The sequence below is a fragment of the Mycobacterium venezuelense genome (genome assembly GCF_054919535.1).
In genome coordinates, this window is sequence record NZ_JBONDW010000013.1 from 1 (window position 1) to 195,844 (window position 195,844).

Annotated in this window: 201 protein-coding genes, 1 tRNA gene, 5 pseudogenes and 1 riboswitch; of the genes and pseudogenes, 93 read left to right on the forward strand and 114 right to left on the reverse strand. The window is 66.2% G+C overall.

Going from position 1 to position 195,844, the window contains the following annotated elements:
- Positions 1-94: 94 nt before the first annotated feature.
- Complete coding sequence (sucD, locus tag ACRCUN_RS20775; protein WP_462143518.1) at positions 95-997, reverse strand: succinate--CoA ligase subunit alpha; 903 nt, start codon at positions 995-997, stop codon at positions 95-97.
- 14 nt (positions 998-1,011) lie between these two features.
- Entirely contained in the window at positions 1,012-2,175 is a 1,164-nt protein-coding gene (gene sucC, locus ACRCUN_RS20780) for an ADP-forming succinate--CoA ligase subunit beta (protein WP_462143519.1), read from the reverse strand.
- A gap of 281 nt (positions 2,176-2,456) precedes the next feature.
- On the opposite strand from sucC, the gene ACRCUN_RS20785 reads away from it, so the two are divergent.
- The 7 genes from ACRCUN_RS20785 (at position 2,457) to ACRCUN_RS20815 (ending at position 8,923) form a co-directional block, all read left to right on the forward strand.
- Positions 2,457-3,539 carry a M23 family metallopeptidase gene (locus ACRCUN_RS20785; RefSeq protein ID WP_462143520.1) on the forward strand — a complete coding sequence of 361 codons (1,083 nt, stop codon included), beginning with the start codon at positions 2,457-2,459 and terminating at the stop codon, positions 3,537-3,539.
- Complete coding sequence (locus ACRCUN_RS20790; RefSeq protein WP_462143521.1) at positions 3,540-4,277, forward strand: hypothetical protein; 738 nt, start codon at positions 3,540-3,542, stop codon at positions 4,275-4,277.
- 130 nt (positions 4,278-4,407) lie between these two features.
- Positions 4,408-5,367 (forward strand): ABC transporter substrate-binding protein, encoded by a 960-nt coding sequence (locus tag ACRCUN_RS20795; RefSeq protein ID WP_462143522.1) that lies wholly within the window; start codon positions 4,408-4,410, stop codon positions 5,365-5,367.
- Positions 5,364-6,218 (forward strand): ABC transporter permease, encoded by an 855-nt coding sequence (locus ACRCUN_RS20800; RefSeq protein ID WP_462143523.1) that lies wholly within the window; start codon positions 5,364-5,366, stop codon positions 6,216-6,218. The genes ACRCUN_RS20795 and ACRCUN_RS20800 overlap by 4 nt, the downstream gene beginning before the upstream one ends.
- Positions 6,215-6,952, forward strand: a complete 738-nt coding sequence (locus ACRCUN_RS20805; protein ID WP_462143524.1) for an ABC transporter ATP-binding protein — start codon at positions 6,215-6,217, stop codon at positions 6,950-6,952. Before ACRCUN_RS20800 ends, ACRCUN_RS20805 begins: the two co-directional genes overlap by 4 nt.
- Complete coding sequence (locus ACRCUN_RS20810; RefSeq protein WP_462143525.1) at positions 6,936-8,519, forward strand: FAD-dependent oxidoreductase; 1,584 nt, start codon at positions 6,936-6,938, stop codon at positions 8,517-8,519. The genes ACRCUN_RS20805 and ACRCUN_RS20810 overlap by 17 nt, the downstream gene beginning before the upstream one ends.
- Positions 8,516-8,923 carry a 4Fe-4S dicluster domain-containing protein gene (locus tag ACRCUN_RS20815; RefSeq protein WP_462143526.1) on the forward strand — a complete coding sequence of 136 codons (408 nt, stop codon included), beginning with the start codon at positions 8,516-8,518 and terminating at the stop codon, positions 8,921-8,923. The genes ACRCUN_RS20810 and ACRCUN_RS20815 overlap by 4 nt, the downstream gene beginning before the upstream one ends.
- Before the next feature lie 98 nt (positions 8,924-9,021).
- Here ACRCUN_RS20815 and ACRCUN_RS20820 read toward each other — a convergent pair whose 3' ends face one another.
- Positions 9,022-9,510, reverse strand: a complete 489-nt coding sequence (locus tag ACRCUN_RS20820) for an HAD family hydrolase (protein ID WP_462143527.1) — start codon at positions 9,508-9,510, stop codon at positions 9,022-9,024.
- Positions 9,511-9,660: 150 nt separating this feature from the next.
- Complete coding sequence (gene pcrA, locus ACRCUN_RS20825) at positions 9,661-11,970, reverse strand: DNA helicase PcrA (protein WP_462143528.1); 2,310 nt, start codon at positions 11,968-11,970, stop codon at positions 9,661-9,663.
- Positions 11,971-12,167: 197 nt separating this feature from the next.
- Here pcrA and ACRCUN_RS20830 point away from each other — a divergent pair, with 197 nt between their 5' ends.
- Positions 12,168-12,467: a chorismate mutase gene (locus ACRCUN_RS20830; RefSeq protein WP_462143700.1), complete on the forward strand. Its 300-nt coding sequence runs from the start codon at positions 12,168-12,170 to the stop codon at positions 12,465-12,467.
- Here the strand turns inward: ACRCUN_RS20830 and ACRCUN_RS20835 are convergent.
- Both ACRCUN_RS20835 and ACRCUN_RS20840 read right to left on the reverse strand, forming a co-directional pair.
- Positions 12,464-14,491, reverse strand: coding sequence for an acyltransferase family protein (locus tag ACRCUN_RS20835; RefSeq protein ID WP_462143529.1), 2,028 nt, complete (start codon positions 14,489-14,491; stop codon positions 12,464-12,466). The genes ACRCUN_RS20830 and ACRCUN_RS20835 overlap by 4 nt on opposite strands.
- 80 nt (positions 14,492-14,571) lie before the next feature.
- Complete coding sequence (locus ACRCUN_RS20840; RefSeq protein WP_462143530.1) at positions 14,572-16,020, reverse strand: NAD-dependent succinate-semialdehyde dehydrogenase; 1,449 nt, start codon at positions 16,018-16,020, stop codon at positions 14,572-14,574.
- Between the two features lie 50 nt (positions 16,021-16,070).
- Between ACRCUN_RS20840 and pgi the strand changes: the two genes are divergently transcribed.
- Complete coding sequence (gene pgi / locus ACRCUN_RS20845) at positions 16,071-17,720, forward strand: glucose-6-phosphate isomerase (RefSeq protein ID WP_462143531.1); 1,650 nt, start codon at positions 16,071-16,073, stop codon at positions 17,718-17,720.
- Positions 17,721-17,733: 13 nt separating this feature from the next.
- Here pgi and ACRCUN_RS20850 read toward each other — a convergent pair whose 3' ends face one another.
- The 4 genes and pseudogenes from ACRCUN_RS20850 to ACRCUN_RS20865 all read right to left on the reverse strand — a co-directional run.
- The gene (locus ACRCUN_RS20850; RefSeq protein WP_462143532.1) at positions 17,734-18,150 is read right to left on the reverse strand and encodes a hypothetical protein; all 417 of its coding nucleotides are present in this window, start codon (positions 18,148-18,150) and stop codon (positions 17,734-17,736) included.
- Between the two features lie 525 nt (positions 18,151-18,675).
- Positions 18,676-19,425, reverse strand: coding sequence for an SDR family oxidoreductase (locus tag ACRCUN_RS20855; protein WP_462143533.1), 750 nt, complete (start codon positions 19,423-19,425; stop codon positions 18,676-18,678).
- A 41-nt stretch (positions 19,426-19,466) separates the two neighbouring features.
- Positions 19,467-19,934 carry a zinc finger domain-containing protein gene (locus ACRCUN_RS20860; RefSeq protein ID WP_462143701.1) on the reverse strand — a complete coding sequence of 156 codons (468 nt, stop codon included), beginning with the start codon at positions 19,932-19,934 and terminating at the stop codon, positions 19,467-19,469.
- Between the two features lie 141 nt (positions 19,935-20,075).
- Positions 20,076-20,321 (reverse strand): annotated as a pseudogene (locus ACRCUN_RS20865) (DNA-formamidopyrimidine glycosylase family protein); the annotation flags it as partial.
- 42 nt (positions 20,322-20,363) lie between these two features.
- On the opposite strand from ACRCUN_RS20865, the gene ACRCUN_RS20870 reads away from it, so the two are divergent.
- Positions 20,364-22,106 carry an FUSC family protein gene (locus ACRCUN_RS20870; protein WP_462143534.1) on the forward strand — a complete coding sequence of 581 codons (1,743 nt, stop codon included), beginning with the start codon at positions 20,364-20,366 and terminating at the stop codon, positions 22,104-22,106.
- Here ACRCUN_RS20870 and ACRCUN_RS20875 read toward each other — a convergent pair.
- Both ACRCUN_RS20875 and cobF read right to left on the reverse strand, forming a co-directional pair.
- Positions 22,071-22,460, reverse strand: coding sequence for a phage holin family protein (locus ACRCUN_RS20875; RefSeq protein WP_085144206.1), 390 nt, complete (start codon positions 22,458-22,460; stop codon positions 22,071-22,073). The two genes, ACRCUN_RS20870 and ACRCUN_RS20875, sit on opposite strands and share 36 nt — an antisense overlap.
- Before the next feature lie 6 nt (positions 22,461-22,466).
- Positions 22,467-23,207, reverse strand: coding sequence for a precorrin-6A synthase (deacetylating) (gene cobF / locus ACRCUN_RS20880; RefSeq protein WP_462143535.1), 741 nt, complete (start codon positions 23,205-23,207; stop codon positions 22,467-22,469).
- Between the two features lie 118 nt (positions 23,208-23,325).
- On the opposite strand from cobF, the gene ACRCUN_RS20885 reads away from it, so the two are divergent.
- Positions 23,326-24,597, forward strand: a complete 1,272-nt coding sequence (locus ACRCUN_RS20885; RefSeq protein WP_462143536.1) for a diiron oxygenase — start codon at positions 23,326-23,328, stop codon at positions 24,595-24,597.
- On the opposite strand, the gene ACRCUN_RS20890 is transcribed toward ACRCUN_RS20885, so the two are convergent.
- A complete protein-coding gene (locus tag ACRCUN_RS20890) occupies positions 24,581-25,810 on the reverse strand; it encodes an MFS transporter (protein ID WP_462143537.1) in 1,230 nt (409 codons plus the stop codon). The two genes, ACRCUN_RS20885 and ACRCUN_RS20890, sit on opposite strands and share 17 nt — an antisense overlap.
- A 103-nt stretch (positions 25,811-25,913) precedes the next feature.
- Between ACRCUN_RS20890 and ACRCUN_RS20895 the strand changes: the two genes are divergently transcribed.
- The gene (locus ACRCUN_RS20895; protein WP_462143702.1) at positions 25,914-26,651 is read left to right on the forward strand and encodes an STAS domain-containing protein; all 738 of its coding nucleotides are present in this window, start codon (positions 25,914-25,916) and stop codon (positions 26,649-26,651) included.
- A 4-nt stretch (positions 26,652-26,655) separates the two neighbouring features.
- Here the strand turns inward: ACRCUN_RS20895 and ACRCUN_RS20900 are convergent, their stop codons facing one another.
- Positions 26,656-27,360, reverse strand: a complete 705-nt coding sequence (locus ACRCUN_RS20900) for a GAF and ANTAR domain-containing protein (RefSeq protein ID WP_462143538.1) — start codon at positions 27,358-27,360, stop codon at positions 26,656-26,658.
- Positions 27,361-27,482: 122 nt separating this feature from the next.
- Here ACRCUN_RS20900 and ACRCUN_RS20905 point away from each other — a divergent pair, with 122 nt between their 5' ends.
- The gene (locus ACRCUN_RS20905) at positions 27,483-28,358 is read left to right on the forward strand and encodes an LLM class flavin-dependent oxidoreductase (RefSeq protein ID WP_462143539.1); all 876 of its coding nucleotides are present in this window, start codon (positions 27,483-27,485) and stop codon (positions 28,356-28,358) included.
- A 4-nt stretch (positions 28,359-28,362) separates the two neighbouring features.
- Here the strand turns inward: ACRCUN_RS20905 and ACRCUN_RS20910 are convergent, their stop codons facing one another.
- Positions 28,363-29,493, reverse strand: coding sequence for an ROK family protein (locus ACRCUN_RS20910; RefSeq protein ID WP_462143540.1), 1,131 nt, complete (start codon positions 29,491-29,493; stop codon positions 28,363-28,365).
- 148 nt (positions 29,494-29,641) lie between these two features.
- Between ACRCUN_RS20910 and ACRCUN_RS20915 the strand changes: the two genes are divergently transcribed.
- Positions 29,642-30,862, forward strand: coding sequence for an MFS transporter (locus ACRCUN_RS20915; RefSeq protein ID WP_462143541.1), 1,221 nt, complete (start codon positions 29,642-29,644; stop codon positions 30,860-30,862).
- 107 nt (positions 30,863-30,969) lie between these two features.
- A complete protein-coding gene (locus tag ACRCUN_RS20920) occupies positions 30,970-31,377 on the forward strand; it encodes a DUF2628 domain-containing protein (protein ID WP_462143542.1) in 408 nt (135 codons plus the stop codon).
- A 129-nt stretch (positions 31,378-31,506) separates the two neighbouring features.
- Here the strand turns inward: ACRCUN_RS20920 and ACRCUN_RS20925 are convergent, their stop codons facing one another.
- From ACRCUN_RS20925 to ACRCUN_RS20950, 6 genes and pseudogenes are all read right to left on the reverse strand, one after another.
- On the reverse strand, positions 31,507-31,803 hold the full coding sequence (locus ACRCUN_RS20925; protein ID WP_462143543.1) for a hypothetical protein: 297 nt from the start codon (positions 31,801-31,803) through the stop codon (positions 31,507-31,509).
- Between the two features lie 111 nt (positions 31,804-31,914).
- Complete coding sequence (locus tag ACRCUN_RS20930) at positions 31,915-32,316, reverse strand: S1C family serine protease (protein WP_462143703.1); 402 nt, start codon at positions 32,314-32,316, stop codon at positions 31,915-31,917.
- Positions 32,246-32,836: pseudogene (locus ACRCUN_RS20935) on the reverse strand (trypsin-like peptidase domain-containing protein); the annotation flags it as partial. The pseudogene ACRCUN_RS20935 and the gene ACRCUN_RS20930, both read right to left, overlap by 71 nt.
- A gap of 12 nt (positions 32,837-32,848) precedes the next feature.
- Positions 32,849-33,793, reverse strand: a complete 945-nt coding sequence (locus tag ACRCUN_RS20940) for a VWA domain-containing protein (RefSeq protein ID WP_462143544.1) — start codon at positions 33,791-33,793, stop codon at positions 32,849-32,851.
- On the reverse strand, positions 33,790-34,710 hold the full coding sequence (locus ACRCUN_RS20945) for a DUF58 domain-containing protein (protein WP_462143545.1): 921 nt from the start codon (positions 34,708-34,710) through the stop codon (positions 33,790-33,792). The genes ACRCUN_RS20940 and ACRCUN_RS20945 overlap by 4 nt, the downstream gene beginning before the upstream one ends.
- Positions 34,707-35,723 carry an AAA family ATPase gene (locus ACRCUN_RS20950; RefSeq protein WP_462143546.1) on the reverse strand — a complete coding sequence of 339 codons (1,017 nt, stop codon included), beginning with the start codon at positions 35,721-35,723 and terminating at the stop codon, positions 34,707-34,709. The genes ACRCUN_RS20945 and ACRCUN_RS20950 overlap by 4 nt, the downstream gene beginning before the upstream one ends.
- 106 nt (positions 35,724-35,829) lie before the next feature.
- On the opposite strand from ACRCUN_RS20950, the gene ACRCUN_RS20955 reads away from it, so the two are divergent.
- From ACRCUN_RS20955 to rnhA, 7 genes are read left to right on the forward strand one after another with little or no spacing between them, the layout of a single operon-like run.
- Entirely contained in the window at positions 35,830-36,552 is a 723-nt protein-coding gene (locus ACRCUN_RS20955) for a response regulator transcription factor (protein WP_462143547.1), read from the forward strand.
- Positions 36,553-36,587: 35 nt separating this feature from the next.
- Positions 36,588-37,781: a sensor histidine kinase gene (locus ACRCUN_RS20960; protein WP_462143548.1), complete on the forward strand. Its 1,194-nt coding sequence runs from the start codon at positions 36,588-36,590 to the stop codon at positions 37,779-37,781.
- A 32-nt stretch (positions 37,782-37,813) separates the two neighbouring features.
- Positions 37,814-38,128, forward strand: a complete 315-nt coding sequence (locus ACRCUN_RS20965) for a DUF222 domain-containing protein (RefSeq protein ID WP_462143549.1) — start codon at positions 37,814-37,816, stop codon at positions 38,126-38,128.
- A gap of 49 nt (positions 38,129-38,177) precedes the next feature.
- Positions 38,178-39,572: an acyl-CoA dehydrogenase family protein gene (locus ACRCUN_RS20970; protein WP_462143550.1), complete on the forward strand. Its 1,395-nt coding sequence runs from the start codon at positions 38,178-38,180 to the stop codon at positions 39,570-39,572.
- Between the two features lie 26 nt (positions 39,573-39,598).
- Positions 39,599-40,237, forward strand: a complete 639-nt coding sequence (locus ACRCUN_RS20975; RefSeq protein ID WP_462143551.1) for a VOC family protein — start codon at positions 39,599-39,601, stop codon at positions 40,235-40,237.
- 48 nt (positions 40,238-40,285) lie between these two features.
- Positions 40,286-40,477, forward strand: a complete 192-nt coding sequence (locus ACRCUN_RS20980) for a helix-hairpin-helix domain-containing protein (protein WP_462143552.1) — start codon at positions 40,286-40,288, stop codon at positions 40,475-40,477.
- Positions 40,474-40,941 carry a ribonuclease HI gene (rnhA, locus tag ACRCUN_RS20985; RefSeq protein WP_462143553.1) on the forward strand — a complete coding sequence of 156 codons (468 nt, stop codon included), beginning with the start codon at positions 40,474-40,476 and terminating at the stop codon, positions 40,939-40,941. Before ACRCUN_RS20980 ends, rnhA begins: the two co-directional genes overlap by 4 nt.
- A 3-nt stretch (positions 40,942-40,944) precedes the next feature.
- Here the strand turns inward: rnhA and ACRCUN_RS20990 are convergent, their stop codons facing one another.
- Positions 40,945-41,814, reverse strand: coding sequence for a LysR family transcriptional regulator (locus ACRCUN_RS20990; RefSeq protein WP_462143554.1), 870 nt, complete (start codon positions 41,812-41,814; stop codon positions 40,945-40,947).
- Positions 41,815-42,006: 192 nt separating this feature from the next.
- Between ACRCUN_RS20990 and ACRCUN_RS20995 the strand changes: the two genes are divergently transcribed.
- Complete coding sequence (locus tag ACRCUN_RS20995; protein WP_462143555.1) at positions 42,007-43,137, forward strand: aldo/keto reductase; 1,131 nt, start codon at positions 42,007-42,009, stop codon at positions 43,135-43,137.
- Between the two features lie 7 nt (positions 43,138-43,144).
- Here the strand turns inward: ACRCUN_RS20995 and ACRCUN_RS21000 are convergent.
- Together ACRCUN_RS21000 and ACRCUN_RS21005 are read right to left on the reverse strand one after the other, a co-directional pair.
- Positions 43,145-43,468, reverse strand: a pseudogene (locus ACRCUN_RS21000) (nuclear transport factor 2 family protein); the annotation flags it as partial.
- A 33-nt stretch (positions 43,469-43,501) separates the two neighbouring features.
- The gene (locus tag ACRCUN_RS21005; protein ID WP_462143556.1) at positions 43,502-43,915 is read right to left on the reverse strand and encodes a nuclear transport factor 2 family protein; all 414 of its coding nucleotides are present in this window, start codon (positions 43,913-43,915) and stop codon (positions 43,502-43,504) included.
- A 126-nt stretch (positions 43,916-44,041) separates the two neighbouring features.
- On the opposite strand from ACRCUN_RS21005, the gene ACRCUN_RS21010 reads away from it, so the two are divergent.
- Positions 44,042-44,662 (forward strand): TetR/AcrR family transcriptional regulator, encoded by a 621-nt coding sequence (locus tag ACRCUN_RS21010; protein ID WP_462143557.1) that lies wholly within the window; start codon positions 44,042-44,044, stop codon positions 44,660-44,662.
- A gap of 7 nt (positions 44,663-44,669) precedes the next feature.
- Here ACRCUN_RS21010 and ACRCUN_RS21015 read toward each other — a convergent pair whose 3' ends face one another.
- On the reverse strand, positions 44,670-45,134 hold the full coding sequence (locus ACRCUN_RS21015) for a nuclear transport factor 2 family protein (RefSeq protein ID WP_462143558.1): 465 nt from the start codon (positions 45,132-45,134) through the stop codon (positions 44,670-44,672).
- Between the two features lie 91 nt (positions 45,135-45,225).
- Here ACRCUN_RS21015 and ACRCUN_RS21020 point away from each other — a divergent pair, with 91 nt between their 5' ends.
- On the forward strand, positions 45,226-45,795 hold the full coding sequence (locus ACRCUN_RS21020; RefSeq protein ID WP_462143559.1) for a TetR/AcrR family transcriptional regulator: 570 nt from the start codon (positions 45,226-45,228) through the stop codon (positions 45,793-45,795).
- Between the two features lie 7 nt (positions 45,796-45,802).
- Here the strand turns inward: ACRCUN_RS21020 and ACRCUN_RS21025 are convergent, their stop codons facing one another.
- The 6 genes from ACRCUN_RS21025 to ACRCUN_RS21050 all read right to left on the reverse strand — a co-directional run bounded on the left by ACRCUN_RS21025 (position 45,803) and on the right by ACRCUN_RS21050 (position 53,346).
- The gene (locus tag ACRCUN_RS21025; RefSeq protein ID WP_462143560.1) at positions 45,803-48,070 is read right to left on the reverse strand and encodes an ATP-dependent DNA ligase; all 2,268 of its coding nucleotides are present in this window, start codon (positions 48,068-48,070) and stop codon (positions 45,803-45,805) included.
- A 62-nt stretch (positions 48,071-48,132) separates the two neighbouring features.
- The gene (locus tag ACRCUN_RS21030) at positions 48,133-49,215 is read right to left on the reverse strand and encodes an ABC transporter ATP-binding protein (protein ID WP_462143561.1); all 1,083 of its coding nucleotides are present in this window, start codon (positions 49,213-49,215) and stop codon (positions 48,133-48,135) included.
- Between the two features lie 13 nt (positions 49,216-49,228).
- Positions 49,229-50,092 carry a carbohydrate ABC transporter permease gene (locus tag ACRCUN_RS21035; protein WP_462143562.1) on the reverse strand — a complete coding sequence of 288 codons (864 nt, stop codon included), beginning with the start codon at positions 50,090-50,092 and terminating at the stop codon, positions 49,229-49,231.
- The gene (locus tag ACRCUN_RS21040; protein WP_462143563.1) at positions 50,092-51,063 is read right to left on the reverse strand and encodes a carbohydrate ABC transporter permease; all 972 of its coding nucleotides are present in this window, start codon (positions 51,061-51,063) and stop codon (positions 50,092-50,094) included. The genes ACRCUN_RS21035 and ACRCUN_RS21040 overlap by 1 nt, the downstream gene beginning before the upstream one ends.
- Positions 51,060-52,406 carry an ABC transporter substrate-binding protein gene (locus ACRCUN_RS21045; protein ID WP_462143564.1) on the reverse strand — a complete coding sequence of 449 codons (1,347 nt, stop codon included), beginning with the start codon at positions 52,404-52,406 and terminating at the stop codon, positions 51,060-51,062. Before ACRCUN_RS21045 ends, ACRCUN_RS21040 begins: the two co-directional genes overlap by 4 nt.
- Before the next feature lie 13 nt (positions 52,407-52,419).
- Positions 52,420-53,346 (reverse strand): sugar-binding transcriptional regulator, encoded by a 927-nt coding sequence (locus ACRCUN_RS21050; RefSeq protein WP_462143704.1) that lies wholly within the window; start codon positions 53,344-53,346, stop codon positions 52,420-52,422.
- Between the two features lie 61 nt (positions 53,347-53,407).
- On the opposite strand from ACRCUN_RS21050, the gene ACRCUN_RS21055 reads away from it, so the two are divergent.
- Entirely contained in the window at positions 53,408-54,859 is a 1,452-nt protein-coding gene (locus ACRCUN_RS21055) for a mannitol dehydrogenase family protein (protein WP_462143565.1), read from the forward strand.
- Entirely contained in the window at positions 54,856-55,779 is a 924-nt protein-coding gene (locus ACRCUN_RS21060; RefSeq protein WP_462143566.1) for a carbohydrate kinase family protein, read from the forward strand. Before ACRCUN_RS21055 ends, ACRCUN_RS21060 begins: the two co-directional genes overlap by 4 nt.
- 139 nt (positions 55,780-55,918) lie before the next feature.
- Here ACRCUN_RS21060 and ACRCUN_RS21065 read toward each other — a convergent pair whose 3' ends face one another.
- Entirely contained in the window at positions 55,919-57,178 is a 1,260-nt protein-coding gene (locus tag ACRCUN_RS21065) for a hypothetical protein (protein ID WP_462143567.1), read from the reverse strand.
- Between the two features lie 272 nt (positions 57,179-57,450).
- Complete coding sequence (locus ACRCUN_RS21070) at positions 57,451-57,963, reverse strand: MarR family winged helix-turn-helix transcriptional regulator (RefSeq protein WP_462143568.1); 513 nt, start codon at positions 57,961-57,963, stop codon at positions 57,451-57,453.
- A gap of 304 nt (positions 57,964-58,267) precedes the next feature.
- Between ACRCUN_RS21070 and ku the strand changes: the two genes are divergently transcribed.
- Positions 58,268-59,191 carry a non-homologous end joining protein Ku gene (gene ku / locus ACRCUN_RS21075; protein ID WP_462143569.1) on the forward strand — a complete coding sequence of 308 codons (924 nt, stop codon included), beginning with the start codon at positions 58,268-58,270 and terminating at the stop codon, positions 59,189-59,191.
- Position 59,192: 1 nt separating this feature from the next.
- Here ku and ACRCUN_RS21080 read toward each other — a convergent pair whose 3' ends face one another.
- Together ACRCUN_RS21080 and ACRCUN_RS21085 are read right to left on the reverse strand one after the other, a co-directional pair.
- Complete coding sequence (locus tag ACRCUN_RS21080) at positions 59,193-59,672, reverse strand: glucose-6-phosphate dehydrogenase (protein ID WP_462143570.1); 480 nt, start codon at positions 59,670-59,672, stop codon at positions 59,193-59,195.
- Positions 59,673-59,720: 48 nt separating this feature from the next.
- Positions 59,721-61,223, reverse strand: coding sequence for an HNH endonuclease signature motif containing protein (locus ACRCUN_RS21085; RefSeq protein WP_462143571.1), 1,503 nt, complete (start codon positions 61,221-61,223; stop codon positions 59,721-59,723).
- Positions 61,224-61,313: 90 nt separating this feature from the next.
- Between ACRCUN_RS21085 and ACRCUN_RS21090 the strand changes: the two genes are divergently transcribed.
- From ACRCUN_RS21090 to ACRCUN_RS21120, 7 genes are all read left to right on the forward strand, one after another.
- Positions 61,314-62,105, forward strand: coding sequence for an SDR family oxidoreductase (locus tag ACRCUN_RS21090; protein WP_462143572.1), 792 nt, complete (start codon positions 61,314-61,316; stop codon positions 62,103-62,105).
- 8 nt (positions 62,106-62,113) lie between these two features.
- A complete protein-coding gene (locus tag ACRCUN_RS21095) occupies positions 62,114-63,190 on the forward strand; it encodes an NAD(P)H-dependent amine dehydrogenase family protein (protein ID WP_462143573.1) in 1,077 nt (358 codons plus the stop codon).
- Between the two features lie 24 nt (positions 63,191-63,214).
- Positions 63,215-63,481, forward strand: coding sequence for a hypothetical protein (locus ACRCUN_RS21100; RefSeq protein WP_462143574.1), 267 nt, complete (start codon positions 63,215-63,217; stop codon positions 63,479-63,481).
- A gap of 46 nt (positions 63,482-63,527) precedes the next feature.
- Entirely contained in the window at positions 63,528-63,755 is a 228-nt protein-coding gene (locus ACRCUN_RS21105) for a hypothetical protein (protein WP_462143575.1), read from the forward strand.
- Positions 63,749-64,060, forward strand: a complete 312-nt coding sequence (locus ACRCUN_RS21110; protein ID WP_462143576.1) for a hypothetical protein — start codon at positions 63,749-63,751, stop codon at positions 64,058-64,060. The genes ACRCUN_RS21105 and ACRCUN_RS21110 overlap by 7 nt, the downstream gene beginning before the upstream one ends.
- 66 nt (positions 64,061-64,126) lie before the next feature.
- Entirely contained in the window at positions 64,127-65,353 is a 1,227-nt protein-coding gene (locus ACRCUN_RS21115; protein ID WP_462143577.1) for an Nramp family divalent metal transporter, read from the forward strand.
- Complete coding sequence (locus tag ACRCUN_RS21120) at positions 65,354-66,409, forward strand: poly-gamma-glutamate hydrolase family protein (protein ID WP_462143578.1); 1,056 nt, start codon at positions 65,354-65,356, stop codon at positions 66,407-66,409.
- Here the strand turns inward: ACRCUN_RS21120 and ACRCUN_RS21125 are convergent.
- Positions 66,406-67,503 carry a glutamate--cysteine ligase 2 gene (locus ACRCUN_RS21125; protein ID WP_462143579.1) on the reverse strand — a complete coding sequence of 366 codons (1,098 nt, stop codon included), beginning with the start codon at positions 67,501-67,503 and terminating at the stop codon, positions 66,406-66,408. The two genes, ACRCUN_RS21120 and ACRCUN_RS21125, sit on opposite strands and share 4 nt — an antisense overlap.
- A 62-nt stretch (positions 67,504-67,565) precedes the next feature.
- Here ACRCUN_RS21125 and ACRCUN_RS21130 point away from each other — a divergent pair, with 62 nt between their 5' ends.
- From ACRCUN_RS21130 to ACRCUN_RS21155, 6 genes are all read left to right on the forward strand, one after another.
- Complete coding sequence (locus tag ACRCUN_RS21130; protein WP_462143580.1) at positions 67,566-68,381, forward strand: TIGR03621 family F420-dependent LLM class oxidoreductase; 816 nt, start codon at positions 67,566-67,568, stop codon at positions 68,379-68,381.
- 166 nt (positions 68,382-68,547) lie between these two features.
- Entirely contained in the window at positions 68,548-69,129 is a 582-nt protein-coding gene (locus tag ACRCUN_RS21135) for a sigma-70 family RNA polymerase sigma factor (RefSeq protein ID WP_462143581.1), read from the forward strand.
- Entirely contained in the window at positions 69,126-69,839 is a 714-nt protein-coding gene (locus ACRCUN_RS21140; protein WP_462143582.1) for an anti-sigma factor, read from the forward strand. The genes ACRCUN_RS21135 and ACRCUN_RS21140 overlap by 4 nt, the downstream gene beginning before the upstream one ends.
- 47 nt (positions 69,840-69,886) lie before the next feature.
- Positions 69,887-69,959: transfer RNA gene (locus ACRCUN_RS21145), tRNA-Arg, on the forward strand.
- Positions 69,960-70,223: 264 nt separating this feature from the next.
- Entirely contained in the window at positions 70,224-71,171 is a 948-nt protein-coding gene (locus ACRCUN_RS21150; protein WP_462143583.1) for an oxidoreductase, read from the forward strand.
- Entirely contained in the window at positions 71,158-71,685 is a 528-nt protein-coding gene (locus ACRCUN_RS21155) for a hypothetical protein (protein ID WP_462143584.1), read from the forward strand. The genes ACRCUN_RS21150 and ACRCUN_RS21155 overlap by 14 nt, the downstream gene beginning before the upstream one ends.
- Before the next feature lie 5 nt (positions 71,686-71,690).
- Here the strand turns inward: ACRCUN_RS21155 and ACRCUN_RS21160 are convergent, their stop codons facing one another.
- Entirely contained in the window at positions 71,691-72,509 is an 819-nt protein-coding gene (locus tag ACRCUN_RS21160) for a mycofactocin-coupled SDR family oxidoreductase (protein ID WP_462143585.1), read from the reverse strand.
- Between the two features lie 131 nt (positions 72,510-72,640).
- Here ACRCUN_RS21160 and ACRCUN_RS21165 point away from each other — a divergent pair, with 131 nt between their 5' ends.
- The 3 genes from ACRCUN_RS21165 (at position 72,641) to ACRCUN_RS21175 (ending at position 74,894) form a co-directional block, all read left to right on the forward strand.
- Positions 72,641-73,579 (forward strand): hypothetical protein, encoded by a 939-nt coding sequence (locus ACRCUN_RS21165; protein WP_462143586.1) that lies wholly within the window; start codon positions 72,641-72,643, stop codon positions 73,577-73,579.
- Positions 73,580-73,842: 263 nt separating this feature from the next.
- Entirely contained in the window at positions 73,843-74,082 is a 240-nt protein-coding gene (locus ACRCUN_RS21170; protein ID WP_462143587.1) for a hypothetical protein, read from the forward strand.
- Between the two features lie 362 nt (positions 74,083-74,444).
- On the forward strand, positions 74,445-74,894 hold the full coding sequence (locus ACRCUN_RS21175) for an Hsp20/alpha crystallin family protein (protein ID WP_462143588.1): 450 nt from the start codon (positions 74,445-74,447) through the stop codon (positions 74,892-74,894).
- Here ACRCUN_RS21175 and ACRCUN_RS21180 read toward each other — a convergent pair.
- Both ACRCUN_RS21180 and ACRCUN_RS21185 read right to left on the reverse strand, forming a co-directional pair.
- Complete coding sequence (locus ACRCUN_RS21180) at positions 74,891-75,496, reverse strand: GNAT family N-acetyltransferase (RefSeq protein WP_462143589.1); 606 nt, start codon at positions 75,494-75,496, stop codon at positions 74,891-74,893. The two genes, ACRCUN_RS21175 and ACRCUN_RS21180, sit on opposite strands and share 4 nt — an antisense overlap.
- Positions 75,496-75,912: a hypothetical protein gene (locus ACRCUN_RS21185; protein ID WP_462143590.1), complete on the reverse strand. Its 417-nt coding sequence runs from the start codon at positions 75,910-75,912 to the stop codon at positions 75,496-75,498. Before ACRCUN_RS21185 ends, ACRCUN_RS21180 begins: the two co-directional genes overlap by 1 nt.
- A gap of 19 nt (positions 75,913-75,931) precedes the next feature.
- On the opposite strand from ACRCUN_RS21185, the gene ACRCUN_RS21190 reads away from it, so the two are divergent.
- A complete protein-coding gene (locus tag ACRCUN_RS21190; protein ID WP_462143591.1) occupies positions 75,932-76,378 on the forward strand; it encodes a cupin domain-containing protein in 447 nt (148 codons plus the stop codon).
- On the opposite strand, the gene ACRCUN_RS21195 is transcribed toward ACRCUN_RS21190, so the two are convergent.
- The 17 genes from ACRCUN_RS21195 to ACRCUN_RS21275 form a co-directional block, all read right to left on the reverse strand.
- Entirely contained in the window at positions 76,368-77,093 is a 726-nt protein-coding gene (locus ACRCUN_RS21195; protein WP_462143705.1) for a 3-keto-5-aminohexanoate cleavage protein, read from the reverse strand. The genes ACRCUN_RS21190 and ACRCUN_RS21195 overlap by 11 nt on opposite strands.
- Before the next feature lie 39 nt (positions 77,094-77,132).
- Complete coding sequence (locus tag ACRCUN_RS21200) at positions 77,133-77,906, reverse strand: VOC family protein (protein WP_462143592.1); 774 nt, start codon at positions 77,904-77,906, stop codon at positions 77,133-77,135.
- 76 nt (positions 77,907-77,982) lie between these two features.
- A complete protein-coding gene (locus ACRCUN_RS21205) occupies positions 77,983-79,170 on the reverse strand; it encodes a dihydrolipoamide acetyltransferase family protein (RefSeq protein WP_462143593.1) in 1,188 nt (395 codons plus the stop codon).
- A 20-nt stretch (positions 79,171-79,190) separates the two neighbouring features.
- Positions 79,191-80,174: an alpha-ketoacid dehydrogenase subunit beta gene (locus tag ACRCUN_RS21210; RefSeq protein WP_462143706.1), complete on the reverse strand. Its 984-nt coding sequence runs from the start codon at positions 80,172-80,174 to the stop codon at positions 79,191-79,193.
- 36 nt (positions 80,175-80,210) lie between these two features.
- Complete coding sequence (pdhA, locus tag ACRCUN_RS21215) at positions 80,211-81,248, reverse strand: pyruvate dehydrogenase (acetyl-transferring) E1 component subunit alpha (protein WP_462143594.1); 1,038 nt, start codon at positions 81,246-81,248, stop codon at positions 80,211-80,213.
- Between the two features lie 10 nt (positions 81,249-81,258).
- Entirely contained in the window at positions 81,259-82,695 is a 1,437-nt protein-coding gene (gene lpdA, locus ACRCUN_RS21220) for a dihydrolipoyl dehydrogenase (RefSeq protein ID WP_462143595.1), read from the reverse strand.
- 58 nt (positions 82,696-82,753) lie between these two features.
- Complete coding sequence (locus tag ACRCUN_RS21225; RefSeq protein WP_462143596.1) at positions 82,754-83,977, reverse strand: PucR family transcriptional regulator; 1,224 nt, start codon at positions 83,975-83,977, stop codon at positions 82,754-82,756.
- A 32-nt stretch (positions 83,978-84,009) separates the two neighbouring features.
- The gene (locus ACRCUN_RS21230) at positions 84,010-85,041 is read right to left on the reverse strand and encodes an acyl-CoA dehydrogenase family protein (RefSeq protein WP_462143597.1); all 1,032 of its coding nucleotides are present in this window, start codon (positions 85,039-85,041) and stop codon (positions 84,010-84,012) included.
- Positions 85,038-86,216 (reverse strand): acyl-CoA dehydrogenase family protein, encoded by a 1,179-nt coding sequence (locus tag ACRCUN_RS21235; RefSeq protein ID WP_462143598.1) that lies wholly within the window; start codon positions 86,214-86,216, stop codon positions 85,038-85,040. The genes ACRCUN_RS21230 and ACRCUN_RS21235 overlap by 4 nt, the downstream gene beginning before the upstream one ends.
- On the reverse strand, positions 86,213-87,100 hold the full coding sequence (locus ACRCUN_RS21240; protein ID WP_462143599.1) for an acyl-CoA dehydrogenase family protein: 888 nt from the start codon (positions 87,098-87,100) through the stop codon (positions 86,213-86,215). Before ACRCUN_RS21240 ends, ACRCUN_RS21235 begins: the two co-directional genes overlap by 4 nt.
- Complete coding sequence (locus ACRCUN_RS21245) at positions 87,097-88,245, reverse strand: acyl-CoA dehydrogenase family protein (protein ID WP_462143600.1); 1,149 nt, start codon at positions 88,243-88,245, stop codon at positions 87,097-87,099. Before ACRCUN_RS21245 ends, ACRCUN_RS21240 begins: the two co-directional genes overlap by 4 nt.
- An 11-nt stretch (positions 88,246-88,256) precedes the next feature.
- Positions 88,257-89,408, reverse strand: coding sequence for a CaiB/BaiF CoA transferase family protein (locus tag ACRCUN_RS21250; protein WP_462143601.1), 1,152 nt, complete (start codon positions 89,406-89,408; stop codon positions 88,257-88,259).
- Complete coding sequence (locus tag ACRCUN_RS21255; RefSeq protein ID WP_462143602.1) at positions 89,405-90,325, reverse strand: SDR family NAD(P)-dependent oxidoreductase; 921 nt, start codon at positions 90,323-90,325, stop codon at positions 89,405-89,407. The genes ACRCUN_RS21250 and ACRCUN_RS21255 overlap by 4 nt, the downstream gene beginning before the upstream one ends.
- Positions 90,322-92,175, reverse strand: a complete 1,854-nt coding sequence (locus ACRCUN_RS21260; protein WP_462143603.1) for a flavin-containing monooxygenase — start codon at positions 92,173-92,175, stop codon at positions 90,322-90,324. The genes ACRCUN_RS21255 and ACRCUN_RS21260 overlap by 4 nt, the downstream gene beginning before the upstream one ends.
- A complete protein-coding gene (locus tag ACRCUN_RS21265; protein ID WP_462143604.1) occupies positions 92,172-93,368 on the reverse strand; it encodes an LLM class flavin-dependent oxidoreductase in 1,197 nt (398 codons plus the stop codon). The genes ACRCUN_RS21260 and ACRCUN_RS21265 overlap by 4 nt, the downstream gene beginning before the upstream one ends.
- Positions 93,369-93,434: 66 nt before the next feature.
- Complete coding sequence (locus tag ACRCUN_RS21270) at positions 93,435-94,778, reverse strand: aromatic ring-hydroxylating oxygenase subunit alpha (protein WP_462143605.1); 1,344 nt, start codon at positions 94,776-94,778, stop codon at positions 93,435-93,437.
- A gap of 13 nt (positions 94,779-94,791) precedes the next feature.
- Entirely contained in the window at positions 94,792-95,637 is an 846-nt protein-coding gene (locus ACRCUN_RS21275; RefSeq protein WP_462143606.1) for an SDR family NAD(P)-dependent oxidoreductase, read from the reverse strand.
- Between the two features lie 144 nt (positions 95,638-95,781).
- Here ACRCUN_RS21275 and ACRCUN_RS21280 point away from each other — a divergent pair, with 144 nt between their 5' ends.
- Genes ACRCUN_RS21280 through ACRCUN_RS21300 form a run of 5 tightly spaced genes read left to right on the forward strand, consistent with a single transcriptional unit; the run spans position 95,782 to position 101,863 of the window.
- On the forward strand, positions 95,782-97,380 hold the full coding sequence (locus ACRCUN_RS21280) for an SMP-30/gluconolactonase/LRE family protein (RefSeq protein ID WP_462143607.1): 1,599 nt from the start codon (positions 95,782-95,784) through the stop codon (positions 97,378-97,380).
- A gap of 9 nt (positions 97,381-97,389) precedes the next feature.
- The gene (locus tag ACRCUN_RS21285; RefSeq protein WP_462143608.1) at positions 97,390-98,127 is read left to right on the forward strand and encodes a GntR family transcriptional regulator; all 738 of its coding nucleotides are present in this window, start codon (positions 97,390-97,392) and stop codon (positions 98,125-98,127) included.
- Between the two features lies 1 nt (position 98,128).
- Positions 98,129-99,625, forward strand: a complete 1,497-nt coding sequence (locus tag ACRCUN_RS21290) for an AMP-binding protein (RefSeq protein ID WP_462143609.1) — start codon at positions 98,129-98,131, stop codon at positions 99,623-99,625.
- A gap of 1 nt (position 99,626) precedes the next feature.
- On the forward strand, positions 99,627-100,400 hold the full coding sequence (locus ACRCUN_RS21295; protein WP_462143610.1) for an SDR family NAD(P)-dependent oxidoreductase: 774 nt from the start codon (positions 99,627-99,629) through the stop codon (positions 100,398-100,400).
- Positions 100,397-101,863 (forward strand): acyl-CoA synthetase, encoded by a 1,467-nt coding sequence (locus tag ACRCUN_RS21300; RefSeq protein ID WP_462143611.1) that lies wholly within the window; start codon positions 100,397-100,399, stop codon positions 101,861-101,863. Before ACRCUN_RS21295 ends, ACRCUN_RS21300 begins: the two co-directional genes overlap by 4 nt.
- 13 nt (positions 101,864-101,876) lie before the next feature.
- Here ACRCUN_RS21300 and ACRCUN_RS21305 read toward each other — a convergent pair whose 3' ends face one another.
- A complete protein-coding gene (locus tag ACRCUN_RS21305; RefSeq protein ID WP_462143612.1) occupies positions 101,877-102,950 on the reverse strand; it encodes an NAD(P)H-dependent amine dehydrogenase family protein in 1,074 nt (357 codons plus the stop codon).
- Positions 102,951-103,084: 134 nt separating this feature from the next.
- On the opposite strand from ACRCUN_RS21305, the gene ACRCUN_RS21310 reads away from it, so the two are divergent.
- The 14 genes from ACRCUN_RS21310 to frdD all read left to right on the forward strand — a co-directional run bounded on the left by ACRCUN_RS21310 (position 103,085) and on the right by frdD (position 114,037).
- Positions 103,085-103,816: a hypothetical protein gene (locus ACRCUN_RS21310; protein ID WP_462143613.1), complete on the forward strand. Its 732-nt coding sequence runs from the start codon at positions 103,085-103,087 to the stop codon at positions 103,814-103,816.
- A 53-nt stretch (positions 103,817-103,869) separates the two neighbouring features.
- Positions 103,870-104,469 carry a TetR/AcrR family transcriptional regulator gene (locus tag ACRCUN_RS21315; protein ID WP_462143614.1) on the forward strand — a complete coding sequence of 200 codons (600 nt, stop codon included), beginning with the start codon at positions 103,870-103,872 and terminating at the stop codon, positions 104,467-104,469.
- 121 nt (positions 104,470-104,590) lie between these two features.
- Positions 104,591-106,120, forward strand: coding sequence for a nitric oxide reductase activation protein NorD (locus tag ACRCUN_RS21320; protein WP_462143615.1), 1,530 nt, complete (start codon positions 104,591-104,593; stop codon positions 106,118-106,120).
- Positions 106,117-106,917: a CbbQ/NirQ/NorQ/GpvN family protein gene (locus tag ACRCUN_RS21325; RefSeq protein WP_462143616.1), complete on the forward strand. Its 801-nt coding sequence runs from the start codon at positions 106,117-106,119 to the stop codon at positions 106,915-106,917. The genes ACRCUN_RS21320 and ACRCUN_RS21325 overlap by 4 nt, the downstream gene beginning before the upstream one ends.
- A gap of 12 nt (positions 106,918-106,929) precedes the next feature.
- On the forward strand, positions 106,930-107,061 hold the full coding sequence (locus ACRCUN_RS21330) for a hypothetical protein (RefSeq protein WP_462143617.1): 132 nt from the start codon (positions 106,930-106,932) through the stop codon (positions 107,059-107,061).
- Complete coding sequence (locus ACRCUN_RS21335) at positions 107,058-107,756, forward strand: hypothetical protein (protein ID WP_462143618.1); 699 nt, start codon at positions 107,058-107,060, stop codon at positions 107,754-107,756. The genes ACRCUN_RS21330 and ACRCUN_RS21335 overlap by 4 nt, the downstream gene beginning before the upstream one ends.
- Positions 107,757-107,765: 9 nt before the next feature.
- On the forward strand, positions 107,766-108,185 hold the full coding sequence (locus ACRCUN_RS21340) for a hypothetical protein (RefSeq protein WP_462143619.1): 420 nt from the start codon (positions 107,766-107,768) through the stop codon (positions 108,183-108,185).
- Positions 108,182-109,231: an NAD(P)H-dependent amine dehydrogenase family protein gene (locus ACRCUN_RS21345; protein WP_462143620.1), complete on the forward strand. Its 1,050-nt coding sequence runs from the start codon at positions 108,182-108,184 to the stop codon at positions 109,229-109,231. Before ACRCUN_RS21340 ends, ACRCUN_RS21345 begins: the two co-directional genes overlap by 4 nt.
- On the forward strand, positions 109,228-110,430 hold the full coding sequence (locus ACRCUN_RS21350) for a cytochrome P450 (protein WP_462143621.1): 1,203 nt from the start codon (positions 109,228-109,230) through the stop codon (positions 110,428-110,430). Before ACRCUN_RS21345 ends, ACRCUN_RS21350 begins: the two co-directional genes overlap by 4 nt.
- Positions 110,431-110,534: 104 nt before the next feature.
- Positions 110,535-110,777 carry a hypothetical protein gene (locus ACRCUN_RS21355; protein ID WP_462143622.1) on the forward strand — a complete coding sequence of 81 codons (243 nt, stop codon included), beginning with the start codon at positions 110,535-110,537 and terminating at the stop codon, positions 110,775-110,777.
- Positions 110,778-110,799: 22 nt separating this feature from the next.
- Positions 110,800-112,539: a fumarate reductase (quinol) flavoprotein subunit gene (gene frdA, locus ACRCUN_RS21360; RefSeq protein WP_462143623.1), complete on the forward strand. Its 1,740-nt coding sequence runs from the start codon at positions 110,800-110,802 to the stop codon at positions 112,537-112,539.
- Positions 112,540-112,542: 3 nt separating this feature from the next.
- Positions 112,543-113,301, forward strand: coding sequence for a succinate dehydrogenase/fumarate reductase iron-sulfur subunit (locus tag ACRCUN_RS21365; protein WP_462143624.1), 759 nt, complete (start codon positions 112,543-112,545; stop codon positions 113,299-113,301).
- An 8-nt stretch (positions 113,302-113,309) separates the two neighbouring features.
- Positions 113,310-113,684, forward strand: coding sequence for a succinate dehydrogenase/fumarate reductase transmembrane subunit (locus ACRCUN_RS21370; protein ID WP_462143707.1), 375 nt, complete (start codon positions 113,310-113,312; stop codon positions 113,682-113,684).
- Positions 113,681-114,037 carry a fumarate reductase subunit FrdD gene (gene frdD / locus ACRCUN_RS21375; RefSeq protein ID WP_462143625.1) on the forward strand — a complete coding sequence of 119 codons (357 nt, stop codon included), beginning with the start codon at positions 113,681-113,683 and terminating at the stop codon, positions 114,035-114,037. Before ACRCUN_RS21370 ends, frdD begins: the two co-directional genes overlap by 4 nt.
- A 9-nt stretch (positions 114,038-114,046) precedes the next feature.
- Here the strand turns inward: frdD and ACRCUN_RS21380 are convergent, their stop codons facing one another.
- From ACRCUN_RS21380 to ACRCUN_RS21405, 6 genes are all read right to left on the reverse strand, one after another.
- Positions 114,047-114,487 carry a type II toxin-antitoxin system Rv0910 family toxin gene (locus tag ACRCUN_RS21380; RefSeq protein WP_462143626.1) on the reverse strand — a complete coding sequence of 147 codons (441 nt, stop codon included), beginning with the start codon at positions 114,485-114,487 and terminating at the stop codon, positions 114,047-114,049.
- Between the two features lie 3 nt (positions 114,488-114,490).
- Positions 114,491-114,679 carry an antitoxin gene (locus tag ACRCUN_RS21385; protein ID WP_462143627.1) on the reverse strand — a complete coding sequence of 63 codons (189 nt, stop codon included), beginning with the start codon at positions 114,677-114,679 and terminating at the stop codon, positions 114,491-114,493.
- A gap of 59 nt (positions 114,680-114,738) precedes the next feature.
- The gene (locus tag ACRCUN_RS21390; protein WP_462143628.1) at positions 114,739-117,114 is read right to left on the reverse strand and encodes a cation-translocating P-type ATPase; all 2,376 of its coding nucleotides are present in this window, start codon (positions 117,112-117,114) and stop codon (positions 114,739-114,741) included.
- Between the two features lie 28 nt (positions 117,115-117,142).
- Positions 117,143-118,678 carry a serine hydrolase gene (locus tag ACRCUN_RS21395; protein WP_462143708.1) on the reverse strand — a complete coding sequence of 512 codons (1,536 nt, stop codon included), beginning with the start codon at positions 118,676-118,678 and terminating at the stop codon, positions 117,143-117,145.
- An 83-nt stretch (positions 118,679-118,761) separates the two neighbouring features.
- Positions 118,762-119,868: an MBL fold metallo-hydrolase gene (locus ACRCUN_RS21400; protein ID WP_462143629.1), complete on the reverse strand. Its 1,107-nt coding sequence runs from the start codon at positions 119,866-119,868 to the stop codon at positions 118,762-118,764.
- A gap of 1 nt (position 119,869) precedes the next feature.
- Positions 119,870-120,604 (reverse strand): enoyl-CoA hydratase, encoded by a 735-nt coding sequence (locus ACRCUN_RS21405; protein WP_462143630.1) that lies wholly within the window; start codon positions 120,602-120,604, stop codon positions 119,870-119,872.
- A gap of 26 nt (positions 120,605-120,630) precedes the next feature.
- Here ACRCUN_RS21405 and ACRCUN_RS21410 point away from each other — a divergent pair, with 26 nt between their 5' ends.
- A complete protein-coding gene (locus tag ACRCUN_RS21410; protein ID WP_462143631.1) occupies positions 120,631-122,103 on the forward strand; it encodes a carboxyl transferase domain-containing protein in 1,473 nt (490 codons plus the stop codon).
- 51 nt (positions 122,104-122,154) lie between these two features.
- Here ACRCUN_RS21410 and ACRCUN_RS21415 read toward each other — a convergent pair whose 3' ends face one another.
- Entirely contained in the window at positions 122,155-124,149 is a 1,995-nt protein-coding gene (locus ACRCUN_RS21415; RefSeq protein ID WP_462143709.1) for a YhgE/Pip family protein, read from the reverse strand.
- Between the two features lie 14 nt (positions 124,150-124,163).
- Positions 124,164-124,892 carry an ATP-binding cassette domain-containing protein gene (locus ACRCUN_RS21420; RefSeq protein WP_462143632.1) on the reverse strand — a complete coding sequence of 243 codons (729 nt, stop codon included), beginning with the start codon at positions 124,890-124,892 and terminating at the stop codon, positions 124,164-124,166.
- 55 nt (positions 124,893-124,947) lie between these two features.
- On the opposite strand from ACRCUN_RS21420, the gene ACRCUN_RS21425 reads away from it, so the two are divergent.
- Entirely contained in the window at positions 124,948-125,634 is a 687-nt protein-coding gene (locus tag ACRCUN_RS21425) for a hypothetical protein (RefSeq protein WP_462143633.1), read from the forward strand.
- Positions 125,635-125,638: 4 nt separating this feature from the next.
- Here ACRCUN_RS21425 and ACRCUN_RS21430 read toward each other — a convergent pair whose 3' ends face one another.
- Together ACRCUN_RS21430 and ACRCUN_RS21435 are read right to left on the reverse strand one after the other, a co-directional pair.
- Positions 125,639-126,199 (reverse strand): MEDS domain-containing protein, encoded by a 561-nt coding sequence (locus ACRCUN_RS21430; protein WP_462143710.1) that lies wholly within the window; start codon positions 126,197-126,199, stop codon positions 125,639-125,641.
- A pseudogene (locus ACRCUN_RS21435) lies at positions 126,173-126,760 on the reverse strand (TetR/AcrR family transcriptional regulator); the annotation flags it as partial. The pseudogene ACRCUN_RS21435 and the gene ACRCUN_RS21430, both read right to left, overlap by 27 nt.
- A gap of 203 nt (positions 126,761-126,963) precedes the next feature.
- Here ACRCUN_RS21435 and ACRCUN_RS21440 point away from each other — a divergent pair.
- The gene (locus ACRCUN_RS21440; RefSeq protein ID WP_462143634.1) at positions 126,964-127,404 is read left to right on the forward strand and encodes an STAS domain-containing protein; all 441 of its coding nucleotides are present in this window, start codon (positions 126,964-126,966) and stop codon (positions 127,402-127,404) included.
- A 115-nt stretch (positions 127,405-127,519) separates the two neighbouring features.
- On the opposite strand, the gene ACRCUN_RS21445 is transcribed toward ACRCUN_RS21440, so the two are convergent.
- The 5 genes from ACRCUN_RS21445 to ACRCUN_RS21465 all read right to left on the reverse strand — a co-directional run bounded on the left by ACRCUN_RS21445 (position 127,520) and on the right by ACRCUN_RS21465 (position 133,390).
- Positions 127,520-127,966 carry a hypothetical protein gene (locus ACRCUN_RS21445; RefSeq protein WP_462143635.1) on the reverse strand — a complete coding sequence of 149 codons (447 nt, stop codon included), beginning with the start codon at positions 127,964-127,966 and terminating at the stop codon, positions 127,520-127,522.
- Between the two features lie 26 nt (positions 127,967-127,992).
- Positions 127,993-128,397 (reverse strand): hypothetical protein, encoded by a 405-nt coding sequence (locus ACRCUN_RS21450; protein ID WP_462143636.1) that lies wholly within the window; start codon positions 128,395-128,397, stop codon positions 127,993-127,995.
- Between the two features lie 3 nt (positions 128,398-128,400).
- The gene (locus tag ACRCUN_RS21455; protein ID WP_462143637.1) at positions 128,401-130,326 is read right to left on the reverse strand and encodes a primary-amine oxidase; all 1,926 of its coding nucleotides are present in this window, start codon (positions 130,324-130,326) and stop codon (positions 128,401-128,403) included.
- Positions 130,326-131,783 (reverse strand): APC family permease, encoded by a 1,458-nt coding sequence (locus tag ACRCUN_RS21460; protein ID WP_462143638.1) that lies wholly within the window; start codon positions 131,781-131,783, stop codon positions 130,326-130,328. The genes ACRCUN_RS21455 and ACRCUN_RS21460 overlap by 1 nt, the downstream gene beginning before the upstream one ends.
- A 107-nt stretch (positions 131,784-131,890) precedes the next feature.
- Positions 131,891-133,390, reverse strand: coding sequence for an aldehyde dehydrogenase family protein (locus ACRCUN_RS21465; protein WP_462143639.1), 1,500 nt, complete (start codon positions 133,388-133,390; stop codon positions 131,891-131,893).
- 254 nt (positions 133,391-133,644) lie between these two features.
- Between ACRCUN_RS21465 and ACRCUN_RS21470 the strand changes: the two genes are divergently transcribed.
- Both ACRCUN_RS21470 and ACRCUN_RS21475 read left to right on the forward strand, forming a co-directional pair.
- The gene (locus ACRCUN_RS21470; RefSeq protein WP_462143640.1) at positions 133,645-135,108 is read left to right on the forward strand and encodes an APC family permease; all 1,464 of its coding nucleotides are present in this window, start codon (positions 133,645-133,647) and stop codon (positions 135,106-135,108) included.
- A complete protein-coding gene (locus ACRCUN_RS21475; protein WP_462143641.1) occupies positions 135,105-135,857 on the forward strand; it encodes an IclR family transcriptional regulator in 753 nt (250 codons plus the stop codon). The genes ACRCUN_RS21470 and ACRCUN_RS21475 overlap by 4 nt, the downstream gene beginning before the upstream one ends.
- 81 nt (positions 135,858-135,938) lie before the next feature.
- Here the strand turns inward: ACRCUN_RS21475 and ACRCUN_RS21480 are convergent, their stop codons facing one another.
- Together ACRCUN_RS21480 and ACRCUN_RS21485 are read right to left on the reverse strand one after the other, a co-directional pair.
- Complete coding sequence (locus tag ACRCUN_RS21480; RefSeq protein ID WP_462143642.1) at positions 135,939-137,552, reverse strand: AMP-binding protein; 1,614 nt, start codon at positions 137,550-137,552, stop codon at positions 135,939-135,941.
- On the reverse strand, positions 137,549-139,234 hold the full coding sequence (locus tag ACRCUN_RS21485; RefSeq protein ID WP_462143643.1) for an AMP-binding protein: 1,686 nt from the start codon (positions 139,232-139,234) through the stop codon (positions 137,549-137,551). Before ACRCUN_RS21485 ends, ACRCUN_RS21480 begins: the two co-directional genes overlap by 4 nt.
- A 19-nt stretch (positions 139,235-139,253) precedes the next feature.
- Here ACRCUN_RS21485 and ACRCUN_RS21490 point away from each other — a divergent pair, with 19 nt between their 5' ends.
- A complete protein-coding gene (locus ACRCUN_RS21490; protein ID WP_462143711.1) occupies positions 139,254-140,150 on the forward strand; it encodes a helix-turn-helix transcriptional regulator in 897 nt (298 codons plus the stop codon).
- Between the two features lie 19 nt (positions 140,151-140,169).
- Here ACRCUN_RS21490 and ACRCUN_RS21495 read toward each other — a convergent pair whose 3' ends face one another.
- The 4 genes from ACRCUN_RS21495 to ACRCUN_RS21510 form a co-directional block, all read right to left on the reverse strand.
- Positions 140,170-141,618, reverse strand: coding sequence for a purine-cytosine permease family protein (locus tag ACRCUN_RS21495; protein ID WP_462143644.1), 1,449 nt, complete (start codon positions 141,616-141,618; stop codon positions 140,170-140,172).
- Between the two features lie 12 nt (positions 141,619-141,630).
- Positions 141,631-142,476, reverse strand: a complete 846-nt coding sequence (locus tag ACRCUN_RS21500; protein ID WP_462143645.1) for a nitrilase-related carbon-nitrogen hydrolase — start codon at positions 142,474-142,476, stop codon at positions 141,631-141,633.
- A gap of 13 nt (positions 142,477-142,489) precedes the next feature.
- Positions 142,490-143,845 carry a histidinol dehydrogenase gene (hisD, locus tag ACRCUN_RS21505; RefSeq protein WP_462143646.1) on the reverse strand — a complete coding sequence of 452 codons (1,356 nt, stop codon included), beginning with the start codon at positions 143,843-143,845 and terminating at the stop codon, positions 142,490-142,492.
- Positions 143,846-143,929: 84 nt separating this feature from the next.
- Positions 143,930-144,886: a LysR family transcriptional regulator gene (locus ACRCUN_RS21510; RefSeq protein WP_462143647.1), complete on the reverse strand. Its 957-nt coding sequence runs from the start codon at positions 144,884-144,886 to the stop codon at positions 143,930-143,932.
- A gap of 18 nt (positions 144,887-144,904) precedes the next feature.
- Between ACRCUN_RS21510 and ACRCUN_RS21515 the strand changes: the two genes are divergently transcribed.
- Positions 144,905-146,017, forward strand: coding sequence for an alpha/beta fold hydrolase (locus ACRCUN_RS21515; RefSeq protein WP_462143648.1), 1,113 nt, complete (start codon positions 144,905-144,907; stop codon positions 146,015-146,017).
- A gap of 10 nt (positions 146,018-146,027) precedes the next feature.
- On the opposite strand, the gene rph is transcribed toward ACRCUN_RS21515, so the two are convergent.
- The 7 genes from rph to ACRCUN_RS21550 all read right to left on the reverse strand — a co-directional run bounded on the left by rph (position 146,028) and on the right by ACRCUN_RS21550 (position 156,546).
- Positions 146,028-148,475 carry a rifamycin-inactivating phosphotransferase gene (gene rph / locus ACRCUN_RS21520; RefSeq protein WP_462143649.1) on the reverse strand — a complete coding sequence of 816 codons (2,448 nt, stop codon included), beginning with the start codon at positions 148,473-148,475 and terminating at the stop codon, positions 146,028-146,030.
- Between the two features lie 214 nt (positions 148,476-148,689).
- Positions 148,690-150,513, reverse strand: coding sequence for an ABC transporter ATP-binding protein (locus ACRCUN_RS21525; RefSeq protein WP_462143650.1), 1,824 nt, complete (start codon positions 150,511-150,513; stop codon positions 148,690-148,692).
- The gene (locus tag ACRCUN_RS21530; protein WP_462143712.1) at positions 150,510-152,447 is read right to left on the reverse strand and encodes an ABC transporter ATP-binding protein; all 1,938 of its coding nucleotides are present in this window, start codon (positions 152,445-152,447) and stop codon (positions 150,510-150,512) included. The genes ACRCUN_RS21525 and ACRCUN_RS21530 overlap by 4 nt, the downstream gene beginning before the upstream one ends.
- A gap of 32 nt (positions 152,448-152,479) precedes the next feature.
- A complete protein-coding gene (locus ACRCUN_RS21535; RefSeq protein WP_462143651.1) occupies positions 152,480-154,369 on the reverse strand; it encodes an ABC transporter ATP-binding protein in 1,890 nt (629 codons plus the stop codon).
- Positions 154,370-154,425: 56 nt separating this feature from the next.
- The gene (locus ACRCUN_RS21540; protein ID WP_462143652.1) at positions 154,426-154,980 is read right to left on the reverse strand and encodes a chromate transporter; all 555 of its coding nucleotides are present in this window, start codon (positions 154,978-154,980) and stop codon (positions 154,426-154,428) included.
- On the reverse strand, positions 154,977-155,555 hold the full coding sequence (locus ACRCUN_RS21545; RefSeq protein WP_462143653.1) for a chromate transporter: 579 nt from the start codon (positions 155,553-155,555) through the stop codon (positions 154,977-154,979). Before ACRCUN_RS21545 ends, ACRCUN_RS21540 begins: the two co-directional genes overlap by 4 nt.
- A complete protein-coding gene (locus ACRCUN_RS21550; protein ID WP_462143654.1) occupies positions 155,548-156,546 on the reverse strand; it encodes a phospholipase D-like domain-containing protein in 999 nt (332 codons plus the stop codon). Before ACRCUN_RS21550 ends, ACRCUN_RS21545 begins: the two co-directional genes overlap by 8 nt.
- A gap of 71 nt (positions 156,547-156,617) precedes the next feature.
- On the opposite strand from ACRCUN_RS21550, the gene prrA reads away from it, so the two are divergent.
- Positions 156,618-157,337, forward strand: a complete 720-nt coding sequence (prrA, locus tag ACRCUN_RS21555; RefSeq protein ID WP_198538820.1) for a two-component system response regulator PrrA — start codon at positions 156,618-156,620, stop codon at positions 157,335-157,337.
- A gap of 8 nt (positions 157,338-157,345) precedes the next feature.
- Entirely contained in the window at positions 157,346-158,686 is a 1,341-nt protein-coding gene (locus tag ACRCUN_RS21560; protein WP_462143655.1) for a sensor histidine kinase, read from the forward strand.
- Positions 158,687-158,692: 6 nt separating this feature from the next.
- Here the strand turns inward: ACRCUN_RS21560 and arfC are convergent, their stop codons facing one another.
- The 4 genes from arfC to ACRCUN_RS21580 all read right to left on the reverse strand — a co-directional run bounded on the left by arfC (position 158,693) and on the right by ACRCUN_RS21580 (position 161,236).
- On the reverse strand, positions 158,693-159,559 hold the full coding sequence (gene arfC / locus ACRCUN_RS21565) for a channel accessory protein ArfC, sunset domain variant (protein ID WP_462143656.1): 867 nt from the start codon (positions 159,557-159,559) through the stop codon (positions 158,693-158,695).
- The gene (arfB, locus tag ACRCUN_RS21570) at positions 159,559-159,711 is read right to left on the reverse strand and encodes a channel accessory protein ArfB (protein ID WP_462143657.1); all 153 of its coding nucleotides are present in this window, start codon (positions 159,709-159,711) and stop codon (positions 159,559-159,561) included. The genes arfC and arfB overlap by 1 nt, the downstream gene beginning before the upstream one ends.
- 11 nt (positions 159,712-159,722) lie before the next feature.
- Positions 159,723-160,766: a channel-forming protein ArfA/OmpATb gene (gene arfA, locus ACRCUN_RS21575; protein WP_462143658.1), complete on the reverse strand. Its 1,044-nt coding sequence runs from the start codon at positions 160,764-160,766 to the stop codon at positions 159,723-159,725.
- 107 nt (positions 160,767-160,873) lie between these two features.
- Entirely contained in the window at positions 160,874-161,236 is a 363-nt protein-coding gene (locus tag ACRCUN_RS21580) for an FKBP-type peptidyl-prolyl cis-trans isomerase (protein ID WP_462143659.1), read from the reverse strand.
- A 31-nt stretch (positions 161,237-161,267) separates the two neighbouring features.
- Between ACRCUN_RS21580 and ACRCUN_RS21585 the strand changes: the two genes are divergently transcribed.
- Complete coding sequence (locus ACRCUN_RS21585; RefSeq protein WP_462143660.1) at positions 161,268-161,516, forward strand: DUF2630 family protein; 249 nt, start codon at positions 161,268-161,270, stop codon at positions 161,514-161,516.
- Between the two features lie 15 nt (positions 161,517-161,531).
- Entirely contained in the window at positions 161,532-163,097 is a 1,566-nt protein-coding gene (locus ACRCUN_RS21590; RefSeq protein WP_462143661.1) for a phytoene desaturase family protein, read from the forward strand.
- On the opposite strand, the gene ACRCUN_RS21595 is transcribed toward ACRCUN_RS21590, so the two are convergent.
- A complete protein-coding gene (locus tag ACRCUN_RS21595; RefSeq protein WP_462143662.1) occupies positions 163,094-163,510 on the reverse strand; it encodes a MarR family winged helix-turn-helix transcriptional regulator in 417 nt (138 codons plus the stop codon). The two genes, ACRCUN_RS21590 and ACRCUN_RS21595, sit on opposite strands and share 4 nt — an antisense overlap.
- The gene (locus ACRCUN_RS21600; protein WP_462143663.1) at positions 163,500-164,957 is read right to left on the reverse strand and encodes an MFS transporter; all 1,458 of its coding nucleotides are present in this window, start codon (positions 164,955-164,957) and stop codon (positions 163,500-163,502) included. Before ACRCUN_RS21600 ends, ACRCUN_RS21595 begins: the two co-directional genes overlap by 11 nt.
- A 49-nt stretch (positions 164,958-165,006) precedes the next feature.
- Between ACRCUN_RS21600 and ACRCUN_RS21605 the strand changes: the two genes are divergently transcribed.
- Positions 165,007-165,486 (forward strand): YbaK/EbsC family protein, encoded by a 480-nt coding sequence (locus ACRCUN_RS21605; RefSeq protein WP_462143664.1) that lies wholly within the window; start codon positions 165,007-165,009, stop codon positions 165,484-165,486.
- A gap of 10 nt (positions 165,487-165,496) precedes the next feature.
- Here the strand turns inward: ACRCUN_RS21605 and ACRCUN_RS21610 are convergent, their stop codons facing one another.
- From ACRCUN_RS21610 to pdxH, 4 genes are all read right to left on the reverse strand, one after another.
- A complete protein-coding gene (locus tag ACRCUN_RS21610; protein WP_462143665.1) occupies positions 165,497-166,801 on the reverse strand; it encodes a citrate synthase in 1,305 nt (434 codons plus the stop codon).
- Positions 166,802-166,893: 92 nt separating this feature from the next.
- Complete coding sequence (locus tag ACRCUN_RS21615) at positions 166,894-167,553, reverse strand: TetR family transcriptional regulator (protein WP_462143666.1); 660 nt, start codon at positions 167,551-167,553, stop codon at positions 166,894-166,896.
- Positions 167,554-167,623: 70 nt separating this feature from the next.
- The gene (locus tag ACRCUN_RS21620; RefSeq protein ID WP_462143667.1) at positions 167,624-168,928 is read right to left on the reverse strand and encodes an MFS transporter; all 1,305 of its coding nucleotides are present in this window, start codon (positions 168,926-168,928) and stop codon (positions 167,624-167,626) included.
- A gap of 3 nt (positions 168,929-168,931) precedes the next feature.
- The gene (gene pdxH, locus ACRCUN_RS21625; protein ID WP_462143668.1) at positions 168,932-169,633 is read right to left on the reverse strand and encodes a pyridoxamine 5'-phosphate oxidase; all 702 of its coding nucleotides are present in this window, start codon (positions 169,631-169,633) and stop codon (positions 168,932-168,934) included.
- A 42-nt stretch (positions 169,634-169,675) separates the two neighbouring features.
- Here pdxH and ACRCUN_RS21630 point away from each other — a divergent pair, with 42 nt between their 5' ends.
- Positions 169,676-170,794: a citrate synthase 2 gene (locus tag ACRCUN_RS21630; protein WP_462143669.1), complete on the forward strand. Its 1,119-nt coding sequence runs from the start codon at positions 169,676-169,678 to the stop codon at positions 170,792-170,794.
- Complete coding sequence (locus tag ACRCUN_RS21635) at positions 170,791-171,399, forward strand: maleylpyruvate isomerase N-terminal domain-containing protein (protein ID WP_462143670.1); 609 nt, start codon at positions 170,791-170,793, stop codon at positions 171,397-171,399. The genes ACRCUN_RS21630 and ACRCUN_RS21635 overlap by 4 nt, the downstream gene beginning before the upstream one ends.
- Positions 171,400-171,475: 76 nt before the next feature.
- On the opposite strand, the gene ACRCUN_RS21640 is transcribed toward ACRCUN_RS21635, so the two are convergent.
- Positions 171,476-171,862, reverse strand: a complete 387-nt coding sequence (locus ACRCUN_RS21640) for a VOC family protein (RefSeq protein ID WP_462143671.1) — start codon at positions 171,860-171,862, stop codon at positions 171,476-171,478.
- Complete coding sequence (locus tag ACRCUN_RS21645; RefSeq protein ID WP_462143672.1) at positions 171,859-172,173, reverse strand: ArsR/SmtB family transcription factor; 315 nt, start codon at positions 172,171-172,173, stop codon at positions 171,859-171,861. The genes ACRCUN_RS21640 and ACRCUN_RS21645 overlap by 4 nt, the downstream gene beginning before the upstream one ends.
- A gap of 148 nt (positions 172,174-172,321) precedes the next feature.
- Between ACRCUN_RS21645 and ACRCUN_RS21650 the strand changes: the two genes are divergently transcribed.
- Positions 172,322-172,774, forward strand: coding sequence for a VOC family protein (locus ACRCUN_RS21650; RefSeq protein WP_462143673.1), 453 nt, complete (start codon positions 172,322-172,324; stop codon positions 172,772-172,774).
- A 3-nt stretch (positions 172,775-172,777) separates the two neighbouring features.
- Here the strand turns inward: ACRCUN_RS21650 and ACRCUN_RS21655 are convergent, their stop codons facing one another.
- Entirely contained in the window at positions 172,778-172,957 is a 180-nt protein-coding gene (locus ACRCUN_RS21655) for a DUF2795 domain-containing protein (RefSeq protein ID WP_462143674.1), read from the reverse strand.
- 108 nt (positions 172,958-173,065) lie between these two features.
- On the opposite strand from ACRCUN_RS21655, the gene ACRCUN_RS21660 reads away from it, so the two are divergent.
- Positions 173,066-173,482, forward strand: a complete 417-nt coding sequence (locus tag ACRCUN_RS21660) for a nuclear transport factor 2 family protein (RefSeq protein ID WP_462143675.1) — start codon at positions 173,066-173,068, stop codon at positions 173,480-173,482.
- Here ACRCUN_RS21660 and ACRCUN_RS21665 read toward each other — a convergent pair.
- A complete protein-coding gene (locus ACRCUN_RS21665; protein WP_462143676.1) occupies positions 173,479-175,152 on the reverse strand; it encodes a 4Fe-4S binding protein in 1,674 nt (557 codons plus the stop codon). The two genes, ACRCUN_RS21660 and ACRCUN_RS21665, sit on opposite strands and share 4 nt — an antisense overlap.
- Positions 175,153-175,161: 9 nt before the next feature.
- Positions 175,162-176,178 carry an AurF N-oxygenase family protein gene (locus ACRCUN_RS21670; protein WP_462143677.1) on the reverse strand — a complete coding sequence of 339 codons (1,017 nt, stop codon included), beginning with the start codon at positions 176,176-176,178 and terminating at the stop codon, positions 175,162-175,164.
- Positions 176,179-176,299: 121 nt separating this feature from the next.
- Here ACRCUN_RS21670 and map point away from each other — a divergent pair, with 121 nt between their 5' ends.
- From map to ACRCUN_RS21690, 4 genes are all read left to right on the forward strand, one after another.
- Positions 176,300-177,064, forward strand: a complete 765-nt coding sequence (map, locus tag ACRCUN_RS21675) for a type I methionyl aminopeptidase (protein WP_462143678.1) — start codon at positions 176,300-176,302, stop codon at positions 177,062-177,064.
- Positions 177,065-177,158: 94 nt separating this feature from the next.
- Positions 177,159-178,271 carry a phosphoserine transaminase gene (serC, locus tag ACRCUN_RS21680; RefSeq protein ID WP_462143679.1) on the forward strand — a complete coding sequence of 371 codons (1,113 nt, stop codon included), beginning with the start codon at positions 177,159-177,161 and terminating at the stop codon, positions 178,269-178,271.
- A 75-nt stretch (positions 178,272-178,346) separates the two neighbouring features.
- Positions 178,347-179,141, forward strand: a complete 795-nt coding sequence (sepH, locus tag ACRCUN_RS21685; RefSeq protein ID WP_462143680.1) for a septation protein SepH — start codon at positions 178,347-178,349, stop codon at positions 179,139-179,141.
- 41 nt (positions 179,142-179,182) lie between these two features.
- Positions 179,183-179,989 (forward strand): TIGR03620 family F420-dependent LLM class oxidoreductase, encoded by an 807-nt coding sequence (locus ACRCUN_RS21690; RefSeq protein WP_462143681.1) that lies wholly within the window; start codon positions 179,183-179,185, stop codon positions 179,987-179,989.
- A gap of 1 nt (position 179,990) precedes the next feature.
- On the opposite strand, the gene ACRCUN_RS21695 is transcribed toward ACRCUN_RS21690, so the two are convergent.
- From ACRCUN_RS21695 to ACRCUN_RS21705, 3 genes are read right to left on the reverse strand one after another with little or no spacing between them, the layout of a single operon-like run.
- Positions 179,991-180,263, reverse strand: coding sequence for a DUF2537 domain-containing protein (locus ACRCUN_RS21695; protein WP_462143682.1), 273 nt, complete (start codon positions 180,261-180,263; stop codon positions 179,991-179,993).
- A gap of 20 nt (positions 180,264-180,283) precedes the next feature.
- The gene (locus ACRCUN_RS21700) at positions 180,284-181,105 is read right to left on the reverse strand and encodes a TrmH family RNA methyltransferase (RefSeq protein WP_462143683.1); all 822 of its coding nucleotides are present in this window, start codon (positions 181,103-181,105) and stop codon (positions 180,284-180,286) included.
- Positions 181,102-181,533, reverse strand: coding sequence for an Rv0880 family HTH-type transcriptional regulator (locus ACRCUN_RS21705; protein ID WP_462143684.1), 432 nt, complete (start codon positions 181,531-181,533; stop codon positions 181,102-181,104). The genes ACRCUN_RS21700 and ACRCUN_RS21705 overlap by 4 nt, the downstream gene beginning before the upstream one ends.
- A gap of 84 nt (positions 181,534-181,617) precedes the next feature.
- On the opposite strand from ACRCUN_RS21705, the gene ACRCUN_RS21710 reads away from it, so the two are divergent.
- Positions 181,618-181,887, forward strand: coding sequence for a DUF2530 domain-containing protein (locus tag ACRCUN_RS21710; RefSeq protein WP_462143685.1), 270 nt, complete (start codon positions 181,618-181,620; stop codon positions 181,885-181,887).
- Positions 181,888-181,896: 9 nt separating this feature from the next.
- The gene (locus ACRCUN_RS21715; RefSeq protein ID WP_462143686.1) at positions 181,897-182,349 is read left to right on the forward strand and encodes an SRPBCC family protein; all 453 of its coding nucleotides are present in this window, start codon (positions 181,897-181,899) and stop codon (positions 182,347-182,349) included.
- 7 nt (positions 182,350-182,356) lie between these two features.
- Here the strand turns inward: ACRCUN_RS21715 and ACRCUN_RS21720 are convergent, their stop codons facing one another.
- On the reverse strand, positions 182,357-183,160 hold the full coding sequence (locus tag ACRCUN_RS21720; RefSeq protein WP_462143687.1) for a DUF3027 domain-containing protein: 804 nt from the start codon (positions 183,158-183,160) through the stop codon (positions 182,357-182,359).
- Between the two features lie 141 nt (positions 183,161-183,301).
- On the opposite strand from ACRCUN_RS21720, the gene ACRCUN_RS21725 reads away from it, so the two are divergent.
- Positions 183,302-184,897 (forward strand): MFS transporter, encoded by a 1,596-nt coding sequence (locus tag ACRCUN_RS21725; protein ID WP_462143713.1) that lies wholly within the window; start codon positions 183,302-183,304, stop codon positions 184,895-184,897.
- Positions 184,894-185,382, forward strand: coding sequence for a DUF2771 domain-containing protein (locus ACRCUN_RS21730; RefSeq protein ID WP_462143688.1), 489 nt, complete (start codon positions 184,894-184,896; stop codon positions 185,380-185,382). Before ACRCUN_RS21725 ends, ACRCUN_RS21730 begins: the two co-directional genes overlap by 4 nt.
- Here ACRCUN_RS21730 and ACRCUN_RS21735 read toward each other — a convergent pair.
- Positions 185,379-186,392, reverse strand: coding sequence for a glutathione S-transferase family protein (locus ACRCUN_RS21735; RefSeq protein WP_462143689.1), 1,014 nt, complete (start codon positions 186,390-186,392; stop codon positions 185,379-185,381). The two genes, ACRCUN_RS21730 and ACRCUN_RS21735, sit on opposite strands and share 4 nt — an antisense overlap.
- 26 nt (positions 186,393-186,418) lie before the next feature.
- Positions 186,419-186,829, reverse strand: a complete 411-nt coding sequence (locus tag ACRCUN_RS21740) for a cold-shock protein (protein ID WP_067846256.1) — start codon at positions 186,827-186,829, stop codon at positions 186,419-186,421.
- Positions 186,830-187,016: 187 nt separating this feature from the next.
- Here ACRCUN_RS21740 and ACRCUN_RS21745 point away from each other — a divergent pair, with 187 nt between their 5' ends.
- The 4 genes from ACRCUN_RS21745 (at position 187,017) to ACRCUN_RS21760 (ending at position 190,643) form a co-directional block, all read left to right on the forward strand.
- Positions 187,017-187,418, forward strand: a complete 402-nt coding sequence (locus tag ACRCUN_RS21745) for a YccF domain-containing protein (protein ID WP_462143690.1) — start codon at positions 187,017-187,019, stop codon at positions 187,416-187,418.
- On the forward strand, positions 187,415-188,479 hold the full coding sequence (gene moaA / locus ACRCUN_RS21750) for a GTP 3',8-cyclase MoaA (RefSeq protein WP_462143691.1): 1,065 nt from the start codon (positions 187,415-187,417) through the stop codon (positions 188,477-188,479). Before ACRCUN_RS21745 ends, moaA begins: the two co-directional genes overlap by 4 nt.
- The gene (locus tag ACRCUN_RS21755; protein WP_462143692.1) at positions 188,480-188,746 is read left to right on the forward strand and encodes a MoaD/ThiS family protein; all 267 of its coding nucleotides are present in this window, start codon (positions 188,480-188,482) and stop codon (positions 188,744-188,746) included. It begins immediately after the preceding gene.
- Positions 188,747-188,962: 216 nt separating this feature from the next.
- Positions 188,963-189,174: riboswitch (cyclic di-AMP (ydaO/yuaA leader) on the forward strand.
- 8 nt (positions 189,175-189,182) lie between these two features.
- Positions 189,183-190,643 carry a transglycosylase family protein gene (locus ACRCUN_RS21760; RefSeq protein ID WP_462143693.1) on the forward strand — a complete coding sequence of 487 codons (1,461 nt, stop codon included), beginning with the start codon at positions 189,183-189,185 and terminating at the stop codon, positions 190,641-190,643.
- 6 nt (positions 190,644-190,649) lie between these two features.
- Here ACRCUN_RS21760 and ACRCUN_RS21765 read toward each other — a convergent pair whose 3' ends face one another.
- Genes ACRCUN_RS21765 through ACRCUN_RS21780 form a run of 4 tightly spaced genes read right to left on the reverse strand, consistent with a single transcriptional unit; the run spans position 190,650 to position 192,224 of the window.
- Positions 190,650-191,078, reverse strand: coding sequence for a molybdenum cofactor biosynthesis protein MoaE (locus tag ACRCUN_RS21765; protein WP_462143694.1), 429 nt, complete (start codon positions 191,076-191,078; stop codon positions 190,650-190,652).
- Positions 191,075-191,554 carry a MogA/MoaB family molybdenum cofactor biosynthesis protein gene (locus ACRCUN_RS21770; RefSeq protein ID WP_462143695.1) on the reverse strand — a complete coding sequence of 160 codons (480 nt, stop codon included), beginning with the start codon at positions 191,552-191,554 and terminating at the stop codon, positions 191,075-191,077. Before ACRCUN_RS21770 ends, ACRCUN_RS21765 begins: the two co-directional genes overlap by 4 nt.
- Entirely contained in the window at positions 191,551-192,024 is a 474-nt protein-coding gene (gene moaC, locus ACRCUN_RS21775; protein ID WP_462143696.1) for a cyclic pyranopterin monophosphate synthase MoaC, read from the reverse strand. The genes ACRCUN_RS21770 and moaC overlap by 4 nt, the downstream gene beginning before the upstream one ends.
- 2 nt (positions 192,025-192,026) lie before the next feature.
- Positions 192,027-192,224 (reverse strand): hypothetical protein, encoded by a 198-nt coding sequence (locus ACRCUN_RS21780; protein WP_462143714.1) that lies wholly within the window; start codon positions 192,222-192,224, stop codon positions 192,027-192,029.
- A gap of 58 nt (positions 192,225-192,282) precedes the next feature.
- On the opposite strand from ACRCUN_RS21780, the gene ACRCUN_RS21785 reads away from it, so the two are divergent.
- Positions 192,283-194,538 (forward strand): helicase-associated domain-containing protein, encoded by a 2,256-nt coding sequence (locus ACRCUN_RS21785; protein WP_462143697.1) that lies wholly within the window; start codon positions 192,283-192,285, stop codon positions 194,536-194,538.
- 15 nt (positions 194,539-194,553) lie between these two features.
- Here the strand turns inward: ACRCUN_RS21785 and ACRCUN_RS21790 are convergent, their stop codons facing one another.
- The 4 genes and pseudogenes from ACRCUN_RS21790 to ACRCUN_RS21805 all read right to left on the reverse strand — a co-directional run.
- Entirely contained in the window at positions 194,554-194,766 is a 213-nt protein-coding gene (locus ACRCUN_RS21790; RefSeq protein WP_462143698.1) for a hypothetical protein, read from the reverse strand.
- Positions 194,767-194,779: 13 nt separating this feature from the next.
- On the reverse strand, positions 194,780-195,142 hold the full coding sequence (locus ACRCUN_RS21795; protein ID WP_462143699.1) for a hypothetical protein: 363 nt from the start codon (positions 195,140-195,142) through the stop codon (positions 194,780-194,782).
- Positions 195,024-195,428: a hypothetical protein gene (locus tag ACRCUN_RS21800; protein WP_462143715.1), complete on the reverse strand. Its 405-nt coding sequence runs from the start codon at positions 195,426-195,428 to the stop codon at positions 195,024-195,026. The genes ACRCUN_RS21795 and ACRCUN_RS21800 overlap by 119 nt, the downstream gene beginning before the upstream one ends.
- A gap of 139 nt (positions 195,429-195,567) precedes the next feature.
- Positions 195,568-195,844, reverse strand: a pseudogene (locus ACRCUN_RS21805) (hypothetical protein); the annotation flags it as partial.

Consider the following 195,844-nt stretch of genomic DNA (forward strand, 5'->3'; position numbering starts at 1 on the left):
TCGCCGCAACCTCTCAAAGTCAAGAGTGTTGCGACGACCGCGTGAACCCGCCCCGTGCGTGCGGGGGCCTACGCGTCTGCTCGCGCAGAGAACGTTACAGCGACTCGAGCAACTCGCGGGCCAGCTTGGCGGTCTCGGACGGGGTCTTGCCGACCTTCACGCCCGCGGCCTCAAGAGCCTCCTTCTTGGCGGCCGCGGTGCCCGACGAGCCCGACACGATGGCGCCGGCGTGGCCCATGGTCTTGCCCTCCGGTGCGGTGAAGCCAGCGACGTAACCGACAACCGGCTTGGAGACGTTGGCCTTGATGTAGTCGGCCGCCCGCTCCTCGGCGTCGCCGCCGATCTCACCGATCATCACGATGACCTTGGTCTCGGGATCCTTCTCGAACGCCTCGATGGCGTCGATGTGGGTGGTGCCGATGACCGGGTCGCCGCCGATGCCGATGGCGGTCGAGAAGCCGAAATCGCGCAGCTCGTACATCATCTGGTAGGTCAGCGTGCCCGACTTCGACACCAGGCCGATCGGGCCCTTGCCCGTGATGTTGTTGGGCGTGATGCCGACCAGCGACTCGCCGGGCGTGATGATGCCCGGGCAGTTGGGGCCGATGATGCGGGTCTTCTGACCCTTCTCGACGTTATAGGCCCACGCATAGGCGCTGTCCTGCACCGGGATTCCCTCGGTGATGACCACCAGCAGCGGGATCTCGGCGTCGATGGCCTCGATGATGGCGTCCTTCGAGAAGGCAGGCGGCACAAAGGCGATCGACACGTCGGCGCCGGTCTCCTTCATGGCCTCGGCGACCGAACCGAAGACCGGGAGCTCGATGTCGTTGCCGTCCCTATCTTTGTGCGACACCTTGGTGCCGGCCTTGCGTGCGTTGACGCCGCCGACCACCTGGGTGCCGGCCTTGAGCATCAGCGCGGTGTGCTTGGTGCCCTCGCCGCCGGTGATGCCCTGGACGATGACCTTGGAATCCTTGTTCAGGAAGATAGACATTCTCGTTGGCTCCCTTACTTGTTCGCCAGCTCGGCGGCTTTGTCGGCACCGGAGTCCATGGTCTCGGCCTGGATCACCAGCGGATGGTTGGCCTCGGCCAGAATGCGGCGGCCTTCCTCGACGTTGTTGCCGTCCAGGCGCACGACCAGCGGCTTGTTGGCCTCGTCACCGAGAATCTGCAGCGCCTTGACGATGCCGTTGGCCACCGCGTCACATGCGGTGATGCCACCGAACACGTTCACGAACACGCTCTTGACCTGAGTGTCGTTGAGGATGACGTCCAGGCCTGCGGCCATCACCTCGGCCGAGGCACCGCCGCCGATATCGAGGAAGTTGGCCGGCTTCACGCCGTTGTGCTTCTCGCCCGCGTAGGCGACGACGTCCAGAGTCGACATGACCAGACCGGCACCGTTACCGATGATGCCGACCTCACCGTCGAGCTTGACGTAGTTGAGATCGTTCTCCTTGGCCTTGAGCTCGAGCGGATCAGTCGCGTCCTTGTCCTCGAACTCGGCGTGGCCGGGCTGACGGAAGTCGGCGTTGGCGTCGAGCGTGACCTTGCCGTCGAGCGCAAGGATCTGATCGTCGGGGGTGCGCACCAGCGGGTTGACCTCGACCAGGGTGGCGTCCTCCTTGACGAACACCTCCCACAACTTCTGGATGGTCACCGCGGCGGCGTCGAGCACCTCGGCGGGCAGGTGGCCTTGCTCGGCAATCGAGCGAGCGAACGCCAGATCGACACCCTTGACCGCGTCGACGGGCACCTTGGCCAGCCGCTCGGGCTTGGTCGCGGCGACCTCTTCGATCTCCATGCCGCCCTCGACCGAGCACATCGCGAGGTAGGTGCGGTTCGCCCGATCGAGCAGGAACGAGATGTAGTACTCCTCGGCGATGTCGCTCGCCTCGGCCACCAGCAACTTTTTGACGACGTGGCCCTTGATGTCGAGACCGAGGATGTTCCCGGCGTGCGTGAACGCGTCATCAGGGGTGGCCGCGTACTTCACGCCGCCGGCCTTGCCACGTCCACCGGTCTTGACTTGTGCCTTCACCATCACGGGGCGGCCGATTTCCTCGGCGATCGCCTTGGCGTCCTCGGCGGAGTCGGTCACCCGGCCGGGCGTCGTGGGGACGTTGTGCTTGGCGAACAGCTCTTTCGCCTGGTATTCGAAGAGATCCATTTGCTTCCTAATTAGGCGTGTCTGTCTGCTTTGGCCTCGAACGCGCTTCGAAGCTGCCCGGTCCGGTACCTCTCTGACGGGCCCGGACGCACTTTATCCACAGAAGAGTGAGGCTTAGGCACCGCCTACCACTCATGTGGCAGATCTCACCGGGCCTCACTGGTGATACAGATCACATTCCGGCGCGGAATAGTCGCATAAGTTGCCACCATCATTGGGATTTGGTTAACGTGCCTCTGGTCCAGATAACGTTCAGGTCACGTCGAGAAGGATCTTCCAGGTTGCCGCAGCATCGTTCTTCCGCGTCTCCCAAGGGAGTACCGACGAACGCACGGCACCGCGCAATCCTTTCGCCTGACGAGCTCGACGCTGCCGAAGTCACCGACATCATCCCGTTCAACGAGTTCGGCAAGCTCACCGATCTGGAGTTCCACTCTTCGAGCGCCTTCGATCGGGAATCGCGCGTCATCCATGCACCCGAGCTCGATGACTTGCACGACACCGACGATCTCGTTCCCGTCCGGCTGGCCGTTCCGTCGCGGTTCCGTCCCGACGCCGGCAAGGAGCGCAGCTCCGCGCACGCCTACCGGGACAGTCACACCGACGTCAGCGACGGCGTCGCCGCGACCGACATCATCGACATGGCCGGGCGCCGCGGCGCGCACCGCAAGGAGAGCACCGGCGCCGTCAAGAGCCGTCTGATGATCGCGGCCATGGCGGCTGGTGCCACCGCCGCTGGCGCGTACTCGTTCGGCAACGGCACCGAGGCCCAGGCCGCCGACGACACCGTGATGGCGAGCGGACAGACGCGCGTGAACGGCGCCGCAGTCACGGGTTCCGTCGACGGCATGCAGATCGTCTCCGTCGCCTCGAACACCGACTCGTCGGTGCACGCAGAGGAGATCACCAAGGCCGCCGCCTTCGCCCAAGAGCGCGCCGAACGCGAGGCCCGGCTGGCCCGCCCACTGTTCGCGATGCCGACCAAGGGCGTCTGGACGTCGGGCTTCGGTTACCGCTGGGGCGTTCTGCACGGCGGCATCGACATCGCCAACTCGATCGGCACCCCGATCTACGCGGCCTCTGACGGCGTCGTGATCGACGTCGGACCGACTGCCGGGTACGGCGCCTGGGTCAAGATCCGCCATTCGGACGGCACCGTCACGCTCTACGGCCACATCAACACGTGGCTCGTCAGCGTCGGCGAGCGCGTCATGGCAGGCGACCAGATCGCCACCATGGGCAACCGCGGTAATTCCACCGGGCCGCACCTGCACTTCGAAGTCATGCTCAACGGCTCGGACCGCATCGATCCGACGAGTTGGCTGGCCAAGCGTGGGCTCAGCGTCGGCGGCTATGTTGGCTGAGTGAGCCATCCAGGTCCTTCCGACGCCGAATCTCCCGACCAGGACGACCACACTCGCATCATCCGTCGGCAGCCCGAAGGATCCCCATCTGGTCCGGTTTCCAAACCTTTGCCAGAAACCGACGACCCGAAAACGAGCATCATCCGGCGCCATCCCACGGGCGCCATCCCGACTGCCGCTGACGCGGAGCCTCAGACCAGCTTGATCGGGCGCATGGGCGACGGCGAGGAGCAGACCGGCCTCATCGCCCCATCGGCCGTCAGCGACGCTCAGACGGGCCTTATCGGCCGCCCCGCCGACGACGCACGAACCGGTTACATCCCGCGCGCTCGGCCGATCGCGATTCCGCGGACGACGGCTAACACCAATCCCCGGACGGCCGTGGCGGCATCGGTCCTCAGCATCCTCAGCGGGTGGGCGACGGGTGTCATCGCCACCGACCTCATCGCCGGCTGGTGGCGCACCGACGCATTGTTCTGTGTCGCCATCGGATTTCTCGCCGCGATCTCAGCCGCAGCAACCATCGGCGGGCTCATCGCATTGTTGCTGCGCCGCAGGATGGGTCGGCTGCTGATCGTCGTCGGCGCGATCATCGGACTGCTCATATTCGGCAGCCTGTTCATCGCAGGAGCCAAGTTTCATCCCGTCGTCTACGCGATGCCGATCCTCCCGGCGGCCAGCATCGTCCTGACCGTGTTGCCGTCCACGGGCCGCTGGGCGGGGTCGCGCGGCACGTGACCTGACGTCACCGCATTCACAGCTTCCGGTCAGCTTGATCCAAACCGTCGACCGGAATTCGGGTGCGGGCGTCTACTGGGGCGGATTCGCGTGTGTTCACGCCTTGACACCCCTCCGGAGGCCCGCCCCCATGTTCAGCCGCATATTGCGCATCGTGTTCGTATTGGCAATGACCGCAACGGCTGTCGCGTGCTCCGGCAACGACAGCGGTTCCGGCGGGTACACCCTGCGGATCGGGGCCACATCGGTCACCGGAACCCCGGCCGGATCCCTGGGATGGGGCGATCGCGAAGGCATTCTCGCCGAACAGCTCAAGGCCGCGGGCGTCGACAAGATCGAGTACTCGTTCTTCCAGTCCGGCAGTGACGTGGTCTCGGCACTGTTCGCCGGCGCGATCGACGTGGCGGCGGTCGGGGACAACCCGGCACTGCGCGCTCGTAGCAAGGACGCGAAAGTCGTTCTGCTCTCCCTTGATTCCATCAACGGCGACGCCTGGATCGTCGGCGCGAAGGGCGGGCCGACCGATATCCAGGGGCTGGCCGACAAATCCATCACCGCGCCGCAGGGCACGATCCGCGACCGGGCCGCGCGCCAACTCATCGACACCGCGGGCTTGACGGGCAAGATCCAGGTACGCGACGTGCCGACGCCCGAATCCATCGCGGGACTGAGTTCCGGGCAGATCGACGCAACCGTGGTCACGGGTGCCAGCGCAATAGAGCTGCAATCCAAGGGCTTTCCCATCATCGACAGCCTGTCGCGGCACGGGTTCGGCAGCACCGGCACCAACATCGCCCTGACGTCGTTCACCGATCAGCACCCCGAGTTCGCCGGCGCTTGGCAACAGGCCGTCACCGCGGTCAACCGCGACATCAACGAGAACTTCGGCGACTACCTCGCCTGGGTTGCCGAAACCGACGGCACCGAGCTCGAATTCGTTCAGAAGTCGACTCGTGCCGAGGAATTCAACACCGAGCCGTTCCCCGAAGTCGGCGTGAATCAGTTGGAGGCGGCCTACAACTTCCTCAACGCCGACGGTTCGTTCGACAACGAGTACTCCGTGCGCGAGTGGGCGGGAGCGAAATCATGACCCTCGCCCCCGAAGTCAACGCGGCGCCGAAGCCCGAACTGATCGAGGTCGTCTCCGGACGACACAGCCGAAAAGGACTGTGGTCGCGCATTCCTCGGCCGGTCCGCCGGCTGCTCGGGCCCGTGTTGATCCTCGCGGCATGGACCATCGGATCGGCCACCGCACTGCTCAACCCGGACCTGTTCCCCCCGCCGATCGAGGTCGCGACCACCGCGTGGCGGCTGCTCGTCGACGGCCAACTCGCCACGCACGTCGGCGCATCGGCGACCCGGGTGATCACCGGAACCGTCCTGGGCATCCTCATCGGCGTGCTGCTCGCCGTCCTCGCCGGGCTCACCCGCACCGGCGAGGACCTGCTCGACTGGACCATGCAGATCCTCAAAGCCGTGCCGAACTTCGCGCTCACGCCGCTCCTCATCATCTGGATGGGCATCGGCGAGGGTCCGAAGATCGTGCTCATCACGACGGGCGTCGCGATCGCGATCTACATCAACACCTATTCCGGAATACGCGGCGTCGACCGTCAACTGGTCGAGATGGCTCAAACCCTCGAAGCTCCGCGGCGCACGCTGATCACGCAGGTGATCTTGCCGGGAGCGATGCCGAATTTCCTTGTCGGCCTGCGTCTCGGCCTGTCGAGCGCGTGGTTGAGCCTGATCTTCGCCGAGATGATCAACACCACCGAAGGCATCGGATTCCTGATGTCGCGCGCTCAGACGAACCTGCAGTTCGACGTCTCGCTGCTGGTGATCGTCATCTACGCCGTTGCGGGCCTGCTCTCGTACACTCTGGTTCGGGTCCTCGAACGGCTGCTGTTGTCCTGGCGCAACGGTTTTGACGGCGTCTCATGAGTTCACCCGTCGTGAAGGTCAGCGGGCTGCACCGGGCATTCGGGGCCCAGCAGGTCCTGCATGACCTCGACTTGCACATCGACGACGGCGAGTTCGTCGCGATGCTGGGCCGCTCGGGATCGGGCAAGAGCACGCTGCTTCGCGTGCTGGCGGGTCTCGACGATCAGGTGACCGGATCGGTGGTCGTGCCGCGCTCACGAGCCGTCGTGTTCCAGAACCCGCGGCTGCTGCCATGGCGGCGCGCCCTGGCCAATGTCATGTTCGCGCTGCCCGACGCAGGCCCCGACGCACCCAGTCGCGCGGACCGCGGCCGGGCCGCCCTTGACGAGGTCGGTCTGGCCGACAAGGTCAAGGCATGGCCACTGTCGCTGTCCGGCGGTGAAGCGCAACGGGTTTCGCTGGCCCGCGCACTGGTGCGCGAACCCGACCTGCTCCTGCTCGACGAACCGTTCGGCGCACTCGACGCGCTCACCCGGCTCAAGATGTACCGGCTGCTGCACGAGCTGTGGGCTCGCCGGCACATGGCGGTGCTGCACGTCACCCACGACGTCGACGAGGCGATCCTGCTCGCCGACCGCGTAGTGGTGCTCTCCGGTGGCCGGGTGTCGCTGGACCGGCAGGTCGCGTTGCCGTTCCCACGAAGCCGGGGAGATGCGGGTTTCGACGAGCTGCGTCGGGTCCTGCTGGCCGAGCTCGGGGTTCGCGAGGAGGTCGGCCATGACCGGAGCCGATGAGCACCGGACCGATGTTCTGGTCATCGGCGGTGGACCGGCCGCAACCTGGGCCGCGATCTCGGCGGCGGAATCCGGCAGCCGGGTCACCCTCGTCGACAAGGGTTATTGCGGTACGAGCGGGGCGACGGCCGCGGGCGGCAACAATCTGTGGCTCATCGCGCCCGGCCCGCGCCGCGAGGAATCGATCCGCGAACGCGAGTTGTCCGCCGGGCGCATTACTGACTCGGACTGGATGTTTCGCGTCCTGGCCACGTCGTGGGACCGCATCGAGCAGCTGGCCCAATGGGGATATCCGTTTCCGGTCGGCGCCGACGGCCGGCCGATGCGCAGCAGCCTGCAGGGACCCGAGTACATGCGTCGTATGCGTCGCAAGGCTCATCGCAGTGGCGTGCGCATCCTCGACCACCATCCGGCGCTCGAGTTGACCGCGGACGCCGACGGCGTCGTCAACGGCGCCACCGGTATCGCGCGGCAGGACGGTGGGCGGCCGTGGCGGATTCACGCGGGAGCCGTCGTGCTGGCAACCGGCGGTACGGCGTTCCTGTCCGGCACGTTCGGCACCAACGTCAACACCGGCGACGGCCTGCTGATGGCCGCCGAACACGGTGCCCAGCTGTCCGGCATGGAGTTCTGTTCGGCCTACGCCCTCGCACCCGAATGGGGCACCCACACCAAGGGCCGCATGCTGCAGTGGGCGAGTTTCTACGACGAGGACGGCCAACCGTTCCCAACGCAACTCGGGCTCGGCGGGCGACAGGATGCGCAGTGGGCGCTGGCGCGCGGCAAGCGGGTATTCGCGCGTCTGGACCGCGCACCCGAACACATCCGCCAGACCATGCGCGACGCGCAGCCCAACTACTTCCTGCCGCTCGACAAAGCCGGCATTGACCCGTTCGTGACCGCCTACCCGATCCGGATGGTCTACGAAGGGTCCGTACGCGGTACCGGTGGGCTGCGACTGACCGGACCCGATTGCGCGACAACGGTTCCCGGCCTGTATGCAGCCGGAGACGCCGCGACGCGCGAGCTCATCACCGGCTCGCTGTCCGGCGGCGGCAGCCGCAACGGGTCGTGGGCGATCGCGTCGGGCACGTTCGCCGGCCGCGGTGCCGCGGAGTTCAGCCGGGGGCGGGCGGGCGGACAGGTCGCCTCCGGTGGGCACAGTCGACCGGCACGTGCCGGCGCCCCGACCGTCGACGAGGTGGTGCGTGCGGTCCAGGCGCATATCCTGCCGCCGTTGCGCAGCTATCTGAAGTCGTCCGAGCGTCTCGCGACATCGGCCGCGGTGCTCGACAACGTGTGGCGTGACATCGCAGAGGGGTTCGCGCCCGTAGCGCCGCGGGACGCATACAGGCCGCGCCAGGCCGTCGCGCTCGTCGCGGCGGCCCGGTGGATCACCGCGGCATCGCTGGCCCGCGCCGAGAGCCGTGGCCTGCACCGCCGCGAGGACATCACCGGAAGCGACGAGCGGTTCGATCATCGCATCCTGGTCGGCGGCCTGGACTCGGTGTGGACTGCTGCTGATCCTGTTGCACCACAGTTGATCTCGTCGGAGGCCGTCGCGTGATCGAGATCGTCAGCGGCTCGGCGTGCATTGCATGCGACATCTGCGTGAAGGTGTGCCCCACAGACGTGTTCGACCGCGGATCCGACGGGATACCGGTGATCGCACGACAGTCCGACTGCCAGACGTGCTTCATGTGCGAGGCATACTGCCCCGCCGACGCGCTGTACGTCTCGCCGGTGTCGGCGCCGGTCGAGGATGGCAGCCCGCACACCTGCGAGTCAGCGGTCAGCGGCGCCGGGCTGTTCGGTGGCTACCGGGAAATGGTCGGCTGGGGCCGGGGACGCACGGCGGGTTCGCGCCGCGACCAGAACCCGGTGCTGACGTCGGTCCCGCCGCTGCCCGAAGCACGTCTACCGGTGCCCGCCGAGGTCGTGAATTCCGCTTGGAACCATCCGCGGGGTTAGGGACTCGCACCGGCGTGTCGCTCGGCCGAAGGCACAAACACTTCTGAAACCCGATATCACATGCGATATCGCGTTCGAAACCCCATCTGTGCCGCGACTCAGGGCCGCTTCGAAGTCCGGACAAGAATGCCCGCGAGTTCGCTCAGGGAATCCACCCGCAGATCGGCGAGTGCGGCATCGGGACGTTGCGCATGGATGAAGCCCCAGGGGCCACGTCGAATGTGAGCCGTTCGCATCCCGACCGCACGGGCAGGCAGGACATCGTTGTCGAGCCGGTCACCGACATAGAGGATGTCGGGCGCAGGCGTCCCAGCTTCATCGACCAAGCGCCTGAAGAAAGCCAGATCAGGTTTCGACACATCCCATGCGGCCGAGGACCCGATGAAGTCGGCCTCCAGTCCCGCGGCACGCAGTAGGTCCTCGACACCTTCGGGTTGGTTGCCGGCGATGCCGACCGAGAGCCCGCAGCGTCGAACCGCCGCGACGCATTCAAGTGCATCGGGATAGAGATCGCGCGGTTCGATCATCGGCCGCCGTTTGGGCGGGTCGACGCCGAGGACATCCCAGACCCGAGTGTGGGTGTTCACCGCGCGAAATCACTGCCGCCAGTACATCGGACACGGTCGACATCGGCACGCCCGCCTGCTCGGAAAACTCGGCCCACATCCGGCTCTCGTCGACGAGCGTCTCACCGACGTCGAACACGACGCAGCGGATACCGCCAACTGTCATTCAGCTCAGAGCTTTTGTACGGGTGCGTGATTGTGCATCAACTTCACCCGGCCCGCGCTGCCGAAGTCGATCAACGACATCGCGGATTCGCCGACGCCGGAGACCTCCTCCACGCGGCCAAGGCCGTACTTGTCGTGTGAAACCCGATCGCCCGGTTGCAGCGTGATCACCGGACGGTTGCGCGCGGCAGCGGGGCGGGCCGGCGACGGGCGCGGCGTGCCGTAGCGGCCGGCATTTCCCATGGGTGCACTCAGCGAAGACGAGGGCTGCTCGATCCGTCGCCAATTGATGAGCTCCTGCGGGATCTCCCGTAGAAAGCGGGATTCCGGGTTGAGCATCGGCTGCCCCCACGACGAGCGCACCTTGGCGCGGCTGAGGTAGAGCCGCTGACGCGCTCGGGTGATGCCGACGTAGGCCAGCCGGCGTTCCTCGGAGAGCTCGGTCGGATCGCCCAATGCCCGCATGTGCGGAAACATGCCGTCCTCCCAGCCGGTGACGAACACGGCCGGGAATTCCAGGCCCTTGGCGGTGTGCAGCGTCATCATCGTCACCACGCCGGCGCCCTGCTCGGGCAGCTCATCGGCGTCGGCCACCAACGAAACCCGTTCCAAGAACTGCGCGAGCACACCGGTGTCCGGGATGTCCTCATCGACGGGCTCATCCTCGGCCAGTGCCTGAGCGTTCGCCAGGTCGGTGCTGAATTCATGTGCGACGCTGACCAATTCGTTCAGGTTGTCGAGCCGGGCGAGATCCTGCGGATCGCTGGAGGCCTCCAGTTCGCGGCGATACCCGGTGCGTTCCAGCACGGCCTCGACCAGATCGCCGAGCTCGTCGTCGAGCTTGGCCCGCAGCCCGTCGAGCATCTGCACAAACGACGCGATCGCCTTCTCGGAGCGCGAGTTGAGCATCGGCACGCGACCCTCGGCCGCGGCCTGCAGTGCGTCGTTGAAGCTCGCGCCCGTGTTCTCGGCATAGACCGCAACGCACGCCTCGGCGCGGTCACCGATGCCGCGGCGCGGGGTGTTGAGGATGCGGCGCATGCTGACCGAATCGCCCGGATTGTCGAGCACCCGCAGGTAGGCCACGATGTCGCGGATCTCGCGGCGCTCGTAGAACCGCACCCCGCCGACGACTTTGTACGGAATGCCGGCGCGGATGAAGACCTCTTCCAGCGCACGCGACGAGTTGTTGGTGCGGTAGAACACCGCCATGTCGTTGTAGGAGAACCCTTCACGGTCGGCCAGGGCGTCGATCTCGTCGGCCACGAACCGCGCCTCGTCGTGCTCATTGTCGGCGACGTAGCCGACGATCAGCTCGCCTTCGCCGGCGTCGGTCCACAGCCGCTTCTCACGCCGGCCGGCGTTGCGGGCGATTACGGCGTTGGCCGCGTTGAGAATCGTCTGCGTCGAGCGGTAGTTCTGTTCGAGCAGGATCGTGGTCGCGTCGGGGAAGTCGCGTTCGAAGTCCTCGATGTTGCGGATCGTCGCCCCGCGGAACGCGTAGATGGACTGGTCGGCATCGCCCACCACGCACAGCTCGGCAGGCGGCACGCCGTCGGTCTCGTCGAGGTGATGGCCGACGAGCTCACGCACCAGCACGTACTGCGCGTGGTTGGTGTCCTGGTACTCGTCGACCAGGATGTGGCGGAAGCGCCTGCGGTAATACTGGGCGATCTGCGGGAACGCCTGCAGCACCGCGACCGTCTCACCGATCAGGTCATCGAAGTCCAGTGCGTTGGCCGCGCGCAGCCTGCGCTGGTACTCGCCGTAGACCTGAGCGATGATGCTAGCCATCTCCTCGGCCGCCTCCGACGCCTCTGCGGCCGCCTGCTCGGGACCGATCAGCTCGTTCTTGAGGTTGGAGATGCCATTGGCCAGCAGCCGCGGCGAATAACGCTTGGTGTCCAGTCCCAGGTCCTTGCCGATCATCATCAGCAAGCGCCGGGAATCGTCGGAGTCGTAGATCGAGAAGTTCGAGTTCAGCCCGGGCAGCAGCGAGGCCTGGTTGCGCAGGATGCGCACGCACGTGGAGTGGAACGTCGACACCCACATCGACCGCGCACGCGGGCCCACGAGCGAAACGACGCGCTCCCGCATCTCGGCGGCGGCCTTGTTCGTGAACGTGATCGCGAGTACCTGCCCCACGCCCACCTCACGCGCGGCCAGCAGATAAGCGATGCGCCGGGTCAGCACGGCCGTCTTGCCCGACCCGGCGCCCGCGACGATCAGCAGCGGCGACCCTTCGTGCAGCACCGCCTGGCGTTGTTGCGGGTTCAGGCCGTCGAGGAGTTCATCGGTTTCAGTCGCGAGCGTCATCTTGTGTTCAAACTTACCGCCGGGCGCCGACATTCTTTGCGCAGGCGCGGCAGCAAATGGCACACTCGATACGTGCTCACAGAGCAGAGGCGATTTTTCTACGGGTACCGGCCAGCGGTGCCCGTGGTCTAGCTGCCTCCCCTACCAGCCCCGCGGTCCGCATCCGGATCCGGGGCTTGTCTCTTGTGTGGGCCCGAATCCGGATCAGACCCCCACACAACGAGGAGTCCACCATGACTGAGACCATCGATACCGTGCCTGAGATCGATGACCTGCGTCGCGAGATCGACGAGCTGGACGCCACCATCCTGGCCGCGATCCAGCGGCGTACCGAGGTCTCCAAGGAGATCGGTAAAGCCCGCATGGCCTCCGGCGGCACCCGGCTTGTGCACAGCAGGGAGATGAAGGTCATCGAGCGCTACAGCGTGCTCGGTCCCGAAGGCAAGGACCTCGCCATGCTGCTGCTGCGGCTGGGCCGTGGGCGGCTGGGGCACTAGCGCGCTCCGCGGCGCTGCTTCGTCGGCTTGAGCGAATCCACCAGCCACGGCGTCAGCCACTTCACGGCCTCGGCAGTCGGATGCACACCGTCACTGCGCATCCGGATCCCGTCGACGCGCGTGGCGTACTCGCCATCCGGATTGAGCTTGGCGTTGAAGTCCAGCACCGAGACGTTGGGCCGCTTGCCCACGACGTCACGCAACAGCGAGTTCCACTCCTCGACCCGCGCGGGCCGGTCTTCCGGGTACAGGCTGCCGTCGGCCCGCTCGCCGCGCCGGGTGTAGGGCGCCGTGGTGACGACGACGCGGGCGCCGGTCGAGCCGAGGATGTCCAGGGCCCGTTGTAGTTCACCGCGGAGGTACTTGTCGTAGTCGTCGTCGCCGATGTGGGTCCACTCGCCTCCACGCATGCGGTCGACGATCTCCCACCGGCCGATCATCAGCAGCACGGTGTCGGGTCGGTCGTGTTTGATCCGCTGCGACCAGCGTTCGGGCCAGGTGTCGCATTCCGGTTTCTGGTTGAGGGTCTCGCCCGCTGACCGGTACGGCCCGCCACGCGCGATACCGCAGCCGATCGTCGTGTAGTCGCTGAAGCTGAATCCGGGTGTCTTCGGCAGGTAGCGCATCAACGTCCAGGCCACCGAGTCGCCGAACACGGCGACGGTCTGAGTGCCAGGATCGCGACGGACTGGCGGCGCTCCGATCGGAACGGGTACCTCGGCCCCCACGTCGGCCTGCGTCAGCGCGGTGGACATGACGTCGGGTCCCGCGGGCTCGCTCGGCCGGGTGGTGACGGGCATGACGGTCATGGTGACGACGGCCGCGGTGGCCACCGTGGCGGCCGCCAGCGGGAGCATCGGCACGTGCTGGGGACGCCAGCGCCGCACGGGTTGTTCGATCAGCCACCACGACAGCCATGACACCGCGATCGTCGCGGCACACCGCAGCGCCAGCAGCGACCAGCTCGTCAGCCCGGTCCGTTCACCGTTGAGGATCAAGAAGATCGGCCAGTGCCACAGGTAGACGCCGTACGAGATGGCGCCGAGCGCGACGAGTGGACGGCAGGCCAGTGCGCGCGCGACGTACCCGTCCTGATCGAGCGCGACGGGCGCGACGACCAGGACGGCACCGAGGGCGACCGCGATCAGCAGGCCATGCCGGAAGTCGCTGACATCGCCGGTCGCGAAGTGCGCGGCGGCCGCAAGCACGGCAATGCCCGGGATCGGCAGCAACCACGCGATCCAGCGCCGCCAGCGGGTGCGTATCAGCGTGCCCGAGACCGTGAGTGCCGACCAGTCGCGCACCAGCAGGGCGGCCGCCGCCGCACCGACGAGGAGCGCCTGCGCGCGGGTGTCGGTGCCGAAGTAGACGCGGTTGAGCGTGGCTTCGTTGACGAACAGGATCGACGCGACGGCCGACGCGGCCGCACCCACGGCGGCGAGCGCGAACACCGCAATGCGCACGGCGCGCGTGGAGCGACGACGCAGCAGCAACGCGACGGCCACCAACAGGATCGGCCAGACGATGTAGTACTGCTCCTCGACGCCGAGCGACCACGTGTGCTGCAGCGGTGACGGCGTCGCACCCTGCGAGAAGTAGTCGGCCTGTTGAGCGACGAAAATCCAGTTGGCGATCCAGAAAAATGCGGCGACGGCGTCGTCGCGCAGCGCTGCCACCGCGTCGGGCGGGAACAGGTCGCGCAATGCGACCACGGCCAGCGTCATCACCAGCATCGCGGGCAGCAACCGGCGCGCCCGGCGAATCCAGAACCCCTTGAGGTCGACGCGGTCGGTCCTGGAGTGCTCATCGAGCAGCAGCGACGTGATCAGGAACCCGCTGAGCACGAAGAAGACGTCGACGCCGATGAACCCGCCCGCCACACCGGGCACTCCCCCATGACTGGCCAGGACCAGCAGCACGGCGATCGCACGGATGCCGTCGAGCGCGGGGATATCGCGACGCGCGGGAACGGTACGACTCGGGCGAGCGGCAAGACTGGCAGCACGGACTGTCGGCGCAGTCACGTCATGCCCTCCCGTCTGGCGTCCGAGCACCAAAGTTTAAGGGCGGCTCGGCGCCGGATCGGGAAGGCGCGCCTGTGTTTCTACTTCGTCAACGCGATGTATTTGGTGTCGAGGTACTCCTCGATGCCCTCGGTACCGCCCTCACGGCCGAACCCGGACTCCTTGATGCCGCCGAACGGCGCGGCCGGATCGGAGATGACGCCGCGGTTGATACCGACCATGCCGGACTCGATGGCCTCGGCGACGCGCAGTGCGCGGTCGAGCGACCGCGTGTAAACGTATGCCGCCAGGCCGTATTCGGTGTTGTTGGCGGCCGCGACACCTTCGTCCTCGGTGTCGAAACCGGTGATCGGCGCGACCGGCCCGAACACCTCTTCTTTGAGGATGCGTGCATCGGCGGGCACGTCGGCCAGCACCGTCGCCGGGTAGAAGTTGCCGGGACCGCCGGGTGCGACGCCGCCGACCGCGACCGTCGCACCGCGCGACACCGCGTCGGACACAAGCTCGGTGACTGTCGCGACCTGCTTGGAGTTGATGAGCGGGCCCAGCGTCGACGACGGCTCGATGCCCTTGCCGAGGGTGAACTCGCTCATCCGCTTGACGAGCTTCTCGGTGAACTCTTCGCGCACCGAGTTGGCGACGTGGAACCGGTTGGCCGCGGTGCATGCCTCACCACCGTTGCGCATCTTGGCCAGGATCGCCCCGTCGACGGCCGCATCCACGTCGGCATCGTCGAACACGATGAACGGGGCATTGCCGCCGAGCTCCATCGACGTGCGCAGCAGCTTGTCCGCCGACTGCTTGACCAGTGCCTTGCCGACGCCCGTCGAGCCCGTGAAGGTGAGCTTGCGCAGCCTGCCGTCATCGATCAGAGCGCCGGTGACCTCACGCGGGTTGCTCGTCGGCAGCACCGACAACACGCCCTTGGGCAGGCCGGCCTCATCCATGAGCTTGGCCAGCAGGAGCATGGTCAGCGGGGTTTCCTGCGCGGGCTTGACGATCATGGTGCAACCCGCGGCAAAGGCCGGCCCCATCTTGCGAGTGCCCATGGCCAGCGGGAAGTTCCACGGCGTGATGGCGTAGCACGGGCCGACAGCCTGCTTGGTCACGATGATGCGACCCGTGCCCGCAGGCGCCGGGGTATAGCGGCCGCCGATGCGCACTGCCTCCTCGGCGAACCAGCGGAAGAATTCGCCGCCGTAGGCCACCTCGCCCTTGCTCTCGGGGAGCACCTTGCCCATTTCCAGGGTCATCAGCGCGGCGATGTCGTCGGCGCGTTCCTTGATCTTCTCGAACACCGACCGCAGGATCTCGCCACGCTCTCTCGGCGCGGTCGCGGCCCACTCCGCCTGCACCGCGCATGCGGCGTCCAATGCGGCGACTGCGTCCTCGGCGGTGGCGTCGGCAACGGCGGTGATCACCTGATCGTCACTGGGGTCGAGCACGTTGAACGTCGACGAGGCTTCGCGTTCCTCACCGCCGATCCACAATCCGGTGGGCACGGATGAAATCAGGTCTTCAATGTGCATACATCAATCATGTACACCTTCGAAACGAGCGCCGCACTAAGGTCGAGAGAATGAGTGCTGACATCACCTCAACTCCCGCGTGGCAGGCCCTGGCGAGCCACTTCGACGACATCAGCAACAAGCATCTGACGGAGTTGTTCGCCGAGGACCCCTCGCGCGGAAGCGAGTTGGCACTGACTGTCGGCGACCTCTACATCGACTACAGCAAGCACCGTGTCACGCGCCGGACGCTGGAGTTGCTGGTCGATCTGGCCCGCGCGGCCGGGTTGGAGGCGCGCCGCGACGCGATGTTCGCAGGCGAGCACATCAACACCTCCGAAGACCGGGCGGTGCTGCACACTGCGCTGCGCCTGCCGGCCGATGCCTCGCTGACCGTCGACGGCCAGGATGTGGTCGCCGACGTGCACGAGGTGCTCGACCGCATGGGCGACTTCACCGATCGCCTGCGCAGCGGCGAGTGGACGGGCGCGACGGGCGAGCGCATCACGACCGTGGTCAACATCGGCATCGGCGGTTCGGATCTCGGGCCGGTAATGGTGTACGACGCGCTGCGGCACTACGCCGACGCGGGCATCTCGGCGCGGTTCGTGTCCAACGTCGACCCCGCCGACCTGGTGGCCAAGCTCGACGGACTCGATCCGGCCACAACGCTTTTCATCGTGGCATCGAAGACGTTCTCGACGCTGGAGACACTGACCAACGCGACGGCGGCCCGACGCTGGCTCACCGACAAACTCGGCGACGCGGCGGTGTCGAAGCACTTCGTGGCCGTGTCGACCAACAAGAAGCTGGTCGACGAGTTCGGCATCAACACCGACAACATGTTCGGCTTCTGGGATTGGGTTGGCGGCCGCTACTCGGTGGATTCGGCGATCGGACTGTCGGTGATGGCCGTGATCGGTCGGGAGCGCTTCGCCGAATTCCTGGCCGGGTTCCATCTCGTCGACGAGCATTTCCGCACCGCGCCGTTGAGCGAGAACGCGCCGGCGCTGCTCGGACTGATCGGGCTGTGGTACTCGAATTTCTTTGGTGCGCAATCGCGCGCGGTGCTGCCGTACTCCAATGACCTGTCGCGGTTCGCGGCGTACCTGCAGCAGCTGACCATGGAGTCCAACGGCAAATCGGTACGGGCCGACAGAACGCCCGTCACCACCGACACCGGCGAAATCTATTGGGGCGAGCCGGGAACCAACGGGCAGCACGCCTTCTACCAGCTACTGCACCAGGGCACGCGGTTGATCCCCGCCGACTTCATCGGGTTCTCCCAGCCGGTCGACGACCTGCCGACCGCCGACGGCACCGGGAGCATGCACGACCTCCTGATGAGTAATTTCTTCGCCCAGACCCAGGTCTTGGCCTTCGGCAAAACCGCCGAAGCCATTGCCGCAGAGGGAACTCCGGCTGCGGTGGTGCCACACAAGGTGATGCCGGGCAACCGCCCGACGACGTCAATCCTCGCTACGAGGTTGACGCCGTCGGTGGTTGGCCAGCTCATCGCGCTCTATGAACACCAGGTGTTCACCGAAGGTGTCATCTGGGGCATCGACTCGTTCGACCAATGGGGTGTCGAGCTCGGCAAGACCCAGGCAAAGGCACTGCTGCCGGTGATCACCGCGCAGGCGTCACCGGTCAAGCAGTCCGATGGTTCCACCGATGCCTTGGTCCGTCGCTACCGAGTGGAGCGCGGTCGAAGCGCCTGAGCGCGTTCAGGACTTACGGGGCGGGGATGGTGGCGCATCCGACATTCGGGATGCAGCCGCTGGCTCCGCCAGGTCCGGCGGTGCCGCTCGGGCCGCCGGGGATCGCGCCGGTCGCGCCTTCAGGTCCGGCGGTGCCACCAGGCCCACCGGGGATCACGCCGGTCGCGCCCTCAGGCCCGGCCGCACCGCCCGGACCGCCAGGAATGGCGCCGCTGGCGCCACCCGGGCCGGCAGTGCCACCGGGTCCACCAGGAATCTGGCCAGTGGCCCCACCCGGTCCGGCAGTGCCGAGATCCGCACACGGCGTGCCGTCAGCGTTGACGCACGGCGGCGGCGGCGGAGCCGGCTCAGCCATCGCGATGGGTGCGAATGCCACCGCTCCCGCGGCAGCGCCTGCAAAGAACATTGGGGTGAGAAGTTTTGCCATCATGACTCCCGTCTACCCACGAGTCCCTGGAGTCAAAACCACCCCTCGATCTTGTTTTCCTGCGATACAGACCACATAGATAGCAGGTTTACGGATTTTCGAGGTCCGGATCGGTGCGCGTCCCACCTAGGATCATCGCTGGCGTGCAATCGCCGACGAGCAACACCGTCAGCGCCATGAGACCACCCGCGTAGGCCATGTCGACGTCGGTGCCGCCGGTCGCCCCGCCACCGCGGCCCGCGCGATGTGTCGCCCCGCCCGCCTATGCGCGACATTGTCGCGGACCGTCCGCTGCGTAGATGCCGCATCCAAGCGACGCCGCCCAACCCCCAGCCCGCGTATGAAGCGCCATGGCGGAAAAACGGCGGCCCCTGGACCGCCATCACGCTATAAACGCGGAACGTGCAACTCGATGGGCCCGGCATATCTGGCAACAACCTTCGAGTGGTTGTCCGACCGCTAGCGACAATGTCGCGCATAGCCGGGCACAGCGAATACCGTGCTAGGAGAACTCCACGCTTTGGGAAGTCAGGCGAAGCGCTTGGTGTATTTCGGCGGCAGCAGCCGCATCACCTGCGTCAGCGGAGCCCACGGCCAACGCGGCACGACCGCGCGCCCCTTCTCCTTCTCGATGGCCTCGACCATCGCCCGCACGCCGGTCTCGTTGTCGACCATCAGCATGGTCGAGTTGGCGCGAGCCGTCATCTCCGACTCGATGTAGCCGGGCTCGATGACCGTGACCCGGATCGGGCCCTTGTCGTATTCGGCGCGCAGGGACTCGCCCAATGAGGTCATGCCGGCTTTGCTCGCGCAGTAGGCGGCCTTGCCGCCGGGCACACCGGTGTTGCCCAGCACCGACGAGATGAGCACGAGGTGGCCGCTGCCGGATTTCTTGAACATCTCCAGCGCGGACTCGATCTGCACCAAACCGGCGATCAGGTTGGTCTCCAACGTCGCCTTGTTGGCCCACGGCTTGCCCTCACCGAGCGGCCAGCCCTTGCCGATGCCGGCGTTGACGATCACCCGGTCGATGCCGCCGAGTTCCTCCGCCATCTCGCCGAACACCCGCGGCACGGCCTCGTGGTCGTTCACGTCCAGCGCCGCGACGGCGATCTTGATGTACGGGTGCCGGTCGGCCAACTCGGCCTTGAGCTCGTCGAGCCGGTCGGTGCGGCGCGCGCACAACGCCAGGTCACGGCCCTTGGCAGCGAACTGACGGGCCATGCCGGCGCCCAGGCCCGAGCTCGCGCCGGTGATGAGGATCTTCTGACGGGTCACCGCAGCAGGATAACCGGGTTAGACAACTGTCAAGAACTCGCCTACTTGAGCAGACGTGACATCCGGCGGTCCGCGAGCACTTTGCCACCCGTCTGGCACGTCGGGCAGTACTGGAACGACTTGTCCGCGAACGACACCTCGCGCACGGTGTCACCGCATACGGGGCACGGCAGCCCCGTGCGGGCATGCACCCGCAGTCCTGACCGCTTTTCGCCTTTCAGCGTCGCGGCCTGCTGTCCCACCGAGCGGGCCACCGCGTCGGTGAGCACCGAGATCATCGCGTCATGCAACGAGGCGAGCTGCGCGTCGGTCAGTTTTCCCGCCGTCGCGAAGGGCGAAAGCTTGGCCACGTGCAGGATTTCGTCGCTGTAGGCGTTGCCGATTCCGGCGATCACCTTCTGATCGGTGATGACGGTCTTGAGGCGGCCCGACTGTCCGGCCAGAACGCTCGCCAGCGCGGTGGCATCCAATGACAGCGCATCGGGACCGAGCGATGCGATCTGCGGCACATCGAGAGGATCGGAGACCACCCACACCGCAAGCCGCTTCTGCGTGCCCGCCTCGGTCAGGTCGAACCCCACGCCGTCGCCCAGGTGCACGCGCAGCGCGATCGGCCCCTTCCCCGGCTTGAGCGGTGTCGTCGCGAGTTTGTCCGACCACCGCAGCCAGCCGGCGCGCGACAGATGCGTGATCAGCCACCGCGATCCGGCCTGCAGCCCCAAGTACTTGCCCCAGCGGGCAGCGTCGGTGACCGTCTCGCCGTGCAACGCCGTGATCGGCGGGTCGAAGGTCTTGAGGACAGAGAGAGCCGATACGTCGACGCGGGTCACCACCCGTCCGACGGCATGCCGGCGCAGATGGTCGGCCAACGCCTCGACCTCGGGCAGTTCGGGCATGCCTCCCAGTGTGTCAGCCCGCCGCCGAGCATGCTGGTAACCATGTCCGATCGGCAAGCGCCCAAGCCGGTTGCCAACCCGCTGCGCCACATCTTCGTGATCAACAAGGTGCCGCGCCGATGGCCGTTCGCGCTGCGGGCCGGAATCTGCATGGCCGTTCCCGTCCTGGTCGGCTGGGCGGCCGGCGATACCGCTGCTGGGCTGATCGCGACGATCGGCGGGTTCACGTCGCTGTACGGCAGCGGCCGCCCGTACCTCAACCGCAGCGTCTATCTCGGCGTGATCGCCGCGTGTTTCGCGGCTGCGGTGGCGCTCGGCGACTGGGCTGCCCAGACGGCTTGGCTCGCGGTCGTCACGGTGACGGTGATCTCGATGCTGGCCGTACTCGTATGCCACGCGCTGGCCATCGGCCCGCCGGGCGCCTACATGTTCGTGCTCGCATGCGCGGCGGGCACCGGAGTGCAGGCCGCGGCGCATCTGAGCCCCGGCCGGCTGGCGGCACTGGTCCTCGCGGGCGGCGCGTTCGCGTGGTGTGTCCACATGGTCGGTGCGCTCGTGCGGCCCCGCGGGCCGGAGAAGTCGGCCGTGGCAGCGGCGGCGACGGCCGTCGCGACCTACGTCGACAGCATCGGTTCCGACGCGGATGTGGAGGCCCAGGCCCGCCACCGGGCCGCGATGCTCCTGCACACCGCATGGGTCACGCTCGTGAACTTCCAGCCGGTGCAGCCCAAACCCGACCGCGCACTGTACCGGTTGCGGGTCGTGAATCGCCGACTGCACGTGCTGTTCGCCTCGGCGATGCGGGCCGCCCACACGGGCCAGGCCCCGCAGACAGACGCCGCCGCCCTGGCACGGCACCTCGCGACGGTTCCGGCCGACGCGATCACCGATGAGCATGGCGCCGAAGGCATTCCACTGGGTAGACCGAGTGCGTGGCAACTGCTGCGGCGCGCGGTCACACCAGGTTCGGTGTCACTACAACTGGCCATGCGGGCCGGCATCGCGGTGGCGATCTCCGGCGTGATCGCCTCCGCCCTGACGATGGACCACGCTTACTGGGCCATGGCCGCAGCTGTGCTCATGCTGCATCAGGGCTTCGACTGGCTGCGCACCGTGGTGCGCGGCGTCGAACGTGCCGTCGGCACCTGGATCGGACTCGGCGTCGCCGGTCTGATCCTGGCGCTGCACCCGCAAGGGGTGTGGCTGGCCCTGACGATCGGGGCGCTGCAGTTCGTCATCGAGATGTATGTCGTGCGCAATTACACGCTCGCCGTCGTGTTCATCACACCGGCCGCCCTGACCATCGCCTCGGGCGGCGCCCCCGTCGCCGGTCTCGGCGAGTTACTGCTGGCACGTGGCGGCGACACGCTGATCGGTTGCGCAGTGGCACTTCTCGTGTACTGGTCGACCCAACGCCTGCGCAGACAGCGCGGACTTCTCACCACGATCTCGGCGACGGTCGACACGATCGGCGCGGCACTGCCCCACCTCGCCGCGGGTGACGCCACGACGCCCACGGCCCGCGCCGACCGCCGCGATCTGCAGTTGCGTGCGATGGCATTGCTGCCCGCCTACGATGCCGCGATCGGCGGCTCGGCCGCGCAACGCGTTGCGGCCGAACGCATGTGGCCCGCGGTGGTGTCAGCCGAACAGCTCGCCTACCGCACGCTCGCGGCGTGCTGGGCGCTCGAACACGATGGCGACGTCACGGCCGCAAGCGATACCGCTGAAGCCCTGGCCGACGAGGTGTCAGCTCTGCGCCGCGCGGTGGACGAAGGACAGTAGCCAGCTGACGATCGACAGCACGATCGCGGCCCAGATCGCGGTCCACCAGAAGTCGTCGATCTGCAGACCCCAATGCGTGGTGTGTTCGGTGATCCACGACGTGATCCACAGCATCAGCGCGTTGATCACGATGTGGATCAGGCCGAGCGTGAGGATGTAGAGCGGGATCGAAAGGATCTGCACGATCGGCTTGATGATCGCGTTCACCAGACCGAAGATCACCGCGACGACGAAGATGATGCCCACCCGCGTCAGAGTCGAGTCGCCGCCGACGAAGCTCATCCCCGGAACGATGAGAGTGACCACCCAGAGCGCGAATCCGGTCAGTGCGGCGCGCAGCAGAAATGAGCCCATGGCCGATCAGTCTGCCGACCGAAGCAGGTAGGTGTCCATGATCCAGCCGTGGCGGGTTCTGGCTTCGGCGCGCAGCGTGGCGATTTCGTCGCCGACCTCTCCGACCGTGCCCGCGATCAACAGCTCGTCCGCGGTGCCGAGATAGGCGCCCCACCAGATACGGGTCTCGGGTGCGCAGGCGCGAAACGAGCAGTCGGCGTCGAGCATCACCACGGCACTGCCCGAAAGGCCCTGTTCCCGGAGTCGACGCCCCGTCGTGATCAGAACCGGCTCACCGACGTCATTGAGCGGGATGCGGTGGCGCGCGGTAAGAGCCTGGATCGCGGTGACGCCGGGAATCACGTCGTGCTCGAAGTCCACGTACTCGGCCACTTTTTCCAGGATCCGCAGAGTGCTGTCGTAGAGCGACGGGTCACCCCACGCCAAGAAGGCCCCGGTGCCGTCGGCGCCGAGTTCGGTTTCGATAGCGTGCGCCCAGATACGGGCCCGCTCGGCGTGCCAATCCGCGACGATCTGGCGGTACTCGCCTTCCTCGGCGCGCTTGGGGTCGGGCAGTTCGACGAACCGGTAGCCGGCCTCGCGAATGAACCGTTCGCAGATCAACCGGCGGAGCGCGACGAGCTCGTCCTTCGATTGGCCCTTGTCCATCGCGAAGAACACCTGCGTGTCGTTGAGCGCGGAAACGGCTTGTGCGGTTACGTAGTCCGGATCGCCGGGCCCGATTCCGATGACATGGATGCGACGCACATGCGAAGGTTAGCCGCCGCCGCGAAGTACCCAAAGTATCCGGTACCCGAGGTATTGACATCCTGCGTTGTGGGTACTTACGTTCGAAGGGCGAAACGTCAACGAAGGGACGTCAACGGTGACAGCTTCGGTCAGGGCAGCCAACGCCGCCACGCGGGACGAGTTCTCCGAACGCCTGCTGAAGGGTTCGGTCAAGAAGTCCTACGCACCGATCGTCGACATCGACTGGGATGCGCCGCTGGATCCGGACAAGTTCTACCTTCCGCCGCGGGTTGTGTCTCTGTACGGAACGCCGTTGTGGGACAGCATGTCCCGCGAGCAGCAGATCGAGTTGTCCCGTCAAGAGTTGACCAATACCCTGTCGGCGGGCATCTGGTTCGAGAACATCCTGAACCAGGCATTGCTGCGCAAGATGATGCACCAGGACCCGACGGCCCGCGCCACCCATTACGAGCTCACCGAACTCGGTGACGAGACGCGGCACATGGTGATGTTCGGCAAGGCCATCGACAAGATCGGCGCCAAGCCGGTGCGGCCTCGGCTCTATCAGCGCATGATCATCAATTCGCTGCCGTTCATGTTCCAAGGTTCGGTGTTGTGGGTCGCCGCCCTGATCGGCGAGGAGATCTTCGACTCACTGCAGCGCCAGATGATGGACGATCCTGACCTACAGCCGATGGTGCAGCGCCTCATGCGCATTCACGTCACCGAAGAAGCTCGCCATATCCAGTTCGCCCGCGACGGTCTGCGCAAGCGCACGCCGGCGATGCCGTGGATCACCCGGGTCTGGGTGAGCAATCTCAACGGCGTCGGCGGTCTGTTCTTCCGCTACCTGTTCACCAACAAGGTGCAGTATCAGCGGGTCGGCCTCGACGCGCGCGCCGCGCGTCACATCGCCCGAGCCAGTGCGCACCGCCAGAACGTCCAGATCGCCGGGTTCGCACCACTCGCGGCGTTCCTCGAAGAGGTCGGCCTGATGGGTCGCATCGGTCGGCGGATGTGGCGCCGCACCGGGTTCCTGCCGCAGGAATCCGGCCGCCGCGCCAAGATCAACTGGCGGCGACGGATCGCCTTGGAGCCCAGTGCCGAGCCGTCGATGAACGACGACGTCTACGACGGACCCGCCGTTCTGCACATCGCCGAGCGGGAGCACTCGGTGCGCGTGCTGCTCACCGGACACCTGGGCCCGATCGACGGCCGCTACCGCTGGCAGGGCTCGATCCTCGACGGCGACCTGCCGACCGGCGCGGGTCCGGTGCGGCTGACCATCGGGGCGCGCACCGTCGACGCGCGGATCACCGAACGCACCGCACAGGGCACGTTCTCGATCACCGGCGTGGGAGAACCGCCCTTCCCGCTCGACGACGTGGACGTCATCGTCGCCGGGTGATCACCGCGGTCGCGAGCAGTCCGACGGCGAATACGCCACCGGCAATCCCGGAGACCAGCAGTGGCAGCTGCCCCGGATCGCCCGGTACCGCACCCCACAGCAGCCCGGCCCATATCCCGGCTGCGAGCACGGCGAAACCGCTGAGGCCCTGGAAAACTCCCTGCGCACTGCCCTGCAAGTCCGAGCCGACCAGCGACGAGATCCAGGCCTTGCCCACACCGTCTGTGCTCGCGGTGAACACCCCGTACGCACCGATCAGCATCCAGGCGATCACGGCGTCGGTCGTCATGCCGAGGCCGGCGTAGCCGACTGCGAAGAACACGAGCCCGATTCCGAACACCGGTACCCGGCCGATCCGGTCGGCCAGCAGGCCGGCCGGATAACTCGCGACGGCGTAGACGGCGTTGTAGGTGACGTAAGCCAGGATGACCTCGACGACCGAGAAGCCGATCTCGTTGAGCCGCAACAACAACAGTGCGTCTGGGAAGTTCACCAAGCCGAATCCGACGAGAACGGCTGTCACTTTCCAGTACCGCCCGGGCAGATCACGCACGCGGGCGAACAGCGGCTGGCGTTGTCCGCGCGGTATCTCCTGCCGGCGTTCCGACACCAGGAACACCAGAGCAACGCTGAGCACCGCGGGGACGATCGCCACCCACAGCAGCGGTGCGATCTGGTGGTCGAGCAGCTCATAGCCGGCCAGCCCGAGCAACGGACCGAGCACCGCCCCGAAAGTGTCCATGGCGCGGTGAAATCCGAACACCCGGCCGCGGGCCGCGGCATCGATATCGGTCACCAGCAGCGCGTCGCGCGGTGCGCCGCGGATCCCTTTGCCCAGTCGGTCGACCACGCGACCGGCCAGCACACCCTGCCAAGCCCCCGCCGCTGCGATCATCGCTTTGCCGAGCGCCGCCATCCCGTAACCCGTCGCGATCAACGGCCGCTTCGCGAACCGGTCACCGAGCGGACCCGCCGCGAGTTTCGTCATCGCTGCCGCGCCCTCGGCAGCGCCCTCGACGGCACCCACCACCGCAGGCGGAGCTCCTAACACTGACGTCAAATAAATTGGCAGAAGCGGATAGAGGAGTTCGCTTGCGGTGTCTTGCAGGAACGACACCGCCGACAGCACCCGGACATTGCGGGTGAGCCAGGTGCGGCCGCCGGGCGATCCCGACGATGCGGTGGGCACCCCGAAATAATGCCTCGAACTCATCGAGCCGAGATGGTTGTCAATGCGCGATTTGCGGGTACCCGACCGATTGCCAGGCCCGCTAGGGATGCGATGGAGGATCGGAGTGGCTGGAGCGAAAAGTCCGATGGTGATGTCATCGCACACGTTGGGCAGTTCCAGCGTCCTCGTTTTCGACGGGATCCTCGATGACACGACCTATCTGCCGTTGCGCGACTGTGTCATCGAAAGCGCCTTGACAGAACCCCGCGCCGTCATCGTCGATGTCACCGACCTACAGGTTCCCGTGCACACGGCGTGGTCGGTGTTCACCAGTGCGCGCTGGCATGTCAGCCTCTGGCCGGACATACCGGTCAGTCTGGTGTGCCAGGACGGCCGCCGACGCCAGGAGATCGTCCGCGCGGGCCTCACGCGCCGCATTCCGGTCTATCCGACTGTCGAATCGGCGTGTTCGGTCTTCGAAGGCGAAGGCACCAAGCCACTGAGTCGGGCCGACGTCCGCCTGCCCGCAGTGCATTCCAGCCTCCACCGGGCTCGAGAGCTGGTCATCGAATGGCTGCTGACCTGGTGGCACCCTGACCTGATTCCGGTGGCCTCGATAGTCGTCGACGTTCTGGTCGAGAACGTCCTCGAACACACGCAGAGCTCGCCGCATCTCGTCGCGGAGAGCAGAGGAGACACCGTGGCGATCGCGGTCGAAGACCGCAGTAAAGCTCCCGCCCTCCGGCACGAGGACGCGTACCACGGTGCCATCGCGGTATCGGGCCTGGCGGTTGTGGCCGCGGTGACCCGCGCCTGGGGCAGCATCCCGACCACGACAGGGAAGACGGTGTGGGCACTGATCGGCCCAGAAAACCGCCTGTGAGAGGTCAGCCGATCGCGGGGTGTTCGGACTGGATGACTTCGTGGGCGACGTCGACGAGCGGCGTGTTGGAACTCTGCGACAGTCGTTTGAGCACCTCGAACGCTTGCACCGCGTCGATCTTGTAGCGCTCCATCATCATTCCCTTGGCCTGGCCGATGACGTCGCGCGAGGCGAGTGCGCTGCGGAACTGTTCGTCGCGGCGCAGCAGATTCCAGGCGAGCGCGGTGTGCGTCGCGACGATCAACCCCGCCTCGATCGCGTCGGCATCGAACGCGTACGGCTCTTCGGCGTAGTAGTTCAAGGCGCCCATGGTCTTGTTGTCGGCGTAGAGCTGAAACGCCATGACGGATCGGACCGGGGTTTCCTCACGCGTATCGCGGCAGTAGGCGGGCCAGCGCTGCTCTGTCTCGACGTCGTCGATCTTCGTGATGTGCTGCTCCCACGCCGCGGTGAGGCACGGCCCCTCGGCGCACCGTTGCTGGATCTTGTCGAGAAGGGTTGCGATCTGGCTCGTACCTGCGACGGTCTGTAATTTGCCGTCGCGCGAGGCGATCGTGATGCCGCCATGCTGGGCAGCCGGGATGTAGGTCACGCCGCTTTCGGTAAGTTCGGTGAGCGCTGTGTTGATGTCGGCCGGCGGATGTTGCTGAATATCCCGAATCAGGTCGGCGACCTGCAAAGCGATGACCTGATGACGGCTATCCGACATGGGCGTGGCTCCGATCCCTCACGGCGACCGCCGTCGCAAAGGTGTATGCAGTCTTCAAGCGTAACCCCGACGGCGCAAACCAATAAGCCACCCAGTTTTAGAACACGTTCTAGTGTGGGGTCATGCGGTTCACCTATGCAGAAGCGATGACCGATCCCACCTACTACATCCCGTTGGCCAAGGCCGCCGAGGCGGCCGGGTATCACGCGATGACCATTCCGGACAGCGTCGCCTATCCGTTCGAGTCCGACTCGAAATACCCCTACACGCCCGACGGCAACCGCGAGTTCCTGGACGGCAAGGCGTTCATCGAAGCCTTCGTTTTGGCGTCGGCACTGTGCGCGGCGACCACCACGCTGAAGTTCAACTTCTTCGTTCTCAAACTGCCGATCCGCCCGCCGGCCCTCGTCGCCAAGCAGGCCGGGTCCTTGAATGCGCTGTTCGACAACCGACTGGGGCTCGGGGTGGGCACAAGCCCATGGCCCGAGGATTACGAATTGATGGGCGTGCCGTTCGCGAAACGCGGCAAGCGGATGGACGAGTGCATCGACATCATCCGCGGACTCACCACCGGCGAGTACTTCGAGTACCACGGCGAGTTCTACGACGTCCCCAAGACCAAGATGACACCGGCACCGTCGAAGCCGGTGCCGATCCTGATCGGCGGGCACGCCGATGCCGCGCTGCGGCGGGCCGCCCGGTGCGACGGCTGGATGCACGGCGGCGGAAGTCCCGAGGAACTCGACCAGTTGTTGGCTCGGCTCAACAAGTTTCGCGAGGAAGAACCGGAGGCGGCCCGTACGGACGACTTCCAGATCCACGTCATCTCGGCCGACGCGTTCACGGTCGACGGCATCAAACGCCTGGAAGACAAGGGCGTCACGGATGTGATCGTCGGCTTCCGCATTCCCTACATCATGGGCGAGGACGCCGAGCCGCTCGACAAGAAGATCCGCAACCTCGAGTGGTTCGCCGAGAACGTGATCGCAAAGGTGTAGTCGGCTACCGGCGGTCGATCGCTTCCGCGCTCAGCACGTCATCGAGAATCATGGTGGCGCAGCCGATCACGCCGGACCGGTCGCCGTGGGTCGACGGCACCACCTGCAATGTGCGGGTGGCCAACGCAGTGGCATTGCCGTACAACGTCTCTCGCAGCCCGGCGACGAATATGTCGTAGCCGCCGGACATGTCGCCGGCAACCACAAGTACGGCGGGGTTGAGTAGGTTGACCGCGGCCGCGAGCACCTCACCGACGTGGCGGCCGCTGTCCCGGATCATCCGCCTGGCATCGGCGTCGCCGCCGTGGGCCAGCGCCACCACGTCACGCAGGTGGCTGACGGGCTTGCCGTCCTGGCGCAACGCGCTCACCAGCGCCCAGCCGCCCGCGATCGCCTCCAAACAGCCGGTATCTCCGCAGCGGCACGGCAATCCCGCTGCGGCCGGGGTCTTGTTGTGCCCCAACTCCCCCGCGGCGCTCATCGCACCGCGCTGCAAGGTGCCGCCCGCGATGATGCCGGCGCCGATGCCGGTGGATGCCTTGAGCACCAGCATGTCGTCGACGTCATCGCGTTTCTCCGCGACGGCGATGACGTTGACGTCGTTGTCGACCACGACCGGCGCGTCAGTGAGTTCATGGAAATACGTCTGTAGCTCGATCCCGTCCCATCCGGGCAGGATCGGCGAGTCTAGGCTCGCGCCTCGGGCCCGGTCGACGGTTCCGGGCAGGCTCGCTCCGATGCCGTACACACGCGAACCGCGGTGGCCCGCGAGCATCGCGTCGAGGCGCTTGACCACGTCGGGCATGAGGTCGTCGGGACCCAGCTCGGGCTGTTGGTCGATATCGGCGAGGTCGAGTACGTCGCCGGCCAGGTCGCACACCGCGAGCCGTGTCCGGCTGCGACCGATGGCCGCCGACAGCACCACACCGGCCCCGGAATTGAAGGACAGCAGCGTCGCGGGCCGTCCGCCCGTGGACGGGGCCTGCTCACTCTCGACGATCAGGCCATCCGCGGCGAGCGTGGCGACCCGAGCGGACACGGCAGTGCGAGAAAGGCCGGTGACCTGGCCGATCTCGGTGCGGGTGATGTCGCGGCGCTGCCTTATCAGGGCAAAGACGTCGCCGACGGTCGACATACCTGCAGCGTAACCTCCATCACTTACGCATTCAAAATGCAAAAGTAAGTTGATGGAACATCAGAAGTCCCGATAGCGTTGCAGACGCCGTTCTCGCCAACGCTGCCCGAGAGCTCAGCCCACCCAAGCCATCGGAAAGCCGCAACGCATGACGACTTCTCTCGAACGCCCAACCGGCCCCTCCTCCGTCGTCGCACCCGATCCCACGGTGCGGTGGCTCGCAGTCTTCGCCCTGGCCCTCGGCGGCTTCGGCATCGGCACCACCGAGTTCGTCGCGATGGGCCTGCTGCCCGACATCGCCTCGGGGTTCGGCATCACCGAGCCCACGGCCGGCCACGTCATATCGGCGTACGCGCTCGGCGTGGTGATCGGCGCACCGGTGATCGCCGCGTTGACCGCCCGGCTGCCCCGCAAGGCACTGCTGGTCGGCCTGATGGCGGTGTTCACCCTCGGCAATCTGGCGAGCATGGTCGCGCCGTCGTACCCGACACTCGTCGTCGCGCGTTTCGTCGCGGGCCTGCCACACGGCGCGTTCTTCGGCATCGCCGCACTCGCGGCCGCGCATCTGATGGGCCCGCAGAACCGGGCCAAGGCCGTCGCGCACGTGCTGTCGGGCTTGACCATCGCGACGGTGCTCGGTGTTCCGATCGCGTCGTGGCTGGGGCAAGCCCTTGGCTGGCGCAGCGCATTCGGGCTCGTCGTCATCATCGGGGTGCTCACGTTGACCGCGCTGTGGTTCTGGCTGCCCGACCAGTTGCGGGCGATGCACGTCTCGAGCGCCCTGACCGAACTCGGCGCACTGCGCCGACCGCAGGTGTGGCTCGCGGTGCTCGTCGGCATGATCGGCTTCGGCGGCATGTTCGCGGTGTACACCTACATCAGCACGACGATGACCGACGTCGCCGGGCTCTCGCGTTCCCTGGTTCCCGTGGCGCTCATGGTGTTCGGATTCGGCATGGTGGTCGGCAACCTCGTCGGTGGCCGGCTCGCCGATGTTTCGGTGATCCGCGCGCTGTACTTATCGATGGGCACCCTCGGCGTGCTGCTGGCGGTGTTCGTGCCGGCGTCGCACAATCCGTGGACGGCGCTACTCGTGCTGTTCGGCATCGGCGCGGCCGGTTCGGCCGTCGGTCCCGCGCTCCAGACGCGGCTCATGGACGTCGCCCACGACGCACAGACGCTGGCGGCTGCGCTCAATCACTCCGCGCTCAACATCGGCAATGCGACGGGTGCGTGGGTCGGCGGACTCGTGATCGCGGCGGGATTCGGCTACACCGCTCCCGCGGCGGCCGGTGCGATGCTCGCGATCGGCGGGCTGCTTGTGCTGACGGTTTCGGTGGCGCTGCAGCGCCTCGGTGCGACCGCCTGAGCCGGGCCGCGCAGGCTGAAACTGCTGCACCTGACCGCCGTCGGGCGGCCATAGGATCGACCCAGCATGCAGCCATCGACGCCCAGCGCACAGGAAGGTGCCACTCCATGGCCGAACACTCACCGGTCGACCACCTTTCGACATCGTGGCGCCTGCGGTTCGACTTCTTCGACACCTATGGCCTGCCAAACTCGACCCCGCTAGCCAAGGCCGCCTACCGTGCCCTGCCGTTCGGCACCAAGTTGCGGCTCACATCCAACATCCTCGCGTTCCTGTTCGGCCCGATCTACTTCTTCGTCAAAGGCATGTGGCGCAAGGGGCTGACGCTGCTCGCCTTGGCCGTCTCGGTAGCGGTGGTCATGGTCGCGCTCAACGTGCCCGAAACGATCGGCCGCGCGGTCGGGTTCGGCATCGCCGCACTCGCGATGTCGACCGCCAACTACGCGTACTACCTGCACATCGTCGAGAACAGTCAGTCCTGGAACCCCTTCGAGGGTTTCGGCAGGAAACGCTGACAACCTCATCCAGCCAAAAACAATCGGCCGCACATATGAACGTGCGGCCGATTGCAGGCGCGTTTTATCTCCGAACCGGAATTTCCGGTTCGAGCGCCTTAAACAAATTGATGGTGCGCCTTATTCCCGTCAGCAGGCCACGTCCACATAGGCGGTCTGCGAGATAACGGTCGTGTTGATGGAGCCGCCACCCCGCGAGTCGTTCGTGGAGTGAGTCTGCCCCGGACGCACACCGATCACCGTGCAGCTCGACAGCGGCGCGGCACCGGTCCGGTTGATGATGACGTGATAGCCGCTGGTCTCAAGGCTTTTCACAGTCTGTTCCACCGACTGCTCCGTCGGCGCGGCGGCAGCGGTGCCACCCATGATGAGCGCAGTCGAGGCCAATGCACCCGCACCGAGCGCCGCCAACGCATACTTCTTCATTTTCCCAACCCTTCATCTTTGGCGGCCCGTAAGTCCCGCTGCTTCCGGTTGCCGCCTATAAGCTCCAATTTCGGAACCCACCGGAAAATTCCAGATATTCTCAGGCAATTTTCAGTCGTTTTCGATGATCCGCCGAGCCACCTCGATCGCGCGGTCGATCGGCACCGCGAACCCGATCCCGATGTTGCCCGCCTCGGCGCCACCGACGGTCGCGAGTGCGGTGTTGACCCCGACCACCTGGCCCTGCAGATTGGCCAGCGGTCCACCCGAGTTGCCCGGGTTGATCGAGGCGTCGGTCTGCACCATCGGCAGTCCCGGCTGCCCGCCCAAACGTGCCGTGCGGTCGGTGGCGCTGACGATTCCCGCGGTCACCGAACTCGACAGACCGAGTGGTGCGCCGACGGCGATCACGGGCTGCCCGATGCGCAGCGCCCGAACTCGTCCCGAGTGCCGCCGCTGCCGGCGCGGAGCCCGCGACCTCCAGCACGGCGATGTCGGTGGCGGGGTCGGTATCCATTACCCGGGCCGCCGACTCCCTACCATCGGCATAGGCCACCGATACTCTCGAATAGCCCTGCACCACATGGTTGTTCGTCATCACCCGACCTTGGTCGTCGATCACGAAGCCCGACCCCCGGGAGTTTCCCGCCCGGATGTCCACCACGCTGGGCAGCAGCGCAGCCGCCGCGGCCTGCGCGTCGGGCACCGCACTGGAACCAGCGGCCGCGGGCGGCTGTTGCGGTATCACCGTCGATACATCGGCGCCGCCTGCCACCAAACCCGCGCCCGCCCCGGCCACGGCACCCGCCACGAGGCATGCCGTCACCAGCAGGGTCCGGCGGGGTGCCCGCGCCGGCGGTCCGGCCGGTATCGGCGGCGCATGCTCCGTCTCGGCGGCCGGCGGTAAGCGGATCCGAGTCGGCACCGCGGCCGGGACCGGCCGAGACGGCGGAGCCCGGTGCAGCGGCGTCACGAATTCCGGCCCGGCCCGACGTCCCGCACGGCCACCCAGATGCCCCTGCTGATCGGTCATTTCACTTCCTCCTCACACCAACCGGGAAAACCAGCGCAGCGAGAGCCCCGCCGCGACGAGTCCGAACACGAGCGCCAGGGCGGCGACGAACGGCGTCACCTCGCGCCACTCGGTACGCCAGCCGATCGACGAGCTGATGTCGCGGTAGACGTCGGCCAATTCGTCGCTACTGGCCGCGGCATACGCCGTGCCGCCCGTCGTATTCGCCAGCTCGGCAAGCGTTTCCGCGTCGACCGGCACCGGGGTCGAATAGCCGAAGCTCTCCATGACTCCGCCCTCGGTGCCGTATGCGATGGTCGAGACGGGGACCCCGGCCGCTACAGCGGCGCGCGCGGCAGCGGTGGGGCTGCGGCCACTGGTATTCGTACCGTCGGACAGCAAGACCACATGCGCGGGCAGATCGGTTCCGTCGTCTCCGGTGACGGTGCGTATCTGCGCGAGCGACGCGAAAACTCCTTCACCGATCGCGGTGCGCGACGAGGTGCCAATCGATCGCAGGCTGTCTTTGGCCCCCGCGTGGTCGGTGTCGGGCGGATGCACGACCATTGTCGAGCCTGCGAACGCGATCACCCCGACGTTGAAGGCGGGCGGCAGCTGATCGATGAAATCGCCTGCCGCCGCGATGGCCGCGGTCAATCGGTCCGGTTCGACATCGCGGGCCTGCATTGACTCCGAAGTGTCGATCGCGACGATGATGGTCGCCCGTTCGTACGGCACCCGGACCGCCATCTCGGGCCGGGCAGCGGTGAGCGCGAGCAACCCGAGAGTGATGAGCAGCAGGGCCGCTGGCACGTGCCGCCGCCACTGCGGGCGCTCGGGAATGACCTTGTCCAACAAGGGTAGTGCGGCGTAGCGGACCGCGTAGCGCTGCTTGCGCCGCAGCGTCACCAGGTAGCCGACGGCCAGTAGCGCCACCGGCACCAGCAGCATCAGCGCAGCGGGAAAGAGAAACGTCATCGCGCGCGTGTCCCCCGGCTACGGCGGCGCATCGTGCGCCTGCGGGCCGCGATGAACCGCGCGAGATCGCGCACCCAGTCGCGCCCAGTGCTGACCGCCAGATGCTCGGCACCGCTGGACCGGACGGCCGCCGACACCGATGCGCGGTAGGCCGTTGCGGCATCCTCGTAGCGGCGCCGCATGGCCCGGTTCGACGTCCAGATCTGGCGCTGCCGCCCCGACTCGGGATCGACGAGCAACACCGAACCCACGTCGGGCAGCGCCATCTCGCGCGGGTCGACGACCTCGATGGCGATGACGTCGTGGCGCGCGGCCAGCCGGCGCAGCGGCCGGTACCAATCGAACGGTGGATCGAAACCGCCTGCGGTGTCGAGGAAGTCGGATACGACGATCCGCAGCCCCTGTCGATCGCGCCGCCGGCCGAACTCGTCGATCGCGGCGGCCAGCGTGGTCCCGGGTCCGGTGCGCTGATCATCGTCGGCTAGTTCGCGGGTGAGGCGGTGCGCGGCCAGGCGGGAGGAATCCGGGCGGCGCCACCGCACACCGTCGGTGCCGAACGTGGCAACCCCCAGCCGGTTGCCCGGGGCGTCGGTCAGCAGCCCGATCGCCGCGACGATTTTGGCGGCGAGCTCGCGTTTCTCGTCGGCGATCGTGCCGAAGGCCATGCTCGCGGTGGTGTCTAGCAGTACCCAGGTGTCGAGTTGATTGTCGGCTCTGGGCCGCCAGACGTGCAGATCGGTACTGCGCGCGGTGATGTTCCAGTCGATACGGCGCACATCGTCACCGGGCTGGTACCGCACCACCTCTTCGCGTTCACTTCCGATGCCGAGCCGGCTGCCCTCGTGATCGCCGGGCACCAGGCCGTCGATCCGGCGCAGTACATCGAGATCGAGTGCGCGCCAGGGGTTCGCGCTCATGACGCCATCTCATCGAGTTCGGCGTGACGCGGGGCGATCTGCGGTACGGGCACCCGGTCGATGACCTCGGCGATCACCTGACGCGGATCCACCCCGTCGGCGACCGCGTCGAACGTGAGGACCAGGCGGTGCGCCAGCACATCGGGCGCGATCTCGGCGACGTCGCCGGGCAGCACGTAGTCCCGGCCACGCAGCAGCGCGAGCGCGCGACTCGCCGACAGCAAGCCGAGCGAACCACGGGGGCTCACACCGTATTCGAGCAATCCGGCGATACTGCCGACGCCGTAGCCGGCGGGCTCGCGCGTCGCCATCACCAGACGCACGATGTAGTGCGCGACCGCGTGATGGACGAACACGTCTTCGGTGGCGCGCTGCATCGCGACGACGTCGTCGGTGGTCACCAAGGTGCGCGGTTGCGGCGGCTTGGACCCCATCCGGGCCAGGATCGCCATCTCCTCCAGTTCGTTGGGATGCGTGAGGTCGACCTTGAGCAGGAAGCGGTCCCGCTGGGCTTCCGGCAGTTGGTACACCCCGTCGGTCTCGATCGGGTTCTGCGTGGCGAGCACGAGGAACGGCGTCGGCAGCGCGAAGCTTCGGCCGCCGATGCTGACCTGCCGTTCGGCCATCGCCTCCAGCAGCGCCGACTGCACCTTGGCCGGTGCGCGGTTGATCTCGTCGGCCAGGATCAGATTGCCGAAGATCGGCCCCAGTTCTATCTCGAACGTCTCGCTGGACGGCCGCCACACCCGGGTGCCGAGAATGTCGGCCGGCATGAGGTCGGGCGTGAACTGCAGCCGGTGAAACCTGCCGCCGACAACGGTGGCGACCGTGCGCACCGCGAGAGTCTTGGCGATGCCCGGCACGCCCTCCAGCAGGATGTGCCCGTTGGCCAGCAGGCCGACGAGAAGCCGCTCGAGCATTCGATCCTGGCCCACGACAACGTGTTTCATCTCGAACAACGCCCGCTCGACAACGGCGCTGACGTCCACGGGTGCGGTTTCAGCAGTGGTCATGGACGTCAGTTCACCAGGGGCACACGAAAACCAGCGCAAGGCGAAACGAAAGCCGACCGAAAGCGTTGTAGGCACCGACCCCGTTACATGGCTATCCTCGGCGAGCATGCGGGTGTTGATCGTCGAGGACGAAGAAGGCCTGGTCAGCGCGCTACGAGTGGGTCTGCAACGCGAGGGCTACGCGGTGGACGCGGCGCTGTCGCACGCCGAGGCCGAAGAGCGTCTGGGGATCAACGAATACGACGTCGCGCTCGTCGACGTGACTCTGCCCGACGGTAACGGTATGCGGCTCGCGGGCCGTGTGCGCAGCGGCGATCTGGACTGCCGGTCTGGGCGTGATCTGCGCATCGTGATGTTGACCGCGCATGGCACCCTGCCCGACCGGGTGCGTGGCCTCGACGCCGGCGCCGACGACTACATCGTCAAACCGTTCGCCTTGGCCGAACTCACCGCCCGGTTGCGCGCCGTGCTGCGGCGCGAGGTCCGTGGCGAGTCCGCGGAATTACGCGTGGGCGACATCATGCTCGACGTCGCCCGCCAGGCGGTGCACCGCGGGCCACGCGAGGTCGATCTCACGCTCAAGGAATTCGCCGTATTGCGCTTCCTCATGACCAGGCCCGGCCACGTCGTCTCCGCCGAACAGATTCTCGAACACGTGTGGGACGAGAACGCCGACCCGTTCACCCAGACCGTCCGGGTCACGGTCGGAACCCTGCGCCGCAAGCTCACCGTCGGCGACGAGGAGCAGGTGCTGCAGACGCTCGTCGGTCGCGGATACCGGTTGAAGGAACCTGCCGCACAACCTTTTTCACCTGCGAGCAGTACGTGAAACTGCCGGCATGGGCCCGGACCATTCGGGCTCGCATGGCGATCACCACATCTGCTTGGTTGTTCGCGTTGTCGGCGCTGATCCTGCTCGGCGTCTACTTCGCGCTGTCCCGCACGATCGACGCCGAGCCACTCGACGCGGTGACGGTCAAGCGGTTCGAACGCAAACCCGACGGCACCATGGTGTACCGGCCCGGGGAGAACTTCGAGGCCGCCGACCTGCGCAGCGTCCAGCAGGCCGTCAACCAGTCGACGCTCGACCTGCTGCGCAATTACTCGCTGATCGCGCTTGCGGCGATATTCGTCATCTGCCTGCTGGTGGGATGGATCGTCGCGGGCCGGCTGCTCCGGCCCATCGGCCAGATCACCGCGACCGCCAACCGTCTGCGCGCCACCGACCTGTCGCAGCGCATCGGCGCCACGGGTCCGCACGATGAGCTGCGCGCACTCGCCGACACGTTGGACGGCATGCTCGACCGCCTCGACTCGGCGTTTCGGGCCGAGCGCGCACTGGTCGAGGACGTGTCGCACGAACTGCGAAATCCCGTCGCGGTGGTGCAGGCCAATGTCGAGGCCGTGCTGGCCAATCCCGATGCCACCGAGGCCGAGCGCGAACATGCGCTGATCGTGATCTCGCGTGCGACCGCGCGGATGTCGCGACTGCTGGAGGATCTGCTGGCGACGGCGCGACGGCGATCGGGGAGCTTCGCCGACCGCAACGTGGATCTACACGGGTTCATCGGCGATGTCGTCGACGAGCACCGTCTGCTCGCCGTCGAGCGGCCGCTGGACGTCGTCGCCCGCAGCTCCCCCGGGCCGGTGGTGTACGCCGACCCCGAATCCCTGGGCCGCGCGGTGGCGAACCTGCTGTCCAATGCGGTCCGGCTGGCACCGACCGATTCGACTGTGACGGTCGCCGGAGGTAGCGCCAAGGGGTGGGCATGGATCGCCGTGCAGGACGACGGTCCCGGAATCGCCGACGACGAACAGCCCCACGTCTTCGATCGGTTCAAGCGCGCGTCCAACGGCGACAACGGGTCTCGTCGAGGTTCGGGACTCGGCTTGGCCATCGCGCGCCAGATCGTCGAAAGTCATGAGGGCCGCATAACTCTGTTCAGCCGGCTCGGCGAAGGCAGCACGTTCGTCATCTGGCTGCCGGACCGCGCAGTGGCCGACGGGCCGGAGCGGGCCGCGGCGCCGCCCGCCGACTGCCCATTGCCGCGTCGCTGAGGTTGTCGGGGGGTCGGCGTAGCGTTCCGAACATGAGTTCGATATTGGTATCCGAACGGGACGTCCTCGGTGATGCTCTCGAACATTTGGCAACAGCCTGCAAAGAGATCGACGCGTTGTCCGTGCACGCGTTGTCGCGCTCCGAGCTACAGGAGGTGCTGAGCCGCCTCCACGCCGGCGAGAAGCGGTTGGCGACCGTTCAGCAACGGCTGCTCGGACGGATGGTCGCGACCGCCACCGCTTCGCCGCCGCAGTTCGACCCCGCTGCGGTGCTTGCGAGGCGGCTGCGCATATCGCTGGGTGAGGCAAAGCGACGGATCTCCGAAGCCGGCCCGCCGGCCGCTTGAGTTTCAGGCGGGAGTTCAGGGCGGGTCACAGTGGGTACCCGACCGGTCGATGGCTTTCGATATCACTCCCACCGTTGCTCAGCACGACCTGGCGCGGCGCACACACGAGTTCGCCGAACAGGTCATCCGCCCCGTCGCGTCGGACTATGACAAACGGCAGGAGTTCCCGTGGCCAGTGCTGGAGGAAGCGGCCGCCCAGGGCTTCTATAGTCCGCTGTTCTACCGCGATCTGATCGGCGACCCGACCGGACTTTCCCTGCCGATGTTCATGGAGGAGCTGTTCTGGGGCTGCGCGGGTATCGGCTTGGCCATTGTCATGCCTGCGCTCGCGCTCTCGGCGATCGGCCAGGCCGCATCGCCGGAACAGATGCTGCAGTGGGCACCTGAGTGCTTCGGCACTCCGGGCAATCTCAAGCTCGCCGCGCTGGCGATCTCCGAGCCCGAGGGTGGCAGCGATGTGCGCAACCTGCGCACGCGGGCCGTGCGCGACGGTTCCGGGCCGGACGCGGACTGGATCATCAACGGCCACAAGATGTGGATCGGCAATGGTGGTATCGCCAATGTGCACGTGGTAAACGCGGTGGTCGACGAACAACTCGGCCATAAAGGCCAGGCGCTGTTCATCGTGGAAGGCGGTACACCGGGGCTGGAAATGGTGCGCAAACTCGACAAGCTGGGCTGCCGCGCGTCGCACACCGCCGAACTGAAGTTCAACGACGTTCGGGTTCCGGCCGACCACCTGCTCGGCGGCCATGAGAAGCTCGAGCGCAAGCTCGCCCGTGCTCGCGAAGCGATCGAAGGCGCGAGGCATTCCGGTTCGGCGACACTGGGGACCTTTGAGCAGACCCGGCCGATGGTGGCCGCACAAGCTCTCGGGATTGCCAGGGCAGCAATGGAATACGCCACCGAATACGCCAATCGCCGGGTCGCATTTGGCGGGCCGATCATCGACAACCAGGGCATCGCGTTCCCACTCGCCGACCTGGCGACGCAGCTCGACGCGGCCCGGCTGCTGACATGGCGGGCATCGTGGATGGCAGCGACGGGCGTGCCATTCGACCGTGGTGAGGGATCGATGTCGAAACTCGCGGCAAGCGAGGTGGCGGTCAGAACCACTGAGCGGGCGATCCAGACGATGGGCGGCTGGGGCTATGTCACCGACCATCCCGTCGAGAAGTGGTATCGGGATGCCAAGCTCTACACCATCTTCGAGGGAACCAGCGAAATCCAGCGCATCGTCATCGCGCACGCCCTCGGCGCCGCAGACGGAAAACCCCCGCTGCACGTCGATCTCGAGCCATCCGGTGGGCCACTGAACCGTTGGTTCGGCAGAGGCACGCCGCTGCGTACCCGCGCGGCCAATGCCGCACTGTCGGCCAAAGACAATGTGCCCGCACCGGTCATGCGGTTGGCGATGAAGGCTTTACGTCCACCGCGCAAGTGAGCGCGGACGGATAAGCTGCCACATCCATGACCGTCACCATCGCCGAGATCGCAGTAGCCGATCCACCGAACGCCTGGATTCACGCGGGCTTCACGGTCGATGCCGATCCGGTCTGCCGAGTCGGTGGCGTGCGTATCCGACTGGCTGGACACGAACGTGGCAGCGGCATCATCGGGTGGTCGTTGGGCGGCCTGCCAGGGTCCGGAGGCGTGGTTGACCTCGACGGCATCCCGACCACACACTGGGCTGCCGATCCAGCCCGGCCGGCCACGCACGCCAACGGCGTCACAGCGATCGACCACGTGGTGCTGATGTCCCCGGACCTCGACCGCACGGTCGCATCGCTGGCCGCCGTCGGCGTCGAGCCACGCCGAGAACGCGACGCCGAACTCGGCGGACGGCGGATACGCCAGGTCTTCTTCCGGCTCGGGGAGGTAATTCTCGAAGTCGTCGGCTCACCGGATACCGCGAGCGAGGGGCCGTCGACCCTCTGGGGCATCACGTACGTCGTCGCCGATATCGACGCGACAGCGTCGTTCTTCGGCGAGCGCACCGGGCCGGTCAAGGACGCGGTGCAGCCCGGGCGACGGATCACGACGCTCCGGCACCGCGATCTCGGCATGTCAGTCCGGACCGCGATGATCTCGGCGATTCCCGATCGTTGACGTGTGTCGGGGCGCCGGCTCTTCGACGCGGTTGCCTATTCTCGGCGCATGACCGATCCCGCGGACCGCGGACCGCAGTTCGACGGCATCCAAATCGGCCGTCCCGCGACCGGCGCGCTCATCGACGCCGGCTATCGCACCCTTGCTGATCTGCCGGCAGACCTCGACGAGCTTCTCGCCCTGCACGGCGTCGGCCCCAGGGCCGTTCGTCTGCTCGGTCAGGCACGGGACAAGTCATGAGCAACGACGTGGTGATCATCCACACCGACGGCGGGTGCCGGCCGAATCCCGGCCCCGGCGGCTGGGGCGCGGTGCTGCGCCACCGCGAGCATGTACGCGAGATGTACGGCGGGGACTCCGGGGTCACCAGCAACAACCGGATGGAGTTGACGGCGCCCATCATGGCACTCGAGGCACTCACCAGACCCGTCGTGGTGCACCTCCACACCGACAGCACATATGTCCGCAACGGCATCACCAAGTGGGTGTTGGGCTGGGAACGCAACGGCTGGCTGACCGCGGCGAAGCTGCCGGTGAAGAACGTCGACCTCTGGCAGCGGCTGCAGGCCGCGTGCGCGCGCCACCAGGTCGAGTGGTTCTGGGTGAAGGGACACTCGGGTATCGCCGACAACGAACTGGCCGACGAGCTCGCGACCCGAGGTATGCGGGAAGCGCTCGACGCGTCTCGAGATCTGATTCCCTGACCATCACAGCGATCTCGCTGTCGCCGCAACCGCTTCGACCGCCTTGCCCCCGCCTGGGCGCCAGACCATCGCGATTTCCGCCGGGGGCAGATCGTCGAGGATCGTCAGGCACGTCAGACCGGCGGGCAGTGACCGACTGATCGAGGTGGGTAGCACGTTGAACCCGCCGGTGTGGAGATCGCCGAAGTGACGTAGCCCGGGCAGCGGGTTTTCCCAGACTCTGAATTCGACGCCCGTGCTGCGTACCGCGTGCAACACCGCGTCGTAGTACGCCGCCGCGAACCGTCGGGGCAGGAACCGGAGAGTATCGCCGGCGAGCTCGTGCAACTTCACAGCCGTTCGGCCGGCGAGTGGGTGGTCCTCGGCAACCACGACGACGTACGGCTCGCGCCGCAGAACGCAGCGCGCCAGTTCACCGCCGACCGACAGGTGCCATCCGATCGCAACGTCGACTTCGCCGCTGACAAGCGCGGAACACAATGCGGTATCCCATAATTCGCTCACCTCGATAACAACTCCCGGGTGCTTGGCCGCGACCGCGTGCACCAACGCCGGGATGTCGGTGGAACCTGACATCGGCCCACAACCCACTCGCACCACACCCGCTGCCGCGCCTCCGGCCGCTCGGGTCTCGGCCACCGTCCGCTCGACCTCAGCCAGCACGGCACGAGCGTGCTTGACGAAGACATGCCCCTCGGCCGTCAGACGCGTAGGCCTGCGATGGAACAGCGCGACGCCGAGTTCGCGTTCGAGTTCCCGGATTTGACGGCTCAGGGGCGGCTGCGCCATGTGCAGTTGTTCGGCCGCACGCTGAAAGCCGCCGGCCTCGGCGATGGCGATCACGTAGCGCATGGTGCGCAGTTCGATCGACATACTTCAAAGGTACTGCCGCGTACTCAATCGGTCCGTGTGTTCGGGCGCGTTTGCGCCGATCCTGAAAGCATTTGGCAGCCAACACGACGGCAGGTACTGCAAATTGGTGGGCTCGGGGCGGCAGCGACCGTCGCGGGCGGCGGGGTGCTGGCAACAGTGTCAGACGGCGGATCGGATCAGCTGCCGGCACCAATGAGCGGCACGCAAATCCGAACGAACATCCCTGGATCCGACATCTCACTGCCCGCGGTGGGGCTGGGGACGTTCCAAACCTTCGACGCCTTGGCGGAAGACGCTCGCGCGCAGCGGGTCGAGGTCCTGCGCCGGTTCTGGGAAGCCGGCGGGCGGGTCGTCGATGTGTCACCGCTGTACGGCACGTCGGAGGAGAACATCGCACGCTACGGGGTACCCGCGGGGATCCAGAACGACATCTTTCTCACCAACAAGATCTGGTCGACGGGCGGACATCTCTGGGACGAATCGCATGCGCTCGAAAGCCTCAACACCTCGATGCAACGTCTGTCGCGCACCAAACCGATCGACGTGATGCAATGCCATTCCCTCGTCAACGTCGAGACGGTCGTGCCGATCCTGCATGCCTGGAAGGCAGAAGGCCGGATCGGCCGGATCGGTGTGACACATCACGACCCAGCCTATTTCGGGCAACTTGCCAACTGGGTGCGGACCGGCGACGTCGATTTCGTGCAGACCCGGTATTCGATCGCCGAGCGGAGTGCCGAGCAGCAGGTATTTCCCGTCGCGATGGACCGCGGCGTGACTGTCATGGTCAACATGCCGCTCGAGAAGGGGCGGCTGCATCAGTTGGTCGGAGATCGCCCACTTCCGGATTTCGTTGCCGACCTTGGCATTCGGAGTTGGTCGCAGTATTTCCTCAAGTGGGTGATCTCGCACCCCGCCGTCGCGGTGGCGCTCCCGGCGACGTCGGTGCCCGACCACGTCGTCGACAACATGGCGGCCGCGCGCGGCCCGATGCCGGACGCTGCCATGCGCGCCAGGATGCTCGAACATGTGCAGGGCATACCGGGTTTCGACGAGGTCACTCGGCAACCGTGGTATCCCGGGAAGCGCTACCCGGGCATCGTGAATCGCGACATGCGAGCGATTCAGGAACGCTCATCCTGGCGACCGGCCGGGTGGGTATGCCGCCAGACTACGCAGGAAACGCTCAGCGTTCGCGTAGCCTGCGGAGCTGTCCGCGGACGAACGGCCACCAGGCGCTGGGCCGCCTGGCCACGGTGCCAAGGATCACGAGCGGATCGAAGTACGCGACGCGTTCGCGGATCAGCCCGTCCTCCAACTTGATTCGGTCAACCAACGGCCATTCGATCGGGCCGCCGCCGATCGTGCCGTACAACCGGCCCCAGATGATGACGTGGTCTGATCCACTGGCCCAACCCTGGACGTCATAGCGCAGATCCGGCACCAAAGACATGGTCCGCGCCATGAAGTTTCGCGCCTGCCGCACTCCGTGCGTGTCACGCTCGATGGGGTGAATCAGGTGGACGTCGGGCTGGAACAGCGGTGTGAAGGCATCCGGATCCATCTGCGCCCATGCGTGCGTGAACCGCTCGACGAACTCGGCGGCGCCGGGCACAGGCGCGGCGTGCTCGGACTGATGAGAGGGAGAGGACATCGTCGGGGCTCCTTTGTATTCCGCGGATCGGGTTTAGCCGCTCAGCTGACGGCGCATGGCTAGCGTGTCCAGATACATGTGCTTCGTGCGCACGAGGCCGTCGCGGACGGTGATCACGTCGACGCCGTCGGCTTCGACGCGTCGGCTGCTCGGCGCGATCAGGTCACCCTGCAACGGGAAGGGCTTCACTAGCGTGGCGCTGAAGCGATATTCGTTGGCGATGAGTTCGCCCGCGACACGCACGTCGCGGGCCTCGAAGCGCAGGCCATCCCAAGCGTCCAGGAAATAGGCGAACTGAGTGCGGACGGCTTCGGCGCCCACGGCCGGTTCGAAGCCGGCGGCGTGCAACTGGAAAACCATGTCCTCGCCCTGCAGGCCAAGGATGGCCTCCAAGTCGTTGGCATTCCACGCGGCGTTGTATTTCTCGGCGATCGCTTCGACGTCCACGGTCTCGTCCTCAGGCCAACTATTGCAACGATTACAAGAAGTCCACGCTCGACGGTACCGCGGCGGCCAACTTGTTGCAACGATTACAAGAGAGCTCGTATCGGCTCTAGGATGTTCGGGATTGCCATGGCCGACTCCAACCCGATCGATCCTCGCAAGCAGCGGACCGTTGATGCACTGCTCTCAGCTGCCGAGGCGGTTTTCGCCGTCCTTCCGTTCGAAGAGGTGACGGTCGACGAGATCGCCGAGCGCGCCGGCGTCGCCGTCGGCTCGATCTACAACAACTTCGGTTCCAAGGCGGGCCTGTATGCGGCGGTCATCGAACGCGCCCTCGATGTCGACCGCGAGTACATGGACAAGGCGTACACGCCTGATCGCTCACCGATCGAGCAGCTCGAGGCGGCCGGGGAACAGTATTTCCGGTTCTACCTCGACCAGCCCGAGTTTTTCCGCATGCTCGCCTTCCCGCCGCCACCGGGCCCCTACGCGGCCGCTGCGGAAACCGCCGAACGCCTGGCGCGTCGGGTCGATGAACAGAACGCGCGCATGGTCGAGGCGATCGAGCGGGGGATCCATTCCGGCACAATCCGTCCGCTCGACGCCCGCAAAGCGGCGACCGTTCTGTGGGCGAGTTGGAACGGCGTGATCAGCCTCGCGTGGCGCGCCGACGGTTTACGCCAGGATGACGACACACTCGCCGAACTGCTTGCCCTGGCGGCGGACATCATCGGGCGCGGCTTGCGATAGCGATCGGTCACCACCACGGCTCGGGCGGCTCCGCGGGCCTGCGCTCGATCCAGGTCCATTCGAGTTCGCGGCGCGCGAACTTCCACCCGTCCTCGGTGAGCGCATATTCGTCGATGTACCGAATCGGAGCAAGAATGACTTCAAGGCTCTCGTCGCCCTTGCGCAGCAAATGCCTTGCCGTGCAATAGGTTATCCCCTTCGCGCGATCGCCGTCGACATCCACGATGTGGTTGTGCACCGCGTGGAAGGTTTGTTCGAACATCTGATTTCCGCTCGGGCCGAACTTCACCTGTTCTCGACCGCGTAGGGTCACCGGCTCGGCCGCCCCAGGGGCCGACGTGACGAACTCACCATCGGCCGTGAACAACGCGCCGAACCGCTCGAGGTCGGCAGTATCCGACGCCAATGCGTATTCGTCGACCAACGCGCGCAGCGCAATTCGTGCGGAGTCGATGGACTGTTGCTCGGTCATATTCGTGCGTCCCTATCGGCAGAAGTTCAGTTGACAATGTCATCTGACACGCTTCAGATGACATTGTCAACTCAACCGGTACGCTGGCCGGGTGAACCGAGTCGAATCGGCGGCGGCGACCCGCCGCGCGCTGCTGCAACAGGCCGGCGCCCTTCTTGACGACGGCGGTCCCGACGCGGTGACGTTGCGGGAGGTGGGTGCGCGCGCCGGGGTGAGCCGTGGTGCGCCATACCGACATTTCGCAGACAAGGAGAGCCTGCTGACAGCTGTCGCCGCCGAGGGGTGGGAGCGCCTGAGTGATCGTCTACGCACGCTGCGCGCGGACGCCCGTGCACTCCCCGCCGACACGTTGCGCGCGGCACTCGGCACCGTCATCGCGATCAGCCGCGAGCAGCCACACCTCTACCGACTGATGTTCACCGCACCCGAAAGCGATCCGTCCGCAGTGGTCCGGGCCGCGCAGACGATGTGCGAGGAATTCCTGGGCATCGTCGCCGCGGTCGTCGGCGAACAGAACGCCGCGCAGTACTCCGGCATCCTGTTGACCGGCGTGCACGGCGCTGCCGGCGTCGAAGCAAGCGGCCTCTTGCACACCGACAAATGGCAGACCACCGCTGAAGAATTGACCGACGCTCTGCTGGGCATGGTCACCGCAGACTGACGACCTCCTACTCCCAGCGCACCTCGTCCGGAGTCTTGTCGGGCCGCAGCCCGCGCCAGCTCGGTTGGCGCAGCCGATGATCCGAGGTGCGTTCGCTGTAGCGGACCTCCCCCACCAACTCCGGTCGCACGAACGTCACGCCGCGGGCGTCGAGCTTCGGCAGCGGGTGATCGAACGGCGACTCGTCGGTGTGCAGGGGCGCGAGCATCTTCTTGAGCTTGGTCAGCTCCTTCTCGGTGAAGCCCGTGCCGACACGGCCGGCGAACTGCAAGCCATCCGGGCCGGGCACACCCAGCATGAGTGCCCCGATGCCACTGGACCGGCCACCCTCACCCTGGCGCCAGCCGCCGATCACCACTTCTTGCGTGTTCCAGATCTTGTCCTTGATCCAGGACGCCGAACGCCGGCCCGGCTGGTAGGTCGAGTCGCGTTTCTTGGCGACGACGCCTTCGAACCCCTTCTTACGCACGTGCTCCATCGCTTCAGGCCCGTCGGCGCCGGGCAGCAGGTCCGGCACGATCAACCCGCCCCCGGCCGCGAGCGCCTCCAGGATCTTGCGGCGATCGGAGTACTTGGCGCGCAACAACGATCGGCCGTCGAGCCACAGGATGTCGAACGCCCAGAATTCGACGCGCGTGGAGCGGGCGCGGTTCTGCATCTCGCCGAAGCTCGGGACCCCGGACTCGTCGAGCGCGACGGCTTCGCCGTCGAGGATCACGTGGTGGTCGGCGAGGTCGGCGGCCAGCGCCTTCAGTTGCGGATACTCACCGGTGACGTCGCGACCGCGCCGGGAGCGCAGCTGCAGCTGGCCCCGGTTGGCGTCGACGAGCAGGCGATAGCCGTCCCACTTGCCCTCGAACGCCCATTGCGTCGCCTTGAGTTTGGCGACCGAGCCCTCCGTCGCCAGCATCGGCGCGAAATCCTGCGGGTCGGGTGTTGCCGATTTCTGGTCCTTCATCCGGTGCGCGAGCCAGTTCTTGCCTCCGGTCTGGATCAGTGCGTAGCGGCCGTTGATGCGGCTGCCGTGCAGGGTCATGATGATCTCGCCGTGGGTATCGTCGGGATTGTCGGTGACCCGGAACTTCTCGGCCTCGTATGTTCCGGTATCCCAGACGATCATGTTCCCGGCGCCGTACTCCCCCTTCGGGATGGTGCCGTGAAACGTCAGGTACTCCATCGGGTGGTCTTCGGTATGCACCGCAAGGTGATTCACCGAGGTGGACTCGGGCAGGTTCTTGGGCACCGCGAAGCTCACCAGCACGCCGTCGCGCTCCAGACGAAGGTCGTAGTGCAGTCGGCGGGCGTGATGCTCCTGGATCACGAACTTGTCGTTGTTGCCGGTCGTGGGAATCTCTTTGGGAACGGGCTCGGGTGTCTTCGCCGCGTCGCGCATGCTGCGGTATGTCGTCAGTTTGTCGGCCACGGGGGCGTCCTGGTCGAGCTCTGCCAGTAGGTCCCCGTCGTCGGAAACCCGTTGCAACACTTCGTCGAAACGCAGATGCCGCAGGTCGGGATCGGAGATCTCGTCCCAGGTTCGGGGTGCGGCGACGGTCGGGTTGTCCCGTCCGCGTAGCGAATACGGGGCGATCGTGGTCTTGGCCGCGTTGTTCTGGCTCCAGTCCAAGAACACTTTGCCGGCCCGCAGGCTCTTGGTCATGGTGGCGGTGACGAGCTTCGGCATGGCCTGCTCCAGCTGCTGTGCCACCCGCTTCGCGAGCACGGAGGCGCCACGCGAGCTGATCGGTTCGGCCAGTGGCACGTACAGGTGCAGGCCCTTGCTGCCGCTTGTGAGCGGATAGGTGCTCAACCCGATGTCGCCCATCAGTTCCCGCACGGATTGAGCGACCTCACACAGTTGGCGCATGCTCACGCCTTCGCCGGGATCGAGGTCGAACACGATGCGGGTGGCCGGTCCCTGCTCGCCGTCGGCGAAGCGCCATTGCGGCACATGCACTTCCAACGAGGCCTGCTGACCGATCCACGCCAGGCCTTCACGCGTGTTGATGATCGGATAGGTCGTGGTCCCGGACTTGTGCACGATCGTTCCGCGCTCGAGCCAGTCCGGTGCCGACGATGCGAGCTGCTTTTCGAAGAATGACGCCTCAGCCACGCCGTTGGGCCAGCGTTTGCGGGTCACCGGCCGCCCGGCGATATGCGGAACCATGACCTCGGCGATGGCCAGGTAGTAGTCAAACACCTCCGCCTTGGTGGTGCCCGTGGCGGGATAGAGCACCTTGTCTGGATTCGTCAGGCGAACCCGTTCGTAGCGCTCCATGACGTCAACGTATACCCACTATCGGCTGCGACAGCTTGGTCCAGCGTGCGCCCGCTGGGTTGCTAGCCGATGCGCTCTCCCGTCTCCGGATGGAACATGTGCACCACGCCTTCCGGTGTCTTGCGCAGTTCGATGCTGTCGGCCAGCTTGACGGGGCCGCGGGACAGGGCACGTGCGACGATCTGTACGTCCGGCCCGGCGTGGGTGTAGAGGTAGATCTCGCTGCCCAGGTCCTCGATGAGGTCGATGACGACGTCGATGCCGCCGCTGTCGGATACCTGGAGATGTTCGGGCCGCACGCCGACGGTGACGGTTTCCAGACCCGCCTCGTGCAGCAGGGTGAGCTGGTCACGTTCGAGGCGAAGCGTCGCGTCGTCGCCGATACGCACGCCGTCGGCGACGATCGGCCCCGTGACCAGGTTCATGGCAGGCGACCCGATGAACCCGGCCACGAATGCGTTGGCCGGTTTGTTGTACAGCTCGGTCGGCGACGCGAACTGTTGCAGCTTGCCGTTACGCAGCACCGCGACCCGGTCGCCCATCGTCATGGCCTCGACCTGGTCGTGGGTGACGTAGACCGTGGTGGTGCCCAGCCGGCGTTGCAGGGCCGCGATCTGGGTCCGCGTCTGCACGCGCAGTTTGGCGTCGAGGTTGGACAGCGGCTCGTCCATGCAGAACACCTGAGGCTCGCGCACGATCGCGCGGCCCATCGCGACGCGTTGACGTTGCCCGCCGGAAAGCTTGGCCGGCTTGCGGTCCAGGAACGGCTCCAGGTCGAGCAGTTTGGCGGCCTCCTCGACCTTGCGGCGCCGCTCGGCGGCGGGCACCCCGCGCAGCTTGAGCGCGAAACCCATGTTCTCGGCCACGGTCTTGGTCGGGTACAGGGCGTAATTCTGGAACACCATCGCGATGTCGCGGTCCTTGGACGGCACGCCGACCATGTCTTTGCCGCCGATCTCGATGCTGCCCTCGTCGATGTCCTCGAGTCCGGCCAGCATGCGCAGCGCGGTGCTCTTCCCGGATCCGGAGGGGCCGACGAGCACGACGAACTCACCGTCGGCGATGTCGAGGTTGAGCGAGTCGACCGCGAGTTTGTCCGAGCCCTCGTAGATGCACGAGGCGTTGCGGTAAGTGATTGCAGCCATGAGTGTTATCCCCTTACTTGATGGCACCGAACGACAGTCCACGAACCAGCTTGTTCTGGGCGATCCAGCCCGCCAGAACCACCGGAAGCGCGGCCATCGTCGCCGCCGCGCACAACTTGGCCCAGTACAGGCCCTCGCCCGCGATGAAGCCGACCAGGAACACCGGCATCGTCTGAGCTTGCACCGCAGTGAGATTCACTGCGAAGAAGAACTCGTTCCACGCGAAGATCACGCAGATCAGTGCGGTGGCCGCGATGCCGGGTGACACCAGCGGCAGGATCACCTCGCGCACCGAGCGCCACGTGCTGGCACCGTCGAGGCTTGCCGCCTCCAGCAGTTCGCCGGGAACTTCGAGGAAGAACGACCGCATCATCCACACCGCGATGGGCAGGTTCATCGCCGTGTACAGGATGATCAACGCCCAGATGTTGTCCAGCAGACCGATATTCGACACGATCACGTACATCGGGATGATCGCGGCGACGATCGGCAGCATCTTCGTGCTCATGAAAAAGAACAGCGCGTCCTTCGTCTTGCGCACGGGCCGCAGCGACAACGCGAACGCGGCAGGAACGCCCAGCACCAACACCAGGATCGTCGACACCGTGGTGGCGAAGAGCGAATTGAGCAGGCTCGTGCCGACCCCCTGGTCGAATACCGCCTTGAACTCGTCGAGCGTCGGTACGAAGAACAGCTTGGGCGTGGTGGTGTAGGCGTCGACCTCCTGCTTGAACGCGGTCAGCACCATCCAGAACACCGGGAAGAAAAACCCGAGTCCGACGATCCAGGCCACGACACCCCACGGATCGAACTTGCGGCGCTTGACTTTTGCCTTCTCGGGCGCCGTCTCCGGCGCCGTTGCCGTTGCGGTGCTCATCAGGCCGCCTCCTCCTTGCCGGTGAACGATTTGAAGATCAGTCGCAGTGCGAAGCTCGCGATGATCATCGTGAAGATCACGACGATGACGCCCATCGCGGCGGCCTGGCCGATGTCGAAGCCGAGGAACGCGCGCTGGTAGATGTAGAACGGCAGGTTCGCGCTCGCGGTGCCGGGCCCGCCCTGCGTCATCATGTAGATCTGGTCGAATGTGTTGACCAGATAGATCGCGCCGAGCACCGTGCCCAGCTCGATGAACCGCCGAAGGTGCGGAAGCGTCAGCTCGCGGAACAGCTGGAACGCTCCCGCACCGTCGACTCGGCCAGCCTCCAGGATGTCGCGAGGCATCGACTGGAGGCCGGCGAGGATCAGCAGCATCATGAACGGGGTCCACTGCCAGACCAGGGCCAGGATCACCGAGGGCAAGGGAAACCTGCTGACCCAGTCGACGTGTTCCACGCCGAACGGCGAAAGCACCCAGTTCACGATGCCGAACACCGGGTCGAGCATCGCGGTCTTCCACATCAGCGCGCCGGCGACCGGCGTCACCAGGAACGGCGTGATGAGCAGGGTGCGAACCACGCCGCGCCCCAGGAACACCCGGTCGAGCAGCAGCGCGAGAATCAGTCCAAGCACAACCGAGATCAGCACCGTGGCGACGATGATGATGACGGTGTTGATCGCGACCTGCCAGAACGTGCTGTCACCGATGACGTCGAAATAGTTCTGCAGCCCGATGAACTCGCGCGAGCCCGGTCGTACGAGGTTCCACGACAGCGTCGAGTAGTACAGCGTGAACAGGAACGGGATCTGGGTGACGACGATCATGAAGATGAGCGCAGGCAGCAGCGGTCCGCGGCGACGCCATCCTTCTGCGCGTGAAACCCCGGGATCCTGCTTCTGTTTGATGCGGGCGACGTGTTCGGCGGCCTCAGCAGCCTCGGTCTGGTCTCTCGCCTCCGTGGTTGTCATGGCTTCTCCTGATAGGTCCGGCCGACGACTTCTGCGTATTTCTGCGACTGCTCCAAGGCGTCGCCGACGGATTTCTGCCCGGCGATCGCGGCGCTGATCTGCTGGCTCACCCTGGTTCCGAGATCCTGGAATTCCGGAATGGCCAGGAACTGCACACCGGTGTAGGGCACCGGCTGCACCGTGGGCTTGGCCGGGTCGGCGCCTTCGATCGAGTCGAGGGTGACCTGACCGAATGCCTTTGACGCTTCCTGATATTCGGGGATCTGGTAGGTCGACAGCCGGCTACCGGGTGGCACCCGGGCCCAGCCCAACTCCTCACCGACCAACTTGATGTAGTTCTTGTCGGTCATCCACGAGATGAATTTCCATGCGGCGTCGGGCTTGTCACTGCTCTTCGGGATTCCCAGCGCCCAGGTGTAGAGCCAACCGGAGTTGGGTTTCTCGACCGTCGGGGCCATCGCATATCCGACCTTGCCGACCACGTTCGACGATTCCGGATCCTCCAGCACCGACACCGCCGAGGTGGCGTCGTACCACATCGCCGTGCGGCCCTGGGCGAACTGTGTCGCGCATTCACCGAAACCGCTTGTTGCCGCGCCGGGTTCACCGTGGGTGCGAACCAGGTTGACGTAGAAGTCGACGGCCTTCTGCACCTCGGGGCTGGTCAGCTGGGCGTTCCAGTCCATGTCGTACCAACGCCCGCCGAATGTGTTGATCACGGTGTCCAGCGGGGCCAGCACCTCACCCCAACCGGGCTTGCCGCGCAGGCAGATACCGACCATTTCGCCGGGTTTGTCGAGCTTGGCCGCCGCGTCGGCAACCTGCTGCCAGGTCGGGTTGCGCGGCATGTCGATGCCGGCCTGCTCGAACAGGTCCTTGCGGTACATCAGGAACGACGACTCGCCGTAGAACGGGACCGCGTACATGTTGCCCTCGTAGGAGAGCGATTCCTTCAATGACGGGATGAAATCGTCCTCGTCGTAACCGGGCGTCTTGCGGGCATAGTCCGAAAGGTTGACGAGCCAGCCGTTCTCGGCCCACTGCGGTGTTTCGTAATTGCTGATCATCACCACGTCGAACTCGCCGCCACCCATTGCGGTCGAGGCGGTGATCTTGGCTCGGGCCTGGTTCTCCGACAGCGTGACGAACCGCAGCTTGATGTCGGGGTTGTCTGCTTCGAAGCGATCCGCCAGCGACCGGGCGTCGGTCATCTGCGAGTTGGAGACCATGGCGATGGTCACCGTCTGGTCGGTCGCGCCGAGTGTGCCCGCACCCGCGCAACCGGCCGTCGTCAGCAATCCCGCGGCCGCGACGCAGGCCGCCAATCTTCTCAACGGTTTCACCTGTACTCACCTCTCATTGGGTCAACAGCCAACGGGCGCAGTCGATATCGCAGACGAGCAGGCGAGCCAGCTTGCCGCGCAAGGCCCCGAGAATCGCGTGGTGTTTGCTCGCACCGCCGGAGACCAGGATGGTCTTCTCGCAGGTCCGGATGTCCTCCAGCGGGACCGACATCGCACGCTGCTGCAGTTCGTCGTGCACGGGTTCGCCATAGGCGTTGAAGAAGCGGCCACCGATTTCGCCGACGGCACCCAGCGACACGAGTTCGTCGAGCATCCGGGTATCGAGGAAGCTGCCCTCGAACAGCGTCGTCGACGTCGATACCGCACCGACTCCGAACAACATGACGTCGGCGCGCCTGCCTGCGTCGAGGGTTCGCGAGATCACCGAATCCTCGCGCATCGACACGACGGTCGCCGGATCGGCGTACAGCGGCGCGGGCAGCCGGAAGGGGTCAGCGCGCAACGTGTCGGCACAGCGAGTCAAGATTTGTTCGGTACCCGTTTGGTACGCCGCGGTCGACATGGCGCCGTCTAGCTGCACGACCGCGCGGCAGCTCGCGACCCCGGGGACAAGCGCGCCCGCCACGCCAACTTGCTCAGGCCCCCAGGTGAACCCGAGCACCTCGTCGGCGCCGATCCGGCGCATCAGCAGCGCGGCCCCGGCCCGGCTCGCATTGCTGGCGACGACAGCTTCGGTCAGCCCGAACCGCCGTTCCAGTTCGCGTTCCTCCTCGGCATGCAAGTCGTCGGAGATGTCAGCCGGCACCACGACCTCGATGCGCACCAGACCGTTGGCCTTCGCTTTGGCCACGAGCCGGCCAGCCGTCGGCCGGGAGACTCCCAGCCGCGATGCGATCTGAGCCTGCGTAAGGCCATCGAGGTAGTACAGCGTCGCCGCACGTAGGGCGAGCCGTAGATCCTCGGGCGTCGGTCCGGTCACTGTCACCACTTCCACTATGAGCAGATGCTCAGGGTCGCGAGTAGATGCTCAACACGCTAACATGAGGAATGTGACGTACACAACACCCCCGATAAAGCTGGCCGCTTCGACGCTCCCGGAACTCCCCATTCCTGGTCCCAGCTACAACCGCGACGAAATCAAGGTCGGCATCGTCCATTTCGGTGTCGGCGGTTTTCACCGGGCCCATCAGGCGATGTACGTCGATCGGTTGCTGGAGAAGGGATTGGCCACCGACTGGGGAATCTGCGGCGTCGGCGTGCTGCCGTCCGATCGGAAGATGGCTGACGTGATGGCGGCGCAGGACGGCCTCTACACGCTCATGTTGGTGCATCCTGACGGCAAGCGTGAGGCGCGCGTCATCGGCTCGATCGTCGACTACCGCTTCGCGCCCGACGATCCGGATGGCGTCATCGAACTGCTGGCCAGCCCGTCGACCCGGATCGTCTCGCTGACCATCACCGAGGGCGGTTATGCCGCCAAATCGGCCGGCGCCGCCGTTTCAGATGATGTCAACGTTTTCGGCCTGGTGGCCGAGGCGTTGTCCCGGCGCCGCGACCGCGGCCATGAGGCGCCGACGATCGTCTCGTGCGACAACATCGAGGGCAACGGCGACGTCGCGCGCCACGCCTTCACCACATACGCCGACCAGCGCCATCCCGGCCTGGGCGATTGGATCGCGACCAACGTCCGGTTCCCCAACTCCATGGTCGACCGGATCACGCCGGTGACCACACCCGACGTGATCGCCACCGTGGAGGGTGAATTCGGTGTCGCCGACCAGTGGCCGGTGGTGGCCGAACCGTTCACATCGTGGGTTCTGGAGGACTCATTCTCCGGCGGACGTCCGCCCTATGAGGACGCCGGCGTCATGCTGGTCGACGATGTCACGCCCTACGAACTGATGAAGCTCCGGCTTCTCAACGCGAGCCATCAGGCCCTGTGCTACTTCGGCTACCTGGCCGGCTACCGCTTGGTCCACGACGCCGCGAGCGATCCGCTGTTCGCCGAATTCCTGCTGGCCTACATGGATTCCGAAGCGACACCCACGCTTCAACCGGTACCCGGGATCGATCTCGCCGATTACAAGCGCACGCTGATCGAACGGTTCGCCAACCCCGGTGTGCGCGACACGATCGCGCGCCTGTGCTTCGGCTCGTCCGACCGGATCCCGAAATGGCTGCTGCCGGTCATCCGAGAGAACCTCAAGACCGGTGCACCGGTCCGACTGTCGGCGGCCGTCGTGGCCAGTTGGGCCCGCTACGCCGAGGGTATCGACGAGCAGGGTGAGCCGATCGACGTGCAGGACCAGCTCGCCGACACGCTCGTACCGCTGGCCCGGTCCCAGCGCGAACACCCGACGGCGTTCATCGAGAACACCACGCTGTTCGGCGATCTAGCCTCGGCACCGCGCTTCGTCGAGGACTATCTGTGGGCCCTGGATTCGCTACACCGCCACGGCGCCCGGGCCACCCTGGAATCATTGAGGTCATGAGCCGGGCCCTGGTTATCGGTGAGGCACTGATCGACATCGTGGAGCGTGATGGCCGCATCAGCGGCGAGCATGTCGGCGGCAGCCCGCTCAACGTCGCCGTCGGACTGTCCAGATTGGGTCGCGATGTTGACTTCCTGACCCACATCGCGCAGGACGACCGCGGCAAACGCATTGTCGATTACCTCAAAGCCTCAGGGGTTCAGCTGGTTTCGGGAAGCCTGTCGGCCAAGCACACGCCGACGGCACGGGCCGTGCTCGATGCCACCGGGCAGGCGCGCTACACGTTCGACATCGACTGGCAGCTGGCGGGGACACCTGAGGTGGCGCCCCCGCTCGTCGCGCATACCGGCTCCATCGCGACCGTGCTCGAACCCGGTTGTCGCGCCACCGCCGCACTGCTGGACGCATACCACCTGTCGGCCACCATCACATTCGATCCCAATGTGCGCCCGGCGTTGATCACCGACGACGAAGCCGCGAGGGGCCGCATCGACTGCCTCGTCGAGCGGGCGGATGTGGTCAAAGCCAGCGATGAGGACCTGCGGTGGCTCGATCCGCGCCGCGATCCCGAGCAGATCGCCAAGACGTGGCTGAGCATGGGCCCCTCGATCGTCGCGGTGACCATGGGCGATCAGGGCGCGTTCGCGGCCTGTGCCGCGGGCATCGTGCGGATTCCGGCGCGACCGGTGCAGGTGGTTGACACGGTCGGCGCTGGTGACGCATTCATGACCGGGTTGATCGACGCGCTCTGGTCGCGTGGACTGCTCGGCTCGGATCGTCGACGGGACCTGGCTCGAATCAGCGCCGATGCACTGGAGGACGTGTTGTCGACGGCGGTGCTCGCGTCGGCACTGACGGTCGCGAGGGCGGGTGCCGATCTGCCCGACCGAGAGGAGCTGACCGCAGCCGCAGAAGACTGAAGCCGGTCGCCGCCTTCATCGGGTACGACGAAATGGCTTCTTCCAGAAAAAGATTGGCCGCCATTTCCTCGGATTCGGGGTCACTTCGACAGCAGCAGACCCCCGGGTTCCGGGGGTCTGCTGGACTCGCGTTCTGCGGTTACTCCTCCCCTGCCCCGGCGTCAGCAGTGGCCTTCTGATCCTTCTTCTCCTTCTTCGGTTTCACGCCGAGCGCCTTCTTGACGTCATCACCGATTTTCTTGACGGCCTTGCCGACGTCATCGCCCAACGACTTGGCCGCCGCTGCAGCCCGGTCCTGGCGGTTCGAGTTGAGCTTGCCGAGTTTGGCGAGCGGGCTGGTCTTGACGGCCTCCGCAGCCGGTGGCTCTGTCTCTTCGCCACCGGAAACGTCACCCTCCACGTCACCGGCCACGTCACCGGCAAAATCGCCCGTGCCGGTGTCTTCGGCGGCAGCATCGCCAGCATCTGCGGCAAGCCCATCGGCCGAACCGTCCTGAGCATCCTCGACCTCACTGGTGTCGAGGGTGACAGCTACGGCGTTCAGATCAGGTGCTGCACTGACCGAGGGCGGGCTGGTCAGCACGGGCGGCTGGATGGAGTCGGCGATCGCCCGGCCGAAGGCGAGCAGACCGGGTACGAGGCCGAACTCAGCGCCGATGAGTCCCGGGAAGCCCATTTCGGGATTGCCGTTGACGATGGTGTTGACCATGTCCGACGGGAAACTGATGATGGCGTTGGCAACCGCTTCGAAGTCGTTCGCCTGCAACCCGTCGTATATTGCCTGTCCGGTGAGGCCGATCTGGCCAACCGGCGCGAGCACCTGCGTCAGCAGCGGGAATCCGACATTGAGGATGCCCTGCGTGATCGCCGTTTCGATGACTGCCGCCGTGTTGACGAATGGGTTCTGCAGCACGGCTATGAGATCGGGAAGTTGGTTCAGCGCGCCGAACGCACCCCGCACGATCGGAGCTAGGAAGGCGGTCGCCAGATTGATCGAACCTTGGTAGATATCGCCTGCCAGGATTGCGCGGATGGAATCCTCGATCTGCTGCGGCATCAGACCCACTCCGTCGGCGAAGCCGCTGACGAATGTGCTCGCGAGGGATGCGAATACCTGGGCGGTGATCAGCTGATTGCCGACGATTTTGCCAAGGATCGGAGCAGGGTTCTCCAGCACCGTCTGGGCGATGCTGCCGACGTTGGTCGCCGTCGTGCTCAGGACCTCGGCCCACAACTCGATCGGGTTGACGAGGGCGTTGAGCTCAACCGACGCTGATGACGATGGTACGGCCGGGGCTTGGCTTGCCGGCAGGACCGGATGGATCGGTGCTACCGCGATGGCGCCGGCGCCGACAAGGGCGACCCCGGCCATCAGGCATGAGCGAGCCGCTACTTCCATGTTTATCCCCTTCATGGTGGATGGATGTGAGCCCGGGCAAAGCAAAAGCTACCTGAGAAAAACCTGAGTAATCCTGACGTTGAGATCTCTTGCGGAGAACTGGCCGGGACAGCCCAGCCCTTGCAACGTCAATGGATTCAAAAATCGCAGCTCACGCCATCCGCGAATGGCGCGAGGCACACATTTGACAGTGGCGGACAATTTCAGTGCAAAAATAAACACGCCGTCAATTGAAACGTGTTCACTCAGCCTAGGAACCTGTAAGCAGCAACTCAGATCCGGCCGATTTTGGCCGTCATGTGAGACTTCAATCCGACCGCGATCCGCCGGCTGCTCTCTCCCAGAGCAATCATCTGCTGGCGGGTCATCTGGCCGAGGTAGTACTTTCGGACGAGCCGTGCATAAGTCACCGCGGCGGGCTTGAGACGCTCTCGCCCTTTCCGGGTCACGGTGGCAATGACACCTCGGCGGTCGTGCCTGCTGGCGCGACGCACCACCAGTCCGTGCGTTTCGAGCCGGCGAATCTGTTCAGTCACCCGACTGGGCTGCAGCATCAGCACCTCGGCGACATCACCCATCCGGGCCGACCCGTCCTCGGACTTGGAAAGCAAGTCCAACAACTGGAGATCGAACAGCGTCAGGTTGTGGACTTCCATCAACTCGCGATTCAGCGTTTCGAAGAACAACGACGACGACTCCAGGAAATGCTGCCAGCACCGCACCTCGTCCTCACCGAGGTTCGGCAACGTGACGCCGGTTTCGACGGCGAACTCGACACTGTCCATATCACCCGCCTGCCAAGGGCCAATTGTCGGCCATATTTTGTTCAAAGCGAAAGCAACGCTGGGGTCAGTATTAGAACGGGTTCCACTGTCAATACCCGCGCTCGACCGCTATGCGCGGGATGCTACTTCAGAAGCAGCTCTGTTGAATGCAATGCCGAACATTTCGGTGACATTGCGAGGGAACGCCATCGTCATTCGACGTCGTTCTCAACGCCCCGTCGACACGGTCGGACTCGGGGGGCCCGCCAACGCGCCCGGCGGCAAAGCCGTCGGCCTGGGCTGACGCGTACGCCATACTGGCCATATGCGATCCATCTGGAAGGGTTCGATCGCCTTCGGCCTGGTGAACGTGCCGGTCAAGGTCTACAGCGCGACCGAAGACCACGACATCAAGTTCCATCAGGTCCACGCGAAGGACAATGGGCGCATCCGCTACAAACGCGTATGCGAAGTCTGCGGCGAGGTCGTCGAATACCGCGACATCAACAAGGCCTTCGAATCCGACGACGGTCAGATGGTGATCATCACCGACGAGGACATCGCCACCCTGCCCGAGGAACGCAGCCGCGAGATCGAGGTCGTCGAGTTCGTCCCCGCCGAGCAGCTCGACCCGATGCTGTACGACAAGAGCTACTTCCTTGAGCCCGACTCCAAGTCGTCCAAGTCCTACGTACTGCTGGCCAAAACGCTCGCCGAGACCGATCGCGTCGCGATCGTGCACTTCTCGCTGCGCAACAAGACCCGGCTCGCGGCACTGCGGGTAAAGGACTTCAGCAAGCGCGACGTCATGATGATCCACACGCTGCTGTGGCCGGACGAGATCCGCGACCCCGATTTCCCGGTGCTGGACAAGGAAGTTCAGATCAAGCCGGCCGAACTGAAGATGGCCGGTCAGGTGGTCGAGTCGATGACCGATGACTTCAAACCCGACCAGTTCCGCGACGACTACCAAGAACAGCTGCACGAGCTGGTGCAGGCCAAACTCGAAGGCGGCGAAGCATTCGCCGTCGAAGAGCAGCAGCCGGCCGAGCTCGACGAGACCGAGGACGTGTCAGACCTGCTGGCCAAGCTCGAAGCCAGCGTGAAGGCTCGGCGCGGTGGCGGTTCGGACGACAGTGAGGCCAAGGAGTCCAAGCCGGCGAAAAAGGCCGCGGCCAAGAAGGCGCCGGCGAAAAAGGCCGCGGCCAAGAAAGCTCCCGCGAAGAAGTCAGCGGCCAAGAAGTCCTGAGCTAACCACTTACGTTGACGCGGAGCGCCTCGTGCTCATCGAGTATCCGGCGCAGCGCCGCGTCCATGGGATGGGCGGCTGCCAGATCGTGACTGCATCGCCGGTCCACCGCGACCACTTCGCCCGGCTGTAGCCGGACGCCTTCGACTTGGTCGACGAACGGATCGAACAACCGATCCGGTGTCGCGAGGTAGTAATGCGGATGGCGGGCGTCGCCGAAGCACGCGGCATACATCAGCCCGCACTGCGTGATGACAAAAAGTTCCGAGGTCATACCGGTGTACCCGGGCTCGCCCTCGCTCCACGCCAGCGCGGCATGCCGAGCTTGCGCCAACCGGTCCTGTATGTCATCGGTGGACGTCATCAACCGATGGATCAACGCGGCCCCGGTGCCCGGGTACTCGTCGATCGTGGGTCTGAAGTACGTCTCGAAGAGGGCGCCGAAAAAGTCGACGTTGTGCTGACCGGCATGATCGTTCATCGTGGCTCCCCACGTTGATGCGGACTCTCCAATTGTGCGCCCGATCCGCTACGTCGGCGGCGGTTTGTTGCCTTCGGCAAGATAAGCCTTGTTGAGTGCACGCTCCGCCTTGATCTGGCGTGCTTCTCGTTGGGCGCGCGTGAGCGCACGCCGCGGCATCATCACACCGCGATCGCTGGCAACGGGTCTGCCTCGCGGCGGCGGCAATGCCGCAGTTGTGGTGTCCCACTGCGGGAAGAACAACCGGCTCGTCGGCTTCTTGGTGTACGTCCGGCCGCTCGGCGTGGTCCACACGACCGTTCCGTCCGGTAGCTGTCGGTCTACCCAGCCATGCCAGAAAGTCTTCAGAAGGTGATGAATTCTGCACAGGCACTTGGTGTTTGACGGGTGGGTCACCCCGGCCGGATACGGCACCGAATGATCGATGTCGCACTTCACCGCGGGGCGGTCACAACCGGGGAACATGCACGTCATGTCCCGCATGCGCACGAACGCGGCCAGCCCTGTCGAAGGCCGATAGCGTGGCTCTGGCTCACCGCAGGGTTGCGCAAGTTCCCGGACCTTGGCCCCGCACGCGATCAGTTGAGCCAACAACGGTGTAGGCACCACTCCGCCGCCGATGATCACCGCACTGGCCGGCTTTTTCGCCTTGCGGGCTGGCTCATCGCGCGGAATGGGATTCGACCCGTCGTCACCTGACAGGTACGGATCGGGCTCGGCGTCGAGCGCGGCAGGTTCCGCCAACACGTAGACCACGGTGTTGGCAGCGCGCGCATCAACCACATCGGCGCCCTGGCAGTCCGGTTGCCCGCACTGGCATTTGAGCCGGTCCCCGTTGACGCCCAGCACCCCCATCGCATCGGACCGCCGCTGCCCGAGCGTCCGTGGATCGTTCTCGCACACACCGCTGATGATGTGCGCGAGGCGGTTTTCGAATGCCGCTTTATCCGTGGCCAACAATCTGCCGTACAGGGACACGGTGCCGGTGGCGTCGTCCGGCTTACCGAAGCACACGTCGCGGTCCCGCACGGCGGCCCGGGTGCGGCGCAGGGCCTCCGGATCGTGGCGCTCGATCAATGCGTCGATGGACTGTTCGAGCTTCTCCACCGACAGCGGTCCCCATTCGGCGACTCGATCGACCAGCGCAGCGTCCATGATCTGCAGCGTCTCCGCATCTTCGATCAACCGAGTCCGCCATGTGATCGTCGAGATCAGCCGAGAACTCAACCGGCCCTGGGCATACAGTGCGGCCACCCGCGGGAACCGCTCCTGCAGGGCCACGGCGATCAGCATCTCCCGCGAAGCTGCACGGTGCCCGATGTTCATCGCCGCCGCCACCTCGCCGGCCGCGGAATCCCAGTAATCACACGCCCAGTGCAGAAGTTCGTCGTCCTGCTCAGCGACCCGTCGAGCGATCAGCTCGGCGATCATCTGCAGCCGGCGTGCGTCTGACGCAGCCGAGGCCCGGGTCTCGTACTCGATCCCGGCAGCCAGCGCCGCGTCGTCGAGTTCTTCGAACATACATTCGATGATGCCAGACGGGTACGACACGCCACCCTGAACTAGAACATGTTTCAGAAAGTCGCCCGAAGGCGCATCGTCCGCTGCTACCGTGACGCGCGGCAAGCGAATGGAGCACACGTGATTCTCGATAGATTCCGCCTCGACGACAGAGTTGCGATCGTCACCGGAGCCGGCCGCGGACTCGGCGCCGCGATCGCCGTGGCGTTCGCGGAAGCCGGTGCGGACGTGGTCATCGCGGCCCGAACCCAGTCGCAGCTCGAAGAGGTCGCCGAACAGGTCGCCGCCGCAGGCAGGCGCGCCCACATCGTCGTCGCCGACCTCGCACATCCCGAGTCCACCGCCGAGCTCGCGACCGCAGCGGCCGAAGCGTTCGGAAAACTAGACATCGTCGTCAACAACGTCGGCGGAACCATGCCCGCGCCACTGGTCAACACATCGGCCAAGGATCTGCGCGACGCCTTCACGTTCAATGTGTCGACCGCGCACGCACTGACCGCGGCCGCCGTCCCGCTGATGCTCGAACATTCGGGTGGCGGCAGCATCATCAACATCACCTCGACGATGGGCCGCCTCGCCGGGCGCGGGTTCGTCGCGTACGGCACCGCGAAAGCCGCACTGGCCCACTACACGCGCTTGGCCGCACTCGACCTGTGCCCGCGGATCCGCGTCAACGCGATCGCACCCGGCTCGATACTGACCTCCGCGCTCGACATCGTCGCGTCCAACGACGAGCTGCGTGAGCCGATGGAGAAAGCAACCCCGATGCGGCGCCTCGGCGATCCGGCCGACATCGCCGCAGCCGCGGTCTACCTGTCCTCCCCCGCCGGCAGTTACCTGACCGGCAAGACCCTCGAGGTCGACGGCGGCCTCACCATGCCCAACCTCGACCTGCCCATCCCCGACCTGTAAGGACATACATGGCGATCAAAGTCGCGGCAATCGGTACCGGCAACGTCGGCCGGCATGCACTCAAGCAACTCATCACCGACCCGGCCTACGAGCTCACCGGAGTATGGGTGTCATCGGCCGAGAAGGCCGGCAAGGACGCGGGAGACCTTGCCGGACTTGAGGTTTCGACCGACATCAAAGCCACGACCGACCTCGGCGAGGTGCTGGCCACCAAGCCGGAATGCGTGGTGTACACCGCGATGGCCGAGAACCGGTTGCCCGAGGCGCTCGAGGATTACCGGCGCATCCTGGCCGCGGGCATCAACGTGGTGGGCAGCGCGGCAGTATTCCTTCAGTACCCGTGGCAGGTTCTGCCCGACGAACTCGTCAAGCCCATCGAGGAAGCCGCAAAAGCCGGCGGTTCGAGCCTTTTCGTCAACGGCATCGACCCCGGGTTCGCCAACGACCTTCTGCCCCTTGCCCTTGCCGGAACCTGCCAGGAGATCGAGCAGATCCGGTGCATGGAGATCGTCGACTACGCGACTTACGACAGCGCGACGGTGATGTTCGACGTCATGGGCTTCGGCAAGTCTCTCGACGAAACGCCGATGCTGCTGCAGCCCGGCGTACTGAGCCTGGCGTGGGGTTCGGTCGTGCGGCAACTCGCCGCGGGTCTGGGCATCGAACTCGATGCGGTCACCGAAGAGCACACGCGCGTGCCTGCGCCCGAGGATTTCGACATCGCCGCCGGGCACATCCCGAAAGGCACTACCGCCGCAATGCGGTTCGAGGTGCGTGGCATGCGCGACGGCAAAGCAGCCGTGGTGCTCGAGCACGTGACGCGGCTGCGCGACGACCTCTGCCCGGAATGGCCGCAGCCCGCGCAGGAAGGTGGCTCATACCGGATCGAGCTGACCGGGGAGCCGTCCTATGCGCTGGATCTGTGCCTGAGCAGTCCGTATGGCGATCACAACCACGCTGGTCTGGTGGCCACCGCGTCGCGCGTCGTCAATGCGATTCCCGCGGTGGTGGCCGCGGCTCCGGGAATCCGCACCACGCTCGATCTACCACTGATCACTGGCAAGGGGCTGTACGCTGCCGGGTAAACACCCCCGGGAAGGGACGCTTTGATGAAGTTACGCCTCACCACGCTTGCCGGATGTTTGCTTGTAGGCGGCGCTTCCGCCGCGATCGGTTTGGCGCCATTGGCCGCGGCCGAACCGAGTGCACCGAAAGAGCCGCATCTGCTGCCTCAATGCCAGGTGAGCGGTGGCAGCTCCGTCGAAGGCGGACAAACGACCGAATGCGCGTCCGAGGGCAACGTCCAGATCGACGCCACGCCGCCCCAGCCCGGCTACGGCATGTTCCCTTGGGACGACGAGTTCTTCATCCTCTGACAGGGCCTTTCCGGACGTAGACTTGGTCTAGCGATCGGAGTAGGTCATGACAAGTAAATCCCGGCACCTGGCGGCCGCGTTGGCCGTGCCGTTTCTGGCGATATTCACCGCACCCGTGGCCGCGGCCGCACCTCAGTGCACGAACACCGGCCCGACCACCACTCAATGCCAAACCGGCGGCAGCACCCAGATCGTCACGTCGCCTCCGGCCATGAACTACGGACCCTGGTACGGCTGGGGATTCGGACTAGGAGGAATCGTCATCGGATGGTGAACGTCGCAAAGATCGTGAAGACCCTTGTCGGCGCATCCGCGACACTCGCCGCATTCGCACTAGTCGGAGCACCGTCGGCGGCAGCCGATCCGCAGTGCACCGATGTCGGTGGAGCGACGCGGTGCTCAAGCCCCGGCAATGTGCAGATCAACGCAACTCCCACCCAACGCGGCCCCTACCTTCCGTACGGATGCGATCCGGCGTACGCCGCACTCTGCTATGACGACCTACCCGGCATCGCGATCGACTTCGGTGGCGGTCGCGACCACCACGACGGCGGCGGCGGCCGACACCCCCGCCGCTAGCCCAAACACGAGGTTTCGGCTAACCTAACTTTCCTATTCGCCTTTCCGGATAGGAAGCTGGGTTAGTTGTTAGAAGACACCAAGACGCGCACCAGGCCAAGCTGGCTGCTGCTCGGGCCTGCCTTCGTAGCCGCCATCGCCTACGTCGATCCCGGCAACGTCGCGGCCAACATCAGTGCCGGCGCCCAATTCGGCTTCCTGCTGGTCTGGGTGATCGTCGTCGCCAATGCGATGGCCGGTCTCGTGCAATACCTGTCCGCCAAGCTCGGCCTCGTCACCGGCCGGTCACTGCCCGAGGCCGTCGCCGACCACACCCGTACCCCGAGCCGCATCGCGTACTGGATACAGGCCGAATTGGTCGCCATGGCAACCGATCTCGCCGAAGTCGTTGGCGGCGCGATCGCTCTGTACCTGTTGTTCGATCTGCCGCTGCTGGTTGGCGGGGTCATCACCGGCGTGGTGTCGCTGTTTCTGCTCGCCGTACAGAACCGGCGCGGGCAGCAGATGTTCGAGCGGGTGATCAGCGGCCTGTTGCTGGTGATCGCCATCGGCTTCCTGACGAGTCTGTTCGTCGAGACGCCGCCGGCAGGCGCGGTCGCCGAAGGCCTGATCCCCCGCTTCGAAGGCGCCGAGAGCATCCTGCTCGCGACCGCGATGCTCGGCGCGACGGTGATGCCGCACGCGGTCTACCTGCACTCCGGCCTCGCCCGCGACCGCCACGGTCATCCGGAAGCAGGGCCGCGGCGGCGCATGCTGCTGCGCGTCACCCGCTTCGACGTCGGCATCGCCATGCTGGTGGCAGGTGCGGTCAACCTGTCCATGCTCCTGGTCGCCGCGACAAACCTGCAGGGCCGCGACAACACCGACTCGATCGAGGGCGCGCACGCCGCCGTCCGCGACACCCTGGGCCCGACCGTCGCGCTGTTGTTCGCGATCGGGCTGTTGGCCTCGGGCCTGGCGTCGACGTCCGTGGGCGCATATGCAGGCGCGATGATCATGCAGGGTCTGCTCAAGCGGTATTACCCGCTGCTGCTGCGCCGGCTGGTCACCCTGATCCCGGCCTTGGTGATACTGGCGATCGGCGTCGATCCAAGCCGCGCCCTGGTGCTCTCCCAGGTGGTGCTCTCGTTCGGCATACCGTTCGCCCTCATCCCGCTCATCCGGCTGACCAGCAACAAAGCCCTGATGGGCGCGGACGCCAACCATCGCGTGACCACGGCACTTGGCTGGGTGGTGGCCGGACTGATTAGTGTGCTGAACGTGGTGCTCATTTATCTGACCGTCACAGGCTGAATGCTTCACCCGTATTTCGCCTACGGCTCGAATCTGTGCGTGGCGCAGATGGCCAGACGCTGCCCGGGTGCCGTCGATCCCCGACCGGCGCGCCTGGACGGCCACGACTGGCTCATCAACCAGCGCGGGGTCGCCACCATCGAGCCGTTCGACGGATCGCACGTGCACGGAGTGCTCTGGCAGGTGACCGATCACGATCTCGACGCCCTCGACAGCGCCGAAGGAGTGCCGGTCCGATATCGACGTGACCGGTTGACCGTGCACACCGTCAACGGCGCGGCGCCGGCGTGGGTCTACATCGATCACCGCGTCGACCCTGGACCCCCGCGTCCGGGTTACCTCGAACGGATACTCGCCGGGGCAGTTCATCACGAGCTGCCCCACCGCTGGATCGAATTCCTGCGACGGTGGGATCCGATGCACTGGCCTCAACGCGCCGCCACGTCGACTTCGCCTGCGCCGGAGTCCCTTTCGGATCTCCTCGCGGCGCCCGGCATCGTCGAATCCGCCACGCTGCGTTCGCGTTTCGGCTTCATGGCAATCCACGGCGGCGGCCTGGAACAGATGACCGACGTGATCGCCGAACGCGCCGCGGCCGCATCGGACGCCTCGGTGTATGTCGTCCGCCATCCCGACCACTACCCCCACCATCTGCCCTCAGCCCAGTACTTGCCGCACGAATCCGACCGGCTCACAGAGTTTCTCGACCATGTCGACGCGGTGATATCGCTGCATGGCTACGGCAGAATGGGCCGCGGCACGCATCTGCTCGCCGGTGGGCGCAACCGAGATCTGGCCGAACACGTCGCTCAGCACGTCGCCATACCCGGCTATCACGTCATCACCGATCTCGACTCGATCCCCCGCGAACTGCGCGGCCAGCACCCCGACAATCCGGTGAACCGCGCCAACGGTGTGCAGCTCGAGCTGCCCTCCCGCGTGCGCGGCCTGAGTCCGCGCAGCCCGCTGCCCGGCGATGACGGGCTGTCGCCGGTGACCTCGGCTCTGGTCGGCGGGCTTGCCGCGGCAGCGCGCAGTTGGTGCCCGGCCGGCTAACGAGCCGTCGTCGCGGTCGCCAATTCTGCTATGACGTCGGCGACGTCGCCGCGCGCACGCCACGCCCGTCGCTGCCGCATCGCCCCGTTTCCCTGCTCGACGATGCGTGCCAACTCGTCGCGCACCATGTCGTACTCCCCGAGTTCCTCCAACGCGGGTCGCAGCCGCTCGATCAATCCGCGCAGCAGAACCCGCGTCGGAGCGGTCGCATGGCTCTCCATCAGATCGATCGTCTCACCGTCGAGGCCGTCATGGGCTGACTTCCAATATGCCGCTCGCAGAACGTGATCCGTAACGGGCGGTGTCGGCTCACCGTTGTCCTGCGCTTCGAGCGCCGTCATCACACTGGCCCGGATCAGCGTCGCGAGCAACACGGTTTCGGCGACGGTGGCCGGCACGTCGGACACCCGCACTTCCACGGTCGGAAAGTTGGCCGACGGGCGCACGTCCCAATAGATCATGCCGTCGTCGAGTACCGCACCGGCCTGTCGCAGCATTCCGACGGTGGCGTCGAACTGTTCGACGGAATCGAAGTAGGGCGGCGGTCCCGCGCTCGGCCAGCGTGTCCACACCATGCTACGAAAGCTCGCATAGCCGCTGTCGGTGTTTCGGTAGATCGCCGAGTTCGCCGTCAGCGCCAGCAACAGATGTAACCACGGACGGATCCGGTTGCTCACGTGGATGGCCGCTTCGCGGCTGGGCACCGCCACATGGACATGACAGCCACAGATGCCCTGCTCGTGGGCGATCATGCCGAACCGGTCGCCGATTTTTCGGTAACGGCGGGTCGGGGTGATCGGGAACTTGTGGGGCACAGTCGGCGGCAGTGCAACCGCCAGCAGGCGCGCTCCGTTGGCCTCTGCTGCCTCGGTGGCGACCCGGCGCAGGCGAATCAGTTCGGCGCGAAGCGCACTGCTATCGCTCATGACATCAGTGCTGGTTTCGATTTGGCAGCTCGTCAGCTCGAGCTGAAGTTTCACACCTTGCTTGGAGGCATAGTCGGCGACGGCCCTGTTGCGGGCGACCGGTTCGCCATGTTCCGGATCGACGAGCAGAAACTCTTCTTCGACGCCCATGGTGGGATGACGGCTCACGGCTGAGAATTGCCCGAGTTTCGCCACACCAAACATTCCGCAGCCGTGCATAAGATCGGGTGATGCCCAACGATTTCCGCTTCGGAGTGAGTCTGCGCACGGCCGAGTCACAAGCACAGGTCACCGACGCCGTCCGCCGTGCCGAAGACCATGGCTTCGATGTGCTGAACGTGCCGGATCACCTCGGTGCCCCCGCGCCGTTCCCGACCCTGACGGCGGCAGCCGCCGCGACCAGCACGCTGCGGATCGGGACGTTCGTTCTCAACGCCTGCTTCTACAAGCCGGCGTTGTTGGCCCGCGACGTCGAGGCGCTGCGTGACCTGTCGGGTGGGCGGCTGGATCTCGGCCTCGGCGCCGGATACGTGCGCGAGGAGTTCGAGGCCGCTGAACTGCCGTTCCCCAGCGCACGCGAGCGTATCGCGTATCTGCGCCACGTGACCGAACACGTCAAAGAGCACCTGCCCGATGTGCCGATCCTCATCGCGGGTAACGGTGACCGGCTGCTGACGGTTGCCGCCGAGACGGCTGACATCATCGGGTTCACCGGCGGGGATCACGTCGAAGGGGATCCGCTCGCGGAACGAATTGCGTTCGTGCGCAACGCCGCCGGAGATCGTTTCCCAGGCCTCGAACTGAACATCGCCATCACCGCGATGCCCGCCGTCGGCGAGGATATGCCCAACCTTTCCATCCCGCGCCATTTCCTGCCCGGGCTGCCCGACGAGCAACTGCTGCGGCACCCCGGCGTACTGTTCGGGTCCACGACCGCGATCGCCGACCGGCTGCGCGAGCTCCGGGAGACGTATGGGATCAGCTATTTCATCGTGCAGGCCGCGCACTCCGAGGCGTTCGCGAAAGTGATCGGCGAGCTTCGTTAAGGACTTTCCATCCGGGACGAGGCCGGCTCCGAATACCTCGTGTGGAACAGGAGTGTCGGCATGACGAACTGGCTACCCGGGAATTAGTGGGCGGCCGATCCAGTGTTGTCGAATGCTCTTCTTGCGCTTCGCGTTTCGTACCATCGTCACGGAGATTTCGATAAGTGTGACGACGCTGGACCAGGTGGCTAGGCTACCGATCGTGACCACGGACCTCGACGCCCTGCTGCGCCAAGTGGCCCAGCGGGACGTCGACGCCTTCGCGGCGTTCTATGACCACACCCGGTCCAGGGTGTTTGGCCTCGTCACGCGGGTATTGCGTGATCCGGGCTACAGCGAGGAAACCACCCAGGACATCTACCTGCAGGTGTGGAACACCGCCGACAGCTACAACCCTGCCGCGGGTTCACCGCTGGCCTGGCTGATGACGCTTGCGCACCGGCGCGCGGTGGACCGGGTGCGCTCCGAGCAGGCGGCAAGCCAACGCGAGTCCCGGTACGGCGCGGCCAATGTCGAGACACCCGCCGACCATGTAGCCGATTCGGTGATCACCCTTGACGAACAGCGCCGGGTTTCCGACTGTCTCGACTCGCTCACCGATGCCCAGCGCGAATGCATCCACCTCGCGTACTACGACGGGTTGACCTACAGCCAGGTGTCGCAGCAGTTGGCGGCGAACCTTGCGACGATCAAATCCCGGATGCGCGACGCCATCCGGGGCCTGCGAAATTGTCTGGGGGTGGCATGACCAGCCCGAGCGATCCCGATCTCCTGACCTTGGCGACACCGTACGCGCTGCACGCGGTGCCGGAGTCCGAGCTTGCCGACATCGAACGACGCGTGGCCGCCGCACCGCCGGATGTTGCCGAGCAGTTCGCCGCCGAGGTGCGCGCCGTGCGCGAGACCATGGCCCGAGTGGCGGCGAGCACCGCGGTCGAGCCGCCGACCGATCTGCGCGACCGCGTCCTCGCCGCCGTCGGCCCTGGCAACGTGCGTGAATTGCGGCCGTCCCGTCCGCGGTGGCGCAATACCGTCCTGGCTGCTGCCGCGGCCGTGGTCGTGGCACTCGCCGGTATCGGCGTCGGGATCGTCATGCGGCCCTCGGCGACGCCATCGACCGCCGAACAGGTCTTCGCCGCGCCCGACGTCCGGACCGTCTCCGGTCCGATTCCCACCGGCGGTACCGCGACGGTCGTGTTCTCGCGCGACCGCAACGCCGGCGTGCTCGTGATGAACGGCGTCACGCCGCCGGAGACCGGAACCGTCTACCAAATGTGGTTGATGCGCGACACCGGTCCGCAGTCGGCAGGCACGATGGACTCCGCGGCCGTCACACCCTCGACCACCGCTGTGTTGCCCGACCTCGGCGATGCCTCAGCGCTGGCGTTCACCGTCGAACCAGGGACCGGATCATCCACCCCGACGACGCCGATCTTCGCAAAACTGCCCCTGCGCTAACTCGGTGTCCAGGCACATTACGGTTTCGGTAAGCTGCCATGGTCCCCGCCCCCGTAGCTCAGGGGATAGAGCACGGCTCTCCTAAAGCCGGTGTCGCAGGTTCGAATCCTGCCGGGGGCACTCCCAAGCATGTATAACGTCGGCGTCGACGACGCTAACCCGCACCCACGCCAGGCCAGGTTCGGCCTTACCTTGTCACGCACTGTGACGAACGTGCAGGCTTTTGTGCTCGAAAGCCAGGAGCGCCACAACAAGCTGCACGCTCGCTACAGCAATCAATCCCGCCCCATACCCCCAGTTGAGGACTCGTCCAACGTCAGGCCGCCCTTGTCAGACCGTGCCAGTACCGTCAGCACCAGAGTCAGTCAGTTGAGGGGGTGGCAGGTGAACCGAACAGTGCAGTACTGGCGCTTGCTTCAACCCGACGGCACCCCGTTGCCCGGCAGGTTTCCGGCCGAGCGCGTCGTCAAGCGGCTCGCGCATGCCGAGGCCGAAGGGCTCAACCGCTACCGGCGCTGCCCGGACGGCATGGTGTTGATCGGCCACGGGGTAACCACGGCTGACCAGTGTCTGCTGATCCTCGACAAGGTCCGGCGCGAGAACCTGCCGAGCGTCGGTGACGCGGCCGGGGCTCGCCGTGCGATCGCGCTGACCGCCGACGAGAGCCTGCTGGAGCCGACGTATTGCCAGTTCGCCGAGCGCAACGTCGTCGCGATGCTGACGAGCGGCAACGGTCCCCGCGCCCGTCGGCTGGTGGACTACCTCCAACACAAGCTCGGCATCGACGTCGGTATCGAGCCGGTACTCACCCAGAACCTCGACCAAGTTCTCAGTGAGATGAGTGTTTCGAGGATCGATGTCGCAATTCCCGTGAGCCGCATCAATCGTGAGCTCGTCGGTGGCGATTGGGTTCAGGCGCTCGACGGCGCACGCGTCCTCGCTCAGGACGGCGTCGTACGCGTTGGCGTGTCGGTGGGCCGGCGCGGCAGCGAGTCGCAGAAAGACGCCGTGCGCCGACGCATCCGCGAGTTGATCGATGCCCTGCGTGGCTCCGGCGCACTGTCGGAGTTCGACAGCGCGCACGTCGTGGGGTCGATCAGCGGTTCCCAGCGATCGGTCGACCTTCTCGAAGACCGGTTCGTGGAGAAGACCGAAGTCGATGCCGACCGGTTGAATGACCCCGCACAATCGACCGCCTATGCGCGAGACCTCTTGGCGCAGTCGTTGATTCGCAACCATGAGTATCTGGCGTCGGCTGTTGCCGAGGTCCCTGACGAAGATGTGCCGTTTCCCGACACCCTGATCGAATTGCCCGACGATGAACGCCAATAATCGTCCGGTCGCGCAGTTCAACCTGTTGGAGAGGCTGCAGCACAACTGGGTCCGGCATCAATGGATGGACTGGCTGCTGGCGCTGATTGTGGTCGGCGTGTGGCTTACGTTCGGCAAGCTCGGGTGGCTGCCGTTGGCCCTGACGGAGATTCCGGACGGCGCGCGGCGCACCGCCTACCAGATACTCGCGACGGTGTCGGCGACGATGGGCGGGTTCACGTTGACGAGCATTTCGATCTTGGTGAACCTCCTGCGCACGCCGATGACGGCGGTGGACCGACTGCTGCCTGCGGGCGACAAGCAGCGGGTGGGTGCCGCGTTCGTGTCGGCGTTGCCCGCGCTGTTCGCCCTGTTCGTCGCGGCCCTCGTCGGACTGACGACCGATGCGAACCTGCAAACCGGTTACTGGTGGCTGCAGGCGGTCATCATCGCGGCGGCGCTCGCAGCGGTGGCGTCGATCGCGCGGGTGGTGTGGATCCTGCGTCGCCTGCTTGCGTTGTCGTCGGACAGTTAGCCGCCTCAGTTCAGCCCGTTCGAGAGGATCATCGACTCGCCGGTCTGCAACCGCCCCCGATCCGACACCAGGTAGAGCACCGCGTTGGCGACGTCCTCGGGCTCCAGCAGACCGGGCCGCGGGCGCCCTTGCTGGAACATCTCCTCGACATCGGCGAGGCCGGGATTCTCGAGATCGGGCCGGATGACCTTGTAGGTGGTCGGGTTGTGGATCATCGGGGTGTTCACTCCGGACGGCAGCACCGCGTTGACGGTGATGCCATGCACGGCCACCTCGTAGGCGACCGACTTCACAAGCGCGACCACACCGGCCTTGGCCGCCGCGTAGTGACCAGAGTTCGTCGCCCCGGTTCCGGCGACGATCGATGACGTCGCCACGATGCGTCCCGCACCACGTTCGATCAGGTGCGGCAAGACAGCCCGGAAGGTGTTGAAAACCCCGGTGAGGTTGATGTCGATCATGGTGCGCCAACGCTTTTCGGACATCGTCGCGGTAGGCGCGCTGCTCGCGACGCCTGCGTTGGCGATCACGATATCGATGCCGCCATACTCCGCGATCGCCGCGTCGACCACCGCCTGCATCGCCGCCAGATCGCGAACGTCGGCAGTGATCGCCAGACAGCGTCGACCCAGCGCCTTGACCTGCGCGACGGTCTCGTCGAGATCGGCGGCCGTGGCCAGGGAGTAGTCGACTTCGTCCACGTCCGTCGCGATATCGCACACGACCACGTCGGCGCCCTCGCGCGCCAGGGTCGTGGCATGTGCCCGGCCCTGTCCCCGGGCACCGCCGGTGATCAGCGCGACCTTTCCTTCGAGCGCACCCACGCGCACCACCTCCTCGGTTCTCGTCCACGGTAGAGACCAGCGGACGCGGCGAAACTCATCGGAGCCTCGCTGCCTGCCAGTAAGGCAAATTGGCGTCATGGCGGTGGGGCACGCGCCGCGAGAATGGACGAATGAGCAGCCGTGGCGCCCAGATCGTGGCGATGTTGCTTGTCAGCGGTCTGCTGGCGGCATGTGGCGTGGTCAAGAATATCGACACCGAGCCGCTGGTGAACGCCGTCAACGGCATGCCCGGCGTCACCAAAGCGTGGGTCACGTATGACGACGACGGGTTGGACTCGATCGCGACGCTTCAAGTGCAGATGCCGTCCGCGACCGCGCGGCAGATCTCCGACGTCGTCGACACGATCGAGCAGGAACGGACGAGCGATTCGTCGGACTTCCTCGAACGCGTGCGTCTCACGGTCGCCGATAAGCCGAACGTGTCGATCCAGCGAGACGCCAAGTCCCTCAACGGCACCGAGATCGCCGACAACTCCGAACGGCTTCGCGAGTTCGCAACGACGATCGCGCCTACCTCGCCCAAGGCTCAAGTCGCTGACACCGCAGATCAACTGACCGTCCGGATGCTTGCCACGCCGATATCAGACACGCTGGCTGCCTTGCGGAAATCGTTGGGCGACAAGACAGTCCGCGTACAGCTATTGGCCGAGAGCGGCGACGCACCGCAATGGCGGGTGACCCTGCCGCTGAGCGCCGCCGACGAACGACGCATCAATGAGCAACTCGCCGCGGTTCCGGCCGAGTTGACGTCGGTCACGGTAGACAACGGCACCATCACCGGGCTCGGCCTCGTGGTGAGCAGTCAGACCGGCTATCAGAACCTCGTCGAGACCATCAACGTCGTCGGCGCCGGTCCAGACCAACCGCTCTGGCTGACGTGGCATACCGCGCCCAAAGACCACACCCAGCTCTACACCGGATCGGTCGACGTCGGCGGCTGCGATTACCCGGAGTCGCGCCGCGAGGAGCAGCCCCAGGAGTACCTCTCGCCGGACGAGCTCGGTCTTCAGGAGCATCTGCGCTTGCAGTTCGACACCTGCCCGCGCTAACTGACGGCTGCGCAAACACCACCGGCTAATCCACGCGTCGGCCGAGCTACCGGTCCGCCGACGCGGCAAGCGCCGGACACGACCGGCGTCTCTGATCTTGACTGCAAACACCTTCAACGCCGTGACTGGCACACCCTTCGCGAGAGCAAAGTGATTGCGGCGCAGGCACTCAACCCTTTCACAGGAAGATCGTGAGATGCACTAAGGTTATTTACAGACGGGGGTTTATAGCTCGTACATGGCAAACAACCCGGAGGTGGGGAATGAACCGTTCGAAACTGATGCGGGCCGCTGCGCTCGGGCTCGGCGCACTGGCAATGCCAGTTGGCGTGGCGGTGGCGGGCGCAGCCCCGGCGGCGGCAGGTCCCGAGATCTGCGCGACGGGACCGTATGGCTATGTCACGGCGTGCGTCGAGGGTCCCGGTTGGATCCGGCCGTGGTACGACGACGGCCCACACTGGCGGGGTCACGGCCGGGGTCACGGTCACGGCCACGACGACTGAGCCGATGTAGTCACGCAACGCCGTGGCGGTTATCCAAGAGGATCTCCGCCGCGGCGTTTTTCATGCACGAGGTAGCTGGCCGCCGGTACGCAACCAAGCGCGGACGCCGGTGGACACCGAGTCGGCCGAGTCGCCCCCACATCGCAACAAGCCACTGCGCCGAACCGGTTCTCGTGACATGCCTCCCGTCGCAAGCGGACCCTTCCCCGCCCCATGGATTCGCTTTGCCACTGTTCAGATGCCCAAAATTGACCGAAATATGGACTAGCACTCACTTACCACGAGTGCTAATATCGGCATTGCACAGTGATTGGCTGCCCGCCAGGGTGGCGGGCCTTGAGCGACACAGGAGGTGGATTACTGTGCTTCGTTTTGATCCGTTCAGTGACCTTGATGCGTTGACCAGGAGTTTGCTGTCAGGTGATGCCGGGTCAGCTCGCACACCTCGGTTCATGCCGATGGACCTGTGCAAGATCGACGATCACTACGTCCTCACCGCGGATCTTCCGGGCGTCGACCCCGGCTCGGTGGACGTCAATGTCGACAACGGCACGCTGACCATCTCGGCCCACCGAACCGCCCGCTCAGAGCAGTCCGTCCAGTGGTTGGCCAATGAGCGGTTCTTCGGCAGCTATCGGCGTCAACTGTCGCTCGGCGACGGCGTCGATGCGTCGGCGATCTCGGCGACGTACGAGAACGGCGTCCTGACCGTCACAATTCCGATCGCCGAACGCGCCAAGCCGCGCAAGATCGACGTGGCTCACGGCGCCGACAGAAAGTCGATCGAAACCAACACCGTCGACGCGGATTAATCAGGCCGGCCGCGGCGGTCCAACCTGAACTTCAGGTTGGACCGCACTGCCGGCCATTCGATGTCGATGATCGAATAGACCACGGTGTCGCGGCGGGTGCCATCCGCCCCGAGTTGATGGCTACGCAGCACGCCGTCCTGCTTGGCGCCGAGCCGTTCGATCGCCGCCCGGCTCGCGAAGTTGAAGAAGTGGGTACGGAATTCGACTGCGACGCAGTTCAACTCGTCAAAGGCGTGGCTCAGCAGTAACAGCTTGGCCTCCGCGTTGACTCCGGTTCCCCGTGCCGCTGCGGTGTACCAGGTGTGCCCGATCTCCAACCGGCGGTTGGCGCCGTCGACGTTCAGATAGCTCGTCGACCCCACAAGCTGCCCGTCGAGAGTGCGCACGACGAAGCTGACCCCGTGGTCGGCCGCACGCAGCTCGAGCATCCGCTCGACCCACGATTCGGCCGCGCCGGGCGCCGGCGTCATGGTGTACCACAATGTGCCCAATTCGCCGTCCGCAGCGGCCGCGTCGATTTCCGGTACGTGCGCACGGGTCAGCGGTTCGAGCGTCACCCAGCGTTCGCCGGTGAGCGCCACCGGCGTGACAAACGCGCTCATCACTTCACCACCGTCGCCACGAGCGCCCACACCGAGCACACAACGGCCAGCACCGCCAACCCACCTCCGACATACAGCCCATACCCGGCGGCCACCGGCGGTTTGACGTTGAGCGCGTAGTACCACACCGTCAGCGCCACGAGAACCGATGAAATCAGCACTCCGGCAAGCGATGCCCAACGTTCGGAGATGCCTTGCCCGGCCATCGCGCCTGCGACGATGAGGGTGGAGCCGAGCAGCACGATGAGCTGGCCCGGCCCGAACCCGGGTGGTAGCACGATGCTGCCGACCGCCCCGCCGATCGCATTGGCCCGGCCACCGCCGTCCGCTCCGGTGGTCAACCAGGGCAACCAAGCGGCGATCACGACGATCGCCGCACACAGTGCCACCAGCCATCCTGGACGCAGACGAACCATACCGACGAGACTATCGGGTGTGACCGAACTACCCGACTGGGCCAGGCGACTCGACCTCGCCCCACATCCCGAAGGCGGTTGGTACCGGGAGACCTGGCGCAGCGAGCTGACCATCAGCCAGTCATCGCTGCCGTCGGGTTACACCGGACCGCGCAGCGCGGGCACCGCGATCCTGTTTCTGCTCATGCCGGGCCAGCAGTCGGCATGGCACACGGTGCGGAGCGCCGAGCTGTGGTTCCACCATCGCGGAAGCCCGCTTTTGTTGGAGATCGGCGCACAACAGGACACCGCGACAACGCATCTGCTTGGCCCCGACATCACCGCCCGCCAGCAGCCTCAGGTGGTCGTACCGGCCGGGCATTGGCAGCGGGCGCGGCCCCGCGACGACGAACCGTCCCTGGTCAGTTGCGTCGTCGTGCCGGGCTTCGACTTCGCCGACTTTGCGTTGGCCGCGACTACCGACTGAGCAGCCGTACCGCCGTCGCCACGAGCGCCGCGTTGTCCGGCGCCGGGGCACCGTCGGGAAGCATGAGGGTGTCCTCCAAGCCGATACGGGCCTGGACACGTTGCGCGCCCGCGTGTTCCAGTAGCGGCCAACAGCTTTCGTCTTCACCGTGCAACAGCACCGGCATCGGCAGGTTCGCAGCCATGATCTCGCCGAGCAGTTCGTCGGCGGTGGCGGTATCGCCGTCAGGCGGCAGCTCCACCATGGCCCGCATACAGTGCTCGGCGAGTTCTGACGCCGCCCACGCCAGCACTGCCTCGGCATCGAACAGCCCCGCCTCGACGCCGATGCCCTTGCTCAGCAAGAGCCGAACCAGCTCGTCGGTACCCGGCTCATGCCAGTTGACCGATGCGAAATCGGGCAACACGTCCCACCTCTCGACGGCCCGCAGTCGAGCCCGAGGATCGGGTAGCGCCCAGTAGCCGGTCGTGACACCCAGCGGTAGACCGGGGACGGCGTGGCGCACGGCCGATACCGCCGCGGCGACGTGCTCGGGCGCCAGCGAGTCCGCGCCGTCCGCCGTCTTGGGGTGCAGGTGCACGGCCACCGCCCCGGCACGGTGGACTGCGACGGCCGCATCGGCCAGTTGCTCAGGCGTCACCGGCAAGGATGGGTGTTGATCCGGGGGGCGTGCGCCGTTGATGCACGCCTTGAGGTAGATCTCTTGTCGAGGCATGTTCACAGACGTACCCGCACCTGCCCCGTCGACACACCCTCAGCCCTGCAGGGACGACAGGTTGAACCCGGCTCCGGTGGGGTCGGCCACGGCCGCCAGCCGGCCATAGGGCGTGTCCTCGGCGGCCCGAACCACCGAACCACCGTTGTCGACGATCAACTCGACGGTCTTGTCGACGTCTTCGGCGCCCATGAAGCACGTCCACGTCGATGGCACACCCTGGGGCAGATGGACACTGCCGTCCATCACACCGAGCAGTTCCTCGCCGTCGAATGCGGCAGTGCTGTAGCGGAACTCGTCGGTGTCCGACACCGTCTGGGTGGTCCAGCCGAACACCGTGCGGTAGAAGTCCAGCGATCGGGCGTAATCGCGGGTGGTCAGCTGGTAGTACAGCGGCGCGCCGTGTTCGTTGAACGCCTCGGAGCCCTGATGTCCCGCGGGCTGCCATACCCCGAAGAACGCTCCGGCTGGATCGGTGATCATTGCCATCCGGCCCTTCGCCGGAATGTCCATGACGCCACCGCAGTTGCTGCCGCCGGCGGCGGTGACCGCGGCCACCGTGGCTTCGGCGTCGGCGGTGTGCAGATAGGTGGTCCAGAAGTCAGGCGAATTCCACTGAGGATCGTTGTGCATGATCCCGGCCACGACGCGGCCGTCCAGAAAAGCACTGACGTAGCCGCCGTACTCCGGTCCGCCGGTTTCGAAGGTCCAGCCGAAGACCGCGCTGTAGAACTGCTTGACTCGCTCGACGTCGGAGGTGGTCAGGTCGATCCAAGTGGGGGCGCCCAGCGGGGCGGTATTACGGGTAACCACGATGATGTCTCCTTCACGGTGTGCGGTCGGTCATGGGTACCGACCCAGGCCGCGAACAAAACTCATCGCGCGGCGTTCAGGCGACGATGCGCAACGGGTTCTCCAGGAGCGCCGTCAGGTCACGCAGGAAGACGGCGCCCGTCGCGCCGTCGATCGCGCGGTGGTCCGCCGAGAGCGTCAGGCGCAGGACCTTGCGGGCCACGACCTCGCCGTCGATCAAGCGCAGCTCGTCGGTTGCCGCACCGACCGCGAGAATCGCGGCCTCCGGCGGGTTGATCACCGCGGCGAACTGCTCGATACCGAACATGCCGAGGTTGGAGATCGTGAAGGTGCCGCCGGACATCTCGTCGGCGCGCAGCTTACCGATGCGGGCGCGTCCGGCCAGTTCTTTGGTGTCGACGGCGATCTGCGACACGGACTTTCGGTCGGCGTCGCGGACCACCGGCACGACGAGGCCGGCCTCGACGGCGACGGCGACACCGATGTGCACGCCGTGATGGTGCCGCAGCACGTCACCGCCGAACGACACGTTGACGCCGGGATTGCTACGAAGGGCCGACGCCACGGCCCGGACGATGAAGTCGTTGACGCTGACCTTGGGGCCGTCAGCGGCCTGCAGGGTGTCGTTGACACTTTCCCGGAACGCCAGCAATGCGGTGACATCCACGGCCGCGGTGAGATAGAAGTGCGGTGCGGTCCGCTTGCTCTCGGTGAGGCGCTTGGCCGCGACCCGCTGCAACGTGGTCAGCGGCACCGCGTCGAAGTCGCCTTCGACAGGGGTTGGGGCGGCGGGTGTTTCGGCGGGGCGCAGGTTCTCGACATCCTTGCGGATGATCCGGCCACCGGGTCCACTTCCGGTCACGGTGGCCAGGTCGACACCGTTCTCGGCGGCGATCTTGCGGGCCAGCGGTGAGGCTTTCGGCCGATCGCCGGACGCTACCGGCGCGGCAGGAGGCGCAGGTGCCGGGGCCGGCGGGGTTGCGGCGGCAGCGGGCGTGGGTGCGGGGACCGGTTCGGTCGAGGCGCCGCTGCCGTCGCCGATGACGGCGATGGGGATGCCGATGGGCACACGGTCGCCCTCCCCGGCGAGCATGCGCTCAAGGATGCCCTCGTCGTAGGACTCGAGCTCCATGATGGCCTTGTCGGTTTCGATCTCGGCAAGAATGTCGCCGCGCTCCACCCGATCACCGATGTTCTTGTGCCAGGCGATGATTACGCCCTCTTCCATCGTGTCGGAGAGCCGGGGCATGGTGATTTCAGGCACGTGTGGTCCTCAGGTTCGTCTCAGAGCCGGCCGACGGCGGCCAGGGTTTCGCGTGCCGCGGTGTAGAGCGATTCGGCCGAGGGCAGCGCGGCCTGCTCGAGCGGTTTGGCGTAGGGCAGGGGAACTTCGGCGGCCGCGACACGGCGCACCGGGGCGTCGAGGTAGTCGAACGCGCCGTCGGAGATGGACGCGGCGACCTCGGCACCGATGCCGTAGGTGAGCCAGTCGTCCTCGGCGATGACGGCACAGCCGGTCTTGCGGACCGAATCCACCAGCGTGTCGCGATCGAGCGGACGCAGACTGCGCAGATCGATGACCTCGGCGTCGATCCCGTCCTCATCGTGCAGTCGTCGCGCGACCTGCGTTGCGACAGCGGCCATCCGGGAGTAGCCGATGATCGTGATGTCGGTTCCGGTGCGGCGCACTGCGGCCTTGCCGATCTCGGCGGGCGCCAGGTCGGCGGGGACCTCGCCCTTCGTGTTGTAGAGGGCGAGGTTCTCCAGGAATAACACGGGGTCGTTGTCTCGGATCGCGGCCCGCAACAGCGCACGCGCGTCGGCCGGGGTGCTCGGCGCGACCACCTTGAGCCCTGGCACGAACGCGTAGTACAGCTCGATGTTCTGGGAATGCGTTGCGCCGAGCTGCTGTCCGCCACCGCCCGGCGTGCGGATGACCATGGGCACGCTCGTCTGCCCGCCGAACATGCCGTAGATCTTGGCGGCGTGGTTGACGATCTGGTCGAGCGCGAGCAGCGAGAAGTTGATCGTCATGATCTCGACGACCGGCCGCAGTCCGAGCATCGCGGCACCCACGGCGGCGCCGACGAATCCTTCCTCGGCGATCGGGGTGTCGCGCACGCGCTTCTCGCCGAACTCGGCAAGCAGCCCGGCGGTGATCTTGTACGAGCCTTCGAAGACCCCGATCTCCTCACCGATCAGGAAGACCGAATTGTCGCGCTGCATTTCCTCACGCAGGGTGTCGCGCAGCGCTTCGCGATAACTGATGACAGACAACGGTTTTCCTTCTTGCCGAGAATGCGGTCAGAACAACGGGTCGGCGGGCAGCCGCCGCGACTCACCGGGCACCGGGGTCGCGTACGTGTAGTCGAACAGCGTCGACGGGTCGGGGTGCGGGCTGGCGTCGGCGAACGCGACGGCGGCGTCGGCCTCTTCCTGCGCGGACCTCTCCAGCGCCGCGGCGCCGTCTTCGTCAAACGCGCCCACACGCAAAAGGGTGTCCTTGAACAGCGTCAGCGGATCCGCCTCGTGTGCCGCGGCCACATCGCTTTCGCTGCGGTACTTGGCCGGGTCGACCACCGAATGCCCGCGCAGGCGATGGCTGACGGCTTCCAGCAGTGCGGGTTTGCCTTCGGTACGAGCCGCCTCGACCAGTCGTCGTGCGGCGTCGCGCACCGCCAGCACGTCGGTGCCGTCGACCCGCTCACCCGTCATGCGGTATGCCGCCGCACGTTTGTAGAGCTCGGGTTCGGCCGACGACTTCTCGACGGTCGTCCCCATGCCGAGGTTGTTGTTGATCACGACGAACACAACAGGCAGCCGCCACAGCGCGGCGATGTTCAGCGACTCGTGAAAGGCGCCGATGTTGGTGGTGCCGTCACCCATCTGACACATCACCACGTCGTCGCCGCCGCGGTAGTCGATCGCCAGCGCGGCCCCCACCGCGAGCGGAAGTTGGCCGCCCACAATGCCGTAGCCACCGAGCAGCCGTGTCTCGGTGTCATACATGTGCATCGACCCACCCCACCCCTTCGAGGTGCCGGTGGTGCGGCCGAACAGTTCGGCCATGACCCGTTTGGGGTCGATGCCTTTGGCGATCGCGTAGCCGTGCTCGCGGTAGTTGGTGAACAGGTAGTCGGTGGGGCGCAGTGCGGCCATCAGGCCGACCACCGTCGCCTCCTCACCGAGGTTGAGATGGCAGTATCCACCGACTTTCGCCTGGGTGTACCCCTGGGCGGCGCGCTCTTCGAAACGGCGGATCAGGACCATCTGGCGGTAGTAGCCGCACAGGGTGTTGAGATCCTCTCCGGCGAGGGTCGGCCGGTCGATCGTGTCGGTCATCGATAGCTCCTCAGCGCTTCGGCGGCGTGATGTGGACAGGAAGGCCCAGCGCGGCGAGTGCGGCTTCCATGCCGATCTCGCCGAGCGTCGGGTGCGCGTGGATGGTGTCGGCGAGCTCGTCGAGCGTGGCTTCGAGCGTGATGGCAAGCGCGCTCTCGGTGATCAGGTCGCTCGCGGACGGGCCGATGATGTGGACGCCGAGCACTTCACCGAACTTTCGGCCGGCGACGATCTTCACGAAACCTTCGGTATCGCCGAATGTTCGGGCCCGGCCCAGTGCGGCGAACGGGAACTTCGCCGTGACGGGGTCATGCCCCGCTGCCTTCGCCGCGTTCTCGGTGAGTCCGACACTGGCGATCTCGGGGTGGGTGAACGTGGCCGCCGGGACCACGTTGTAGTCGATCTGCTTGTCGTGGCCGGCAAGGACGTCGGCCGCGGTGAGGCCCTGGTGTGATGCGACATGGGCGAGCAGGGCCTTGCCGGTGACATCGCCGATCGCATACACGTGGGCGGTGTTGGTACGAAGTTTGTCGTCGACGGCGATGAACCCACGCTCGTCGACGGCAACACCGGCGGCGTCGAGTCCGAGATCGGCCGTGTTGGGTTTGCGGCCCACGCCGAAAAGCACCACGTCCGCGTCGATTTCGGCGGGCTTCGGTCCGTCGACCGTCACACGCAGCGCATCCGACTGGGCGATCGAGGTGACGGTGGACTCGGTGAGCACCGTGATGCCGCGTTGCTTGAATGAGCGGCCCAGCGCCGCACCGATCTCGGCGTCCTCGGCGGGCACGAGCGTGCTGCGCATCTCGACCACGGTCACCGTGCTGCCGAAAGCCGCGAACAGACTGGCCCATTCGGCGCCGACGGCGCTACCCCCGACGATGAGGACCCGCTGCGGCACACTGGTCAGCCCGAACGCGCCGTCGGACGTGATGACGCCGGGCAGATCGGCACCCGGTATGGGCAGCGGAATCGGGGTGGATCCGGTCGCGATGATCACGTCGCGCGCGGTGGCCGCGTCGACGAGCTGCCCTGGCGTGGCCGCATAGCGGGGACCGTCGACAGCCGCGACATCGTAGATGTCGACCGTGGTGGCGCTCGTGAATCGGGCATGGCCCTCAATCACGGTGACCCCGTTGGCTTTCAGCAATCCGGCGACACCGTCGGTCAGGCCGGTGACCACGTCGGCCATACGTCCACGCACCGCCGCGTAGTCGAATCCGACGTTGTCGGCGCGTATTCCGTACTCGGCGGCATCGCGCACGGTCTGCAGCACCTCGGCGGACCGCAGCATGGCCTTGGTGGGGATACAACCCCAGTTCAGGCATACGCCGCCCGGGCGCTCCTTTTCCACCAGGCCCACCGAGAGCCCGTGCTGGGCCGCACGGATCGCCGCCACGTAGCCGCCGGGGCCGCCGCCGATAACCAGAAGGTCGAACTCACGCACGCACTTGAGTCTGCTGCGGTGTGAGCGCGGCCACCATGCGTGACGGCCCAGCGTTGAGTCACCCAGATTGGGCAGACTGCCCAATCTGCGGCAGATCGAGCACGGACAACGCGAGCGACAGTTCGACGTAGGCCGCCCTGCCGTGCAGTGGTCTGCCGACCAGCTCGGTGATCCGGTGCAGCCTGTTGAGCACCGTGTTGCGATGGCAGTGCAACCGCACCGCGGCGTTTGCGGTCGACCGGTCTTCCTCGAGCCAGACGACGAGGGTCTCGAGCAGGACCTCACGTTCGCGCGCGGGCCGGTCGAGGATGCCGCCGAGGTTTCGGGTGACCAGTCGCTGAGCGAGGTCGGGTGACCGCACGAGCAGCGCCTCGGGGTAGTGCTCGTCGAGGCACACGAGCTCGGTCGCGGTCGGCGGTGCCATGCTCAGCGCCGTCATCGCCAGGGTGTAGCCGGTGGCGGCCTCGGCGAGGCCCGACACCGCTGGCGAGGCCGCGGACCGTCCCCTGGCCAACGGGCGAAGACATGCCACGACGTCGGCGGCGTCGCGCTGTTCCAACGCCACCACGCCGATGCGGGTGTCGACCTTGGTCTGCCAGACCGACCGGAAGCCGAGCGCGTCGAGCACCGTGCGCGGGCCGGCGAGGGCAGGCGTTCCGTCCGGCCGGACATCGGCAACAACCACCAGATAACCGCCGGTCGCGGGCAGTTCCAGCTCCCGCGCGACACGGGCGGCAAAACCCGTGTCACCGGCCCGCCTGCCGAGCAGATCCTCGATGAGGGCGTTGCGCCGCTGCTCGTCGTGACGCACCCGCTCCTGCTCACTGTCGCGATAGGACGTCGACAGCGCCGAGGACAGCTCGTCGATCACAGTCCAGGTGGCGGTGCCGGCGTCGAGCACGTCGTCGGGTGCGACGCCCGTTTGCTCCGCGCGCTCGAGCAGCGCCTCCCAGACGATGCGGCCGCCCAGCCGGAACGTGCGCAGCATGACCTCCAGCGGCACACCTTGCTCGGCCCGGTGCCGGGCGATCGCCCCGACCACTTCGTCGGCCAGATCGGGTCCCGCCACCCGGCCGCTCAGCAGTTCCAGCACCCGGGTGAGGTAGTCACGGCAACCTTCGCGCAGGTCGTCGCGGGGCACGCTGCCGTAGTCGGTCCATTCTGGGTTGTCGGTGAAGATCGCCGACAGGAGCCGGTCGATCAGCGTCCCGACGTCGGGCAGGGTGGCTTCGGCCAACTCGCGGGTGACGGACGTCGCGAAGCCCGGGTGTCGCTTTTGCACAGGCCGCACCGTACTCCCACTGCGGGCGAGACCTACCGATAACGCTGAGCCAGCCTGGCCCGGTGTACCGCGGGGGACCCGAACAGCGACCGATTGAGGGCGGCCCGTTTGAGGTAGACGTGCACGCCGCTCTCCCACGTGTAGCCGATGCCGCCGTGGAGTTGCATGGCCTTGCCTGCGACGTCCACGGCGGCTTCGCACGCATACGACTTGGCCATCGAGATCGCTGTGCTGTCGGTATCGGCTACCGCGGCCGTGACGAGCTGGCGGGCCACCGAGATCCGCACGAGCATGTCGGCGCAGGCGTGTTTGACGGCCTGGAATGACCCGATCGGTTGACCGAACTGCCTGCGCACCCCGACGTAAGAAACGGTGGTCTCGAGCATGGCTTGCGCTACGCCGAGACTGTCGCAGGCGACGGCGAGCGCGGCCCGCTCCCCCAACCCGCGCAGCCGCGTCTCCGGGTCACCGTCGAAGCGCCACACCGCGGCGTGGTCGACCTCGACGCCGTGCGCGCTCACCGTGGCGAGGCTGCGAGTCTCGTCGAGCACCGGCTGATCGCTGACCGTGAGCCCGACGGCATCGGCAGTGACGTCGACGATCACCGGAACTCCGTCGGGGTCGCGTGCAGGCAACAGCAGCCGCTGCGCACCGACGGCGTCGGGCACGTACGCCGCCTGGCCGTGGACACGCCACCCGAGCCGCGTGGTGGCCAGCTCGAACGGTTCAGCGGCCGTATCCCCGGACAACCCAAGCGTGACCCGCTGATTGCCCGCGACGGTGTCTGCCAGCAGATCGTCGCGGAACTCATTGGGCTGCAAGGCAAGCAGTGCACCGACGCCCAGTACCGCACCGCCGAGGTATGCGGTTCTTGCCGCAGCGCGGCCGAGCTCCTCGCAGATCACGGCCACCTCGGCGAACGTGGCTCCGGCGCCGCCCAGGTGGTCGGGCACGTCGAGGCCGACCCAGCCCGCTTGGATCAGCAGTGGCCAGTCGACGGTGTCCTTCGCGAGGAGATCGGCTGCCACCGAACGCATCTCGTCGTGGAGTTCGGAGAAGTTCATCGGGGCAACCCCAGTCCGCGTTCACCGATGATGGTCCGCTGAATCTCGCTCGCGCCGCCGGGGATGGTCCATTCCCACGAGCCGATGAAGTCGAGCATCCAGGCACCCGATTCCCAGCCGCTCGACACCGGTTTGGCCAGCACGGTGTGGGCGGCGAGACCGCCGATCTCGGCACCGAAGCCGGTCATGCGCTGCAACAGCTCGCTGTAGTACAGCTTGACGATCGAAGCATCGGCAGGGCCGGTCAGGCCCGCCTCCGCACGCTCGACCAGATCGCGGCAGAGCCCCCGCAAACCGGCGAGTTCGATCTCGAACTGCGCCAGCCGATCCGCGACGATCGGATCCTCCGCGGGTGAGCACGCCTGTACGAGCCAACGGAATCCGGCGTTGCTGAGCCGCTCGGCCAACTCGAGCATCGTCATGCCGCGTTCGGCCCCGAGAGTGGCTTGAGCGACCTGCCAGCCCTCGTTCACCGGGCCGATCAGGTTCGTGGCCGGTACGACGACGTCGTTCAGGAAAATTTCGCAGAAATGCGAATCGCCGACGGCGTTGCGAATGGGTCGCACGTCGATGCCCGGCGTGCTCATGTCCATCAAAAAGTACGAAATGCCGTGTCTTTTCGGGGCATCCGGGTCGGTGCGGGCCAACAGCAGACACCAGTCGGCGTGCAGAGCGCCACTTGCCCAGAGCTTTTGACCATTGACGACGAAGTTCTCGCCATCGACACGAGCACTCGTGCGCAGCGCGGCCAGATCTGATCCGGCCTCCGGCTCGGAGAAACCCTGCACCCAGATCTCGCCGTCGAGGATCGCAGGCAGATGGCGCTGCCGCTGCGCGTCGGTGCCCGCAGCCAATAACGTCGAGGCGGCGTGATGGATCCCGACGAACGCGAGCACGAGCCGCGGTGCATCGTGGGCGGCAAGCTCCTGAAAGAGCACGATCTGATGGGGCACCGGCATCGGCCCTTTTGCTCCTCGCATCCGCAGGCCGCCGCCCCATTCGCTCGGCCAGTGCGGAACCGCATAACCGGCGCTGTGCAATTCGGCGAACCAGGACTTCTGGAACGTCACGAACTCCTCGTCGCTGACACCGGTCTGAGCTTCCCGCCAGTTCGTCGGCACATGCGCGGCACACCAGTCCCGCACCGTCGCTCGGAACTCATCGAGCTCCGTCACGAGAACAACCCCGTGAGTCCGCGCCTGCCCAATCGCGCGGTCAGAATGTCGCGAGTATGCGACAGCCCGAACGGCAAGCGCCGCAACGGCTGGCTGTAGCGCGACAGCCACGACAGCGTCGTCTCGTCGCAGAATCCGACCGCGCCGTGTAGTTGGTGGCAGACGCGGAACACCACCTCGGCCGCCTCGATCGTGGCCATCCGCAGCGCGAGCGCGTCATCGAGCGCATCCGGTGTGCCGAGGCTCCACAACGCATACTTGGCGAGCATGTCGGCGCCGCTGCGTTCCACCTCAGCCTCGGTCAGCTGGAACTGCACGCCCTGGAACGACGACAGCGTCTGACCGAACTGTTTACGCAAACTGACATGCGCGACGGTGAGGTCGATCGCGCGGTCCAGCATGCCCAGCAGAGTCCAGCACGGCAATACCAGGCCCAGTACCACGTCGGCGGCGCCGTCACCGTCGACGGCCGCCAACTCCAACGCTGTGGTGAACGCCGGCCCCGCCCCCGAGGTGCCGGTGACACGGTAGCGACGGCCATCCAGTGTTACTGCGGCCCAAGCCGTATCGAGCCCAGCGACAGCTGCGTGCGGTGCATCTTCTGAGATGACGAGTGTGCCGGCCAATCGCTCGGCGACCGGATAGGGCAATGCCCAGTACCCGGCACTGCGGCACAGGGCCGCGGCCGCCTCAAGCGAGTCGGGATCGGTGCGTGGGTCGAGTTCGTGCGCACCGAGGCCATCGAGCACCGGGGCCACCAGAGCCTGACGGGCTTCGGGCTTGGCTTCGGCCTGTTGCAGAAGCTCATCGCCGCCGGCGGCCTCGAATGCGCGGAGTGCTTGGCGACCATATTCTATCGCGTCGTCGCTGAGATCCAGGATCATGCTCGAGCTCCCGCCAACATCGCCCGCGACAACAGGATGCGCTGCATCTCGATGCTGCCCGACGACACCGTCGACGCCTGTGAATAGCGCCAGTGATCCTCGACTTCGGCGCGGAAGTACTCGCCGTCACCGCGTGGTAGAACCGCAGCTATCTCCATCAGCACCTCGGCGCTCTCCTGATCGAGGCGCGTCACCGCGATCCGATAGGCCGCGGCGTCACCGGGATTCACGCGCCCGGTCGCCTGCATGGCCACCACCCGGTAAGCCATCAGCCGGGCGCGACGGCAATGCGTGAGCATCCGCGACCATCTGCCGCGCAGTTCCGCGGGCAACTCGTCCCACGCATCGCCGAGCACATCGGGTGCCGCCTGCAGGAGCCGTTCGCAGCGGGCATAGCGTGCGATGCCGACCCGCTCGAATGACACCACGTCCTGCACGATGGACCATCCTTGGTCCACCGTGCCCAATGCGTCAGCCTCGGTGACCTTCAACTCGTCGAAAAACACCTCGTTGAGGTGGTGCGGGCCCATCATGGTGCGGATGGGCCGGACCGTGATCGCCGGATCGTCCATCGGCACCAGAAAGATCGTCATGCCCTGCTGCTTTTTCTCGCCTTTGGCGGTGCGGGCCAGCAGGAAGCACCACTGCGCCATGGTCGCGTACGACGTCCAGATCTTCTGGCCGTTGATACGCCAGCCGTCGTCTTCACGACGGGCGAAGGTGCGCAGTGACGCGAGATCGGAACCCGCCTCGGGCTCGGAAAAGCCCTGGCACCAGATGACTTCGCCGTTGGCGATCGGAGGCAGATGTTTGCGCTGCTGCTCGGGTGTGCCGTGCCGCATGATGATGGGGCCGACCCAGTTCACCCCCATGTACTGTGCGCCGCGCGGTTCGTGGTGCGCCCACATCTCCTCGCGCACGACGGTCTGCTCCCACACCGACGCGTCACCGCCGCCGAACTCCTTGGGCCACGACATGCACAACAGCTGACGCTGCGCCAGTGTCCGGCAGAAGTTCTGGGCCACCGCCAGATCCGCGGGATCGTCGGTGAACGCACCGAGAAAGTCAGCGGGTACCTGCTCGTGGATCAGCTCACGCAACTCACCGCGCAGCGCGTTGGCCGACTCACCCAGATCGAAATCCACTCGAAGCCTCTCTATCCCGCTCTGTCGCGTGAGCTCAACTCACCGAGCACGTCGGCGGTGTCCGCGCCCAACTCCGGTGCGTACCCGCCCACCCGGCCGGGTGTCCGCGAAAACCACGTCGGCACACCGGGGAACCTCACCGGGCCGTGGCGTGTCTCGACGGTCTCGAACAGACCCACGGCGTTCAGGTGCGGGTTGTCGAACAACGCGTCCGGGCTGTTGATGGGCGCGGCGGGAATTTCCAGAACCCGGAAGAGGTCCAGCCACTCGTCGGTCGTGCGTTCCTTGAGTGTCTGCGCCACCAGGCCGTACACGGTGTCGATCTGTTTGGCACGGAGTTCGAGCGTCGCGAAAGCCGCGCTGTTCCACGCGGGTTGCACGGCGTCGATGAACGCGTTCCAGTGCTTGTCGTTGTAGATCAGCGCCGCGATGTGGCCGTCCTTGGTCTCATAGGGCTTGCGGTTGGGCGCGACCGTGCGCGGATAGACGGCCGGCCCGAGCGGCGGGTCGAACATGGCGCCGTTGGCATGCTCGACCAGCATGAACGAGGCCATGGTCTCGAACATGCTGACCTCGACCTCCTGCCCCTCGCCGGTCCGTTCGCGATGGAACAACGCCATCATCGTCGCGTAGAGCGCTGTCAGACCCGCCACCTTGTCGGCCATGATGGTGCCCACGTAGGCGGCTTCGCCGGTCAATTGCTCTTGCACTGCGGGCAATCCACATTCCGCCTGGATCGTGTCGTCGTAGGCCGGTCGATCCGCATCAGGTCCGCGGCGGCCGTAGCCGTAGCAGTTGGTGTAGACGATGCGCGGGTTGATCGCGTTGACGTCGTCATAGCCGAACCCGAGGCGGGCGACCGCTTTGGCCCGCATCGAGTGGATGAACACATCGGCGCCGGCAATCAGATCTCGGAGCGTGGATTTTCCGGCCTCGGTCTGCAGGTCGAGCACCACGCTGCGCTTGCCACGGTTGACATTGACGAACACGCCGCTCATGCCGGGCGCCGGGCCGACTGAGATGAAGCGCGTGTTATCCCCTTGTGGGGGCTCGACTTTGATGACGTCGGCGCCCATGTCGGCCATGATCTGAGTGCAGTACGGGCCCATCACCATCGCGGTGAGGTCCACGACCCGCACACCTTGCAGTGGACCGCCGGTCACGTCCCGACCCCCTGTGACGCCATCGCGAAGCTGTAGCGGATGTGATCGGCATGGCCGTCAGGTACCACGGGAAAGATCACCGAGTTCTCGAGGTCCCGGATGGCGCCGAGGTTCTCGGCGACGTCCTCGATCGTCCACGACGGCCGGTACACGCCGGAGGTTTCGGCGATCAGCGCCCTGGCCACCCGCCCGCCGATGGCGATCAGCATCTCGCCGGACACCGAGCACGACTCGTGGGCCAGCCAACCCACTGTCGGAGCGACGAGTTCGGGACCCATCGGCGGATAGGCCGAGGTGTCGATTCCCTCCGCCATCCGGGTGACGGCGCTGGGCACGATCACGTTGCATGTGACGCCTTCGGCGGCACCTTCGAGCGCGACCACGTTGGACAGTCCGATCAATCCGGCCTTCGCGACGGCGTAGTTCGCGACGTTGTGGTTGCCGTACAGCCCACCGATCGACGAGGTCAACACCACCCTGCCGTACCCGGCAGCGCACATGACCGGAAATGCCGGGCGCACAACGTGAAACGCGCCGCGCAGGTGTACGTCGAGCACCGCCTCGAAATCGACGACGTTCATCTCTTTGAGTGAACCGCGCCGCACCGTTCCGGCGTTGTGGATGAGGATGTCGAGACGGCCGAAGTGCTCGATCGCGGTGTCGATGATCGCCTGGCCGCCATCGGGCGTCGCGACCGATTCGCTGGATGCGACGGCAACACCGCCCGCAGCCACGATCTCGGCCGCCACGTCATGGGCCGGCGCGGAATCGGCGCCGTCCCCGGTCAGGCTGCTGCCGGAATCGTTGACGACGACTTTCGCGCCCTTTGACGCCAACAGCAGTGCGTATGCGCGCCCGAGTCCGCGTCCCGCTCCGGTGATGACGGCGACCCGATCGTCGAACCTCAGTGTTGTCACTTGATCTCAAGACCTTCGAGGTCGCCCTTGTCGCGCCACTCCGCAATGAGCTCGTCGAAGGCGTAGAAGCCGGGCGAGTAGAAATCACCAAGGAATGCGCCGTTGCGCACCGCGCCACCACGGCCCTCGTTGTTGTAGTAGCCGGGCGTGCAGGACAATTCGAATGCCGAGTTGTCGATCGCCAGTTCGCGAACCGTCGCGACCCAGGCGTCCTGGCCCTCCTGGGTGGGTTCGACGACGGTGGCCCCCCGATTCTGCGCCTCGGCGATGATGTGGGCGATGTGCTTGGCCTGCTGTTCGAACATCGCCGTGGTGTTGGCCGACACGCCGCCCTGGATGAAGCCCATGAAGAACTGGTTGGGGAATCCGCGGCTGGTCATGCCGTGCAGGGTCTTGTAGTCGTTTCGCCAGTAGTCGAACAGTGACAGTCCCTCGCGGCCCACGATGCGGTCGATCGCAAACCGGCGGCTGATCTCGGTGGAGATCTCGAAGCCGCTCGCAAAGATCACGCAGTCGACCTCGTATTCGACGCCGTTGGCGACAATCCCCTTCTCCGTCAGCCGTTCCACGCCCTTGGATGCCGACACGTCGATGAGCGTCACATTGGGGCGGTTGAACGTCGCCAGATAGTGCTCGCTCGACGTCGGTCGTTTACACATGAAGCGGTAGTACGGCTTCAGCGCCTCGGCGGTCTCGGGATCCTCGATGATCTCGGCGACATGGCGACGCAGCCGCTCCATGATCTTGAAGTCTTCTTCCTCGCGGAAGGCCATGATCTGCTCGATGGTCACCTCTGCGGGGTTCTCGGTGGCCGCGATCCGGGCGGTCAGGTTGCGCCCGAGCTCGGTCCAGAAGTCACAGACCAGGTCTGGTTCACCGAACACCACCCCGACGAACGGCGACCAGTTGTGGAAGTTGCGCTTGCGCTCTTCCTGCCATCCCGGCTGCAGCGACGCGGCCCAGGCCGGATCGGTGGATGGGTTGGTTCGCGCGTCGACCGATGACGGGGTCCGCTGGAAGACGAACAACTCCTTGGCATCACGGCCGAGGTGCGGCACCAACTGGATGCCCGTCGCACCGGTGCCGACAAGGGCGACGCGCTTGTCGGCAAGCTTGTGCAGGCCGCCGTCGGCAGTCCCGCCGGTGTAGTCGTAATCCCAACGCGCGGAGTGGAACACGTGGCCACCAGCAGCCCGGTAGTCCTTGATGCCGGGGATGCCCGGCAGCTTCGGACGGTTGTAGGAACCGTGCGCCATGACCACGAAACGGGCCCGGATGTCGTCGCCCCGGTTCGTGCTGATCTGCCAGCGCTGTGAATCGTCGTCCCACCGCAGTTCACGCACCTGCGTGGAGAACAGTGCACCGTCGTAGAGGTCGAAATGCTTGCCGATGTTTTGGCAGTGCTGGAGGATCTCGGCGCCGTCGGCGAATTTCTTCGACGGCATGAAGCCGAGCTCTTCGAGTAGCGGGATGTAGCAGTAGGAGTCGTTGTCGCACTGGATACCCGGGAAGCGGTTCCAGTACCACACCCCACCGAAATCACCGGCCATCTCGATGACCCGGATGCCCGCGACGCCGGCCTTCTTCAGGTACGCCCCGGCGAGCAGCCCGGCGAAGCCGCCGCCGAGGATGACGACGTCGGCGTCCTCGGTGATCGGGTCCCGCTCGGTCACCGTTGTGTACGGATCGACCTCGTAGAACTCGGCGTACTCACCTTCCAGTTCCAGGTATTGATCGCCGCCCTCGGGGCGCAGGCGCTTGGCCCGCTCTGCGGCGTATTTCTCCCGCAGTGCGTCGATGTCGATGTCGGTCGGGGTTTCGGTGGGACCGCAGGTGTTTGGTTGGGTCATGCTTTGGCGCCCTCCGGAAGCACCGCGGGATGCAGCGGCGCGTCCATGTCGTGCACCGCGGGCAGCACCTCGGCGGCGAACAGCTTGACGCTCTCCATCGCATCCTCGTACGGCATGGTGCCGAACTGCGGCACGATGGTGACCTCGGAGAACGAGCACGCCTCCTGGGCGGCCTTGAGGCGCTTGAAGATCTCCTCGGGCGTGCCGATCAACAGGTTCGACGCGTGATAGCCCGGGGGGCCTTTCTTGTCACCGGGCTTCGGGCCGCCGCTGCCGTCGCCCTGCACCGATTCGGCGAGCAGCGCCGTCGCCGATCCCTCTCGGTTCGCATAGGCCTCATAACCCTTGACGCCCTTGAAGTTCGACGCGTCGGCGAAGCCGTAGTGCACCGTGACGTCCCGGTTGGCGGTGTAGATCCATTCCTCGGTCTTGGGTACATCGTCCTCGGATGCCACGCAGTACATGAACATCACGTTCTTCGGCTGGCACGGCGGCAGGCCCTCTTCGGCGCGGAAGGTGTTGACCTTCTTGACTTCCTCGCCGGCGTCCCAGATGGGCTTGTTGCCGACGAACAACGGCACCATGCCACGCCGGGCCAGGATCTCCAGTGACTCCGGCGTCGACGACGAACTGTAGATGCGGTCGAACAGATCCGTGCTGAGCGGCTCAGGGCGCAGCGACATCTCGGGGAACTTGAAGATCTCACCGTCGTAGGAGAACCGTTCTCCGGAGAACGCGAGTTTGAGCACGTCGAGGGTCTCGTTGAACCGCTGCCGGCTCTCCTCGCGCGGCACGCCTACGGCGTCGAACTCACTCTTGGACACGCCACGGCCCAGGCCGATCGTCGTGTAGCGGCCGTTGGAGACGATGTCGAGGTAGGCGATCTGGTGGGCGAGCCGCACCGGATGCCACCACGGCGCCACCGCGACGAACGTTCCGAGGCTCACCCGCTCGGTGCGCGCGGCGAAGTATGTGAGCGCCTGAATGGGGTTGGGCGTCATGCCGTATGGCGTGCCCTGGTGCTCGGGGAACCAGATCCCGTCGAAGCCCAGCGGTTCGGCGAGATCGCCGAGCGCAAGCGCGGCCTGCACGCACTTGTAGTCGGGGGTGGCGGGCGGTGTGCTGAAGTCACCGGCCAGCACACGATCCCAGTCATGGGAGTTCTGTGCTCCCGTACCCAGATTGACCTTCATGAATTCTCCTTACCGGGGCGATTTGTGCACCTTCAGCGGCGGTGGGCGCCGGTGGGTGTGCACAAATCACTGGATTTCGCGGGGCTCTCCGACACCCATGTATTTGGACAGTTGGTAGTGCAGGTTGACCGTGCTGCGTTCGCGGTACGGGTTCGGCTTCGTGCCGGGGAAGCCCATGGACTTCATGCCCTGCTGGACGGCGGCCATGTTCGAAAAGTCCTGCGGCAGCACCGAGAGCCAGTTGGGGCTGTCGGCCGGGGTGTACTGCCACTCGGTCTGTGGCTCTTCGCCTTTCGGATACAACTCGAACACGCTGACCTCGAAGATGCACTTGTCCGGGTTGTAGCTCGGGTCGGGCCTGGCGCTGTAGCACAGCGCGCTCGTGAGCCCCTGGCCGATCTGGAAGTTCGGGAAAATCTGCCATGCGGTGCCGCTCTGCCCGAGGATGTCGGCCGGGATGGTCGGCCAGATCACCCCACGGGCCTCGTCGTCGCGACGGGCCGAGGACAGCCAGTGCTCGAGCACCTTGTCGGCGGGCGTGCCCTCGGGGAGTTCGTCGACGAGCCGCTTCGCGGCGTTCACCAGCGTCTGCGTGGTCGTCGCGTTGGTCTCCTCCATGGTGTAGACCTGCATCTCGGCGGTCGAGATGCGCGGGTCTCCGGTGCCGAGCCGGATCTTGGACTTGGTCTCGTCCATGCCTTTCGGGGCGTCGTAGCCGATATTGCTGTGCCTGCCCTGGGCTTTCGCCCAGCCCTTGAACTCGCCGAACCGGTTGAACTCGGGATGCGTGGTGAAGACGTGGTAGGTCTCGTTGAAGGCCTCCATCGCGACTTTCCAGTTGCAGTCGAAGTACAACCATTTGCGCCACTTGTAGCGCATGTTCTCCAGGCCGAACGGGTCGAGAATCTTCGCGGCCGGAAACAGGTAGTCGGCGGGGGGTTCCGGGTCGGTGTCCATGTTGATGAACAGCCAGCCGCCCCAGGTGTCGACGCTGACCGGCGGTAGGTGGGTGTTCTGTGGTGTCAGTGCACCTTTCCAGTCATCCTGTTCGCGGATGTGGGTACATGTGCCATTGAGGTCGTAAGTCCAGCCGTGGAACCCGCACACGAACGACTTGCGGGTGCGGGCGCAGGCGTTCTTGGCGCCCTTCGGGGTATCGATGAGACGCCGGCCGCGGTGCATGCACACGTTGTGGTGCGCAGCGAACTCGTTCGGCCCGGTGCGTACCACGATGATCGAATCGTCGAGGATGTCGTAAGTCAGGTAGCTGCCGATCTCGGGAATGTCCTCGACCCGGCCCACCTGCTGCCACACCTTGCGCCACAACCGGTCTCGTTCGGCGCGCGCGTACTCGGGTGAGATGTAGGCGTCGACGTCGATCGCCATCGGTTCGGCGAGCTCTTCGGTCATGAATTCTCCTCCTTCAGGGCCGGGTGATGGCCGCGCGGAAGTTCTCGTCTTTGAGGAACAGCGAGGTGTTGTCCCCGCCGAGGTGGGTCCAGCGCAGGTTCAGACCGCCGTCGACAAGCAGGGTCTGTCCGGTGATGTAGCTCGACAGATCGGACAGCAGGAAGAGGATCGCCCCGGCCTGCTCTTCGGGTGTGCCGCGGCGGCCCATCGCGATGGCGCGGCGGTCCCGCTCGGGATCGGCGTCGACATACGTTGCCGAAGCTGCGGTTTCGGTCACGCCAGGCGCCACCGCGTTGACGCGGATCCCGGCCGCGGCGAGTTCGGCCGCCATGGTGCGGGTGGCCGCGACGATCGCGGCCTTCGCCGTGCCGTAGGCGACCTGGAAAGGCGCGGTGTTCATCCCGCTGATCGACGACACTGAGACGATCGAGCCCGGATTGCCGCCGGCCCGGATCTCGGCGGCCACGGCCTGGCTCATGAAGAACATCGTTTCGAGGTTCGCGGTGAACAGCTCGCGCCAGTCGGCGCGCGACACCCGAGTGGACGGCATCCACGTCGACGGCGCGGCACCGCCTGCGACGTTGACCAGACCGTAGAGATTGCCGTCGGTGCGACGTACGGCATCGAGCACGGTCGCGATGCCCTCGTCGGTCGACGCGTCGGCCGCCACCGCGATTACCGCAAGACCCTTGTCGGCCAACGGGCCGACGTGGGTGTCGAGATTGTCCTGTGACCGGCTGACCGCGACGACCGTGGCACCCGCCTCGGCGGCCACGCGGGTCACTGTCGTACCGATACCGCCGCCGCCGGCGCCCGACACCACCACGATGCGGCCGTCCAGGTTCAGTGGATTGTCCATGCCGGCCCTATTTGTCCGGACAACATACGGTGCTCTGCATATTGAAGAATACTATTCCGCAGGGATTATTCAGCCGTCAAGGCCGGATATTCACGATTCGGCACCTATTGTCTGGACTAGGCGTACTTGCTAACGTCCGAGATCATGAGTGCGCTGTCGGTATCGGACGCGAGATACACCGCAAACCCCTCCGTCGCCGAGGGCTGGCGGCTGCAGCAGGTCACCGCTCCGAGTCGGCTCTTCGGCGCAAACGGTCTGCGAACCGGCCCGGACGGCCGGATCTATGTCGCGCAGGTGACCGGAAGTCAGATCAGTGCGCTCGACATCGACACCGGGGTCATCGAGACCGTCAGCGCCAAGGGCGGCGACATCATCGCTCCCGACGACGTCGCATTCGACCAGCACGGCAACCTGTACGCGACCGAGGTGATGGATGGCCGCGTGAGCGTGCGCGGAACGACCGGCGAGGCGCGGGTGCTGCGTGACGACGTCCCGTCGGCCAACGGCATCACGTTCCACCAGGGCCGGCTGTTCATCGGAGAATGCCGCGAGGGCGGCCGGCTCATGGAGTTCGACCTCAACGGCGGGGCGCCGCGGGTCTTGCTCGACGACGTGCCATCACCCAACGCCATGGAGGTCGGCCCCGACGGGCTCCTCTACTTCCCCGTCATGGGCGCCAATCAGATCTGGCGTATCGATCCCGACCACAAAGGCCCTGTCGAACCCGAGGTGGTCGCCGGCGATCTCGGCGTGCCCGATGCGGTCAAGTTCGACGCCGACGGTTTCATCGTGTCGACCCAGGTGGCGAGTGGCCAGGTGTTGCGCATCGATCCACGCAGCGGCACGCAGACACTTCTGGCGCAGCTCACGCCAGGACTCGACAACCTCACGTTCGTCGGTGACCGGCTGTTCGTCTCCAACTTCACGGGCGCGATCACCGAGATTCTCGATGGTCAGACCCGGAGCCTGCTCGACGGCGGCCTCAATTGGCCGCTGGATCTGACAGTCGGAGCCGACGGCGCTCTCTATGTCGCCGACGGCACGTACTTCTACCGCGTCGGGTCCGACGGCGTGTTGCAAACCGTCGGGATGCTGTTCTCGCCGGGGTACCCCGGCTTCCTCCGCGGGGTGACCGCCTCGGGCGCAGGGGAATTCGTCGTCACGACGGCCGGTGACCAAGTCGTGCGGTACCGCCCGGAAGCTTCCGAAAGTGAAGTGCTCGCCGACGGGGTGGATCAGCCCTATGGCGTGGCCCTTGCACCGGATGGCACGCCCGTGGTCGTGGAGCAGGGCGCCGGACGTTTGCTCGCCGCGCGGCCCGGCGGCATCGAGGTGCTCGCCTCGGGTCTGGATACCCCCGTCGGCGTGGCCATCGGACCCGACGGTGCACCGCTGGTGTCCGTTGCCGGGGCCGTTGTCCGAGTGTCGAGCGCGGGCGTCACACCGCTCATCGACGGATTGCACACGCCGCAAGGCATTCTCGTGCACGACGGTGCGCTCTACATCGTCGACGCCGGAACCAAGGAACTGGTCAGCTACGACCTGGACACCGCGGTGCGCACCCCGATCGCCACCGGACTGCCGGTCGGCCCGCCGCCCGGTGTGGTTCCCAAGCCGCTGCGCGGGATGCCGCCGTTCTCCGGTCCGCAGGGTCCGTTCGCCGGAATCACCGCGGGACCCGATGGCACGCTTTACGTTTCGGCCGACGGCGACGGCAGTGTGCTGGCACTGCGGCGAGGCTAGGGCATTCCCGTGACAGTAACTCCCGCCGAGCACCGCTACCTGCAGGTCGCGCGCACGTTACGCAAGGAGATCGTGGACGGCGTGTATCCGGTCGGTTCGCAACTGCCGACCGAACACGAACTCTGCGAACGCTTCGAGGTCAGCCGCTATACCATCCGCGAGGCACTGCGTCGCCTCCGCGACGACAACCTGGTGTCCTCCCGCCCGAGGGCAGGGACCCTCGTGGTGCCCCGAGCGGCAACCAATTCCTATGCCCAAGACGTGATGTCGATCAACGATCTGCTGGCATTCGCGACCGGAGCACAGTTCACGATCGAATCCAACGCCATGGTCACGATCGACGACGAGCTGGCCGAGCGCACCGGACTTCCCGTGGGCCAGCAGTGGCTCGCCGTGCGCGGCTACCGCCAGGCCGACGGCGACGCGCCACCGGTCTGCCGCACCGAGTACTACATCAACCGCTCGTTCGCCGCGGTCGGGCGGCTACTGCAACGCCATACCGGCCCGATCTTCCCGCTGATCGAGGACTTGTTCGGGGTCAGCGTCATCGAGGTCCACCAGGAAATCACCGCGGTGCTGGTCGATGCCGAGCTGGCCGAGCTGCTGAAGGTCGAGCCCGGCAGCGCTGCGCTGCAGATGCAGCGCACCTATACGACGTCGGACGGCGAGGTCGCTCAGGTCACCATCAACACCCATCCGTCGGACCGGTTCCGGCACGCCATGACGATGCGTCGGGTCAAAGGCTGATATGACCACGCTGGCCGACGCACTGGCCGATGCGGCGCGCAACACCCCGGACCGAGTGCTGCTGGTCGACGGCGACATTGAGCTGACTTGCCGCGAATTATCTGGCCGGGCATCGGCGTTGGCGGGCCATATGACGCAGCGGATGCCCACCGGCAGCGTCGTCTCCTTCATGCTGCCGAACTGGCATGAGGCCGCGATCATCTATCTGGCGGCGACGCTCGCCGGCATGGTGGCCAACCCGATCCTGCCGTCGCTGCGCGATCACGAATTGCGCTTCATCCTCGAAGACGCCGACAGCCGAATGATCTTCATCCCCGAGCGGTTCGGCGGTCACGACTATGCGGGCATGCTGGCGCGGGTGTGCGCCGACATGGCGTCACCGCCCGACGTGGTGGTGGTGCGGGGAGACTCGCACATCGCATTCGCGTCATTGACCGACGGCCAATTCGGGACGCCGCCGGTGCTCGACCCCGATGCCATCCGGATGATCCTCTACACCTCCGGCACCACCGGGCGCCCCAAAGGGGTGCTGCACAGCCACAACTCGATCAGCGCGTTGATTTATCAGCTGCGCGATCATTGGTTGATCGAGCCGGGTGACACCTTCCTGGTGCCGTCCCCCATCGCGCACATCGGCGGATCTATCTACGCCTTCGAATGTCCGTTGCTTCTGGGCACGACCGCAGTGCTGATGCAGCGGTGGAATGCCGACGACGGCGTTGCGCTCATGACCGAACATCGCTGCACCCATATGGCCGGCGCCACTCCGTTTCTCGAACAACTGCTGAACGCGGCCGAACGGGCCGCCACTCGGCTGCCAGATCTGAAGGTGTTCATCTGCGGTGGCGCGTCGGTTCCGCCGTCACTGATCCGGCGGGCATCCGGGTACTTCGAACATGCGCTGGTCAGCCGGGTGTACGGGTCGACCGAAGTCCCGGTCACCACGGTCGGCTCGCTGCGGCCCGGCGATGTCGACCACGCCGCCGAAACTGACGGCCGGCCCGGCGTCGCAGAGATCCGCCTGGTATCGGGCGAGATCCGGGCCAGAGGGCCACAGATGCTGCTGGGCTACCTACATCCCGAAGACAACGCCGACTCCTTTGACGCACAAGGCTTTTTCCGTACCGGTGATCTCGGCCGCTGGGTCGACGGCGATTACCTCATGGTGACCGGCCGGGCCAAGGACCTCATCATCCGCAACGGCGAGAACATCTCCCCCAAGGAAGTCGAGGACATTCTTGTCGGTGAGCTGGGGATCGCCGAGATCGCCGTTGTCGGCGTTCCCGACGAGCGCACCGGTGAACGAGCCTGCGCGGTGATCGTGCCGGCCGACGACCGGCGGCCCGATGTCGCCGCGCTGGGCAAGGTGCTGGAGAAGGCCGGGGTTGCGAAGTTCAAAACCCCCGAGCAAGTTGAGATCTGGGATGCGTTGCCCAAGAACGACGCAGGCAAGGTCTTGAAACACCAGATCCGGGCGACGCTTACGAAGGTGGACTGACATGCAGGTTGCGATCGTCACGGGTGCGAGCAGCGGCATCGGGTTCGGGTGTGCGATCAAGCTCGCCGAAGCCGGCATGGCGGTGGTCGGAGCCGGGCGAGACGAGGTACGCCTCGCTGAGCTGGAACGCGCGATCGGTGATCCGGAGCGGGTGCAGACCGTCGCGGCCGACTTGACCGCCGACGACGGGCCGAGCCGGGTGGTCGAGGCCGCGGTGCAGCGCTGGGGTCGTATCGACTTCCTGATCAACAACGCCGGCATCGGCAGCCCCAAGCCGCTGCACGAGACCGACGACGCAACCCTGGACTACTTTCTCGGGATCATGCTCCGCGCACCTTTCCGGTTGGCGCGGGATGTGCTGCCGCACATGGGGCCTGGGTCAGCGATCATCAATGTCACCTCCACGTTCGCGGTCGTCGGCGGGTTACGCGGCGGGGCGTACTCGGCGGCCAAGGGTGGTCTGACCGCGCTCACCACACACATCGCCTGCCAATACGGCGCCCAGGGAATCCGCTGCAACGCCGTGGCCCCGGGTGTCACGGTGACGCCGATGGTCGAGCACCGGCTGCAGAACGAAGGGTTCCGCAAGATGCAGACCGAGATGACGCCGCACACCAGGCTCGGCCGCGTCGAGGACGTCGCTTCCACGGTGGCCTTCCTGTGCTCGGACGGCGGGAGCTTCATCAACGGGCAGACGATCGTCGTGGATGGTGGGTGGAGTTCCACGAAGTATCTGTCCGATCATGCGCTGACCTCGGAGTGGGTGCCGCGATGAATCTTTTTGCGGTGCTGGATCAGACCGCCGCGCGGTTCGGCGATCGCGGGGCACTGTTCCTGGGCGAGAAGCAGGTCTGCACGTGGTCGCAACTGCGAGACCGCGTGCTGCGGCTGGCGACATCAATCCAGACCTTGGGTGACCGAGGCGCGCGGATCGCGGTCGCGAGCGAGAACCGCCCGGAGATCGTGGAACTCATGTTCGCGATCTGGGCGGCCGAATGCGTCTATGTCCCGATCAATTACAAGCTTCATCCACGCGAGATGGCCGACATCGTCGCCGATTCCGGTGCGTCTCAGGTGTTCGCGTCGGCCAAGATTGCCGCCGGGCTGTCGCTGGACGTACCGGTGGAAGTCATCGGCTCGGACGACCACTCGCGTCGCTTCGACGCCGAGCCGGCCGCGGTCCCGGTGACCGACCCGGCCACCCTCGCGTGGCTGTTCTACACCAGCGGAACCACCGGAAAGTCGAAGGGCGCCATGCTGTCCCATCGCAACCTCATGGCGATGACGGTGTCACACCTGGCGGACTTCGACTCTCCCGACGAGAACTGCAGCCTGATTCACGGCGCGCCGATGTCGCACGGCTCCGGCCTGTACGTCCCGCCCTATGTCCTGCGCGGGGCGCGGCAAGTCGTGCCGGAATCCGCGGCATTCGAGCCTGACGAGTTTCTGGATCTGTGTGACCACCATCCGGGATGCAGTGCGTTTCTCGCGCCGACCATGGTGCAGCGCCTGTTGGCAACCGGACGCGCCCGGCCGCTCAATCTGCAGACGATCGTCTACGGCGGCGGGCCGATGTACGTCGACAGCCTCAAGAAGGCGATGGCGGCGTACGGTTCGGTTTTCGTGCAGCTCTACGGTCAGGGTGAGGCGCCGATGACCATCACGGGGCTGCGTCGCGCCGATCATATGGACGCGTCTGATGCGGTTCTGGGCTCGGTCGGGTACGCGCGATCCGGCGTCGAAGTCGCGGTGCTGCGCGAGGACGGTAGCCCGGCCGGCATCGACGAGATCGGCGAAATCGTCTGCCGCGGAGACGTCGTCATGTCCGGGTATTGGAACAATCCGGCCGCCACGGCGACGACCCTCAAGGACGGGTGGCTGCACACCGGCGACATGGGCTCATTCGATGCCCATGGCTATCTCACGCTGCGCGACCGCTCGAAGGACGTCGTGATCAGCGGCGGCAGCAACATCTATCCGCGCGAGATCGAGGAAGTCCTCCTCGAGCATCCGGCTGTGGTCGAGGCGGGTGTCGTCGGCGCGCCGGATGACGAGTGGGGCGAGATTGTGGTGGCGTTCGTGGTCGGTTCGGTTTCGGTTGCTGAGCTCGATGCTCACCTCCTCGAACGCATTGCGCGGTTCAAACGGCCCAAACGCTACGAATTCATCGACGCGCTGCCGAAGAACAGCTACGGCAAGGTGCTCAAACGGGAGTTGCGGGAGCGGTTGGGGCGGTAGCGCGAGCAGATCGTCACCACATCAACCCGCGGATCATTTCCGTCGGCGGAATGTCCTCGACCGCAACCAATCCCGCGGGTGCGCGGCAGACCCAGTCGATCGCGTTGACCGCGCGGGCTGCCGTTGAGAGGCAGCCGGCATCGGTCACGTCGAGGACCGGATGGGACAGGTGTGTGCTGACCTCGATGCGTGGCTCGCCCTCGATGATCACCTTGTGGACACCGGACAGACCATCGGGCGGATAGTCCCAGTCCGGTGCCGCCACAGGTGTGAGGCGAGTGGTGTGCTCCACCGTGATGACCGGCACGCCATCACGCATACCTTCCACACCGAACCGCACTCCGGCCAGCTGTCCGGGCTCGACGGTCATCATCGTGCATTCGATGCGGTTGTCGGCGTACCACGGCTCATACCGCTGACGAACCTCGTCGAGATCCACCCCGAGATGGCCGGCGAGATTGCGCACCAAGCCACCGAACATGGACGTGATGACTCCGGGCTGGAACGCCATCGGCGTGTCGTCCTCCGGCGTGGTACCGAAACCCATTGCCGTGCCGGTGTATTCGTAGTCGTCATAGTTGCCGTAGTCGAAGATCTCTTTCACGGTCACCGACTCGGCGCGCGTCACGAGGCTCAGCGCGGCGTGCACCGCGGTATCCGCCGAATAGCCTGGGTCGATCCCGCTGACATACAGCGAGGAATTGCCCGCTTGGCAGGCCTGCTCCAGCGGCACGCGCAGCCAGTCATCGGCCTGGCGCGGGGTCACCAGCCACACCATCGACGTTCCGACGACGTTGATGCCGGCGGCAAGCAGCTTCGACATCTGCTCGATCGCCTCCATGGGCCGGGTTTCGCCGAGCGCGGTGTAGACCACGCAGTCGGGCGCGAGCGCGATCAGAGCGTCGATGTCGTTAGTCGCGACCACCCCTGTCGGCTCCGAAAGCCCGCACAACTCGGCCGCGTCGCGCCCGATCTTGTCGGGGTTGGCGGCGTGCACACCGACGAGCTTCAGATCCGGGCGGCCGATGATCGCCAGCAGCGAGTGCCGGCCGACATTGCCCGTGGAGAACTGCACCACTCTGCGCATAGATAACCCTCACTGGTTGGCGAGCAGACACAGACTCGCACAGAAGTGGCCCGAAAAGTGCGACTTCATGTCTGCTCGCGGATGTTGAGACTAGCCGATTGACTACTTCAAATTATTGACTACAGTCAGCGTGCATGAAGCTGCCGACGTTCAACCCCACCCGTGGCGGCACCAGGGACGCGCACCGGGAACCCTCGGCGAGCGGGCTCGACGAGCACATGGAGGCCTCACAGCGCGCACAGCGCCAGGCCGACAAATGGCTGATCTCCGGGAGCCTGCTGATCGGCACCGCGGCCCTCGGCATCTTCGGATTGCCCCTCTTCCTGCGCGGTGTGTGGCTGCTTCGCAAGGCGCAGCGCGACGGGTTGTCCGTCCGCCCGATGCTTGTCACACTGATCGGCTATCTGGTCATCATCGACGCCGCGATCAACACCGTCGGCTGGGCGCTGGACCTGGTCGCCAACCACACCATCCTGGCTCGAATTCTGTTGAACGGCTGGGGTGCGATGTTCGATGCGGGGTACTTCTGGCATTACAACGAGCTCTGGCTCGGTGGCGCATCGGGGCCCGGCGAGAAGGCCATGGAAGTCGGCATGATCCTCACCGTCTTCACCATGCGGATCGCCGCCGCGATCGGATTTCTGCAGATGAAGCGGTGGGGCCATCAGTGGATGATCATCACCTGCTGGATGGGCATCGTCATCTGGTGCCTCTACGTGTTCAACATGACGATGTTCGCCGACGTGCGATTCGCCGGCGTCGTGCTGCCAGTCGTCGGGTGGTGGCTCTACGACATCTTCTACATCACCCCGTTCCTGGCGATCCCCTACCTGCATTCGGTCAACCGCGAGATCTTCTCCGACTAGTCAATGACTTAACTCATTGACTCAACTCAGCAATAGGTCTAGAAAGAACGAGTATGGCGCCACAGGTCAAGCCGACGGCACGCGAGTTGCGCCGCCTGCAGACACGGGAACGAATACTCGGCGCCGCCATCGCCGAGTTCCAGACGGCGGGCATGGCCGGGGCCGACGTCGGCGCGATCGTCAGTGCCGCGGGCGTCGCCCACGGAACGTTCTTCTTCCACTTCCCCAGCAAGGAACACGTGCTGTTGGAGCTGGAGCGACGCGAAGAGACCCGCATGGCAACCGAATTCGCGCGCTTTCTCGACATCGATCATGATCTCACGACGGCGCTGACCGAACTTGTCCGCCTCGTGACCAGGCTGGAGCAGCGCTTCGGCTCGATACTCTTCAAAGAAGTTTTGGCGCTGCACTTTTCGCCGTCCCGCCCCACCAAGGACGAGTGGACCGACCACCCGCTCATCGTGCTGCTGGTCCGCGAGATCGAGCGCGCCCGCGGCGACGGCGTAGTACACCCCGAGGTCGACGCGTTCTACAGCGCCGCGTTCTTCCTACTGGGGATCTACGGCGTGCTGACCACCACCGCCAACAACGAGAAGCGCGACGTGATGCTGACGCAACTCGTCGCGACTGCCCTACGTGGACTGGAGATATGACATGGACTGGATTTGGGAGATTCTCCGTTACGTGGCCGCCTGGGGCGGTACCGGCTTGATCATCTGGTTCTGGTACTGGATGTTCTCCAACATCGGGACGTTCTGAAGGTCAGGACACGCCATGCCGGAACTCAGCGACGCGCATGCCATGGCAACCGAACGCGGTTGCGCCGTCACAGCCGTGGCATTGAGCGGGCAGCGCCGCACCGGGGCTCGGCTGGTCAGCGGCCAGCGCCGCGGCTTCGGGCTGAGCTCGCTGCTCGACGTCGTACATGTGCCCTATCCACCGCGTCGCGATTGGACCCGGCGAACCCTGACATGCGGTGTGGCACTGCAGTGCTCGCCGTCCAAGGATCGCGTCGTCGACTATCGTCTCAACGAGCTGTCAACCCGCGAACTCGCCGCGCTCACCCTCATCGAAGCCGGCGTTGCCTTGGGCTGGGTCGCCGAGCACTGGCCGGGACTGCTGGCCGACCTGCGCGCCATCCTGCCGCACCTCGAACCCGCCCGCGCCGACATGGACGCTCACGAAATGCTGAACCGTGCAATCACGCTGGCGCGCACCGCACAGCAGCTCCCGCTGGACCCACTGCTCGGCAGCCTGCCGCGGGCCTACACGTTGCCGCAGGGTCTGTCCGACAAGATGCGCCGCGCCTTCGGACGGCTGCCGTGGACGTCCACGCAAAAACGGCTGCCCCGTGCGCATTCCGTGCCCGTCGGCGGTGACGGCGGCGTGCGCAACCCGAATCTGCCTCCGCCCAGCCGCCCGCAGGACAACGACCTCGACATCACGCCCGACCACCGGCCGGGCATCCCCTACCCGGAATGGAACGCGTGGACCAAGAGCTTCATGCCAGACCACGTCGCCGTTCTGGAGCAGGCGCACAACCATCGTCACCGCCAGCCCGGTGTAGTCGCGGTGGATGTCCGGAAGTGGTTCGAGGAAAACACCCATCGGGCGATGAAGAACCGGCTGGAGGACGGTTCCGACCTTGACGTCGACCAGTACGTCGACCACTACATCGACCTGACGACGGGCGAAGCGGTCGAACCGCGGCTCTTCCGTGAACTGTTACCCGCGAGCCGTGACGTCACCACCGCGCTGCTGCTCGACGGGAGCTCCTCGCTGGGTGTGCACGGCGGCAGGGTCTTCAAACTCGAGCTCGCGTGCGCCGACGCCCTGTCGCGCGCGATGACGTCGGCGCGCGAACGCCACGGCATCTTCACGTTCACCGGCAACACCCGCCATCGCGTGGAAGTCCACTGCCTCAAGGACTTCGAAGAACGCCGCTTCGTCCCGCCCGGCAGCCTCGGCCTGTCCACCGGCGGCTACACCAGACTCGGTGCGCCGCTGCGGCATATGACCAGCCGCCTGCTGGCCCAACCGTCGGAAAGACGTCTGCTCATCGTCATCGGTGATGGCCTGATCTCCGACGAGGGCTACGAAGGCCGCTACGCGTGGGCCGACGCCGCCCACGCCGTCGAGGAAGCCAACGAGGCAGGCGTCGCCATGTACTACGTCGGCGTCGGCCCCACCCGCGTCGACCCGCTGCCGGAAGTGTTCGGCCCAAAACGATCCCAACGTATCCGCCGCGTCGAAGAACTTCCCCGCGTCCTTGCCCACGTCCACCGGGAGCTGGTCACCGCATGACAGACAACTACTACGCCAACGCCAACGAGGTCCAGCTGTTCGAGCAGGCCTACCGTCAACGCCTTCCCGTGATGCTCACCGGCCCGACGGGATGCGGCAAGACCCGCCTCGTCGAGCACATGGGCCTGCTGCTGGGCCGTCCGGTCATCACGATCAGCTGTCACGACGATCTCACGAGCTCCGACCTCGTCGGCCGGTTCATGGTCACCGGCGGCGACGTCGTGTGGACCGACGGGCCGCTCACCCGGGCGGTCAAGGCGGGCGCGATCTGCTACCTCGACGAGGTCGTCGAGGCGCGACACGATTCGTTGGCCGTCCTGCACTCGCTCACCGACCACCGGCGCACGCTCTACCTGGATCGCGCCGGCGAAGTCGTCCAAGCACCAGAGTCTTTCATGCTGGTGTGCTCCTACAATCCCGCCTACCGCAGCTCACTGAAGGAGCTCAAACCATCGTTCCGGCAGCGGTTCGTCACGCTGCCGATGCGGTACCTGCCGGCCGAGCGCGAAGCCGAGGTGATCGTCGCCGAGGCGGGTGTCGAACTGCCGACCGCGCAGCGTCTGGTCCGGTGCGCCACCGCAATCCGGACCGCGGACGAGGCATTCCATTTCGAGCCGCCCTCAACCAGGGTGCTCGTCACGGCAGCGCACTTGATCGTCGCAGGCGCAACGGAACTCGAAGCCGCCGAAGCCTGCGTACTCGCACCGTTGTCCAGCGACGGCGCGATCACCGAGGGACTACTGGAGGTCGCGTCCGCGTGCCTCTTCGGTGCCGGCGCCGACAACACAAGCATCTAGGAAGGAAACGCCATGGTGGATCAGAAGGAACGCAACCGCAAGAAGGCGCTCATCGTCCTGCAGGTCGTCATCTACGGATACCTGCTGACGATGTTCCTCATCCAGCTCTACATGTCCTTCGCGCGTGGCTGGTGGGAATTGTGACGGCGACAACAGAATCCGGTAAGGAATCCCTCAGCCTCGACGAACATCAGGAGCAGTCCCGGCTCGCGCAGCGCCGAGCCGACAAGTGGATGATCACCGGCGCCGCGCTGATGGGGATGTGGGCGCCCGGGCTCATCGGCTTCCCGATCTTCATGCGCGGGGTGTGGTTACAGCGCCAGGCGTTACGTGCGGGGTATTCCGTGCGGCCGATGATCGTCACGCTCATCGGCTATCTCGTGTTGATCGACGGCATGCTCAACAGCCTCGGATGGGCGCTGGACCTGGTGGCCAACCACACTCTCATCAACCGGGTGCTGATGGTCGGCTGGGGCGCCATGTTCGATGCCGGCTACTTCTGGCATTACAACGAACTGTGGATCGGCGGCGCCGCCGGGCCCGGTGAGAAGTCGATGGTCTTCGGCATGATCGTCACCGTCTTCGCGATGCGGTGCGCTGCTGCAATCGGATTCCTGCAGATGAAACGCTGGGGCCACCAATGGATGATCGTCACCTGCTGGATGGGTGTGCTCATCTGGTGTCTCTACGTCTTCAACATGACGATGTTCGCCGATGTGCGCTTCGCAGGCGTCGTGTTCCCCGTCATCGGCTGGTGGCTCTACGACATCTTCTACATCACCCCCTTCCTCGCCATCCCGTACCTGCACACGGTGAACCGCGAAATCTTCACCGACTGAGGAGCAACTGTGACAACGACACCCGAAGCGATTGAGAAGTCCGAGGACCTCCCACCGGGCACCACGCCCTATTACGCCAGGATGCACAAGTACATCAAGCGCGCGGTGCTCGTGTGCCTGGTCGCCCTCGTCATCGAGGGCGCGTTCACGCTGCCCTTCATGGCGGTCTACTACGGCTATCCCACCTTGAGCCTCACCGAGATCTGCAGCGAACTGCTCAAGGTCCGCTATTCCGACGACACGCTCGAATGCAAGGTCCCCTACCCGGCATTCGGTCCACCGGAAGGAGCCGAGGGCAAGGACACCGCGCAGGACGAGTGGGGTATTCAGCCGGTACCCAAGTACAACCGGATCGGATTCCGTGAGCTGGTCCGGATCCATGACGAGCGCGAAGCGCGTCAAGCCGCCGAACAGCAAGGCGCACCATGACATACCGGGTCATTCAATGGATGACCGGCGATGTCGGACAGGTCGGCGTGCGCCATTTCGCCGACAATCCCCTGTTCGATCTCGTCGGTGTCCTGGTGCACAGCAAGGACAAGGTCGGTAAGGATGCCGGCGAGATCGCGGGTATCGCACCGACCGGTGTGATAGTCACCGACGACATCGAAGCGATCGTCGCGCTCGACGCCGACTGCGTGTTCTACACGCCTATCATGATGGACGTCGAGACCGTGTGCCGGCTTCTGCGATCCGGCAAGAACGTCGTGACCACGAGCGGGTTCTTCCATCCCTCACCGGATTTCCGTGAGCCCGCCGAGCAGATCGTGGCTGCCTGCGCCGACGGCGGAACGTCATTCCACGGCGGCGGCATCCATCCCGGTTATGCCGGCGATATCCTTCCGCTCACCTTGGCTCGGGTGATGAACAGGATCGACACGATTCATGTGTACGAAGTCGTCGACGTATTGAAAGACGCGCCGACGGACCACATCGACTGGATGGGATTCGGCAAAGACAAGGACAAGTTCCTCACCGAGCCAACGATTCTCGGCCTCGGCCTGCCGTTCTTCGCCCAGTCGATGCACATGATCGCCGACGGCCTCGGCGTCTCGATCGACAAGGTGACCGCCGCCGAGGTCGACGTCGCGGCCGCCGCCGAGGACATCGCCCACGACGAGGGTGCGATCGCGAAGGGAACGGTCGCGGCACAGCGTCATGAATGGACGGCGTGGGTCGACGGGCAGCCACTCATCGTGTTCCACGCGATCTACGTGACCGCGGGTCCGGACAAACTCGAACCGGCATGGGATTGGGGCGAGACCCGCTACCAGATCGTCATCGAGGGCGACCCGCCGACCGAGCTGATCCTCAAAGGCATGAGGCGGTCCGACGGGTCGATGGTCCATCCCGGCTACGACTGGACCGCCATGGCGGCCGTCAACGCGATCCCCGATGTGTGCGACGCACCGCCCGGCTGGCTCAACCACCTCGACCTCGGCCTCATCCGGCCCCGCGGACTGGCGCGCCGATGATTCCGGCACTACCCCACGTCAGCTACGGCGACCTGCCCATGGCCCGTGACCGCGGCACGGGATGGACTCACCTGCGCGAGCTCGGGCCCGTCCTCTACGGCGACGGGTGGTACTACTTGACACGACGTGCGGAAGTCCTTGCCGCACTGCGCAATCCAGAGGTCTTCTCGTCACGGATTCCGTACGACGACATGATCAGCCCGGTTCCGTTGGTGCCGCTGGGGTTCGATCCTCCCGACCACACGCGGTATCGACGGCTCCTCCAGCCGTTCTTCAGCCCGCAGACGCTCGGCGCGCTGCTGCCCTCGCTTCAGGCCCAGGCCATCGAGATCGTCGAGTCGATCGCCGCCCGCGACGAGTGCGAGGTGATGGCCGACGTGGCCACACCGTATCCCTCGCAGGTATTCCTCACGCTGTTCGGGCTTCCACTCGAGGACCGCGAACGGCTCATCGCGTGGAAGGACGCGATCATCGCGTTCAGCCTGACGACCGATCCCGACAGTGTCGACCTCGCGCCGGCGGTTGAGCTCTACACCTATCTCACCGAAGCAGTTGCCCAACAACGCGACAACCCGCGTAGTGGCATTCTGTCTCACTTGCTGCACGGCGACGATCCGCTCACCGACAACGAGGCCGTCGGACTGTCGGTGGTCTTCGTGCTCGCCGGCCTGGACACCGTCACCGCCACCATCGGCACCACGTTGCTGGAACTGGCCCGCCGGCCCGCGCTACGTGCGGCGCTGGTCCAGAATCCGGACGGTGTCGCGGCGTTTGTCGAAGAGATGATCCGGCTGGAACCGGCAGCACCCGTCGTCGGACGGGTCACGACGCGCGACGTCACCATCGCGGGCGTCACGTTGCCCGCCGGATCCGAAGTCCGGCTGTGTCTCGGCGCGATCAACCGCGACGGCAGCGACGAACTGTCCGGCGACGACTTCGTGCTGGACGGCAAGCTGCACAAGCACTGGGGCTTCGGCGGCGGCCCGCACCGCTGCCTCGGGTCCCACCTGGCACGGATGGAACTCAAGCTCGTGGTCACCGAATGGCTGGCCCGCATACCCGAATTCGAGCTTGCCCCCGGCTACGTTCCGGAGATCACGTGGCCGTCGGCGACATGCCGCCTGCCTGAACTGCCGATACGCATCTGCGCGACCTCCAGTCCGTGCGGCGCTCGACGGCCGAGTTCACCAAGCTTGTGAGCCGAGGATTTCGCCGGCGACCGGCGAAGCATGGACTGCACGCCTTGACAGGAATACGCTGATGTGATCTGGACCACATGCCTGAGACCCGAGGAGGCGGGACGATGGCCGCGACGACCACGCATTTCTCCAGAACAAAGGCGCCTTGCGGACGCATGACGGAAGGCGATCGCCACCTCGAGAACGACGACGACGGCCTGAGCTACGACGACCTCAGGTTCTCGTGCGGCTGTCGGGAGACCCGGCACACCTACCACGACGGATGCATCAGCGTCCGGACCATCCGACACGACGGCAGGATTTTGCGCGACGAACGCTGCGGCGAGCATGAGGCCTGGGAAGTGTGAGACTCGGCAGTGAGCTCCGACCGTGACGGCCTCGCACAACATCGTGGTGATCGGCGGGGGCGGCGCCGGATTGCGCGCTGCGATCGCCATCGCTGAGACGAACCCGAAGCTGTCGGTGGCGATCGTGTCGAAGGTCTACCCGATGCGCAGTCACACGGTGTCGGCCGAGGGCGGCGCGGCGGCCGTGGCGGGCGCCGACGACAGCATCGACGAACATGCATACGACACCATCTCCGGCGGCGACTGGCTGTGTGACCAGGACGCGGTCGAAGCATTCGTCAACGAGGCACCCCTCGAACTGATGCAACTCGAACACTGGGGCTGCCCGTGGAGCCGTAAACCGGACGGGCACATCGCCGTACGCGCCTTCGGCGGGATGAAGAAACTCCGCACCTGGTTCGCCGCCGACAAGACCGGATTTCATCTGTTGCACACGCTGTTTCAGCGCGTACTCGCCTACGGGGACATCGCGCGCTACGACGAGTGGTTCGCCACGACGCTGCTCGTCGAGGACGGGGTGGTTCGCGGCGTGGTGGCGATCGAACTGGCCACCGGGCGCATCGAAACCATCCTGGCCGACGCGGTGATCGTGTGCACCGGCGGATGCGGCCGGGTGTTCCCGTTCACCACCAACGCCAACATCAAGACCGGTGACGGCATGGCACTCGCGTTCCGGGCGGGCGCGCCGCTCAAGGACATGGAGTTCGTGCAGTACCACCCGACCGGCCTGCCGTTCACGGGGATCCTGATCACCGAGGCTGCACGCGCCGAAGGCGGTTGGCTGCTCAACAAGGACGGCTACCGCTATCTGCAGGACTACGACCTCGGTACGCCGACCCCCGAGCCCAAGCTGCGCAGCATGGAACTCGGGCCGCGCGACCGGCTGTCGCAGGCGTTCGTGCACGAACTCGACAAGGGCCGGACGGCGGAAACCCCTTACGGCCCTGTGGTTTACCTCGACCTCAGACATCTGGGTGCCCAACTCATCGACACCAAGCTGCCTTTTGTGCGGGAACTGTGCCGCGACTACCAGCACATCGACCCGGTCAGCGAACTCGTTCCGGTGCGGCCGGTGGTGCACTACATGATGGGCGGTGTCCACACCGACATCAACGGAGCAACACCGCTATCCGGCCTCTACGCCGCCGGTGAGACGGCGTGCGTGAGCATCAACGGCGCCAACCGGCTCGGCTCCAACTCACTGCCCGAACTACTGGTGTTCGGCGCCAGAGCCGGGCAGGCCGCCGCCGAATATGTCGGCGGTGCCGGCACCGCCACGTCCGCGGTCGAGCACATGGCACGCGACGAGGAACGCCGGCTCGAGCGGGAACTGCAGCGCCACAACGACGGAGGCGAGCGCATCGCCGACATCCGCACCGAGATGCAGACGATCCTGGAGACCGCGGCGGGCATCTACCGCGACGGGCCCACACTGACCGAAGCCGCCGACAAGATCAGGGAACTGCAGGAGCGTTTCCTCAAATCCGGCCTCGACGATCACAGCCTCACGTTCAACACCGAACTCACCGGGTTACTGGAGCTGTCCGGGATGCTCGATGTGGCCCAGACGATCGTCGAGTCCGCATTGCACCGCGAAGAATCCCGCGGCGCGCACCAGCGCACCGATTTTCCGAAGCGCGACGACGATCGATACCTCGCGCACAGCCTGATACATCGACAGTCCGACGGCTCGGCGCGTGTCGGGTATCTGCCGGTGACCATCACGCGCTGGCCACCCGGCGAGCGTGTCTACGGGAGATGACCCATGAGTGCAGAACGAATTGTCATGGAAGTGACCCGATATCAGCCGGAGACCGACTCCGAGCCGGCGCTGCAGGCGTACGAAGTCCCGCTGACCCGCGAGTGGGCGGTGCTCGACGGGCTGAACTACATCAAGGATCGACTGGACGGGACCCTGACTTTCCGATGGTCATGCCGCATGGGAATCTGCGGGAGCTGCGGCATGACGATCAACGGTGATCCCAAGCTCGCGTGTGCCACGTTCCTCGTCGACTACCTGCCCGGGCCGGTTCGCGTCGAACCCATGCGCAACTTCCCGGTGATCCGCGACCTTGTCGTCGACATCAGCGACTTCATGGCCAAGCTTCCCCGCGTCAAGCCGTGGATCATCCGCGACGACGAACTCTCGCCAGAAGATGGCGAATACCTGCAGACCCCAGCCGAAATGGACGATTACAAACGGTTCAGCATGTGCATCAACTGCATGCTGTGCTACTCGGCGTGCCCGGTCTACGGCCTGGAACCAGACTTTCTCGGACCGGCCGCGATCGCACTGGCCCAGCGTTACAACCTGGACTCCCGCGACGAAGGCGAACCCGACCGCCGCGACGTCCTGGCCGCCGCCGACGGCGCATGGGCCTGCACCTACGTCGGCGAATGCTCGACCGCATGCCCGAAAGGCGTCGACCCCGCCGGTGCCATCCAGCAGTACAAGCTCACTGCCGCAAAGCATTCGGTCCGGGACCTGGTGATGCCCTTCCGGTCAAGGCGGGCTGTCCGATGAGCACCTCGATGCCCGAGTACCGTGCGCCGATGCCCATGCTCTGGTGGGTCAAACGCCGGTCCTACCTGGTGTTCATGCTGCGCGAACTCAGCAGTGTGTTCGTGGCGTGGTCCGTCGTCTATCTCGCCGTCGGGGTGTGGGCGGTGGGCGGCGGCAACTACCAGCAGTTCCTCGACTTCAGCGCCAATCCGGTCATTGTGGTGCTGAACGTCGTGACACTGGCCTTCCTGCTGCTGCACACGATCACGTGGCTCGGGTTGGCGCCGCACGCCATCGTGATTCACCTGCGGGGCCGGCGCGTGCCGGAACGTGCAGTGCTGGCCGGCCACTATGTGGCATGGCTCGTGGTGTCGGCGATCATCGCGTGGGTGGTGCTCGCATGAGCGCCCCCACCCGACGATCACCCGAGCCGTTCTTCTGGCTGCTGTTCTCGGCGGGTGGCATGGTATCCGCACTGGCACTGCCGGTGCTGATGCTGTTGTTCGGCGTGGCGTTTCCGCTCGACCTGCTCGATGTCGACCAGGCGCACCTGCTGGCCGTAGTACGTCACCCGATCACGCGCATCGCCTTGGCCGGCATCTTCGTGCTGGCCCTGTTCCACTGGGCCCATCGATTCCGGTTCACGCTCGAGCACGGCCTGCAGGTCGGCCGGTTCGATCGGGTGATCGCGGTGTGCTGTTACGGCGCAGCGGCTTTGGGTTCGGTGGCAGCGATCTGGGTGCTGCTCACCGCCTGACAGCGCGGCCTACACCGACGGCGCGTACAGCTCCTTGAACTTGTTCAGCGATTCCTGAATATCACTTCGGAGCGCAGCGGCGACCACCATGCCGATCGGCCCGAACAGGGCAGGCCCGCCGAGGTGCAGATCGAACCCGACGGTCGAGCCCTCGCCCGCGGGTTTGATCTTTCCGATCAACTTGACCTTGACGCCGCCACGGCCGTCGCCGTTGAGGGTCAGCGCCTCCGGTGGCTTGTAGTGGACCAGGGTCCACCTCACCCGGTTGAGCATGCCCTTGACCTCGACGATCGATTCGATGACGGTGCCCTTTTCCAGGGTTTCCGGCAACTTCGACCGCCAGGCGCGGTGAATGCTGAGCCATTCGTGGTAGCGGGACAGGTCAGAGGCGTACTCCCACGCCTTCTCCGGCGGCAGTGGAACCTCGACGGAGACTGAAAGTTTGGCCATATCTTATTGCTGCGGTGCCTGCGGGTCGTCTTTACGGATGGCGTTCTTGGCGGCTTCCTGCGCCTTGTCGACATGCTGGGCGTACTTGCCCTGCGTCTTCTGGTCGACGATGTCGCCAGCCTTGTCGATCGCCGTATCGACCTTGTCGGCGTTCTTCGACAACGCGTCCTTCACCTTGTCCAGAAATCCCATTCGCCCACCCTATCGTTTCGATAACTCTGGGAACGCGAGCCATTGTCTCCTGTTCCCAGCTATCTCCACAAGCGTCGCCGTTCGCCCAGTACAGCGCCCTGAACCCACCACAGCACCTCGATGAGAACAGCGCCGATCAAGCCGATGCCGAGTGCCGTCGTCGTGAGCACGAGATTGAACGGGTCCAGCATGAACAGGTGCTGCGTCCACGGCATCGCGAAGATCAGGAGGTAGGCCACAACCGAGACCGCGACCAGGGCAACGCGCCACCACTCATACGGCCTTGCGACCACGGACAACACCCAGAGCGACGACACCAGCAACGTTATTAACGCCGCCGTCGACGCCTGGGTCTCTTCCACCGGCGTCGCTGCTCGGCCTTGATACGCCAACAGGTACGAGATGAATGTTGCGGTGCCGACCACCAGACCGGACGGCAGCGCAGCCGTCATGACCCGCCGCACGAAACCCGTGTGGGCCCGTTCGTTGTTCGGCGCGAGCGACAGGATGAACGCCGGGATGCCGATCGTGAACCACGCCGCGATCGTGACGTGGATCGGCTGGAACGGGAACAACAGCGGATCGGTGCCGAAGAACCGGGCGGACAGGCCGCCGATGCCCACCAGGATCGCCAGCAGCACCGAGTAGACGGTCTTGGTGAGGAACAGGTTGGAGACCCGCTCGATGTTGCCGATCACGCGGCGTCCCTCGCCGACCACGTAGGGCAGCGTCGCGAACTTGTTGTCCAGCAACACGATCTGCGCGACGGCTCTCGAGGCGGAGCTGCCCGAACCCATCGCGATGCCGATGTCGGCGTCTTTGAGCGCGAGTACATCGTTGACGCCGTCGCCGGTCATCGCGACGGTATGGCCACGCGACTGCAGCGCGTGCACCATGGCCCGCTTCTGATCCGGCCGCACCCGGCCGAAGGTTGTGTATTCCTCGAGCGTGTCCGCCAGCTGCTCGGGCTCGTGCGGCAGCTGCCTGGCATCCATGGTCTCGCCGTGCAGGCCCAGCTTGCCTGCCACCGCACCCACCGAGACGGCATTGTCGCCGGAGATGACCTTCACCGAGACATGCTGGGACGCAAAATAATCCAACGTATCGCCGGCGTCGGGACGAATCCGCTGCTCCAGCACCACAAGCGCGACCGGCGTGACGGTGCCCGGGGCGTCCGGCGCGTCGACCGCGACGTCGCACGATCCCACCAGCAGCACCCGCAGGCCTTGGGCGCCGATCTCCTCGGCCTGCTCGGCGACCGGCGACGTGGAGTCCAACAACACGTCCGGTGCGCCGATCACCCAGTTGCCGTGCTCGCCGTAGGACGCGCCGCTCCACTTCGTGGCCGACTTGAACGGGGCCGTCGCGGTGGCCGTCCACCCCGGCGGCATCTTGTAGGCCTCGGCGATCGCGGCCATGCTGGCGTTGGGCCGCGCGTCGTCGGCGGCCAACTGGGCCAACACCTCGGCCACCGCACTCTCGGTGACGGGCTTGAGATCGCTGACCCGCATACCGTTCTCCGTCAACGTGCCGGTCTTGTCCGCGCACACCACGTCAACGCGGGCCAGACCCTCGATCGCGGGCAGCTCGTTGACGAGACATTGACGCCTGCCGAGCCGAATCACCCCGACCGCGAACGCGATCGAGGTCATCAAGACCAAACCTTCGGGAACCATCGGCACGAGCGCACCGACCATGCGCAGCACCGCGTCGCGCCAGTCGGCATCCGTCGTGAACAGCTGCGTGTAGATCGTCAGCAAGCCGGCGGGAACCAACAGATAGGTGATGAACTGGAGAATCTTGTTGATTCCGTTACGAAGTTCGGATTTCACCAGCGTGAACTTCGAAGCCTCTTCGGCGAGCTTGGCGGCGTAAGCCTCCCGCCCCACCTTGGTAGCCCGGTACGCGCCGGTCCCGGCGACGACGAAACTGCCCGACATGACGGCATCGCCCGCGTCCTTCGCGATCGGATCGGCCTCACCGGTGAGCAGCGATTCATCGACCTCGAGGTTGGTCTCCTCGACGACCTCACCATCGACGACGATCTGATCGCCGGGCCCCAACTCGATGATGTCGTCGAGCACCACCTCACTGGGCAGCACCGAACGAGTACCGGACTGCCTGCGCACCGTGGGCTTCGCCTGCCCCACAATCGCCAGCTTGTCGAGCGTCTGCTTGGCCCGGATCTCCTGGATGATGCCGATCGCGCTGTTGGCGATGATGAGCAATCCGAATGCACCGTTGATCACCGAACCGGTGGACAACACGATGATCAGCAACACACCGAGGATCGCGTTGATGCGCGTGAACACGTTGGCCCGCACAATTTCTGAGACCGTGCGCGCAGCGCGGGTCGGCACATCGTTCGTCTTACCGTCGGCAACGCGTTCGGCGACTTCGGCGTCGGTGAGGCCGGTGGCAGTGATCGTCGTCATCGGTTACGTCTCTCTTCGCGCAAGCGGCTCATCGCAAAAAAGTCCCCATCCCGTCCTCGTCGTAATACTCCAACGTCAGTCTGTCACCGGCGAACGTCGCCTTGGAGACCGTTCCCGGCGGAGCGTTTTCGGTGACGAAGGAAAAGGTGAACACGTCGCCGTCCCAATGCCGCAGCGGGACCACCAATTTCGGGCCCAGCGCCAATGAAAGCTCGCCGTCGCGCTCGGTGACGGTGGCCTGCCCCCAGTAGTCGTTGCGATAGACCCCGACGTAGTCCGAAAGAGGCTTGGCGGGCGCGGGATTGGCCGGTGCTTGTTTGCCGACCAGCTCGCCTTCCGGGGCGTCCATAGGGGCGAACGCGTCGGCATAGAGCTTGCGCCAATCCTGCCTGACCTCGCCGAACTGCACGAGGTCGGCGAACTCGGCCGTCAGGGTTTCAGGGATACCGGTCGGGCTCGCATTGGTCAGCGCGACGATCGCCACATCGGCTGAGGGGATGACGACGAAGTTGGTCGCGGCGCCGGTGTCGAAGCCCCCCGAATGGCTGATCTGGGTCCGTGCGGCAGAAGTCGTCCCGACGTTGAAGCCGTATCCGTAGAAGCCCGACCGCATCGCGGGTTCGGTGGGAGGACTCGATACGATCTGCGGACTCACCGCGGGCAGAAGGGCTTTCGCGTCGACGACTTGACTGCCCCCGAAACTGCCGTCGGCCAGGACCATGGCCAGCCAGCGAGCCACGTCGTTGACCGATGAGCTCACCCCGCCCGCCGGCGACTGCGCGTCAGGATCACGCACGTACTTGGGTTCGTAACGACCGTCGATACGCATGTGGTCGACGGCGCGGTCGGGCTTGGCCTCGTAGTCGGCGAACCGCGAGCTCGCCGACTGCATGCCCAACGGCCCGTACAGGACTTCCTCCGAGAGGTCCTCCCAACTTTTTCCCGCGGCTGCTGCGACCGCTTCGGCTGCCGCCGTCAACCCGAAGTTTGTGTAGGCGTAGGAGATCCGGAACGGGTCGAGTGGCAATTGACGGAGCCGCTCCAGCACCTGACGGCGGTCGTAGCCGAGATCCTCCAACCGGTCTCCGGCATGGTCGGGCAGCCCGGAGCGGTGGGCGAACAAGTCCCCCACCGTGACCATCCGGGTGACAACCGGGTCTGACAGGGCAAACCACGGCAACTCCGACACGATCGGGGTGTCCCAGCTGATCGCGCCCGCACCGACTTGATGCGCGACCACCGTGGCGGACAGCGACTTCGACAGCGAAGCGAGATGGAACACCGTGTCCGGGTCGACCCGGTTGCCCTCGGAATCGCCGTTGCGGGTATCGCGCACGCCGAAACCCTTCGCATACACAGTCTTTCCGCCGTGGACCACGGCGACGGCCATGCCGGGTATCCCCGAATCGCGCATGAGTTCCTCGGCGAGCCCGTCGAGCTTTGCGACGGCGTTGTCGACAGCGTTCTCCGGCAACGGCATCGCCGGGACAAGCGGCGGGGGCTCGTCGGCGATGGATGGCGCCGGTTGCGAGGCATCTGAGCAGCTCGTCAAGGCAATACCCATCGCCACAACGAGGGCCAACATGCGAAAGGTGGGCACAGAACGCGAGTATGCCTGCAAACGCGCTGCCGAGCCGTGCATTGGCGCTACAACTGCCACCACGGGTCAGCCACCGGCGAGTCCCGGCCCACCCGCTGGCCGGGCTTGGGCACGGCGACCTGGATGCCTGCCGGGTCGGCGGCGGCCAGCAGCCGTTGTACCGGTTCGGCCCAGGGGTGCGGAGCCAACCGGAACGTCGCCCAGTGCACCGGCACGAGCAGCCCGGAATCGCTGATGTCGAGGTGTGCGCGGACCGCCTCCTCGGGATCCATGTGGATGTCCGGCCACGCCGGGTGATACGCCCCGACCGGCAACAGTGTCAGGTCGAAAGGCCCATGGTCCGAACCGATCTCGGCAAAACTCTTGGTGTAGCCGGTATCGCCGCCGAAGAACGCCCGGTGCGTCGGCCCGACGATCGCCCACGATGCCCACAGCGTGGAGTTGCGGCGGAACATCCGCCCGGAGAAATGCCGGGCCGGGGTGCACACGAGCGTCAGGTCACCGATGCGGTGACTTTCATGCCAGTCGAGTTCGACGATCCGCTGCTCGGGTATACCCCACTTACGCAGATGTGCACCGATGCCCAGCGGCACGACAAACGGCGAGCGTTGCGTGCGGGCCAGGCCGACGATGGTGTCGATGTCCAGGTGGTCGTAGTGGTCGTGGCTGATCAGCACGGCGTCCACCGCGGGCAGCGCTTCCAGCGGCAACGGCGGTGCGTGCAGGCGCTGCGGTCCCACCACGCGCGACGGTGAGCAGCGCCGACTCCAGATCGGATCGGTGAGCACGCGGTAGCCGTCGACCTCGACCAGCGCGGTGGAGTGTCCGTACCACGACACCGCACACGCGTCGGCGTCACCATCGGTGGGCTCGGCCAGCGGTATCGGCCCTGGTGGCCAGCTCGCGCCCTTGCTGCCGAACATCTCGGTGATCAGCAGTCGCCGCTCCTCGCGGTCCATGCTGATGCCCGGCGAAGCCGGCTCGATGTTGACGAACACGTCACCGTCGTACTGCGGCGACCGCTGGGCCACCGGGCGGATATCCCGCCGCCCGGCACCGACCGACGCATACGTGCCGCTAAACGCGCGCAGCAGCCAACCCCCGGCCAGCAGGGACGCCGACCGGACCCCCAATCGCAGCGCCGCGCGCAACACGTCAGGCTCCGGTGAAGTTCGGCGGCCGCTTCTCGATCCGGGCCACCTGCGCCTCGATGACGTCTTTGGAGGACCACGCCTTGTCGAACAGTTCCTTGTGGGCGGGCCACTGTTCCTCGTATGCGCCGTCGTCGTTCAGCACGCGCTTGGCGTGCTGCAGTGCCAACGGCGCGAAGCCCGCGATCTCGGCAGCCCACTTCTGCGCGTCGGCGAGCGTGCCGATGCGGTTGGCCATCCCGGTCTGCAGGGCGACATCGGACGTGAGCCGCTCCGCGGCGAGCAACATGCCCCGCGCGCGGCCGTAGCCGACCAGCGAGGTCAACCGCCGGATGCTCCAGTTATCCAGTGCCAGACCATATTTGGCAACCGGGAACTGGAAGTACCCGTCCGGTGCGACGACGCGCAGATCGCAGATCATCGCGAGGATGACGCCGGCACCGATCGCCGGACCGTTGATCGCGCCGATGACGGGAACCGGCGTCTTGTCGATCGCCAAGTTCAGCGCGAGCGCCTTGTCCGGCAGTTTCTCCGCCATGCCTGCCGCGTCGGTCAGGTCAGCGCCGGAGCTGAAAACCGGGCCCTGGCCCGTCAGCACGATCGCGCGGATATCGTCGTCGGCGGCGTTCTCGACCGCTTCGCGCAGGCTGTCGACGAGTTCGCAGTTCAGCGCGTTGCGCCGCTCAGCACGTTGGAGCTCGAGCGTCAGGACATTGCCGTCTCGGGTGACACCAATCATGCGGCCAGCCTATATACGCTCAGACCGTGAGTCGGATCGGTGCCCTGGCCCTTCGTGATGCAGTGCTCGACGAGGGCTCGTTCCGTAGCTGGGACGCGCCACCGCTCGACGTCGCGACCAGCGAGGATTACCGGCGGGAGCTCGCCGAGGCGTCGTCGAAGACCGGGCTCGACGAATCCGTGCTGACCGGCGAGGGCACGGTGTTCGACCGCCGTGTCGCGGTCGTGGCCTGTGAGTTCGACTTCCTGGCGGGCTCGATCGGGGTGGCCGCGGCCGAGCGGATCACCGCCGCGGTGCAGCGGGCGACCGCCGAGCGGCTGCCGCTGCTGGCTTCGCCGAGCTCGGGCGGCACCCGCATGCAGGAGGGCACGGTCGCGTTCCTGCAGATGGTCAAGATCGCCGCCGCTGTCGAACTGCACAAACAAGCACACCTCCCCTACCTGGTCTACCTGCGTCACCCCACCACTGGCGGGGTGTTCGCGTCGTGGGGTTCGCTGGGACATGTCACCGCGGCCGAGCCGGGAGCGCTCGTCGGATTCCTCGGGCCCCGCGTGTACGAGCACCTGTACGGCGAACCGTTCCCGTCCGGTGTCCAAACCGCCGAGAACCTGCACGCCCACGGCGTCATCGACGGCGTGGTGCCGCTCGCGCTGCTGCGCGACACCCTGGACCGCACGCTGCGAGTTGTTGCCGACCCACCGGGCCCGCCACCGCAGGCGGTGCCGTCGGAGCCGCTGCCCGACGTGCCTGCCTGGGATTCGGTCGAGGCGTCCCGACGGCCCGACCGGCCCGGCGTCGGGTTCCTGTTGCGGCATGGCGCGACCGACCGGGTGCTGCTTTCGGGCACCGAACGGGGTGAGGCGGCGACGACGTTGCTCGCCCTGGCCCGATTCTCCGGCCAGCCCGCGGTCGTGGTCGGCCAGCGCCGCATCGTGGGCGGTCTCGTCGGCCCCGGGGCGCTGCGGGAGGCGCGACGCGGTATGGCATTGGCGGCGGAGTTGCGGCTGCCGCTCGTTCTTGTCATCGACACCGCGGGGCCCGCGCTGTCGACCGAGGCCGAGCAGGGCGGGTTGGCCGCTGAAATCGCGCGTTGCCTGGCCGAACTCGTCACCCTGGACACTCCGACGGTGTCGGTGCTCATGGGCCAGGGCAGCGGCGGGCCGGCGCTCGCGATGGTGCCCGCCGACCGCGTGCTGGCGGCCTCGAACGGCTGGCTGGCCCCGCTGCCACCCGAAGGCGCCAGCGCGATCGTGTACCGCGACACCGAGCACGCCGCCGAACTGGCTGCCGCACAAGGGGTCCGGGCGATGGACCTGCTGCGGCACGGCATCGTCGACGTCGTCGTGCCTGAACTGCCCGACGCCGCCGACGAGCCCCGCGCGTTCACGGCCAGGCTCTCGGCAGCCATCGCCGGTGAGCTGCACGGGCTACGTGCGGTGCCCGGTGAACAACGGCTGCAGGCCCGGCTCGAGCGGTACCGCCGCATCGGTCTGGGCTGATCCGGTGCTCCGCGTGTCAGGTGTCGCCCCGCGAGCGCCGCGGGCGCCACATCACACTTCGATGGGTGGATGCAGCCGATCCATCGTGTACTGCCGGTTTCGCCGGGCGGCCCACGAACTCGCGGCCAACGACACCGCCAGCAATCCGATGAGCACGCCGATCGCGATCCACAGCCGAGAGTCGATCCCACCGACGATCAGCTGGCGAAGCCCGTTGACCGCGTAGGTCATCGGATCGACCGGATGCAAGATCTGGAAGGGTTTGGCAGTGGTCTCCACCGGATAGATGCCGCCCGCCGACACGAGTTGCAGCATCAGGAACGCCAACGTGACCACGCGGCCGACCGACACCCCGAACAGCGCGTTGAATGCCTGGATGAGCGCCAGGAAGGCGGCTCCGACGAGTACCAGGAACGCGACCGTCGCCAGTGGATACTTGGCCTGCAGCCCGACACCGAAGTGCACGACCACATACATCACCGCCACCTGGCACGCCACGATCGACAGCGCGGGCCAGTACGACGCCAGCACCACCCGTAATGCGCCGAGGCCGTTCACCACAGGACGAGATTGCAACGGCGTCAACAGCATCCATATGATCAGAGCGCCGATGAACAGTGCGAGCGGCAGGAAGAACGGCGCGAATCCGGTGCCGAACGTGGCGGCCGGGTTATGGGTCTGGATGTCGAGCGCGACGGGCGCCGCCAACGTCCGCGCGACCTCGGTGCGCTGCTGCGGCGTCCATGACGGAACCTGCGTCGAGCCTTCCCGCAGCGCCGTCGCGAGCTGCCGGCTGCCGCCCTGCAGCTGTTCGGTGCCGTTGGCGAGTTCGTCTGCACCGTTGGACAATTGGCGGCTTCCGTTGGTCAGCTGAACCAGACCGCTGTTGAGCTGTTGCGCTCCGGTGTTGAGTTGATGTGCACCGTCGCGCAGCCTGACGACATCGGCACGCAGGCCTCCGTTGAGCGCCTTGGTGATGAATGTCCGCAGCTTGCTGTTCGGGTCACCGAGTTCGGTCTCCAGCTGGGCGGCGTTGTCGCGCAAGCGGATGAGGCCGTCGTCGGTCGTGGGGTCGATACCGCGCGCCTTCAGCAGCCGTTGGGCGCCTGCCAGGAACTCACCGGTGTCACGCACCGTCGGGTCAGGGCTGTTGCGCAGGATGCCCACCGCCTGGTCGACGATCACGGCGGCCTGGGCCTGGTCGATGTTCAACGCGGCGATGCGGTCGGTGGTCGAGCGCACCGCACCCGACAGTCGCTGCGCGGCCATGCCGACCTCGTTGGGATCCAGGCCGAGACCGCCGACCCGGTCGAGCACCGTGAGCAGCGGGTCGGTTGCGGTGTCGACCGCCGTCGACAGTTGGCGCGTGCCCGCGGCCAATTGCGCGGAACCGTCGCGCGCGGTCACCAAACCCGTGGTGAGTGCGTCAGCCCCGGTGGCAAGGCGATGTGCGCCGTCGTTGGCCGCGGTCGTTCCGTCCGCCAGCTGTTGTGCGCCGTCGGCTGCTTTGACCAGCCCGGCACCGGCGTCGGTCAGTCCTGTCAGGACTGTGCCGACCGTGCGTTCGCCGATCTTGGCGTTGATCTGGTTGAGCACCTCACGCGCGGCGTTCTGTCCGATGATCGAGCCGAGGTAGTTGTTGGCGTCGTTGAAGGTGAACCGGATCTTGGCTTGTTGCGGCGAGCCGCCTGACGGCGACGAGATGTTTGCGCTGAAATCCGGCGGCAGCGTGATCGAGAAGTAGTACTTGCCGCTCGCGACCCCGTCGGCGGCCTCGGCGGCCGAAACCCGGTGCAGCTGCAGCTGGCCGGAATCGACCAGAGCGTCGCTGACCTCGTCGCCGGCCTTGAGCTGTTGCCCTTGCGCGACGGCGCCCTGGTCTTCGTTGACCAATGCCACCGGAACCTTGTCGACCTCGCCGAACGGGTTCCAGAACGCCCAGAGATACATCGCGCCGTACAGCAGCGGCATGAGGATCACCGTCACCAGCGCGATGCGTGGCATCGTGCCGCGGGAGAACCGTTTGAGGTCGGTGCCAAGAGACATTCCGGCTAACACGGCTACTCGCCACCTTTCTGCGCGGCGGCCAGCTCGGCCGGCGTGGTGTTCGGCACGGTCAACAGCGACACCGCGGAGTTGGCCACCCCGTTGACGTTTGCGGTGATGACGGTTTGCTGCTCGCCGAGGGCGATCAGCCGCTCCAGCAGCAGGATTCGGTTCCGGTCATCGGTGAGATGGTCGAGATTGCCGACCACCAACAGCGGCGGCTTGGTGGTGTTGGCCAGGGCGATGCGCAGCAGGATCTGGTCGAGTTCGGTGAGTGCGTCGAAGTACTCCGTGAGCGACGGCAACGGCAGGTCACCGAACACCGGCGCGCACAGTGCGGCGAGATCATCCGCATCGGCACGACGCACCAGGCGGTACCAAGCGGCGTCCCAACGGCGTTGCTCGGTGATGAGATCGCGCACCGTCACCGATTCGGACACCGTGTCGAGCTCGTCGATGCCGGCCAGCGCCGCGACGCGGAAGATGTCGCGGGCCCGAGTGCGCCCGAACACCGTCAGCTCACCGCCTGCCGGACGCATGCGTCCCGCAAGCGTCATCAGCACCGCCGTCCGGCCTGTACCCGAAGGCGCGACGAGCACCGTGACGCCGCCTTCGCCGATGTCGAGGTCGATCGGGCCGTACACCGGGCCCCACGGCCCCTGCATCGTGATGGCCCGGGCGGTGATCGCGGGTGGTCTTTGCTCGTCCTCGTCGGCATCAGGCTCGGGACTTAGCTGCGACATGGCCCAATCTCAACACATCCGTACGGCCCGCACAGGGAATGGCATTCTGGGGTTTGTGGAGCCTCTGCTGCATTTCGCAGGGAATTTCTGGCGGCTGATCTTTCCGCTCGGCGGGATGATCGGCGGCGGCATCAAGGCCGTCGCAGCCGCCAACGAACGGCGTGCCGAGCGGCGGCTGGAGCGGTACCGCATCAAGCAGCAGACCAAGATCGAGATGGCCCGCGCGGCCGGGGCGGCGAAAACGGCTGACGCTGCGCACCGGCGGGAGATGGCGAAGATTCTCGAGCAACACGATCGCACGAACGCCCGCTGGCTCGATTACGAGATCGATATCGCCAAACTCCTCGACTTCCCGGTGATGACCGATATGCGTGATCCGCTCACCATCGCCTTCCACAAGGCTCGCAGCAGGGCCGATCTGTTGCGGCCCGACGATGTCGGTGACCTCGACCGCCCCGCGCAACTCGAATACCGCGATGCGGTCCACGAATACGTGACGGCCTTCGATATCGCCGAGGCCGAGGCGATCCGCAGGCGACGCAGCGACTTCTCGGCCGAGGCCCAGGAGCGACTGGCACGCGCACAACAACTACTGCGGCTCGCGTCCGACGACGGCGCCACACCACAGGAACGCCAGAACGCCTATTCGCGGGCGCAAAAGGAACTCGACGGCCTCATCGTGCTGCCGGTCACGACGCGCGCGAGCATCGAGCGCAAGATTCTCGGAGAGTTGGAGGCCTGAGGCGCTAGCCGCGCGCAGACACAGTGCCGGAGTGCTGCGCACATATCTGCTGCATGCCCGCGAGATCGCCGGCACGGCTCACGATGCCCATCGGATAGGCGCAGTACAACGAGAACTTCACCGTGCGGGCGAGGTCGTTCCACATGGCCTCGAGCTCGAGCGCTCCTTGAACGTTACCGTCGGCCCACAGCAGGGCCACCATCTCGCCGAACGCCCGTACGTGGCGTCCGCCGGAGGATGCCTCGGCGATGGCACCGCCGATCACCTCGACGAATCGGTCTTGGCTCAACGCACCGTCGACGGTGAAGGCCGCGAGCGTTTCGGCGGCGTCGTAGCAACGATAACGACCGTCGGCACGAGCCGCCGCCAGGTCGATACCGAGCTCACTCAGCTTGGCGGACAAGGAATCACGATGATCAGCAGTCGCGATAACCACAACCGCCTCATCGGCGGACAAGCCATCACCGAGGAACCGGCTGACATCGTCGACCATGTCGTCGTCGGTCTCGTAGAAGTTCACGACGTGATCGTGTGGGCCGTCCGGCGCAGCGCCGGTCCGGTGCATCTCGATCAAAGACCGGGCCATCGCCTTCGCGCGCCGCGCCGCGCGCCGATCCCCTTCGGCCGCCGCCACGATCGAACCCGTCATGAGCATGTGCCAACTACGGGCGAACTCATCGGGATCCCGCAGACCGGCCTTCAGCGCCCGGTGCCGCACGATCGATCGGATGTTGTCCAGGTAGGCGATCGCCGCCCGCCCGGCCGGATGACCTGCCCGCATCTCCAACAAGACGTTCACGAACGAACATGCCTCGAATTCCTCGTCGTCGAACCATTCGTCGAGGAGGTCGAAGATCGCCAGGAGTTGCTCTTCGGGGCTGACGCCGCGGAGGTCGGACTGCTGCTCGAGAAACTCACGAGTCCAGAGTTGTTCCCGGCGTTCCAGGAACGCCAGGACGAGGTCGTCTTTGCTGCGGAAGTGCTTGTACAGCGAGGCTTTTGCGACGCCCGCCCGGGCGATCACCTCGTCGATGCCGACATCGCGGATGCCGCGCCGGGCGAACAGTTCGTAGGCCGTCGCCAAAATTCGTTCGCGTGCACTCGCCGCGGTCACCTGGCCCCGCATTCGTCGAGCATAGCGCTTGGGCCTGCACCGGTGTACAGACCGGTCTGTGCGTGATAGGAATGGGGAACGGTTGAGACGCAGCCGAGGAACCGGCATCCGTCGAGGCAATCTCCTTCGCGGCACGGCCCGGGACTGGCCGCCTCGCGTGTAGAAATCGGGTTGGGCGGAGCCGAACAACAAACGATCCATGACCGGAGGTCTGGATGTCTCACCTGATCAAACCCACTGTCAGAAACCACCCGATACCGACCAGATCCACCTTTTTCGGCTTGACCACGAGCCAGCCCTGGCCCGGCGTGAGCCTGTGCTCGGTGACCGGAGCGCTCGACGCGTGCAGCGCCGACGAGCTCAGAGCAGAACTGCTCAAGGCATTCGATACCAGCCCGGCAACAGTCGTGATCGACCTGTCGAGAATCGAGTTTCTCGGTGTCGCCGGTCTGCAGGCCTTGCTGCAAGTCCAGGCATCGACTGAAAACAACGAGTGCTCAAGCAAGTTCCGATTGGTGGCCGGAGCCCGCTGTGTCGATCGCCTGCTGGAGATCAGTGGTCACCGCAATAGCTTCGACACTTACCAGAGCCTCGACGCCGCACTCCATGACGCTGCCACGGGGGACGGCAATGTGGGATCAACGCTAGGTGCTTAACGCCGGATTGCATCCGCACATCGCCTTGCCGGAGCACAGACGCAACCAGCCAGCTCCGGCCATTCCATAAGTTCCCGGGGCAACGAAGTCCCAACCCGGTTTGGCGGTCGGGTTTTCACGCCGCGACCAGTGCCGCCAGCAGTGCCACGCACGTGATCGCATCGAGCGGCAGCCGCAGCACACTGCGCCTGGTCCAGCGGACGGCTGCGCCCTCGTCGACACCGACCGGGTCGGCCTTCTCGAACGCCACCGCCTTGGGCACGAAGTCGACCAGTGACCACACCCGCATCACCACATGGCTGACGAGTGCGATCAGCAGCGCGAGTCTGACGTCGATGTGGCCCCACGCGGCGATCAGCGTGACGATCAGCAGAACCTCGAAGACCGTGTGGGCTGGAATCCAGAACCGCCGTCGCGAAAGTCCGCCGTTATGTGCCTGGATGATGCCGGGACGTTTCGGCCAGGCCGGGTCGACAACCAGGACTTCGTAGAGTCCCCCGCCCAGCAACGCGCAGGCCAGAAGGGTCGTGGCAGCGATCAGGACGAGCGTCGGAGTCCACACGTACGCCAATTATGGCGGAACACCGTTCACACCACCGGCGGGCCGGTGACCGACCGGTTGCGGGTGACGCAGTAGAGCACCACCCCGGCGATCGCGACCTCGGCGAGTGCGAGCAGCACGGTCAGTGTCATCACCGTCGACTGGGCAGGCACGGCGGCCGGGCCAGCACTGTGATGATGCGCGGGCATCGGGGTGTGCAACGCGACCATCGCGAGGTTCATCAGCGCGACGGTGCACCAGATGCCCGGCGTGCCGCGCTGCCACAGATCACGCGCGCAGTACAGGCAGCCGGCGATCATCGCCGCGAGCAAACCACCGGCCACCGGGTTGGGGGCGTGAGTGAGCATGTAGACGTGCAGTAACGCCGAACTCGCAGCGAGCACCGCACACGACCGCCGCCCGAGAACGGCGGTCGTGTGGACGGTAGACATGGCTCAATCCTCGCAGCAATGCGACTTCGGCGCTGCCGGAACGTTCAACGCGGGATTTCGGTCGAAGAAGCCGACCGGCTTGAGCTTGAACCCGGCGTAGTCCACCGGCATCACCGGCCAGTCCTCGGGCCGCGGGAAGTGGGTCAGGCCGAACGTGTGCCAGACCACGACGTCCTCACCGTCGATGTCGCGGTCCTGCGCGACGTAGGACGGCAGCCCCGCATTGCCGGGATGCTGGTTGACGAACTGGCCTGCCGGATACCGTTCGGCCGGATCGTATTTCGTCACCCAGAGATGCTTCGTCGAGAACGCTGCCCGCTTGGCGATCGAACTCGACGGGTCGGCCAGCAATACCGGCTGGCCCTCCGGATGCAGTGCGTAGCCGACATTCTGGCCGAGCCGGTTCTGCTTGGTCGGGTTGGTGATGTGCCAGACCCTGGCCTTGAGGTTGTCGGCGACGCGCATCGCCTGGGATTCGCGTGTCAGCTTGGTCTTCTGCGGGCGGAATGCGTTGCCCCACGGGTTTTCCGGGCCGACGGGTACCGCCACCGCGTCGACTTCCTCGACGGTGTTGGTGTTGCCGTCCACCGCCATGTCCAGGCGGGCGGAGAACAGATGCTGGTGGAACGGCGCACCGAGACCGGGAGCCATCTCGGTGGCGTACCCGTCGGGACCGCGGTACGCCGACGAGAACACGATGCCGGTGGCCTTGGCTTCCAGCTCGATCGTGCCGTCGAGGTAGAGGTACCAGTAGAAGCCGTAGTCGTAGTTGCCGATCGTCAGGAAGAACGAGATCACCAGACGGCGCGAGCGACGCACCTCGGCCATGCCGTTGAACAGATCGGTGTGCTTCCAGAGCACACCGAAATCCTCTTCGTGCAAACAGATCGCGTTCTTCATGAGCCTCGGGTGGCCGTCCTCGTCGGCGATTGTGACGTCGAAGTACTTGATCTCACCGAGGCAGTCACAGCCCAGTTCCAGCGAGTTGGTGTAGCGGCCGAACAGGTACTCGCCCTGGTCGAAGTAGTTCTGCCAGTAGCGGACCGGCGAGGGGTCGGCATAGGGCACCACCATCTCGGCGATCGACGCGCGGTAGACGACCGGACGGCCGTCGATCGACAGCTGATGCAGCGTCAACCCTTCGCGCACGTCGAACCCGAATCGGAATTTCCAATCGGCCCAGCTGATCTGGTTGCCGTCGACGCTGAAACTCGGTCCTTCGGGTTGAGTGATCTCGATGGGTTTCAGATCCGTGCGGACGGGCGTGGCGTGCGGCTCGGCATCCCATTGACCACGCTCGACGGGCAGCGGGAGCTCGATCTCATCGATGACTTTGACGACCGTGCGCTTGGTGAGGTCGACGTAGGCCACCACGCCGTCGATCGGGTGCGCCCACGGCAGGTCGGCGGCGTCGTACTGGTAGAACCCGAGCACGCGCACGATGCGCCGGCCTACTTCGTCCTCGTGCCCGAACACCCCGGCCGACAACGGAACCGCGCGCACGTTGGCCGGCACGAGATCGCGCTTGCGCATGGCCTCGACCCATTCGGGGCACTCGAGCAGGAACGACTCGATGTCCTCGAACTCCTGGTCCAGGATGGGCACGTGGCCGTCGAGCGCGCTGTCGACCGACACCTGGGAGACGATGAGCTCGTCGGTGATCGACACGACGAGGTCACTGCCTTGACCGGTGGAGCGGTCCAGCAACAAGACCCGGGCGTTACGGTCGATCGGATCACCCGGCGTGAACGCGAGCACGGTGTCCTTGTGCGGCTCGTCGAGCGCGACGTAGACGAAGCGCACGCTGTCGCCGAGCAGACCGTTGTCAGCGACGATGCGGCGTACAGCGCGGATCTCATCGGCGTTGAGCGGTGTAAGCGGGTGATCGGGTGCCTCGGTTTTCTGAGTGGGCTCGATAGTTGCGGTCATTATGCGATCTCCTTTGCGATTTCGATGTTTTCGTGATGACCGGCGTGCGGGCGCAGTACCGCGACCGCGGCGCCGCCGAGGAATGTTCCAGCCAGCAGCACACCGATGACCGCGGCAAGGGCTGCCGAGCCGCCGACGAGCAGCGGCAGGTTCGCGGCGGTCAGGACCGAAAGCGAAGCCAGTCCGACGAAACCGAGGCCGGGTGCGACCAGCGTGTGCCAGACCCGCGTGTCGAACCGCGTCCGGCGGAAGTACACGACGACCGCCGCGGACGTCAGCGTCATCAGGACCACGATGCCGACCGACGCCGCGCCGACGAACCACGCGAACACCTGTGTGACGGGGTCGAGGTGGGCCAGCACCGATGCCACGATGAGCACCAGCGCGGAGACCGTCTGCACGACCGACGCGATGTGGGGCGACGAGTGCCGGATGTGTGAGCGACCGCAGCGCTGCGGCAATGCCCGGGTGTTGCCGAGCGAAAAGATGTAGCGCGACAGCACGTTGTGGAAGGACAGCAGCGCCGCGAAAAGACTTGTGATCAGGAAGATCTGGACCAGGTCGCCGGTCACCGATCCGACGTAGCGGGTCGCGGTCTCGGTCAGGATGCCTTCCGGGTTGTCGGCGGCCATGGCCACCACGCCCCCGTCGCCCCAGGCGCTGACCATGGCCCAGCTGCTCAGTGCGTAGAAGCCGCCGATCAGCAGCAGTGCGACGTAAGTGGCGCGCGGAATGGTGCGCGCCGGATCGCGGGCCTCGTCCCGGAACACCGCGGTGGCCTCGAAGCCGATGTAGCCGGCCAGCGCGAAGATCAGCGCGATGCCAGGTGCGCCGGAGAAGAAGTTCCCGGGGTGCAGAACCGCCGTCGACAGCCCTTCCGCGCCGCCACGGCCGATCACCGCGAGGTTGATCACCAGGACGATGCCGACCTCGCAGATCAACAAGACACCGAGAACCCTTCCGGACAACTCGATGTGGCGGTAGCCGAGCATTCCGACGATGGCCAGCATCGCCAGCGCGTACAGATACCAGGGCAGCGACGGACCGCCGTGCGCCGTCACGAACCCGTCGATCGCCGCACCGATGTAGCCGTACACCCCGCCTTGGACCGCGGTGTAGGACAGCAAGGCCAGGAATGCCGCGCCGAGACCGACATGGCGACCGAAGCCGTGCGCGATGTAGGTGTAGAACGCTCCCGCACCCCGGATGTGGCGAGCCATCGCGGTGAACCCGACCGCGAACAGCAGCAGTACGGCGGTACACACCGCGTAGGAGGCCGGGAAGGCGGCGCCGTTGCCCGCGGCGATGCCGATCGGGAAGGTCCCGGCCACGACGGTGAGCGGTGCGGCCGCCGCCACGACCATGAACACGATCGCGGTGGGGCCGAGCCGGCCCGCCAGTCGATGAGCCTGACGGCCGGTGGCCACACCAGGCTTGGGTACTGCATCAGTTGTCATGGCATTACTTTCGGTGCAATTGAATGTGCGGTGGTTGCGGTGCGGTAAGGCTTCTGTGGGTTCAAATGAGAATGGCCGGAATGCCGAATTCTCATTTGAGGGGGAATTCAGAGGGCGATGTTGACGGCTTTCGTCTGGGTGTATTCGGCGATCGCGCCCTCACCGAGTTCGCGGCCCCAGCCGGATTGTTTGTAGCCGCCGAACGGCAGCGCGGTGTCGAACGCGTTGTGGCAGTTGATCCACACCGTGCCTGCCTTGATCTGCGCGGCCACGCGGTGCGCCGTCGACACGTCGCGAGTCCACACGCTGGCCGCCAGGCCGTACGGGGTGTCGTTGGCGGCCTCGCGCACGCCCTTGTCACGGTTGAAGGGCACGGCGACAGCCACCGGCCCGAAGATTTCCTCCTGGTAGACGCTGAAATCCCGGTCTACGTCGACGAGCAGGGTCGGCTGCACGTAGAAGCCGGTGTCACCGTGCCGCCCGCCGCCGGCCAGCGCCCGGGCGCCTTGCCCGATGCCGGCGTCGAGATATCCGGTGACCTTGGCGAGCTGCTCACCCGACACCAGCGGTCCGATGTCGTTGGTGGGGTCGAGACCGGGACCGATGCGAAGACCCGCGGCGTACTCGGCGACGCCCGCGGTGAACTCGTCAAAGATCCGGTCTTCGACCAACAGGCGCGTGCCCGCAGTGCACGTCTGTCCGTGGTTGAACAGGAATCCGCTGGCCGCGCCTGGTATCGCGGCCTCAAGGTCGGCGTCGGCGAAGACGACCTGTGGGCTTTTGCCGCCGAGTTCCAGCGAGACCTTCTTGAGGTTGCCCGATGCGGCGGTGACGATCTTGCGGCCCACCTCGGTCGACCCGGTGAAGGCCACCTTGTCGACATCGGGGTGGGCGGACAAGGCCGCTCCGATGTCGCCGAAGCCGGTCAGCAGATTGAACACGCCGTCGGGTAATCCGGCCTCGGCGATCACCTCGGCCAGCAGCAGCGCGGTCAGCGGTGTTTGCTCGGCCGGCTTGAGGATGACCGTGTTGCCGCAGGCCAGGGCCGGCGCCACCTTGAACGCGGCCATGACGAGCGGGAAGTTCCACGGGATGATCTGTGCGCAGACGCCAACCGGTTCACGCAGCGTGAAGGCATGGAAGCGGCCGCCGGGCGCCCACGGCACCGACACCGGGATGGTGCGGCCCTCGATCTTCGTGGCCCAACCGGCGTAGTAGTAGAAGATCTCGGCGGCCCATGTGACGTCGACTGCTTTCGCGACGGCCACCGACTTGCCGTTGTCGATGGTCTCCAACTGCGCGAACTGGTCCGCCCTGGCGGTGATGCCCTCGGCGATCCGCCACAGGATGCGTTGCCGATCCGCCGGTGTCATCGTCGGCCATGGCCCGTCCTCGAAGGATCGTCGAGCGGCACGCACCGCGCGCTCGACGTCTTCGACACCGCTGTCCGGGACCGTCGTGATCACTTGCTCGGTGGCGGGGTCGACGGTGTCGAAGCGGCGGCCCGACGCGGCTTCGACCCATTGGCCATCGACGTACATCTGCCGCGGACGCGATATGAATTCGATGGTGCGTGGGTCCAGATCGGAGCTGAGCGCGGTTGTCATGCAGGCCATAATTACGCGACGCTGTGGTGCGCGTCACCACTTATTTCGAATGGGTATTTCGCCATTCCGGATTCTCATTTGACGTCATCGCGGAATTCCCATTCGGCGTTCGAAGTATTCGCAGATCGCGGTGTCTTGACACCGGAACCATGGCTGGCGCGGGGTTGTGACGGATGGGGATTCTCATTTGAAGTTGTCGAAGATTTACCTGACAACGCTGTGACCGCCACCGGCGATCGGCTACGTTGCGACGGATGGGACGGCAACCCCGAAAAGGGATGAGGAGCAGCTCGCCGGTCTCGGGGCTCCGGCGCGCGCAGTTGTCGTTCGTACAGGTGCTGGGCCAGTCGGTGTCGGCGGTGGCCCCGTCGGCGGTCATGGTGACGCTGCCCGCGCTGGTTCTGCCCGCTGCCGGCGGCGCGACACTGGCCGTGTTCGTGGTGACGGCATTGCTGATGACCGCCGTCGGTTATTGCGTCACTCAGTTTTCCACGCGCATGGTCGCGGTGAGCGGTCTCTACAGCTATACGGTCAAGGGTCTCGGCCCCATCCCGGGCATCGCGGCCGGTTGGTCTGTCGTCATCGGTTATGCGGCGGCGGCGATGGCCAGCACACTCGGCGCCGCAAGCTATCTCACGGCACTGCTGAGCCGCCTGGGCGTGGCGGGCTCACAGGTCACCATCGCGGTGCTGGCCGTCCTTGTCGGTGCCGTCGCGCTGATCCTGATGGTGCGCGGCATTCGATTGTCGGCTCGAATCACGTTGGCCATCGAGGTGTTCGCGATCGCCGCCGCCGCGGCGGTGTTGATCATCGCGTTCACCGGGTCCATGACCGGTGGGCACGATCCACCGAAAACGTCAGCTGTCGAATCTCATTCGGCGTTGGGCTTCGCGCTCCTGCTGGCGATCACGTCCTACGTCGGGTTCGAGAGCGCGGGCACCGTCGCCCGCGAAGCCCAACGACCGTTCCTCACCGTCACCCGCGCCATCCGCTGGACTCCCCTCGCACTCGGCGTGCTCTACACCTTCGCGGCCGCAATGCAATCCACGGGCAGCATCCGAGCTGGAATCGGTTCGGTCCCGATCGTGCTCACGTTGCCGGAATCCGCGAGTACCGCGCCGGTGGTGTTGTCGGTCGTGATGGAACTCGGCATCACCGCATCGTGGTTCGCGTGTGTCATCGGGTCGACGACCGCGCTGTCGCGCACGCTGTTCGCGATGGGGCGCGAAGGCGTGGTCTCGGAGCGGATCGGTCGTGCCCACCGCACCTACCGCACTCCGCATGTCGCGCTATGTCTGACCATGCCCGTCATCGTCGCGGTACCGGTCTGCTACCTGTTCATCTCCGGTTCCAGCCGCGAGGTGCTGATCGGCCTGCTGGCGGTCTCGGCACACGGGTACATCGGCGCCTACCTGCTGGTGTGCCTCGCGACCCCGGCGTTCCTGCGGCGAATCGGTGAACTCACCCGCGTGCCTTTGGTGGTCGGGCTTGCGACGGCGGCCATGATGGTCGCGATCATCGGCTGGGCCGCCCTGACTGTCGAATCCCCGGTGTGGATCGCCACCGCCGTGTACTGTGCGCTTCTGGCAACAGGTTTCGTGGTCTTCGCCGTCCGGCACCGCGCGGTCCCCGACCTTGCCGAGCGGGTCGGCGTGTTCGACGAAACCGTCGCCGGCGACGTGTTCGCGGACTACAACCCGTGGGAGGTGCGCCGATGAGCCCCGCCGACGGTGCGCTCTCGGGTCGTCAGCCCAAGGCTGTGCAGAGCGCGTTGCAGGTCTTGGAAGCGGTCGCGCTCGCCGGGGTTGGCGTGACGGCGAAAGAGATCGCCGAGCAGCTGTCGATGCCCTCGGCAACGACCTACCGCATGCTCAATCTCCTTGTCGCAGACGGCTATATCGTGCGGCTGCCCGACCTGTCCGGCTTCTCGCTGGGACCGCGGATGGGCGTGCTGATCGACGCCGCGGTATCGCCCAACGTCTGTACGGCCGCCCGCGATGCGCTTGCCGAGCTCAGGCTTTCGGTGCGGTTCGGGGTGCACCTGTTCTACTTCACCAACACGTCGGTGCGCATCGCCGACTCTGACGACGAATACCCGCCGCCCGCAGAGGAATCGGTACTGAACCACCATCTCTACGCCTGCGCCGTGGGCAAGCTGCTGCTGGCCGAGAAGCGTGATGCCGACGAGCTGCTGACATACCCCTTGAGAGCCCTGACCGATCGCACGGTGACGTCCAGATCCGTGCTGGCCGAACAGTTGGAGATCATCCGTGGCCGGGATGTCGCCACGCAAACCGGTGAACTGCGCGCCGACTCCGCATGTGTCGCGGTGCCGGTGCGCTCACCGGCCGGGGCTCTGGTCGCGGCAGTCGCGATGTCCGGACGGGCCGATCAGGACCAGCTACTTCTGCGCCAGGTCCCGACGCTTGCCGAGTACTCGTCAAGGCTGAGCCCGCTCTTGGCGTGACGTGCCCGCGTGAGTAACGCAGCGGCGAAGATTCGGCAATTTTTCCGCCCTGGCGTTACTCACGCGAAAAGCCGGCGACGACTAATCGAGCCCCAGAATCCGCACACTCTCGGCGCGCATGTCGACCTTGCGGATCTTGCCGGTCACCGTCATCGGGAATTCGTCGACGATGTGCACGTAGCGCGGGATTTTGTAGTGCGCGAGCTTGCCGGTCGCGAATGCCCGCACCGCATCGGCGTCCAGCCCGGCACGGCCTGGCTTCATCCGGATCCACGCACAGATCTCCTCGCCGTATTTGGCGTCGGGAACTCCGATCACCTGGGCGTCGTCGACATCGGGGTGGGTGTAGAGGAACTCTTCGATCTCGCGCGGATAAACGTTCTCGCCGCCGCGGATCACCATGTCCTTGATACGGCCCACGATCGTGCAGTAGCCGTCCTCCCGCATGACCGCGAGATCGCCGGTGTGCATCCAGTTCTCGTCGTCCACGGCTTCATGGGTTTTGGCCTCGTCGTCCCAGTAGCCCAGCATGACCGAGTACCCCCGCGTACAGAATTCGCCGGGTTGGCCGCGTTGCACGGTTTCACCGGTGTCGGGATCGACGATCTTGATCTCGACATGCGGGTGCGCCCGCCCGATCGTGGCGGTACGGCGCTCGAGATCGTCGTCGAACAACGTCTGGCAGGACACCGGTGACGTCTCGGTCATGCCGTAGCAGATCGCCACCTCGGCCATGTGCATGTCGGCCACAACGCGTTTCATCACCTCGACCGGGCAGACCGAGCCGGCCATGATGCCGGTGCGCAAGGTGGACAGATCGAAGCTCGCGAAGTCGGGATGTCCGAGCATCGCGATGAACATCGTCGGCACGCCGTACACACCGGTGCAACGCTCGGACTCGATCGCGGCCAGTGTCGCGCCGGGATCGAATCCCGGCGCGGGGATGACGATCGTCGCACCGTGCGAGATCGCCCCCAGCGTGCCCATGACCATGCCGAAGCAGTGATAGAACGGCACCGGGATGCACAGCCGGTCCTCGGATGTGAGGTTGATGAGCTCGGTGACGAAGTACCCGTTGTTGAGGATGTTGCGGTGACTCAGGGTCGCGCCTTTGGGGAAACCCGTTGTCCCTGACGTGTATTGGATGTTGATGGGATCGGTGTTGGCCAGCCCGGCAAGTCGTTGGCGCAACTGTTCGTCGTCGACCTGCTCGGCGCGGAGCCGGCTCCAGTCCTCGGTGCCCAGGAACACGACGTCGGTCAGCGCCGGGCACTGTGGGCGCACCTCGGTGACCATCGCCACGTAGTCCGAGGTCTTGAACGACGTGGCCGAGACCAGGATCCGCACGCCGGATTGCTTGAGCACGTAGGCGAGTTCATGCGTGCGGTAGGCCGGGTTGATGTTGACCAGGATCGCGCCGATCTTCGCCGACGCGAACTGGACCATCACCCACTCGGCACAGTTCGGCGCCCAGATGCCGACCCGATCGCCCTTCTCGATGCCGAGGGCCATCAAACCGCGGGCCACCGTGTCGATCTCGGCGTTGAGCTCGGCATAGGTCCAGCGTCGGTCTGAGGCCACGTCGACGAGCGCCTCGCCGTCCGGCCGGCCAGCGGCGATCCGTTCGAAGTTCGCGCCGATGGTGTCCTCGAGCAGGGGCGCATCGGTGGGCCCGGCGTCATAGGAGATCGTCATCCCAGCAGATCCTCGTATCGGTATTCGGTCGAAATCTGTTCGCCGGCTTGGTGTGCCACGTCTTCACGCTTGCGCAGCTCGACGCGGCGGATCTTGCCGGAGATCGTCTTGGGCAGGTCGAAGAACTCGACCCGGCGCACCTTCAGGTACGGCGCGAGGTGATCGCGGGCGTAGGCCATGACCTCTTTCGCGGTGTCGGCGTTGGCTTCCCACCCCTCGGCCAGCGCGACGTAGGCCTTGGGCACCGCGAGGCGGGTGTCGTCGGGCTGGGGCACCACCGCGGCCTCCACGACGGCCGGATGTTCGATGAGCACGCTTTCCAGCTCGAACGGTGACACCTTGTAGTCGCTGGATTTGAACACGTCGTCGGTGCGCCCGATGTAGGTGATGTAGCCGTCGGCGTCGCGACTGGCGACGTCGCCGGTGTGGTAGTAGCCACCGGCCATGACGGCTTCGTTGCGTTGCGGATCACCGAGGTAACCCGTCATGAGGTTTCGTGGATTCGCCGAGAGGTCCAGGCAGATCTCGCCCTCATCGGCGAGCTCACCGGTGATCGGGTCGACGAGCACGACCGGGACGCCCGGCATGGGCCGGCCCATCGAGCCGGGCTTGACCGGCTGACCCGGGGTGTTGCCAACCTGCAGGGTGGTCTCGGTCTGGCCGAACCCGTCGCGAATGGTCAGGCCCCAGGCGTTTTCGACCTGCGCGATGACATCCGGGTTGAGCGGTTCACCGGCTCCGAGAATCTCGCGCAGTCCCTCGGGCTTGTCACCGAGATCGGACTGGATGAGCATGCGCCAGACGGTCGGCGGCGCGCAGAACGTGTTCACGTTGGCCCGGCGCAGCTGGTGCAGCAGTGCCGATGCGTCGAACCGGCTGTAGTTGTAGACGAAGATCGTCGCCTCGGCGATCCACGGCGCGAAGAAGCAACTCCAGGCATGTTTCGCCCAGCCCGGTGAGCTGATCGCGAGGTGCACGTCGCCCGGCTTCACGCCGATCCAGGCCATGGTCGACAAGTGCCCGACGGGGTAGCTGACCTGGGAGTGCTCGACGAGCTTCGGCTTGCTGGTGGTACCGGACGTGAAGTAGATGAGCATCGTGTCGTCGACCGTCGTGGTGGCTTCGAACCGAACCGGCTCGACGGCGTACGCCTCGGAGTAGTCGTACCAGCCATCGGCCGGTCCACCGACGACGATGCGCGTGTAGTCGCCGGGCACGTCGGCGAACTTGCCCGTATCGGCCGCGTTGGCGATCGCGAACCGTGCGCCGCCGCGGTCGATGCGGTCGGCCAGGTCGGCCGGGCCAAGGGCGCCCGTGGTCGGCATGATGACACCGCCCAGCTTGGCGATCGCCAGCATCGCCTCCCACAGTTCGACCTGGTTGCCGAGCATCAATAGGACGCGTTCGCCCGGCCCGACGCCGAGGCTTCTCAGCCAGGTCGCGACACGATCGGAGCGCTCGGCCATGTCGGCGAAGCTGACCTTCTGCTCGGTTCCGTCCTCCTCGACGATCCACAACGCGGTGCGCGAGTTGTCTTTGGCGATGGTGTCGAACCAGTCGATCGCCCAGTTGAAGGTCCCGCTCAGCTCTGGCCAGGCGAATGTCTCGACGGCCTTGTCGTAATCGGCGATGCTCGCGACGAGCTCGTCGCGAGCGCTGCGGTAGCGGTCCGTGTTGGTCATGTCGACATTCATGACAGCTATGCTCTACGTCACACTTGTCCGTCGCTACCCCCGAAAGAGGGTATTGCCCGTGCCTGTCCGACCGACGTTGCTGCGACCGCGCGATGCCGATGCGGTGCGCGCTGAGCTGCGCCAAATGGCCGGTGAGACGGGTCTGCCGTTGACGTTCGGCGGCGAGATACATGGCGACACGTTGCTGCTCAGCGAGTTCTTCGGGACCCGCACGGGCGCGATGCGCGGGCTCGCGGTGCGGCCGAGCGCCGGTTTGGGCGGTGCGACCATGGTGGCCCGCCGTCCGATCTCGGTGGCCGATTACCGGCGAGCCTCGGCCATCACCCATGACTACGACGGGCCGGTGCTCTCGGAGGGCATCCGTTCAATCCTGGCGGTTCCGGTTGTCGTCGACGGCCAGGCGCGTGCCGTCCTGTACGGCGCCTACCGGCAATCGGCCCCGATCGGCGACCGCACGGCCGCGGCGATGGTGGCATCGGCACGGCGACTCAGCGAAGAACTGCGCGTGCGCGACGAAGTGGACCGGCGGATGCGGATGCGCGAGGCGCAGCTGACGAGCTTCACTGACGAGCCCGCCGACACCGAGCAGATCCGCGAAGTGCATGCCGACCTCCGCAGGCTCGCCGCCGAAACGCCCGCTCTGGCCGGACAGTTACGCGACCTCGCCGACCGCTTGGCCGGCGCCCTGCACGGCGAGACCCCGACGAGCGCCCCGCTCACCGCCCGAGAGCTCGACGTGCTGGCACAAGTGGCGCTCGGCTGCACGAATGCCGAGGCGGCTCAACGCCTTTCACTGAAGCCCGAGACGGTGAAAAGCTATTTGCGCAGCGCGGCAGCCAAATTGGGTGCCCGGAATCGTCACGAGGCGGTTTCCAAAGCCCGCAGACTCCGCCAGATTCCCTGATCGAGAGGCTTCGGCCACGTTAGTGCTGGCGGGCCGATTCGAAACTGACCGCCTCGAAGCCGTGCTCGTGCGCATCGCTGTGCGCCTTGGCCTGTTCCCCGGCCAGGTCGAGCGATCTCGCCATCAGCACATAGGCGATCGCGGACGCGAACAACCCGACGAACAGCGCGATGTCGACGTCGCCGAGGGCCTTGGCGACCGGGCCCGTGTACCAGACCGTGACCACGAACGGGATCATCGCGACGATTCCGATCGCATAGGCAGCCAAACCGCGCCAACCCCAGGTGCCGTACACGCCGCCTCGGGGCACGAAGATCTCGCGAATCGCATAGCGGCCGCGGCGGACGAAGTAGTAATCGACGAGATTCACCGACGTCCACGGCACCAGCAGGTACAACAAGATCACCAGGAAACTGCTGAAGTTGTCGAGAAATTCGCCTGTACTCAACACTGCGCCCGACAGGCCGGCCAAGCCGATCACCACACATGCGCCAACCCTCAGCCTGCGAGTCGGCGACACCGCCCGGAACGAGTCGATGATCGTGATCAACTCGATCGACGACGCGTAGATGTTGACCGTGATGACCGTGACCAGACCCGGCAGCGCCGCGACGAGCAGCCACAACCCGGCGCCGGGCAGGATGCCGTCAGCCGCCTGCTTGACGGCCTCCAGCGGTGAGACGTCGGCGAACAGCGCTGCGACGAACGCTCCAAGGACCATCAGCCACGAACTGCCGACGAACACCCCGCCATACGTGTAGACCAACGCCTTGCCTGGGCTCGTCTGGGGCGGCAGATACCGGGAGTAATCGGAGACATACGGGGCCCAGCCCAAGGCGTATGCCGCGGCCGCGGCGAACTGGACGAGAAAGGCCGACCAGCTGAACCCGGCGAATCCGAACTGGCCGTGCGGCACGTGCAGCGTGATGAGTGCGACGACTGTGAAGACCCCGAAGGTCGCCAAAAACAGCCAGGTGAGCCAGTTTTGGACGCGATGGATCCAGTGGTAGCCGTAGATGGCGAGGGCAAGCGCAAGCCCGGTGATGAGCACGAACCACAGATTGCGGGCATCGACGCCGGTGGTCATGGTGAGCACATCACCGGCCAGGATCTGGTTGAAGATGTTGAAACCCACGATGCTGAAGATCACGACGGCGCAGATCACCACGACGCCGCGGTACCCGAATTGCGCTCGCGACTGGATCATCTGCGGCAGGCCCAGCTGTGGGCCCTGCGCGGAGTGAAACGCGGTGAACACCGTCCCCACGGCGGCACCGAGCACGATGGCCACCAACGACGTCAGAAACGACGCGCCAAGGGCCGCACCGACCATGCCCGTGGCAAGGGTGGTGAGATTCGCATTCGACATGAACCACAGCGGAAACAGCATCGAGGGCTTGCCGCGGCGTTCGTCGAGCGGAATCCAATCGATCGACTTCGATTCGATCGATGCAGAGTCGGTGGCCATGAGATCTCGTTCCTAGTCAGGGATAGTGGCTGCGGCCCCGCCAGATTCGACAAGGTCGCCATACAGATCGGGGCGGCGATCGGCCAGTGCGTCGTTGAGATCACCGATCGTCTTGCTGTCGGTCAGGTCCAGGACGGCGGTCGCGATCGTCTCGTCGCCCTGTGGCGTTGCCTTGATCCAGCCGTCCGGGCCGATCACGGCGGTGCCGCCGGTCCACCGGACACCGCGTTCGGTGCCGCGGCGGTCGGCGATCACGGTCGCCAGTTGCGACGACCGCGCGGCAGCCATCGCCTGGATGGTTTCGGGGGCATGCTCGCCCTCCGGCCGATCCGCCAGCGGCCAGTTGACCGGCAGGGCCAGCACCTCAGCTCCGCGCAGGGCGAGTCTTCTTGGTAACTCGGGGAATTCGTTGTCGTAACAGATCGCGACCCCGAGCCGGCAGATCGGGGTGTCGATGATCGTCCCCGCCTCGACGCCGGTCGCGAAGACCTCGGGCTCTGCCGCCCACAGGTGTGCTTTGCGGTAGGTGCCGAAAACCCTGCCGTCACCGATCACGATGGCCGAGTTGTACAGGGTGTCACCGTCGGCCTCCGCGAAGCCCACCACTGCGACGCAATCCGCGGGGACGTCATCGGCCAGGGCGGTCAACCGCGCATCGTCGGCGCGCAAGGCCAGGGTTCGGGCCTCGTCGATGTCGGTGAACACATATCCGCTCGTCGCGAGCTCGGGCAACACCGCCAGATGCGGGCGCGTCCACTCGATCGCCCGGAGGGCGGTGTGCAGCCGTGTGAGGTTGCCATCGAGATCACCGATCACGATGTCGGGGGTGACCGCCGAGACGCGTAGCTTCCTGTTCATCCAGACCTTCCCTTCATCGGCGGCTCGCCGCGGGCGTGCCGTCGAAAACCGCTGAGTTACGACCGATCTCTTCAATTCTGATCGTGGCCGTTGCCTCGTGCGCAGCCAGTCCTTCGAATGCCGAGATCCGCTCGACCGCGGGCGCCAGTTCGGCGGTCGCCTCGCGGGCCGCCCGCTGATACGTCAGTGGTTTGACGAATCGCGAAACCGAGAGGCCGGCGTTGTAGCGGGCCGTCTTGCCGGTCGGAAGCACGTGGTTGGTGCCGGCGATGCCCTTGTCGGAGTACGCGACGGTGCTCCACCTGCCCAGAAACAGCGAACCGTAGTTGCGCAGACGCTTGAGGTAGTAGTCGTCGTCAGCGGTCTGCACTTCGAGGTGCTCAGGTCCGAGAACGTCGGCGATCGCCGCGGCCTGTTCGGCATCGGTGGCGACGACCACCGATCCGAAGTCGCGCCACGCCGGCCCGGCGACCTCACGCGTCGCCAACGTCTCAAGCTGCCGGTCGATCGCCTCGATCACCTTGCGGCCCAACATCTCCGACGTGGTGATCAGGGCGGCCGGCGAGTTCGGACCGTGTTCGGCCTGGCCCAGCAGGTCTGCGGCGACCCAGTCCGGATCTGCCGTCTCGTCGGCGAGCACGGCGACCTCGGACGGACCCGCCAGCAGATCGATTCCGACCCGGCCGAACAGCTGACGTTTGGCTTCGGTGACGAACGCGTTGCCCGCGCCGACGAGCATGTCGACCGGTCCGTCGCCGATGAGGCCAAATGCCATGGCGCCCAGGGCCTGTACGCCGCCGATCGCGAAGACCGAATCAACGCGCGACAGGTAGGCCCCGTACAGCACCGCGGGGTGGGCACCGTGCTCACCCGACGGCGGTGTACACGCGAGCACCGTGGGAACCCCGGCCGCCTTGGCGACGCCGACGGTCATGAACGCGCTGGCCAGGAGCGGGAACCGACCGGCGGGCAGGTAGGCCCCCACCCGGTTGACGGGGACGTACTGAACGCCTCCGCTCACTCCGGGCGCGAGTTCGATCTCGAAATCGGTCAGCCGCGCGCGTTGTGCGACCGCGAACCGGTTGGTGCGCTCGTAGCCGAGTTCCAATGCCTCACGCACGTCGGCCGGGAGGGCGTCACCGCTCTTGCGCAGTTCGTCGGCGCTGATTTCGAGCGGGCCCGACCACCCGTCGAGTTCCTGGGCGTAGGCACGCACCGCGTCGAGGCCCCGGCGTTCGATGTCGAGCAGCATCTGCGACACCCGCTCGACCACCTTCGGATCGCGCTGCGCAGGCGGGCCGTCGACTTCGGGCTTCTTCAGCCAGGTGAAAGGGCCGAGGGTGCGAGCTTCATCGGTCGTGATCTGCATGCCGGCGACGGTAGGCCGAAAACAAACAAAGGACTAGATGGGCGACTCCTGCGTTAACCAAAGGAAAAGCCTATATGTACTGCTTCAGCGTGCTCGGCGGGCGATGAGCGGGGCAACGTCGTTGTGGCCGGACAGCGCGGATTGGGTGTGCAACTCACGAATGGTGTCTTCGGCGAGGCGCGCGAACTCGCGGGTGGCGTTGGACAGCGGACGAGCGCGATGCTGTGCGAGAGCGATGACGTCGTACAACGGCTCGGCGAACGGTGCGGTGTACAGGCCCGCCGGGAACGCTTCGCTGTCGATGACAGCGCCGCTGGCGATCGTGTCGCCCACCTTGCCCGCGACGAGCTTCAGCGCGGCCTCGACATGTTCGATCTCGATCATCGGCTCCAACCGCAGACCGGCCAGTTGTGCACGCTCAGCCAATTGGCGGCGCGTCGGATCCTTCCAGCCGTAGTGGGCGTCGTAAAGCACGAGATCAGCCTCGGAGAATTGTTGGATGCTAACGGGTTTCGCCGCGCGGGCCGGATCGGCCGTCACGTAGAAGACCTCGTCGCGCAGCAACGGGCGGACCGACAAATCCTCATCGTCGATCGGCAGAATGAGCATGCCCGCCTCGATCTCACCGGCCTGTATCGCCGCGGCGGTCTCGGCGGAGTTCTGGCCGACCAACCGCACGCGCACTGCGGGATAGCGCATGTGAAAGGTCTGCACGAGACTCGACAGCAAGTAGTAATCCGCATTGCGCGGCACACCGAACGTTGCGGTCCCCCCGCCGAGCGAGCCGAGTGACCGCACCGCATGCACGCCGCCATCGGCCGCATGCACGGCCTGCTCGGCATAGGGCAACAGCTCTTGACCTGCGGCGGTGAGGGCAAGCCTGCGACTGCCGCGCACGAACAACTGAGTTTCGAGCTCTTCTTCGAGACGGCGCACCAGTTCCGAGATCGACGCCTGGGCGACGGCCAGCGCATCGGCGGCGGCGGTGAACGAGCCGAGGCGGTGCGCTTCGACGAAAGCCCGAAGTTGATTGAGCGTCATACCGTGCAGTATTGACCCATGACCGACTCGTTGATCCGCCCGTTCCGCATCGCCGTACCCGACGCCGATCTCGACGATCTCAAGCAACGCCTGTCCCGCACCCGCTGGCCCGAGCCGGAATGCGTCGAAGGCTGGACCCAGGGCATTCCGCTGAGCTACACGCGCGAACTGGCCGAGTACTGGGCCACCGAGTACGACTGGCGGTCGCGGGAGGCCGCGCTCAACCGATTCGACCACTACACCACCGAGATCGACGGGCTCGACATCCACTTCATCCACCAGCGCTCGGCCCGTGAAGACGCGTTTCCGCTCGTCATCACGCACGGCTGGCCCGGGTCGATCGTCGAATTCCACAAGGTGATCGAACCGTTGACCGAGGCCGGTTTTCACGTGGTGTGCCCGTCGCTGCCGGGCTACGGATTCTCCGGCAAGCCAACGACGACCGGATGGGGCATCGGCAAGGTCGCACAGGCCTGGGACACGCTCATGTCCCGGCTGGGCTATGAGAGGTACGGTGCGCAAGGCGGTGACTGGGGTGCTGCGGTCACGACGCAGATCGGCCGTAACGTCGGCAATTGCGTCGGCATCCATGTGAATATGCCGATCGCGCAGCCGCCATCAGAAGGCATCGGCGAAATGACCGAGGATCTGCAGAAGGCGCTGGCCCGCATCGAGTACTACCGCAAATGGGATTCGGGCTACATGAAGCAGCAGTCGACCCGGCCGCAAACCGTCGGCTACGGCTTGGTCGACTCCCCGGTCGGTCAGCTCGCGTGGATCGTCGAGAAGTTCTGGTCGTGGATGGATTGCGACGGCCATCCCGAAAACGTGCTCAGCCGTGACGAACTGCTCGACAACGTCATGCTCTATTGGGTGACGGCGTCGGCCGCATCCTCGGCGCGACTGTACTGGGAAAGCCACGACACCTTCGGGGGCGGCGGCTACGTGACGCTGCCGACCGGTATCGCGTCGTTCCCGATGGAGATCCTGCGTGCACCACGGAGCTGGTGCGAGACCGGTTACAACGTCACGCATTACACGACGATGCCGCGCGGCGGGCACTTCGCGGCGTTCGAACAGCCCGAGCTGTTCGTCGAGGACGTCCGGACCTTCTTCGACACCGTGCGCTGAACCAGGGCAGCTAGGAAAGCACCTCGACGTAGCCCTCGGTTCCGTGCAACCGGATCCGCTGTCCGTCGCGAATCAGCGTGGTGGCGTTCTCGACCCCGACGACAGCAGGGAGCCCGTATTCGCGGGCGATCACGGCGCCGTGCGTCATCAAGCCGCCCACTTCGGTCACCAGACCGGCGATTCCGACGAACAGCGGCGTCCAGCTCGGATCGGTGTACGCCGTGACGAGGATGTCGCCGGGTTCGAGTTGAGCCTGTTCGATGTCAAGGACCACCCGTGCTCGGCCCTCGACGAAGCCTGCCGAAACGGCGAGGCCCAGCAGCGCATCGGCCGGCAGATCGTCGCGGCGGTAGGAACCGGCGACGGCCTCGCCTTCCGAAGTCAGAACCCGGGGCGGCCTGAGCGTCTCGTAGGTCTGAAACGCCGCCCGGCGTTCGTCGATGAACTCGCGGTCCGCGGAGTTGGTGCGCATGACCTCGTAGAGTTCGTCGAATCTGAGGAAGAAGACGTCTTCCGGCTCGTGCAGAACCTGGGCGTCGACGAGTCGGCCGGCCTCCCTGAGCAGTGCCTGTTTGTAGATGGAATAGCGGCTGACCATCCCGTACTTGGGATATTCGCGGTATCCGGCGAATGTGCGGACTCGCCTGATCATCCGCTCGGTCTCGTCGGCCTTGCGCTCGCCATCGGGCAGGGCACGCAGCCGCGCCAACAGCTCGCGTTCCTTCGATTCCGCTTGCCGCAGCCCCTCATCGAAGCGCCGCGCGGCCGCGCCCGGCTCGAAGTTGTCGATGTTGGCGAGAATCGTGGGCACGAGCGTGGCAGGACGCTCGCGCCAACGCGGCCTCGTGATGTCGATCTCGCCGGCACAGCGCATGCCGTACTTGTCGAGGAACTCCTCGAAAGCCCGGCGCGCTTCCGGCCCGCCGGCGATTGACGCGAGATCGGCGAGGTCGTCGCTTCCGTTGCCGGCCGCGACGCGGCGCAGAAACGCCACCACTTCGGGATGTGGTCGCATCGCGTCGGCGACGTCGAGTAGTGCCAGGCCCATCTCCGACGTGACGTTGTGCGGCACGGACTGCGTCAGGACGTCGGCGGCGTTCTTTTCACCAAGCCACTCCTGAAGGTGGTCGTTGAGCCATTGGGCCGCATCCATGCCGGCGACGATCACCTGATGGCTGCGTGGAGCGAACAGCGTCTGCCGCAGGTTCGCGATGTCGGCCCGGATGAAGTCGAGCAGCGCCGGTCCGGACCTCGTCTGGATGTCGCGTCGCAGCGCGGCGACGGCGGCTCGGTTCTCCTCGATGAGCTCGACGACCACGGCCGGGTCGGTTTCCACGGCGACGTGCGGCTCGCTGGGTGCGGGCTCGTCATCCACGTCGGGGACGGTGTCGATGAACCCGCGGTCGAGAACCGTCCGCAGGGCGTCGGCCATCAGCGGATCGGATCTGCCGAAACCCTCGAGGAAGTTCGCGCGCCCACGCGGAGACTGCAGCAGTTTCGCGACGTCGACGAACAACCGTCCGCCTGCCTCGGCCATCGGCCGGGGCGTCGTCAATTGCCACACCGACAGGCCAAGGGGCTTCATCGCGTCGGTCATCATCTGCTGGTGGCCGACCGAGAGGTAGACGTGATTGTCGCGGTCGCCCGCCTCGGGAATCGGGAACAGCGTGGTGATCGGCCGGGCCTGAACGATGTGGAACACACCTTCGAGCAGGCACCATTCGATGTCTTGCGGACAACCGAAGTGAGCCTCGATACGCCGGCCCAACTCGCTCAGGCGTACCGCTTGCGCGTCGTTCAGCGTCGGGTGTTCTGTCGCGAAGTTTCTCGCCACGACTTCGCCGTCGCGGACCGTGTAACGGTCCGGTTCGGCCCGCCCGGACACCAGGGCCTCGCCGAGCCCGAATACCGCCTCGATCGCGGCGACTCGGCGGTGCCCGGACACCGGGTCCGCGGTGAACAAAACGCCGGCTGCTTGTGCGGGCACCATGCGTTGCACGACCACCGCCATGTGCACTCGTCCGTCGTCGACGCCGGCGCGCTGCCGGTAGACCACGGCCCGATCGGTGTACAGCGAGGCCCAGCACCGCTTGATGTGTTCGAGCACCGCCGCCGGTCCGACCACGTTCAAATACGAGTCGAGCTGGCCTGCGAACGACGCGGCCGCCGAATCCTCCACCGTCGCGCTCGAGCGAACGGCATACGAGCCGTCCACACCGACGCGGTCGAGTGCATCGACGACCGCGGCCGCGATGTCGTCGGGCATCGCGGTTGCTTCGACGCTCTGGCCCGGCGACACGTCCGCCATGAACCGTTGAAAGGCCTCGGTCGTCACGCAAAAGCCATCCGGCACCTGCACCCCGGCGACGTTGGACAATTCACCCAGGCGCGCGCCCTTGCCGCCGACCGTCGCGACCGACGTCTGGTCAACCTCGTCGAGCCCCACCACATAAGCCATTACCGCTACTCCCCCATCGTTGTCGGCTTGCGACCCGCGATTATGGACCAAGATTCGGCGCCTCATGAGAGCCCCGAAACCCAGCTAGAATGAAGGCAACACGAGCGATCCGCTCGGGCGCACGCGCCGGAATCGAATGTGCGGTGAGGATTTCGACCGTGCACAGGTGGCGGACCAATGGCGGTTTCGTCGCCGTAGCCGCACAGTCGATCGGTTAGGCCAGCGAGTCGACCCACGCCCGGTGCAGGGCCGCGTACGCACCGTCGGCACGCTCGATGAGGTCGGCCGGCGGACCGTCTTCGATGATGCGGCCGTGCTCGAGGACCAGCACGCGATCCGCGATCTGCACGGTCGAGAGCCGGTGCGCGATCACGAGCGCGGTGCGGTCGGCGAGCACGGTCTCCAGCGCGCGTTGCACCATGCGCTCACTCGGGATGTCGAGTGACGAGGTCGCCTCGTCGAGGATCAGCACGGCCGGATCGGCGAGGAACGCGCGCGCGAACGCGACCAGTTGACGCTGACCTGCCGAGAGCCTGCCGCCGCGCTTGGCGACGTCGGTGTCGTAGCCGTCGGCAAGCGTCGCGATGAACCGGTCGGCGCCGACGGCCTCAGCGGCGGCCCGCACCTGCTCGTCGGTGGCGTCGGGGCGGCCGAACCGGATGTTGTCGGCGATGGTCCCCTCGAACATGAAGTTCTCCTGCGTGACCATCACGACGTGGCGGCGCAATTCGGATTGCGACAGGGCACGCAGGTCGACGCCGTCCAGCGTCACCGCGCCCGACGTCGGGTCGTAGAACCGGGCGATCAGCTTCGCGATCGTGGTCTTGCCCGCACCCGTGGTGCCCACCAGTGCCACGGTCTGGCCGGCGGGTACGTGCAGCGTCATGCCGGGCAGCACCGGACGGCCGGGCGTGTAGGAGAACTGCACGTCGTGAAACTCGATGTCGCCCTTGACCTCTGACAGTTCGACCGGCCGCACCGGGTCGGCGATGCCCGGTTTCTCGGCAAGCACACCCGCCAGTTTCTCGAGCGCCGACGACGCCGACTGGAACGTGTTGAAGAACTGCGAGATCTCCTGCATCGGTTCGAAGAACATCCGAAGATAGAGCAGGAACGCGGCGAGCGTGCCGATGGTCATCTCACCGCGCAGCACGCGGTATCCGCCGTAGAGCAGCACGACGCCCGTGGTGATGTTGCCGACGAGCTTGACGCCCGGCATGAAGACCGCCAGCAGCTTGAAGGTCTTCTCGTTGATCGCCCGGTAGTCGTCGGCGATGTCTTCGAAGATCTCCTGGTTACGCGGTTCGCGGCGGTATGCCTGCACGGCCTTGATGCCCGTCATGGTCTCGACGAACTGCACGATGACCAGCGCCGCGCTTTCGCGCACCAGACGGTAGGTCTTGGCCGACTCGTTGCGGAACCACCACACCAGCGCGACCAGAATCGGGAACGCCGCCAAACACATCAGGCCGAGGCGCCAGTCCAGCACGATGAGCAGGATCGCGGTGCCGAACAACGTGAGCACCGCCGTGATGAGGCTGTCGAACCCGGTTTCCAGCATGTCCTGGATGGCTTCGACATCGTTGGTCGACCGGCTGACCACGCGCCCCGACGTGTACCGGTCATGGAACGCGACATCGAGGCGCTGGAAATGCCGGAACACGCGGCGGCGCAGCTCAAGCAACACCTCTTGCCCGATGCGGCCCGAGCGGCGCAGGAAGAACATCCGGCTGACCGCCTGGATGACCACGACCGCGCACAGCGTGCCGACGATCAGCATCAGCTCGCGTGCCGGGCCGCCGTCGATGATCGGCGGGATACCGCGGTCGATGCCACGCTGCACCAGGATCGGAACCGACAGCCGGGCAACGTTTTCCACGATGACGACGAGAGCCAGCGCGCCGACCGCCCAGCGGTAGGGCCGCAGCAGCGAGCCCAGCAGTGCTCTCGCTTCGCGACGGCGCGGCAGGCTCTCGTCGATCGGCAGGTCGTCGTCCTGCTCGTCTTTGAGGCGGCCGCGCCATTCCGTGGTGCTCATCGGCGCTGCACCTCCGACGGGACCGGCTGCTCGACATGATCGATCGCGGCCCGCTCGTCGTGAGCCCGCTGTAGCCGGGCCAGCTCCTCGTCGTCCTCCCAATCGCAGCTGCGCTCGCAGGCGTCGTCCAACTCGTCGTCGGCGGCCAGCAGGTACCGGTACTGCGGTACGTCGGCGAGCAACTCGGCATGCGTACCGATGTGGGTGATCGTGCCCGCTCCGTCGACATTCTCGAGCAGCGCGACCTTGTCGGCCAACAGCACCGTCGATGCACGATGCGCGACGATGACGCCGGTCACCTGATCGAGCACGCGGCCGAGTGCCTCGGTCACGACTGCCTCGGTGTGCACGTCGAGCGCCGACAGGGTGTCGTCGAGCACCAGGATCTTGGGCGCGGCCAAGATCGCGCGGGCCAGCGAAAGGCGTTGCCGCTGACCGCCGGACAAGCTCATGCCCTGCTCGCCGATGCGGGTGTCGAGACCGAACGGCAGGTCGTAGACGAACTGTGCGGCGGCGATCTCGATGGCCTGCGCGAGCTGCTCGTTGGTCGCGTCCGGCCGTCCCAGCCGCAGGTTCTCGGCCACCGACATCGAGAACAGCGTCGGATCCTCGAACGCGGTGGCCACGGCCTGGCGCAGCGCGGGGAGGCTCAATTCGCGGATGTCATGGCCGTCGATGAGGATCTCGCCCTCGGTGACGTCGTAGAGCCTCGAGAACAGCGCCGCGAGCACCGACTTGCCCGAGCCCGTCGAGCCGACCAGCGCGAGCGTTTCACCCGGCTCGACCGTGACAGTGACGTGGCGGAGTGCCCACTCGCCATCGCTGTCCGGAAACCGAAACCCGACGTCACGCAGTTCGAGGCGGCCGCCGCGTGGCGGCTCGGCCGACGGACCGTCCGTGATCTCCCTTGGCGCGTCGAAGATCTCGGCGATCCGATTCGAAGCGGTGAAGGACTCCTGCGTCATCGACAACAGGAAACCGAGTGAGGCGATGGGCCACACGAGCGACAGCATCATCGTGATGAAGGCGACCAGCGTGCCCATGGTGACGTACCCGTGCCCCGCGGCGTATGCGCCGAACCCGAGCACGACGATCAGCGTCAGGTTGGGGATGACCTCAAGCAGCGTCCAGAATTTCGCGGACACCCCGACGCGGCTGACCTGGGTGTCGAACAGCTTCGAGGCCTGATCGTCGAACCTGTCGTACACGTAGTCCTCGCGGCCGAACGACTTCACCACGCGCAGACCGAGTGCGGACTCCTCGACATGCGTCGCGACATGGCCCGTCTGATCCTGGGCCAGCCGCGACAACCGCGTGTACTCACGCTCGAAGTGCAGCACGGTGACCGCGATCGGCACGATCGACACCAGCACCACCACGCCGAGCGGCCAGTACATCGAAAGCAGGATCGCAGTGACGACCGTGATCTGTAGCGCGTTGAGGATCAGGAACACCAGCCCGAACGACATGAACCGGCGAATGGTCGACAGATCGTTCATCACCCGCGACAGCAGCTGGCCCGACTGCCAGCGGCCATGAAAACTCATCGGCAGGATCTGCAGCCGCGCATAGAGATCCTTGCGGATGTCGGCCTCGACGCCCATCGTGGCGCGCGCCACCAGCCAGCGCCGGATGAACCACAGCACCGCCTCGGAGATGCCCACACCCATCGCGGCCGCACCCAGCACCCACAGGCCCTGCTGATCCTGATGGCGCACGGGACCGTCGATGACGGCCTTGGTCATCAACGGAATGGCGACCGTGGCGGCCAGGCTCGCGATCGCGACGACGATCATCGCGGTCCAGCGGGCCCGGTACGGCATGAGGTAGGGCAGCAGCCGCCACAGGTCCGAGCTAGCCCTCACCCGCGCCGGGCGAGGGGCGATCGCCGGCGCCGAACGCAGGGCATCTCTCACGGGTTCAGTCACAACGATTCAATTTTCCCATGTGCGGCAACCGAATAACCTCATGCGGCCGTCGCGTCGTCGGCGAACTGCGTGTAGTACAGCTCGGCATAGCGGCCGTTACGGGCCAGCAGCTGTTCGTGAGTACCCCGTTCGACGATGCGTCCGTCCTCGACGACCAGGATGACGTCGGCGGCACGAACCGTGGACAGGCGGTGCGCGATGACGATCGATGTGCGCCCGTCGAGCGCCTCGGCGAGGGCCTGCTGCACCGCGGCCTCAGATGCCGAGTCCAGCGACGCCGTAGCCTCATCGAGCACCACCACCCGTGATCGTCCCAACAGCAGACGCGCGATGGTCAGTCGCTGCCGCTGCCCTCCGGATAGACGGTATCCGCGCTCACCGACAACCGTGTCCAAGCCGTCGGGCATCGCCGCGACCACGTCGGCCAGCCGGGCCCGATTCAGCGCGTCCCACAGCTGGTCATCGGTCGCACCCGGTGCGGCCAACTTCAGGTTCGACCGGATCGTCTCGTGGAACAGGTGCCCGTCCTGGGTGACCATGCCCACGGTGTCCTTGAGCGAGGCGAACGTCGCGTCACGTACGTCGACGCCGTTGAGCCGCACCGCACCGCCGTCGACGTCGTAGAGCCGGGCCAGCAGCGACGCGATGGTCGACTTGCCTGCGCCCGACGAGCCGACGAGCGCCACCATCTGGCCGGGTTGCGCGGTGAACGAAATACCGTGCAGCACCTCGTCGCCACCGCGCTCGTCGAGCACCGCGACCTCTTCCAGCGAGGCCAGCGACACCTTGTCGGCGGACGGGTAGGCGAACCGGACGTCGTCGAATTCAACGGAGATCGAGATGCCTTCTCCTTCCGGGATCGCGACGGCACCGGGCTTCTCGGCGATCAGCGGCGCCAGATCGAGCACTTCGAAAACCCGCTCGAACGACACCAGGGCACTCGCGATCTCGACGCGGGCGTTCGCCAGCGCGGTCAGCGGCGCGTAGAGCCGCGTCAGCAGCAGGGCCAGCGACACGATCGCCCCGGCCTGCAGCTGCCCGCCGATCGCGAGCACGCCGCCGAGGCCGTACACGAGGGCAAGCGCGAGGGCCGACATGAGGGTCAGCGAGTTCATGAACGTCGACTGCAGCATCGCGGTGCGCACCCCGATGTCGCGCACCGCATCGGCACGCACCGCGAACTCGGCCGATTCGCGCGTCGGGCTGCCGAACAGTTTGACGAGCGTGGCGCCAGGGGCCGAGAAACGTTCGGTCATCTGGGTGTTCATCGTGGCGTTGTGCGCGGCCGCTTCGCGTGACAGCCCGGCCATGCGGGTGCCGATGCGGCGCGCGGGAACCACGAACAGCGGGACGAGCACCAGGGACAGCAGCGTGATCTGCCACGAGATGCTCAACATGACCACCAGCGTCAGGGTCAGCGTCACCAGGTTGGTGACGATGCCCGACAACGTGTCGGAGAACGCGCGCTGGGCACCGATCACGTCGTTGCCGAGCCGGCTCACCAACGCGCCGGTGCGGGTGCGCGTGAAGAACGCCACGGGCATTTTCTGCACGTGATCGAACACAGCGGTGCGCAGATCCAGGATCAGGCCCTCGCCGATGTTCGACGACAGCCACCGGGTGACCAGCGACACCGCTGCCTCACCCACGGCGATCGCGGCGATGGTGCACGCCAGCAGCACCACGACCGAAGCCGACCCGGCGCCGGTGATCTCGTCGACCACGCGGCCGGCCAGGACCGGGGTCGTGACGGCCAGCCCGGCACTGACCACGCTGACCGCCAGGAAGGCGCCGAGCCGGCGATGGTGCCTGCCCGCGAAGCGCCAGATACGCGCGAGCAGCCGCCGGTCCGCCAGCGCGTGCAGATCGCCGCCGCGGGCGTGCGCCTGCCGGTACAGGGTTTGCCTGGCGACCGTTTCGATACTCATGAGCCTCACCGTAAAACCTCAACAATTGATGAGGTCAACGACTTCCCGCAGGTGGCTCACACCAAACCGAAGTAGCCGATCACTCCGGCGGCGACCACGATCAGCAATGGATTTACCTTGCTGAACACGAAGATCGCGGTGCACACCGCAGTCAGCAGATACGCGCGCCAATCGTGGTCGGCGGCACGGCTCATGACCAGCGAGGTCGCCAGGATCAAGCCCACTGTCAGCGGCGCGAAGCCCTTCTCGACCGCCTGCCGCAGCCGCGACTTCTCGGCCTTCTGCCAGAACAGCGTGACGATGTAGACGAACGAGGCCGCCGGAACCACCATCGCGGCCGTCGCGACCACACCACCGAGAATCGCGCCGGGCACCCCGCCGACGTGCAGGCCGGCCCCGTAGCCGACCATCGTCACGATCAGGATGCTCGGCCCCGGTGCGGTCTGCGAGATCGAGAACAGATCGGCGAACTGGCTGTCGGTCACCCAGTGCCGGTCGTTGACCGCCCGCATATGCATCTCGGGCAACACCACGTTGCCGCCGCCGATCGACAGCAGCGACAGCGTGCCGAACAGCGCTACGAGCTGGACGTAAGTCTGCAGAGTGCTCATGCCTCGGCCTGTTCGGCACGCTTGCGCGGCCACGCCCAGATCAGGCTCAGCGGCGCGAGGATCGCGAGCGTGCCCAGCAATGGCCACCGCAGTACCCCGTTGAGCACGAACGCGCCGGCGAACAGCAGGACCGGCACGAGACCGGTCAGGCACTGCTTGCCGGTCTTGACCACCATGGCCACCGTGAGCGCGACGGCGGCCGCCGATGCTCCGTGCAGCACTCCTTTGACGGCCGGGACCTCCTTGAATCGGAAGTACGCGAACGCCATCACGAGCACGATGACCATCGGCACCAGGCACAGGCCCACGACCGCGGCCACAGCACCGGGAAGCCCGCGCATCTTGGTCCCCGCGAACACCGCCATGTTGACCTGGTTGGCACCGGGCAGGATGCGGCACATCGTCATCGCGGACAGGAACTCAGCCTCGCCGAGCCAGCGTTTCTGGACCACCAGCACCTCGCGCGACCACGCCGACAGCCCGCCGCCGAACGACGCCAGCGCGATGTGGTTGAACGTCCAGGCCAGCTCGGCCAGCGAGACTCGCTGCACCGGCGGGTCGAGCCGCTCATTCATGGACGAGGTCTGAATCGTCGGGGAAGTCGTGCGGCGCGTCGTCCTCATGGTGGGTTTCGGGATGCAGCGGATCCGGCGGCTCGTAGTGGTGTGACGTCTCCCAGTCCGAGTCGAACACCTCGCGAAGCCGCTCGACGGCCGCCGGATCATCGACCGTGAGACCCAATTCGCGGCGGAGGTCGAAGGCGCTGCGGTCGATATTCATCGAGCCGACGAGCGCGTGATCGTCGGCGATGAGCAGCTTGGCATGCACCCGCAGGTTCTTCTGCTTACGCACCTTCACGCCGAACCGGCGCAACGTCCGCAACGACGCGAACGTGTCGAGCACGTCCCATTCGCTGATGCCGTGCTTGCCGCCGCACAGCACGTGCACGTTCACGCCGCGACCCGCCGCCGCGGCGATGTGGTCGAGGATGACCGCGTCGACATACTTGGGGTGCTGGATTCGGAGCCGATGCTGGGCCGTGTCGATGAACTTCGCCATGTGATAGCGCGAATTGGAGTTGCTCCACAACAGGCCGCGATAGACCGACGGCTCCCAGTCGTCGTGGTTCCAGTCGGCGTCGAACGCCTCGACGATCTGCGCGACCTGCGAGCCGTCGGTGGTCACGATGCCGTAGTCACGCGTGTGGGTGAAGTACTTCTCGCACAGGTTGAACGTGGCCACCAACGCCGCCCGTTCGTCGACCACGATCGACTTCTCGTGCGTCACGTAAAACGACGGATTGGACCACTGGACCGTCACGCCCGCCGCGGTCAACTGCTCGAACGTCTCGTCGTTGGCGCGGTCCCCGCCGGATCGTTTCGGATTCAACATCACCCGGACCGCCACCCCGGATCGGTGCCGCTCGATCACCGCATCGATGAGCGACGGCTCGGTGAAGGTGAATTGCTTGACGAGCAATGACTTTTGGGCCGAGCCGATGAATTCCCGGACCGGCGCCACGCCGTCGTCCGGTTGAACCATGACCCGCGGCGTGACAGGCAGCATAAGGGCCGGATGCTAGCACCGATTCATGTCGAGGACGTGCCTGCGCCAATCGTGGTTGTTCATCGGGCAAGATGGCGGGCATGGACAGTACTGCCAGCGGTATGGCTTCCCCCCGCGTGCTCGTGGTGGACGACGACCCTGACGTGCTCGCCTCACTCGAACGCGGACTGCGGCTGTCGGGGTTCGACGTGTCGACGGCCGTGGACGGGGCCGAAGCTCTGCGCAGCGCCACCGAGACCCGACCGGACGCCATCGTGCTCGACATCAACATGCCGGTGCTCGACGGCGTCAGCGTGGTCACCGCGCTGCGCGCGATGGACAACGACGTTCCGGTCTGTGTGCTGTCGGCGCGCAGCAGTGTCGACGATCGCGTGGCCGGGCTGGAAGCCGGCGCCGACGACTATCTGGTCAAGCCGTTCGTGCTCGCCGAGCTCGTGGCGCGCGTCAAGGCCCTGCTGCGCAGGCGCGGCTCGTCGGCGACGTTCTCGTCCGAGACCATCCAGGTCGGCCCGCTCGAAGTCGACATCCCGGGCCGGCGTGCGCGTGTCAACGGCGTCGACGTCGATCTGACCAAACGCGAATTCGACCTGTTGGCCGTGCTGGCCGAGCACAAGACCGCGGTGCTCTCGCGCGCGCAGCTGCTCGAGCTGGTGTGGGGTTACGACTTCGCCGCCGACACCAACGTGGTCGACGTGTTCATCGGATACCTGCGCCGCAAGCTCGAGGCCGGCGGCGCACCCCGGCTGCTGCACACCGTGCGCGGCGTCGGCTTCGTGTTGCGAACTCAGTAGCGCCTGTCATGAGTCTGCTCACCCGGATCTTCCGCCGCACCCCGTCGCTGCGGACCCGGGTGGCGTTCGCGACGGCCATCGGCGCCGCGATCGTCGTGGTCATCGTCGGCACGATCGTGTGGATCGGCATCACCAACGACCGCAAGGAACGGCTGGACCGCCGTCTCGACGAGGCCGCGGGCTTCGCCATCCCGTTCCTGCCGCGCGGCCTCGACCAGATCCCGCGCTCCCCCAACGACCAGGACGCGGTCATCACGGTGCGCCAAACCGGTTCGGTGACATCGAACTCGACCGTCGTGCTGCCCGAACTGCCCGCCGGCTACGCCGACACGTACATCGACGGCGTGCGCTGGCGCGTGCGCACGGTCGAGATCCCGGCGCCCGGCCCCATGTGGGTGGCCGTCGGTGCCACCTATGACGCCACGATCGCCGACACCAACAACCTGCACCGCCGGGTGATCGTGATCTGTGTGTTCGCGGTCGGTGCGGCCACGGTCCTCGGCTGGGTGCTCGCGGCGTTCGCGGTGCGCCCGCTCAAACGGCTGGCCGAGCAGACGCGCCAGATCGAAGCCGGTGACGAGGCGCCCGACGTCGAGGTCCGCGGCGCGACCGAGGCCGTCGAGATCGCGGATGCGGTCAACGGCATGCTCAAGCGCATCTGGAAGGAACAGGACCGCACGAAGGCCGCGCTCGCGTCGGCCCGCGATTTCGCCTCGGTGTCCGCACACGAATTGCGTACGCCGCTCACGGCGATGCGGACCAACCTGGAGGTGCTGGCCACCCTCGACCTGCCTGACGAGCAGCGCAAGGAAGTGGTCAACGACGTCATCCGCACACAGTCGCGGATCGAGGCCACGCTCAGTGCGCTGGAACGGCTGGCGCAGGGTGAGCTCACCACCACCGACGACCACGTGACCGTCGACATCACCGAACTGCTCGACCGGGCCGCCCACGACGCCATGCGCGTCTATCCCGAACTCGACGTTTCACTGGCGCCGTCGCCGACCGTGATCATCGTCGGATTGCCTACCGGGCTGCGACTCGCGGTGGACAACGCGATCGCCAACGCCGTCAAGCACGGCGGCGCGACTCGTGTGCAACTGTCGGCGGTCAGCTCGCGCGAAGGCGTCGACATCGCCGTCGACGACGACGGCTGCGGGGTGCCCGAAGAGGAACGCAAGCTGGTCTTCGACCGGTTCTCCAGGGGGTCGACGGCGTCCCGTTCGGGATCGGGTCTCGGCCTGGCCCTCGTCGCGCAACAGGCTGAACTGCACGGCGGAACGGCCTCGCTCGAGTCGAGCCCGTTGGGCGGGGCCCGGCTGCTGCTGCGGCTTCCCGGGCCCCGCTGAGACCTTCTACCGGCCGCGCTGCGATTTGCCGCTGTCCCAGCGAGCGAAACCGGCCTGCTGTGCCGATTCCTCGTCGCGGAACCAGATCTCGGCGATGGTCTGCTGGTAGGACGGGCTCTCCGGTGAGTGATAGAGCATCGAATCCTCGTTGCCCTTGATCGTGTAGCCGGCCGGGGTACCGCGACCCGTCACCCGCACCGAGTTCGCACCGTACGGCGCCTCCTCGACGACCTTGGGCTGCTCGGCCTCCGCGGTCCCACCGGTCTCACCGGTAGAGGCGAGCTTTGCCACACCGGCCGCACCGGCCGCCCCTGCGGCGCCCGCGCCGCCGCGTGCGGAGTCCCACCGGGCAAAGCCGGCGCGCTCCGCGGTATCCGCATCGCGGAACCAGATCTCGGCAATGGTCTGTTCGTAGGACGGGCTCTCCGGTGAGTGATAGAGCATCGAGTTCTCATTGCCCTTGATCGTGTAGCCGGCGGGAGCCGCGGTACCCGCGGCGGTGCGGATCGACCCGGCGCCATACGGCTCCTCGTCCGCACCGCCGCCGCTGAGCTTCGCGGCGCCGACTGCCGCCGCACCACCTGCGGCCGCCGCCCCGGCAGCCGCGGCTCCGGGTGCGCCGATCTTCGGCAGCCTGGTGGTCGCGTCGTCTGCCTTGGGCAACCTCGTTGTCGCGTCGTCGACCTTGGGCAGCTGGGTGGTCGCGTCGTCAGCACCGGTCGATGTCGCTGCGGCAGCGCCGGTTTCGGGACGCCGGCCGAGCGCACCGTACACGGGCACCTCGCGTTTGACCCTGCGGACGGTGAGCGCCAGGGTCAGCACCAGCCCGAGGACGAACGACAGACCCATGAGCCACCAGTTCACGTTGTTCATTACCGTGCTCCGATCTCTCGCGACTCGGGCAGTTCGGCGAGCGCCGCGTCCTCGCTCGTGTTCTTGATGGTGACGACCGACAGCAGCCAGGCGACGAGCGCGCCGAGTACGAATGCGAGCAGATACCAAAACCATTGAATGATGAAGTCCATGTCGAATCTCCCTAGTTGACCGTGATCTCGACGCGGCGGTTCTGCGCCCTGCCTTGGGGGGTGTCGTTGCCTGCGATCGGATTCGCCGACCCGGCGCCGTTGGACGTGACGTGATCGGGTGCCAAGCCCTGCGAAACCAGGTAATCGGCAACGGCTTTGGCGCGATTCGCGCTGAGCGGAACGTTGATGGCGTCATTGCCGGAGCTGTCGGTGTAGCCCGTCACCGCGGCCCGGGCTCCCTGGCAGGTCTTCAACTTGTCGGCCACCTGGGTCAGCAACTGCTCGGATCCCGAAGTCAGGCTGAAACCGTCGGTGTCGAAGTTGATCGGCGTGCGCAACAATGCCGAGACATCGTCCTGCAGTGCCGCGCACGGACCGGGGCCCGGAGCGGGAGCCGGCGCCGGGGCCGGGGGCGCCGGAGGCACCGGTCCGACCGTAACGTTGTTGGTCAGCTGTAGGTTTGGCCAACCCTGCTCCACGGCGGCCTCGACGGCGGCACGCACCTCCTCAGAGGTCGCGGTTCCGGTGAGCGTCAGGCGATCACCGTCGAGTTTGAAATCGAAATCCGGAATGCCGGCTGCGGCAGCTTGGAACACCGAACCGAGTGCAGTCGCATCCGGCGTGTTGACGCCCGGGCTGAGACTCAAGTTGTCGACGAGGTTCACGTCGGGACCGAACTGAGCCCGAAGCGAATCTAACAGTGCGGTTTTCGCCGCATCGTCGGGCAGGGCACCTGACAGCGTTATGTCGTTGCCGTTGCGGGTGATCGACAACGGCGCGAAGGACAGGTTCGGTGTGTTGACGCCAGGCACGTTGGGCGCGTTGGGGTCTGGGGCGTTGACGTCCGGTGCGCTCAATGTCGCCGACGGGTTAACGCTTGGCAAAGTCATCTCCGCGCCGCTGCCGGACCTGTCGGTCGAGCTCCAACCGATCAGGCCCAGCAACAGCGGGACGGCGAGAAGTGCGAGCAACCAACCTATTCCAGGTGGTCGCCGGTAGAACTTGGAGGCTGTTTGCCAGCCCGTGATGGTCCGAGTTTCGTCCGAACTCGACATTAGGTACTCCTGAAGTCGACTGAACAGCTACCTACGGCGGCCAAACAATTCGACCGTAGCAGCAAACAACAGGAGTGTGGACGGCTCGCGAAAACTCGTGCCGCAGGTCAGCGGGCCGAAAGCAGATCGATCACGAAGATCAGCGTCTTACCCGACAGCCGGTGCCCCGAACCCGCGGGACCGTAGGCCTGCGCGGGCGGAATCACGAGTTTGCGGCGTCCGCCGACGCGCATCCCGGGAATGCCGTCCTGCCAGCCCTGGATCAGACCGCGCAACGGAAACTCAATCGACTCACCGCGATTCCAGGAGCTGTCGAACTCCTCGCCGGTGTCGTACTCGACGCCCACATAGTGCACCTCGACAGTTCCGCCGGGCACGGCTTCTGGACCGTCGCCGACCACCAGATCGGTGATGACCAGCTCGGTGGGCGCGGGTCCGTCCGGAAACTCGATCTCAGGTTTTGTACTCACCGGACCAACCGTAGTCGGGCAGACTGGCGGTGTGGCTAAAGATCAGGACATCCTCGCCGAAGTTCACCGACTCGTCGCAGAAGAGCAGGAGCTTCGCGCCAAACTGCAGCGCCGGGAGATCGACGAGGACGAAGAACACCGGCGACTGCAGTCGCTCGAGGTTGCACTGGACCAGTGCTGGGACCTGTTGCGGCAACGCCGGGCCTTGCGTGAGACCGGTCAGGATCCGCGAGAGGCCCAAGTGCGCCCGGCAGATGAAGTCGAGGGCTATAAGAACTGACCGGGCCGGTTCGACGTGACCCAACCGCGGCTTGACGCCGTCATCGTGGGCGGTGGACACAACGGTTTGGTGGCCGCCGCCTATCTGGCCCGCGCGGGGCGCCGGGTCGCCGTGCTCGAGCGCCTCGACCATGTGGGCGGTGCAGCCGTATCGGCACACGCGTTCGACGGCGTCGATGCCCGGCTCTCGCGGTATTCGTACCTCGTGAGCCTGTTGCCGCGGCGCATCGTCGAAGACATCGGTGCGCGGATCCGGCTGGCGCGACGCCACTATTCGTCGTATACGCCCGACCCGTCGACTGCGGGGCGCACCGGACTGCTGATCGGGCCGGAGTCGACGTTCGCAGCCGTCGGGGCCGAGGCCGACGCCGCGGGTTTTCGCGAGTTCTACCGGCGATGTGGTCTTGTCACCGAACGCATCTGGCCGACGCTGCTGCAACCTTTGCGCACCCGCGCCGATTTACGTAGCCACGTGCTCGCGGGGCAGGGTGGCGAAGCGGCCGCGACATGGGAGGCGCTGACCGAGCAGCCGATCGGCGAAGCGATAACCGCCGCCGTCCGAAACGATCTGGTGCGCGGCGTCATGGCTACCGACGCGCTGATCGGCACGTTCGCCGACACCGGTGATCCGTCGCTGCTGCAGAACGTGTGCTTCCTCTACCACCTGGTGGGTGGCGGTACCGGCGACTGGGATGTACCGATCGGCGGAATGGGCGCCGTCACCGGTGCGCTTGCCGCGTCCGCGGCGGGCTTCGGTGCCGAAATCATCACCGGTGCAGAGGTTTACGGGATCGACCCGGACGGCCAGGTGCGTTATCGACACAACGGCAAGGCGCGGCAACTCAGCGCCGAGCATGTCCTGGCCAACGTCACGCCCGCGGTGCTGGCCGGCCTGCTCGACGAACCCGCTCCCGATATCACCCAGGGTGCGCAGGTCAAGGTCAATCTCATGCTGCGCCGGCTCCCCCGGCTTCGCGACGACAGCGTGACGCCCCAACAGGCGTTCGGGGGCACATTCCACATCAACGAGACGTTCAACCAACTCGGCGATGCGTATGCAACCGCGGCCGCGGGACGCGTGCCCGAGCCGCTGCCTTGCGAAATCTATTGCCATTCATTGACCGACCCGAGCATCCTGTCCGACGATCTGCGGGCATCCGGGGCCCAGACGCTGACGGTGTTCGGGCTGCACACCCCGCACGCCCTCGCCGCGGGCGATCCGGACCGGATGCGCGACAGACTGACCTCCGCAGTGCTCAATTCACTGAATTCGGTTCTGGCCGAGCCTGTTCAGGACGTTCTGATGGAGGATTCCGCCGGCCGCCTTTGCATCGAGGCCAAGACCACAGTGGACCTGGACCGGACATTGGGAATGACCGCGGGCAACATCTTCCACGGCGCGCTGCGCTGGCCGTTCACCGAGGAGGACGAACCACTCGACACCCCCGCCCAGCGCTGGGGCGTGGCCACGGCACACGACCGGGTCCTGTTGTGCGGATCAGGCGCCCGGCGCGGCGGCGCGGTCTCGGGCATCGGCGGCCATAACGCCGCGATGGCAGTGCTGGAAGGCTGCGCGTCCTAGCCTGAGACCTTCGCCAGGACCTCGCGCAGGGTGTCCAGATCGGTCGCGTCGAGCGCGGCAAGCGCCTCGGGTGCCGGATCGTCGACGGCCTCGATCGCTTTCCACACGTCACGGCCTGCCTCGGTGATCGACACCGTCTTGCAGCGCCGATTGGCCGGATCGACCGTGCGGACCACCAATCCCCGCTCTTCGAGATCATTGACCGCCACGGTCGCGGCGGGCGCGTCCATGGTCGCGGCATGCGCGAGTTGTTTGACCGTCATCGGCGCGTGTGCAACCCGTCGTAGGATGCGGATCCTGCTGAACGGCAGTCCGCTTCGCTCGATCACCGCGCGCTTCCAGCTGTCGCGGTTGTCGAACACCAGCGCGGTCAGGGCGCGCCAGACCTCGTCGGCGGCTGGGTTATCGGGCATGTGCCACCTCGGATCCGCGATGGTGCTGGCCGATCAACGGAGCCAAACGCTCTGCCGAGCGCAACGCCCACGGTGACGTCGACACGATTCCCAGTGTGAATATCACCACACCAAAACCGGCGAATACCAACCACAATGGGCGCGCGGCAGCCGCGAAGTCGATGGAGCTGTCGGTCAACGCGGCACCGAGCGCCGAGCCGCACAATGCCACTCCGAGGCTGACGCCCACCTGACGGCTCGTCGAGGCCACCGCCGAGGCGGCGCCGGCCCGGTCCGTGGGCATGCCGCTGACCGCGGTGTTGGTGATGGGCGCGTTGACCATCGAGAACCCGATGCCGATCACCGCGAATACGATCAACAACTGCCACACCGGCGTGGTGCCGGTGATCTGGGTGAGCATCAGGGTGGCCGTCGTCAGCAGCGCACCGGAGATCAGCAGTGACGGCCTGGCACCGAACCGTCCGACCATCCGCCCGGACAACGGCGAAAAAACCAGTGCGCCAATGGCTACCGGTAGATAGATGAGACCGGTGTGCATGGCCGAAAAGCCCCGGTGGTCCTGCAGGTACAGCGACATCATGAACAGGAAAGCGCCCCAGGTGGCGAACGCGCACACCGCGATCCCCGTTGCGGAGGCGAATGGAACGCTGCGGAAGAACCGCAAGTCGATGAACGGGTCACGCCGTCGCGATTCGAAGCGCAGGAACACGACGAACGCGATCACGGCGACAACGCCGATCCCGACGATGACCGGGTGACCCCAGCCCAGGAACGGGCCCTCGATCAGGACGAAGACGACGCCGAACAGAAATGCCACACCCAACAGCTGGCCGATCGGGTCGATGTCGCGCATCGTGGCCGACTTGGATTCCGGCACGAAGATCGCGGTCAGCAGAATGGCGAGTGCGCAGATCGGCAGATTGATCCAGAACACCGCGCGCCAGTCCACATATTCGATCAGGGCGCCGCCGACGATGGGGCCGAGCGCCATCGAGATACCGACCACGCCGCCCCACACGCCGATGGCGCGGGCGCGTTCGACCCGGCCGGTGAACACCTGGGTGATGATCGACATCGCGACGGGGTTCATCATCGAACCGCCAAGTGCCTGCAGGAACCTGGCGGCGATCAAGGTTTCGATATTGGGCGCGACGCTGCAGAGCAGTGACGCCGTCGCAAAGACCGTCAGGCCGATCTGGAATGTGCGGCGCCGGCCGAAACGGTCGCCTGCGGCGCCCGACAGCAGCAGTACCGAGGCCAACGCCAGCGTGTAGATGTCGATGACCCATTGCAATTGCGACGGCGAGGCTTTGAGATCGGCGCGGATGCTCGGGATCGCGACGTTGACGATGGTGGCGTCCATCGACACGATCAGCAGGCTCAGACAGCACGAGACGAGGATGATCGCCTTGCGCCGAGCGCTGAGCGGTTCGACGGTTCCAATCACCCAACGATTGTGAATCTACAACTATTGTTCTCGCAAGCACCGTCCATCGGTGAGAATCGTCACCGTGAACGAACGGAACTCCCGGGTGGCGGCCGCCGTCGCCGCCGCCGGTATCGAACCGGCCATCAAAATCCTCGACGCCGATGCCAAGACCGCGGCCGCGGCGGCCGCCCAATTGGGTTGTGAGGTGGGCGCCATCGCCAACAGTCTGGTGTTCGAATGTGACGGCGAACCGCTGCTGGTGATGGCGAGCGGTGCGGCGCGCGTGAACACCGACGTGCTGGCCCGGCACCTGGGTGCCCACACGATCGACAAGGCCGACGCGAAACTCGTGCGCAGTGCAACCGGTCAGGTGATCGGCGGCGTGGCGCCCACGGGCCATCCTGCCCCGTTACGCACGGTTGTAGACGAGACGCTGGCGTCCTACCCCTTGATTTGGACCGCCGCGGGCACCGCCGACTCGGTGATGCCGCTGACCTATGACCAACTGCTGAGCCTCACCGGCGGCAAGGCCGTCGCGGTCCGCTAGGTCTTGCGGGCTAGCGGCCCGAGATGTCGCTGTACGCGCGCTCGGTGTAGCCGGTGTAGATCTGGCGCGGGCGGCCGATCTTGTTGGGCTCGGAGTGCATCTCGCGCCAGTGCGCGATCCAGCCGGGCAGCCGGCCGAGCGCGAAGAGCACGGTGAACATGCGGGTCGGGAAGCCCATCGCCCGGTAGATGACGCCGGTGTAGTAGTCGACGTTCGGGTAGAGCTTGCGCTCGATGAAGAACTCGTCGGTCAGCGCGATCTCTTCGAGCTGCTTGGCGATGTCGAGCAGTTCGTCGTCGCCGCCGAGCTTGCCGAGGATCTTGTCGGCCTGCTCCTTGACGATGCGCGCCCGCGGGTCGTAGTTCTTGTAGACCCGGTGGCCGAAGCCCATGAGCTTCACGCCTTCTTCGCGGTTCTTGACCTTCTTGACGAAGGTCTGCACATCGTCGTCGCCGGAGCGGATCTTCTCCAACATCTCCAGCACGGCCTGGTTGGCGCCGCCGTGCAGCGGACCCCACAGCGCGTTGATGCCGCCCGAGATCGAGGTGAACAGGTTGGCCTGCGACGAGCCGACCAGCCGCACCGTCGACGTCGAGCAGTTCTGCTCGTGGTCGGCGTGCAGGATCAACAGCATGTCCAGCGCGCGCACGATCTCCGGATCGACCTCATACGGCTCGGCCGGGAAGCCGAACGTCATGCGCAGGAAGTTCTCGACCAGCGTCAGCGAGTTGTCCGGGTACAGGAACGGCTGGCCGACCGACTTCTTGTAGGCGTAGGCCGCGATGGTCGGCAGCTTGGCCAGCAGCCGGATCGTCGACAGCTCGACCTGATCGTTGTCGAGCGGATCCAGCGAATCCTGGTAGTAGGCGCTCAGCGCGTTGGCCGCACTCGACAGCACCGGCATCGGGTGCGCATTGCGCGGGAACCCATCGAAGAACCGCTTGAGATCCTCGTGCAGCAGGGTGTGCCGCTGGATCTGGGTGGTGAACTTCTCCAGCTGCTCGGCCGTCGGCAGCTCACCGTAGATCAACAGGTAGCTGACCTCGATGAACGTCGACTTCTCGGCCAGCTGCTCGATCGGGTAGCCCCGGTAGCGCAGGATTCCGGCGTCACCGTCGATGTAGGTGATGGCGGACTTGGTGGAGGCGGTGTTGACGAAGCCACCATCGAACGTCGTGTAGCCGGACTTGGCCAGCAACGGGCCAAGCGCGATACCGTCAGCGCCCTCGGTGGCGTGGACAATCTCCAGATCGAGCTCGCCACCTGGGTACTGGAGGGTGGCGTGCTCTTGCCCACTCGACGGGTTTTCGGCCACGGGAATCCCTTCATCGACGCTGGGAACCGACAACTGCTCTACAAAAGGTAGTCGCATTCAGTCAGCGGTGCCCGCGGGGGGTTACCAACCGGTCACACCAGCTGGTCGACCGGTTGGTGAAGCCCGGCGGTTACCTCCAGAAACTCGGCGTACGTGCTCTCGATCCGGGCCACTATCCCGTCGACGGTCATGGTCGCCCAGTCGACGTCCGGCCCCAATTGCGCCAGCGACGTCATGATGATCGAGCCCCACACCGCGGCTGTCAGCTGAAGTCGCCGGTCGTCGCCGGACACCCCCATCCGTTTGGCCAGAGCCGCGTTGACGGCGTCCATGCGGAACTGTGACGCCGCATGCATGAGCGCGGCCGACGACGTGATGATGCGGGCGGAGGCCAGCAGCCGGTCAGCCGTCAGCCGGCTGGGTGGTGCGGTCTTGGTCTTGTTGAACGCCTCGACGTGCGCGCGGTAGAGGGCCTCGATGTCGCTGACTTCGGGCGGCTGGTCGGCGAGTTCGATCGCGACCATCTCGACCACCTCGTCGATGAACGCCAACACCACGGCATCTTTCGTAGCGAAGTACCGACTGAACGTACGGGGCGACACTTCGGCGACCGCGGCGATCTGATCGACGGTCGTCTGTTCGAACCCCTGCCGGTTGCACAACTCGACCGCGGCGTCGATCAACGTCGCCCGAGTGCGCTGCTTCTTCCGCTCCCGCAGACCCGGCTCGGTCTGCCGCACCTCTTGCGCCACGACCGGATGTTATCGCCATTACCTGAGGGTTACGGGCAACTAAGTGACAACCGGTGCAATTTGCCGGTGCTCACACTTTGTCCGGCTCGGACTGGTCGTCGCGTGTCACCATCCCGGCGACGCGATATCGCACAAATGCCGGGACGACCAGCGCCGCGATCACCACACCCACCACGACCAGCGCCCCGCCGCCCGCCGCGGCCACCGTCGTACCGACCGCGGCCGCCGCCGCGCCGTGCAACGTGTCAGCAAGCCGTGGACCGCCCGCCACCACGACGGTGAACACGCCCTGCAGGCGCCCGCGGAGTTCGTCCGACGCGGCCTGCTGCAGGATGGTCGACCGGAACGCCGCCGACACCATGTCCGCGGCACCGCCAATGGCCAAGAACACCAACGCAATCCACAAGAACGCACCGGCCGCGCCGTGGGCCAGCCCGCCTGCCAGGCCGAACCCGACCATCGCGACACCCCAGGCCACGATGGCCACGACCACAGCCAGCCCCTGCCTGCGGATCCGTGGCAGCCACCCCGAGAACACCCCGCCCAGCACCGCCCCAACCGACATCGCCGCCGCCAGCAGCGCCATCACGGTGCCGCCGTCGACCGGACCGCCGAAGCTCTCGTGCGCCATCTGCGGGAACAGCGCGCGCGGCATCCCGAAGATCATCGCGATGAGGTCCACGACGAACGACATCAGTACGACGCGGTTGCCGGCGAGGTAGCGGAAGCCGTCGAGGACAGCGGTCAGCCCCCATCGCGCCGAGCCCTGCTCAGTGCTCGCGGGCGGCATCGGCGCAAGCCGCACCGTGGCCCAGATCGGCGCGAGGCACGTGATCGCGTCGATCAGATACAGCGTCGAAAGGTCCACCCAGCTGAGCAGCAGACCGGCCAGCAGTGGGCCGACGATGGCGCCGAACTGCATCACGGTCATGTTCAGCGAGTTGGCCGCAGGCAACTGCTCGCCCGGCACCATCCGGGGGATCGCCGCCGACCGGGTCGGGCTGTTGATCGCGTAGAACGCCTGCTGCACCGAAAGCAGGCAGAGCACCACCCACACGTTGTTGAGGCCGGCGGCCGCCTGCACCCACAGCAGCACCGAGGACACGGCCAGCCCGATCGACGCGATGATCAGCAGCAGCCTGCGGTCCATCGCGTCGGCCCACGCGCCGCCCCACAGGCCGAACACGATCAGCGGCACCAACGCGAACAAGCCGGACAGTCCGACGTAGGCCGAGTTCTGGGTGAGTGCGTACAGCTGTACGGGCACCGCGAAGATCGTCAGGTTGGCGCCGATGACGGTCGGGATACCGGCCAGCCACAACCGCCGGAAGTCCGGTGCGCGCAGCGGCGTGGTGTCGGCGAAGAAGCCCCGCACGAGTCAGGGCTGGAGCCGCTCGACGCGGCATCCATCTGCCGGCGCGCCGGCACCCTGTATGCGAATGCGGTTGTGCACCCGGTTCTCCCGGCCCTGCCAGAACTCGACCACCTCAGGCGCGATCAGATAACCGCCCCAGTTCGGTGGCACCGGTACCTCGTCGAGTTCGGCGAACCGTTCGGTGACCTCGGCGAGTTGCTCCATGAGTGCCGCGCGGTTGTCGATGGGACGTGACTGCTGCGACGCCCACGCGCCGAGCTGCGACCCCCGCGGCCGCTTCGACCAGTATTCGGCGGTGGCCTCGGCCGTCACCTTGGTGACCGGACCGCGTACATGCACCTGACGCCCCAGCTGATACCACGGGAACGTCGCCGAGGCATACGGATTCGCGGCGAGCTGCTCGCCCTTGGCGGAGTCGTAGTTCGTATAGAACGTGATGCCGGTCTGGTCCACGCTCTTGCACAACACCGACCGCGTCACGGGCCTTCCCCGCTCATCGACGGTGGCGACCACCATCGCGTTCGGCTCGGCCACGCGGGCCGCATGAGCCTCCGCGAGCCACGTCCGCAGCAGGGTCAGCCAGCCGGTCGCGGGATCGTCGCCGAGCCAATCGACGTCGAGATCGCCGTGGCCGTCCTTTTCCACGTATTCGACGCGCATGGCCGCCAGGTCTGCGTCTTTTCGGCCGTCATCCGGTATTGCCACCGCGATAACGCTACGCCTGCGCGCGAGTGCGAGAATCTGCCCATGGCTGCCGTACCGGACGACTTCATCGCCGGGTTGGAAGGCGTCGTCGCCTTCACCACCGAAATCGCAGAGCCCGACAAGGATGGTGGCGCGCTGCGTTACCGCGGCGTCGACATCGAAGAGCTGGTCACCCGACGCGTCACATTCGGTGACGTGTGGGGGTTGCTGGTCGACGGGAGTTTCGGCACCGGTCTGCCGCCCGCCGAACCGTTCCCGTTGCCGATCCACAGCGGTGACGTCCGTGTCGACGTCCAGGCCGGGCTTGCGATGCTCGCGCCGATCTGGGGTTACGCCCCCATCCTCGACGTCGACGAATCCACCGCGCGCGAACAGTTGGCTCGCGCATCGGTGATGGCGCTGTCCTACGTCGCTCAATCCGCCCGTGGCATCTATCAGCCCGCGGTGCCGCAGCGCATGATCGACGAATGCCCCACGGTCACATCACGTTTCATGACGCGCTGGCAGGGCGACCCGGACCCCAAGCACGTCGAGGCGATCGACGCATACTGGGTGACCGCGGCCGAACACGGCATGAACGCCTCGACGTTCACCGCCAGGGTGATCACGTCCACCGGAGCCGATGTGGCCGCGGCCCTGTCGGGTGCCGTCGGTGCGATGAGCGGCCCACTGCACGGCGGCGCCCCCGCGCGAGTGCTGCCGATGATCGAGGAGGTCGAGAAGACCGGCGACGCACGCGCGGTGGTCAAGGCGATTCTCGACAGCGGGGACAAGCTGATGGGCTTCGGGCACCGGGTGTACCGGGCCGAGGATCCGCGGGCACGCGTGTTGCGGGCGACCGCACAGCGATTGGGCGCCCCTCGCTACGAGGTGGCCGCGGCACTCGAGCAGGCGGCGTTGGCCGAGTTGCGCGAACGCAGGCCCGACCGCGCCATCGAGACCAATGTCGAGTTCTGGGCCGCGGTGATTCTCGACTTCGCCCAGGTGCCCGCGACGATGATGCCCGCGATGTTCACCTGCGGGCGCACCGCGGGCTGGTGTGCGCACATTCTCGAGCAGAAGCGGCTGGGCAAGCTCGTGCGCCCGTCGGCCATCTACGTCGGCCCCGAGCCACGCAGCGCGGAATCCGTTGCCGGATGGGACCAGATCGCCGTGCGATGACCGCCGACGTCTTCGCTTCTGCCGCACACGCATTCGCGCGGCTTGTGCGGGCGCTGCCCGCGGACCTGTTCGACGGGCCCGGGCTCGGCGAGTGGGATCTGCGTGCGCTCGTCGGCCACACCTCCCGGTCGCTCATCACCGTGAGCACCTATCTGCACTCTCCCGCTGCCGAGGCCGACCTCGCCGGGCCCGTCGAGTACTACGTCGCGATACGGGATTTCATGTCCGACGCCGGCGCAGAAGCGATCGTCGAGCGGGGCAGGCAGGCCGGGCGCGACCTCGGCGATGATCCGGTCGCCGCAGTGGAAAAGCTTGTGGAGCAGGCGCTTTCCGATATAGACGGGGTGGGTGATCCGCCGATCACGGTGATCGGCGGATACGGCATCCGGCTGAGCGACTACCTGCAGACCCGCATCTTCGAGCTGGCCGTGCACAGCCTCGACATCGCCCGCGCGACCGGTGTGGCTGCGCACCTGCCCGCCGACGTCCTGGCGGCCGCGACGACGCTGGCCGCCGGGGTCGGAGTGGCACTGGGCGAGGGCGAGACGGTGCTGTTGGCCCTCACCGGCCGGGCCGGCTTGCCCGAGTCGTTCTCCGTCGTCTAGCGGGTGTACGCGAGACCGACGAAATGGTCGAATATCAGCGAAAATTCGACCATTGCGTCGGTCTCGGCGCTACCGCCTAGGCGTGCTGGGCGATCTGGATCAGATTGCCGCACGTATCGTCGAACACGGCGGTGATGACGGGCCCCATCGCGGTCGGCTTCTGTGTGAACTGCACGCCGAGTGCCGACAGCCGTTCGTATTCGGCCGCGACGTCATCGACCGCAAACGATGTGAACGGGATGCCGTCGGCTACCAGCGCGTCCTTGAACGGCTTGGCCGCCGGATGCCCGCTGGGTTCGAGGACGAGCTCGGTGCCGTCGGGGTCCTGCGGGGACACGACAGTGATCCACCGGTCGACACCCATCGGAACGTCGTGTTTGAGAACGAAACCCAACACATCGGTGTAAAAGCGCAGGCCCTTCTCCTGGTCGTCCACGAGCACGCTCGTCAGATTGATTCTCATGTCGGTCCCTCTCCCCCATCGGTTTCGGTGTGCATGTCACGGGGCGGCTTGAGCCACCGCTCGACGATCGGTTCGAGCGGTGCGGTGTTGATGTGGTGGAACTTGTACCGACCCTCGCGCCTGGTCTCGATCAGGCCGGCGTCCTCGAGCACATCCAGGTGCTGCGAGACCGCCTGCCGAGTCGAGGACAGGCCGTGGTTGGTCAGCAGCCGGGCACAGATCTCGAACAACGTCTGGCCGTCGCGTTCGGTCAGCTCGTCGAGAATGATCCGGCGGGTGGGATCGGCCAAGGCCTTGAAGACGTCACCCACAGCCGCCACGATAGGCAAGCTGTCACTTGCATGTCAATGTTCGCGAGCTTGTCGGACCCTGGTGGTTGCATGGGTCATGCCGCAGCGATGAGATCCGCCCACGCGACGGGTCTGCATTGTGTCCGCCCACTATCACCAGGAGACAATCATGGCGATCGAAGTAACTCCCGCAGTGTCACCGCACCTCGTCGTCGACGACGCGGCCGCCGCGATCGACTTCTACGTCAAGGCATTTGACGCCACCGAGCTGGGCCGAGTGCCCGGCCCCGGCGGCAAGCTCATCCACGCCGCGGTCAACATCAATGGATCCACGGTGATGCTCAACGACGATTTCCCGGAGTTCAGCGAAGGCAAGTCCTCGACGCCCAAGGCGCTGGGCGGCACGCCGGTGACCATCCACCTGACGGTCACCGACGTCGACGCGAAGTTCGCCCGCGCGGTCGAGGCCGGAGCCCAGGTTGTCCACCCGCTCGAGGATCAGTTCTGGGGAGACCGCTACGGCGTCGTCCGCGACCCGTTCGGCCACCAGTGGTCATTGGGCCAGCCGGTGCGCGAGGTCAGCATGGAGGAGATCGAAGCGGCGATGAAGTCATCGCAGTAGCGGTCAGAAGACTGCCTTCTGGACCTGATCGGGCCCGCTGATCTCGCCGTCGGGCAGTTTGCCGAGGGCGTCGAGGATCTCGCTGTCGGCGCCGTTGCTCTTGGCGTGCTCGATCAGGTCCTGCTTGGAGGACGGGTACTTCGCGCCGGACAGTGCCTTCTGCACATCGATGGGGTTGGGCATTCGGATCACTCCCTTCATGTGACTATCGGTCGGGAGTAACCGGGCGCCGAAAATCGAAACCTCATCTCACGTTTCCGGCACGGCCACCGTCTACAAGGTGTGAAAGCAGTGAACGAGACCGCAAACGTCCTGCGCGGGATGTACGCCGCCGAACGCGACTACCTCGCCGCCGGCGGGCCGGGTGCGGCGAAGTTCGACATCCTCGCGCCGTTCTTCGCACACGATGTGGTCCTGCATCAGGCCGAGGCGCTGCCCTACGGCGGGACCTGGCGCGGCCACGACGGCATGGAACGGTTTTTCACCGCGATGAGCCAGACGTGGTCGGCATTCGAGATGGTCGAACAGGAGTTCCTCTCGACCGCCGAAACTGCCGTCGTACTCACGCAGGTCCACGCCCGGGCCCGGGCCACGGGGCGCGAACTGAACTTCCCGATCCTGCAGACCATCCGCGTGGTCGACGGACGTATCGCCGAGGTGCGGCCGTTCTATTGGGACACCGCAGCGATCGTCGCCGCGACGAGTTAGCGGAGCAGCCCGGCCAGCAGGCGCTGGTGTACCGGCGGTGTCGGCGCCGTCGCGGCGGCCGCGAGCATCGCGTCGACGGTCGTGAACTTGTCGCGTGGCCGGTCCTCACCGCCGCGTGCGATCTCGGCGGCATCGATCGCCTGCCAACCCGCGGCGTCGACGACGTCGGGCTGACGCGAATGCACGAGCTTGTCGAGTGCCGACGCCTTGTGGGCGGGATCGGCCAGCATTCCGGCGTTGTAGTCGTCGACAAGGTTGCGGACGGTCTCAGCCGCGCAGGACTTGTTGGTACCGATGAACCCGGTCGGCCCACGTTTGATCCAGCCGGCGACATACGCGCCGCGCACCGGGCCACCGGTCGCCTGGTCGATCACGCGGCCACCGTCGTTGGGCACCACCGCGGCGCCGTCGTCGAACGGAAGATCGGCAATCGCCTTGCCGCGGTAGCCGATTGACGTGAGCACCAGCCCGGCGTCGATCGTGCGCACCTGATCGGTGCCGGTGACGCCGAACTCGATACCGGTCACGCGGTCCTCGCCCACCACGCGTTGCGGCGTGAGCTGGTAGGCCAGCCGGATCCGCGGCCGGGTGATCGGCGCTGACGCGTCACCCAACTTCGACAGGATCTCGAGTTTGTTGCGGGTCAACGGGTCTGACGCGGTCGCCAGATCGCGCTGCACCAGTTCGTGGTCGGCCGCGTCGAGCACGACGTCGCACGTCGCGGTCAGCCCGATCAGCTCGGGCAGGGTGAAGGCCGAGGATGCCGGGCCGCGACGCGCCGCGACGACGACTTCCTGCACCTGCGACGACCGCAACGCGGCAAGCGCATGGTCGGAGATATCGGTGCGGGCCAACGCGTCCGGGTCGGTCGTCAGCACGCGCGCGACGTCGAATGCGACGTTGCCGTTGCCGACGATGACCACGCGCTCATGGCTCAGATCCACCGGAAGGTCGGTAAAGTCCGGATGCCCGTTGACCCAGGCGACCATCTCGGTGGCGGTCCCGGTGCCCGGCAGGCCCATGCCGTCGATCTCGAGGCGCCGGTCGTTCGGGGCGCCGACGGCGTAGAGCACCGCGTGGTGGTGTTCGAGCAGGTCGGCGTGGGACAGGTGTCTGCCGACCTCGACGTTGAGGAAGAACTTGAATCCCCGCTGCTGGGTCATCCGGTCGAACAGGCGCGTGACGCGCTTGGTGCTCTGATGGTCGGGTGCGACACCGGCACGCACCAGCCCGTACGGCGTCGGCAGCTTCTCGAACACGTTGACGCGCACGCCGCGCTGCGTGAGCAGTTCGTCCGCGGCGTACATCGCGGCAGGGCCGGACCCGACGATCGCGACCGTGAGCGGGCCACCCCGCGTGATCTTCGGCGCGGGCAGTACCGGTGCGAGCTTTGACGTCGGCGGCAGCTTGCCCTCGCGCTTGGGATAGAACGAAGCGTTCAGTTCGATGAACGGCAGCTGCTTGGGCTCCAGCTTCGTATCCGGCGCGATCGCCCCGACCGGGCACGCGCTGACGCACGCGCCGCAATCAACGCACGCGTCGGGATCGATGTAGAGCATCTCCGCCGTCGCGAAGCCCGGCTCATCCGGTGACGGATGGATGCAGTTCACCGGGCACGCGTAGACACAGGACCCGTCGCTGCAACACGACTGGGTGATCACATGGGGCATGCGAGACCTCTAGGCGACCGACACCAGGTGCTCGCGCTGCGGCTCGCTGCGGTAGCGGCTCGGCGGCCCGTCGATCTTGCAGATCTTCCACATGAGCTTGGCGAGCGGGTTCATCAGACCCGTGTCGTAGCACAGCATCCGGACGTCACCGAACATGTCGCGCAACATCTTTCGGGACTCAGGCGCATCGAAGAACAGCTCCTTGCGCACCGAGCGCGGAATGTCGAATTCCTTCCAGAACGCACGCGGCGGAACGATGATCGCCGAGCACAGGATCCGCATGGTCAGTGGCACGAACAGCGACAGGATCCACCGCTGGCGGCGGCGCAGGTGCGGAACGCGCTTGTGCAGGTACTGGTGCGCGAACGAGATGTGGCGGGCCTCCTCGGCGACGTGAATCGCCATGACCCGCTCCATGATCGGGTGCAGGGACTTGCCCTCGCGCAGCACGTTCTTCTGCGTGTGGTCGATGGGCTCCTCACCGGCGAGCACGCCGAAGAAGAACGGAATCGGCAGCGGACCCGCGGCCAGCGGGATCAGCGGCTGCAGCCACTTGAGCAACCGCGGCATGCCCGGCACGTCCATGCCGATGCGGTTCACCATCTCCTGGAACATCAGGGTGTGGTTGCACTCCTCGACCGACTCGTGCAGGCAGTACCGGTACTCCGGCGAGCCGTTGGGCACCCAGAACGAGTACTCCATCAGACCGCGGATCAGGATGTTCTCGAAGTGCAAGCCCACCTTGGCGACATTGGCCTGGCGCCACATGCCGATCTCGATCTGCCGCTCAACCGGCTGCGCCTGGTACCACGGATGACCGCCCATCGGGTCGGTCGCCGGCAGGATCCAGCGCGGATCGTTGGGAACGACGGCAAACTCCGGCGAATCCCACTCGATGTCCTTGTACGGATTGAAATTGCGCCGCACCGACCCCTCGGACAGCGTGGAGAGCATGTCGACGTACTGGGCGTCGTCGCTGACGTCCATGTTCTTGCGCCAGCGCCTGACCATCTTGGTCCGAGCCATGTTGCAGACCTCTCTATACTTGTCTGAGGTTTACATCTACCCACTTGTTGTACAACGGTACCGCAGGTATCGAGTAAATGTCCATGCCCGATTTGAAAAATTTGCCAAGGGATCGTTCGCCGTGGCCGAGCTGAAGACAAAAGACCAGATCGAGGCCATGGCTGCCGCCGGAGCGGTCGTCGCCGAAGCATTGCGCGCTGTCGCCGCCATCGCCGCACCGGGGCGCACGACCGCCGATCTCGACCGCGTCGCGGCCGAAGTGCTGGCCTCCCACGGCGCCACGTCGCCGTTTCTCAACTACCACCCCCGCTGGGCCCCGAGTCCGTTCCCCGCCGTGCTGTGCGTGAGCGTCAACGACGCCGTGGTGCACGGCGTCCCGAACGGCCAAGTCCTCGCTGACGGCGACCTCGTGTCCGTCGACTTCGGAGCAATCTTGAACGGCTGGTGTGGCGACGCCGCCCGCAGTTTCGTCGTCGGCACTGCGCGGCCCGCCGACACGGCGTTGATCGAGGCGACCGACGCCGCGCTCGCCGCGGGCATCGCCGCGGCCCGGCCCGGCAACACCCTGGGAGACATCGGCAACGCGATCGCATCGGTGGCCCGAGGTGCGGGATTCGGCCGGCTCGCAGACCATGGCGGCCACGGCATCGGCCGCACGATGCACGAAGATCCGCACGTGCCGAACGAGGGCAGCCCAGGCAAAGGCATGAAGCTGAAGCCGGGGTTGGTACTCGCGATCGAGCCCATGCTCATCGCCGACGGCACCGACGACTACGTCCACGACCCTGACGGCTGGACGCTGCGCACCGCAACGGGCGCCCGCGCCGCGCACAGCGAACACACCGTGGCCGTGACCGCCGACGGCGCCCGGATTCTGACGCTTTAGTGGCGACCGTGGGGCCAATGCACGAGTTCGGGCCGGTTTGCGTGCACAGGGCCCACGCTCGGCCGGTCGACAGCCGGTCATTAGGCTTGCGGGCATGGCTGAACTGATCATTCCCGCCGACCTCAAGCCTGGTGACGGGCGCTTCGGCTGCGGACCGTCCAAGGTCCGGCCCGAGCAGTTGACCGCACTGGCCGCCGCAGGCGATCTGTTCGGCACGAGCCACCGGCAGGCGCCGGTGAAGAACCTGGTCGGCCGCGTCCGCGACGGCTTGCGTCAGTTGTTCTCCCTGCCCGACGGTTACGAGGTCATCCTCGGCAACGGCGGGTCGACCGCGTTCTGGGATGCCGCAGCGTTCAGCCTCATCGACAAGCGTTCGCTGCACCTCACCTACGGCGAGTTCAGCTCGAAGTTCGCCTCGGCCGTCGCCAAGAACCCCTTCATCGGCGACCCGATCGTGGTCAAGTCCGATCCGGGCACGGCACCCGAGCCGCAGTCCGATCCGTCGGTCGACGCGATCGCCTGGGCCCACAACGAGACCTCGACGGGCGTGGCGGTGCCGGTGCAGCGTCCCGCCGGTTCGGATGACGCGCTGATCCTCATCGACGCGACATCGGCGGCCGGCGGCCTGCCCGTCGACATCACCGACGTCGACGCGTATTACTTTGCGCCGCAGAAGAATTTCGCCGGCGACGGCGGGCTGTGGCTCGCCGTCATGAGCCCGGCGGCGCTGGCTCGCATCGAGGCGATCGCGGCGTCGGACCGCTGGGTGCCCGACTTTCTCTCGCTGCCCATCGCGGTCGAGAACAGCCTCAAGAACCAGACTTACAACACCCCGGCGATCGCCACGCTGGTGCTGTTGGCCGAACAGCTCGACTGGCTGCTGGGCAACGGCGGCCTTGAGTGGGCGGTCAAGCGCACCGCCGACTCGTCGCAGCGGCTCTACTCATGGGCCGAGGCCGCGTCGTTCGCCACGCCGTTCGTCACCGACCCGGCTTTGCGGTCGCAGGTCGTCGGCACGATCGACTTCAGCGATGACGTGGACGCCGCAGCGGTGGCAAAAGTGCTGCGGGCAAACGGAATTGTGGATACCGAGCCGTATCGCAAGCTGGGCCGCAACCAGTTGCGGATCGGCATGTTCCCGGCCGTGGAACCCGACGACGTGAGCGCACTGACGAGCTGCGTGGACTGGGTCTTGGAAAATCTCTGAGTACACATTCCTCTGGCCCGCGTGTCAGCGCGGTAACGAGCCGATAACGCAGTAGGGTTCGCGCAGGAGGTCGGTATGCGAGAACTCAGGGTCGTCGGGCTGGATGTCGACGGCAAACGCATCATCTGTGAAGCCGACAACTCCACGGAGATGTTCAGTTTGCGTGTCGACGACCGTTTGCGGGCCGCCGTGCGCGGCGACAAAGTCGCCTCGAATCAGACACAAATCGATGTAGAGGTTCAAAGCGTGCTGCGCCCCAAGGAGATTCAAGCAAAGATCCGTGCCGGCGCATCGGTCGAGCAGTTGGCCGCCGCCGCAGGAGTCCCGGTCGAACGAGTCGAGCGGTTCGCCCATCCGGTGTTGCTGGAACGGGCACGTGCGGCCGAACTGGCTACCGCCGCCCATCCGGTGCTCGCCGACGGGCCCGCGGTGCTGACCCTGCTGGAGATGGTGACGACGGCACTCGTGGCGCGCGGGCTGGATCCTGACTCGACCGCGTGGGACGCCTGGCGCAACGAGGACAGCCGCTGGACCGTGCAGGTGACCTGGAAGGCAGGCAGGTCCGACATCCAGGCCCACTTCCGGTTCACACCCGGCGCGCACGGCGGTACCGTCACCGCGTCGGACGACGCCGCACAACAGCTGATCAACCCGGATTTCGGTCGGCCGTTGCGTCCCGTGGCAGCCGTGCCCGAGCTGGACTTCGAGACTCCCGCGCCGCCGGTGGCCGCACCCCAGCCGGTCGCCGCCGAGCCCGAGCTGGAGCCAGAAGCGGCCCCGGCACCCAAGCGCAGCCGCAAGGCCAGGCCCGCGGTTCCGGCCTGGGAGGACGTGCTGCTCGGCGTGCGTTCCTCGGGCACGCAGCGTTGACGTCTTGACCTGAAGTGTTCTTGAGGTCATAGCGTCTTCGCATGATCTCTCTCGGCCCGATCGGGCTGGCCAGCAGCAATCCGTTCACCGATGACGCGGCCGTGGTGGCCGACGAAGCCCGCCGTGCCGAGGACCTCGGCTACGCGACGCTGTGGCGTTCGGGCAACCTGCCTATGCTCGCCGCCGCCGTGCGCGCGACCACGTCGATACCGGTCGCGACCGGCATCATCCCCGTCATGCGCGTGCCGGCGGCCGACGTCATAACCACCCACTCCGAGCTGGAGCGCGAGCATCCCGGCCGCTTCGTCGTCGGCATCGGCGGCGCGCACGGTCCCAAGCCCCTGGCCGCCCTCAACGCCTATCTGGACGAACTGGACGCCGCCGGGATCGAGTCGCGCATCCTGGCCGCGCTCGGCCCCAACATGCTGACGCTCGCGCGGGACCGCGCCGCCGGGGCGTATCCCTACCTCGTCACACCGTCATACGTCGCGGCGGCCCGGGCAGCCCTTGGCCCCGACCGCCTGTTGGCGATCCTGCTGATGGTCATCCCCGTCACCGACCGCGACGCCGCCCGGGCTGCCGCGGCCGGGCCGCTGGAGTTCCTGGCCGGTCAGGGCGGCTACCGCCGCAACCTCCTGCGGCAGGGATTCAGCGAGACCGACATCGACACCGTCAGCGACCGCCTTTTGGGCGGGATCGCGGCCTGGGGCACCACCGAGCGCATCGCCGAACGCATCGCGGACTATCACCGGGCGGGAGCCGATCAGGTGGTGCTGCGCATCCTTGGCGTCGACGATATGGACACCTGGCGAGCTCGGCTGGCCCGCACGCTGTTCGGATCGGCCTGAGTTACTGGCTCAGCGCGACGGCGAGGAGCGCTACCCACCCGACGACCACGCCGACTGCGGCGCCGAGCACGAACCAGCGCCACACGGGCCGTGTCCGCCACCCCCACACCGTCGGCGCGAGACCGCCGACGGCCACCATGTTCAACCCGACGGCCAGCAGCGGGTGCACGCGAATCAGGCCCACGCCGAGCACCACGATGGCTGCGGCGAGCACGGCCGCCACGAATCCGGCCACCGTCAGGCCTGTCCCCCACGGCGTGGATTCGTCGGTCACGATGTCAATTTAGCGTCAATTCAGTGCGCAAGCCTCGACCGCTCGTAGAACGCGAGAGCGGCGGCCGTCGCGACGTTGAGGGAATCGGTGCCGCGCGACATGGGAATCCGCACACGAATGTCGCTGGCCCGCATGGTGCGCTCGGTCAAGCCGGGCCCTTCGGCTCCGACAAGGATGGCCACGCGATCGTCGCCGAGTTGCACCATCGCGTCCGACAGCGTTGCCGCCGCCGCGTCCGGCGTCATGGCCAGCAGACGAAAACCTTTGGCACGTAACAACTCCAGGTCATCTGGCCACGAAGAGGCCCGAGCGAAGGGCACCAACAGGGCATGGCCCATCGACACCCGAACGGCGCGGCGATAGAGCGGATCGGCACAGCCCGCGCCGAACACGACCGCATCGACGGCCAGCCCGGCGGCGTTGCGGAAGATCGAACCCAGATTCTCGTGGTCGTTGACGCCTTCGAGCACCGCGACGGTACGTGCGTTCGACACCACCTCGTCGACCGTCAGCTCCGGCGCGCGAGATGCCGAGGCCAGCACCCCGCGATTGAGATGAAATCCGACCGCGGTGGCCATCACCTCCGCGCTGGCCCGGTAGAACGGCACGTCGACCCCGTCGAGGTCGGCGGCCAGTTCACCGAGCCGCCGATCGGTACCCAGCAGCGCACGCGGAACGAAGCGCGACGCCAGCATGCGCTGCACGACGAGCACACCTTCGGCGATGACGAGGCCCTTGCCGGTCGGCAGATCCGGCCTGCGGTCCACGCTGTTGAGATCGCGGAAATCGTCGATGCGCGGATCCGCCGGATCCTCGATGTCGATGACGTGCAGTGCGCTCACGCGCTTTCGTCGACCATGGCCGACATCAGATCCGCTGCGGCAAGCAACGTCTGGCGATCTTCTGGCTCGAGCCGGGCCAGCTGCTTCAACAGCCACTCCTGGCTGGCGCGACGCTCGGCCTCCACCAGGTTGACGCCCGCCGGCGAGGCGGACACCACGATTTGGCGTCCGTCCACCGGATGCGCGGCGCGAGCCACCAGACCCTGCTCGGCGAGCGAGGTCAACACGCGGGTCATCGACGGCGGCCGGACCCGCTCACGCAGAGCCAATGCGCCTGGCGTCATCGCTCCCTCTTTGGCCAGCGTCGACAATGCGGAAAGCTGGGTCAGCGACACCGGAGATTCGGAACGCCGTACCCGTAGCTGACGGGCGAATCGGACAACGGCCAGTGCGAGATCGCTCGCGAGCCGAGCCTCCGGATCTTTCACAAAGCAAATAATACTGAGCATCGGCAACTAAAGGGCTAAAACCAGGACCATTGTACGTTCTGCCGGTCGGCTAGGTTGGTGGCGATGACCGGTGACGCGAACGGCTCAGCAGACTCGGCGCCCAAGCCGCCGCCGTTGCCTGCGGCACTGCTGGAGCCGTGGCCGGTGGTGCTCGTGATCGCGACCGGTTGGCTGATCGTGACCGTGCTGGCCTTCACGGTGTCCGATCTGCACAGCTGGCGGCCGTACGCCGTGGCCGGTCTGGGGATCGGGGCACTTGGCACATCGATCTTCCTGTGGCAACGTCGGGCGGTGCGGCGCGGATCACGCGGCGCCCAAAGCGGATTGACCTGAGGAGACGGTATGGCGGCGCCGCTGTTGCAAGCACAGATCGACATCAACGCACCGGTCGACAGGGTCTGGGCCCTGGTGTCGGATCTGCGCCGGATGCCGGAGTGGAGCCCACAGTGCCGGCTGATGAAGACCCTCGGGCCGCTGCGGCCGGGGGCGCGGACCTTCAACCTCAACCGCCGCAAGTACATGTTCTGGCCGACCACGTCGCGGATCACCGAGGTCATCCCCGAGCAGAAACTGGCGTTTCGGGTCGACGCCAACAACACGGTGTGGGCTTACGAACTCGAGCCGACCGAAACCGGTACCAAGCTCACCGAAAGCCGCCATGCCGAGAACGGAACGACGGCGGTGTCGAACGCGTTGGTCAACGCGTTGTTCGGTGGCGTACCGAGCTTCGAGAACGAACTCGTCGAGGGCATGAACGCGTCATTGGCCCGGATCAAGGCCGCCGCCGAGCGCTGATCGGCGCTCAGTCGGCGAGGTCGAGCACGCCGTCGTCGTACGGCTCATACATCGGTGAGCCCGTACCGGGCGGCTGCGGAGTGTCCGAATGGGCGCCGCAGCCGTATTCGGCGTCGACCACGTGGCCGTCGGCGGCCAACTCGTTGGCGCACACGCCGAACATGGGGCCGAGTGCGCCGCCGAGTGGCAGGTAGAAACCGCAGTCGCGGCAGACCCGGCGGGTCGCCCGGGCCATCGCCGAGGCCGGCCCGTAGTCACCGTCGTGCCAGCGTTGGGCTGCGCCCGCACGGCCCCAATCGCTGAGCACCTGGCGGCGGCCGAAGCCGAGCTCGACCGCGGTGTCGTCGATGAGTGGATCGCCCGTCGCCAGATACCCGGGCACCAGCCGAGGATCGGCAGGCGGCGGGGCCAGCAGATCGCCGGGGCTCAGATCACCGGGCCGGATCCGTTCGTTCCAGGGCACCCACTTGGGCGCGAGCAGCGCCGTCGGGCCAGGAACGAGGACCAGCTCACTGATGGTCGCGTGATCGGCACCGGGGTAGGCAGCGACCACGACGGCCCACTGCCAGCCGCGATAGCCGGGCAGATTGGCAAGGAAGCGGTGTGTCGCCGAGCTCGGATCCTCGAATGTCGCGCCGAGGTACTCGCCGACCGTGTCCTCACCGCTGAACTCGGTCAACGCCGCGCGCGCCTGCTCGACGGCGCGCAAAAGCAGCGACTCCAACCGCGGCTGGGGCTGCACGCCGGTCGCCAAGCCGGAACTCAGACCCGCTTCACGGGCCTGCTCAGCTGATTCGGTCACACTTTCCATCGCATCCATAGTGCCTGACCGGCCCGACCGCGGGCCACACCGGTCGCCTATGCGTCGCGCGCGGGGCGGATAAGAGAGAATCGTGGGGTGACTTACTACCCGCCGCGGCCGCCTGGCGATCGTGGCGAGGAGCATCCCGGGATGGCCAATTACCCGAGCGGTGAGACGCACCGTAAGGCGCGCAGACAGCCTGGGCCGTCGGGCGCGAGCTCGAACCGCTGGCTGCCGCCGCTGGACGAACAGCCGACCGCCGCGCACACGTCGCATGAGCGTTCGGTCCCGCCGCGCGGAGCCGGATACGCGGCAGGCGAGAAGGTGACCGTCACGCGTGCAGCGGCTGCCCGCAGCCGTGAAATGGGTTCGCGAATGTACGGTTTGGTGCACCGCGCGGCCACCGCGGACGGCGCCGACAAGTCGGGGTTGACCGCGCTGACCTGGCCGGTGGTGGCCAACTTCGCCGTCGACGCCGCGATGGCCGTCGCCCTCGCGAACACGTTGTTCTTCGCCGCGGCCAGCGGCGAGTCCAAGAGCAAAGTCGCGCTCTACCTGCTGATCACGATCGCACCGTTCGCGGTGATCGCACCGCTGATCGGGCCTGCGCTCGACCGGCTGCAGCACGGCCGCCGCGTCGCGCTCGCCGCGTCGTTCGCGCTGCGCACGGTGCTGATCGTCGTGCTGATCGCCAATTACGACGGCACCACCGGCAGTTATCCATCCTGGGTGCTCTACCCGTGCGCGCTCGGGATGATGGTGTTGTCCAAATCGTTTTCAGTGCTGCGCAGCGCGGTGACGCCGCGTGTGCTGCCGCCGTCGATCGACCTGGTCCGGGTCAACTCACGGCTGACGACCTTCGGCCTTCTGGGCGGCACCGTCGTGGGCGGCGGCATCGCGGCCGGTGCCGAATACCTGTTCAATCTGGTTCACCTGCCCGGTGCGCTGTACGTGATCGTCGCCGTGTCCGTCGCGGGTGCAGTGCTGTCGATGCGGATCCCGAAGTGGGTCGAGGTCACCGAGGGTGAGGTGCCCACGACACTGAGCTACCACGGGGCCACCGGCGAGCTGCGCCGCCCCGGCAAGTCCAAGGCGCCGCGTCAGCCGTTGGGCCGCAACACGATCACCGCGCTGTGGGGCAACTGCACGATCAAGGTGATGGTCGGGTTCCTGTTCCTCTACCCCGCGTTCGTGGCCAAGTCGCACGACGCCAGCGGCTGGGAACAGCTGCTGATTCTCGGCCTGATCGGCGCGGCCGCGGGCATCGGCAACTTCGCCGGGAACGTCACCGCGGCGCGGCTCAAGCTGGGTCACCCGGCGCAGATGGTGGTGCGCGCGGCGATCGCGGTGACGGCCGCCGCGCTGGCCGCCGCACTGACCGGCAACCTCTTCGTGGCAGCGGGCGCCACCCTGGTGACGTCGGCGGCGAGCGCGATCGCCAAGGCCTCGCTCGACGCGTCCCTGCAGGACGATCTGCCCGAGGCGTCGCGGGCCTCGGCATTCGGCCGCTCAGAGTCGGTCCTGCAGCTGGCGTGGGTGGCCGGCGGCGCCACCGGGGTGCTCATCTATACGGACCTCTCAGTCGGGTTCACTACGATCACCGCCGTGCTGATACTCGGGCTGGCCCAGACCATCGTGAGCTACCGCGGCGAATCGTTGATCCCCGGCTTCGGCGGCAATCGCCCCGTGCTGGCCGAACGCGAGGGCGACAGTGCACCCACCGCAGCCGAGTGGGAGAGCCGGTGAAGCGGACCATCGCGATCCTGGCGGCCGTCGTCGTCCTGGCCGTCGCCGGCACCACGGTAGGGGTTTGGCGTCTGAGCAGTTCACACGGCGAACAGCTGCCGCAGATCAGCGCGTACTCGGACGGTCATCTCGTCCGGGTCGGCCCGTTCCGGTACTGCCCGGTGCTCGACCTCAACAATTGCCAGGACCCGCGCGACGCGGGCGAGCTGCGGGTCAACGAGGACAACCCGGTTCAGCTCTCGGTGCCGTCGGCCATCGCGCGCGCGCCGTGGCGCCTACTGCGGGTGTACGAGAACCCCATCGACACCACGGTTTCGGTGTACCGGCCCGAAACGACGCTGGCCGTGACGATCCCGACCGTCGACCCGCAGCGCGGGCGCCTCACCGGCCTGGCCGTACAGCTCCTGACGCTGGTTCAGGACGAGGCGGGCGAGGAATTCCCCTTGCCCCACGCCGAATGGTCGATCAGCACGGTCTGGCCCTAGCCGGCCGAGTGCTCGGCGGGCACGCGCTCGCCCTCACGCGTCGGCCCCGGCGGGGTGCCGTCACCGAACGGCCTGCCGCCCAACGCTTCCCGGCCATGCGGCGTCAGCCAGTCGGACAGGTCGGGGCCCTTCGGCACGATCCGGGTCGGATTGATGTCGGCGTGCACGATGTAGTAGTGCTGTTTGATCTGCACGAAGTCGATCGTGTCGCCGAAACCGGGCGTCTGGAAGAGGTCACGCGCATAGGCCCACAGCACGTCCATCTCGGCGAGCTTGGACCGGTTGCATTTGAAGTGGCCGTGGTAGACGGGATCGAACCGGGCGAGCGTGGTGAACAGCCGGACGTCGGCCTCGGTGATGGTGTCGCCGACCAGGTATCGCTGGGTGGCCAACCGCTCCGAAAGCCAGTCCAGTGCCGTGAACAGCCGATCGTAAGCGGCGTCGTACGCCTCTTGTGACCCCGCGAAGCCGCACCGGTACACACCGTTGTTGACCTCGGTGTAGATGCGCTTGGCGACGGTGTCGATCTCGTCGCGCAGCGGCTCGGGATACAACTGCGGAGCGCCCTCACGGTGATAGGCGGTCCACTCGGTCGAAAAGTCGAGCGTCATCTGGGCGAAGTCGTTGGTGACCACCGCACCCGTGGCCACCTCGACGATCGCGGGCACGGTGATGCCCTTGGGGTAGTTCGGGTCGCGCTTGAAATACGCGTCCTGCAGACGCGGTATGCGCAACACCGGGTCGAGCCCGTCCGGATCGAGATCGAACGTCCAGCTGCGTTCGTCGTGCGTCGGCCCGCAAAAGCCAATGGACAGAACATCTTCCAGGCCCAGCAAGCGGCGCACGATGATCGTGCGATTGGCCCACGGACAGGCCCGCGCCACGATCAACCGGTACCGGCCGGGCTCGACCGGATAGCCGTCACGCCCGTCGGACGTGATGCGGGTGGTGATGTAGTTGGTGTCGCGGTTGAATTCGCCGGTGCTGGCGACGTAGGAGCCTTGGGCCATACCTACATCTTGCGCCGCCGAGTGGGTCAGGCGTCGAGTTCGCGCGCGACGGCCTTGACCACCTCGGACACCCGGCGGGCGACCTTGCGGTCGGGGTAGCGACCCTTGCGCAGCTCAGGCTGCACGATGTCCTCGAGCAGCGTGATCATGTCCGAGACCATGCCGTGGAGTTCGTCGGGCGTGTGCTTGTGCTCGGGCCGCTCGGCTTCGCGCCGATTGCGGCTCACGCTCGGCGGCGGATCAATGAGCTTGAGACTCAATGCCTGCGGGCCGCGACGGCCGGCGGCGACACCGAACTCCACCCGCTGGCCGGCCTTGAGGCCCTCGACACCAGCAGGCAACGCCGAGGACCGGACGTAGACGTCCTCGCCCTCTTCCTGCGACAAAAAGCCGAAGCCCTTTTCGGCGTCGTACCACTTAACCCGGCCGGTCGGCACTGGTCTCACCTGCTCGTCTGTTAATTCAACCTGAACACACAAAGTAAGCGCCCCGTCTGCGCCGGGACGCGATGTGGGAGATCCTACTCGGCTCGAATTGCTCCTCGCGTCCGCAGCGCCCTGGGCGCGGCCTTCACCTTGATTACTCGGTAGGCTTGGACCACCGCTTGAGGAGAGATGCGCCCATATGCGAGTGATACTGAATATCATCTGGTTGATCTTCGGCGGCCTGTGGTTGGCGCTGGGATACCTGCTGGCCGCGCTCATCTGCTTCATCCTCATCATCACGATCCCGTTCGGGTTCGCGTCGCTGCGCATCGCGTCCTATGCCCTTTGGCCGTTCGGCCGCACGATCGTCGACAAGCCGGGAACCCGGCCGGGTGCACTCATCGGCAATATCATCTGGGTCATTCTTTTCGGCATCTGGCTGGCCATCGGCCACGTCGTGAGTGCAGTCGCCATGGCCATCACGATCATCGGAATCCCGTTGGCACTGGCCAACCTCAAGATGATCCCGGTGTCACTCGTGCCACTGGGCAAGGAGATCGTCCCGGTGGACCAGCTCAATCCGCAGCGGGTGACCGCATGACGGTGACCGCGCTGGGCCTGCCCACGGTGGCGCGCACACCGACCGACGCCCCGAGTGCCGGTCCATTGATCGACACCTACGGCCGCGTCGCCACCGACCTGCGGGTCTCGCTGACCGATCGGTGCAACCTGCGCTGCACGTACTGCATGCCCGCCGAAGGGCTCGACTGGCTGCCCGGCGAGGCACTGCTGAGCCCGGCGGAACTGGCTCGGCTGCTGCGTATCGGGGTCACCCGCCTCGGGGTCACGAGCGTGCGCTTCACCGGCGGCGAACCCCTGGTGACGCGGCACCTGGAAGAAGTGGTGGCAGCTGCGGCCGCTCTGACGCCGCGCCCGGAGATCACCCTCACCACCAACGGCCTCGGGCTGGCCCGGCGCGCCGCCGGGCTCAAAGAGGCTGGGCTCGACCGCATCAACGTGTCGCTCGACAGCGTCGACGCCGCGCACTTCGCGCGCATCACCCGCCGCGACCGCCTGGCCGATGTGCTGGCCGGGCTGGCCGCGGCCAAGGCCGCCGGACTCGATCCGGTAAAGGTCAACGCCGTCCTGGACCCGGAGTCGGGTCTCGACGACGCAGTGGAACTGCTGCGCTACTGCCTGACCCACGGTTACCAACTGCGCATCATCGAGCAGATGCCGTTGGACGCAGGCCATAGTTGGCGACGCAGCGACGTGATCGACGCCGACCGCATTCTGCAGACGCTGCGGCGCCATTTCGATCTGCAACCCGACCCCAGGCCGCGCGGTTCGGCGCCTGCTGAGCTGTGGCAGGTGGTCGACAGCGCGGGGCATGTGACGGGCACCGTCGGAGTGATCGCGTCGGTGTCGCATGCCTTCTGTTCGGCCTGTGACCGCACGCGGCTGACCGCGGACGGTCAGATCCGCAGTTGTTTGTTTTCCCGCGAGGAGACGGATCTGCGGGCGCTGTTGCGCGGCGACGCGGGTGACGACGAGATAGAGGCCGCGTGGCGCGCCGCGATGTGGGCCAAACCGGCAGGGCACGGCATCAACGATCCGGATTTCCTGCAACCGGACCGGCCCATGAGCGCGATCGGCGGATAGATGTCGGCCACGACAACGGTTCAGGTCACCATCCGATATTTCGCCGCTGCGGCGGCCGCTGCCGGAGTTGAGACCGAAACGTTAGATATCGCAACGGGAACGACGATTGCGGCGCTCATCGAACGGCTCGCAGACCGCGACGCGGAACTCGCTCGCGTGTTAAAGCGCTGCTCATACCTATGCGACGGGGTTGCGGTGCGCGACACCGAGCGGGCGGTGCTAACGCCGCACACGCTCGATGTGTTACCCCCCTTCGCCGGCGGATAACGTGATATGCATCACATAACGAAATGGTCACGAGCTGGCTACAGGGCGGTGGAGCGCGTCTGCCACCTGGGAGAACGCGTCAGCAACCTGGACCTTTAATGCTCTTTTAGGTTTTGCCGGGACCGAAAACGCCCGAACGGGCAAAAGATGACGCGACTGCGGCGACCGGTTACCGTTCATTCCCAAGTCAACTGACCCTAATCGGCTGACCCATCCCTTCCGATCGCGCCGAGCTCCATCCATCGGGCGGGGTAACGACGAACAACAAGGATGGAGGCGGGGGACCCAACCGGTCCACCGATTTATAAGGACCAGGAGCCGCTTGCGGCCCCTTGGGGTGAAGCCGTCGTCGTTTCGGCGTCGACGGCCGGGTGACCTCTCCTACCCGAACCCGACAGCTGACCTCGTGGGCGCATACGAGAGGACCTTCACGCTTATGAGTGGACGGCACCGCAAGCCCACTTCATCGTCATCAGCCAAGAACGTCGCCAAAATCGCCTTCACCGGCGCTGTGCTCGGTGGCGGCAGCCTCGCCATGGCGGGCCAGGCGATGGCTGCGACCGACGGCGAATGGGATCAGGTAGCCCGCTGCGAGTCCGGCGGCAACTGGGCCATCAACACCGGAAACGGCTATCACGGCGGGCTGCAGTTCTCGCCGAGCACATGGTCGTCGCACGGTGGTGGCGAGTACGCACCCGCGGCCTACATGGCCACCAAGGAAGAGCAGATCGCAGTCGCCGAGCGCGTGCTGGCCAGCCAGGGCAAGGGCGCATGGCCCACCTGTGGCCGCGGCCTCTCCGGCGCCACCCCGCGCAACGTGATCGCCGAGCCTGCTCCGGCTCCGCTCGACGCTCCCGCGGTGAACGGTCAACTTCCGCCGCCGCCCGATCCGTTCGCCCCGCCGCCCCCGCCGGCCCCGGTCGACATGCTGGCCGCCCCGGCCCCGATGCCGCAGGCTCCCCCGCCGGCCCCGCTGCCCGAGCCCCTGCCGCCTGCGCCAGCCCCTGAGGCCCTGCCCTCGGCACCCGCGCCCGCCCCCGAAGCGCTGCCGCCGGCACCGGCCCCCGAGGCCCTGCCCCCGGCACCCGCGCCCGCCCCCGAAGCGCTGCCGCCGGCACCGGCCCCCGTTGCGCCCGCTCCGGTCGACGTGCCGCCTCCGCCGCCGCCTGCTCCCGAGGCCCAGATCGTCGACGCCGCACTGCAGGTCGCACCCGCCCCGCTCGACGCACCGCTGCCCGCCGACGTGCCCCCGCCGCTGGCTCCGCCTGCACCCCCGGCTCCGCCCGTCGACGTCGTCGCGGCTCCGGCCCCGGAGAACTGGGATCAGGCCCCCGCTCCGGTCGACCAGCCGCAGACGTGGGCACTGCACGCCGGCGCGCCGCTGCCGCTCGAGCCCGCGCTGCCGGCTCCCCCGGCCCCGCCCGCTCCGGCACCTGCACCCGCTCCCGCGCCGGCCCCGGTCGCCGCACCCGCCCCGGATCCATTGGCTCCGCTCAACGGTGTGGACATCCCGCAGCCGGCCTTCGATGTGGCCAACCAGGTCGTGACCAACGGCACGCCGCTTCCGCCGGAGGGCGTCCCGCACCTGGCCAGCCCGGAGAACCTGCCGCCCGGCACGACGGACAGCCCGGCGCAGGTCCCCGGTCAGGGCCCGAACATGACGTACCTGCGGGAGATCTGGCACGCGATCCAGACCCAGGACATCAGCGGCAAGGACGCCCTGCTGGCGTTGACCCAGCGTCCGCTGACCTCGGCGCCTCCCGGTGGGCAGGCCGCGAACCTTCCGGTCGGCGCGCCGCCGCCTGCAGATCCGGCCGCACCGGTCCCAGCTCCGGCCCCGGCACCGGTGGGAGCTCCCGCCCCCGCCGCGCCCGCGCCGGTTCCGCCGCCGGCCTGAATCAGGTCACGCGGAGCCGACCCATTCGTCGGTGCCGTCAGCGAAGTGCTGGTGCTTCCACACCGGTAGTCGCTCCTTGACGGTGTCGACGAGACGGGCACAGGTTTCGAACGCCGCCCTGCGATGGTCCGCTGCCACAGCGGCCACCAGGGCGGCGTCTCCTATATTGAGGGTCCCGATGCGATGGCTCACGGCGATCGCCCGCACGCCAGCGGCCTGGGCCGCCACCTCGGCAGCGACCTCTTCGAGGGTCTGCTGGGCGGTGGGATGCGCCGAGTACTCCAGTCTGGTCACCGAACGGCCGCCGTCGTGATCCCGGACCACCCCAGCGAAGCCGACGACGGCCCCTGCCGCCTCGTGCGCGACGAGTTCCTCGTACTCAGTCAACGAGATCGGCGCATCGGTCAGTTCGACCCGGATTATGGCTGCGCTCACCGGCTGTGGTCCTTTCCACCGAGCTGATCCAGCGCATGCTCGAGCACGTGATCGAGCACGCCAAGCCCGTCCTTCACACCGCCGGGCGACCCCGGCAGGTTCACTATCAATGTGCGCCCGGAAACCCCGCAGACGCCACGGGACAGCACCGAAGTCGGCACCTTGTGTACACCGGCGCGCCGGATGGCGTCGGCGAGCCCGGGAACCTCGTAGTCCAGGACGGCCATGGTCGCCTGAGGCGTCGCATCAGTTGGTGAAATGCCGGTGCCGCCGGAGGTGATGATGAGATCGACGTGTTCGGCCAATGCCGAGCGCAATGCCTCGCCCACCGCCCTGCCGTCGGGCACAACCATCTGCTCGGTGACGTCGTAGCCGCGGTTGGCCAACCAGCCGACGATGAGAGGCCCGGTCCGGTCGTCGTACACACCGGCGGCCGCCCGGGTGGATGCGATCACAACCCGGGCAGAACGTGTCACTGCGTTGGTCTTTCCCACAAACCCGTTTTACCGCCTTCTTTACGCACGACGCGGATGTCGTCGATGCGTGCGGCGGGGTCGACGGCCTTGATCATGTCGTAGAGCGTCAACGCGGCCACGCTCACGGCGGTCAATGCTTCCATCTCGACACCGGTGCGGTCGGTGCTGCGCACGGTGGCGGTGATCGCGACCGCGGATTCGCGCACGTCGAAATCCACATCGACACCGGTGAGTGCCAGCTGATGGCACAGCGGTATCAGATCAGGAGTCCGCTTGGCCGCGAGGATGCCCGCCACCCGCGCGGTCGCCAGGGCATCGCCTTTGGGCAAGCCACCGGACGCGATGAGCGAAACCACATCGGGCCGGGTCAGCAGCGTGCCCTGCGCCACCGCGGTGCGTTTGGTGACGTCCTTGGCCGTGACGTCGACCATGTGGGCCGCGCCGGACTCGTCGAGATGCGACAGTCCCACCGTTACCTGTTGACGACCGTGACCGACTGGACGAATGGCAGCTCTTCAGCTGGCAGGGGGAAGGTGATGTCACCGAACGGCGACAGCGCGCCCGTGCGGTCGGTGGCGAGCTCACTCACAGCGTGGTCATCGCCGTCGGAGAGCACCGGCCAGCCGTTGTCGACGTAGTGTTTCTTCTTGTTGTCAGCCACGCCCCATATTGTGGCAGGCCCCATCGCCGGTCGCGATACCGGCGGGCTGCTTTACGCTGGTCAGGATATGAGCGCCGCACCGACTCCCGGAATTCCGCTGGGCGCGTGGCTGGCCGACCTCCCCGACGATGGACTCATCCGTCTACTGGAGTTGCGGCCTGACCTGAGCCAGCCACCTCCAGGCACCATCGCGGCGCTGGCTGCCAGGGCCACGTCGCGGCAGTCGGTCAAGGCCGCCACCGACGGACTGGATTTCCTACGGCTCGCGGTGCTCGACGCGCTGCTGGTCTTACACGCCGACACCGCCGCGGTGTCGGTCTCGGCGGTGACCGAACTGCTTGGCGAGCGCGCCGACGAGGCCGGCGTGCTCGCGGCCATCGACGATCTGCGGGACCGTGCCCTGGTGTGGGGTGATTCGTCCGTGCGGGTGGCGCCTGAGGTCGCATCCGGACTCCCCTGGTACAGCGGGCAGGCCGTGTTGGAGGTATCTGACCGCAGCGCCGACGACATCGCTGCGTTGCTCGACGGGCTCGACGACGCCCAACGGGACCTGTTGGCCCGGTTGTTGGAGGGTTCACCGGTGGGCCGCACGCGCGACGCGGCCCCCGACGCTCCGAGCGATCGTCCGGTGCAGCGACTGTTGGCGGCCGGGTTACTGCGCCGGATCGACAACGACACCGTGATCCTGCCCCGCGTCGTGGGGCAGGCGTTGCGCGGTGAGGTTCCCGGCCCGACCACGTTGACCGAACCGGAGCTGAAGACCACGACGACGACGGCCGGCGACGTCGACGCCGTCGCCGCCGGCGCGGTAATCGATCTACTGCGCGAGATCGAGTTGGTGCTCGAAAGTCTCGGCGCCACACCCGTTCCCGAGCTGCGCAGCGGCGGGCTGGGAGTGCGCGACGTCAAGCGGCTGGCCAAGTCGACCGGGATTGACGAAGGCCGCCTCGGCCTTCTGCTTGAACTCGCCGCCGCAGCCGGGCTGATCGCGGCGGGCATGCCGGACCCCGATCCCGGCGAGGGCACCGGCCCGTACTGGGCTCCGACGGTGGCCACCGACCGGTTCGTCGAATCGACGACGGCCGTGCGCTGGCATCTGCTGGCCTCGACCTGGCTGGATCTTCCCGCCAGGCCCGCGTTGATCGCAACCAGAGGACCTGACGGCAAACCGTTTGCCGCACTGTCGGATTCGCTCTACTCGACCGCGGCACCGCTGGACCGCAGGCTGCTACTGCAGGTGCTGACCGACCTCGCACCGGGCTCTGGCGTCGATGCCGCCGAAGCGTCGCGGGCAATGATCTGGCGACGGCCGCGCTGGGCCGCACGCTTGCAGCCAGGGACGGTGAGCGCGCTGCTCACCGAAGCCCACGCCTTGGGCATGGCGGGCCGGGGCGCGATCAGCACACCCGCTCGCGGGCTCTTGGCAGGAGATACCGACGAGGATGTGCTGGCGGCGATGTCGAAGGCGCTGCCGAAGCCGCTCGATCATTTCCTGCTGCAAGCCGATCTCACGGTGATCGTGCCCGGACCACTGGAGCGCGACCTGGCCGAGCAGTTGGCAGAGGTGGCCACCGTCGAATCAGCAGGCGCTGCCATGGTCTATCGCATCAGCGAACCGTCGGTGCGACGCGCCCTCGATTCCGGACGGACCGCGAGCGAGCTACACGGCTTCTTCGAGAAGCACTCGAAAACTCCGGTGCCGCAGGGTCTTACCTACCTCATCGACGATGTCGCTCGGCGGCACGGCCAGTTGCGGGTGGGCATGGCGGCGTCGTTCGTGCGGTGTGAGGATCCCGCGCTGCTCGCGCAGGCCGTCGCCTCCCCTGGTTCCGAACGCCTCGAGTTGCGACTCCTGGCGCCGACGGTCGCGGTGTCGCAGGCCCCGATCGCCGACGTGCTCGCCGTACTGCGCGACGCGGGATTCGCACCCGCGGCTGAGGATTCGACAGGCACCGTCGTCGATATCAGGGTCCGCGGCGCACGCGTCACCGCACCGACGCGACGTCGGGTGTACCGACCGCCGACGCCTCCGACCGCACAGACTCTCGGGGCGATCGTCGCGGTGTTGCGCAAGGTCGCGGCCGGACCATTTGCCAGTGTCCGCCTCGACCCCGCGATGGCCATCACGCAATTGCAGGAGGCCGCAAACGCGCAGTCCTCGGTCGTGATCGGCTACGTCGACCCGGCAGGCGTTGCCACGCAACGCGTCGTGGCTCCGATCAACGTCCGCGGCGGACAACTCACCGCCTACGACCCGGCCGCCGGGCGGGTACGGGAATTCGCGATCCATCGCGTGACATCGGTTGTGTCAGCCGACGATTGAGGCTCATCGTCGATGTCAATCGGCGACGCGATCCGGTGGACATGCCTCCTCGAGGTCAAGGTCGCCGGACGCTTGCCTACTCACGAGAAAGGCATACGTCCGCTCAAGCGTCGCCTCATCAGGAATATCTACCGCGATGATGTTGTTTTCGCCCACCGGGAGGTTGGCGCATCCGAATGGGATCGGGGTGTCGGCGCGTATCGCGTCGACAAGGGCATCCCGGTGCACTTCGACCGTGGCGTCATCGAAGATGGCGATAGTGGCACTGTCGGTTCCTGTCTAGTGCACCGAAACTGGGACGGTGCGGACTTTCGCGGATGTTGGGATCAGCACCCGCATCAAGCAGCGCGGACATGATTTCGACCTGCTGTTGTTCAGAAGCGTAATACAGCGGCGTTTTGCCCCAGGTCGTCGTTTGCTCTTCTGCGCTTCTACAACGACTGCGCCAACGCTCAGATTGCATAAGATAACGGGGAGCTAGGGGACTATTCCGGTGGAATGAGAACGTTGATCTGGCGGGCGTCCGAGGGTTTATCAACAAACACTCGTAGGGAGATCGTCTCGCCGACTTCGAAAGGCGCCCTAGCGATCGTGTCGCCCGCATTTCCGATCGCCAGATAGCCGCTATCTAGTGTCAACGTTCCAGCGTATATACACTCACCGAGCGATCTGTCGTCAATTCCCTTATAGATATTGACCGACACGTCAATATCGCTATCTATAGCCTCATCCGCGGTTATCGTTCTTACCAGTATTGAGTGACCAGTGCAGGAGCAGGCCGAGTCACTGGAGTCTGCGCCATCCGAAGTTTCGAAGTCCTCGATATAGACACGATGATAATCGGGAAACACCTTCGCTTCGAGCACCAACGTGTTTTTCGCTTGAGACATGGGTATTATCCCTTTGGCTTCTTGTGATTCTTCTTGCTCTTCTTTTTCTTCTGCTTCTTTTTGTCCTGATGCTTCTGCTTACGTTCCTTCTTCAACTTCTTGCGGTCTGGCTTTTTGTTTGACTTCGATTTCGTCGGATTCAGGTTCTGATTTTGACGAGTGACGCCTTGAGACCCCGGCCTTGTGACCCCTTGATGTCGGCGACCGAGCTGACCGCGTTGGTGGCGGCATCGAAGAAGCCCAACGGCACCGGGCCGGGCCCGGTCAGGTGCAGGGGTGGGTCGACATAGACCGGCCAGGTGGTGTGCGGTTGGGGGTCGATGACCTCGGCCAGCACATACAGCTGGGGGGCGAGTTGTTTGACCACATACGAGCTGGGCATCAATGTGCCGGTGGCATCGCGGGTTTCGGCGGGC

What these genes read in the sequence shown, in the direction of transcription:
- ACRCUN_RS21655 (WP_462143674.1), bottom strand. Translation starts at nt 172,957, where the DNA reads ATGCCCAACCCCATCGATGTGCAGAAGGCACTGTCCGGCGCGAAGTAC.
- ACRCUN_RS21665 (WP_462143676.1), bottom strand. Translation starts at nt 175,152, where the DNA reads ATGCCCCATGTGATCACCCAGTCGTGTTGCAGCGACGGGTCCTGTGTC.
- arfC (WP_462143656.1), bottom strand. Translation starts at nt 159,559, where the DNA reads ATGAACAACGTGAACTGGTGGCTCATGGGTCTGTCGTTCGTCCTCGGG.
- ACRCUN_RS21440 (WP_462143634.1), top strand. Translation starts at nt 126,964, where the DNA reads ATGTCTCACCTGATCAAACCCACTGTCAGAAACCACCCGATACCGACC.
- ACRCUN_RS21635 (WP_462143670.1), top strand. Translation starts at nt 170,791, where the DNA reads ATGACCGCCGACGTCTTCGCTTCTGCCGCACACGCATTCGCGCGGCTT.
- ACRCUN_RS21760 (WP_462143693.1), top strand. Translation starts at nt 189,183, where the DNA reads ATGAGTGGACGGCACCGCAAGCCCACTTCATCGTCATCAGCCAAGAAC.
- ACRCUN_RS21325 (WP_462143616.1), top strand. Translation starts at nt 106,117, where the DNA reads ATGACAGACAACTACTACGCCAACGCCAACGAGGTCCAGCTGTTCGAG.
- ACRCUN_RS21535 (WP_462143651.1), bottom strand. Translation starts at nt 154,369, where the DNA reads ATGAGTATCGAAACGGTCGCCAGGCAAACCCTGTACCGGCAGGCGCAC.
- ACRCUN_RS20950 (WP_462143546.1), bottom strand. Translation starts at nt 35,723, where the DNA reads ATGACCACTGCTGAAACCGCACCCGTGGACGTCAGCGCCGTTGTCGAG.
- ACRCUN_RS21300 (WP_462143611.1), top strand. Translation starts at nt 100,397, where the DNA reads ATGAATCTTTTTGCGGTGCTGGATCAGACCGCCGCGCGGTTCGGCGAT.
- ACRCUN_RS20895 (WP_462143702.1), top strand. Translation starts at nt 25,914, where the DNA reads ATGGTGATGTCATCGCACACGTTGGGCAGTTCCAGCGTCCTCGTTTTC.
- ACRCUN_RS20945 (WP_462143545.1), bottom strand. Translation starts at nt 34,710, where the DNA reads ATGAGCGCGAACCCCTGGCGCGCACTCGATCTCGATGTACTGCGCCGG.
- ACRCUN_RS21755 (WP_462143692.1), top strand. Translation starts at nt 188,480, where the DNA reads ATGTCGGCCACGACAACGGTTCAGGTCACCATCCGATATTTCGCCGCT.
- ACRCUN_RS21355 (WP_462143622.1), top strand. Translation starts at nt 110,535, where the DNA reads ATGGCCGCGACGACCACGCATTTCTCCAGAACAAAGGCGCCTTGCGGA.
- ACRCUN_RS20850 (WP_462143532.1), bottom strand. Translation starts at nt 18,150, where the DNA reads ATGATGGCAAAACTTCTCACCCCAATGTTCTTTGCAGGCGCTGCCGCG.
- ACRCUN_RS21180 (WP_462143589.1), bottom strand. Translation starts at nt 75,496, where the DNA reads ATGAGCGCGTTTGTCACGCCGGTGGCGCTCACCGGCGAACGCTGGGTG.
- sepH (WP_462143680.1), top strand. Translation starts at nt 178,347, where the DNA reads ATGCGAGAACTCAGGGTCGTCGGGCTGGATGTCGACGGCAAACGCATC.
- ACRCUN_RS20920 (WP_462143542.1), top strand. Translation starts at nt 30,970, where the DNA reads ATGGCCGAACACTCACCGGTCGACCACCTTTCGACATCGTGGCGCCTG.
- ACRCUN_RS21800 (WP_462143715.1), bottom strand. Translation starts at nt 195,428, where the DNA reads ATGTCTCAAGCGAAAAACACGTTGGTGCTCGAAGCGAAGGTGTTTCCC.
- ACRCUN_RS21500 (WP_462143645.1), bottom strand. Translation starts at nt 142,476, where the DNA reads ATGAACAGGAAGCTACGCGTCTCGGCGGTCACCCCCGACATCGTGATC.
- ACRCUN_RS20915 (WP_462143541.1), top strand. Translation starts at nt 29,642, where the DNA reads ATGACGACTTCTCTCGAACGCCCAACCGGCCCCTCCTCCGTCGTCGCA.
- ACRCUN_RS21320 (WP_462143615.1), top strand. Translation starts at nt 104,591, where the DNA reads ATGCCGGAACTCAGCGACGCGCATGCCATGGCAACCGAACGCGGTTGC.
- ACRCUN_RS21515 (WP_462143648.1), top strand. Translation starts at nt 144,905, where the DNA reads ATGACCGACTCGTTGATCCGCCCGTTCCGCATCGCCGTACCCGACGCC.
- ACRCUN_RS21070 (WP_462143568.1), bottom strand. Translation starts at nt 57,963, where the DNA reads ATGGACAGTGTCGAGTTCGCCGTCGAAACCGGCGTCACGTTGCCGAAC.
- ACRCUN_RS21035 (WP_462143562.1), bottom strand. Translation starts at nt 50,092, where the DNA reads ATGAGCACCGCAACGGCAACGGCGCCGGAGACGGCGCCCGAGAAGGCA.
- ACRCUN_RS21415 (WP_462143709.1), bottom strand. Translation starts at nt 124,149, where the DNA reads ATGTCTCTTGGCACCGACCTCAAACGGTTCTCCCGCGGCACGATGCCA.
- ACRCUN_RS21010 (WP_462143557.1), top strand. Translation starts at nt 44,042, where the DNA reads ATGGCCGACTCCAACCCGATCGATCCTCGCAAGCAGCGGACCGTTGAT.
- ACRCUN_RS21280 (WP_462143607.1), top strand. Translation starts at nt 95,782, where the DNA reads ATGAGTGCGCTGTCGGTATCGGACGCGAGATACACCGCAAACCCCTCC.
- frdD (WP_462143625.1), top strand. Translation starts at nt 113,681, where the DNA reads ATGAGCGCCCCCACCCGACGATCACCCGAGCCGTTCTTCTGGCTGCTG.
- ACRCUN_RS21395 (WP_462143708.1), bottom strand. Translation starts at nt 118,678, where the DNA reads ATGGGTATTGCCTTGACGAGCTGCTCAGATGCCTCGCAACCGGCGCCA.
- ACRCUN_RS21715 (WP_462143686.1), top strand. Translation starts at nt 181,897, where the DNA reads ATGGCGGCGCCGCTGTTGCAAGCACAGATCGACATCAACGCACCGGTC.
- ACRCUN_RS21795 (WP_462143699.1), bottom strand. Translation starts at nt 195,142, where the DNA reads ATGCGGGCGACACGATCGCTAGGGCGCCTTTCGAAGTCGGCGAGACGA.
- ACRCUN_RS21185 (WP_462143590.1), bottom strand. Translation starts at nt 75,912, where the DNA reads ATGGTTCGTCTGCGTCCAGGATGGCTGGTGGCACTGTGTGCGGCGATC.
- ACRCUN_RS21290 (WP_462143609.1), top strand. Translation starts at nt 98,129, where the DNA reads ATGACCACGCTGGCCGACGCACTGGCCGATGCGGCGCGCAACACCCCG.
- ACRCUN_RS20955 (WP_462143547.1), top strand. Translation starts at nt 35,830, where the DNA reads ATGCGGGTGTTGATCGTCGAGGACGAAGAAGGCCTGGTCAGCGCGCTA.
- ACRCUN_RS21525 (WP_462143650.1), bottom strand. Translation starts at nt 150,513, where the DNA reads ATGAGCACCACGGAATGGCGCGGCCGCCTCAAAGACGAGCAGGACGAC.
- pdhA (WP_462143594.1), bottom strand. Translation starts at nt 81,248, where the DNA reads ATGACCGACACGATCGACCGGCCGACCCTCGCCGGAGAGGATCTCAAC.
- prrA (WP_198538820.1), top strand. Translation starts at nt 156,618, where the DNA reads ATGGCGGGCATGGACAGTACTGCCAGCGGTATGGCTTCCCCCCGCGTG.
- ACRCUN_RS20840 (WP_462143530.1), bottom strand. Translation starts at nt 16,020, where the DNA reads ATGCACATTGAAGACCTGATTTCATCCGTGCCCACCGGATTGTGGATC.
- ACRCUN_RS21060 (WP_462143566.1), top strand. Translation starts at nt 54,856, where the DNA reads ATGAGCCGGGCCCTGGTTATCGGTGAGGCACTGATCGACATCGTGGAG.
- ACRCUN_RS20940 (WP_462143544.1), bottom strand. Translation starts at nt 33,793, where the DNA reads ATGACGTTTCTCTTTCCCGCTGCGCTGATGCTGCTGGTGCCGGTGGCG.
- ACRCUN_RS21315 (WP_462143614.1), top strand. Translation starts at nt 103,870, where the DNA reads ATGGCGCCACAGGTCAAGCCGACGGCACGCGAGTTGCGCCGCCTGCAG.
- ACRCUN_RS21630 (WP_462143669.1), top strand. Translation starts at nt 169,676, where the DNA reads ATGGCTGCCGTACCGGACGACTTCATCGCCGGGTTGGAAGGCGTCGTC.
- ACRCUN_RS21155 (WP_462143584.1), top strand. Translation starts at nt 71,158, where the DNA reads ATGAACGCCAATAATCGTCCGGTCGCGCAGTTCAACCTGTTGGAGAGG.
- ACRCUN_RS20870 (WP_462143534.1), top strand. Translation starts at nt 20,364, where the DNA reads ATGTCCGATCGGCAAGCGCCCAAGCCGGTTGCCAACCCGCTGCGCCAC.
- ACRCUN_RS20905 (WP_462143539.1), top strand. Translation starts at nt 27,483, where the DNA reads ATGCGGTTCACCTATGCAGAAGCGATGACCGATCCCACCTACTACATC.
- ACRCUN_RS21100 (WP_462143574.1), top strand. Translation starts at nt 63,215, where the DNA reads ATGAAGTTACGCCTCACCACGCTTGCCGGATGTTTGCTTGTAGGCGGC.
- ACRCUN_RS21240 (WP_462143599.1), bottom strand. Translation starts at nt 87,100, where the DNA reads ATGATCCTGGATCTCAGCGACGACGCGATAGAATATGGTCGCCAAGCA.
- ACRCUN_RS21480 (WP_462143642.1), bottom strand. Translation starts at nt 137,552, where the DNA reads ATGACGATCTCCTATGACGCCGGGCCCACCGATGCGCCCCTGCTCGAG.
- ACRCUN_RS21230 (WP_462143597.1), bottom strand. Translation starts at nt 85,041, where the DNA reads ATGAACTTCTCCGAACTCCACGACGAGATGCGTTCGGTGGCAGCCGAT.
- ACRCUN_RS20805 (WP_462143524.1), top strand. Translation starts at nt 6,215, where the DNA reads ATGAGTTCACCCGTCGTGAAGGTCAGCGGGCTGCACCGGGCATTCGGG.
- ACRCUN_RS21095 (WP_462143573.1), top strand. Translation starts at nt 62,114, where the DNA reads ATGGCGATCAAAGTCGCGGCAATCGGTACCGGCAACGTCGGCCGGCAT.
- ACRCUN_RS21065 (WP_462143567.1), bottom strand. Translation starts at nt 57,178, where the DNA reads ATGGAAGTAGCGGCTCGCTCATGCCTGATGGCCGGGGTCGCCCTTGTC.
- ACRCUN_RS20910 (WP_462143540.1), bottom strand. Translation starts at nt 29,493, where the DNA reads ATGTCGACCGTCGGCGACGTCTTTGCCCTGATAAGGCAGCGCCGCGAC.
- ACRCUN_RS21015 (WP_462143558.1), bottom strand. Translation starts at nt 45,134, where the DNA reads ATGACCGAGCAACAGTCCATCGACTCCGCACGAATTGCGCTGCGCGCG.
- ACRCUN_RS20800 (WP_462143523.1), top strand. Translation starts at nt 5,364, where the DNA reads ATGACCCTCGCCCCCGAAGTCAACGCGGCGCCGAAGCCCGAACTGATC.
- ACRCUN_RS21380 (WP_462143626.1), bottom strand. Translation starts at nt 114,487, where the DNA reads ATGGCCAAACTTTCAGTCTCCGTCGAGGTTCCACTGCCGCCGGAGAAG.
- ACRCUN_RS21140 (WP_462143582.1), top strand. Translation starts at nt 69,126, where the DNA reads ATGACCAGCCCGAGCGATCCCGATCTCCTGACCTTGGCGACACCGTAC.
- ACRCUN_RS21475 (WP_462143641.1), top strand. Translation starts at nt 135,105, where the DNA reads ATGAGCCCCGCCGACGGTGCGCTCTCGGGTCGTCAGCCCAAGGCTGTG.
- ACRCUN_RS21745 (WP_462143690.1), top strand. Translation starts at nt 187,017, where the DNA reads ATGCGAGTGATACTGAATATCATCTGGTTGATCTTCGGCGGCCTGTGG.
- ACRCUN_RS21310 (WP_462143613.1), top strand. Translation starts at nt 103,085, where the DNA reads ATGAAGCTGCCGACGTTCAACCCCACCCGTGGCGGCACCAGGGACGCG.
- rph (WP_462143649.1), bottom strand. Translation starts at nt 148,475, where the DNA reads ATGGCTTATGTGGTGGGGCTCGACGAGGTTGACCAGACGTCGGTCGCG.
- ACRCUN_RS21350 (WP_462143621.1), top strand. Translation starts at nt 109,228, where the DNA reads ATGATTCCGGCACTACCCCACGTCAGCTACGGCGACCTGCCCATGGCC.
- hisD (WP_462143646.1), bottom strand. Translation starts at nt 143,845, where the DNA reads ATGCAGATCACGACCGATGAAGCTCGCACCCTCGGCCCTTTCACCTGG.
- ACRCUN_RS21450 (WP_462143636.1), bottom strand. Translation starts at nt 128,397, where the DNA reads ATGTCTACCGTCCACACGACCGCCGTTCTCGGGCGGCGGTCGTGTGCG.
- ACRCUN_RS21025 (WP_462143560.1), bottom strand. Translation starts at nt 48,070, where the DNA reads ATGGAGCGCTACGAACGGGTTCGCCTGACGAATCCAGACAAGGTGCTC.
- ACRCUN_RS21105 (WP_462143575.1), top strand. Translation starts at nt 63,528, where the DNA reads ATGACAAGTAAATCCCGGCACCTGGCGGCCGCGTTGGCCGTGCCGTTT.
- ACRCUN_RS21545 (WP_462143653.1), bottom strand. Translation starts at nt 155,555, where the DNA reads ATGAATGAGCGGCTCGACCCGCCGGTGCAGCGAGTCTCGCTGGCCGAG.
- ACRCUN_RS21550 (WP_462143654.1), bottom strand. Translation starts at nt 156,546, where the DNA reads ATGCTGCCTGTCACGCCGCGGGTCATGGTTCAACCGGACGACGGCGTG.
- ACRCUN_RS20975 (WP_462143551.1), top strand. Translation starts at nt 39,599, where the DNA reads ATGACCGTCACCATCGCCGAGATCGCAGTAGCCGATCCACCGAACGCC.
- ACRCUN_RS21460 (WP_462143638.1), bottom strand. Translation starts at nt 131,783, where the DNA reads ATGACAACTGATGCAGTACCCAAGCCTGGTGTGGCCACCGGCCGTCAG.
- ACRCUN_RS21110 (WP_462143576.1), top strand. Translation starts at nt 63,749, where the DNA reads ATGGTGAACGTCGCAAAGATCGTGAAGACCCTTGTCGGCGCATCCGCG.
- ACRCUN_RS21510 (WP_462143647.1), bottom strand. Translation starts at nt 144,886, where the DNA reads ATGACGCTCAATCAACTTCGGGCTTTCGTCGAAGCGCACCGCCTCGGC.
- ACRCUN_RS21495 (WP_462143644.1), bottom strand. Translation starts at nt 141,618, where the DNA reads ATGGCCACCGACTCTGCATCGATCGAATCGAAGTCGATCGATTGGATT.
- ACRCUN_RS20925 (WP_462143543.1), bottom strand. Translation starts at nt 31,803, where the DNA reads ATGAAGAAGTATGCGTTGGCGGCGCTCGGTGCGGGTGCATTGGCCTCG.
- arfA (WP_462143658.1), bottom strand. Translation starts at nt 160,766, where the DNA reads ATGTCGAGTTCGGACGAAACTCGGACCATCACGGGCTGGCAAACAGCC.
- ACRCUN_RS20960 (WP_462143548.1), top strand. Translation starts at nt 36,588, where the DNA reads ATGGCGATCACCACATCTGCTTGGTTGTTCGCGTTGTCGGCGCTGATC.
- ACRCUN_RS21365 (WP_462143624.1), top strand. Translation starts at nt 112,543, where the DNA reads ATGAGTGCAGAACGAATTGTCATGGAAGTGACCCGATATCAGCCGGAG.
- ACRCUN_RS20970 (WP_462143550.1), top strand. Translation starts at nt 38,178, where the DNA reads ATGGCTTTCGATATCACTCCCACCGTTGCTCAGCACGACCTGGCGCGG.
- ACRCUN_RS21275 (WP_462143606.1), bottom strand. Translation starts at nt 95,637, where the DNA reads ATGGACAATCCACTGAACCTGGACGGCCGCATCGTGGTGGTGTCGGGC.
- ACRCUN_RS21295 (WP_462143610.1), top strand. Translation starts at nt 99,627, where the DNA reads ATGCAGGTTGCGATCGTCACGGGTGCGAGCAGCGGCATCGGGTTCGGG.
- ACRCUN_RS21420 (WP_462143632.1), bottom strand. Translation starts at nt 124,892, where the DNA reads ATGTCGCAGCTAAGTCCCGAGCCTGATGCCGACGAGGACGAGCAAAGA.
- ACRCUN_RS20890 (WP_462143537.1), bottom strand. Translation starts at nt 25,810, where the DNA reads ATGAGTTCGAGGCATTATTTCGGGGTGCCCACCGCATCGTCGGGATCG.
- ACRCUN_RS21540 (WP_462143652.1), bottom strand. Translation starts at nt 154,980, where the DNA reads ATGAGCACTCTGCAGACTTACGTCCAGCTCGTAGCGCTGTTCGGCACG.
- ACRCUN_RS21305 (WP_462143612.1), bottom strand. Translation starts at nt 102,950, where the DNA reads ATGCGCAGAGTGGTGCAGTTCTCCACGGGCAATGTCGGCCGGCACTCG.
- arfB (WP_462143657.1), bottom strand. Translation starts at nt 159,711, where the DNA reads ATGGACTTCATCATTCAATGGTTTTGGTATCTGCTCGCATTCGTACTC.
- ACRCUN_RS21195 (WP_462143705.1), bottom strand. Translation starts at nt 77,093, where the DNA reads ATGCCTCGACAAGAGATCTACCTCAAGGCGTGCATCAACGGCGCACGC.
- ACRCUN_RS21040 (WP_462143563.1), bottom strand. Translation starts at nt 51,063, where the DNA reads ATGACAACCACGGAGGCGAGAGACCAGACCGAGGCTGCTGAGGCCGCC.
- ACRCUN_RS21390 (WP_462143628.1), bottom strand. Translation starts at nt 117,114, where the DNA reads ATGACGACGATCACTGCCACCGGCCTCACCGACGCCGAAGTCGCCGAA.
- ACRCUN_RS21640 (WP_462143671.1), bottom strand. Translation starts at nt 171,862, where the DNA reads ATGAGAATCAATCTGACGAGCGTGCTCGTGGACGACCAGGAGAAGGGC.
- ACRCUN_RS21385 (WP_462143627.1), bottom strand. Translation starts at nt 114,679, where the DNA reads ATGGGATTTCTGGACAAGGTGAAGGACGCGTTGTCGAAGAACGCCGAC.
- ACRCUN_RS21470 (WP_462143640.1), top strand. Translation starts at nt 133,645, where the DNA reads ATGGGACGGCAACCCCGAAAAGGGATGAGGAGCAGCTCGCCGGTCTCG.
- ACRCUN_RS20995 (WP_462143555.1), top strand. Translation starts at nt 42,007, where the DNA reads ATGAGCGGCACGCAAATCCGAACGAACATCCCTGGATCCGACATCTCA.
- ACRCUN_RS20990 (WP_462143554.1), bottom strand. Translation starts at nt 41,814, where the DNA reads ATGTCGATCGAACTGCGCACCATGCGCTACGTGATCGCCATCGCCGAG.
- ku (WP_462143569.1), top strand. Translation starts at nt 58,268, where the DNA reads ATGCGATCCATCTGGAAGGGTTCGATCGCCTTCGGCCTGGTGAACGTG.
- ACRCUN_RS21055 (WP_462143565.1), top strand. Translation starts at nt 53,408, where the DNA reads ATGAGGAATGTGACGTACACAACACCCCCGATAAAGCTGGCCGCTTCG.
- ACRCUN_RS21430 (WP_462143710.1), bottom strand. Translation starts at nt 126,199, where the DNA reads ATGCACCGGACCGGCGCTGCGCCGGACGGCCCACACGATCACGTCGTG.
- ACRCUN_RS21165 (WP_462143586.1), top strand. Translation starts at nt 72,641, where the DNA reads ATGAGCAGCCGTGGCGCCCAGATCGTGGCGATGTTGCTTGTCAGCGGT.
- ACRCUN_RS20875 (WP_085144206.1), bottom strand. Translation starts at nt 22,460, where the DNA reads ATGGGCTCATTTCTGCTGCGCGCCGCACTGACCGGATTCGCGCTCTGG.
- ACRCUN_RS21170 (WP_462143587.1), top strand. Translation starts at nt 73,843, where the DNA reads ATGAACCGTTCGAAACTGATGCGGGCCGCTGCGCTCGGGCTCGGCGCA.
- ACRCUN_RS21265 (WP_462143604.1), bottom strand. Translation starts at nt 93,368, where the DNA reads ATGAAGGTCAATCTGGGTACGGGAGCACAGAACTCCCATGACTGGGAT.
- ACRCUN_RS20810 (WP_462143525.1), top strand. Translation starts at nt 6,936, where the DNA reads ATGACCGGAGCCGATGAGCACCGGACCGATGTTCTGGTCATCGGCGGT.
- pcrA (WP_462143528.1), bottom strand. Translation starts at nt 11,970, where the DNA reads ATGACGCTCGCGACTGAAACCGATGAACTCCTCGACGGCCTGAACCCG.
- ACRCUN_RS21720 (WP_462143687.1), bottom strand. Translation starts at nt 183,160, where the DNA reads ATGGAAAGTGTGACCGAATCAGCTGAGCAGGCCCGTGAAGCGGGTCTG.
- ACRCUN_RS21130 (WP_462143580.1), top strand. Translation starts at nt 67,566, where the DNA reads ATGCCCAACGATTTCCGCTTCGGAGTGAGTCTGCGCACGGCCGAGTCA.
- ACRCUN_RS21650 (WP_462143673.1), top strand. Translation starts at nt 172,322, where the DNA reads ATGGCGATCGAAGTAACTCCCGCAGTGTCACCGCACCTCGTCGTCGAC.
- ACRCUN_RS21490 (WP_462143711.1), top strand. Translation starts at nt 139,254, where the DNA reads ATGCTCTACGTCACACTTGTCCGTCGCTACCCCCGAAAGAGGGTATTG.
- ACRCUN_RS21465 (WP_462143639.1), bottom strand. Translation starts at nt 133,390, where the DNA reads ATGACAACCGCGCTCAGCTCCGATCTGGACCCACGCACCATCGAATTC.
- ACRCUN_RS20965 (WP_462143549.1), top strand. Translation starts at nt 37,814, where the DNA reads ATGAGTTCGATATTGGTATCCGAACGGGACGTCCTCGGTGATGCTCTC.
- ACRCUN_RS21785 (WP_462143697.1), top strand. Translation starts at nt 192,283, where the DNA reads ATGAGCGCCGCACCGACTCCCGGAATTCCGCTGGGCGCGTGGCTGGCC.
- ACRCUN_RS21455 (WP_462143637.1), bottom strand. Translation starts at nt 130,326, where the DNA reads ATGACCGCAACTATCGAGCCCACTCAGAAAACCGAGGCACCCGATCAC.
- ACRCUN_RS21370 (WP_462143707.1), top strand. Translation starts at nt 113,310, where the DNA reads ATGCCCGAGTACCGTGCGCCGATGCCCATGCTCTGGTGGGTCAAACGC.
- moaA (WP_462143691.1), top strand. Translation starts at nt 187,415, where the DNA reads ATGACGGTGACCGCGCTGGGCCTGCCCACGGTGGCGCGCACACCGACC.
- ACRCUN_RS21260 (WP_462143603.1), bottom strand. Translation starts at nt 92,175, where the DNA reads ATGACCCAACCAAACACCTGCGGTCCCACCGAAACCCCGACCGACATC.
- ACRCUN_RS21690 (WP_462143681.1), top strand. Translation starts at nt 179,183, where the DNA reads ATGATCTCTCTCGGCCCGATCGGGCTGGCCAGCAGCAATCCGTTCACC.
- ACRCUN_RS21345 (WP_462143620.1), top strand. Translation starts at nt 108,182, where the DNA reads ATGACATACCGGGTCATTCAATGGATGACCGGCGATGTCGGACAGGTC.
- ACRCUN_RS20795 (WP_462143522.1), top strand. Translation starts at nt 4,408, where the DNA reads ATGTTCAGCCGCATATTGCGCATCGTGTTCGTATTGGCAATGACCGCA.
- ACRCUN_RS21485 (WP_462143643.1), bottom strand. Translation starts at nt 139,234, where the DNA reads ATGACCAACACGGACCGCTACCGCAGCGCTCGCGACGAGCTCGTCGCG.
- sucC (WP_462143519.1), bottom strand. Translation starts at nt 2,175, where the DNA reads ATGGATCTCTTCGAATACCAGGCGAAAGAGCTGTTCGCCAAGCACAAC.
- ACRCUN_RS21030 (WP_462143561.1), bottom strand. Translation starts at nt 49,215, where the DNA reads ATGGCTGCAATCACTTACCGCAACGCCTCGTGCATCTACGAGGGCTCG.
- ACRCUN_RS21330 (WP_462143617.1), top strand. Translation starts at nt 106,930, where the DNA reads ATGGTGGATCAGAAGGAACGCAACCGCAAGAAGGCGCTCATCGTCCTG.
- ACRCUN_RS20900 (WP_462143538.1), bottom strand. Translation starts at nt 27,360, where the DNA reads ATGTCGGATAGCCGTCATCAGGTCATCGCTTTGCAGGTCGCCGACCTG.
- ACRCUN_RS21405 (WP_462143630.1), bottom strand. Translation starts at nt 120,604, where the DNA reads ATGATTGGTGTCACCCGAGACGGCAATGTCCTGACGCTCGAGCTCCAA.
- ACRCUN_RS21120 (WP_462143578.1), top strand. Translation starts at nt 65,354, where the DNA reads ATGCTTCACCCGTATTTCGCCTACGGCTCGAATCTGTGCGTGGCGCAG.
- ACRCUN_RS21560 (WP_462143655.1), top strand. Translation starts at nt 157,346, where the DNA reads ATGAGTCTGCTCACCCGGATCTTCCGCCGCACCCCGTCGCTGCGGACC.
- pgi (WP_462143531.1), top strand. Translation starts at nt 16,071, where the DNA reads ATGAGTGCTGACATCACCTCAACTCCCGCGTGGCAGGCCCTGGCGAGC.
- ACRCUN_RS21080 (WP_462143570.1), bottom strand. Translation starts at nt 59,672, where the DNA reads ATGAACGATCATGCCGGTCAGCACAACGTCGACTTTTTCGGCGCCCTC.
- rnhA (WP_462143553.1), top strand. Translation starts at nt 40,474, where the DNA reads ATGAGCAACGACGTGGTGATCATCCACACCGACGGCGGGTGCCGGCCG.
- ACRCUN_RS20980 (WP_462143552.1), top strand. Translation starts at nt 40,286, where the DNA reads ATGACCGATCCCGCGGACCGCGGACCGCAGTTCGACGGCATCCAAATC.
- serC (WP_462143679.1), top strand. Translation starts at nt 177,159, where the DNA reads ATGGCTGAACTGATCATTCCCGCCGACCTCAAGCCTGGTGACGGGCGC.
- ACRCUN_RS21725 (WP_462143713.1), top strand. Translation starts at nt 183,302, where the DNA reads ATGGCCAATTACCCGAGCGGTGAGACGCACCGTAAGGCGCGCAGACAG.
- ACRCUN_RS21670 (WP_462143677.1), bottom strand. Translation starts at nt 176,178, where the DNA reads ATGGCTCGGACCAAGATGGTCAGGCGCTGGCGCAAGAACATGGACGTC.
- ACRCUN_RS21710 (WP_462143685.1), top strand. Translation starts at nt 181,618, where the DNA reads ATGACCGGTGACGCGAACGGCTCAGCAGACTCGGCGCCCAAGCCGCCG.
- ACRCUN_RS21595 (WP_462143662.1), bottom strand. Translation starts at nt 163,510, where the DNA reads ATGCCCGATAACCCAGCCGCCGACGAGGTCTGGCGCGCCCTGACCGCG.
- ACRCUN_RS21270 (WP_462143605.1), bottom strand. Translation starts at nt 94,778, where the DNA reads ATGACCGAAGAGCTCGCCGAACCGATGGCGATCGACGTCGACGCCTAC.
- sucD (WP_462143518.1), bottom strand. Translation starts at nt 997, where the DNA reads ATGTCTATCTTCCTGAACAAGGATTCCAAGGTCATCGTCCAGGGCATC.
- ACRCUN_RS21735 (WP_462143689.1), bottom strand. Translation starts at nt 186,392, where the DNA reads ATGGCCCAAGGCTCCTACGTCGCCAGCACCGGCGAATTCAACCGCGAC.